This is a genomic window from Methanospirillum stamsii (assembly GCF_003173335.1).
GTDB classification, from domain to species: domain Archaea; phylum Halobacteriota; class Methanomicrobia; order Methanomicrobiales; family Methanospirillaceae; genus Methanospirillum; species Methanospirillum stamsii.
Genome location: NZ_QGMZ01000008.1, coordinates 1 through 194,873 on the forward strand (window position 1 = coordinate 1; position 194,873 = coordinate 194,873).

The 194,873-nt window shown below is 45.3% G+C and carries 195 protein-coding genes, 6 tRNA genes and 2 pseudogenes; 87 read left to right on the forward strand and 116 right to left on the reverse strand.

Annotation, left to right across the window (positions count from 1 at the left end):
- The 9 genes from DLD82_RS03035 to DLD82_RS18195 all read right to left on the reverse strand — a co-directional run.
- The coding region (locus DLD82_RS03035; RefSeq protein ID WP_181391222.1) for a DUF2341 domain-containing protein at nucleotides 1-809 on the reverse strand (809 nt) is incomplete at its 3' end.
- Nucleotides 800-1,060, reverse strand: coding sequence for a hypothetical protein (locus tag DLD82_RS18390; RefSeq protein ID WP_109939641.1), 261 nt, complete (start codon nucleotides 1,058-1,060; stop codon nucleotides 800-802). The genes DLD82_RS18390 and DLD82_RS03035, both read right to left, overlap by 10 nt.
- The gene (locus DLD82_RS03045) at nucleotides 1,057-4,095 is read right to left on the reverse strand and encodes a S8 family serine peptidase (protein ID WP_109939642.1); all 3,039 of its coding nucleotides are present in this window, start codon (nucleotides 4,093-4,095) and stop codon (nucleotides 1,057-1,059) included. Before DLD82_RS03045 ends, DLD82_RS18390 begins: the two co-directional genes overlap by 4 nt.
- A gap of 557 nt (nucleotides 4,096-4,652) precedes the next feature.
- On the reverse strand, nucleotides 4,653-4,784 hold the full coding sequence (locus DLD82_RS19505) for a HepT-like ribonuclease domain-containing protein (protein WP_245920349.1): 132 nt from the start codon (nucleotides 4,782-4,784) through the stop codon (nucleotides 4,653-4,655).
- Nucleotides 4,774-4,932: a HepT-like ribonuclease domain-containing protein gene (locus tag DLD82_RS19430; RefSeq protein ID WP_342764526.1), complete on the reverse strand. Its 159-nt coding sequence runs from the start codon at nucleotides 4,930-4,932 to the stop codon at nucleotides 4,774-4,776. Before DLD82_RS19430 ends, DLD82_RS19505 begins: the two co-directional genes overlap by 11 nt.
- Nucleotides 4,933-4,965: 33 nt before the next feature.
- On the reverse strand, nucleotides 4,966-5,295 hold the full coding sequence (locus DLD82_RS03055) for a nucleotidyltransferase family protein (RefSeq protein WP_109939643.1): 330 nt from the start codon (nucleotides 5,293-5,295) through the stop codon (nucleotides 4,966-4,968).
- A 133-nt stretch (nucleotides 5,296-5,428) separates the two neighbouring features.
- A complete protein-coding gene (locus tag DLD82_RS03060) occupies nucleotides 5,429-5,800 on the reverse strand; it encodes a cytidylyltransferase domain-containing protein (RefSeq protein ID WP_219968298.1) in 372 nt (123 codons plus the stop codon).
- A gap of 380 nt (nucleotides 5,801-6,180) precedes the next feature.
- The gene (locus DLD82_RS03070; protein WP_109939825.1) at nucleotides 6,181-7,221 is read right to left on the reverse strand and encodes an RpnC/YadD family protein; all 1,041 of its coding nucleotides are present in this window, start codon (nucleotides 7,219-7,221) and stop codon (nucleotides 6,181-6,183) included.
- Between the two features lie 393 nt (nucleotides 7,222-7,614).
- Complete coding sequence (locus DLD82_RS18195; RefSeq protein WP_181391223.1) at nucleotides 7,615-7,764, reverse strand: hypothetical protein; 150 nt, start codon at nucleotides 7,762-7,764, stop codon at nucleotides 7,615-7,617.
- A gap of 204 nt (nucleotides 7,765-7,968) precedes the next feature.
- On the opposite strand from DLD82_RS18195, the gene DLD82_RS03075 reads away from it, so the two are divergent.
- Nucleotides 7,969-8,199: an antitoxin family protein gene (locus tag DLD82_RS03075; protein WP_109939645.1), complete on the forward strand. Its 231-nt coding sequence runs from the start codon at nucleotides 7,969-7,971 to the stop codon at nucleotides 8,197-8,199.
- A gap of 20 nt (nucleotides 8,200-8,219) precedes the next feature.
- Here DLD82_RS03075 and DLD82_RS03080 read toward each other — a convergent pair whose 3' ends face one another.
- Nucleotides 8,220-9,008, reverse strand: a complete 789-nt coding sequence (locus DLD82_RS03080) for a DUF4351 domain-containing protein (RefSeq protein WP_109939646.1) — start codon at nucleotides 9,006-9,008, stop codon at nucleotides 8,220-8,222.
- 254 nt (nucleotides 9,009-9,262) lie between these two features.
- Nucleotides 9,263-9,763 (reverse strand): annotated as a pseudogene (locus tag DLD82_RS03085) (IS66 family transposase); the annotation flags it as partial.
- 67 nt (nucleotides 9,764-9,830) lie between these two features.
- Between DLD82_RS03085 and DLD82_RS03090 the strand changes: the two are divergent.
- On the forward strand, nucleotides 9,831-10,502 hold the full coding sequence (locus tag DLD82_RS03090; RefSeq protein WP_245920350.1) for a hypothetical protein: 672 nt from the start codon (nucleotides 9,831-9,833) through the stop codon (nucleotides 10,500-10,502).
- Here the strand turns inward: DLD82_RS03090 and DLD82_RS03095 are convergent.
- The 3 genes from DLD82_RS03095 to DLD82_RS03110 all read right to left on the reverse strand — a co-directional run bounded on the left by DLD82_RS03095 (nucleotide 10,416) and on the right by DLD82_RS03110 (nucleotide 12,603).
- Nucleotides 10,416-10,814, reverse strand: a complete 399-nt coding sequence (locus DLD82_RS03095; RefSeq protein ID WP_181391224.1) for a PIN domain-containing protein — start codon at nucleotides 10,812-10,814, stop codon at nucleotides 10,416-10,418. The two genes, DLD82_RS03090 and DLD82_RS03095, sit on opposite strands and share 87 nt — an antisense overlap.
- Nucleotides 10,798-11,016 (reverse strand): antitoxin family protein, encoded by a 219-nt coding sequence (locus DLD82_RS03100; protein WP_109939648.1) that lies wholly within the window; start codon nucleotides 11,014-11,016, stop codon nucleotides 10,798-10,800. The genes DLD82_RS03095 and DLD82_RS03100 overlap by 17 nt, the downstream gene beginning before the upstream one ends.
- A gap of 762 nt (nucleotides 11,017-11,778) precedes the next feature.
- Nucleotides 11,779-12,603, reverse strand: a complete 825-nt coding sequence (locus tag DLD82_RS03110; RefSeq protein WP_109939650.1) for an acylphosphatase — start codon at nucleotides 12,601-12,603, stop codon at nucleotides 11,779-11,781.
- Between the two features lie 542 nt (nucleotides 12,604-13,145).
- Here DLD82_RS03110 and DLD82_RS03115 point away from each other — a divergent pair.
- The 7 genes and pseudogenes from DLD82_RS03115 (at nucleotide 13,146) to DLD82_RS03140 (ending at nucleotide 21,388) form a co-directional block, all read left to right on the forward strand.
- On the forward strand, nucleotides 13,146-15,569 hold the full coding sequence (locus DLD82_RS03115; RefSeq protein WP_109939651.1) for a methyl-accepting chemotaxis protein: 2,424 nt from the start codon (nucleotides 13,146-13,148) through the stop codon (nucleotides 15,567-15,569).
- 51 nt (nucleotides 15,570-15,620) lie between these two features.
- Entirely contained in the window at nucleotides 15,621-16,769 is a 1,149-nt protein-coding gene (locus tag DLD82_RS03120; RefSeq protein WP_109939652.1) for an LL-diaminopimelate aminotransferase, read from the forward strand.
- Nucleotides 16,766-18,058 carry a diaminopimelate decarboxylase gene (gene lysA / locus DLD82_RS03125; protein WP_109939653.1) on the forward strand — a complete coding sequence of 431 codons (1,293 nt, stop codon included), beginning with the start codon at nucleotides 16,766-16,768 and terminating at the stop codon, nucleotides 18,056-18,058. The genes DLD82_RS03120 and lysA overlap by 4 nt, the downstream gene beginning before the upstream one ends.
- 13 nt (nucleotides 18,059-18,071) lie before the next feature.
- On the forward strand, nucleotides 18,072-19,358 hold the full coding sequence (locus tag DLD82_RS03130; protein WP_181391225.1) for an OB-fold nucleic acid binding domain-containing protein: 1,287 nt from the start codon (nucleotides 18,072-18,074) through the stop codon (nucleotides 19,356-19,358).
- An 83-nt stretch (nucleotides 19,359-19,441) separates the two neighbouring features.
- Nucleotides 19,442-19,612 (forward strand): annotated as a pseudogene (locus tag DLD82_RS19435) (helix-hairpin-helix domain-containing protein); the annotation flags it as partial.
- A 78-nt stretch (nucleotides 19,613-19,690) separates the two neighbouring features.
- A complete protein-coding gene (gene radA, locus DLD82_RS03135; RefSeq protein WP_342764527.1) occupies nucleotides 19,691-20,665 on the forward strand; it encodes a DNA repair and recombination protein RadA in 975 nt (324 codons plus the stop codon).
- Nucleotides 20,666-20,701: 36 nt separating this feature from the next.
- Nucleotides 20,702-21,388 (forward strand): phosphoglycolate phosphatase, encoded by a 687-nt coding sequence (locus DLD82_RS03140; RefSeq protein WP_245920351.1) that lies wholly within the window; start codon nucleotides 20,702-20,704, stop codon nucleotides 21,386-21,388.
- Here DLD82_RS03140 and DLD82_RS03145 read toward each other — a convergent pair.
- The 5 genes from DLD82_RS03145 to DLD82_RS03165 all read right to left on the reverse strand — a co-directional run bounded on the left by DLD82_RS03145 (nucleotide 21,370) and on the right by DLD82_RS03165 (nucleotide 25,185).
- On the reverse strand, nucleotides 21,370-21,621 hold the full coding sequence (locus DLD82_RS03145) for a PRC-barrel domain-containing protein (protein WP_109939657.1): 252 nt from the start codon (nucleotides 21,619-21,621) through the stop codon (nucleotides 21,370-21,372). The genes DLD82_RS03140 and DLD82_RS03145 overlap by 19 nt on opposite strands.
- A 55-nt stretch (nucleotides 21,622-21,676) precedes the next feature.
- A complete protein-coding gene (locus tag DLD82_RS03150; protein ID WP_109939658.1) occupies nucleotides 21,677-22,669 on the reverse strand; it encodes a DNA-methyltransferase in 993 nt (330 codons plus the stop codon).
- 2 nt (nucleotides 22,670-22,671) lie between these two features.
- Nucleotides 22,672-23,550: a CBS domain-containing protein gene (locus DLD82_RS03155; RefSeq protein WP_109939659.1), complete on the reverse strand. Its 879-nt coding sequence runs from the start codon at nucleotides 23,548-23,550 to the stop codon at nucleotides 22,672-22,674.
- Between the two features lie 325 nt (nucleotides 23,551-23,875).
- Nucleotides 23,876-24,436: a tetratricopeptide repeat protein gene (locus DLD82_RS03160; protein WP_109939660.1), complete on the reverse strand. Its 561-nt coding sequence runs from the start codon at nucleotides 24,434-24,436 to the stop codon at nucleotides 23,876-23,878.
- Between the two features lie 95 nt (nucleotides 24,437-24,531).
- The gene (locus DLD82_RS03165; RefSeq protein ID WP_109939661.1) at nucleotides 24,532-25,185 is read right to left on the reverse strand and encodes a tetratricopeptide repeat protein; all 654 of its coding nucleotides are present in this window, start codon (nucleotides 25,183-25,185) and stop codon (nucleotides 24,532-24,534) included.
- Nucleotides 25,186-25,391: 206 nt separating this feature from the next.
- Between DLD82_RS03165 and DLD82_RS03170 the strand changes: the two genes are divergently transcribed.
- Entirely contained in the window at nucleotides 25,392-26,363 is a 972-nt protein-coding gene (locus tag DLD82_RS03170; RefSeq protein ID WP_109939662.1) for an NOG1 family protein, read from the forward strand.
- A gap of 6 nt (nucleotides 26,364-26,369) precedes the next feature.
- Here DLD82_RS03170 and DLD82_RS03175 read toward each other — a convergent pair whose 3' ends face one another.
- The 7 genes from DLD82_RS03175 to DLD82_RS03205 all read right to left on the reverse strand — a co-directional run bounded on the left by DLD82_RS03175 (nucleotide 26,370) and on the right by DLD82_RS03205 (nucleotide 31,876).
- On the reverse strand, nucleotides 26,370-27,542 hold the full coding sequence (locus tag DLD82_RS03175) for an ABC transporter permease (protein ID WP_109939663.1): 1,173 nt from the start codon (nucleotides 27,540-27,542) through the stop codon (nucleotides 26,370-26,372).
- Nucleotides 27,539-28,231, reverse strand: coding sequence for an ABC transporter ATP-binding protein (locus tag DLD82_RS03180; protein ID WP_109939664.1), 693 nt, complete (start codon nucleotides 28,229-28,231; stop codon nucleotides 27,539-27,541). Before DLD82_RS03180 ends, DLD82_RS03175 begins: the two co-directional genes overlap by 4 nt.
- Nucleotides 28,228-29,391, reverse strand: coding sequence for a COG1361 S-layer family protein (locus DLD82_RS03185; protein WP_109939665.1), 1,164 nt, complete (start codon nucleotides 29,389-29,391; stop codon nucleotides 28,228-28,230). Before DLD82_RS03185 ends, DLD82_RS03180 begins: the two co-directional genes overlap by 4 nt.
- A complete protein-coding gene (locus DLD82_RS03190) occupies nucleotides 29,388-30,053 on the reverse strand; it encodes a Yip1 family protein (protein WP_109939666.1) in 666 nt (221 codons plus the stop codon). Before DLD82_RS03190 ends, DLD82_RS03185 begins: the two co-directional genes overlap by 4 nt.
- Before the next feature lie 34 nt (nucleotides 30,054-30,087).
- Nucleotides 30,088-30,309: a helix-turn-helix transcriptional regulator gene (locus DLD82_RS03195; protein ID WP_109939667.1), complete on the reverse strand. Its 222-nt coding sequence runs from the start codon at nucleotides 30,307-30,309 to the stop codon at nucleotides 30,088-30,090.
- Nucleotides 30,310-30,318: 9 nt separating this feature from the next.
- Nucleotides 30,319-30,873 (reverse strand): hypothetical protein, encoded by a 555-nt coding sequence (locus DLD82_RS03200; protein ID WP_109939668.1) that lies wholly within the window; start codon nucleotides 30,871-30,873, stop codon nucleotides 30,319-30,321.
- A 70-nt stretch (nucleotides 30,874-30,943) separates the two neighbouring features.
- Entirely contained in the window at nucleotides 30,944-31,876 is a 933-nt protein-coding gene (locus tag DLD82_RS03205) for a magnesium transporter CorA family protein (RefSeq protein ID WP_109939669.1), read from the reverse strand.
- A gap of 109 nt (nucleotides 31,877-31,985) precedes the next feature.
- Between DLD82_RS03205 and DLD82_RS03210 the strand changes: the two genes are divergently transcribed.
- Entirely contained in the window at nucleotides 31,986-32,303 is a 318-nt protein-coding gene (locus tag DLD82_RS03210; protein WP_109939670.1) for a DUF5611 family protein, read from the forward strand.
- A gap of 3 nt (nucleotides 32,304-32,306) precedes the next feature.
- Here DLD82_RS03210 and leuS read toward each other — a convergent pair whose 3' ends face one another.
- The 8 genes from leuS to DLD82_RS03250 form a co-directional block, all read right to left on the reverse strand.
- Nucleotides 32,307-35,081: a leucine--tRNA ligase gene (gene leuS / locus DLD82_RS03215; protein ID WP_109939671.1), complete on the reverse strand. Its 2,775-nt coding sequence runs from the start codon at nucleotides 35,079-35,081 to the stop codon at nucleotides 32,307-32,309.
- A 9-nt stretch (nucleotides 35,082-35,090) separates the two neighbouring features.
- A complete protein-coding gene (locus DLD82_RS03220) occupies nucleotides 35,091-37,076 on the reverse strand; it encodes a PINc/VapC family ATPase (protein WP_109939672.1) in 1,986 nt (661 codons plus the stop codon).
- A gap of 24 nt (nucleotides 37,077-37,100) precedes the next feature.
- Nucleotides 37,101-37,469 carry a phosphoribosyl-AMP cyclohydrolase gene (hisI, locus tag DLD82_RS03225; RefSeq protein WP_245920358.1) on the reverse strand — a complete coding sequence of 123 codons (369 nt, stop codon included), beginning with the start codon at nucleotides 37,467-37,469 and terminating at the stop codon, nucleotides 37,101-37,103.
- 20 nt (nucleotides 37,470-37,489) lie between these two features.
- Nucleotides 37,490-38,314, reverse strand: a complete 825-nt coding sequence (locus tag DLD82_RS03230; protein ID WP_109939674.1) for an A24 family peptidase C-terminal domain-containing protein — start codon at nucleotides 38,312-38,314, stop codon at nucleotides 37,490-37,492.
- A 68-nt stretch (nucleotides 38,315-38,382) separates the two neighbouring features.
- Nucleotides 38,383-39,483 (reverse strand): DNA topoisomerase IV subunit A, encoded by a 1,101-nt coding sequence (locus DLD82_RS03235; RefSeq protein ID WP_109939675.1) that lies wholly within the window; start codon nucleotides 39,481-39,483, stop codon nucleotides 38,383-38,385.
- Complete coding sequence (locus tag DLD82_RS03240) at nucleotides 39,470-41,293, reverse strand: DNA topoisomerase VI subunit B (protein WP_109939676.1); 1,824 nt, start codon at nucleotides 41,291-41,293, stop codon at nucleotides 39,470-39,472. The genes DLD82_RS03235 and DLD82_RS03240 overlap by 14 nt, the downstream gene beginning before the upstream one ends.
- Nucleotides 41,294-41,305: 12 nt before the next feature.
- Nucleotides 41,306-42,529, reverse strand: coding sequence for a histidine--tRNA ligase (gene hisS / locus DLD82_RS03245; RefSeq protein WP_109939677.1), 1,224 nt, complete (start codon nucleotides 42,527-42,529; stop codon nucleotides 41,306-41,308).
- A 4-nt stretch (nucleotides 42,530-42,533) separates the two neighbouring features.
- Complete coding sequence (locus tag DLD82_RS03250; RefSeq protein WP_245920352.1) at nucleotides 42,534-42,884, reverse strand: ABC transporter permease; 351 nt, start codon at nucleotides 42,882-42,884, stop codon at nucleotides 42,534-42,536.
- Between the two features lie 16 nt (nucleotides 42,885-42,900).
- Between DLD82_RS03250 and larB the strand changes: the two genes are divergently transcribed.
- Genes larB through DLD82_RS03270 form a run of 4 tightly spaced genes read left to right on the forward strand, consistent with a single transcriptional unit; the run spans nucleotide 42,901 to nucleotide 45,767 of the window.
- Nucleotides 42,901-43,680, forward strand: coding sequence for a nickel pincer cofactor biosynthesis protein LarB (gene larB, locus DLD82_RS03255; protein WP_109939679.1), 780 nt, complete (start codon nucleotides 42,901-42,903; stop codon nucleotides 43,678-43,680).
- Nucleotides 43,677-44,210: a nicotinamide-nucleotide adenylyltransferase gene (locus tag DLD82_RS03260; RefSeq protein ID WP_109939680.1), complete on the forward strand. Its 534-nt coding sequence runs from the start codon at nucleotides 43,677-43,679 to the stop codon at nucleotides 44,208-44,210. Before larB ends, DLD82_RS03260 begins: the two co-directional genes overlap by 4 nt.
- A gap of 4 nt (nucleotides 44,211-44,214) precedes the next feature.
- A complete protein-coding gene (locus DLD82_RS03265) occupies nucleotides 44,215-45,504 on the forward strand; it encodes a hypothetical protein (protein ID WP_146199677.1) in 1,290 nt (429 codons plus the stop codon).
- Complete coding sequence (locus tag DLD82_RS03270) at nucleotides 45,501-45,767, forward strand: hypothetical protein (protein WP_109939682.1); 267 nt, start codon at nucleotides 45,501-45,503, stop codon at nucleotides 45,765-45,767. The genes DLD82_RS03265 and DLD82_RS03270 overlap by 4 nt, the downstream gene beginning before the upstream one ends.
- Here the strand turns inward: DLD82_RS03270 and DLD82_RS03275 are convergent.
- Nucleotides 45,760-47,196: a cobyric acid synthase gene (locus tag DLD82_RS03275; protein ID WP_109939683.1), complete on the reverse strand. Its 1,437-nt coding sequence runs from the start codon at nucleotides 47,194-47,196 to the stop codon at nucleotides 45,760-45,762. The two genes, DLD82_RS03270 and DLD82_RS03275, sit on opposite strands and share 8 nt — an antisense overlap.
- A gap of 132 nt (nucleotides 47,197-47,328) precedes the next feature.
- On the opposite strand from DLD82_RS03275, the gene yciH reads away from it, so the two are divergent.
- Nucleotides 47,329-47,637 carry a stress response translation initiation inhibitor YciH gene (gene yciH / locus DLD82_RS03280; RefSeq protein WP_109939684.1) on the forward strand — a complete coding sequence of 103 codons (309 nt, stop codon included), beginning with the start codon at nucleotides 47,329-47,331 and terminating at the stop codon, nucleotides 47,635-47,637.
- A 10-nt stretch (nucleotides 47,638-47,647) separates the two neighbouring features.
- Here the strand turns inward: yciH and DLD82_RS03285 are convergent, their stop codons facing one another.
- The 3 genes from DLD82_RS03285 to DLD82_RS03295 are packed head-to-tail and all read right to left on the reverse strand — an operon-like array spanning nucleotide 47,648 to nucleotide 49,032.
- Complete coding sequence (locus tag DLD82_RS03285; protein ID WP_109939685.1) at nucleotides 47,648-48,034, reverse strand: Zn-ribbon domain-containing protein; 387 nt, start codon at nucleotides 48,032-48,034, stop codon at nucleotides 47,648-47,650.
- A 3-nt stretch (nucleotides 48,035-48,037) separates the two neighbouring features.
- On the reverse strand, nucleotides 48,038-48,397 hold the full coding sequence (locus DLD82_RS03290; protein WP_109939686.1) for a DUF2073 domain-containing protein: 360 nt from the start codon (nucleotides 48,395-48,397) through the stop codon (nucleotides 48,038-48,040).
- A gap of 5 nt (nucleotides 48,398-48,402) precedes the next feature.
- Entirely contained in the window at nucleotides 48,403-49,032 is a 630-nt protein-coding gene (locus tag DLD82_RS03295) for an Era-like GTP-binding protein (protein WP_109939687.1), read from the reverse strand.
- A gap of 214 nt (nucleotides 49,033-49,246) precedes the next feature.
- On the opposite strand from DLD82_RS03295, the gene DLD82_RS03300 reads away from it, so the two are divergent.
- The 25 genes from DLD82_RS03300 to DLD82_RS03420 all read left to right on the forward strand — a co-directional run bounded on the left by DLD82_RS03300 (nucleotide 49,247) and on the right by DLD82_RS03420 (nucleotide 67,063).
- Nucleotides 49,247-49,813 carry a CBS domain-containing protein gene (locus DLD82_RS03300; RefSeq protein WP_109939688.1) on the forward strand — a complete coding sequence of 189 codons (567 nt, stop codon included), beginning with the start codon at nucleotides 49,247-49,249 and terminating at the stop codon, nucleotides 49,811-49,813.
- Between the two features lie 240 nt (nucleotides 49,814-50,053).
- The gene (locus DLD82_RS03305; protein ID WP_109939689.1) at nucleotides 50,054-50,929 is read left to right on the forward strand and encodes a CBS domain-containing protein; all 876 of its coding nucleotides are present in this window, start codon (nucleotides 50,054-50,056) and stop codon (nucleotides 50,927-50,929) included.
- Between the two features lie 5 nt (nucleotides 50,930-50,934).
- Nucleotides 50,935-51,693 (forward strand): CBS domain-containing protein, encoded by a 759-nt coding sequence (locus DLD82_RS03310; RefSeq protein ID WP_109939690.1) that lies wholly within the window; start codon nucleotides 50,935-50,937, stop codon nucleotides 51,691-51,693.
- The gene (locus DLD82_RS03315) at nucleotides 51,690-52,469 is read left to right on the forward strand and encodes a CBS domain-containing protein (RefSeq protein WP_109939691.1); all 780 of its coding nucleotides are present in this window, start codon (nucleotides 51,690-51,692) and stop codon (nucleotides 52,467-52,469) included. Before DLD82_RS03310 ends, DLD82_RS03315 begins: the two co-directional genes overlap by 4 nt.
- Nucleotides 52,470-52,518: 49 nt before the next feature.
- Nucleotides 52,519-53,490, forward strand: a complete 972-nt coding sequence (locus DLD82_RS03320) for a deoxyhypusine synthase (RefSeq protein ID WP_109939692.1) — start codon at nucleotides 52,519-52,521, stop codon at nucleotides 53,488-53,490.
- A gap of 119 nt (nucleotides 53,491-53,609) precedes the next feature.
- A tRNA-Ser gene (locus tag DLD82_RS03325) sits at nucleotides 53,610-53,693 on the forward strand.
- A gap of 36 nt (nucleotides 53,694-53,729) precedes the next feature.
- A complete protein-coding gene (locus tag DLD82_RS03330) occupies nucleotides 53,730-54,185 on the forward strand; it encodes a 30S ribosomal protein S13 (protein ID WP_109939693.1) in 456 nt (151 codons plus the stop codon).
- 12 nt (nucleotides 54,186-54,197) lie between these two features.
- Complete coding sequence (locus tag DLD82_RS03335) at nucleotides 54,198-54,743, forward strand: 30S ribosomal protein S4 (RefSeq protein ID WP_109939694.1); 546 nt, start codon at nucleotides 54,198-54,200, stop codon at nucleotides 54,741-54,743.
- A 2-nt stretch (nucleotides 54,744-54,745) separates the two neighbouring features.
- The gene (locus tag DLD82_RS03340) at nucleotides 54,746-55,141 is read left to right on the forward strand and encodes a 30S ribosomal protein S11 (protein WP_181391226.1); all 396 of its coding nucleotides are present in this window, start codon (nucleotides 54,746-54,748) and stop codon (nucleotides 55,139-55,141) included.
- Nucleotides 55,141-55,959, forward strand: coding sequence for a DNA-directed RNA polymerase subunit D (locus DLD82_RS03345; protein WP_109939696.1), 819 nt, complete (start codon nucleotides 55,141-55,143; stop codon nucleotides 55,957-55,959). The genes DLD82_RS03340 and DLD82_RS03345 overlap by 1 nt, the downstream gene beginning before the upstream one ends.
- 6 nt (nucleotides 55,960-55,965) lie before the next feature.
- Nucleotides 55,966-56,331 (forward strand): 50S ribosomal protein L18e, encoded by a 366-nt coding sequence (locus tag DLD82_RS03350; RefSeq protein WP_109939697.1) that lies wholly within the window; start codon nucleotides 55,966-55,968, stop codon nucleotides 56,329-56,331.
- 11 nt (nucleotides 56,332-56,342) lie between these two features.
- On the forward strand, nucleotides 56,343-56,765 hold the full coding sequence (locus DLD82_RS03355; RefSeq protein ID WP_109939698.1) for a 50S ribosomal protein L13: 423 nt from the start codon (nucleotides 56,343-56,345) through the stop codon (nucleotides 56,763-56,765).
- 11 nt (nucleotides 56,766-56,776) lie between these two features.
- Nucleotides 56,777-57,178 carry a 30S ribosomal protein S9 gene (locus DLD82_RS03360; protein WP_109939699.1) on the forward strand — a complete coding sequence of 134 codons (402 nt, stop codon included), beginning with the start codon at nucleotides 56,777-56,779 and terminating at the stop codon, nucleotides 57,176-57,178.
- Between the two features lie 40 nt (nucleotides 57,179-57,218).
- Complete coding sequence (locus tag DLD82_RS03365) at nucleotides 57,219-57,407, forward strand: DNA-directed RNA polymerase subunit N (protein ID WP_109939700.1); 189 nt, start codon at nucleotides 57,219-57,221, stop codon at nucleotides 57,405-57,407.
- Nucleotides 57,408-57,482: transfer RNA gene (locus DLD82_RS03370), tRNA-Pro, on the forward strand.
- 33 nt (nucleotides 57,483-57,515) lie between these two features.
- On the forward strand, nucleotides 57,516-57,683 hold the full coding sequence (locus tag DLD82_RS03375) for a DNA-directed RNA polymerase subunit K (protein ID WP_109939701.1): 168 nt from the start codon (nucleotides 57,516-57,518) through the stop codon (nucleotides 57,681-57,683).
- Nucleotides 57,684-57,691: 8 nt separating this feature from the next.
- Nucleotides 57,692-58,900 (forward strand): phosphopyruvate hydratase, encoded by a 1,209-nt coding sequence (eno, locus tag DLD82_RS03380; RefSeq protein ID WP_109939702.1) that lies wholly within the window; start codon nucleotides 57,692-57,694, stop codon nucleotides 58,898-58,900.
- On the forward strand, nucleotides 58,887-59,495 hold the full coding sequence (gene rpsB / locus DLD82_RS03385; RefSeq protein WP_109939703.1) for a 30S ribosomal protein S2: 609 nt from the start codon (nucleotides 58,887-58,889) through the stop codon (nucleotides 59,493-59,495). Before eno ends, rpsB begins: the two co-directional genes overlap by 14 nt.
- A 64-nt stretch (nucleotides 59,496-59,559) precedes the next feature.
- Nucleotides 59,560-60,354: an AmmeMemoRadiSam system protein B gene (gene amrB, locus DLD82_RS03390; protein WP_109939704.1), complete on the forward strand. Its 795-nt coding sequence runs from the start codon at nucleotides 59,560-59,562 to the stop codon at nucleotides 60,352-60,354.
- Nucleotides 60,354-61,223: a mevalonate kinase gene (mvk, locus tag DLD82_RS03395; protein WP_109939705.1), complete on the forward strand. Its 870-nt coding sequence runs from the start codon at nucleotides 60,354-60,356 to the stop codon at nucleotides 61,221-61,223. Before amrB ends, mvk begins: the two co-directional genes overlap by 1 nt.
- Nucleotides 61,216-61,986, forward strand: coding sequence for an isopentenyl phosphate kinase (locus DLD82_RS03400; RefSeq protein ID WP_109939706.1), 771 nt, complete (start codon nucleotides 61,216-61,218; stop codon nucleotides 61,984-61,986). Before mvk ends, DLD82_RS03400 begins: the two co-directional genes overlap by 8 nt.
- Nucleotides 61,983-63,047 carry a type 2 isopentenyl-diphosphate Delta-isomerase gene (gene fni, locus DLD82_RS03405; protein ID WP_109939707.1) on the forward strand — a complete coding sequence of 355 codons (1,065 nt, stop codon included), beginning with the start codon at nucleotides 61,983-61,985 and terminating at the stop codon, nucleotides 63,045-63,047. The genes DLD82_RS03400 and fni overlap by 4 nt, the downstream gene beginning before the upstream one ends.
- A gap of 16 nt (nucleotides 63,048-63,063) precedes the next feature.
- Nucleotides 63,064-64,401 (forward strand): RNase J family beta-CASP ribonuclease, encoded by a 1,338-nt coding sequence (locus DLD82_RS03410; RefSeq protein WP_109939708.1) that lies wholly within the window; start codon nucleotides 63,064-63,066, stop codon nucleotides 64,399-64,401.
- Between the two features lie 14 nt (nucleotides 64,402-64,415).
- Nucleotides 64,416-65,378 carry a polyprenyl synthetase family protein gene (locus DLD82_RS03415; protein WP_109939826.1) on the forward strand — a complete coding sequence of 321 codons (963 nt, stop codon included), beginning with the start codon at nucleotides 64,416-64,418 and terminating at the stop codon, nucleotides 65,376-65,378.
- Nucleotides 65,378-67,063 carry a glutamate--tRNA ligase gene (locus tag DLD82_RS03420; protein ID WP_109939709.1) on the forward strand — a complete coding sequence of 562 codons (1,686 nt, stop codon included), beginning with the start codon at nucleotides 65,378-65,380 and terminating at the stop codon, nucleotides 67,061-67,063. The genes DLD82_RS03415 and DLD82_RS03420 overlap by 1 nt, the downstream gene beginning before the upstream one ends.
- 9 nt (nucleotides 67,064-67,072) lie before the next feature.
- Here the strand turns inward: DLD82_RS03420 and speE are convergent, their stop codons facing one another.
- The 5 genes from speE to DLD82_RS03445 all read right to left on the reverse strand — a co-directional run bounded on the left by speE (nucleotide 67,073) and on the right by DLD82_RS03445 (nucleotide 72,257).
- Entirely contained in the window at nucleotides 67,073-67,948 is an 876-nt protein-coding gene (speE, locus tag DLD82_RS03425; RefSeq protein WP_109939710.1) for a polyamine aminopropyltransferase, read from the reverse strand.
- A gap of 3 nt (nucleotides 67,949-67,951) precedes the next feature.
- Complete coding sequence (speD, locus tag DLD82_RS03430; protein WP_109939711.1) at nucleotides 67,952-68,350, reverse strand: adenosylmethionine decarboxylase; 399 nt, start codon at nucleotides 68,348-68,350, stop codon at nucleotides 67,952-67,954.
- A 186-nt stretch (nucleotides 68,351-68,536) separates the two neighbouring features.
- Nucleotides 68,537-70,183: an ATP-dependent DNA ligase gene (locus DLD82_RS03435; protein WP_109939712.1), complete on the reverse strand. Its 1,647-nt coding sequence runs from the start codon at nucleotides 70,181-70,183 to the stop codon at nucleotides 68,537-68,539.
- 3 nt (nucleotides 70,184-70,186) lie between these two features.
- The gene (locus DLD82_RS03440) at nucleotides 70,187-71,044 is read right to left on the reverse strand and encodes an MBL fold metallo-hydrolase (protein ID WP_109939713.1); all 858 of its coding nucleotides are present in this window, start codon (nucleotides 71,042-71,044) and stop codon (nucleotides 70,187-70,189) included.
- 70 nt (nucleotides 71,045-71,114) lie between these two features.
- A complete protein-coding gene (locus DLD82_RS03445; RefSeq protein WP_245920353.1) occupies nucleotides 71,115-72,257 on the reverse strand; it encodes a TIGR04084 family radical SAM/SPASM domain-containing protein in 1,143 nt (380 codons plus the stop codon).
- Between the two features lie 82 nt (nucleotides 72,258-72,339).
- On the opposite strand from DLD82_RS03445, the gene DLD82_RS03450 reads away from it, so the two are divergent.
- Nucleotides 72,340-72,717, forward strand: a complete 378-nt coding sequence (locus tag DLD82_RS03450; protein WP_109939715.1) for a response regulator — start codon at nucleotides 72,340-72,342, stop codon at nucleotides 72,715-72,717.
- Nucleotides 72,718-72,732: 15 nt separating this feature from the next.
- Nucleotides 72,733-73,269, forward strand: coding sequence for a Holliday junction resolvase-like protein (locus DLD82_RS03455; protein ID WP_109939716.1), 537 nt, complete (start codon nucleotides 72,733-72,735; stop codon nucleotides 73,267-73,269).
- A gap of 10 nt (nucleotides 73,270-73,279) precedes the next feature.
- Here the strand turns inward: DLD82_RS03455 and DLD82_RS03460 are convergent, their stop codons facing one another.
- On the reverse strand, nucleotides 73,280-73,744 hold the full coding sequence (locus DLD82_RS03460; protein WP_109939717.1) for a response regulator: 465 nt from the start codon (nucleotides 73,742-73,744) through the stop codon (nucleotides 73,280-73,282).
- Nucleotides 73,728-76,517 (reverse strand): PAS domain S-box protein, encoded by a 2,790-nt coding sequence (locus DLD82_RS03465; protein ID WP_109939718.1) that lies wholly within the window; start codon nucleotides 76,515-76,517, stop codon nucleotides 73,728-73,730. The genes DLD82_RS03460 and DLD82_RS03465 overlap by 17 nt, the downstream gene beginning before the upstream one ends.
- A gap of 232 nt (nucleotides 76,518-76,749) precedes the next feature.
- Between DLD82_RS03465 and DLD82_RS03470 the strand changes: the two genes are divergently transcribed.
- The gene (locus DLD82_RS03470) at nucleotides 76,750-78,873 is read left to right on the forward strand and encodes a PAS domain-containing protein (RefSeq protein WP_181391227.1); all 2,124 of its coding nucleotides are present in this window, start codon (nucleotides 76,750-76,752) and stop codon (nucleotides 78,871-78,873) included.
- Here DLD82_RS03470 and DLD82_RS03475 read toward each other — a convergent pair.
- Nucleotides 78,865-79,563: an HAD family hydrolase gene (locus tag DLD82_RS03475; protein WP_109939720.1), complete on the reverse strand. Its 699-nt coding sequence runs from the start codon at nucleotides 79,561-79,563 to the stop codon at nucleotides 78,865-78,867. The two genes, DLD82_RS03470 and DLD82_RS03475, sit on opposite strands and share 9 nt — an antisense overlap.
- A gap of 108 nt (nucleotides 79,564-79,671) precedes the next feature.
- Between DLD82_RS03475 and DLD82_RS03480 the strand changes: the two genes are divergently transcribed.
- From DLD82_RS03480 to DLD82_RS03490, 3 genes are all read left to right on the forward strand, one after another.
- Entirely contained in the window at nucleotides 79,672-80,853 is a 1,182-nt protein-coding gene (locus DLD82_RS03480; RefSeq protein ID WP_109939721.1) for an MFS transporter, read from the forward strand.
- A gap of 94 nt (nucleotides 80,854-80,947) precedes the next feature.
- Nucleotides 80,948-81,400, forward strand: coding sequence for a hypothetical protein (locus DLD82_RS03485; protein WP_109939722.1), 453 nt, complete (start codon nucleotides 80,948-80,950; stop codon nucleotides 81,398-81,400).
- 41 nt (nucleotides 81,401-81,441) lie between these two features.
- Nucleotides 81,442-82,092: a putative phosphothreonine lyase domain-containing protein gene (locus DLD82_RS03490; protein WP_109939723.1), complete on the forward strand. Its 651-nt coding sequence runs from the start codon at nucleotides 81,442-81,444 to the stop codon at nucleotides 82,090-82,092.
- Between the two features lie 4 nt (nucleotides 82,093-82,096).
- Here DLD82_RS03490 and DLD82_RS03495 read toward each other — a convergent pair whose 3' ends face one another.
- The 22 genes from DLD82_RS03495 to DLD82_RS03600 form a co-directional block, all read right to left on the reverse strand.
- Nucleotides 82,097-82,243, reverse strand: a complete 147-nt coding sequence (locus tag DLD82_RS03495; RefSeq protein ID WP_109939724.1) for a 50S ribosomal protein L40e — start codon at nucleotides 82,241-82,243, stop codon at nucleotides 82,097-82,099.
- Nucleotides 82,244-82,316: 73 nt separating this feature from the next.
- Nucleotides 82,317-82,856: an RdgB/HAM1 family non-canonical purine NTP pyrophosphatase gene (rdgB, locus tag DLD82_RS03500; RefSeq protein ID WP_109939725.1), complete on the reverse strand. Its 540-nt coding sequence runs from the start codon at nucleotides 82,854-82,856 to the stop codon at nucleotides 82,317-82,319.
- Nucleotides 82,853-84,415, reverse strand: a complete 1,563-nt coding sequence (locus DLD82_RS03505) for a bifunctional N(6)-L-threonylcarbamoyladenine synthase/serine/threonine protein kinase (protein WP_109939726.1) — start codon at nucleotides 84,413-84,415, stop codon at nucleotides 82,853-82,855. Before DLD82_RS03505 ends, rdgB begins: the two co-directional genes overlap by 4 nt.
- Nucleotides 84,416-84,420: 5 nt before the next feature.
- On the reverse strand, nucleotides 84,421-84,603 hold the full coding sequence (locus DLD82_RS03510; RefSeq protein ID WP_109939727.1) for a 30S ribosomal protein S27ae: 183 nt from the start codon (nucleotides 84,601-84,603) through the stop codon (nucleotides 84,421-84,423).
- A gap of 15 nt (nucleotides 84,604-84,618) precedes the next feature.
- Nucleotides 84,619-84,981 (reverse strand): 30S ribosomal protein S24e, encoded by a 363-nt coding sequence (locus DLD82_RS03515; RefSeq protein ID WP_245920354.1) that lies wholly within the window; start codon nucleotides 84,979-84,981, stop codon nucleotides 84,619-84,621.
- A gap of 15 nt (nucleotides 84,982-84,996) precedes the next feature.
- A complete protein-coding gene (locus tag DLD82_RS03520) occupies nucleotides 84,997-85,500 on the reverse strand; it encodes a GTP-dependent dephospho-CoA kinase family protein (RefSeq protein WP_109939729.1) in 504 nt (167 codons plus the stop codon).
- Nucleotides 85,500-85,703, reverse strand: a complete 204-nt coding sequence (gene spt4, locus DLD82_RS03525; RefSeq protein WP_109939730.1) for a transcription elongation factor subunit Spt4 — start codon at nucleotides 85,701-85,703, stop codon at nucleotides 85,500-85,502. The genes DLD82_RS03520 and spt4 overlap by 1 nt, the downstream gene beginning before the upstream one ends.
- A gap of 2 nt (nucleotides 85,704-85,705) precedes the next feature.
- The gene (locus DLD82_RS03530; protein ID WP_109939731.1) at nucleotides 85,706-86,278 is read right to left on the reverse strand and encodes a DNA-directed RNA polymerase; all 573 of its coding nucleotides are present in this window, start codon (nucleotides 86,276-86,278) and stop codon (nucleotides 85,706-85,708) included.
- A gap of 4 nt (nucleotides 86,279-86,282) precedes the next feature.
- A complete protein-coding gene (locus DLD82_RS03535) occupies nucleotides 86,283-86,693 on the reverse strand; it encodes a type II toxin-antitoxin system VapC family toxin (RefSeq protein ID WP_146199678.1) in 411 nt (136 codons plus the stop codon).
- Complete coding sequence (gene eif2g, locus DLD82_RS03540; protein WP_109939733.1) at nucleotides 86,657-87,892, reverse strand: translation initiation factor IF-2 subunit gamma; 1,236 nt, start codon at nucleotides 87,890-87,892, stop codon at nucleotides 86,657-86,659. Before eif2g ends, DLD82_RS03535 begins: the two co-directional genes overlap by 37 nt.
- Nucleotides 87,893-88,019: 127 nt before the next feature.
- Nucleotides 88,020-88,313 carry a DUF2098 domain-containing protein gene (locus tag DLD82_RS03545; RefSeq protein ID WP_109939734.1) on the reverse strand — a complete coding sequence of 98 codons (294 nt, stop codon included), beginning with the start codon at nucleotides 88,311-88,313 and terminating at the stop codon, nucleotides 88,020-88,022.
- 27 nt (nucleotides 88,314-88,340) lie between these two features.
- Nucleotides 88,341-90,926 (reverse strand): oligosaccharyl transferase, archaeosortase A system-associated, encoded by a 2,586-nt coding sequence (locus DLD82_RS03550; RefSeq protein ID WP_109939735.1) that lies wholly within the window; start codon nucleotides 90,924-90,926, stop codon nucleotides 88,341-88,343.
- Between the two features lie 125 nt (nucleotides 90,927-91,051).
- Complete coding sequence (locus DLD82_RS03555) at nucleotides 91,052-92,134, reverse strand: glycosyltransferase (RefSeq protein WP_181391228.1); 1,083 nt, start codon at nucleotides 92,132-92,134, stop codon at nucleotides 91,052-91,054.
- Nucleotides 92,135-92,211: 77 nt separating this feature from the next.
- Complete coding sequence (locus DLD82_RS03560; protein ID WP_109939737.1) at nucleotides 92,212-93,360, reverse strand: glycosyltransferase; 1,149 nt, start codon at nucleotides 93,358-93,360, stop codon at nucleotides 92,212-92,214.
- A complete protein-coding gene (gene glmS / locus DLD82_RS03565; RefSeq protein ID WP_109939738.1) occupies nucleotides 93,357-95,096 on the reverse strand; it encodes a glutamine--fructose-6-phosphate transaminase (isomerizing) in 1,740 nt (579 codons plus the stop codon). The genes DLD82_RS03560 and glmS overlap by 4 nt, the downstream gene beginning before the upstream one ends.
- 2 nt (nucleotides 95,097-95,098) lie before the next feature.
- Nucleotides 95,099-96,265, reverse strand: coding sequence for a sugar phosphate nucleotidyltransferase (locus DLD82_RS03570; RefSeq protein ID WP_109939739.1), 1,167 nt, complete (start codon nucleotides 96,263-96,265; stop codon nucleotides 95,099-95,101).
- The gene (glmU, locus tag DLD82_RS03575; RefSeq protein WP_109939740.1) at nucleotides 96,265-97,467 is read right to left on the reverse strand and encodes a bifunctional sugar-1-phosphate nucleotidylyltransferase/acetyltransferase; all 1,203 of its coding nucleotides are present in this window, start codon (nucleotides 97,465-97,467) and stop codon (nucleotides 96,265-96,267) included. Before glmU ends, DLD82_RS03570 begins: the two co-directional genes overlap by 1 nt.
- Complete coding sequence (locus tag DLD82_RS03580) at nucleotides 97,464-98,738, reverse strand: phosphopentomutase/phosphoglucosamine mutase (protein WP_342764522.1); 1,275 nt, start codon at nucleotides 98,736-98,738, stop codon at nucleotides 97,464-97,466. The genes glmU and DLD82_RS03580 overlap by 4 nt, the downstream gene beginning before the upstream one ends.
- On the reverse strand, nucleotides 98,735-99,358 hold the full coding sequence (locus DLD82_RS03585) for a hypothetical protein (RefSeq protein WP_146199679.1): 624 nt from the start codon (nucleotides 99,356-99,358) through the stop codon (nucleotides 98,735-98,737). Before DLD82_RS03585 ends, DLD82_RS03580 begins: the two co-directional genes overlap by 4 nt.
- 4 nt (nucleotides 99,359-99,362) lie before the next feature.
- Entirely contained in the window at nucleotides 99,363-100,019 is a 657-nt protein-coding gene (locus DLD82_RS03590; protein WP_109939742.1) for a protein-L-isoaspartate(D-aspartate) O-methyltransferase, read from the reverse strand.
- 3 nt (nucleotides 100,020-100,022) lie between these two features.
- Nucleotides 100,023-101,135, reverse strand: a complete 1,113-nt coding sequence (locus tag DLD82_RS03595) for a SufB/SufD family protein (protein WP_109939743.1) — start codon at nucleotides 101,133-101,135, stop codon at nucleotides 100,023-100,025.
- A gap of 54 nt (nucleotides 101,136-101,189) precedes the next feature.
- A complete protein-coding gene (locus DLD82_RS03600; protein ID WP_219968296.1) occupies nucleotides 101,190-101,987 on the reverse strand; it encodes a TIGR01458 family HAD-type hydrolase in 798 nt (265 codons plus the stop codon).
- A gap of 95 nt (nucleotides 101,988-102,082) precedes the next feature.
- Here DLD82_RS03600 and DLD82_RS03605 point away from each other — a divergent pair.
- Both DLD82_RS03605 and DLD82_RS03610 read left to right on the forward strand, forming a co-directional pair.
- A tRNA-Gly gene (locus tag DLD82_RS03605) sits at nucleotides 102,083-102,153 on the forward strand.
- A gap of 16 nt (nucleotides 102,154-102,169) precedes the next feature.
- Nucleotides 102,170-102,243 (forward strand) — tRNA-Val (locus DLD82_RS03610).
- Between the two features lie 104 nt (nucleotides 102,244-102,347).
- On the opposite strand, the gene DLD82_RS19125 is transcribed toward DLD82_RS03610, so the two are convergent.
- The 10 genes from DLD82_RS19125 to DLD82_RS03660 all read right to left on the reverse strand — a co-directional run bounded on the left by DLD82_RS19125 (nucleotide 102,348) and on the right by DLD82_RS03660 (nucleotide 114,356).
- Nucleotides 102,348-105,542 (reverse strand): PKD domain-containing protein, encoded by a 3,195-nt coding sequence (locus DLD82_RS19125; RefSeq protein ID WP_109939745.1) that lies wholly within the window; start codon nucleotides 105,540-105,542, stop codon nucleotides 102,348-102,350.
- Nucleotides 105,543-105,754: 212 nt separating this feature from the next.
- Entirely contained in the window at nucleotides 105,755-107,350 is a 1,596-nt protein-coding gene (sepS, locus tag DLD82_RS03620) for an O-phosphoserine--tRNA ligase (RefSeq protein WP_109939746.1), read from the reverse strand.
- On the reverse strand, nucleotides 107,347-108,267 hold the full coding sequence (gene twy1, locus DLD82_RS03625) for a 4-demethylwyosine synthase TYW1 (protein WP_109939747.1): 921 nt from the start codon (nucleotides 108,265-108,267) through the stop codon (nucleotides 107,347-107,349). Before twy1 ends, sepS begins: the two co-directional genes overlap by 4 nt.
- Nucleotides 108,248-109,915 carry an arginine--tRNA ligase gene (gene argS, locus DLD82_RS03630; RefSeq protein ID WP_109939748.1) on the reverse strand — a complete coding sequence of 556 codons (1,668 nt, stop codon included), beginning with the start codon at nucleotides 109,913-109,915 and terminating at the stop codon, nucleotides 108,248-108,250. The genes twy1 and argS overlap by 20 nt, the downstream gene beginning before the upstream one ends.
- Entirely contained in the window at nucleotides 109,915-111,186 is a 1,272-nt protein-coding gene (gene prf1, locus DLD82_RS03635) for a peptide chain release factor aRF-1 (RefSeq protein WP_109939749.1), read from the reverse strand. Before prf1 ends, argS begins: the two co-directional genes overlap by 1 nt.
- 75 nt (nucleotides 111,187-111,261) lie before the next feature.
- Nucleotides 111,262-112,140 (reverse strand): alpha/beta hydrolase family protein, encoded by an 879-nt coding sequence (locus DLD82_RS03640; protein ID WP_181391230.1) that lies wholly within the window; start codon nucleotides 112,138-112,140, stop codon nucleotides 111,262-111,264.
- A complete protein-coding gene (locus DLD82_RS03645; protein ID WP_109939751.1) occupies nucleotides 112,133-112,639 on the reverse strand; it encodes an NUDIX hydrolase in 507 nt (168 codons plus the stop codon). The genes DLD82_RS03640 and DLD82_RS03645 overlap by 8 nt, the downstream gene beginning before the upstream one ends.
- 5 nt (nucleotides 112,640-112,644) lie before the next feature.
- The gene (queC, locus tag DLD82_RS03650; protein WP_109939752.1) at nucleotides 112,645-113,307 is read right to left on the reverse strand and encodes a 7-cyano-7-deazaguanine synthase QueC; all 663 of its coding nucleotides are present in this window, start codon (nucleotides 113,305-113,307) and stop codon (nucleotides 112,645-112,647) included.
- Between the two features lies 1 nt (nucleotide 113,308).
- Nucleotides 113,309-113,917 (reverse strand): 7-carboxy-7-deazaguanine synthase QueE, encoded by a 609-nt coding sequence (locus tag DLD82_RS03655; RefSeq protein ID WP_109939753.1) that lies wholly within the window; start codon nucleotides 113,915-113,917, stop codon nucleotides 113,309-113,311.
- Nucleotides 113,904-114,356, reverse strand: coding sequence for a 6-carboxytetrahydropterin synthase (locus DLD82_RS03660; RefSeq protein ID WP_342764528.1), 453 nt, complete (start codon nucleotides 114,354-114,356; stop codon nucleotides 113,904-113,906). The genes DLD82_RS03655 and DLD82_RS03660 overlap by 14 nt, the downstream gene beginning before the upstream one ends.
- A gap of 118 nt (nucleotides 114,357-114,474) precedes the next feature.
- On the opposite strand from DLD82_RS03660, the gene DLD82_RS03665 reads away from it, so the two are divergent.
- The 5 genes from DLD82_RS03665 to DLD82_RS03685 all read left to right on the forward strand — a co-directional run bounded on the left by DLD82_RS03665 (nucleotide 114,475) and on the right by DLD82_RS03685 (nucleotide 119,251).
- The gene (locus DLD82_RS03665) at nucleotides 114,475-114,903 is read left to right on the forward strand and encodes a 30S ribosomal protein S12 (RefSeq protein ID WP_109939828.1); all 429 of its coding nucleotides are present in this window, start codon (nucleotides 114,475-114,477) and stop codon (nucleotides 114,901-114,903) included.
- Between the two features lie 5 nt (nucleotides 114,904-114,908).
- Nucleotides 114,909-115,493, forward strand: a complete 585-nt coding sequence (locus tag DLD82_RS03670) for a 30S ribosomal protein S7 (protein WP_109939755.1) — start codon at nucleotides 114,909-114,911, stop codon at nucleotides 115,491-115,493.
- A gap of 43 nt (nucleotides 115,494-115,536) precedes the next feature.
- Nucleotides 115,537-117,732, forward strand: a complete 2,196-nt coding sequence (locus tag DLD82_RS03675; protein ID WP_109939756.1) for an elongation factor EF-2 — start codon at nucleotides 115,537-115,539, stop codon at nucleotides 117,730-117,732.
- Nucleotides 117,733-117,967: 235 nt separating this feature from the next.
- On the forward strand, nucleotides 117,968-118,753 hold the full coding sequence (locus tag DLD82_RS03680) for a hypothetical protein (protein ID WP_109939757.1): 786 nt from the start codon (nucleotides 117,968-117,970) through the stop codon (nucleotides 118,751-118,753).
- Nucleotides 118,754-118,777: 24 nt separating this feature from the next.
- Nucleotides 118,778-119,251, forward strand: a complete 474-nt coding sequence (locus DLD82_RS03685; RefSeq protein ID WP_109939758.1) for a HEAT repeat domain-containing protein — start codon at nucleotides 118,778-118,780, stop codon at nucleotides 119,249-119,251.
- Nucleotides 119,252-119,254: 3 nt separating this feature from the next.
- Here DLD82_RS03685 and metG read toward each other — a convergent pair whose 3' ends face one another.
- Nucleotides 119,255-121,249, reverse strand: a complete 1,995-nt coding sequence (metG, locus tag DLD82_RS03690; protein WP_109939759.1) for a methionine--tRNA ligase — start codon at nucleotides 121,247-121,249, stop codon at nucleotides 119,255-119,257.
- A gap of 132 nt (nucleotides 121,250-121,381) precedes the next feature.
- Here metG and DLD82_RS03695 point away from each other — a divergent pair, with 132 nt between their 5' ends.
- Complete coding sequence (locus DLD82_RS03695) at nucleotides 121,382-122,155, forward strand: hypothetical protein (RefSeq protein WP_109939760.1); 774 nt, start codon at nucleotides 121,382-121,384, stop codon at nucleotides 122,153-122,155.
- On the opposite strand, the gene DLD82_RS03700 is transcribed toward DLD82_RS03695, so the two are convergent.
- On the reverse strand, nucleotides 122,142-123,119 hold the full coding sequence (locus DLD82_RS03700; protein ID WP_109939761.1) for a DHH family phosphoesterase: 978 nt from the start codon (nucleotides 123,117-123,119) through the stop codon (nucleotides 122,142-122,144). The genes DLD82_RS03695 and DLD82_RS03700 overlap by 14 nt on opposite strands.
- Nucleotides 123,120-123,250: 131 nt before the next feature.
- On the opposite strand from DLD82_RS03700, the gene DLD82_RS03705 reads away from it, so the two are divergent.
- From DLD82_RS03705 to DLD82_RS03720, 4 genes are all read left to right on the forward strand, one after another.
- Nucleotides 123,251-123,324: transfer RNA gene (locus tag DLD82_RS03705), tRNA-Phe, on the forward strand.
- 164 nt (nucleotides 123,325-123,488) lie between these two features.
- The gene (locus tag DLD82_RS03710; protein WP_181391231.1) at nucleotides 123,489-123,791 is read left to right on the forward strand and encodes a type I restriction-modification enzyme R subunit C-terminal domain-containing protein; all 303 of its coding nucleotides are present in this window, start codon (nucleotides 123,489-123,491) and stop codon (nucleotides 123,789-123,791) included.
- Entirely contained in the window at nucleotides 123,778-124,173 is a 396-nt protein-coding gene (locus tag DLD82_RS03715) for a HEPN domain-containing protein (protein ID WP_109939763.1), read from the forward strand. The genes DLD82_RS03710 and DLD82_RS03715 overlap by 14 nt, the downstream gene beginning before the upstream one ends.
- The gene (locus tag DLD82_RS03720; RefSeq protein WP_109939764.1) at nucleotides 124,170-124,499 is read left to right on the forward strand and encodes a nucleotidyltransferase domain-containing protein; all 330 of its coding nucleotides are present in this window, start codon (nucleotides 124,170-124,172) and stop codon (nucleotides 124,497-124,499) included. The genes DLD82_RS03715 and DLD82_RS03720 overlap by 4 nt, the downstream gene beginning before the upstream one ends.
- Nucleotides 124,500-124,717: 218 nt before the next feature.
- On the opposite strand, the gene DLD82_RS19130 is transcribed toward DLD82_RS03720, so the two are convergent.
- Nucleotides 124,718-125,320, reverse strand: a complete 603-nt coding sequence (locus tag DLD82_RS19130) for a type II toxin-antitoxin system HicB family antitoxin (RefSeq protein ID WP_245920355.1) — start codon at nucleotides 125,318-125,320, stop codon at nucleotides 124,718-124,720.
- 409 nt (nucleotides 125,321-125,729) lie between these two features.
- On the opposite strand from DLD82_RS19130, the gene DLD82_RS03730 reads away from it, so the two are divergent.
- On the forward strand, nucleotides 125,730-126,011 hold the full coding sequence (locus tag DLD82_RS03730) for a hypothetical protein (protein WP_146199681.1): 282 nt from the start codon (nucleotides 125,730-125,732) through the stop codon (nucleotides 126,009-126,011).
- 2 nt (nucleotides 126,012-126,013) lie between these two features.
- On the opposite strand, the gene DLD82_RS03735 is transcribed toward DLD82_RS03730, so the two are convergent.
- Entirely contained in the window at nucleotides 126,014-126,472 is a 459-nt protein-coding gene (locus tag DLD82_RS03735; RefSeq protein WP_109939766.1) for a GNAT family N-acetyltransferase, read from the reverse strand.
- A 497-nt stretch (nucleotides 126,473-126,969) separates the two neighbouring features.
- Here DLD82_RS03735 and DLD82_RS03740 point away from each other — a divergent pair, with 497 nt between their 5' ends.
- Complete coding sequence (locus tag DLD82_RS03740) at nucleotides 126,970-127,245, forward strand: hypothetical protein (protein ID WP_109939767.1); 276 nt, start codon at nucleotides 126,970-126,972, stop codon at nucleotides 127,243-127,245.
- 203 nt (nucleotides 127,246-127,448) lie between these two features.
- Here DLD82_RS03740 and DLD82_RS03745 read toward each other — a convergent pair whose 3' ends face one another.
- On the reverse strand, nucleotides 127,449-128,615 hold the full coding sequence (locus tag DLD82_RS03745) for a transposase (protein WP_109939768.1): 1,167 nt from the start codon (nucleotides 128,613-128,615) through the stop codon (nucleotides 127,449-127,451).
- Between the two features lie 186 nt (nucleotides 128,616-128,801).
- Between DLD82_RS03745 and DLD82_RS03750 the strand changes: the two genes are divergently transcribed.
- Complete coding sequence (locus DLD82_RS03750; protein ID WP_109939769.1) at nucleotides 128,802-129,029, forward strand: hypothetical protein; 228 nt, start codon at nucleotides 128,802-128,804, stop codon at nucleotides 129,027-129,029.
- On the opposite strand, the gene DLD82_RS18435 is transcribed toward DLD82_RS03750, so the two are convergent.
- Nucleotides 129,017-129,181, reverse strand: a complete 165-nt coding sequence (locus DLD82_RS18435) for a hypothetical protein (protein WP_181391232.1) — start codon at nucleotides 129,179-129,181, stop codon at nucleotides 129,017-129,019. The genes DLD82_RS03750 and DLD82_RS18435 overlap by 13 nt on opposite strands.
- Nucleotides 129,182-129,472: 291 nt before the next feature.
- On the opposite strand from DLD82_RS18435, the gene DLD82_RS03760 reads away from it, so the two are divergent.
- The 4 genes from DLD82_RS03760 (at nucleotide 129,473) to DLD82_RS03775 (ending at nucleotide 135,251) form a co-directional block, all read left to right on the forward strand.
- Complete coding sequence (locus tag DLD82_RS03760) at nucleotides 129,473-130,762, forward strand: Fic family protein (protein ID WP_109939771.1); 1,290 nt, start codon at nucleotides 129,473-129,475, stop codon at nucleotides 130,760-130,762.
- 924 nt (nucleotides 130,763-131,686) lie between these two features.
- Nucleotides 131,687-133,909, forward strand: coding sequence for a DUF3821 domain-containing protein (locus tag DLD82_RS03765; protein ID WP_181391233.1), 2,223 nt, complete (start codon nucleotides 131,687-131,689; stop codon nucleotides 133,907-133,909).
- A gap of 510 nt (nucleotides 133,910-134,419) precedes the next feature.
- On the forward strand, nucleotides 134,420-134,614 hold the full coding sequence (locus DLD82_RS03770; protein ID WP_109939773.1) for a hypothetical protein: 195 nt from the start codon (nucleotides 134,420-134,422) through the stop codon (nucleotides 134,612-134,614).
- 88 nt (nucleotides 134,615-134,702) lie between these two features.
- Complete coding sequence (locus tag DLD82_RS03775) at nucleotides 134,703-135,251, forward strand: tetratricopeptide repeat protein (RefSeq protein WP_109939774.1); 549 nt, start codon at nucleotides 134,703-134,705, stop codon at nucleotides 135,249-135,251.
- A gap of 92 nt (nucleotides 135,252-135,343) precedes the next feature.
- Here the strand turns inward: DLD82_RS03775 and DLD82_RS03780 are convergent, their stop codons facing one another.
- Nucleotides 135,344-135,535 carry a hypothetical protein gene (locus tag DLD82_RS03780; protein ID WP_109939775.1) on the reverse strand — a complete coding sequence of 64 codons (192 nt, stop codon included), beginning with the start codon at nucleotides 135,533-135,535 and terminating at the stop codon, nucleotides 135,344-135,346.
- On the opposite strand from DLD82_RS03780, the gene cobN reads away from it, so the two are divergent.
- The 3 genes from cobN (at nucleotide 135,534) to DLD82_RS03795 (ending at nucleotide 141,053) form a co-directional block, all read left to right on the forward strand.
- Nucleotides 135,534-139,301, forward strand: a complete 3,768-nt coding sequence (cobN, locus tag DLD82_RS03785) for a cobaltochelatase subunit CobN (protein ID WP_109939776.1) — start codon at nucleotides 135,534-135,536, stop codon at nucleotides 139,299-139,301. The two genes, DLD82_RS03780 and cobN, sit on opposite strands and share 2 nt — an antisense overlap.
- 73 nt (nucleotides 139,302-139,374) lie before the next feature.
- Entirely contained in the window at nucleotides 139,375-140,328 is a 954-nt protein-coding gene (locus DLD82_RS03790; RefSeq protein ID WP_109939777.1) for an ATP-binding cassette domain-containing protein, read from the forward strand.
- A complete protein-coding gene (locus DLD82_RS03795; RefSeq protein WP_342764525.1) occupies nucleotides 140,325-141,053 on the forward strand; it encodes an ABC transporter permease in 729 nt (242 codons plus the stop codon). Before DLD82_RS03790 ends, DLD82_RS03795 begins: the two co-directional genes overlap by 4 nt.
- Before the next feature lie 109 nt (nucleotides 141,054-141,162).
- Here DLD82_RS03795 and DLD82_RS03800 read toward each other — a convergent pair whose 3' ends face one another.
- The 10 genes from DLD82_RS03800 to DLD82_RS03845 all read right to left on the reverse strand — a co-directional run bounded on the left by DLD82_RS03800 (nucleotide 141,163) and on the right by DLD82_RS03845 (nucleotide 154,741).
- On the reverse strand, nucleotides 141,163-142,443 hold the full coding sequence (locus DLD82_RS03800) for a nitrogenase component 1 (protein WP_181391234.1): 1,281 nt from the start codon (nucleotides 142,441-142,443) through the stop codon (nucleotides 141,163-141,165).
- Nucleotides 142,440-144,632, reverse strand: a complete 2,193-nt coding sequence (locus DLD82_RS03805; RefSeq protein WP_342764529.1) for a nitrogenase component 1 — start codon at nucleotides 144,630-144,632, stop codon at nucleotides 142,440-142,442. Before DLD82_RS03805 ends, DLD82_RS03800 begins: the two co-directional genes overlap by 4 nt.
- On the reverse strand, nucleotides 144,607-145,650 hold the full coding sequence (locus DLD82_RS03810; protein ID WP_109939781.1) for an ABC transporter ATP-binding protein: 1,044 nt from the start codon (nucleotides 145,648-145,650) through the stop codon (nucleotides 144,607-144,609). Before DLD82_RS03810 ends, DLD82_RS03805 begins: the two co-directional genes overlap by 26 nt.
- A complete protein-coding gene (locus DLD82_RS03815) occupies nucleotides 145,647-146,720 on the reverse strand; it encodes a FecCD family ABC transporter permease (protein ID WP_109939782.1) in 1,074 nt (357 codons plus the stop codon). The genes DLD82_RS03810 and DLD82_RS03815 overlap by 4 nt, the downstream gene beginning before the upstream one ends.
- Before the next feature lie 16 nt (nucleotides 146,721-146,736).
- Nucleotides 146,737-147,912 (reverse strand): ABC transporter substrate-binding protein, encoded by a 1,176-nt coding sequence (locus DLD82_RS03820; RefSeq protein ID WP_181391235.1) that lies wholly within the window; start codon nucleotides 147,910-147,912, stop codon nucleotides 146,737-146,739.
- A gap of 5 nt (nucleotides 147,913-147,917) precedes the next feature.
- Nucleotides 147,918-149,792: a VWA domain-containing protein gene (locus tag DLD82_RS03825; protein WP_109939784.1), complete on the reverse strand. Its 1,875-nt coding sequence runs from the start codon at nucleotides 149,790-149,792 to the stop codon at nucleotides 147,918-147,920.
- Nucleotides 149,789-150,832: an ATP-binding protein gene (locus tag DLD82_RS03830; protein WP_109939785.1), complete on the reverse strand. Its 1,044-nt coding sequence runs from the start codon at nucleotides 150,830-150,832 to the stop codon at nucleotides 149,789-149,791. The genes DLD82_RS03825 and DLD82_RS03830 overlap by 4 nt, the downstream gene beginning before the upstream one ends.
- 3 nt (nucleotides 150,833-150,835) lie before the next feature.
- Nucleotides 150,836-151,978 carry an adenosylcobinamide amidohydrolase gene (locus DLD82_RS03835; protein WP_109939786.1) on the reverse strand — a complete coding sequence of 381 codons (1,143 nt, stop codon included), beginning with the start codon at nucleotides 151,976-151,978 and terminating at the stop codon, nucleotides 150,836-150,838.
- A gap of 298 nt (nucleotides 151,979-152,276) precedes the next feature.
- The gene (nrdD, locus tag DLD82_RS03840) at nucleotides 152,277-154,427 is read right to left on the reverse strand and encodes an anaerobic ribonucleoside-triphosphate reductase (protein ID WP_394339579.1); all 2,151 of its coding nucleotides are present in this window, start codon (nucleotides 154,425-154,427) and stop codon (nucleotides 152,277-152,279) included.
- Nucleotides 154,428-154,486: 59 nt separating this feature from the next.
- Nucleotides 154,487-154,741: a glutaredoxin family protein gene (locus tag DLD82_RS03845; protein WP_109939788.1), complete on the reverse strand. Its 255-nt coding sequence runs from the start codon at nucleotides 154,739-154,741 to the stop codon at nucleotides 154,487-154,489.
- 160 nt (nucleotides 154,742-154,901) lie between these two features.
- Between DLD82_RS03845 and thpR the strand changes: the two genes are divergently transcribed.
- The 3 genes from thpR to DLD82_RS03860 are packed head-to-tail and all read left to right on the forward strand — an operon-like array spanning nucleotide 154,902 to nucleotide 158,612.
- Nucleotides 154,902-155,453 (forward strand): RNA 2',3'-cyclic phosphodiesterase, encoded by a 552-nt coding sequence (gene thpR, locus DLD82_RS03850; RefSeq protein ID WP_109939789.1) that lies wholly within the window; start codon nucleotides 154,902-154,904, stop codon nucleotides 155,451-155,453.
- Nucleotides 155,450-156,832, forward strand: coding sequence for a CCA tRNA nucleotidyltransferase (gene cca, locus DLD82_RS03855; RefSeq protein ID WP_109939790.1), 1,383 nt, complete (start codon nucleotides 155,450-155,452; stop codon nucleotides 156,830-156,832). The genes thpR and cca overlap by 4 nt, the downstream gene beginning before the upstream one ends.
- A gap of 46 nt (nucleotides 156,833-156,878) precedes the next feature.
- Nucleotides 156,879-158,612: a tetratricopeptide repeat protein gene (locus tag DLD82_RS03860; RefSeq protein WP_109939791.1), complete on the forward strand. Its 1,734-nt coding sequence runs from the start codon at nucleotides 156,879-156,881 to the stop codon at nucleotides 158,610-158,612.
- Here the strand turns inward: DLD82_RS03860 and DLD82_RS03865 are convergent.
- The 3 genes from DLD82_RS03865 to DLD82_RS03875 form a co-directional block, all read right to left on the reverse strand.
- Nucleotides 158,565-159,926: a clostripain-related cysteine peptidase gene (locus tag DLD82_RS03865; protein WP_109939792.1), complete on the reverse strand. Its 1,362-nt coding sequence runs from the start codon at nucleotides 159,924-159,926 to the stop codon at nucleotides 158,565-158,567. The two genes, DLD82_RS03860 and DLD82_RS03865, sit on opposite strands and share 48 nt — an antisense overlap.
- Nucleotides 159,826-161,775, reverse strand: a complete 1,950-nt coding sequence (locus tag DLD82_RS03870; RefSeq protein WP_109939793.1) for a clostripain-related cysteine peptidase — start codon at nucleotides 161,773-161,775, stop codon at nucleotides 159,826-159,828. Before DLD82_RS03870 ends, DLD82_RS03865 begins: the two co-directional genes overlap by 101 nt.
- Nucleotides 161,776-161,843: 68 nt before the next feature.
- A complete protein-coding gene (locus DLD82_RS03875) occupies nucleotides 161,844-162,800 on the reverse strand; it encodes an ROK family protein (protein ID WP_109939794.1) in 957 nt (318 codons plus the stop codon).
- Between the two features lie 41 nt (nucleotides 162,801-162,841).
- On the opposite strand from DLD82_RS03875, the gene DLD82_RS03880 reads away from it, so the two are divergent.
- A complete protein-coding gene (locus DLD82_RS03880; protein WP_109939795.1) occupies nucleotides 162,842-164,818 on the forward strand; it encodes a cation:proton antiporter domain-containing protein in 1,977 nt (658 codons plus the stop codon).
- Between the two features lie 2 nt (nucleotides 164,819-164,820).
- Here the strand turns inward: DLD82_RS03880 and DLD82_RS03885 are convergent, their stop codons facing one another.
- Together DLD82_RS03885 and DLD82_RS03890 are read right to left on the reverse strand one after the other, a co-directional pair.
- Entirely contained in the window at nucleotides 164,821-165,225 is a 405-nt protein-coding gene (locus DLD82_RS03885) for a hypothetical protein (protein ID WP_109939796.1), read from the reverse strand.
- A gap of 46 nt (nucleotides 165,226-165,271) precedes the next feature.
- Complete coding sequence (locus DLD82_RS03890) at nucleotides 165,272-166,018, reverse strand: SIMPL domain-containing protein (RefSeq protein ID WP_109939797.1); 747 nt, start codon at nucleotides 166,016-166,018, stop codon at nucleotides 165,272-165,274.
- Between the two features lie 108 nt (nucleotides 166,019-166,126).
- Here DLD82_RS03890 and DLD82_RS03895 point away from each other — a divergent pair, with 108 nt between their 5' ends.
- The 5 genes from DLD82_RS03895 to DLD82_RS03915 all read left to right on the forward strand — a co-directional run bounded on the left by DLD82_RS03895 (nucleotide 166,127) and on the right by DLD82_RS03915 (nucleotide 169,040).
- Entirely contained in the window at nucleotides 166,127-166,414 is a 288-nt protein-coding gene (locus tag DLD82_RS03895) for a hypothetical protein (protein ID WP_109939798.1), read from the forward strand.
- Nucleotides 166,411-166,926, forward strand: a complete 516-nt coding sequence (locus DLD82_RS03900) for a tRNA (cytidine(56)-2'-O)-methyltransferase (protein ID WP_109939799.1) — start codon at nucleotides 166,411-166,413, stop codon at nucleotides 166,924-166,926. Before DLD82_RS03895 ends, DLD82_RS03900 begins: the two co-directional genes overlap by 4 nt.
- Before the next feature lie 68 nt (nucleotides 166,927-166,994).
- On the forward strand, nucleotides 166,995-167,999 hold the full coding sequence (locus tag DLD82_RS03905; protein WP_245920356.1) for an ATP-grasp domain-containing protein: 1,005 nt from the start codon (nucleotides 166,995-166,997) through the stop codon (nucleotides 167,997-167,999).
- On the forward strand, nucleotides 167,999-168,520 hold the full coding sequence (locus tag DLD82_RS03910) for a transcription factor (RefSeq protein ID WP_109939801.1): 522 nt from the start codon (nucleotides 167,999-168,001) through the stop codon (nucleotides 168,518-168,520). Before DLD82_RS03905 ends, DLD82_RS03910 begins: the two co-directional genes overlap by 1 nt.
- A complete protein-coding gene (locus tag DLD82_RS03915) occupies nucleotides 168,513-169,040 on the forward strand; it encodes an HDIG domain-containing metalloprotein (RefSeq protein ID WP_109939802.1) in 528 nt (175 codons plus the stop codon). Before DLD82_RS03910 ends, DLD82_RS03915 begins: the two co-directional genes overlap by 8 nt.
- Here DLD82_RS03915 and DLD82_RS03920 read toward each other — a convergent pair.
- Nucleotides 169,037-169,534 carry a regulator of amino acid metabolism, contains ACT domain protein gene (locus DLD82_RS03920; protein WP_109939803.1) on the reverse strand — a complete coding sequence of 166 codons (498 nt, stop codon included), beginning with the start codon at nucleotides 169,532-169,534 and terminating at the stop codon, nucleotides 169,037-169,039. The two genes, DLD82_RS03915 and DLD82_RS03920, sit on opposite strands and share 4 nt — an antisense overlap.
- Nucleotides 169,535-169,695: 161 nt before the next feature.
- Here DLD82_RS03920 and DLD82_RS03925 point away from each other — a divergent pair.
- The 3 genes from DLD82_RS03925 to DLD82_RS03935 all read left to right on the forward strand — a co-directional run bounded on the left by DLD82_RS03925 (nucleotide 169,696) and on the right by DLD82_RS03935 (nucleotide 171,736).
- Nucleotides 169,696-169,780: transfer RNA gene (locus DLD82_RS03925), tRNA-Leu, on the forward strand.
- Nucleotides 169,781-170,064: 284 nt separating this feature from the next.
- Nucleotides 170,065-171,282 (forward strand): hypothetical protein, encoded by a 1,218-nt coding sequence (locus DLD82_RS03930; RefSeq protein ID WP_109939804.1) that lies wholly within the window; start codon nucleotides 170,065-170,067, stop codon nucleotides 171,280-171,282.
- Complete coding sequence (locus DLD82_RS03935; protein ID WP_109939805.1) at nucleotides 171,239-171,736, forward strand: hypothetical protein; 498 nt, start codon at nucleotides 171,239-171,241, stop codon at nucleotides 171,734-171,736. Before DLD82_RS03930 ends, DLD82_RS03935 begins: the two co-directional genes overlap by 44 nt.
- Before the next feature lie 222 nt (nucleotides 171,737-171,958).
- On the opposite strand, the gene DLD82_RS03940 is transcribed toward DLD82_RS03935, so the two are convergent.
- From DLD82_RS03940 to DLD82_RS03950, 3 genes are all read right to left on the reverse strand, one after another.
- On the reverse strand, nucleotides 171,959-172,570 hold the full coding sequence (locus tag DLD82_RS03940) for a PIN domain-containing protein (RefSeq protein ID WP_109939806.1): 612 nt from the start codon (nucleotides 172,568-172,570) through the stop codon (nucleotides 171,959-171,961).
- Entirely contained in the window at nucleotides 172,567-172,914 is a 348-nt protein-coding gene (locus DLD82_RS03945; protein WP_109939829.1) for an STAS-like domain-containing protein, read from the reverse strand. The genes DLD82_RS03940 and DLD82_RS03945 overlap by 4 nt, the downstream gene beginning before the upstream one ends.
- A 462-nt stretch (nucleotides 172,915-173,376) precedes the next feature.
- Nucleotides 173,377-173,751, reverse strand: coding sequence for an ATP-binding protein (locus tag DLD82_RS03950; RefSeq protein ID WP_146199683.1), 375 nt, complete (start codon nucleotides 173,749-173,751; stop codon nucleotides 173,377-173,379).
- 642 nt (nucleotides 173,752-174,393) lie between these two features.
- On the opposite strand from DLD82_RS03950, the gene DLD82_RS03955 reads away from it, so the two are divergent.
- Complete coding sequence (locus DLD82_RS03955) at nucleotides 174,394-174,897, forward strand: hypothetical protein (RefSeq protein WP_109939808.1); 504 nt, start codon at nucleotides 174,394-174,396, stop codon at nucleotides 174,895-174,897.
- Nucleotides 174,898-174,934: 37 nt separating this feature from the next.
- Nucleotides 174,935-175,300: a hypothetical protein gene (locus tag DLD82_RS03960; protein WP_181391236.1), complete on the forward strand. Its 366-nt coding sequence runs from the start codon at nucleotides 174,935-174,937 to the stop codon at nucleotides 175,298-175,300.
- A 275-nt stretch (nucleotides 175,301-175,575) separates the two neighbouring features.
- Here DLD82_RS03960 and DLD82_RS03965 read toward each other — a convergent pair whose 3' ends face one another.
- Both DLD82_RS03965 and DLD82_RS03970 read right to left on the reverse strand, forming a co-directional pair.
- Nucleotides 175,576-175,842, reverse strand: a complete 267-nt coding sequence (locus DLD82_RS03965) for a HepT-like ribonuclease domain-containing protein (RefSeq protein ID WP_109939809.1) — start codon at nucleotides 175,840-175,842, stop codon at nucleotides 175,576-175,578.
- Complete coding sequence (locus tag DLD82_RS03970) at nucleotides 175,835-176,134, reverse strand: nucleotidyltransferase family protein (protein ID WP_109939810.1); 300 nt, start codon at nucleotides 176,132-176,134, stop codon at nucleotides 175,835-175,837. Before DLD82_RS03970 ends, DLD82_RS03965 begins: the two co-directional genes overlap by 8 nt.
- Nucleotides 176,135-177,164: 1,030 nt before the next feature.
- On the opposite strand from DLD82_RS03970, the gene DLD82_RS03975 reads away from it, so the two are divergent.
- Together DLD82_RS03975 and DLD82_RS03980 are read left to right on the forward strand one after the other, a co-directional pair.
- Nucleotides 177,165-178,889, forward strand: coding sequence for a sensor histidine kinase (locus DLD82_RS03975; RefSeq protein ID WP_109939811.1), 1,725 nt, complete (start codon nucleotides 177,165-177,167; stop codon nucleotides 178,887-178,889).
- Between the two features lie 101 nt (nucleotides 178,890-178,990).
- Nucleotides 178,991-179,512: a hypothetical protein gene (locus DLD82_RS03980; RefSeq protein ID WP_146199684.1), complete on the forward strand. Its 522-nt coding sequence runs from the start codon at nucleotides 178,991-178,993 to the stop codon at nucleotides 179,510-179,512.
- A gap of 3 nt (nucleotides 179,513-179,515) precedes the next feature.
- On the opposite strand, the gene DLD82_RS03985 is transcribed toward DLD82_RS03980, so the two are convergent.
- From DLD82_RS03985 to DLD82_RS04025, 9 genes are all read right to left on the reverse strand, one after another.
- Nucleotides 179,516-180,295, reverse strand: a complete 780-nt coding sequence (locus DLD82_RS03985) for a PP2C family protein-serine/threonine phosphatase (protein WP_109939813.1) — start codon at nucleotides 180,293-180,295, stop codon at nucleotides 179,516-179,518.
- 94 nt (nucleotides 180,296-180,389) lie between these two features.
- The gene (locus DLD82_RS03990) at nucleotides 180,390-181,595 is read right to left on the reverse strand and encodes a cache domain-containing protein (RefSeq protein WP_146199685.1); all 1,206 of its coding nucleotides are present in this window, start codon (nucleotides 181,593-181,595) and stop codon (nucleotides 180,390-180,392) included.
- 36 nt (nucleotides 181,596-181,631) lie between these two features.
- Nucleotides 181,632-182,480, reverse strand: a complete 849-nt coding sequence (locus tag DLD82_RS03995; protein ID WP_109939815.1) for a methanogenesis marker 8 protein — start codon at nucleotides 182,478-182,480, stop codon at nucleotides 181,632-181,634.
- A 2-nt stretch (nucleotides 182,481-182,482) separates the two neighbouring features.
- Nucleotides 182,483-183,421 (reverse strand): hypothetical protein, encoded by a 939-nt coding sequence (locus DLD82_RS04000; RefSeq protein ID WP_109939816.1) that lies wholly within the window; start codon nucleotides 183,419-183,421, stop codon nucleotides 182,483-182,485.
- Between the two features lie 51 nt (nucleotides 183,422-183,472).
- Nucleotides 183,473-184,975: a PKD domain-containing protein gene (locus DLD82_RS04005; RefSeq protein WP_181391237.1), complete on the reverse strand. Its 1,503-nt coding sequence runs from the start codon at nucleotides 184,973-184,975 to the stop codon at nucleotides 183,473-183,475.
- An 84-nt stretch (nucleotides 184,976-185,059) separates the two neighbouring features.
- Complete coding sequence (locus DLD82_RS04010; RefSeq protein ID WP_109939818.1) at nucleotides 185,060-186,505, reverse strand: PKD domain-containing protein; 1,446 nt, start codon at nucleotides 186,503-186,505, stop codon at nucleotides 185,060-185,062.
- A gap of 137 nt (nucleotides 186,506-186,642) precedes the next feature.
- Nucleotides 186,643-188,319 (reverse strand): SHOCT domain-containing protein, encoded by a 1,677-nt coding sequence (locus tag DLD82_RS04015; RefSeq protein WP_181391238.1) that lies wholly within the window; start codon nucleotides 188,317-188,319, stop codon nucleotides 186,643-186,645.
- Nucleotides 188,320-188,634: 315 nt separating this feature from the next.
- Nucleotides 188,635-191,289, reverse strand: a complete 2,655-nt coding sequence (locus DLD82_RS04020; protein ID WP_219968297.1) for a DUF3821 domain-containing protein — start codon at nucleotides 191,287-191,289, stop codon at nucleotides 188,635-188,637.
- Between the two features lie 85 nt (nucleotides 191,290-191,374).
- A complete protein-coding gene (locus tag DLD82_RS04025; protein ID WP_109939821.1) occupies nucleotides 191,375-192,925 on the reverse strand; it encodes a PEGA domain-containing protein in 1,551 nt (516 codons plus the stop codon).
- Between the two features lie 54 nt (nucleotides 192,926-192,979).
- Between DLD82_RS04025 and DLD82_RS19295 the strand changes: the two genes are divergently transcribed.
- Nucleotides 192,980-193,111, forward strand: coding sequence for a hypothetical protein (locus DLD82_RS19295; RefSeq protein ID WP_281267975.1), 132 nt, complete (start codon nucleotides 192,980-192,982; stop codon nucleotides 193,109-193,111).
- Between the two features lie 14 nt (nucleotides 193,112-193,125).
- On the opposite strand, the gene DLD82_RS04030 is transcribed toward DLD82_RS19295, so the two are convergent.
- Nucleotides 193,126-194,031 (reverse strand): PDC sensor domain-containing protein, encoded by a 906-nt coding sequence (locus DLD82_RS04030; protein WP_146199689.1) that lies wholly within the window; start codon nucleotides 194,029-194,031, stop codon nucleotides 193,126-193,128.
- A gap of 250 nt (nucleotides 194,032-194,281) precedes the next feature.
- On the opposite strand from DLD82_RS04030, the gene DLD82_RS04040 reads away from it, so the two are divergent.
- Nucleotides 194,282-194,806, forward strand: a complete 525-nt coding sequence (locus DLD82_RS04040) for a GNAT family N-acetyltransferase (protein ID WP_109939824.1) — start codon at nucleotides 194,282-194,284, stop codon at nucleotides 194,804-194,806.
- The last annotated feature ends 67 nt before the right edge of the window (nucleotides 194,807-194,873 follow it).

A 194,873-nucleotide genomic window follows, 5' to 3' on the forward strand; every position in this document is an offset into this window, starting at 1 on the left:
ATCACAACTGATCCATCTGAACCGGAATACGGAGTGTAGAGATAAGCTGTAGAACCATGACCTGTTGAGGTTATTTTCTGAAGGACACCTTTTCCATTAACCGTTGTGACAGTATAGCCAGCAGTATTAGACCAGAGTGAAGTATCTAATGAGCCGGATTCAAAATCATCAAACACTTCAAAGGTTGACTTACCATTGGAAGCAGATGAAGCAGAGGGATTCCCATAATACATCACAACCTGCGTCCCAGCCCTCGGTATCGCCGGAACTTTCACCCACACAACCGCCGAGTTCGCACCAACCGACTCGATCCAGTAGGGCATCTGGGCACCAACAATCGTAGTAAACCGGAGGTCGCCATAATCTTCCCGGACATTGGATCCAACATACACATTCTCCCCGGAATCAGTCCCATCCGTCCGCCAGACTACAAACCGCATCTGGTAATCCGTCAGATCTCCATCCGGACTCCCGCCAATCGCATGGATCTTCCGGTAACTCCACCCACTCATAAACGCCGGACCACCGGAAACCACCGTCACCGTACTCGAAGCAGAATTAGTCGCCTGAGCCTGAACCTCACTGGTACTCACATCCCCGGAACTCGCCAAAGTCAAATCCGAACTCACCACGCTTGTCTGGACAGGAGACGAGACCACCGGAACATTCACCGGCGACACAGCGGTCGAAGCATCGGCTCCGGAGACATTCATTGATCCGATACACAGGAGAGTGACAATGAGAATAACCAGTACTTTGATTCTCATCATCGCACCAGGGCGGTGCATGAAGCGATGAATTATAGACATGATTGTTCCTCCATTACGGGAGTTGCACACGGGATATTCGGAATATTGTGCCGGATGATATTCCGGACGAGGGGATGATTTCCCATTAATCCAATTACAGCCATCCGGAAGGTGGGCGTACCAGCTATCAGGTAAAGCCATGCAGAGGACTGCCACGTTACCACTCGGTTCCGGAGAGAAGAGATCGGAATGTCCGATCTGCTTCCGGTTTCATTGCGGTGGCAATCGATGATATTATCCAGTCTGTTCATGATCCAACCTCCATTGAGGCCACGTTCATGCTGAGGCCATTGTCGACTGCGAGTGTGACCGTATAGGTACCCGGAGTATAAAATGAATGTGTCGGGTTCTGGGTACTTGATGTATTGCCATCACCAAAGTTCCAGGTCCGGGATGATACCGTTCCCTCGGAGACATCAAAGAACTGGATGGTCAGGGGATTGACAGTAGGTGTCGGAACTCCGTAAAATTTTGCCTCTAGGGGTGATACATATTGGAGGGATGAGTATGCATTTACCCGTCCTCCGGTCACACACCTCCCGGACAACGAACTCTTTGCATCCACTCCGCTCATAATCGCTGTTTTGAGTTCAGTAGTTGTTGCTGATGGGTCTATGGCTTTGAGCAGCCCGACAATTCCGGCGACATGGGGGGTTGCCATCGAGGTTCCGGACATATATGCATATGAACTTCCCGGATAGGTGCTGTAGATACTCTGGCCCGGAGCTGCGACATCAACCGTCGTGGCCCCGTAATTGGATCCCCAGCCCCAGTTTGCATTAGTTACAAGGCGGTCCATGTGATCAGAGGCTGCAACGGCGAGGATATTCGCATTCGGAAGAGCACTTGGAGACTGTGGGACAGAGTCTGTGTTTACCCCATCATTTCCGGCGGCACAGATGAACAGGGCATCGGAATACTGGTTTATAGCATTCTGTAGTGCCGTATCGGTTCCATCCCCTCCCCAGGAGTTGGAGAAGATCCGAACACCCTGGGTATATCCCCAGGCAAAAGCTTCTATTGCATCACTGGTAAACCCGGATCCGGACGAGTCAAGGAACTTGAGTGGCATAATCTTCACATTCCAGTTGACTCCGGCAACTCCGATCCCGTTGTTTCCAACCGCTCCGATTGTTCCGGCACAGTGGGTTCCATGGCCATTGTCATCCATCGGGTTGGTTGTTCCGGTGATGGCATTGTACCCGCCGATCATGTTTGCTGCAAGGTCCGGATGGTTGTAATCAACACCGGTGTCGACAACTGCAATCACAACATCACTTGATCCGGTAGTGACTGCCCAGGCTTCCGGAGCATCGATGTCGGCATCTGCTGTTCCACCGGTCTGTCCGGTGTTGTGCAGACCCCACAGGTACGCGGCTCCTGGATCATTCGAGATTGAACTGGTGGATCCGGACGGGAGCAGGGTTCCGCTAACGGTTGCAGTCTGTCCGGAGGTCACGGATGTGCTGGTTGTGTAATCATTGTAATTGGTAAGTTTGAGGGTGACCGCATGGTTTCCGGCAGCAACAGAACCTACCGTCGCCGGAGTGGTCTTTCCGGTGTCTGTGCCATCAACCCAGATTCTGGCACCGGTCGGAGTTGATGTCCCATATATTGATCCGGTCTGGGCCGCTATTCCATAGTTGACGTTGAATATTGAGAAGTAATGGCTTTGGTATCCCTGGGATGACTTCCCACTATAGTTCATGTTCATCTTCAGCCGGAACAGACCATTCGGGCGTCCGGAGTTCTTACCCCAGCTGTTCAGGACTATCCAGTACCGCTGGTCTGGATCACTGCTGGAATCATCATATCCGACAATGATAACTGCATGACCGCCTCCGGATGAACCATAGGCGATGTTATTATACGTGTCCGGGTTCCAGAGGGCTGACTCGGTCTGGTACGCCCAGAAAGAATTAAAGGCACTCCAGGAAGAACTGTCCGGGAGGAAGAATGCCCACCAGACCGCCTTGTTATTATCAATTTGTGCCTTGATATTAGCAATTGCCTGTGCCTGGGACACACCGTTTGTTGAAAGCCAGCTGGTAGAGATGCTGGTTATCGGGTAATTGGGCGTTGTAGAGATGCTTGATGCCGGAGTCTGTGTTCCGCATCCGTATGAGCAGGCATACCGGTCATTATAATAGGCATTTGTGTTTGACCAGGGGATGACCTGCTTGAATCCGGAGGTGCTGTGGAAATTCGCAAAGGTGCTGGCCCAGCCACCATTACATGCTCCGTTGGAGGCACTTCCTCCATTATAATTCGAATCAAAGTATTGTATTGAGAGGCGGTCCTTTATTCCGTTCTGAACAGTAAGAGCGTTTTCAATAACTCCGGTAGAGGCCCAGACCCAGCAGTTCCCACAGTTGCCCTGGTTCCGCTCAGATGGAGCATATTGGATATTGGAGAGCAGGCTTTTGCTTCCGAGGGTGGTAGACAAGGGGGCGTTTTCAACTTTTACTGCAGCATTGTAATCGCTCTGGATCTCGGCCACATCCTCAAGAGAAAGGTGCATGTATCCAAATCCTTCCGTCTCATTCGCAGTAGTAACTACACTGGAAGTAACTCCGGAAGTAACAGAGGGAGTTTGTAAAACAGGAGTAGTTGCAACCGGAGTTGTTCCGGAAGATGGAACATTTACTCTTCCTAAAATTGCTGACTCACGAAAAGAGACTGCTTTCTGATTTATCTGAACCGGGACTGTTGTTGCAGGAAAAGCATGATATATATAATCCGGCTGGGCATACTCGACCATCGGGTTCATCTCGTACAGAGCAATTGCTTTCTCGGTTCCGGTACTGTTCGGAACCGACACAACCTGCATTCCGGTAACTCCCAGAGTTGTGGCATCTGCAATGACCGATGCACCAAGAGCGGCATTTGCCTGAGTCTGGACCTGGTTGACGGAAGAGATAGAAACTCCTGATGTCTTATACTTTACAATGACCCGGTCAGGAGCAAAAGAACGATTATCAGAAGAAACATTTTGAGTTGCCTCTGCAATTTGAACAGATTCTGCTGCAGTCTCAACGCCCGATGCCCCGCTCATCACCGGTGAAGAAACAATTCCGGACATTGTCCGCTGAACTGGAGAAACACTCACCGGAGATACCGGTTTTACCAGGGAAGGCACTGCCGGACCTGAAGGCACCACTACGTCAGGAGGTTTTACCACCCCGGATATTCCGGGAATACTGACATCCGGAACTGCCGAGACCACCTGCATGCTGATAAAGAGGATAAAAATAATAAATATGAAGATTTTTGCGTTATTTGCCATGATTGATCACCATCTGTTATACCCGGATAACCAGTTATTTCAAACTGACAACCCGGGCTCTGACCTAATGCAACCTATATCAGGAAAAAAGTGGAAAAAGACTTCATATGCAATGCAGACCAGAAAAAACGGGCAGATAGATATAAATAGCGAGGATTAATCCGGGATTATTGTAGTGCATAAGATAATTTTAAGTATGGATATAAACTGGCTAATCCCGTATTAAATTGAGAATATTGAAAGTTTGTCCACAGTCTCTGAAAATCCCTGCATAGTGCTCCATGCCAGATTACAAGAAACAGGAATTCCCTGGATACCACGTTAATACTGGTAACAAGGCTATTCAGGCTCTGTCTGAAAATCAAGTGATAATATTCCTTCGGTGTCATAGAATAATTCTTTAATGACATTTTGGTAGATATATTCATCTCTTACAAGAATTTCGGATTCACAAAGGCTAGTTATTGTGAAATTTATATTTCAGATCACTTGGACAATCGACAGAGCAGCCAAGCTCATTATGAATAAAAGGGAATCTAGGATACATGGATAATAACCTAATCCAATTTTCTTCTGGATGACAGGTAATTATTTATCTCTTTCTTTAAAATTGGAATTTCTTCGGTTATCGTGAGAAATATTGCGTCATAGTCAATACCAAAATAATGATGTATCAATTTATCTCTCATCCCCGCGGGTATCCCTCCATGGAATGTCAGAGGTTTCTTGCCGTAATTCCGAAGAGAGATTTTTTGCTGCTTCACCAATGACAGTTAGCATTCTTTCGATTCCAGCCCTTTCAAGTTTTTTCTCTAGTAAATCTGACGATGAGTGAATTTCTTGTGAAAATTTTCTATGTCAGAAATACAATCAAGAATGTGGTAAAGATATATGTGATCCTTCGTTCTCATAAATCACGATTTCATCGGTTTTAATATCATCAGCAATATAACGGTTCACCGAATTCTCTGTGATAAGATCTATTTTTATCTTAAGACTCCTTTTCAACTCATTTTCAATTCTTATGAGCTGAAGAAGGCTTTTCGGTGGAGAAAACCGGACGAGAATATCGAGATCACTATCAGGTCCCTCTTCACCTCGTGCATAGGAACCAAATATTGCAATTCTCTTAGCGTTATTTTTTGTAAGGATTGAAATGATAATCTCCTGTAAGTTACTTGTTAATAAACAATCAGCCATAAAAATTTCATTCCATAGATTTTCGTGCCAATTACGAAGGCGATTTTTTCTTCTTATTTTAATAGGGGTCTCTCAAATATAAAACCGTTTTCAAGTGGGTAAAACCTGGAGGAACACAATACCTTAATGTTTTTTATATGTATACCCGGTTATATCTGCATACACCGGTGAAGGCAAAGAAGTAAAACTCAATATTCAAGTCAGGAGAGATGGAGGATTTAATTTCGTTGGTTACTTCATTTCCCTCAAACCAATCAATCGCATGACGAACAACCGCCGCCGTCCCGGTGTAATCATCCGCAAGTTCTGCCGGACGGAGAAACGGAACCTCTGCCCCAAATCTTCTTGCAACATCAGCAATCTCCGGATCATCAGTTGATACAATCACCCGGTCAAAACACTTACTCTCAAGGGCAGCTTCAATCGACCAGGCAATGATAGGTTTTCCGCAGAACTCCCGGATATTTTTACGTGCGATCCGTTTGCTCCCCCCACGGGCAGGAATGACTGCAAGTCACATAAATACTCATCTATTGGTGGTACAATCAGTTAGAGATGACAATGACACATGAGAAAGTCAGTAATCTCTTCTCAATTCTAAAAATTTTCAATCAGATCGAAACCATTATTCTGCCAATAAGGAGCCCTCACCAATAAGGCATCAACCGGACATCCCGATGGGGAAAAAGCCATTAACCAACGATTTTTTAACCAAAGCATTTTTGTATGACCATCTATATGGAATCATGAATGAAGCCCAGATTGAAGATTTTCATTCATCAGTCTTGAGGCTTCGCCTCATAAGGGTTTTATATGAAAAAAATTCCCGAAAAGGGTCTTGGGAAACAGGAAGGAGAAAGGAGAAGGCGAAACGGAAGTAGGGGATTATTCAGCCTTAATCCTCTCCAATTCTTCAGGTGTCAGGCCGGTCACCTGTAAGATCACTGCATCATCTATTCCGATCATCAGCAGGTTCTTCGCAACTGTTTTTACTCCTTGCTCGATCCCTTTTTCTATACCTTTTTCTATACCTTTCTCAATTCCTACCTTGATACCTTCAACCTTTCCTCTTTCTATACCTTTCTCAATCCCTTCTTCCAGCCCGATGGTATGCCACTTCTGCCTGACACTCTCAATCATATAATCCACCTTCCCCTGAACACGCTCGTCCTTGATGTATTTTCGATGCAGTTGTTTATACATCTCAATCGTTGTAGAGAGAATAATATCTTTTGTCTCCTCATCCAACCTCCCTTCCTCCCCTGCCTTAGAGGAGAAGGATATGATAGTCTCAATATCTTGAATTATCTCCCCAACAATCTGGTCAAACTCTTCCCTACCGGCATTCTTTCTGGCAATTAGCTTTTCGAACCTCTTTCGATACTTCACCAGGACCAGGGGCAGGAGGAGATAGAGATCCATCTTCCCGAGTACCTCTACAGGATATTGGTAGAGTTTCAAAACAGGTACAGAATACAGAAGGTCAGAACCGTCCGGAAGCACTATCTTTACCTGCAGGGTATCAGTTATCCGGCTATGCTCCTCAAGATAGATGACCACCTGATGGGGGATGGTAATGACGCGGATATCATCAGAACCGTTCTCTGAACGCGATGCGCCGATGAGATACCCGTATTTTACCATTCTCACATCCATCATCGAATCATATCCGGTCTGGATCTCGACATGAAAGAGGGGGTGTTCATCAGATAATCCACGAACTTCAAGTACAATATCCGGGTAGTGACGGGAATACACCGGACTATTACAGATATACTCAGTTGAGATCGGCACTACACGGAGAGTCTCCTTGTTAAGTGGGAGAGAGAAGATAGCGGAGAGAAACTCAATCAGGGTGTCGTTTGAAGCGGTGAACAGGAACTTCGCTGCTTCATCAATCTTCACCCGGTATTCGTCCGGACTCACCCGAATGAGTAAGATAGTATTGGTTATTACCTTTTTGAAATAAAACACTCCGGTGCAATAACCCTTCAATTGCGATGTGAAACAGGTTATTCCGATCTACCCCGGCAAAAAAGATACGACATTTCCTGATTGATCCTTCACGGGAGAGATACGATCATGCAATTCTGCATAAATCGGCTGAAGGAAAGCATATTCCTGTCCTAGCATCTTCCCGATGAAGGATCCTTATCATCTTACCTCGTTTCCATCCCTTCAACCAGATTTCTCTATAAGATAGGCCTCGACAAGCCTGCTCATCACCATGGTCAATGCGATTACTTTATTCTTGAGATTCTCATCCATAATTTGTTTCTCCAGTTTTATTGTTTCGAGAAGCAGGTCCTGAACCGGAAGTCAGCTCTCCATGAGTGGAACGAATATCAGTTCCAGTTCATTTACCGGATTTCCATTGGCAACATCATTTTTTATACGTTCTAATGCTTCATCTGCATTTTTTCCGGATAATCTGATGAGTAACAGTGTAGTGCAGACACCCTGTATCAATAAAAAATGAATCCTTTTTTGAGACCGGTGAGTGTACAACTGTGTAGATACGAACATGATATTTTGAAAATATTCTCAGATCATAATGGGCAAACCGAATCAGATCTTCTTCAGTCAGAGAAGCCTGCTCCTCGATGTGAAGTATCTCACCATTTTCATACCTATTCCATCTCCATATTGCATGATTATTAACAATACATTCATATGAGTGCAGGTGGACTTGTCAGAGTACTAAGGAGATATCACATGACTATTCATGCAAAGGCTCGGTATGAAAACCATGTACTAAAACCAATGCAGGATCTTCCTCTTCATGAGGGGGAGGCCGTCATAATTGAGATCAAACGCTCAATTACCGATCAGATGTGCGGTTTGTTCGCAACAGATCCAAAAACTACAGAATTTATTATTGATATGGATCATAGTATGTCCTAATGGAAATACAAAAAACGTGATTAGGGAGTCATTTTTTTAATAAAGTTAAACAGGTCATCGATGCTTTGAAAATCCAGGATCTCAAAACTCAGGATGTCCAATATTGTACTATCCATATTCTGAAGAGATGTAAGTGTATCTTTTGGAAGAGGACCAAATTTCTTCACGAGCAGTCTCTCGATAAGGGCTAGTTTCTCTTCAGTTCTGCCTTTTTCTAAACCCTGTTCAATACCCTGTTCAATGCCAATCACAATACCCTGTTCTTTTCCCTTATCCTCTGCATATTTCAAAATTTTTAACATTTTTATCTCCTCCCATATTTTCTCTATAAGGTAGGCTTCTACAAGCCTGTTACTCATCACCATGGTCAATGCAATTACTTTATTCTTGAGGTTCTCATCCTTAATTTGTTTCTCAAGTTTTATTGTTTCGAAAAGCAGGTCCTGAACCGGAAGTCTGCTCTCCATGAGTGGAACGAATATCAGTTCCAGTTCATTTACCGGATTTCCATTGGCTACCTCTTTTTTTATACGTTCTAATGCTTCATCTGCATTTCTTCCCCGGATAATCTGGTGAGTAACAGTGTAGTGCAGACACCCTGTATCAATAAAAAATGAATCCTTTTTTGAACAGGCCGGTGAGAGTATAACCGTATGGATACGGACATGATATTTTGAAAATATTCTCAAATCATAATGGGCAAACCGAATCAGGTCTTCTTCCGTCAGGGATGTTTGCTCTTCGATGTGAAGTATATCACCATTTTCAAGTCTGAAGATAAGATCGACAAACTCGTCTCTTGTCTCCACCTGGGCAAACTCTGTTGCTAAAACTCCGGTTATCTTTGGGAGGTCAAGACCGAGGAATTCAAGTGTCTTGTTTTCAAAAAGAGTCAGGGATTCTTTAAAGGCAAGATCGTAATTTTGAGAGTTTATCTTATTAATAGCAGCACCCCGGATAAATGAGTAATATTATAGAGAAACCCCGTAATAATCATTATTATTACGTATTTTTACCTCGTGGTTTTTATAATTACTATAAGATTCGACGTAACAACTCACCTTTAAGAAGATGAATTGTTTGGGATTTCATTAAATGACGAGAATCCTAATTTTTCTCCCACTATTCAGATAAATCTCTCCTTTATTTTCTTTGATGTTTCGTAAATACTGAGTAGCACCCCAAACACATCTGCCCCAACCCATGTTCTTCTCCCTCCACTAATCTTGCGATGAAGTACCCCTTGACGTATCGCTCCTTCTGCATCATTATTGTGCCATGGAACATCATCATATAACATGAATGTAAGGAGCATTTTCTCTCGTTTGCGAAGTTCTTTGGCAATGCGGATGACATCCTTATCAACCCATTCTCGATCAAGCAGTGCCGTAATATCAGCCTGAAATTCCGCGTATGCATTTTTACGACCAAACATCGAGGGTGGGGGGTCATTTTCAGTGTATTCTACTGCTCTTTTAAGAATTTCACGAATTCCATTTACAAACTCGAGAAACTTTTCAGGTGGTCTGCCTTTTCTTAGTAAAATATCTGGTTGAGACGTCAACTAACTGATCAATAACGATATACCCAAAATCGCTATTACGCCAGATGACAAGTATATAAACCCGGATATGTCACCCACATCAAAACCAAAACAATCTCCACCAGATACAACCACATCTCCAGATGGCCCTCTGACATTTGAAAAAGTCTGGCTCATGTTTCAGGAGACGGATAAGAGATTCAAGGATACAGACCGGAAGTTTCAGGAGACTGATCTATTACTGAGAGAAAAATTCAAAGAGACAGACAAAAAACTCAACAAACTGGAGCAGTTGTTCACCTCACAGTGGGGGAAACTTGTCGAATCTCTGGTGGAAGGTGATATCCTCACTATCCTCAATCAATGGGGAATAGAGGTGACTGATACCATAAAAAGAAGATCCGGTCGCCGTGACGGGGTTGATTACGAGTTTGATATCATCGCAATCAATGGATCTGAAATTGTAATAATAGAGGTCAAAACTACACTGCGACCAGAGGATATCAGAAATTTCCTGAAAAAGCTCAAGCTGGCAAAGAACTGGATGCCGGAATATGCAGATAAAAAACTATATGGAGCGGTGCCTTCATCTCTGAAGATGCCGGGACAGCGGCAATGGCTGAGAAGAGTGGACTGTTTGTCATCAGGGCTACCGGGGATAGTGCAAGCATCGTTAACAGAGATGGGTTTCAACCGAAAAGCTGGTGATAATCTTAAGCCCTTGCACCGTCCAGGTTCTTCCCGTCAATCTTTGCTTTAATGGCACGGATACACTCTTTCGTCTCATGATTAAACTTCCGGCTTTTTTCAGATTCAATCGTATCCGGGCATACCTTCTGGAAATTGCTACATCTATCAGAACTATATCCACATATTCGATGAAATTTACTATTGCCTGCTCATTACTCACAATCCGGGTACTATTCAACGCCCCATACAGAAGTTCACCAAGGACAGTAACAGGCAGATAGAGAATATCAGAATTGTCAATAATTTTACAGATTTTGGGAATGCCCTGGCGATAGGCAATTACCGCATTTGTATCAAGTACTACTCTACCAATTTCCTTCAACCCTTCCAAACTCCTCATCGATCACCGCCAACATCTCATTTGCTTCTTCAGATGATAATGTCCCAGCTAAATTCCGAAGCCTTTCCTTTTTTACCCGGGGTGAGATCAATGCAATCATCCGTTCATGTTCCTGTAAACCTTCAACCGGTTTAACCGGTTTAAATACGTTATCCTCAAAAATTACCTCAATTGTTAGAGTCATAAGCAATCTCCGACGGTTAAGTAATGGACAATATCTCTTTTCCCAATACTAACACATGATCATCTCTATAATAATATCTATTCTTAACTAATTTAATCAAAACTTTAAAGCCCACCATAAGGGCATCAAGAATATAATTTCTCTAAAGATAGCCTGCGAACAGAACTCCCAAATCATCCGAACTATCCGGTCCGACCGCTAGATCCAGCCCGGCAACTCCACAGCAGAGATGGATTAGTTAACAAATACCAAAAAATGAATCCTTTTTTGAACAGGCTGGTGAGAGTACAACTGTATGGATACGTACATGATATTTTGAAAATATTCTCAGATCATAATGGGCAAATCGAATCAGATCTTCTTCCGTCAGAGAAATCTGCTCCTCGATGTGAAGTATCTCACCATTTTCAAGTCTGAAGATAAGATCAACAAACTCATCTCTTGTCTCCACCTCTGCAAACTCTGTTGCTAAAACTCCGGTTATCTTTGGGAGGTCAAGGCCGAGGAATTCAAGTGTCTTGTTTTCAAAAAGAGTCAGGGATTCTTTGAAGGCAAGATCATAGTTGTTTGAGTTAATCCTGTTAATTGCAGCACCCCGGATAAATAAATAATATAAAAGAGAGATTGAGTCTAGTCGGGGGAATTACTTGTTATTTGCTGAGCAGGATAATTGATATAAACTTTTTCACTGTTGATAAGTGAAACCGCTAATATGGAGTTTTTTAGGTTTCCGGAGGATCAATTCCCCAAATTTTTCTAAAATTATCCCAGGATTTTTGCTTGTTCCAAAGCTACTTTTATGGTATGCAGGGATTCTTCAATCTTTGTTAACCGGTCATTCACAGAAGAACGGAAATCATCACGAAGTCCATGAATTTCTGTAACCATTTCATCCTGTTTCTTCAAAGATTCCTTATGCATGCCAATAGATTCTTTATGTAAGTCAAGGGCTTCCCTTTGCATACCAACTGTTTCATGTTGAAGGCCAATAGTTTCTTTTTGAAGACCAATGGTTTCCTTTTGCATGTCGACAGTTTCATGTTGAAGATCAAGCATTTTATGTTGAAGACCAATAGTCTCTTTTTGAAGACCAATAGTTTCTTTTTGAAGACCAATAGTTTCCTTTTGCATGTCGACAGTTTCATGTTGAAGATCAAGCATTTTATGTTGAAGACCAATGGTTTCTTTTTGAAGATCAATGGTTGTTTCTTGTAGATCAACAGTTTTATGCTGTAGATCCCTCATTTCAACAAGTATGGGGACTGATTTCGCCATCTGCTCCATCTGGAGATCCTGACTGAATGAGGCTAAAGGGGCGATCTGTCCATTGTATGGTTGTACGGTAATATTATGGACAATCGCTAATTCTGGCTTAATTGTCTGGATATTCTGGATAAGAAGATTTATTTTCGCTTCTTCACCTTCAACGTAAATGATAACAAGTTCTTCAGTCTCATTCATATCATTAAATGCTTCAAAATTAAAAAATCGTAATTTTTTCGCATAATGGAGAAGGTTGAGCCTGAAGCCGACTTCATGAATTCGGGAACCATGGATTGTTATCTGCGATTGCATTCTTCTACTCATTTATCCTCCTCGAGAAACAATAAGGTTTCGTACCTCATAGTTTTTGTCGGGCCCGGTAAGTGTCCGTCTAAAAATCCTCAAATAAGGCCCGGATTAAGAAAAAACCGATGTTTTGAATTATGGGATGAGGGGGATAAAAAATAAGGTCATTAATGCCTTTGTTTTCCATTTCACCAATGAATATCATTTTCTCAAGGGCATTTCCTGCCTCATGAAATGAAGGCGGTATTTATTATGGGTCCATGGGCGATCCTGGAATAGCGACCCCTTTAAAAAAGCCGCCATCAATTACCGTTTTTGAGAAGAATGTCACTTTTGGGGATAACCTTATATATGGCCCGGAGAACTTATTATCATCCTGCTGACTTCAACGATATTTTATTGTCTTCGATGAATAATAATCTGGTTCTATAAACACAGATGGTGTCTTTCATGTCCGGATATATAAAACGCAATCTCTATCAGGTAAGCATCTAACATTGTATTATGACACGGCAGGGTAATTACCCTGTCTGCACCAGCTAAAAAATTGAGGGAATGGGATGAAAAACAAAATAACATCCTGGCTGGACAATGCAACAATCGGGCGTAAGATTTCGGTAATCAGTCTGATCCTTGTTATTGTTCCTGCTCTGATAGTGGGGTTTGTGGCATATTCCAGTGCGGAATCTGCAATAAAAAATGATATCCAGACAAATCTGGAGGTTCAGGTCGATGATATCAATGATGAATCTGCAACTGTTTATGACCTGACGTTGGTTAAAGTAAAAAGTGATCTCAACGTCTTCCGTGAATTTTTCTATGAAAAAGGGGACGCTGCGATTGTCAATGACAAAATGGTTCTTGGCTCATCATATGTTGTCAATGACAATTTCCAGATAGTAGACGAGGTCCAGAAACTTCTAGGTGGGGCAGCTACGGTGTTCCAGAAAGAAGGAGATCAGGCGATTCGTATCTCAACAAATGTCATTGGCGAAGACGGGAAACGCGCCATTGGGACGTCGGTCTCTGACAAAGTGTATGATGAAGTAATAAACAAAGGCCAGACCTATTATGGAACTGCAACGGTTGTCGGGAAAGAATACATTACTGCTTATGAGCCGATAAAAGACAAGTCTGGAAATATTATTGGTATTCTCTTTGTAGGTGTTGAAGAAGATTCAACGATTGGTCTTCTCGAGGATCAGATAAAAGCGAAAAAAATCGGTCAGGACGGGTACATGTATGTCCTGAATAGTCAGGGAATTACGGTTATCCATCCGACCAATGAAGGAAGAAACGATTCTGATCTTCCATTCATAAAAGATATAATCGCGAAAAAGGACGGGTACCTGGCATACAATTACAATGGTGTGGAGAAAGTTGCTGCATTCTCATATTTCGAGCCCTTCGACTGGATTATCGTAGCAAGCAGCGAACTGGATGATTTTACCGGACCACTAGACACGATACGAAACGCGATAATTATCGTTATCATCATTGGAGTTATTGCCGGAATCATCGTCTCATATCTCTTTGGAAGATCCATCTCCCGGAGGATGGATGACCTGGTCCGGCTTGCACACATGGTAAAAGACGGGGATCTCTCCGGAAATATCACTCTTTCAGAGAGCAATGATGAGATCGGGGTCTTGGGCAGGGCTTTTGCTGAACTGGTAACTACTTTCAGGCTCTTTCGCGATGAGGTCCGGACTCTCAGTTTAGCAGCATCCTCGGGAAATCTGAATGTCCGGGGGGATGTTAGCAAGTTCCAGGGAGACTATGCGGTAATCATTGACGGGGTGAATGAGACCGTTGATGCCATGGTAACTCCCCTGCAGGCGGCAATGGAACTCTGTAATTCCTATGCAAAAGGAGATTTCAAAGCCCGTGTAAATCCGGACCTGCATCTTGAAGGCGATTTCATCAAATTCCGTGATGCTTTGAACACTATCGGTACAGACATATCCGAGGCATTAATTGCCGTCAGTGCCCAGGTCGAAGAAGTAAGTAGTAAAGTGGATGAAGTAAGCAGTAAAGTGGATGAAGTCACCAGTGAGACCTGTGAAGCATACAAGAGTATCGAGGATGTGTCAGAAGGAACCGGACAGGTAGCAAGAATTGCAGCGGCTGTCAACGATCTTGCTGACAAGAGCGGAATGAATACCCAGCAGATTTTAGCTGCGATGAATGATCTCTCAACCACGGTCTCATCGGTTGCAACAAAAATGGAACATGTTTCCGTTCTTACCAACAATGCATCCGAATTATCCGAAAATGGTATGAATGCTGCAGGTCAGGCTGAAACCGGAATGAAGGGAATTATGCAGGCTTCCTCTGCCATCGATCAGATGAACCGGGAGATCAGCGAGCAGATGCAGGAGATTGGCAGAATCGTTGATATCATCAGTTCCATTGCCGAAGAGACCAACCTTCTTGCATTAAATGCCGCCATCGAAGCTGCACGTGCAGGTGATGCAGGTCTTGGATTTGCGGTCGTTGCAGCAGAAGTAAAAGAACTTGCAAACGAGTCGCAGAAATCTGCTGAAAATATTGCCGGAATTATCTCTGCTCTTCAAAAGAAATCCGCTGCAATGGCCGATGCAGTCAGCAACTCCCTTTCTGAAGTAGAGACCGGAAATGTTTCCGTCAGCAAAACACTTGAAATCTTTAACGAGATTGTGACTTCAATCTCGGTTATCCATGCTAATATGGGCGAAGTTGCAGCAGCCAGCGAGGAACAGGCAGCTTCAGTTGAAGAAGTCACTGCTACGGTAAATGAATTCAGTGATATGGTGAACCAGACCGCGAAGGAATCCATCGGTCTTGCAGCAGCGAGTGAACAGTCTTCAGCTGCAGTCGGTCAGATAACGACGATGGTCTCGCAGGTCAATGATTCAATGGAATATATCCACCGGATTGCCGGAGAGGCCCATGAATCGGTACAGCGTATCCATGAAAAAATGAACCGGTTTAAATACTACTAACCCTTTTTTTCCGGACATTATTATGAGTCCTGATGGTAAACGTGTACAACCATGTTTGCACATAGGATAGAAAATCTTCCTCCGTACTTATTTGCCCGAATAGATGAGATGAAAGCCCAAAAACGGGCGGAAGGGGTAGATGTTATCGACCTTGGGGTGGGGGATCCGGACCTTGCAACCCCTCCTCATATTGTCGATGCCCTGGTGACCTCCGCCAGAGATCTGGATAATCATCATTATCCTTCCTATCTTGGGATGCCTGCATACCGTCAGGCTGTCGCATCCTGGTACAATAAACGGTTTGGTGTGGAATTAAACCCTGATAAGGAAGTCATCTCTCTTATGGGGTCAAAGGACGGGGTAGCCCATATCCCAGAAGTTTTAGTAAATCCGGGCGATTATGTTCTGGTACCAAGTCCTGGATACCCGGTTTACAGCACCGGTGCTCTTTTTGCCGAGGGAAAAACACATGATATGCCCCTGACCCGTGAGAACAATTTCCTTCCGGTCCTTGACGATATCCCCAAAGATGTTGCAAAAAAAGCAAAACTCATGTGGATTAATTATCCCAACAATCCGACATCAGCGATTGCTCCTCCTTCGTTTTACCGGGAGGTCGTGGACTTTGCCCGTGACAATGATATCGTTGTTGTCAGTGACAATGCCTACTCTGAAATAGCCTTTGACGGGTACAAGGCACCTTCATTCCTGGAGACCGACGGGGCGGCTGAGGTAGGTATTGAGATGCATTCCCTCTCCAAAACTTACAATATGACCGGATGGCGTATTGGCATGGCGGTTGGAAACCCGGAGGTTATCAGGGGTCTTGGTACGGTAAAGACCAATGTCGATTCAGGTGTCTTCAACCCGGTCCAGTATGCGGCAATCGCAGCACTTTCAGGACCACAGGACTGTGTGGCTGAGGCCTGTAAGATCTATCAGGAACGCCGGGATGTATTGGTCAGCGGGCTCCAAAAACTCGGGTTTGAGGTCACTACTCCAAAAGCTACTTTCTATGTCTGGATGAAGGTTCCGGACAGCATCTCGTTTGCCGCAAAGATGCTCAACGAGGCAGGAATTGTCGTAACTCCGGGTGTCGGGTTTGGAAAATCCGGCGAAGGGTATGTCAGGTTTGCGGTAACCCGAACCGTAGACCGGATACGGGAGGCAGTAGAACGGATGCAGGAGGTGCAGTGGTGAACCTTCCTTCCCATCTTACCATTGAAAACAGCCATCTTATGATTGGTGGTTGTGATACGGTTCAACTTGCATTTACCCATGGAACGCCTCTCTATGTGACCGATGAGATCCGGATCCGGGAAAACTTCAGGGGATACCTGACCGCAATGTCCGGTTACTATCCAAAGATTCGGGTTCTCTACGCTGCAAAAGCAAATGGGAACCTTTCCATCATGAAGATCCTGGCCCAGGAAGGAGCAGGTGCAGATGTCTTCTCATCCGGAGAACTTCATCTTGCTCTTCTTTCCGGTATGAAGCCTGAGCACCTCCTCTTTAACGGGTCTTCAAAGACCGAGGCAGATCACCGGCTTGCCATTGAAAAAGGAGTCCGGGTCTCCCTGGATTCTCTTGATGAACTGGCCCAGATTGACCGGATTGCAGGAGAAGCAGGAAAAATTGTTGAGGTTTCTTTCCGGGTAAACCCGGCACTTGATGTTCCGACCCACCCCAAGATTGCAACCGGTCTTGCAACTTCGAAATTCGGTATTCCGGCGGCGGAGATAACCGATGCCTATGCAGCAGCCCTTGCCTGCAAACATGTCATTCCGGTTGGTATCCACTGCCATATCGGGTCACAGATCCTTGAAGTGGAGCCTTTTGCAAAGGAAGCCCAGGTCATGATGGAGGTCGTCGAAGAACTCCACCGGATGGGTGTGAAGTTCAAGTTCGTAGATCTTGGTGGCGGTCTTGGGGTTGCGTATGATCACAACGGGCCTGATGCACCGACTTTTTCAGCATATGCCGGAGCGGTTATGCCGGTCTGTACCTCGGTTCTTGGACGGCTTGGCATCAGTCCGGAGATCTGGATTGAGCCCGGCCGGTCTATGGTCTGTGACTCGACCCTTCTCCTGACAAAAGTTAACTCGGTCAAGAAGGCACACAAGTCCTTTGTGAACGTTGACGCCGGATTTAATCTTCTCATCCGACCGGCAATGTATGATTCATACCATGAAGTCCTCATTGCAAACCGTGCGGATGAAAAACCAGCCGGAACCTACACAGTAACCGGTCCAATCTGTGAGACCGGGGATATCCTTGCCCATGACCGGCAGCTCCCGGCTGTTATGGCAGGTGATCTTGTTGCCGTCCTTGATGCAGGAGCCTATGGATACTCCATGGCTTCCCAGTATAACGGCCGGGGCCGGTGCGGTGAGGTTCTGGTTAAACAGGGGAAAGCAGAACTCATGAGACGTGCAGAAACCCTCGATGATCTGATGGCTGCACTGATTACTCCTTCCTGGCTGCAGTAAGGAGCTGAAACCGGTGGTCAGGTATCATTATGCACTGGTAGATGATCTCATCAGCAGGGAAGAATTCGACGCTCTGATCGAGAAGAAAATAACCGATTGTGGGAACCTGGCCGATGAAACGGCAGCAGCCCTTCTGGTGGTGAAAGATCTCGGACGGTCTCATGTGAAGATCCGGGGCCTTCGGGGAAAATCATCTCTCTTCTGTTTTTATGCAAAAATAATCGCCTTCTCCGGGGTGACCGAGTTTGACCGCCAGAACGGGGAGAAAGGTCTTGTTGCACGCCTTACGGTGGCTGATGAGACCGGACAGGTTGATCTTGTTTTCTGGGACGAACAGGCTGCAGCTCTTGAAGAGACGTTTGAGATAGCCGATGTTGTAGAGGTCATCGGAAGACATGGAAAGTCTGCCCGTGATATCATGCCCTTAAACCTCCGGAAGACCTGTGTTGATATTGACTGTGTCATGGAGGTAAAGGAGCGGAAAGCACCAAAACGGGTGGACCTCCATGGGCTTATTATCTCCCTTGCAGATCCGAAACCATTCACCAGAAAAGACGGGACCAGCGGTGAGATGGTAAGCGGGCTTGTGGCAGACAGCGTTGGGACAGCCCGGCTCTTATGCTGGGAACCGTCGGTACTTGCCGGTATTACTCCGGGGATAGCAGTAACAGTCTCCGGTGCCCTGGAAAAGGAGGGCGATTACGGTGGCCGGGAGGTTGTGTTTGACGAAGAGACGATGCTCTCTCCTGCAGAGGAACCGCCGGAGATCCAGACAACTGCCCTGGAGGCCCTCGTTCCAGAACAGTCCGTCACCGTCCGGGGTACTCTGACCCGCATCCTTCCGGCAAAACCATTTACCAGAAGGGATGGGTCCACGTCATGGGTCCGGAATCTTCGCCTGTCAGATGGAAGTGCAGAGGTCCCTCTTGTACTCTGGGATGATGAGGCAAAACGGCCGCTCCTGCAGGGTGAATCGGTTATTATATACAATGCCTATGTAAAAACCGGAAGGACCGGAGATAATGAGATCTCTCTTGGGAGAGGAGGGGCGCTTGCTATAGTTCCTCACGAGGGAGAGCATATCCGGGTGCAGGGAACGGTCCTGTATGTTCCCCAAGGAACGCTTCTTACATCACCGGATGGATCATGGCTGGTCGATACAAAACTTCCCCATGGCACATATGCCATAATGACCGGTTTTGCATGTGGTCAAAGGCTCTTTTCCGAAAGTGAAGAAGTCTTAGAATATGATGTAAAAATGATAAAAGACAACCTTGAAGCCTTTATTTTGTCACTTTAAAAAAAGGCATTTTCACTTTCACCCTGTTTATTTTAGACTTAAATACTCCTTGTTGCCACCTGTATGATGAGGGATAAACTACTATGGCAACAGAAGCATACAAGCTTGAGGACATTCCAGGCGTCGGACCTACCACTGCAGAAAAACTCCGTGAAGCAGGGTATGAATCAGTGGAGAAGATAGCACAGTCAACGACAACTGAATTATATGACACCGCTGAGATAGGCGAAGCAACCGCCCGCAAGATGATAAAGTGGTGTACATCCCAGGTAAGTCCGGATGCAGCATCTTCATCAGATACAAAGTCCGCAACGCAGGAAGATACTGACAATATGACACAGCGGAGACTGGACATTGAAGATATTCCGGGAGTAGGCCCTGCAATAGCAGAAAAGCTTCGGGACGCCGGCTTTTTAACGATTGAAAGTATTGCAACCTCTCTTCCGTCAACACTTGCAGAAGCTGCAGAACTTGGAGAGGCAACCGCCAAGAAGATGATCAAGTGGTGTCGTGACCAGTCTGATATCGGCGGGTTCAAGACTGGCACTGATGTCTTTGAACAGCGGCTGAAGGTCAAGAAACTCCGGACTCTTGTCCCTGAAGTTGATGATCTCATGGGAGGGGGGTTTGAAACCCAGGCCATCACCGAGATGTACGGTGAGTTCGGTTCTGGTAAATCCCAGATAGTTCACCAGATGTCTGTTAATGTCCAGCTTCCGGAAGAACTCGGTGGTCTTGGCGGTTCGGTCATCTACGTGGATACGGAGAATACCTTCAGACCTGAACGTATTGAACAGATGGTCAGGGGCCTTGAGATTGAAGGTGCCGATCCACAGGATTTTTTAAAGAATATTCACGTTGCACGTGCCCAGACTTCAGATCATCAGATGCTCCTCATCGAGACATCCCGTGAACTGGCCGAGGAACTCAAAGCTGCAGGAAAACCGGTCAAACTGGTGATTGTTGATTCACTCACCGGTCTCTTCCGTTCAGAGTATGCAGGACGGGGATCCCTTGCAGAGCGGCAACAGAAACTGAATCGTCACATGCATGATATCTTCAAACTCTGTGATGAGTACAATGCCATCGGCCTTGTGACAAACCAGGTCCAGTCCAATCCGGCAGTTTTCTTTGGTGACCCGACAAAACCTATCGGAGGAAATATCGTAGGTCATACCGCAACCTTCAGAGTATACCTGCGAAAGAGCAAGGGCGGAAAACGTATCTTCAGGCTGGTTGACAGTCCGAATCTGCCTGAAGGAGAAGCAACGTTCCTTGTTGAAGAAGGTGGAATGCGGTCCTGCTAATAGCAAAAGGAGTTTGATATTATAGTGTTTCGGGGAGTGATAACCGATATAGACGGAACGTTGACCGACGAAAAGCGCAGGCTCTCAACTGCTGCCATAGAGACAATACGAAGGCTCCAGGAGAGTGGAGTTGAGGTGGTGCTCTCATCAGGCAACACCTCATGCCTTCTTAAGGGACTTTGTAAGCTCATCGGGACGGGGGGCACATTTATCGGGGAAAATGGAGGAGTGTACCGGATTGGATTTACCGGTGAACTACAATTGATCGCAGATAGAAAAATAGCGATTGATGCCCTGAATCTTTGTATTGAGCACTTTCAGAAGAAAGGAATAACTCTCGAACTCTTCTCGTATAATGAACGATTCTCTGATGTGGCTTTTGCCCGGACAGTACCGGTTGAAGAAGTTCGTTCTCTTCTTGCCGACTGGCCGGTTGATATCATGGACACGAACTTTGCGATACACATTCATAAGGCCGGCATTGATAAAGGAAAAACGTTTCAGGTTGTTACAGAAAGCCTTGGAATTAAGCCGGAAGAATTCCTGGCCATTGGCGATTCGGAAAATGACATTGGAATGATAAAGGCTGCAGGCATTGGCTGTTGTGTTGCAAATGCACAAGAAAGGGTACGGATAATATCTGATTACTGTTCATCAGTTCCGTACGGAGAAGGTTTTGTAGAAATAATGAATAGGAACTTTTCTCACATTCTGGCCAGATAACGGTCAACGACAATAAAATCCTTGATATCCCGTACTGCTTCGAAGGGAATAAGCATATTTTCACCGTCCAGGGTATACCCGGTTGTATCAAATGATTCCTCCGGCTCGAGAACCAGGTCGGTAATAAGCCCCGTGTCAAAATCAACCATCAGATTGCGAAGTGATCCTATCCCTTTCCCGTCATTTGTCACGATCTGTTTCCGTGAGAGACTGCGGGCAAGTATAGACTTCATATATCAGGTTTCAGTCGTATCCGGTAATAAAACTCCCGATCAGATTCTGATATCCTTACCTTCGTCCGGGTTTGATTCCGGTCTTTTTAAGTGCTTTTTCAATCGACCAGTACCCACGGCCCAATTCTTCCTGAAGTTTGTTGTTAATCTCTTTTTCTGTCAGTCTTGTTCCTGATAATTCCTGATACCGGTTTCGAAGAGAGTTTATTTCATCATCTGTCCAGGTTTTTCTGGTCAGTTTTCTCTCTGGTTCCAGCGGGGTTCTGATAGTATTAAGGAGGGATCCGGGAACAAGATTTGCAATCTCCTGAGTGCGTGTGTCAAACATTCCTGATGAGATCTCAAAGCCGATAACGTTTCTGGAGAGTCCGATGGCTGTCCTGGCGGTTGAGAACCCTCCGAGGAAGAGATCGCACACCAGATCTCCTTCATTGCTGCTGTATTGAATTATCCGGCTTAAGAGTGCAAAGGGAAGTTCGTTTTTATTTTTTACTCGTCCTGGTTTGTATTCCCGGTTAATTATCCAGACATCCTCCCGGTCCTGGTAATTAAGAGAGCCCCCGTGTTCATCCTTCTCCGAAAGAGCAACTCTGCATTCGGTGTTAAATGTCCTTATCCCTCCGGGTTTTGTATAATAGAGGATGTGATAATGCGAAGACACAAATTTCCTGCTTGTAAAAACACCGAAGTTATATTTCCATATGATATGATTGACTTCTTCGAGCCTGGTATGATGGAGCGCATTTAAGATGTGCAAAAGATTGGTATATCCTGATACAATATAGATTGAGCCCCCGGGACGTAAGATTCGCTCTGCCTGTGCAATCCAGTTCAAACTGAAGTTCTCATATTCTTCAGCCGGAATCTCAACATACCCGTCGGTGACAAAAGATTCGTCCCGGTTATAGTGCCGGTGCAGTTTGTCTCCCTCTATGCCATATGGGGGATCGGTAATGATGAGATCAACGGAGTTGTCCGGGATCTGGGAGGATCCGGGTATACAGTCACCGTTATAGAAAACTCCTCCCGGAATTGTTACTTTGCGCATATTTAGTTGGTCGGAAGGGTCCGGAAGATGTCAGACTGGGTCAGGATACCCACCGGTTTGTTATCTTCAAAAACAATGAGTCGGCCTATTGATCGTTCCTTGAATTTCCTGATGACCTCATAGAGCTGGACCTGTGCATCAGCATAGACGACGTCCTCGGTCATGACTTCACTGACATGGGTGTCCAGCGGGGAGTCCTTTTCAATAGCCTGCAGGATATCTGACATAGTCACAATTCCCATAAGAAATCCCCCGTCCATAACCGGTGCACCATGAATATGATTGGTATTAAAAAGTTTCACCGCATCTTTCAGGCTGGACCGGGTGGAGAGCATCTTAGTGGGAGTAGACATGTAGTCCCGTATCGGTTTTTTGGGAAGGGAGACCATTTCAAGAATAGATATGATGAGTGCAGGTTCGTTCTCATCTTTTCCGAATACTTCACCCTTGATCAGGAGTTTGTTGACCGGAGTTGGTCCGATGGTGATAACGTCGCCATTGTTGAAGAGTTTTACACTCCCGATTATTCGTATCTGTGCATGACAGATATCAGCATGGGAAAGGGTGGAAAATATGATCTCGCCAACCTTTACTCCTGGAACAATCTCTCCATCCCGGGAGATCTTCACCTCGTACGTTTCACCATCACGTTTCAGGTTCAGTTCCTTGTAGGCGAGCATGGTCGGGTGATATCCGCCCTTTGGTCCGGGTATGCCATCAACAAGGCCGATAGCTTTGAGTGCCTGCATCTGGTTCCGGACGGTTCCGGCGTTCCGGAGAATGATCTCGGCTATCTCCTCTCCCTTAATGGGAATTGATTTCTTCTCATACAGACTGATAAGGGTAATCAGGATGTCATTTTGAATAGGGGAGAGATCCATGATTATTTACTCGCTAACGCATGCGTCATAATTTATTTCCACTGAAAGACTGTGCAAAGAGTTGTAGGATAAGTCTAGCAAGAACTTATCTTTACGTTCATCTCTATCTGATTTTATTGAGTTTATTAACATGATAAATCATGATGGTTCATAAAGTGTGATGAGGAAAAATGAACATGTTTCATACCCGAAAAAAAGTCAATTTCTTACCTGGGAAAAGACCACGACACTGGTGCGGATTTACTCTGGTGTATCAGAGCGTGTTCTTAACCGGAAGGATAAAAAACAGGATGGTGGAAATCCATTTCATCAATCATATATCTTTTTATACTGAGCATGAGTTTTCATTTTCAGATTCTATCTGAATTGCGATGTCAAATGCCTGAAGGGCCTCTTCATATTTTCCCAGGAAATTCAGGGCAAATGCCTTGTTATTCCATGCATCGGTATATTGTGGATCGATCTGAATTGCCTTATCAAATGACCGGATTGCATCTTCATATTGTTCCAGGTAATTGAGAGCAAATCCTTTGTTATTCCAGGGGTCTGCATAATCCGGCATTATCTCAATTGCTTTATCGCAAACCTGAATCGCTTCTTCGTATCTCCCCAGGAGATTGAAAACGATTCCTTTGTTATTCCATGCTATTGCATCTTCCGGGTTTATTGAAATTGCCTTTTCAGATGCTTCTAAAGACTCCTCGTATCTTCCGAGAAGGTAGAGGGCAACCCCCTTATTTATCCAGACATCCGGATCATTAGGGTTTTGCTTGAGAGCTTGTTCACAGGACTCCAGTGCTTTCTCATAACTCTTAAGATTTTCCAGAATCTCCTGTTTATTGGTTAGGGAAATATCATCTCTTCCCGAAAAAGATAACGTATCCATAAAGGGCTTTTTGCGTTAAAGGGGTTAAGAGTTCCTTTTCTTATGCGGCTGAAAAAAAGGAGCACGAGGTCTCGTCTGCTCAAAATACATGAGTATCAGGAATTAAATTTCATATCTGCATATCTTTGTTCTGCGAATTTAAGACGGATGATAACTTCTGAATAATCAGGCTTTATCTGTAGTGCTTTATCAAAGGCAGCAATTGCTTTTGAATAATCTCCAAGGTCAAGGAAGGCAAGCCCCTGGTTATTCCATATCCGGGCATCATCCGGTTTTATAGCCAGTGCTTTATCAAATGCCTGCACTGCATCCTTGTAGGTCCGAAGATAGTATAGTCCCATCCCTTTTTTATACCATATCTCTGCGTCATCCGGCGTAATATTAAGGATTTTATCACATGTCTGGACAATTCCATTATAGTTCCGGTTGGCGTTGTAGATCTTCTCTTTCACATATAGTGAATCAAGAGACAATGGATTTATTCTTAGTACTTCGTCAAATGACCTGAGTGATTCATCATCCTTCCCAAGAGAATGCAGTGCCATTCCCCTGTCATACCATGTCGTCTCATTATCCGGGTCAATATTCAGAGATTTATCAAAGGCTTCAACTGCTTTATCATATTTTTGAAGTTTAACTAGTTCTATTCCTTTCTCATACCAGTCCCTGGCTGATATTTCACCATAGGAAGATCCAATAAGAAATCCAAAAATAGTAAAGAAAAAGAAAAGAAAAGTGAACAATTTCATTGAGAAAAAGTTGATGTTTTGAAAAAATAATCCTATTTATTCTGGTTTTTTAATAAATCTCATGTATCCGGGATCCATGCGGGGTAATCCTACCACATGGGTCACATGCGTTATGGGGGGCTGAGTTATCCTGTATGCTCATGAGTTATCTTCTCTGCCGGCACAGTATCAAATACCTATACGAGCATACATGAGGGTGAAATATCGTGAGTTTTGAAAAAATCCCAACAGTTCCAACAGCCGATGAAGTGCTGGACCGTGCTCTCCGTCGTGCTGCAAAGAAAATGCGGGAGAAACCTAATAAAAAAAGGGCAAGTGTTGAGTTTGTCGAGGCAGCATACCTCTCGGTCCATGACAAACTGGTATCAGTAATCCAGTCATTCCCAACCCTCTCTGAAGAGTCTCAGTTTTACCAGGACATTGTAGAGATCCTGTATACCACCGACCGGCTCAAAAAATCACTGGGTGCGGTTGGATGGGCAGCCCGGTGGTCCAAAGATCATCGGGGAGGTCTTGCAAAGGATGTCCGGTATTCATCCGAGGACAATGCACCTGCGGCACGAAAAAAAGCTATAGCCAGACTTTCATCTGTCGTTCACCAGATAGAAGATGATCTCCTCTTTCTTAACGAAGTGAGAAATGTCCTCCGGAAATTGCCTACTGTAGAAGACGTCTTTACCATCGTGGTTGCCGGATTTCCAAATGTAGGCAAGTCCTCTTTTATCCGGCGTGTATCTTCTGCTGAACCGGAAATAGCATCTTATCCGTTTACTACCAAAGGGATCATCGTTGGTCATTATTACAGTGGCCGGGAGAAGATCCAACTGATTGACACACCAGGACTGCTTGATCGGCCGGGAATAGAACGAAACGCGATTGAGCGCCAGGCATTATCCGCGATAGTAAATATTGCCGATGTGCTTCTTTTTATTCTGGACCCCAGTGCACATTGCGGATATCCGATTGAAGACCAGATGAGTCTCTTAAAAGAAGTGGAACAACTAGTACAGATCCCGATTGTTGTGGTTGGTAACAAATCGGACATCTCAACACTCTCCGAATACCCCTGCATGTCAACTGGCAGCGGAGAAGGGGTTCAGGAGGTTTTGGATTCCCTTTTGGTTTATAAACCCAAGTGGGAGCCAAAAACTTCTTCAGGCCAGGAAATTCCTGAATAATCTTTTTTACTCGTGCCTGAGTGCTTCAATGGGACGCAGATCTGATGCTTTCCAGGCTGGATATAGTCCGGACAGGATACTGGTTGCAATACCAAAGAGCATTCCATATGGGATCTGGATAAGACTTGAGATCTCAAAGAGATAGGATGTTTCCTGAAGCATAAGGGCAATTGCAGCATATCCTCCAATAAAACTCATTATCCCTCCGATCAAAGAGCCGGATACTCCGAGGATCAGGGATTCGTAGATGAACATACTCCTGACTTCTGCCCGTTTAGTCCCGATTGAGCGGAGGATACCAATTTCCCGGTATCGTTCCATAACCGACATCATCATGACGTTGAAGATGGATACTCCGGCTACGACCAGAGAAATTCCGCCGATAGCCATGGTGAATGTTGAAATCTTCCCGAATGTGTCGAGGATTGTCTCAAGGATGGCTTTGGTATCATAGACATCAACTTCATCTTCACGCCTGTTTAACTGCGCATCGATGGAGTCCTTGACCTGCTCTATCTCATTGAGGTTTTTTACCTTGACAATGACCTGATCATATTCAGACACATTGTAAAATGTCTCATACCATTGCTGTGATGCAAAGATTGCATTATCCGGGCTGATATCAAATCCCATCCCCCGTTCTTTCAGGATGCCGACAACCCTGACACCACTCTCTTCCCTGCCGATAAGAATTCGTGACCCGACGGCCAGGTTATTATCTTTAGCAAGTTTTGATCCAACCATGACTCCGGATGCACCCCGGAGAAACTGGCCAGTTTCAAGGTCGAGCAGGGTTGAGATGTCCTGAGGTTCGATTCCATAGACTGATGCCGCCAGAATATCTTTTCCAATCCGGATCCGGTCGCCACCGGTATAAACCGGGACCACCTCGTTGTTCCCTGATGCCCGCCGTATCTGCTCAAGTTGTCGGTCTGAGATTCCTTCATTTGTTCCCTGTGCTCCGAATCCTCCAAATGATACATGAGGAGTGACAACAACCGAATCCCCGACATCGGTGAGTGATTCAGAGACTGAAAGGACCAGACTGTTTCCAAGAATACCCATCGAAGAAATTGCAACAACTCCGATGATAATTCCGATTGCTGCAAGGATTGATCTGAGCCAGTGGATATGGAGGTTCCTGACTGCCAGGCTGAAAAAAAGCCGGTGACTGGTCAACTTATTTCCTCCTTTATCTTTCCGTCTTCAATGAGGATGGTTCGGTCTGCATATTCTGCAATTCTCGGATCATGGGTAACCATGACGATAGTCTTCCCCTGTTCTCTGCATAATTGGGTAAGGAGGTCCATGATTGCCATGCCGGTTTTCGTATCCAGGTTTCCGGTAGGTTCGTCACAGAGGAGAATTTCCGGGTCATTTACAAGGGCCCGGGCGATGGCAACCCGCTGCTGCTGACCTCCGGACAACTGACCTGGCCGGTGATGCCAGAGATGAGGGGCAAGACCCACCGCTTCGAGGACTTCCATACACCGCTTCGTGCATCCGGTCTCTCCGGTTTTAAGGATGAGAGGGTACTGTACGTTTTCAAGTGCATCAAGGAGGAGTATGAGGTTAAACTGCTGAAAGATGAAGCCAAGTACATCACGCCGAAGTTCGGTGAGCTGGTCATCATTCATCGTTTTGATATTCTGTCCGGAGATGAATACATCCCCGGATGTTGGGATGTCAAGACATCCCATCATGTTCAGCAGGGTCGATTTTCCTGACCCGGAAGGTCCCATAATGGCGATAAACTCTCCTCTGACGACCTCTACGTCTACATGATTAAGGGCTGTAACATCGCCTGAATCAAGGGGATAAATTTTGGTGACATCATGAAATGCTATCACCTGCCTGGTCTCTTTCATGCACGATTTTTCCGGCTGTACCAGACTGCACACAGAACTCCTGCTGCGATGATTACGAGAACTCCGATAATGACCGGAGAGATCCCTTCTTCATCCTGCTGTGTCTTCGGGTTTTTTTCTTTGCCCAGTTCGACCAGGGTTACGCTGCTGAATTCATTCCCGTCATCATCTTTAAATGATGCCCTGAGGGGAACTTCTGTCACATTTGTATCTGCTCTGAATGTCACTTCAAAACTTGCAAAGTCGTCTGGTTTGAGTGCTCCAACGGCATAGACCTTATAGGGAAATACCGGAATAGCAGGCTCTTCAGATGAGATGACTACTGCATTTGCATTTTCAAGACCAGCATTAGTAACATCCCCGGTTACCCGGTAATTCCCTCGTTCAGTATCAACCTGCACATTTGAAAGAACCGTATCTGCCTGTTTTCTGCTCTTTTGTCCGGTAACAACCGGAAGAGTATAAGGAACCGTATGTTGGTTGATACCATTCTGGTAATGCACGGTGAAGGTAATTGGTTCATCCCCATAGGGAGTTACAGAGAACGGGATATCAATGGAATTATCTGACTGGAGAACCCCGGCAAAGTAGGATGTCGGGGTAATCTCGTGTCTGCCTTTTGAAGGATCTATGATAACGCCGTTTACTGCATTGTCACGGGGATTTCCAATATGAATAACAATATTCTCTTTCTTACCCTCAACCCAGGTCTCCGGTTTATTCATGACCGATACTTCAAGCGGGTTTTCCTGCACCGTTACCTTGAACGGGTACCTGAGATAATTTGCATCTCTGAAATCAACCGAAAAAACCGGGTAGAAGATACCGGTAACTCCTCCTGCCTGGAGAGTGTAGGTAAAACTCATGGTGTTTCCAGCCCCGATGGCTCCTACCTTTCCGTAATCATCAGACAGAATTTTCAGATCCTTGGACTGTATTTCTGCTCCTGAAATGGCAACGCTTTTTGTCCCGGTATTAGATAGGGTGATGGTAACCGTTGCGGTATCATAAGGCATAAGTATAGCCGGATCAGTAGTGAGGTTTATCACCTGTATCTGTGCGGCGGCAGCTTCATTTTCTGCCAGCATTTCAGCTTCTGCTAATGGGAGTAGAAATAGCAGGATGAAAAAACAGGTGATTACTTTTCTGCCTGTTTTCATGCAGCTCCCCCGGTGAAAAGGAGGAGAGATGAGAGGGTGTATGCAATATAGATGACCACCGGAAGTCCTGCAACGATGAGTGCTTTTTTTGCAGGAAGACCACAGCAGGATTCAACACCTATCGCCCATAGGTTTGCCACCCAGATAAGGAAGATAATGGTGATAATGGTTGAAATTATGGTGAATTCATGGAGTGCCGGGTCCTGCATCATTGACATTGCAGCAATGCTTATCTCTTCCGGATCTGATGTTGTGATTGGAGAGATATCTGCCTGGGGGATGTAATATGCTGTTAAAATCACTGTAATGATTGTTGCAAAGAGCAGAGGAATCATTCCGTATCCACAGATCTCCATCACTCTTTTAAGTGTTCCGGTACCCTGCATCACCTTCTGGATTCCAAACAGGATAACTGCTGCAACTACCCAGATGAATAGTGTACCAATTAATGTAGATACTGCTGCACTCATCGCGGTTATGGTCTCGATACCTTCCATAAGTCCGGCCAGCATCTTTCCGGACAGTTCTCCCATCATATATCCGCTGATGGAACTTACCACTGCCATTACCAGGATGATAAGGGCCGGTTTTTTAAGTGATGGTTCTTCTTTTGAGACTGACTGGAAGAACATTCGGGGGTTTGAAAATATATCAGTAAGCATGTGTTTTCTCCGGGTATCATTAATATTTAATTTCTTAGGGGTTTACATCTTTTTGAGGAAATTCATCATCGAAAAAGAATATCTCGTCTATTGGGGATTTTAGGATCACGGATATCTGGTACGCAAGACGAAGGGAGGGGTTGTATTTTCCTCGTTCAAGAAACACAACCGTTTCACGGCGGACACCTACCCGTTCTGCAAGTTCTGCCTGGGTAAGTCCGCAACGTGCCCTGAGTTCTTTTATCCTGGTATACACAATTTTCTCCTAATAAACGTCCCCTTTTTTGTTGAAGTAATACTGAAACAGGATTGTACTGACTGGCATCATGATAATGAAAACCAAAAGTACCGTATTAGCAGAAATCTGCATACCTCCAAAACTGATGGCAACGGACAGAAAGATGACCATCACATAGGTCAGGTACCAGGAACAGGAGATTCCATAGGTTCCGATACGAAGTGATCTCTCGTCCTGCATTCCGGCATCACTATCCTGGTTTTTCATCCTCCAGTGCAGAAGGATGAGAACCATACTCATGGTAAGGCCCATGGCCGGGGTTGCTGGGAGAAGAGGGACATCAATGAGGATTCCTGCAAATGAAATTCCAAGGGCAATCACTGCAAGTATTGCAATGATGCGTCTTACTGTAGGGGTATTATGCTTTTTTAGTCCGTAGAATGCCCCAAAACCAAGAGCAATCAAAAGAACCCAGATTAGTGCGTCATAGTAAAATCCTGATGCACAGTATGTTCCGATGATAAACATCAGCACAATGGATATGATGATTATCTCTAGTGTTATCAGTGCTGTACGGTTCATAAGATCACGGTGTGAAATATCTCACACTAAGTTAGATATATGTAACATATGTTAGATAAATCTAACTCCGCTACAGTACTTTCCACCGTACAAGAATAAACAGCCCGATGGCACTTGCCGCAACAGCCCCGAACATGATAAATAAAAATGCCATGGGATTATCCTGCAGGGGGAGGCCGACATTCATCCCATATATGCTTGCAATAAGAGTTGGAAGAGATATCAGAATTGTTATGCTGGTCAGGAGTTTCATCACGACATTGACATTATTATTAATAATGGAGGCAAACGTTCCGGTCATTCCCATGACGATGGAAGTATAGATATTTGCCATCTCAAGAGCCTGTTTGTTTTCAATGACCATCTCTTCGTAAAGGTCATGCTCATCGTCGGTCATCTCAAGGATATTAGAATATGAGAATTTTTCGACCATGAGAGAGTTTGACCGGAGAGATGTTGTAAAGAAGACCAGGCTTTTATGGAGGTTGAAGAGGTCTAAAAGCTGGTCATTGGTGCTTGACCGGTAGAGGTTCATCTCGATGAGGTTACTCATCCGGTTTATGTCTTTTAAGTACCGGAGAAACCGAAGGGCAGTCCGGTAACAGATCTGAAGAGCAAATCTGGTCCGGGTTTTGGTGTCAAAGTTCCGTACCCATCCGGATAAGAATTCTTCAAGGACATCAACTTCTGTCAGGGTTACCGTAATGATGACGTTTCCTGTCAGGATGATGCCTATTGGCAGCGTAATATAGGGAATCGCGGCTTCCTCTGGTTCACGTCTTGGTGACCTGATGAGCATGAGCATATTCCCTTCATCTACCTCAAACCTGGCCCGTTCATCAACATCAAGGGGATCAGTAAAAAATTCTATCCAGACGCCAAAGCGCTCTACAAGGAGAGCAATCTCTTTTTCTGTGGGATTTACCACCTTGATCCAGCACCCGTCCACCCAGTTCTCAACCGGGACAAGACCCGTATGTGTGGTAATATATGCTGCGATCATGACTCATTCCCCCCAAACAGATGTGATTAGTACTACTGACTGATGGTATAAATAGGGCTATGCGGAGTAGATGTAACACATATCCGAAAGAAGAGCAATAAGTGATCATATGCAGGAATACCCGGTTAAACGGACCCACATCAAGGCTCTTCCCGAGAACATATCCGGGAAAATAACAGAGCATTTCGAATTAACACCCATTGAGAAAGATGGTAAGTATTCGATCTCCTATGGCGCTCTGGAATCTCTGGAGGTATTTTTAGGAGAGGGGAAAAAATCGATAATTATCTCTACCGTTTCAAAACAGGGTATTGAAGACGAACAGGTAATTCTTGAAACGAACAGACGATTCCGCCGGTACCTTGATGATGTTACCGGATATACTACCAAAGAACGCGTAAAAAAAGCAAAAACAGTAGAAAAATAATTTCTACTCTATTATTATCGCCGGTTTGAAGGGCAGTGCAGAGCCTGCCTTCATATGTCGGCATTCATCTGATCTGATGACTTCTATCTCAAGATTTGTATCTTTTGAAAGAAATACCGATGCATTGGTGAATATTGAAAATTCATCAGGCTTGCTTTGAACAATCCGTTCCACAAGGTCAGAAGGAAGTTTGTGGAATAGGTTCGTGCACTGTTTAACTGCATCTGCAGCTTCCTTTCCACGGGCTTTAATATCCTCTTTCTGCATGACATCCCTGATTACATTCTTTTTATCCGTTGCTTCAGCGATGAGGGTCAGGATATCCCATTTCCATGATGGTGCAACAGAGATGGTAATCTTTCTTGGGGGGGTTTTCAGTATCCGGAGGATAGATTCGATATCTTCAATGGTCCGGACCAGGAGTTCCTCTGCAATTTCTGCAGACTGGTTTATCCTGGATGAATCCTGCTCCGGCCATGATGCAAAGGATACCAGGCCATCTGAAATGTCTTTCCAGAGATCTTCACAGGTAAAGGGGATAATTGGTGCAAGCAGTCTGACCCAGACAGAGGAGAGATATTTCATAGTCTCCCTCCCTCCGGTTTCCTGTCCGAGACGACGCCGGTACCACTTTATGTCAGATTCAATTCCGAAGAATGATTCCTGGAGAGCCTGCCGTGTCTGGAAATTTTCCATGGCTTTTGTAACCATGCCGATGTGGTTTTGCATCCTGGATATGAGCCACTGGTCAATATCCGTTTCAGGACCATCTGATGCGAGGCTTTCTTTGATGGTTGCAACAAACCGTTCAATCTGTTTTCTTGTGGAAGAGACCAGATCATTTCTCCAGTCAAAGTCCTGCCAGGGTTCTCCTGAACCGATAAGAAACATCCTGACGGTATCTGCACCAAAATCGTTTATAGCGTCTTCGAGGAGGTAGACATTCCCCTTGGATGAGGACATCTTTGCCCCGTTTAACAGACCCATACCAAATACGACCATGCCATGCGGGAGGTATTCTTTTGGGAAGATGGTGCAGTGGTGGAAGAGCTGGAACGTCAGGTGGTTTGAGATGAGATCCTTTGCTGAAAACCTGAAGTTGTACGGGTACCAGTACTGGAATTCCTTTCTCATCCCATCAAGTCGTTCGCGTTCCGGAAGGTTCTCAGTCTCTTTACCAAGGAAGATATAATCAAAGACTTCCGGAGTCAGGAGGGCGGGGTCAATGTGTTTGATCCTGGATGCAATGGTGTAATATGCCATGTAGATGGTCGAGTCAGAGAGCGGCTCAATGAGCCACTCCGGATCCCAGGGCATCCGGGTTCCAAGACCAATTCTCCGGGAACAGGCCCAGTCCTTGAGCCAGTCAACCGTCCGGTAAAATTCTGTTCTGACTTCAGCAGGGACCAGTTCCATGTTCTCTAACTGGTCTTTCACCTGTTGTTTCCAGGCAGGGTCACTGTATTCAAGGAACCACTGATCATGGAGGACTTTTACAAAAACGCGTGCTCCACACCGACAGACAACCGGGCGGGTATCAAACTCGTACATGATCCCTGAATGGTGTTTTTCATTCAGGACCTCTGCGACTTCTTCGCGAGCAATCTTAACCGGTTTTCCTCCGTATTGCTCATACATCTTTCCGGTTGCATGCTCTGCAGAGTAAACCGTTTGCGTCAGTTCTTCAAGGTTCGGGTCGTCCTGGTTGATGATGTCGGCTTTTTCAACCGCTTCAACTGCCGGAAACTCTCCATATCCCTCAACTTTGATAAGTCCGACCGGTTTTATGTCGGTGTACTTCCCTTTCTGCTGCAGGTCACGAAGGGCGATGTAATCATATGGGGCATGTGCCGGGACACTCATGACCAGACCGGTTGCCATGTCCGGATCGACAAAGACTGCCGGGAGGATGGTGACTTCTCCACAGAACGGGTGGGAGACTTTTTTATCAACGAGTTCTGTTCCGGGAATGGTTCCGATCTCTTTTACATCATGGTCCTGGAGTCCGATCTTCTCCATTGCCTCACGGGAGAGGATCCACTCTTTTCCGTCAACCTGGCACCGGACATAGGTAATTCCTGGGTTAACCCAGAGGTTGGTGACACCATAGATGGTTTCCGGCCGGAGAGTTGCACATGGAACAAAGGCATCCCCATACGAGAACATGATAAGAGTAAACTTCTGGATCTCTGCTTTGTCTCCTTCGAGAAGGTCATGATCCCCAACCGGGTTTTCACACTGTGGACAATACCTGACCGGATGTGCTCCTTTGTTTACATGGCCGGCTGCCCTGAGATGCTGCCACTGCCACTCGATGAATTTGCTGTAAGTCGGTTCAACGGTTGTAAACCGGCGTGACCAGTCAATGGAGAGACCGGCACTTGTCATAACCCGTTCGTATTCGTTTGAAAAATGGTTGACAATGTTTAACGGGTCAGTGAAGGTATCGAGAACGTCCTGCGGGACCTTGTATAAATCCCGGTATAACTTAATTGCTGACTCATCCTTTCTGGCAATCCGCTTTGATATCCCGATAACCGGTGCTCCGGTTACATGGAATGCCATTGGGTAGAGGACTTCTCTTCCCCGCATCCGCCAGAACCGGGCAATGACATCAGGAACAATATAGGTCCGGCCATGGCCGACATGCATTGCACCACTGGGATATGGATAAGCGACATTCAGGTAAAATTTTTCTTTGTCTGAAGGAGTAGCAATGAATACTCCTTCCCATTTTTTCCTGACAGAGGCCTCAAGAGCCTGTGTTTCTTCAGTCATATGATGACCTCACACGGTTTTGAGCCTGATTGGCTCGCCTTCATTATAACGCCGTAACATTTCCTGGGCAATAGTGCTGTTTTTAGCCAGGTGAATCTCTCCGGAATCATTGACGGTTGCGGTAAAGAGGTACTCCCTCCCCGCAAATACATCCACAATTTTACCCGTGTTGTCCGGAGAGATGATGGAGAGTTGTTTTTTGTCTATTCTGACCTGCAAACCATCTCCAAGAGTTAATTCTTCCCGTTCATTCTGATTCGGGGATGATGCCTTTACTTTCTTTGCAAGTTCAGAGCAGGGTCTGATATCAATGCCTACTCCTACTTTGTTAACAATTGCAGCAATATTTTTCCCGCCTTTTCCTATTGCCGCAGGAACGTCCCGATCATCAATATATACGACGGCTTTTGTTGCAGAGAGCATTTCAACGCTGACTTCCCCGCCGGTATATCTGCCTATTTCACGCTGGATGTCCCGTTCAGTAATGGACCATGATGAGGTCTCTTCTTCTTCGTCTCCCTCATCTCCTTCATCTCCCTCTTCATCTTCTGAATTTTTCTCTTCAGGTTCTTCCGTCTCCGGCTCTGCAGTAAGTACAGTTTCAGATGGAGGAACATACTGTTCGGTATTGTCAGTCTGTTCTTCTTCTTCCTCTACCGGGAGAACGATGGTTTCGGTTCCGTACCTGAAGATTTCAAAGATGGGCTCATTGGTTTTTACATCCGAAACAGTTGTAACCGGTCGGATCTGCATCTCTGAATCAATACCTTCCGGAACCTTCATGGAGAATGAAGTAGAGCAAATCTGGCGTATCTGACCGTCCCTGACATAAATCATGCTGCCAAAGATCTGGGCAAGGACAGAAAAGTCAAGACGGTCTGCAAACCGCTGAAGAGCTTCATGAGGTGATACGGCATGGATGATTCCTATCATTCCGATTCCGGCAAGTCTCATATCTGCAAAGACTTCAAAGTCCTCGTTTTTCCGGAGTTCGTCAAAGATAACAATGTCAGGTCTAACAAGAAGAAGGACATCTGCAGTGTTGACCATGCTCCCGTCAAGGGCACTGTACTGGGTAATCTGGTCCGGAACAAGCATTTCTCTGGGTTGTTCCATAGTCTTGATGATGCATCCGGAATCACAGAGATAGGTGGCAATTGCCTGGGCCAGGGTCGTTTTTCCACAACCAGGTGGTCCGGTGATCAGGATCCCCGGCTTTTCACCTTTCAGCATCTGCTTGATGAGTTCTGCATCAGCATAATCCTCAAGAGCAAGATCTACAATGGGCCTGACCGCTGTGATCTCCATTCCATCGGAGAATGGCCTGCGGGTTATTGATATCCGCATGGATCCGATCTGGACAACGGTCACTCCTCTTTTTTCAATCTCAATGAATCCGTCCGGATCACGTTTTGCCCGCTCGAGGATCTCCTGGGCTATCATCCGGAGTTCATACTCAGTGCAGAGCTGCTCACGGACGATCATTGTCTCCGTCTTCTGGATTGTTCCTTTTCTGGCTATTGGCCTTGCACGTTCTTTCAGGTATACCGCAATGGTGTGTTCATCAAAAAACTGGTCAATAGCAAGAGGGGTAAAGTCTTCAACCTGGGGTTTTAGGTATAATACATCAAGGCCCTTGGCTTTTGCAACCTCGGACTGGACCACATCACTCGTAATAAACCGTGCCCCATAGTCTATTGCAACTTTACGGATTAACGCATCAATTTCCCCTCCGCTTGCCAGTTTTACCTGTTCAAGAGTGGGTCTGACGCCAACAAATTCTATGGATATAATGCCCTGTTCTGCAAGTTTACAAAGTTCCTGCAGTTCAGTCAGCCCGGAAAAACCTATCTCCCTCCCCTGGTTTGCCTGGGCCTCCAGTTCAGCAACGACTGCTTCCGGTATTATTATATGGGCTCCGTTATATTCTCCTGTATCGATTAGATTGGTGATGCGTCCATCTATTACGACGCTTGTATCAGGAACTATTTTCAAATATTTTCACCGGGTTATAATTGGTCATTCATTCCTTTTATTATATACCTTATCTGGCTCAAATAGGCGGTCTGAAATCGTTTTTCCATCTATTGTCCGGTAAAAGCAGGACCAGTGTCCGGTGTGACAGGCTGCACAATGCTGCTCAACCTGGTAAACAAGGGTGTCTGCATCACAATCCACCAGGATGCCGGTTACTTTCTGCATGTTCCCGGACTCCTCACCTTTTTTCCAGATCCGTCTTCGTGAACGGCTGTAATAATGGGCATACCCGGTCTCACGAGTCAGGCGCACGGCTGTTTCATTTGCATAGGCAAGCATCAGGATATCCTTTGTCCGGATGTCCTGTGCGATTACCGGGATAAGCCCCCTGTCGTCAAAAGCAAGTTCAATGGTGTTTTTATTCTGTTCGGTCATAATCCTGTCAGCCTTAAAAGTATGATGAAAAAGTCACCAAAGATCATTGCGGTTAAAAAACCTGCAGTGATCGGGATCAGAAACGGGACCCCATAACTAATCCAGACAACTCCTGCTTTTTTATAGATCTCGAGTTCCTTTCGGTATTTATCCGGTTTCTCCTTCAGGGCTTTTGTGTACACCCGTTTTCCACCTGAAAGCATATCCCTGATAGCGGTTCTGACCGGAATAAATTTCCTGGTTAATTCTCCGTTCTCTTCCTTGAATTCTTCCATGACGATTCCAAACTCATCTGCTATCGTCTCACCCCTCACCGGGTACCCAAGGAAGAGGTATGCAAGCGGTGCCCGGTTTCCTTTTATAACATTCAAAAGGAAGAAAAAAACCGGTAATAGAAGGTTTAGAATCACGGCATTGAAAAGGACACTAAACGGGAGAAAAACATAGGGGGGGATACCAAACAGCGGGTATCCGGTCAGGGGTATGAATGGGAAACAGGGAACCAGGACGGTGATAAGGATAAGTGCCTTGGTATCTGCCATACCCATGAGGTTGTACCGGGTAAAGAGGTAGAATGCCACCACAAAAAAGAGGATCAGCGGAATAAGGGGCATCATGTATGAGATGTCTCCGGAACTGATTACAGAGAACCAGAACCAGATAAGCATGACAACACCGATTGCAGCAACCGGGTACCACATGACTACCGGGACCGCCCGTTCCCTGATGTCCTCCCGACAACCGTAGAGCAGGGTGAGCAGGAGCACTACTCCGTTCACCAGGAGGGGGATCATGATCACGGGTATTGAAAAGGGATCCATACATCAGGTATGACTGGTTCTAAAAAAGGATATTGTGTTCCTGATGTGATTTACAAAAAGCTCTGGTTTTACTGTTTCAGGATATTCATGTCTGAAAGGCGTGCAGGAAGGTATTGATCAGTAACAAAATCCAGCCCACGGGCTGCAAATGCCTGTTGTTCTGATTTCAGGTTAAGGTCTAACTGAAGATTTATCTGTTCTTTCCAGTACTCGTTTGCAAACCGTGGATCGGTAAGTTCTGCCTTGAGCGCTGCAATATCCTGGTCGGTCAGGGAGTCTGAAGGGAGATCATAATCCCTGATATCAGTAGGCTGCACCCCGATAAACCGGGCAGAAGGGGTGACCAGAATCTCGGATATGTGGGCGCTTTTAATTGCACCATATGCAACACTGGCGAAAATCCGGTATGACCAGGGGTCACCATCGGTAAAGACCGTCACCGGGATATGAAATTCCGAGGCCAGCCGGTTCAGCACCCGTCTTGTAGATCGTGCCGGCTGTCCTTTCAGGTGGACGAGTATTGCATTGTACTTCTCATCAAACCCGTTCTCGATAAGCCTGGCATACATACCGCCGGTCTCGATGGCAATGACCATTTTTGCGTCATGTTCAACCAGTTCAAGTGAGTCAACATTGGTTGGGATCTGGTATCCGGACTCTCCCACATCGTCCTGACAGTGGATCTCCTTTGGCCCCCGTCTGGTATCTTCCCTGATTTTGAGTGGACCAAAGATGCTGGCGCCATCCTCTTCCGGCCGGAGATGAAAGTGCTCCCGCTGGACGTCGGTTAAAATTTCCAGGTCCTCTACCAGGAGATTTGAGTCATTCTGGGCAGCAAATTTTGCCCGTTTCCATCCTTCAGAGATGTAATAGAGTTCTCTTAAGGTAGATGATCGGCTTTCCGTTATCTGATGCTTTAAAAACCAGATGACATAGGCCATCTTCAGGATATGAAGAGCACTCTTCTCCGTCCCGGCTTCCCTGAGTCGTTCCCGGTCACCATACTTCCAGACTTCAGTTTCTTCATCATATGCGATGTTTTTCTTGGTCCGGGACGGCATGGTGATGGATGGAAGTTCGCCCTTTGTCATCTGATCGTACCAGCGTTCCGGAATAGCGAGAAGTCGTTTCAGGGTTCTATCCCTGATCTCCTGTTTAGGATCGGTCAAGGTCTACCACCACTTTTTTCTTCTCATCAACACCCCTGATATCAATCATTCCGTTTCCGGTTCCCTGATATGTAACCCTCCAGTTTTCTCCCGCAGCAAGCCGTATCTGCCATACGCCGGAATGGTCCGGGTCCATTTCCTCGATGAAAACTGCCTCCGGCTCTGCTTTTTTAAGATCATCAGAGGTGATAATATACAGGGTCAGGTCAAGGGCATGGGCGGTGTAGTTCTGGAGTGATATCGTCACCGTTCCGTTCTCTGTCTTTTTCTTTGCGACAAGCCGCTTCATGATCTGGCCCTCGATGGGAGAAATATCCGGGACCGGTTTTTCAATAGTTTCAGAGATCTTTTCAGCAATTTCCGGAATGATTGCACAGATGGCACGTGCTCTCTCCTCGGTCTGCCGGCTTTTATCCCGACGTGAGAGGAATGTCTTGAGGTCCCGCCCGAGTTCCTGTAGTGCAAGGGTTACTTCCCGTTCAATATCGGGGATTGATGCGATTGCATCCTTGCTTTCACTGGTAAAGGGAACGTTGGTGGAGGCTACATGGATAAGGAGCAGGACTGGTCCGGTGGGAAGACCTGACTGGCTGATACTGTATGTCTTCCAGTTCACCGAACTGATGCATCCGGTTATTGCGCAGGCTCCCTGCTGGTACATGAGAGGAACCCGGTTTGCAAACCGCATGATCCGGGCAGTTCCCTCTGATTCCAGTTTTCCGCCATACCCAATGGCCGCTTCGACGATGAAGGGATGACCGTGGTATACTGATGCAGGCCTCGTCCGGGCCGAGCAGAAATCAAATTCGTACTCCTTTTCCAGTCCCTGCCTGATGAGCACCTCGCCAATCGGAGACAGGCACTGGCCTCCCAGTGGAGGAGGAACTTTTGCTTGCTGCATTGCAACCTGGAGTTTTGCCAGGTCATCGGGACTTAAGGTACTGGCTTTTTTATTCGGCTTCAAGCCGGCAAGTCCGAGAATCTCGGTCGCTGTCTTCTGTCCTACCCGGGAAAAACTGTTTACCAGAAATAATTCAAGTGGCTCAGTGGATCCGGCAGCAATCCGCTTGAGTTCACCTAGTTCTACTCCGTGCGGATGGGGGAGTATCGCCTGTGGCGGGATGATAGGCTCATCGCTCGCCCGGTCAAAGAGAATTGCTTCCCCGTCAAGTTCCACACGTATCCGGGCATGGGGGTTTACAACTGAAGTATACCTGAGATATTCCACCAGCCGTTTCCTGGCTGTCAGGGAACTTTTAAACTCTATCTCTATCCGGGTCCCATGTATCCGGTCCCAGGTCGTCTCCTCTTTTTCCAGGATCTCAGGCTCGTTTGTTTCGGTCTTAATCTGGATCCTGAATCGGTAGGCAGGGCGGTCTGACCCGCACCGGGAGATAACTAGAGTCGGCCTTCCACTCGTAAGCTGGGCATATAAGACCGCCGCCGATATTCCGATACCCTGCTGACCTCTTGACTGCCTGATTTGGTGAAATCGTGACCCATAGAGAAGTTTTCCAAACACATAGGGGATATTATCCGGTACAATCCCCGGCCCGTTGTCCTCGACAACAACCTTGAAGATATCTCCTTCCATTCTGAAGATTCCAAGGTAAATATCCGGAAGCACTCCTGCTTCTTCACAGGCATCAAGGGCATTGTCGATGGCTTCCTTGACGGTGGTGACAATCCCCCGTGTCGGGGAGTCAAAACCTAATAGGTGCTTGTTCTTCTCAAAAAACTCTGCAACGCTGATGCTCCTTTGTTGTTTTGCAAGTTCATCAGCACTGGCAGGTTTTACGGGAGGAGCCATATCTGCCAATCCTTATGGGTTAAGTTTTCTGACAACGTCACTTACCGTCAGTTTTTCCTGCGTTCCTGCTTTAAGATCTTTAAGCGTTACATCCCCTGATAGCGCCTCTTCCTTCCCGATGATAACCGCATAGTCAGCACTTTTTCCGGCTGCTTTCATCTGGGCTGAAAAACTTCGTTCCATGAGATCAATTTCTGTGATTATCCCATTCGTACGGAGTTCTTCGGTAACAACCAGGGCACGGTCACGTCCTTCAGGGGTAGTAATTACCATGACCTGTGGCTGGTGAAGGCTCCGGATATCTTCTCCAAGAGCCACCATAACCCGGTCAAACCCGATGGCAAAACCTGCTGACGGGGTATCTTCTCCCCCGAACAGGTGAGCGAGCCGGTATGCTCCCCCGCCGAGGATCTGATTTTCAGCCCCAAGCCCCTCGGCAAAACACTCAAAGACTACACCGGTATAGTAATCAAGGCCGCGGGCAATCGCCGGATTGATCTCATAGGGAATCTGCTGGACATCGAGGATATGAAACATCTCCCTGATCCTCTGGCTTTCCGGGATTTCTCCGATGACTGAAAAGACCTCGTCAAGTGTACGTGCTCCACACAGCCTGATGAGAGGATCACAGAGTTGTTCCTGATTAATGGCTTTAAGATGTGAGACGGCTGCATCTTCTTCCCGCTTATCAAGAAATGCCCGTATCTTTTTCTTTTCCTCATCTGCAAGGTCTGAAAGCAGGGTTCTCATAAAGGAAAGGTGTCCTATTTTCAGAACAAATCTGACACCCGCTGTTTTGAGAAGGTCATATCCGAGAATTATTACCTCGGCATCAGCCATTGCGGAGTCTGCCCCGATAAGTTCTGCACCAAACTGCCAGAATTGCCGATATCGTCCCTTTTGAGGTCGTTCGTACCTGAAACAGTCTGCAAAGTAGCACCATTTCACCGGTTTGTTCAGTGATCTTCCCTCTTCAACGTACATCCTGAGGACTGGCGCGGTAAGTTCCGGACGAAGAGAGAGGGACCGTCCGCCTTTGTCTTCAAAGACATACATCTCATTAATGATTCCTTCTCCGGAGCGGATGGTAAAGAGTTCAGTCTCTTCAAATACTGGGGTTGAGATCTCTCTAAATCCTCTGATTCTGGCCCGAAGGCGCATTCGTGCTTCGATCTCCCTTCTTCGCTCCATCTCATCAGGAAGCATATCCCGTGTTCCGCGTGGTTTTTGTATCATAGTATCATCTTTTGCTATTGTTCCGGGGAACACTCCCGAAGAAACGGTTTATAGCTGGTTCATTAGTCCATATCTTCTCTCTGACTTCTTTTCCCTGAAGATATAATCCAAGCAGTACGATCCCGGTACCAAGAATTGACACATCCGGCCAGAACCAGACAATTCCTGCACCCGCTGTCGCAAGCGCAGTCTGTAGTACTCCCTTTTTTGCCGCGTTCCGGTACCCTGGAAGGCCGGAGCGGGCCCATATCCTGATATCCCGAAGCCAGAGGAAGATGCAGACGATTGCACCAAACAGCGAGATAGGAAAAAGAATAGTCATTGCAATGAACCTATTATGTACTGTTTCTAGCATATCGTACTTATTCCATATGCACACGGTTCATAGTCTGAAAAGACTTCTGCAGGCAGCGTATGATCATGAACTTGATCCGGATGAAGCTCTGGCACAGATAACCGCAGACTCCGTTTTACAGGTAGGTTCTTGTGCCCGTTTGGATTTATCCCGCAAATCACGGTGCGGTATACCTGAGGTGATCCTTGCAGAAGGAAAAAACCCGGCTCATCTTCGTTCAATCATCGAATCATATGTTAATTCTGCCGGAAGATGTATCATATCGCGGCTAGATCCCGGACTTGCCATGTCATATCTTGAATGGGCACGGGATGAAGGTATTTCTGCTTCATGGTCTGATGAAGGGCGCGTCATGGTTATGGCCAATGGTATAGAGGTCGAAAAAACCGGAGGAAAAGTAGGAATTATCACCGCTGGTACGTCTGACATCAGGGTTGCAGAAGAAGCACGCATTATCGTCGAAGAGATGGGGTGTGAGGTGTATACTGCCTATGATGTCGGAGTTGCCGGAATTCACCGCTTGTTTCCGGTCATTCTAACGATGGAATCATGTCATGCCTTTGTGGTTGCTGCAGGAAGGGAAGGGACTCTGCCGTCGGTTGTTGCAGGTCTTGTTGACCGCCCGGTCATCGGTGTCCCGGTCTCAACCGGGTATGGGTACATGGGAGAAGGTCAGGCAGCTCTTGCCAGTATGCTCCAGTCATGTTCGGTCCTGACAGTTGTGAACATTGATGCAGGATTTGTTGCCGGGGCATCTGCAGCGATGATCGCAAATCTGGTGGTTAAAAAATCATGATCCGGGCATTATATATTGGAAGGTTTCAGCCATATCACAACGGTCACCAGTACGTGATTGACCATATTGCCAAAGAAGCAGATGAATTGATTATTGGTATTGGAACAGCACAACTAAGTCATGAACCCGCAGACCCGTTTACCGCCGGTGAACGGATCCTTATGATCACCCGTGCCCTTCAGAAGATCCAAAAACCGGTATATGTGATTCCTCTGGAGGATATTAACCGGAATGCTCTATGGGTCTCTCATGTGAGAGCAATGACACCACCGTTTGACCGTGTCTATTCCGGAAATCCCCTGGTAATCAGGCTCTTTTTTGAAGCCGGTATCCGGGTATTGACCCCGGCAATGTATGAACGGGGAACCCTTTCCGGGACTACTATCCGCGAACGAATGGTCTGTGGTGATAACTGGGAGGATCTGGTACCTGTCCCGGTTTGTCAGGTTATCCGGGAAATTGATGGTGTCTCCAGGATACTGGTATTAGCCCGCGATGACATGACCTGTCCTTTAGATGGAGGAAAATAACTGCATGTTTGAGAAAATAAAGAATATACTCAGTAAAAAAGCAGAACCGGCAAAAGGGGAAACAATCACCTTTGAAGAACTTCCTGCATGGCTTGAAAGGCAGGAAAAAGATTGTATCAACCGTCGTGCCGGGGCAATAAAAACTTCACGCGAACGAATCATTACCTTTAAGCAGGATCTTCGTCAGCTCCTCACTGAGTTTGGTCAGGAGACTTCGGATGAGCCCCATCATCATAAAGTCGAACAGGTGAACCGGCATGCTCTTCCCCAGTTCTGCAAAAAAATTGAATCCGAACTTGAGGGTGGTTTTTCAGATGACGATGAAGAATTTTACCAGGAAGTAGCAGGACTGATGAATGGATGTTTTAAGGCATTTAAGGGTCCTGGAAAATACCTGCACCATTTATATCCGGAGGAGATTAAGGAGTTTCGCCATACCCTTGATAACACGGGTCATGAGCTCAATCGCATGACCGAAATAATCCGGCTTTCACGTGAATATCTTTCAAATCTGGCCGAGATCCACGATGAACTCGAAAACCGGCATGAGATGGAAGAAGAGTTAAGGCAGGCAGGTGTTGAAAAAGCTAAATACGAATCATCACTTCTGGATCTTAATAATAATCTTGAATCATTACAGTCAGATCTTGCCCGGCTTTCTACATCAGTCGAATATCAGGAATATTCACAACTTGAAGAAGACATTCAAAAAGCTGAAACTGAGTTTAAGCAGAGCATGGAAGTTTATGAATCACATATACGAAATGCGATTCCGGTCTGGAAACGGGCAGGAAAATTGTTCCAGGAACAGGGTAATGCAGAGCATGAGAAATTAATGGATGATGTAGTCCACATCGCTCAATCTCCCCGCAGGCAGGATGATGAGATTGTTCACAAGGTAAAGGTCTCATCAAAGGAGCTCTTCTCTCTTATCGGGAAGGGTTTACTGCAGACAAAAAATACCTTTGAAAAACACCTTTTCACGAATCCGGAAGAATATTCTGAAAAATTTTCTCAGAGTTTGCAATCGATACGAAACATATCCGATAACCTGGAATGTAAAAAACAAGAGCGCGAAAATAATTCGGTCAATGAGAAAATTAGAGAATTAAAACATTTGATTGAGCATGCAGAGCATGAAATCCGGCAGGCAGAAGATGAGGAGAGCAGACGGATAGAGCGAATGTCAACGATGGAAGAAAACCTATCCAATTCTCTTACCACAATCCGGGAAAAATTCGACAGATGTTCCAAGGATAAAGCCCGGTTAATCATTCCGGGAGAAATGGAATGAGTGGGAAGTCTCACCGAAATTTGCAGGTTTTTGGCGGGTTTGTTCAGTGTCTTCCTGATAAACGTGAAGAGGTCGTTAAATGCCGGTTTTGTGTTCATTCAGTCCGGTTTAAAACACAGAATGCTGAAATTTCCTCGCCTGCCCGTGCTTTTTGTAGCAGGGTCAGAAGTACAGATGAAGTGGATTTGAAAGATATCGTTGAGGTTGTCTGCGATGATGTGAAACAGGAAGGATATCGCAGCATGCTCAATGTCATCAGTTAAAAAATTTGATGATTTCTTCTATTTTTACATGTTTTTCAACATGATCGGCAAGTGCATCATAAGGATCGGTAAGATGTTCCGGCATCTCCCATGAGATGCCTTTCCGCTCACAAAGAAATGATACAAATGCACCGGCAACTTCCGGTGAAGTAAAAAGGCCATGCATGTATGTGCCGATAAGAAGGCCGTCCTCACTTACCACGCCCTCATCTGAAAATGCCTCTTTCATCCCGCTGGTATCTGTTTCACCCATGTGTATCTCATATCCTGATACTGTGGATACCTTTTGAAGAAATGGTCCGTATCCTGAGGATCTCCGGGTAACCTGGACCGTTGTTTTCTGATACTCTGAAAATGTGGTGGTGCAGGGTATCAGGCCGATACCTTTGTATTCGCCCTTTTTGGATTCAACACCAGAATCTATAATTTTCTCACAAAGCATCTGGTATCCTCCGCATATCCCGACAATTGGGATATGAGCTGCCCGTGCCTGAATTATCTCTTCTGTTGTGCCGCTGTTTTGAATTTCCTGCAGGTCCTCGATGGTATTTTTCGTTCCCGGAAGGATGATGGCATCATATCCTTTCAGTGAATCACCAGGGTTTACATACGTAACTGAAGCATATCGTTCAAGAAGTTCATAATCTGTGAAATTGGATATTCTTGGAAACTTAATTATCGCAATACGAATTGGTGAATTATTGTTCTTTTTATCAGACAAAGAGAGTGAATCTTCGCTTGGTATATCGATATCTGTCATGGGGATAAGACCCAGGGTAGGAACTCCGGTTAGTTCATCCAGGATCTTCATTCCATCGGAAAAAAGGGAGGGATCACCTCTGAATTTATTGACTATTACTCCTTTCACCAATGGACGAATGTCATCCGGGAGCAGGGAGATAGTCCCGTAAACCTGGGCAAACACTCCTCCCCGTTCAATGTCAGCAACCAGGATGATTGGGAACTTAAGTTTTCGGGCAAGGCCGATATTTGCAATATCACGATCATACAGATTAACCTCCGCAGCCCCTCCGGCTCCTTCGACAACCAGGGCTCCAAACTGTTCGAGAAGTGTTTTTGCTGACTCAACTGCTATTTCAAGAAGATTGTCCGTGAGCTGATAGTATTTTTTTGCATGCACATCGGTGTATGGTTTTCCGAGCAGAATAATCTGTGAACTTTGATCCCCTTTAGGTTTGAGAAGAATGGGGTTCATATGGATGGAAGGTTTAAGACATGCTGCATGTGCCTGCATGGCCTGTGCGATTCCGATCTCACCCCCGTCTTCTGTTACCCATGAGTTCAGGCTCATATTCTGGGATTTAAATGGAGCAGCTACCCTGTCGTGACGGTGAAGTATGCGGCATATGGCTGCAACTATTGTGCTTTTACCAACGTGAGAAGCGGTCCCCAGGACCATAACTGACATATTACTCAGGTATGACTGCCCGGGATATTATAATGCAATAACCGCTTCCCCAGATTGATATTAAAAAGCCGTTAAAACACCGGGATATTTTATGATAAGCATTTAATAGTAAAACATGAGATGGAATAAGTAATGAATGGTGGTATCTGCTCCATCTGTGGGCTGCCAAAAGAACTCTGTATCTGTGAAGAAGTTGCAAAAGAACAGCAGCGTATAAACGTGAAAGTGAATAAACGCCGGTATGGAAAAGAGGTTACGGTAATTGAAGGACTTGATCCGACAGATATCGACCTTGAAGATCTTTCAAAGTTTATGAAGAGTAAATTGGCCTGTGGCGGAACCGTCAAAGGCAACTCCATAGAGTTACAGGGTAACCACCGTGAACGCGTAGTCAATCTTCTTGGCACGAAAGGGTACGCGGTGGACAATATCTCGAAATGAGAATAACTACCTATTTTTTTCTTTTCTGTCGAATCATTGAATGCAGATCAAGGCGGTAACTATCCTCTGATCCCAGTCTGACTACCCGGTCATCGGACTCAATGAGTCGGGAAAGATTCAGGTCGTACCTTCCGGGTTCGAGGATCCGGATACTTTCAAGAGAATCAGACTCCTGGGTATCTTTTGAGATCTCTTTTTTTACATCCGTGTTCTTATCGTCTGATATCTTCCGGGGTGTTTCAGGTTCCAGGGGTTTAGAATCCGGCTCTGCTCTGGTTTCTTTTCTCCCTTTTCCCTTTTCATAAATGAATTTGCCGCATCCACAGACCGGACAGCCATCTTTCAGATACCGGGCATCAGGAAAAAGTGTGTTACAACCGGTACAGCGGTGGGGCATATGTCACCTGCCTGAGATCCAGGCACTGATAAATCCACGGTCTTTTCGGATCATTTTTAATTGGTTTGCAGGCCCGATTACGGTAAGTCTTCGAGATTCATCTCCTTTTAGAAAGCGTGAAAAAACTCCCGGATTTTTTTGTTTGGATGGATATGATTCAATTTCAATGCCTGAAAATCCATCCGGCAGGATCTCCTGCATGGTCATTTCAATGAGGACTGACTGTTCGTCCGGAGTAAGGCCGCTTTCCAGGATAACAATGGTTCCTTCCCTGACATTATCCAGGATAAGGCGTATTTTTTCCATCGACGGCATTTGTGAAAGCCGTTCTTCAGATATCAGATCAATCCGTACACCCTGCATTTTCCTCACCTGAAATGCCTGACCATCTCTTCATAAAGACTCTCTATCTGTGTTCCATCAAGACATGAAACCGGTACAACCGGGTGCTGGGGGAATGCATTTCGAATCCGTTGTGGGGTTGCATCAGGCAGATCTATCTTATTAGCTGCAATGATTACCGGAAGTTTACGGCTTTCAATGATCCCGATCATCATGATATTTACCTGTGCAAACGGATCGAGCGTGGCATCTATCATGTAAATGACCCCGTCTATATCCTCTCTAAGCCAATGCATCGCTTCTGCCACACCTTCAGTTGCTTCGCGTGCCCGGTTGATTGCATCTTCACGTTCTATTCCATATTCCAGAAACTCCTTATAATCAACCCTGGTTGTTACACCTGGTGTATCAACGATATCAATCGTTACAGATTTCCCATTTGAACCGGTGATGGTGATATTTCCTGAACGAGCCGCCCTTCTTGTTTCATGGGGGACCTCGCTGGTTGTTCCTGAGATTGTCCCTGACCAGTCTCCTGCAATTCTATTTGCAAGGGTGGTTTTTCCCGCATTTGGTGGGCCATAAATGCCTATACGAGCTGTTTTCTTCTGAAAAAGACCTGAGAGGATTCGCGAGAGAGTATGGCTTATTCCCATTGTAGTTACGTCCCGGCGCTGTTTTCAAAAAATCAGGCATATCCTGATTTGCCTGTCTTAAAGGGTATGCTCAGGGAGTATTATTATTGTTGTCATCCCACCTGTTTCGGAGCAATAATAATTGTGTGAGACCTCACCGGAGCGATGGATTAATACCCAATCCCGATAACTATCAGAGCAATGCATCTGCCGGGGAGCTTAGAGGTGATTAGTGATGAGCTACAACAGTGACAAGATCCAGCTCGAGACCAAGGTCCCGGTGCGGGAAATAATGCGAACAAATCCAAAGACTATTGATTATCATGCAACTGTAGCCCATGCAGCACGCAAGATGTGCAGTAAAGATCCTTCCGGAAGTTGTATTGTTTTAAAAGACGGTGTTGCCGTGGGGATAGTTACTGAGCAGGATATTAATTGCAAGGTTGTTGCCAGGGACATGCGTCCAAGTGAAGTACATGTCAGTGAAATAATGACTTCACCTCTGATTACCATTGGAACTGAAAAAACGGTTGAGGATGCGGCACATTTAATGATTCGGAACCGGGTGCGGAGACTGCCGATTATCAATGATAAAGGAGTTGTAATCGGTATTGTAAGTGTCCGGGACATCGTTGCAGTAAGCACCGAAATCAATGAACTGATGAGTGAACTGGTAGTAATTAACAAAGCAGACGATTTCTCATCAGGTATGTGCAGCAGGTGCGGTCAGATGTCTGACGATCTGAGAAGTGTGGATGGTGCACTCATCTGTCCGGATTGTCTGGAAGATGACCGGTTATAAAGCGGGTATGTTCAATAAAACCTGATGACCCGACCGGGTTTATCAGGAAAAATGCCTGTTTATAATCCGGATTTATGGGATCCACTGAATATTTCCAAAAAAGCAATCCTCCATGATTCGGATAGAGATGTCCTGCGGAAAAATTTTTGAATTTATTTCATTTCCCGCAGGAATTATCCAAGGTCCTGGGTCTGGCAGGTTTGACAATTTAAATTTCTTTCATCTAAAGGCTGGTATCATATGAATTTACGAAATGATCCGGAAAATCGGATAACTGTATCAACAATAGCGACATCCAAGGTCATATCCGCTCCACCAACCATGCGTATCTACGGAGCGATTGAAACACTGACGCAATGGGGATTTCGCAGACTTCCGATCGTCGATCCGGGAACTCACCGCCTGAAGGGAATCATAACTGCACGTGATGTTATTGATTTTCTTGGTGGAGGCGAGTTATTCAATCTCATTAATGTCAAGCATTCAGGGAATTTTTTAGCTGCAATAAATGAGAGTGTTAGTAAAATTATGAAGACGGAGGTCAGGACCTTACGTCCTGATGCATCCCTTAACGAAGCACTTGAAATAATTCTCAAAGATAGAATCGGTGGAATACCTGTCGTTGATGAAGATGGTGTCCTTACCGGGATTGTGACTGAAAGAGATGTATTAAAGATATTATGTCGCTCCCATGCAGCATATCACGTGGAAGATGTGATGACACGATCACTGTTAGTTCAACAGCCGGATTGTCTTCTCTCCACTGTGACAAAAGTGATGACTGAACATCAGTTCCGCCGTCTCCCCATCGTTAAGAATGATGTGCTCTTTGGAATAATCACTGCAACAGATATTGTCAGATATATCGGGACCGGAAGAGTATTTGAGAAGCTTGTTACCGGGAATGTTGGAGAAGTTATGAATATCCCTGTTCGCGATTTATTAAGCGGCAATCTCTTTACCACTGATCCCGATGCGACAATTACTGATGCTGCCCGGGCCATGATGGCAAAGAAAGTCGGAGCATTGCCGGTAATAGAGCAGAGCAGGCTTGTCGGACTGGTTACTGAATTCGACCTTGTAAAAGCATTTGATTCTGGTGTAAACAACAGGTGATAAAAATGCTGGTTTCTGACCTGATGACAGCACCTGTACATGCTGCAAAACCCTATGATACGGTATCTTATGCACGAAATCTGATGCTGAAGCATCGGATATCCCGGATTCTTATAGTGGATGATGGTCGCGCACTCGGTATTGTAACAAAGAAAGACATCGGCTATCGCCTGAGAAAAAATGATCCAGACTGGAGGTTTCGTCTGATTGATAACGAACCTTTGAACCGGGTTATGTCCGGAGATATTGTAAGTCTGTCTCCGGATAGCAGTATCAGGGATGCGCTTTTGCTGATGATAACCCACAAAATATCCGGAGCACCGGTGATTGACCTTGGAATCATCCTGGGTATTCTGACAAGAACCGATGTGCTGCGTTCCCAGATTGTTCGTGAACTGGATGTTCCGGTAAGAGAACTGATGCACAAACCAGTTGTGGTGACATCTTCTCATTCATCAGCCCATGTAGTGGATTTGATGAAAAAAGGCGAAGGAGCAGTTATCGTTGTTGATGATGGAAGTCCTGTGGGAATTATTACCGATACCGATCTTGCGTTCTACGAAGAACGGCCTGACCATGCGGGTTCTGGTACCGCGTCAGGAATCATGCGGTCAATAATTCCTTCTCTTCCTGAAACAGCGAGAACCGGTGATGCTGTGGCATTAATGCAGAAAAATGCCTGTACATGTGTGATAGTCACCGGTGAGACTGGCATTATTGGAATAATTACCAGAGATGACATAATACGGGAAGTGGTTTTATGACCAATACCATATTTATACGAGACGTGATGGCTAAACCGGTCACCATAGCAAAATCTGCTCCGGTGACTGAAGCCTTGGATAAAATGCTTGATACCGGACTTGACCCACTGGTGGTTCTTCACCATGATGAAGTGGTCGGTACCGTATCCCGTCAGAAGATAGTAGAAAAACTTGGGGCAAGACATAGTTCAGAAGTAGCGCCCACTACAATTCACGTCTCCAATACCATTGATACGGAATTCACCATTGTTTATGAAGACCAGGAACTTGATGTCCTGATACCGCTTCTTCAAAACCAGGCAAAACTGGCAGTGGTATATAATGAAGACAACAAGATGGTCGGTCAGGTTACCTATGGAGATTTACTTGCAAAAATGATTCCAGACGGTGATCTGCCTTCAGTTACTGATCCTCATCATGTCATTGAAGCCGGAGAGAGAATGGTTCATCTCCGAAGAAAAATGGTTGATGAAAAGATTGGCAGGTACGTGGTTATGGCTGAGAATAAAATGGCAGGCCTTGTGTCTGAAACTGATGTGGCCGTAGCTCTGACAAAATTCAGGGAAGCAGTAGATGACAGACATCAGGAACACCAGATAAGAAATATTCTGGTCAAGGACATCATGAGTTCTCCTGCTGTAAGCACTGACGTTAATTCATCAGTTAGTGATGTTGTTTCACTCATGCTTTCAAAGAACATAAGCAGCCTTCCGGTTACAGATAATGGAAAGGTTGTGGGAATAGTGACCCGGCAGTCTCTTATCCGGGCATTATAACTTTTTTATTTCGATATTTCCTTATACATTCAGAGTTAAATCCGCTCTTATGATCCTCCCTCCTATGCAGCCTGTCATCCCTGATCGCCGGGTTGACGAGTTATTGAATAAAATGAGCAGAACCGGATTTCAGGGAAGAAAACTGGGGGAGTCGGTTTCTGTCTGGCAGCAGATGATTCAGAGTCCGGGTGTAACAATAATCATGGGACTTTCCGGAGCCATGATTCCGGCAGGTATGCAGGAATGTCTTATTGAGCTACTTGAGCGGAATTATGTCGATGTCCTGGTTTCAACGGGAGCCAATATTTTCCATGATATCTGTGGTCATTATGGAGTGAATCATTACATCGGATATCACCAGGCTAATGATCAGGAACTGTTCCAAAATGGGATTGACCGGATATATGATGTTTTTGCCTATGAAGAAGAATTTCGCAATATTGATGCGCAGATTGCATCATTTGCAAATTCAATTGGGGGATTTTCTGGTTCTTCTGCTGAATTCATTCGTCTTCTCGGGCTTCATCTGCTCTCTCAATATCCAGATGGCAGATCAGTGACAGCAACAGCAGCAAAACTGGGGGTTCCGATATTCACTCCTGCTCTCTGTGATTCATCTATCGGTATTGCCCTTGTGATGGCAAGGAAGCATGGTGTCAAAATATCGGTTGATCAACTGGCTGATGCAGATGCGCTCACAACGCTGGTGGAGCGCGCCTCTTCAACCGGAGTGATTTATGTAGGTGGCGGTGTTCCAAAAAATTTTATCCAGCAAACACAGGTTATTGCTTCAATTCATGAACACGGATGTGGTGGTCATGACTACGCTATTCAGTATACTACTGACACACCCCATTATGGCGGTCTTTCTGGTTGCACGTTTGAAGAAGCGATATCCTGGGGAAAAGAATCCTGCACATGTACAAAGGTCCAGTGCTTTTGTGATGCAACCATCGCTCTTCCACTTGTTACGTCGGCACTTATTGCATCTGGTGTATCCCGTTCGAATCAGGAAAAATGATGGTTGGATTATGGGACTGCATCATAATCCTTATATGGCATTCTCGTCCACATTAGTAAGCACAATTCCTGTAGCAGCAGATCATCTGTTGCGAGTGTCGATAAGATGCGATTTTGCATGTTGAGGTAGCCAAGCCAGGTATGGCGCAGGGTTGCTAACCCTGTGTCCCTTGGGACTCGGGGGTTCAAATCCCTCCCTCAACGCTGACACGCAGGCAATTCCCTGAAGTGAGGCATTGCATGGCTCAGGATGAACAAGAGATAAACTACTTTGTCAGGGTTAATAATACCGACCTTGACGGGACGAAGCCCGTTATTACTTCCCTGACCGGCATCAAAGGTGTCGGGCGACACACTGCGAAGTTCATTGCTGAAACTGCGAGTGTAGAGAAGAACGCGTTGATGGGTAAGCTTGAAGAAGCATCCGTTGACCGGATTCGGGAAGTTGTTAGTAATTATGCCGAACGGATTCCTGTCTGGATGTCTAACCGACCTAAAGACATTTACACCGGTGAGAAACGCCATCTGCTTGGAGCAGATGTGATGATGACCGTTGATGATGACATTAATCTTCTCAAGAAGATTCGTGCATATCGCGGGATCCGTCACGAGACTGGTCAGAAAGTCCGTGGTCAGCGTACGAAATCCTGTGGAAGAACAGGTCTGATTGTCGGTGTGAAGAGAAAGAGAGTCTAGGCGGGATGAAATATGGGATATCCAGGTAAAAATCATAAACAATACCAGACACCCAAGCGTCCGTTTGAACTTTCCCGTATTGAGGAAGAGACCCGCCTTGTAATTGAGTATGGTCTCAGAAACAAGCGTGAGGTCTGGATTGCCAAGGGGGCACTTCGGAAATACCGAAAAGCAGCACGTGAGATAATCGCTCTGCAGTCTACCGGTTCTGAACAGGAAAGAGTTGAACGGAAAAAGGATGAACTCATCGGCTCCCTGCAACGGTCAGGGATGATCGGAGAGAACGCCGATATTGATGATGTGCTTGCACTCAAAGTTGAACAGCAACTTGACCGGCGGCTTCAGACACAGGTCTATCGCCGTGGGTTTGCCCGTTCACCAAAGCAGGCTCGTCAGTTCATTACTCATGGACACATCGCAATTAGTGGACGTCGTGTCACAATTCCTGGTTATGTCGTTAATGCAAAGGAACAGGAAGAGATTTCTTACTCTGGTTCGTCACCACTGGTTAGCGATATACATTCTGAACGCCAGCGTATTGCGAAGGTTGGGAGATAATTATGGCTGAAGGGAAGGAAAAATGGGGCGTTGCACACATCTACGCATCATTTAATAATACCATCATCACAGTAACAGACCTGACCGGTGCTGAAACCATTACGAAGAGTTCCGGAGGAATGGTTGTCAAGCAGGACCGAAACGAAAGTTCTCCATATGCTGCAATGCAGATGGCAGGGAATGTGGCCCAGGCAGCACGGGAAAAGGGGTTAGTCGGACTTCATGTGAAGGTTCGTGCACCCGGCCGTGGAAAGCAGCGGTCACCCGGCCCGGGAGCTCAGGCTGCAATTCGTGCACTTGCCCGTGCAGGGATGCGTATCGGACTCATTGAAGATGTGACTCCGGTACCCCATGACTCTATCAGGCCAAAAGGCGGGAGAAGGGGTCGTAGAGTCTGATGAAGATCGAATTCAGCAGTCTTGAAGAGGGCAGTGCATCGTTTGCTCTGGATGACGCTTCAATTGCATTTGCGAATGCTCTTCGCCGTGCAATGATCAGTGAGGTCATGGCTTTTGCCATTGAAGATGTCAAGATCTATGACAATGCCAGTGCTCTCTTCGACGAAATCCTGACACACCGGCTCGGATTAATTCCGCTGGTGACCGATCCGGACAGTTTTGTCCCACGAAGTAAGTGTTCCTGCAATGGGGCAGGATGTACCCGTTGTACGGTAACACTCACCATGAGTGTTGAAGGTCCGTGTATGGTTACCTCAGGAGACCTGATTTCCCAGGACTCTGTCGTAAGACCTGCTCTGGACAATATTCCAATCGTGAAGCTTGAGAAGAACCAGAAGGTCGTGATTGAAGCACAGGCATACATGGAACGTGGAATGGAGCATGCAAAATGGTCCCCCACTACGATATGCGGATATAAGAACTACCCGATTATAACCCACGATGACCGGTGTGACGGGTGTGGGCTTTGTGTTGAGGTCTGCCCGAAGGAAATTCTTCTGGTAAAAGGATCTGCAATAGGTCTAAAAGATGGTGCCCTTGAATCATGTTCTCTATGCCGTCTCTGTGAGCAGGCATGTCTGAATAGTGGGATCGGGGATGAACCAGCAATCCATATTAAAATGGATGACCGACGGTTTCTCTTTACTGTAGAGAGTGCCGGAGCATTACCTACTGTCAGGATTATTAAACAGGGACTGCTGTTTCTCAAGAATCAGTCAGATGAATTATACGAGGCTTTGAGCGAAATAAGAGGGTAACGGAGCATGACCAGAAGGAATGATAAGTCCAATCCGCGCCTTGCCGAACTCATCAGACTCCTGAAGCAGACGTCGCGTGAGAACGAAGTTGAGATCTGGAGTGATATTGCTTCCAGACTCGAGAAGTCACGGAAGAATTACGCGGAAGTTAATGTCAGCAAAATTAACCGGTATGCACAGGATGGGGAAACCCTGATTGTCCCGGGAAAAGTGCTGGGGAGCGGAGTTGTTGAGGCAGGTGTGACGGTAGCTGCACTGAGTTTTTCAGATGCTGCAATAAGTAAGATCACCGAAGCAAAAGGGCAGTGTATCAGTATTGAACAGCTGCTTTCCAAAAACCCGAAAGGGAGCAGGACCAGGATACTGAGGTAGGTGCAAGACTCATGGTAACGGTAATTGATGGTGATGGCCTGCTTATCGGGAGACTAGCCAGTACGGTTGCAAAACGCGCCTTAGCTGGCGAAGATATCGCAGTGATCAACGCCGAAAAAGCAGTTGTGTCCGGCAACCGTGCACGCGTCCTGAATAATTACAAGCATAAACGCGAACGCGGTTCACGTGAAGGTGGTCCGTTCTTCCCGAGAAGACCTGATCACATTCTGAAAAGAACTATTCGTGGTATGATTCCCTACAAGCGCGAGCGGGGAATCGAGGCCATGAAACGGATCAAAATTTATGTCGGTGCACCTGATGAACTTTCAGGTCTGCCGAGTGAAACGATTGAGTATGCAAGCAAGAAGCGGCTGGGGAATCCGTCACATGTGACACTTGGTGCCATCAGCACGTTCCTTGGAGCAAAATATTGATCAGGTGACCTCTGATGAGAATAATCAATACCAGTGGAAAAAGAAAAACTGCGGTTGCCCGGGCAACATTACGGCCAGGTAAAGGAGTTGTTCGGATAAACTCTTTCACCCTTGATGTGTTCTCCACCGAGCTTGTCAGAATGAAGATCTCTGAACCACTCCAACTCCTTCCGGGAGTCCTGGATGGTGTGGATGTTTCCATTAAGGTAGCTGGCGGAGGAATTATGGGGCAGGCAGAAGCTGTGCGCACTGCACTTGCCAGGGGAATTGTGAAATGGCATAACGATCCTCGCATGAAAGATGTTTATCATGTATACGATCGTAGTCTTCTCGTGAACGACTCACGTCAGAAAGAAGCCAAGAAGCCACATGGTCGTGGGGCACGGAAGAAATTCCAGAAGTCATACCGGTGAGCTTTATAACGATGAACTATAACATTAGTGGAGCAACTATATGATACCGGTTCGCTGTTTCACCTGCGGAAAGGTAATCTCCACTGCATACGAGGAATATAAACGCCGTCGAGATGAGAACGAGGATCCTAAAAAGATCCTCGACGATCTCGGTATGGATCGGTATTGTTGCCGGTGTATGTTACTCACGCACAAGGAGATTATTGACGAGCTTAACCCATACCAATGAGGGGTCGTAGGGTAGCCTGGACCATCCTAGGGCGTTCGGGACGCTCTGACCTGAGTTCGAATCTCAGCGACCCCATTCTTGTGCCAACGGATTTTTGAGGAGTTACGCATGCAAATATATACTCGCTATGAGAAGGCGCGAATTGTAGGCGCCCGGGCACTTCAGATTTCAATGGGTGCCCCGATCCTTGTTGCAACTCCAAGTATTGATCCACTTGAGATTGCAATGGAGGAATTCGAGCGTGATGTCATTCCGATCACTGTAAAACGGAGATAGTGGGCTGAATGACCATCACGCGCGGAATAACTCTGCGAATCATCCTCGATTCCCGGGGGAAAAAGACGGTTGAAGCTGAGGTCCGGACTGAAAATGGATTTGGCAGGGCAGCGGCTCCGGGTGGTGCCAGTACTGGAATATATGAAGCAGTAGTACGTGATCCGTCAGATGCTGTTTCTGATGCAACTATACAGGTAATTCCGCATCTTATCGGGGTTGATGTTTCAGATCAGATAGGATTTGATTCACTCCTCCACGAGATTGATGGAACCGGAAATTTCTCCCGGATTGGGGCGAATGTTGCTGTTGCATTGTCTCTCGCTGCCTCAAAAGCAGCAGCAGACTCACGCAATATCCCTTTATGGCAGCACATTGGCGGAGTATTTGTGGCTCATGCTCCAAGGCCTCTTGGGAACGTGATTGGCGGTGGAGCACATGCACCCTACGCAACAGAGATCCAGGAATTCCTGGTGGTCCCAACCGGATGTGAGCGTGTTCGTGATGGAATATTCGCAAATGCCCGGGTTCATGCTCTTGTGCGTGAACTCCTGACAAAACGTGGAATATCTACTGGAAAAGGGGATGAAGGGGCATGGGCTCCCCCGATCTCTGATCCGGATGCATTTGAGGTTCTCTCAGAAGCAGCAGATATTGCTTCGGATGAAGCAGGATTTGAAATAAGTCCTGGTATAGATGTTGCAGCAAGTCAGTTGTATGATCCTGAGTCCGGGATGTACCGGTACAGGGATGGCAGACTTCGCTCATCTGAAGACCAGGTGACATATATTGCAGATCTCATCGACGAATATGAACTGGTATATGTCGAAGATCCCCTGTATGAAGAGGATTATGCAGGATTTGCTGCTCTGAACAGAGAAACCGGAAACAGGTGTCTGATCTGTGGAGATGACCTTTTTGTCACAAACAAAAAGCGGATTCAGGATGGTCTGACACAGGGAAGTACTAACTGTGTACTTATAAAGCCCAATCAGATAGGAACCCTGACCGATACCTTTGAGGCGATTGATATTGCCCAGAGGAACGGGCTGGAAACAGTCATGTCTCACCGATCTGGAGAGACAGAAGACACGACCATTGCACATCTTGCGTGTGCATTTAATTGTGTATTTATAAAAACGGGGGTTGTCGGCGGGGAGCGGACAGCCAAACTGAACGAACTCATTAGGATTGAGGAGAGTATCTATGAACGGAAATGAAATGGAGATTGAACTGAACGAACCACTTGTTTCAGTTGAAGAGTATCTTGCAGCAGGTGTACACATCGGTACCCAGCAGAAAAGCAGCGACATGAAGAACTTCATTTACCGCGTCCGCGGTGATGGATTATACATTCTGGATATCAGGGAAACTGATGAGCGGATTAAACTGGGAGCGAAATTCCTTTCCCAGTATGACCCGGCAAAGATCCTGGTTATAACTTCCCGTCAATATGGGCAGTACCCTGCACGCAGATTTGCAGATTCAATTGGTGCAACCCCGATTATTGGCAGATATATTCCTGGAACCCTTACAAACCCGCGTCTTCCACGGTATGCAGAACCTGATGTCGTTGTCGTTACTGACCCGGTCAGTGATCTGCAGGTCATAAAAGAGGCTATTCAGGTTAGTATCCCTGTTGTGGCACTTTGTGATACCAATAACATGACCAGCCTTGTGGATGTTGTAATCCCAACCAACAACAAAGGACGTAAGGCACTCTCCATGATCTACTTCCTCCTGACCAAGGAGTTCCTCAGACACAAAGGGTACAATACTTCCCTTACACCTGAAGATTTCGAAACCGAGATGTAAGATCCCCGGACTGGATTATATAGAACCGATATCCTGAAACGTATCAGGGTTCAATCCCTCGTCCATGATGAGCAGAGCCAGCACGGTTGCCGGGATGTTTTATCCCGGTGATCCCGGACGTCTCAGGCAACTTCTGACTGAATTATTTCGGGATTATCCATCATCCGGAGATGCAGCAGGAGTGGTTTCTCCACATGCCGGGTATGTATACTCCGGTAAAATTGCAGCACAGGCTTTTGCTGCATTCGACGATCGGTTTGACGGAACCTTTCTGATCATAGGTCCAAGTCACAGGGGTTTTCCTACCTGTATTTCACAGGTTCCCTGGGAAACTCCGCTTGGGATTCTGGAACCGGATACTGTTCTTGGATCATACATCGACCTTCCTGTTGATGAACGGGCGATGAGTTATGGCTCCGAGAACTCTCTGGAAGTGCAGATGCCTTTCATACAACACCGGTTTCCAAAATCCAGGATTCTTCCGGTAATGATGGGTAATCAGACCCTCTCCGAAGTCCGTCGTGTCTCATCCATCATCACCAATGCTCTGGAAAAATATGAAAAACCGGTAAAAATCGTGGCTTCAAGTGATTTTTCTCATTATGTCTCTGCTGAAAAGGCATATCGTGACGATCATTACGCGATAGAGGCGCTTGTAAATATGGATATTCCTGAGTTTTTCTCCAGAATACAAACTCATCATATAACGGCCTGTGGATACGGGCCAATTGGCTGCATGGTTGAAGTATTAATGACCCGGGGAAAAACCCGGTGCGACCTGCTTGGATATACCACTTCAGGGGAGTCAAGCGGTGATTATGATCAGGTCGTAGGATATGCGGCGTTGGCGGTGCAATAGTGGCAACCTGGAGTGCACCCGGAAAGGTCTTTTTATTTGGAGAACATGCCGTTCTCTATGAAAAACCCGGGATAGCACTTGCCATCAGACCGCGTGTATATGTAACCGTCAGAAAAACCAATCATCCGCATCATGCAAAATCACCGTATATCGATCAGTGTTTCCGTGAGTTCGGAGTAAAAGGAAGCGTATATATCAATTCACAACTCCCGAGTTCATCCGGGCTTGGTTCATCAGCAGCAGTTACCGTTGCAACACTTGCAGCAATTAACGACGAATTTGACCTGGGGAGGAGCAGGGAACAGATCGCTGAAATGGCCTGGAAGATTGAGAAAAAAGTCCAGAAAGGCCGGGCCAGTGCAACAGATACCACAGTCTCTACCTATGGTGGTATGTTCCTGATAAAAGGGGGAACACGTAAGCGTCTTGCCCCACAAAATTACCACCTCATAGTTGGTAATACTCAGGTTTCTCACTCAACAAGCAGGATGGTTGAGAAGGTAGCTGAGATCAAACAGAAGCATCCATCAATAATTAATCCGGTACTCGACTCTATTGAAGCGATCGTTATGGATGCAATGAAGCACCTGGATGAACCTGCATACCTTGGGAAACTGATGGATATGAATCACTCTCTTCTTGAGACACTGGGTGTCGGCCACCCTCAGCTCTCAAGACTGGTGCTTGCAGCACGTTCAACCGGTGCATTTGGTGCGAAAATCACCGGTGCAGGGGGAGGTGGCTGTATGGTAGCAATAGCTCCGAAAAATATTCGTGCACGAATAGCCGGTGCAATTGAAGTGTTTGAAGGCCGGGCAATAATCACCTGCCTTGACACCGAGGGGCTGAGAAAGGAGCGGGATGCCTGATAGAACAATTCTTAAACTTGGAGGGAGTGTCATCACTCATAAGGCCGGTGGTGATACGGGGACCGTCCGTGAAGATGTGCTCCGGGAAGTAGCCAAAGCACTTCGTGAATATTCTGATATTCCTCTCATACTCATTCATGGTGCAGGATCATGTGGACACCCGCAGGCAAAGCGGTACCGCATACAGGAAGGGGTTTCGAAGAATAACCGGGTTGGAATTTACGAGACTCACCTTGCAGTATCATCTCTGAATGAACTGGTTGTCAGGACGCTTCGTAATGAGGGATTAGAAGCAATTAGTGTCCATCCGTTTCAGGGAATGGTGGCATCCGGTGGTGAACTCTCCGGATACTGCCTGGATCATATAAACCTCATGCTTGACCTTGGCATGGTACCGGTTCTGCATGGGGATGTTGTAATGGACACCATGAAAGGAGCATGCATCGTTTCCGGTGATCAACTGGTCAGGGTATTGGCAGAAAAGCTCTCTATTGATCGCATCGGGCTTGCAACCGATGTGGCCGGAGTGCTTGATGTCGATGGGACGGTTGTGAGGGAACTGCGCCGGAATATGGCGCATACCATCAGGATTGGAGGCTCCGGCCATGTTGATGTGACCGGAGGCATGCAAGGAAAAATTACCGAACTCCTGCGCCTGGCTGACAGAGGCATTGAGTCTGAAATATTTCATATCTCAAAGCTCAGGGAGTTTTTGAGCGGGACTAATCATGGTGGAACCAGGATTAAGCCGGAGGCAGAATGAACAGGCGTGATTTTACCTCCTCCCGCAAACTAGACCACCTTCGAATTTGTCTGGATGAACCAATAGAATCCGGTAATACCGGTTTTGAAGATATCAGACTTGTCCATGAAGCACTCCCCGATATTGACATGGACAGTCTTTCTCTGAATACCCGGTTTCTCGGCCATGAATTAGGCTCTCCCCTTTTTATATCCGCAATGACCGGCGGGCATCCGGAGACAAAAGAAGTAAATGCTGTACTTGCAGAAATTGCAGGAGAATTTGGTCTTGGCATTGGTGTTGGATCACAACGGGCTGCAATCGAAAACCCGGATCTTGCAGATACTTTTTCTATTGTCAGGGAAAAAGCCCCGGATACATTCATTGTAGGAAACCTGGGAATTGTTCAGCTTAAGGATCATGGCATTGATTGGGCTGAACGTGCAGTTGAGATGATTGATGCAGATGCCCTGGCCATTCATCTCAATTTTTTACAGGAATCAATTCAGCCTGAAGGGGATCACGACGCCAGTGGATGTTTTACTGCTCTTCGTGAACTTTGCAGGGAACTGAAGGTTCCGGTAATTGTAAAAGAGACCGGTTGTGGTATTTCGTATGAAACCGGTCTGCGATGTTACGGGGCTGGTGCTGCCTGCATGGATATCGGTGGATATGGGGGTTCTTCCTGGGCACTTATTGAAAGCCACCGGTCGGGGAGCGTTGCCGGCAAAGAAAACCTGCAACTCAAAGGACTTGGAGAACGGTTTGGAATATGGGGTATTCCGACCGCAGTGAGTTTATTCGAGATAGAGAAATGTAATGGACCGGTTATCGCAAGTGGGGGAATAAGGTCCGGCATTGACCTTGCAAAAGCACTGGTTCTGGGAGCGGATCTGGCCGGAATGGCACTCCCGCTTTTAAAACCAGCATGCGAAGGTCCAAAGGCCTTGCGAGAGGTTATCAGTACAATTCATCAGGAATTACGAATTTGTATGTTTCTCACTGGAAAATCCCGAATCTCCGAGTTACCTGAAGCCCGGTGGTATGTTACCGGCAATACACGGGATATGATAGAAAAATGACAAGGAGGAATTAACATTGGATATTGAGATCCTTGCAGTGGGCGGATATAACGAATTTGGACGAAATATGACCGCCGTCCGCTGCGGAAAAGAAATAATAATATTTGATATGGGGATTCGGCTGGATTCCCTGATGATGCATCCGGAAATGGAACTGGAAAATACTCATTCTCTGGATCTTATCCAGATGGGTGTTATCCCTGATGATACCGCGATGAATCAATTGGAAGGGACGGTGAAAGCAATTATCCTTTCACATGGTCATCTGGATCACCTGGGAGCAGTACCAAAACTTGCACATCGGTATAATGCTCCGATTCTTGGTACACCATACACAATTGAACTGGTAAAACAGCAGATTGAAGGTGAAAAGAAGTTTGGTGTTAACAATAAATTAATCGCACTCAAATACGGGCAGAGATACAACATTTCGAACATTCTTTCGATGGAATTTGTCCGGACCCAGCACAGTATAATTGATACTGCAACGGTTGCTCTCTATACTCCAAAAGGTGCCATCATCTATGCCCTGGATTTCAAACTCGATAGGAATCCGGTACTGGGAGAACCGCCGGATTTTGCGAAATTTAAGAAGATCGGAAATGAAGGGGTACTCTGCCTTATTACTGAATCTACGAATGTGAACCGGAAAGGCCGGTGTCCGAGCGAGCAGATTGCAAAAAGCATGGTCCGCGATGTGATGACAAGTTATGAGGATGATAAAAATGCAATCATTGTCAGTACTTTTGCCTCACACATTGCCAGGGTAAAAACAATCGCAGAGTGTGCCAATGAAATTGGTAGAAAACCTCTCCTGCTTGGCCGTTCAATGGAACGGTATTGTGTAACTGCAGAACAGATGAAACTGGTCAGGTTCCCGGATACCACAAGTGTCTTTGGAAACCGCCGCGTGGTTGAACGAACCCTGCGTCGTCTGATTAAGACCGGAAAAGATCAGTATGTTCCTATTGTTACCGGTCACCAGGGTGAGCCAGGTTCAATTCTCACCCGGATTGCCCAAAATGACACTCCTTACAGAATTGAGCGGGGAGATAAAGTCATGATTAGTGCCCAGCTCATTCCGAACGACATGAACCGAGCCCAGCGGTACAGAATGTTTACTCTCCTCAAAGGGCAGGGAGCACGGTTATTTGATGAACTTCATGTGAGCGGACATGCGTATTGTGAGGACCATTACGAATTTATCCATCTCCTTAATCCACAGTACATTGTGTCGGCCCATGGTGGGATTGACCTGACTTCCGAGTACCTGGACCTTGCAAGAGAGATGGGTTATACCCTGAACAAGGACTTTTTCCTGATGACAAATGGCCAGAGACAAAAACTGGCATAATGGAAACTGATTACATGGAGCTTGAGGCGTATCTGAAAAAGACTGCAGATGAGGTAAACAGCCTCCTGCAGAGTTGTTATGGTGATCCGAAAACCGCACTGTCACAGGCAGCAAATCATCTGCTTTTTGCCGGTGGAAAACGTCTTAGGCCGGCTCTATTCAAACTTGCTGCAGATGCTGTAAGACCCGGCTCTTCAAAGATGATCATGCCTGCAGGTCTTTCTCTTGAAGTGACTCACAATTTTACTCTTATTCATGATGACATCATGGATAAGGATGAATACCGGCGTGGTCAGAAAACTGTCCATACATTATGGGGAGAGCCTGCGGCAATTCTTGCCGGAGATGTGCTGTATGCACGGGCCTTCTCCCTGATCTGTCAGGCAGATGCTCCTGAATCTCCGAAGGTCAGGGCAATTGCACTCCTTGCCAAAACCTGTGAGGATATCTGCGAGGGACAGCAGCAGGATATGTCCTTTGAAGAACGGGAAGATGTCAGCAGAGATGAATACCTTGAAATGGTGACCAAAAAAACCGGGGTATTATACGGGTCTGCTGCAGCTATAGGCGTTCTTTTATCTCAAGGAACTGATTCGCAGGTTGAGGCTCTCTATAATTATGGTTGTAAGATTGGTGCAGCGTTTCAGATCCAGGATGACCTGATTGACCTCATGGCTTCATCAGAAAAATCCGGAAAAGACCAGGCTTCAGATATCCGGGAAGGAAAACAGACGCTGATTGCAATAACTGCCCGGGAAAAGGGTATTGACCTGAAACCCTGGCGTCGTCCTTTAAGCAAGGATGAAATTGCATCACTCATCTCCATGCTCACAGAAAAAGGAGTCATCAGTTCAGTTCAGAATGAGGCAGAGCAGATGATCACCTCTGCTGTGGAGGGTCTGTCTGTGCTGCAGGATACCGTTGAAAAGCACCTGCTTGTCGAACTGGCCTGGTTTTTTATCAGAAGGGATTACTGATGGACGAGGTACATTCAGTATTACTGATAGCCGCTCTCTCCAATGCGGTAAAGCATAAGAGTGTTCCCTCTGCCGGAGCCGTTATGGGCGCCGTTATGGGGACTCACCCTGAAATGCGATCAAAAGCTGGTGAGATAAAAAGCCTCCTGGGTTCTGTTCTGAATGAAGTATCTTCGTTATCCCCTGAAGAACGGGAGATAAAGCTCCAGTCAATAGCTCCGGATCAATATGGTGCTCTCTTTGAAAAGAAAGAGAAGAAGAAGACCGGTCTTCCTGATCTCCCTGGCAGTGAAGGGGGAGTTGTTATGCGGTTTGCACCCAATCCTTCCGGACCGCTTCATCTTGGTCATGCACGGGCCGCATTTCTGAACGATGAATATATCCGGAGATATGGCGGTCGGTATATCCTCCGGATTGAAGATACTGATCCGAAACGGGTTGACCCTGAAGCGTATGATATGGTCCGGGAGGATATCGAATGGATGGGTCTTTCCATTACTGAAACCATCTTCCAGTCAGACCGTTTTTCAAAATATTACGACGTCGGCAGAGAACTCATTCAGAAAGGGCATGCATATGTCTGCCGGTGTGATAATGAAGTCTTTAAAGATCTGAAGATGCATAAGGCGGCATGTCCCTGCCGGAGTCAGTCTCCTGAAGAGGCAATGGAACTCTTTGAGCAGATGCTGGAGGGAGCATTTGCCGAAGGTGAAGTTGGTGTCAGGCTCAGGACCGACCTGGACCATCCGGACCCTGCCATGCGTGATTATCCGCTGTTCAGGGTTCTGACTTCTACGCCTCATCAGCGGGTTGATGCGATTGTATATCCACTCATGAACCTCTCTGTTGCGGTTGACGATCACCTGCTTGGTATGACTCATGTCATTCGTGGCAAGGATCATATTGCCAATACGAGAAGACAGGAGTATATCTTCAGATACATGGGATGGGATACTCCGGTATACCGGCATTACGGCCGGATGGGTATCGAAGGTGTTGTCCTGTCCACCTCCCAGATGCGGGCAGGCATCCGGTCCGGTGAATATTCGGGATGGGATGATGTCAGGCTTGGAACTCTCCGGGCAATGGCTCGACGGGGTATTCAACCACAGGCCGTCAGGAACGCGGTTTTGGAGATTGGAATTGGCGAGACAGATATCCAGTTCTCCTGGGAAAACCTCTATGCAAAGAACAAAGAGATCATTGACAGTACTGCTGACCGGTTCTTCTTTGTTCCTGATCCGGTAAAGGTCAGGGTAACCGGATCAGAGCCGGTTGTGGCAAAAGCCATGCGATATCCTGGAGATGAGTCCCGGGGTTATCGTGAGATTCCCTTTCATGGTTCTATCTTCCTGCCTGGTGCAGAACTCTCATCCGGAGCAGAATTTCTCCGGCTAAAAGATCTCTTCAACATCCGTCTCTATCATGAGGGAGACTGTGTCCGGGGAGAATATGCCGGAGATGACCTCCAGGAAGCACGGAGCAAAAAGGCCCCTATAATTCAATGGCTGCCTGAAACCCTTGCAAGTGCCTGTATTCTGAAATGTGCAGAAGGGGATATCAATGGTGTCTGTGAACCTGAAGCATTAGCAGAAAAGGACCGGATTGTCCAGTTTGAGCGTGTCGGTTTTGCCCGGATTGATACTCTGGGAGACCCTGCAGTGGCATATTATGCCCACCGCTAAAAAATTTTATTAGGAAATTATTTTTTTCAGGTACTCGGGCAGGGCAAACACTGCTTCATGAGTAGACCCGTTGTAAAATTGCAGGTGGGAAATTTCTCTGTGTTTAATTATTTCTTCTACCATTGCTTTGCTCATGTTCCGTGGATCAGTGGTGTCTGAAGCACAGGCCATGCCCCAGAGGCTTCCATATAACGGAATGTAGACAAAGTACGGGGCTACAATGGAGAACACACCTTCAAGGTTTTTGACAAGCCCTGAAACACGTTCAGGAGCAAATACCGGTGGTCCGATATGGAGCGTAAATAATCCTCCCGGACGTAACAAGGCTTTACACTCTGCCATGAACTTCGGTGAGTAAAGTTCTGCAGCCGGACCAAGCGGGTCTGTCAGGTCAAGAACGATAAGATCAAACAGTTCACCCTTTTGTGGTCCAATCTCCCGGACATACTTGAGTCCATCCTCAATCAGAATTTCTATCCGGGGATCATCAAGTGATCCATGGTGAACAGCCTCAAAATATTTTCTTGAGAGGGAAACAACAGCCTGGTCAAGTTCAACAAGAACTACCCGTTCAATAGTCGGGTGTTTGAATATCTCATCTGCTGATCCACCATCACCACCCCCGATAATAAGAACATCTTTTGGATGAGGGTGAGAGACAAGGGCGGGATGGATCATATTTTCATGGTAAAAGAATTCATCCCGTTCGGATGTCATGAAATATCCGTCAAGCCTGAATAACTTACCAAGTTCCGGAGTATCCCAGACCTCGTAACTCTGATAGGGCGTTTCTCCCTGTTCAAGAAGAGTTCCTTTCCGAAAGAAAAATCCACTGTTTTTATTCAATGATTCAGAGAGATAATCAGAAAAAGAAGAAGTATCCATGGATTATTCTGCTGCCACCATGACAGCGTTAATCTCTCCCCTGATTACCTCGCGGCTGGCGATTTCTCCGGGAGAGAGAGCACTTGTCACTTCATTAAAAGTCTGCCTTGCCCGTTCACTATTATCCCGGCTGTAATTGCAGACATAGACATCAAGAGTCACCCCGTTATTTTCCGGCCAGGTATGGATGGCAAGATGAGATTCTGCCAGGACCACGTTACCCGTGACTCCTGCTTTATTTCCATTTTCATCCATAAACTGGTGGAAATATGTTCCAAGCGGGGTAAGACCAGCGTTCACACATGCTTCTACACAGAGTTTCTCTAGTTTGCGTTGATCACAGAGAAGATCAGCAGTGCAGGTGCAACGATACATATCAGCAATTAGATGTAGTCCATTCATTCGCCATCCCTCCTGTAAGGTTGTAGGGTGGTCCCTTGAGAGAGACCAGTGGGTATAAGAATGCGATAGCAATAAAGATAAAGGTATTTAGTAAACAAAAAGATTTAAATCGAGATAATGGGATTCAGAAAAAGATTTTCAGGTCTTTTTTTAAAAAATCAAAGAATATTCAATAGAATCTGATTTTCAACTCTCATTTTGGACTTTGTGTGTTTGTATATAGCGATCCGTGACATCTTCTGTTGTATTTGCCTCTTTGATGTCTTTATCTTCTCGCAGCTCAATAAATCTCGGGAACCGGAGAGCATATCCTCCCTCATAATTCGGACTTTTCTGAATCTCGGAATACCCAACCTCAAACACAAGCCTTGGTTCAAAATAAACCATCTTTCCATCTTTCCGCAAGATATCATCCTGAAGCGTATCATGAAGCCATGCTAACTGTTCATCAGAAAATCCGGTTGCTACTCTGCTTATGGGGATTAATTTTTCTTCGTCCCTGACAGAAAGAAGGAAGGATCCAAATACATGGGCACGTTTTCCCTCCCCCCATTCAGCCCCGGTCACTACAAGGTCCAGGGTATCTGCTTCCGGTTTTATCTTTACCCAGTCTTTTCCCCGGACTCCCGGAGTATACCGTGAATCCTGTAATTTTAACATTACTCCTTCATGACCTGCATCAAGAGCTGCATGGTAATAGGCCTCTATCTCTGATTCATTGTCTGAAACAAGCTGAGGGGTTACGAAATTTCCTGCTACCTTACACAATTTCTCTCTTCTGATGTGAAACGGGAGATCAATGAGCATCCTGCCGTCAAGATACAGGATATCAAATAGGTTCGGGAGCATCGTGATCGCATCTGCTGCTTCTGCGACATTGTGTTTTCTTCGAAATCTTCGAAGTACTGTCTGGAATGGAAGCGGGCGGCCATCTCTTACTGCAATCACCTCTCCGTCAACGATAATATCATCCGGAAGAGCATCATTGAGAAGTGTAACCACATCCGGCATTGCTGCAGTCACTTCCTCAAGCCTGCGTGAATACATCCTGCACCTTCCGTTTTGTTTATGAAACTGGAACCGTGCTCCGTCATACTTGTACTCAACGGCTACCGGATTTCCACTCTCAAGGACTCCGGAAATGGTTCCCTGCCGTGCAAGCATCATTCGTACCGGATGGAAGGGGACCAGTCTGACTGATTGTAATGCAGTTTCACCCTGTTTTGCCAGGAGGGCTACTTCTCCCATATCATTTCGTACCTGGTTTGCATACTCAACAAGGTCTGGGTTTACTGAAAATGCCCGGGCGATGGCTTCACGGAGGTTTCCGTCACCAATACCAATCCGGAAATCTTCCAAAAGGATAGCGGTGATATAATGCCCTTCAAGGGGGGATGCATTAGAGAGAAGTCGCTGGATAACCCGCACTTTTTCTTTTTGTGATCTTCCCCCTTCTGTTACTGAGATCTCAAGAAGGGCCGCCATGATATCTGAAAGGGAGAGTTCAACGGTGAAAAAGGAGGTCTGGGATTTTTGAGAGAGCAGGTCTTCAACTGCTGCTCCGGCATCTCCAACCCGGCTGAGACGATCGATTATTTCATCCCGTTTCTTGCCTGTTACGTATGCCACAGCTTCATAGAGGAGATTTGGTCCGACCCCGAGTTTTTGTCCGCTCCATTCCGGAAATGGTTTTCCGAGAATCAGCCTGCAGAAATGAGGCAGGTCTTCTTCAGAAAGGGAGCAAATAGTCTCTGACAAAAGTGCGATGGTATCAAGTCTCCCTGATATCTTCTCCAGTCTGCTGCATAATTCTGCAAAATTTAAAAATAGCATGATCTATAAGGTGATTGTAATCTTCCAGCAATCATCAGGACATTGTTCCCTGCAGCACCCTTTTGGTTTTCTGTGTGATGGTCTGGTACTGGTATCGATAGATGATGCGGCAAAGAGGTCTACATCATCTGCAGTAAGTCCGAGTGATTCATGAGCCTTCCGGATGGCAAGACTGGGTTCATTATTTTCTTCGGAGAGATGAGCAAGTATGGCACATTGAATGGACTGGGAAATTTCAGCAAGGACTTTTCCAGCATCTTCATTTGACAGGTGCCCATGGGATGATGCAATTCTTCGTTTCAGAAATACCGGGTATGGCCCGGTTTCAAGCATATGAGGGCAATGGTTCGATTCAAGGACAATCCCGTCAGACCTTTTTATCATCTCAAGCATTCCTGATGTGACTACTCCCGTATCTGTGCAGTAACAAAGACAGACTCCGTTTTCTTTTATCAGGAATCCACAGGGATCAGTCGCATCATGTGAAACAGAGAATGGGGTAACTTCAAACGATTCGGTCCTGAATGTATCTCCCGAATGCACTGACTGGTGGGGAAAGTTCCGTTTTGACTGTATCATCCGAAGGGTTGTATCCAGGGTGCCGCTTGTCCCATATACCGGAACCTTAAGAGCATTCCCCAGTGGTCCCAGTCCTCTTACATGGTCCACATGTTCATGGGTTATGAGAATCCCCTCAATCAGATCACGGTTTCCACCCGCTTCCTGAAGTCTTCCCAGTTTGTTTTTTGTACCCAGGATTTCACGGGCTGATCGACCGGCATCAATGATAAGGGCACCGGAAGACCCCTCAATATATGTACAGTTGCCCTTGCTTCCGCTGGCAAGGACTGATATCTTCATGGTATACTGGTTTTGGATTGCATGCTCATAAGTGGTGGGGCATAAGAAACACTCAATCCCAAAAAAAGGTTCACGGAATTATCTCGCAACCATTGAATTTTTCATGAGCAAAGTCTTCAATCGTCAGACTGCCGGATTTTATGAGTTCCTGTATTTCAGGAAGGATGCCGGTTATCGCATCATAAAGTGTCCGGACAGTCAGGTACACAAGATCAGCTCCTTCTTTTGGCCAGGGTCTCATGATGGCAGAATACAGGCACCTGCCTCCACAAAAATCAAGAATATCACAGGTTTCGCATCTGCCTTTTACCGGGATGACAGAGAGGGTATCAGGTCTGGAACTGGTAATGGAACCTGCATAAAAGTCTTTCATGCCTATCATGATTGGACAGGGTGCAATATTCCCGTCTGTCAGGATGGTGTAATTTGCATATCCTGATCCACACCGAAGCCTGGTTTTTTGTCCACGCAGAAGGTCTTCAACCGGATCAATAAATGGATACCACTTCGGGACTTTTCCGGTTTCTTTAATGATATTTACCCAGTCCTGAATCAGCAGCTGTAATCCGGGAATGTATGATTCCCTGGCCCATGTACCAAAGGAGCGAAGGGAGTAATCATTCCAGAAGTTTGCATCCATCTGCCAGTGAATGGATGAAAATGAATAGTCCGGGTTATTTGCAAGATAACGAACGGCATCCCTGATATTTGTCCGTTCAGTCACGGTCATCCGTGCAATCAGTTCATTTTTAAATCCGTTTGCAAGAATATGTGAGATATTTTCCATTACACGGCGGTATGTTCCTTTTCCCCTTCCGTCATCCGTTGTTTTTTCATCACCATCAATGGAGATGAGTATGGTTTCAAACCGGTTGATGATATCCGGAGAAAACCGGTGAAGAAGGGTTCCGTTCGTCTGGATCATGAATCTTGATACCGGAGCCTCTTCCATGATTCTGCATATCAGGTCCGGACGGAGAGTTGGTTCACCCCCTATAAAAGTAAGGACTGCATCAGGGTCAGCAGATAAAAACCTGTACAAATCATTGAAATTCCAGGTAATATCAGCGGGTATTGATTCATCGATGAAGATATCATCTCGTTTTAGTTCAGGAGTATCGAATATTTTCCCCCTGCAGTATTGACAGAACAGGTTGCATGAGTCGGTAAGATACAGGTGAAAGTACATGAAAAGTCTATATACGTAGATCATCAGACTGCATGAACCTAATGAGCAGACTCAACTCATAAATGTCTTATAACCAGATGACTATATCTATGAATACTAGGAAATCATGGCATATCGTGTTCTTCTCATGGATGACGAACCGGCAATTTGTGAAATAACCGGCATTCTTCTCAAAAAACTAGGATATGATCCGACCATAACCATGACTGGGGAAGAGACACTGAATATATATAATCAGGCACTTTTAGATGGTGTTCCCTATGACGTAATTATTCTTGACCTCACGGTTCCCGGGGGTATGGGCGGTCGTGAGGTTATTCAGCAAATCAGAGAGCACGATAAGGAAGTAAAGGTACTGGTATCCAGTGGTGACTTGTCTGATCCTGCGATTATTTCATTTACCGATTATGGATTTTCAGGTGTCCTGGCCAAACCATATAATAAAGCTGCACTTGATCAGGCGATAAAAAGTGTTCTCTCCTAAAGACCCCTCTGTAATATGAATCTGACTCTTGATTCAGTTTATCTTTCATATTTTGTATATTTCCTTCTCATTGTTATCATTCTCCTGTTGATTGTACTATTCCTGATCTCACATCGTGCAGAGAAGCATGCCAAGGATCTTTTTGCGACCTGGAAAAAAGAAGAGTTCAATCGCATTCATGACTGGCTGATGAAGGAGGCTGATGCCCGGGCACAAGTGCAGGCACAGGCATTATTCAAAGAATGGAAATCAGACGAGGAGCAAAATATCCGGCAGGATGCAGTAAAGAGATCCCATTCAGTATTAAAAGGTAAAATGACCGAACACCTCATTCCCTTTTTTTCAGAGTTTCCTTATAATCCCTCGGATGCCCGGTTTATTGGATCTCCGCTAGATTTTATTGTTTTTGATGGTCTGTCCGAAGGATCACTAAAACAACTGGTTTTTGTCGAGGTAAAAACCGGCACCAGTTCCTTATCATCCAGAGAACGCTCGGTGGCAAGGGTGATAAAGGAAAAGAAAATTGAGTTTCAGGTAATCCGAAAAGAATAAGAAAAATGCGCTATTCTTCCTGTCTGAACGGTTCAGGCGGAGTATTTACATTTCTCCAGTAATTAATAAGATCCCGGATAGTTTCGGCATATTTTTCAAACTGAACTGGTTTTACTACATAACTATTTACACCGCATTTGTATGTTTCACCGATATCTGACTCCTGATCAGAAGAAGTGAATACCACAACCGGGAGTGTTTTAGTACGTTTGTCTTTTCTGATTGATTTAAGGACTTCATGGCCGCTGATAAGAGGCATCTTCAGATCAATGAATACCACTGATGGAAGTGATCCAGGATTATCTTTGTATATTCCCTTTTTATGAAGATAATCCAGTGCCTCTCTTCCATCAAGAAAAACTCTGACCTGATCACCCATATTTATCCAGTCAACAACATTGAGAAACAATTCAACATCGTTCTGGTTGTCTTCGATTAGAAGTATTTCAAGCCTTCTTTCACCTATCGGTTCCATCTTTCCCCTGCAAAGTAAAATAAAATGTTGTTCCCCTTCCTTCTCCTGATTGTACCCAGATTCTTCCATGGTGCCTGAGGATGATCCTTTTTACCAATGCAAGACCCACTCCGGTTCCCTCAATATCCTGAGTTGGATCAAGTCGTGAAAAGACCTCAAAAACCTTGTCTGCATATTGCATATCAAATCCGATACCCTGGTCTTTGATATAGTAGATTATTTCTTTTTCTTTCTCATATGAACCAATCGTTATCACTGGCGTCTGTTGTTCAGAGGTAAACTTTATACTATTGGATATGAGGTTATACCATACCTGTCTGATGAGTCCCACGTCACCTTTAGCAGGATGTAAATTCTCTATAGTTACTGAAATATCTTTCATACCGGGCTGGCTTGTCAGTTCGGTGATAACGCTTTTCACAAGTCCGCTCATATCGATGGACATGACCTGTAAGGGTTGCCTTGCTGTTCTTGAAAACCTGAGCAGATCCTGAATCAACCGGTCCATCGTCATTACCCCTTCACGGATCCGGCTAATCAGATACTTGCATTCTTCATTCGAATCACCGTCTGTCTTCATGAGAAGCAGGTGTGAAAATCCGTCAATGGCCCGGACAGGTGCCCTGAGATCATGTGATACACTGTAGGCAAATGCATCCATTTCATCAAGGGATGCCTTAAGATCGGCAGTCCGTTGTTCAACAACCTGTTCCAGGTTCTGATTGAGCTGTGTAAGAGCTATTTCAGCTTCTTTTTGTGCAGTAATATCCCGGATGATGGTTACGACAGTACTTACCGGTTCATCGCTGATGATGGGAATTTTTCTGGTTTCTATAAAAACCGGATTCTCCTTTTCAATGATATCCTCTGATACTATCATCTTCCCTTCCGAAAAGACCAATTCATAATCCTGGTGGTCCTTTTCAGTCATGTGAATGAGGATTTCAAAGAGGTTTTTTCCAACCGGATTATTGGTAATGGTATGTAGTCCGGTCTCACGTCCCTTTCTCCATTCATTACATATGATGATGGTATGATCCCGGTTTGTAACAAAAACCCCGTCTTCCATTGCATTTACTGTCATTCGGTACAGGGCGTCAGAAGCATGAAGACTCTTTTCCAGTCTCTTAAGTTCGGTCAGATCCCTTCCAACTGACTGATATTCGGTGATAATACCCTCTTTGGAGAAGATCGCCTGGTCTATCCATTGTACAAACCTAACGCTGCCGTCAGGGAGGATAATATGGTGTTCGTTCAGATGCATCGGATGTTCTGGTGTCAGTGATGCAAAATGTCTTGCAACATCTCCTTTTTCTTCCTTCGGGATGTCAGGAGTAAATAAACTTCCCAGGATTTCATCTGGGTTTTTCCCAAAAAATCTGCAGTATGCATCATTCACAAACAAATGTGTTCCATCCGGGGAGAAACGACAGATAAATTCTTTTTGTGTCTCAACAACACTTCGGTATCTTTTTTCACTCTCCTGTACCTGCCGCTCTTTCTCCTGAACTTCTGTCAGGAGATCCCTGATATGTTCTTCTGCCTTTTGACGGTTTTTTAGTTCTTCCTGTAATTGTTCTTCCTGTTTACGAAGAGTCAGGATCTTATCTTTCAGCGTTATAACAAGGCTGTTGATTGATAGTTCAATCTGCTCTAATTCCTGAATGTTACTCTTTCGTATGTGATGGTCAAGATCTCCTTTTGTAATCTGATTTATATCGCTGATCAGGTTCTTCACCGGATATGAAAAGAAGATAAAAGTTTTCCAGACAATAACGAAGGCAGCCAGGAGAGTAATAAAAAGGATTATGATATAAATAAGCGTAGTTTCTACAATCTCTTTTTTTATTCTTTCCGTTGAATATACAACCCTGGCCTCAAGGTTCATCATTGGCGAGGATGGGTGAGTTGTATCGTAGATGGGCAGATAAAGATACGAATATTTTGTGTTATTCTTATCATCATCAATATATGTATTCTCTTTTTTAGCCAGAAGTGAAATGATATTTTTCTGGATATCATGTGAGATATTTTCCGGTACACCCTGGTCATTCCATTCTGATACCATCTCACCTTTGTTATTGTAGAGTTCTACGGATTTTATATCGATATGCAATTGCGGCAGACTATTCAGGAGTTCAGCGTAGGAGATCTCGGATTCATGTGGTATGAATTTCTGGAAATTTCTACTGATCTCAAGGATATATCTGCCATCCGGAGTTCCTTGGTACGCAAATTTTCTGCTCGGTGCATCTTTTGCAAATCCCTTCACGGTCCGGTCTACGACGTACTCATTGTTTTCCCGAATCCTGGATAAGGTTTTAAAAAAAGTAGGGTATTTACTAAAGTCAAGTCCAATGTCCTGAGGAAATGTTGTCTTTTCAACAATACCGTCAGCGTTAATGATATAAAGATCCCAGGTACCCCCGAATGATGCATTGAATGTCTGCTGAAGTTGTGAGATGTTCATTTTTCTAACATCTCTATTCGATGACTCATATGATTCCAGAAATATATTCATTGCATTTTTAAGAGCTGGTTCAAAGGAATAGTCATACAGCATGATGCCTGCATCAATCCATCTGACAGATTTGTGCATTATCTGCTCGGTATGGTTTTGTTCAAGAACAAACTGTTTTTCTATCCGGTTTTTTTCATCGATGTACCAGAGTGTGGTAATAGATATTATAGAAATAATCAGGATAACCAGAAGTAGAGCGGTAAACCTGCTGATAAGAGAAGATCTGTCGATAAAAAAATGACGCGTTTTCACCCTCTCCTGCTATGAATTGTCAGGCGCCCTGATATACGATAACCCGATGACTATATAGTAATTCATGTTATATGAAGTCCCGGCTGGCCGTAATTTATTTGGACGAGTAATTCTTACTTCATCTTTAATTGGGATATAATGGAAAAACCTGCTATTTTTAAATCAATCAGGAAATTTCCCATAAATTTTGTGCATGGCATATGTTTATGTAACAAAGGTCCGAACAGGTATTATGGTTGAGGAGGGGGAATTTCTAAACCGGATTCGTGGTTTGTTGAAAATTTACCCCAGAGGGCTGACAATTTCTGAAATATCGCAGCGTCTGAAATGTAATCGGAACTCTGTGGCGAAGTATCTTGAAATTCTCCAGATATCAGGAACTGTTGAGATGCAGCAGATGGGAGCTGCCAAGGTTTTTTATATCTCTCAGCGTGTTCCCATTTCCAGTCTTCTCGGTTTTACGAAAGAAGGAATAATGGTTCTTTCCAGTGATGGCAGGATTATCCAGATTAATGAACGCTTTTGTCGCATGTTTGACCTTGATGCAGGTTCTGTTTCCGGAATGTCATATGAGACATTATCTGAAGAAATTCTGCAGGCATTTTCTTTTCGTACGTATATCAGTTCAGATTCTGAATCAGAACATACGGCAGTTCTAACTTTTTGTAAGTATGACTGGTGCAGGTATTTTAAGGTAAAATATATTAAAACGGTCTTTGATGACGGAAGATCCGGCCTCACTGTTATTGTCGAGGATGTGACACTTGAAACTGAGATGGAAGAACGCCTCCGGATGAGTGAAGCGAGATACCGTGGCATTGTTGAAGACCAGACTGAATTAATATGCCGGTATAATAAAGACGGGATTATTACATTTGCCAATGGCGCATTCTGCCGGCTTTTTCAGATGAATCCGACAGAATTAATTACCCATTCTATTTTTGAGTATCTCATGCCTGATGCTGCTTTCCAGTTGAGGGATGGAATGAACTCCTGCTCTCCGTTTTCACCCGTTTTTGAAGTTGAATTTGAGTTAATCCCACCCGCTGGTGGATTAAGGTGGTATCACTGGGTGAACCGGGCACTTAGTGATGAGAATGGAGCCTTAATTGAATTCCAGGGAGTTGGGCGTGATATCAATGACAGAAAACACACCGAACTGGAACTCCTGATAAAAAGCCATGCAATGGATTCATCCATTGTTCCAATAGGCCTCGTGAGTCTTGAGGGTTGCATGACATATGTCAACCGGGCATTTCTGGACCTCTGGGGTTATAATGATATCAACGATGTGATTGGTCTGCCTTTTGAACACTTCTCAAAGAGGAATGAGCCTTCATTTTCTGAAATAATCGGGAACAATCCGGGTATCCGGAAAAAAGAAGGGCATACTACTGATATTACCGGGATGAAACGGGATGGTTCACCCATTCATGCTACGGTTACGATATCCGGAGTGTATGATCAGACCAATGAACCTATTTGTCTGATCGCCTATTTTTATGACGTAACTCACTGGGTTAGGATGCTCCGTGAACTGGAGATAAAAGATACGGCAATTGCGTATTCCTATGAGGGGATGGCAATTATATCTCCGGAAGATGTGATAATGTATGCCAATCCTTCTTTTAAACGAATATTTTCACGGGTTCCTGATGGTTCTTTTGAGAACCGGTCAATTGAATGGGGCATGAGTTTTTATCCGCAGATAATTGGTTCATTACCGGATATCCGTGCTGCCCTCAATGAAAAGGGGAATTACACCCGGGTCTTTACCGATATTGATGAAAAGGGTGCATGTCTCGTTATGCAACTCCATCTCTCCCGTGTTTTTGACAAGAATGGGTCGGTTTTATGTACGCTCATATCTGTTCTTGACATTACAAATCAGAAAGCCATTGAAGAGTCACTTGCCCTGATGGTTGATCAGCTCGAAGGAACGGTAGAGCAGATTGGTGATCCCACTTTTATTATCTCCCGTGACCGGATGGTTGTTGCCTGGAATGAAGCAATGGAAATCCTTACCGGTATCAGGAAGCGTGATGTTATCGGTTCGTTAAGGTACTCGGAAATTATCCGGAACGTGTCACCTTCTCTTCCGGTTCTTGTTGATCTGTTTGACCTTTCTCCAAAGGATCTGATTCAACAGTACCCTCATGTATCACGAGTCGGCAACAGTTTTTATGCTGAAGCATTTATCGCCGATTTTCAGGATGGAAAAGGCACATATGTCTGGGCAAAAGCTTCTCCGATTGTCGATACTTCCGGGAAAGTCATTGGCTATATTCAGAATATAAAAGATATGACAAACTGGAAGAGGGCTGTTGAATCAGTTTCAAACAGAATATTATCTTAAACCGATTATCGAAAGGATATCGGAGAAAGAAGATATTGAGAAGTCTGCTGTAATTCCTTCTGAATACTTAAGGGGTAACCGGTTTCCATATTCTGCATGAACAGTGCACATTCCTGCCTCTTGTGCTGGTCTGATATCATTGACCAGGTTATCTCCGATTGCACATATCTGGTGGGGCTGAACCCGGAGTAGTGATGCTGCATGGAGGAACATTGCAGAATCCGGTTTTTTAAGTCCGGAATTGTCAGGTGTTACGAGACAGTCAAGAAACTCAGCTACCTGAATGTGTATGAGTCTCTCTTTTGCATGCTCGTTTGAAGCGTTGGTCACAGCTCCAACTTTTAGTCCTGCTTTATGAATCTGGAGTAGCGTTTCATAAACTCCGGGATAGGCTTTTATCGCCTCCATTTTTGCCTGGATATATGTCTGCACTGCTGTATTGAATAGTTCGGGGTTATAGATGTTCAGTTCTTCAAGGAAAGACTGGATTGCTTTTGGACTTTCCACTCCATAGGGTGAGAATAAAAACGCTCTGATAAGGTCATCTGCAGAACCCTTACCTATAAGGGTAACAACCTTCTGACATGCTGCTTCTTTTGCCGCTCCAAAATCGTATAGCGTATTATCAAGGTCAACTATAACCGCCCTGAATCGCTGTGCTTCCCCGCGACATGCATTTGTTATTGTCATGACCCTGTGTTCTCCCTTTGCATATCAGCGTTTCAGGGTAATAAGTGATACTTTCCAAGACAGGTGACAATAACAGGAAATGATATTCGAAAAAATCCTATAATAGGTATGGACTCTATTGATTCTTCCACTGGTTCAGGGAGGGATCAACGGTCAGTTTTTACTTCACTGTATGCTGCGGTATTCTCAACCATGCTTGGGATTGGAATAGTCGTTCCCCTTCTTCCGAGATATGCTGAAATGCTTGGGGCATCCGGGTTTGGAATAGGGATGATCTTCTCATCGTTTGCAATCTCACGGGCATGTGCCATGCCTTTTTTTGGCAGGTTTTCTGATGTGAAGGGAAGGAGAAAATTCATCATCACCGGACTCTTCTTATATCTTGTTTTCTCTCTGCTATATGTTCCTGCAGGTTCAGTTCTTGAATTATCCGGGATCAGGTTTTTCCAGGGGATTGCATCAGCAATGGTCTTTCCCATTGCCATGGCATATATCGGTGATATTGCTCCGAAAGGTATGGAAGGTATGTACCTTGGCTCTTTTACCAGTTCCTTGTTTTTGGGGATGGGTTTTGGTCCTCTTTTAGGTGGTGTCCTGACTGATTATGCCGGAATGGATACCGCATTTATCGTAATGGCCGGACTGACTGGTGTTGCTCTGGTAACCTGCGTCTTTTTTCTTCCTGAGCACTCCGGTTCATCAGGAAAACCAAAACCATTTCTTCACCTTGTCTTGCACCCGGGATTGAGAATTCCGTTTCTCTATCAGTTGATGAATGCATTTGCAAATGGGACATTTATGGTCTTCCTGCCCGTAATCGCAGCACATATCGGGAATCTTTCGACCGGTGAAACCGGGCTTGTGATATCGATATCTATTCTTTCCACTGCACTCCTTCAGAAAATCTGTGGGACTCTTGCAGATAGGTTTGACAAGCATTTTCTCATAGCAATGGGTTGTATTATTGTCGCTGTCGCACTTGCTTTGGTTCCAGGTTTTGAGGGTCTTTTTCCATATGTACTATTTGCCCTTCTTATGGGAGTCGGTGGAGGAATTTCAATCCCGGCAATGTATGCCCTGGTCACGATAACTGGCAGAGAAGTAGGGCAGGGTTCTGCCATGGGCACGATTAACATGGTCATGAGTATTGGAATGATACTCTCTCCGCTCATTTGCGGGATGATAATGGATGAGATTGGAATAAGTTCTGTTTTTTATTTTTCTGCAGTAATTGTTATCTTATCAATACCTGTTTACCTCTCAAGGGTTGATTTTCGAATATGCAGATGATGATTCCGGAGATATTGGAGAAGAGAACTATTTCTAAATAAAAAACAGACATCTCATTGGTACCCTTATGATGATGAATAACAGGTTTTTTTTAATGGGAATTATGGCAATCCTGCTCATTGGGACTTTTTCTTGCTCTGCAAGTTCGGATCCGACAGTTATGCCCATTCAGCTTCAGCCGGATGCTTCAGCTCCCTATGAAGATGAAGACTTTCTCCTTGTGGTAACACCGGTAATTAATGGACTTAGTGATACTCAACTCAACATCTCTGAAAGAATGGATGCAACTTCTGCATACTACTCTGCTGCAGCGATGAAGGTCAGTCCGGAATTCTATCCCATTGGTTTGAATATTACCCGTCTGCTATTTTACCTGGGTTCAAGCTCAGAAGCCTTAGAAGAACTCGATAAAAGCAGTGGTCTTGGAACACACAATAGCGAGGTAAAAGATACGTTGAAAGCCCAGGCAAAAGCTGATTTAGAGGTAGCAGAGGAGGCCTGGCGCGGACTGACCATGATATACCCGAACAGTACCCTGTTTGGATAAAACCAATATCTATTTTTTCCTGACAGGCGTTATTCCTGAGTATGAACGCAGCTGATACGAATGAACTCGCGGAAGGCGCATATGGCTTTTTTGAGCTCTTTTTTGGAGGGCAGCTGCATCAGGAAAACAAATCGCTTTCCCGGATTGTTGAAAGTGGTGAATCATTTCAGGATCTTTTCAACGATATATTTGACCGTTTTAATGCTATTTATCCAAACCTTGTAGAACAACTGATGATTCAGTTTGGTTCCCGTGATGAAATTTACCGGATGATCCGTGAAGGTGAAGGAGTTATTCCCAGTAAAACCCTTCAGGCGAGGTGGATAGAACAGGAAGCCCCTAATTCATCAGGTAAAGCTGCAGATATTGAAAAGGCAGGCAAATGGCTAATATTTATTCCCCCTGATCAGGTGGATGATATCTGGCGGCAGATACGTGACCTGACCTGGGAAGGAGAATTAGGTATTTCTGCGAAGGTTTCAACTGCCAAACCCGATCCAGATGCGAGGGATGAGAGGAAAGTCATCTACGTATATACCGCGGATTGGGAAGATGAAGCGGATGTTATGCGGGTAAGAGAAGAATTACGCAAAATCGGAATAACTGACAGAATCGGATACAAAAGAAATCTAGAAACTTTCAGGGGCGAGTACAGCGCGAGAGGAAAAAAAGTAACATTTTATTCAGCCTGATTAATCAGGCCTTTCTGTCTTTGTTCTTCGGGCGCAGGTACGCATACCCGCATTTCCTGCAGGTTGTTGCCCTGACCGGATTACGAGCATTACAGTGCATGCAAATCTTTACGTTTAATAATCTTGCTTCAGCCTCAGGAAAACGTGCCATATCATATCTCCAAATATCTGTCTTATATAGAGGGTCGTCTCCTCACATAAGGGTTATGTCTTTTCACTCAGGTTCATTTCTCACAAAGCCAGTTACGCAAGGCATGAAAGCCTATCGCCCGGTGAGAAATCCTGTTTTTTTCTGCTTCACTCATCTCTGCAAGTGTCTTTCCATCGACTTCAAAGATAGGGTCATACCCAAATCCGCTGCAGCCTCGTGGAAGGACAATTTTACCGTTAATTCTCCCTGAAAAAGTCTTCTGACAGTCTTCATCATGGTACGCAATCCCGGTTTCAAAATATGCCGAGCGGTTTGCATATCCAGCCAGAAGAGTCAGTACTCCTGAATTTCCAATAGTGTTCTGGACATATGCAGCGCATGTTCCGGGAAATCCATTAAGCGCAGAGATGAAAAGACCGGTATCATCTGTTATTACCGGCCTTTGGAGGACAGAGTATGCATATGCAGCTTTTCCGGCAGCCACATCCTGCACGTTATCTGCCCGGAGCTCGGGGATATCCAGTGATACCAGTTCAATCTCTGCTAGTCCGAGGAGAATCCCCGCTGCTTCGCGTGCTTTATGCTCATTACTGGTAACAAAAGTTATTTTCACAAATATCTCCCCCTCAACTCGATTTCATGTTCCCGGGTAAGTATTTCATCAGCTTCAGGCATTAATTCCCGGTATCCTTTCATAAATGATTTTTTCAAATTATCTGAGTCATTTGATGTACTTTCCAGGATCTGATACAGCACATGAATGTCAACACCACGGTGTTCGATCTCTGATGAAGTTAAGGCCAGTCCGAAATCAATAAGCCAGAGTTTATTCCCCTGAACCAGAAAGTTGCAGGTAGTCAGATCGCCATGAATGATCTGCGATGAATGAAGTCTTCCAATCATTCTGCCCGTTTCTATCAGGGTTTCAGGTGTGAGATTCTCTTTGAGTTTCTGACCAATTATCCGTTCCATCACGATGGCATCATGGGTAATCTCCCGGATAATGGGAGTCCTGACACCCACTCTTCTGGCTTCTGAAATAAGGCGCGCCTCGGCCCTGGTTCGTTCATTAATGAGCCTTTTATCCAGTTCAGGATGCCTGTACCGTTTCGAAACTCTGGTTTTGGTTGCAGTGATATCAGTGAAGGATACAACCGCTTCTGCACCCCGGGTAGTGGCAGATTCTTCATGATTACCGGATACTACCGGTTCATCTCTCCAGGTGACCTCGACCTGATCTGCCCGAAATGACGGGTTTACACGGGAAAGTTCGACCGGAAGAGTACTGCCGCTCTCAAACATGATTTTTCCGGTATATGCAATCATTGCCCCGTTGTCTCCCAAGTATTGTGGAATGGGAACAGAGAAAGCGGCCCCCCGGTCGTCACACATCTCCCTGAGCATTGTCTGAAGCCGTTTATTTGCTCCTACTCCTCCGACAAGGATCATTTCATTCTTCCCTGTCTGTGAGAGGGCACGTTCGGTAACTTCAGTACACATAGCAAACCCGGTCTCCTGAAAACTATAACAGATGTCTTCAAGAGGTGCAGATGCATCTTTTGCCGCACTGACCAGCCCGGAAAATGCAAGATCCATACCTTTCACAGTATAAGGAAGAGGAAAATACGATCCCTGCCTGGCTAACCGCTCAATCTCCGGACCTCCCGGATGGGGAAGTCCCTGACTCCGGGCAAATTTATCTATCGCATTGCCTATTCCGATATCAAGCGTTTCCCCGAAGATCCGGTATCTTCCCTGCAAGTACCCGAGAACCTGAGTATTTGCACCACTTGCATAGAGGACGACCGGATCATCAAATCCTGATGCAAAGCGGCCGATCTCTACATGAGCAACGCAATGGTTTACTCCGATCAGTGGTACCTTTAGCGACAGAGCAAGAGCTCTTGCTGCCGTTCCGACTATCCGAAGACAAGGACCAAGACCTGGACCCTGGGAAAAAGCAATTGCAACTGGCTTTGGGCCGTCATCGAGAACTTCCCCGATAACCCGGGTAATAACTGAAGCATGATGCTGAGCAGCTTCACGCGGATGAATACCTCCCTGAACCGGTTTATAAGGATCTGAAACCAGTTTTATCAGGTCATCATCAAAAAGAGCAGCACTGAGGTTCCAGGCGGTTCCCTCGATCCCCAGTACCGGTCCTGACTTCATCAGGATTACTTCTTAAATTCTGTGTAGCCGCATTTGCCACAGGTGACACGGTCTTTGTGTTCACCCATAAAAACACCGGGACCACACCGGGGACAATATCTTCTCTGGGGGACGGCGTTTGTACCATCAACTTTGAAATATGCTGACCGCTTTACTGCGTTCTTTTCTTTTTTGCCTTTTGCTGCCATATTTCCAAATCCCCCTTATGATGCCTCCGCAGCGTCACCGGACGGTGCATCCTGAGCATCTGCGCTGGTTTCTTCTTCTCCGCTCATTCCCCGTTTGACGATATAATCAAGTTCGATCTTTTTCATGTCTTCCGGAGAAGTATAGACCCGTGCGTCACCTGAAACCTGTGTCAGGCCAAACCGGTTAGACAGGGATCCAATAACAAGCTGATTCTTGGGCGCATTTACCATGGCTGCAAGTTTCGCATGAATCATCTTTCTGGAGGGTGTTGCTCCATTAAATACAATGCTAAACGTGAGTTCTCTCCTGTTTAACAACGTATTTTCTATGTCTGATGTAATAGTAATCTCCATAGAGATCCTTACAAGGTTATTCATGAGAGTTTAAATACATCATATATTATGTGATGATTCACCCTCTTCGAAACAGTTGAAGAGGTCATGTGCCCGCATTTTTGTCTCATCAGTAACAAGGAGCATAACTACTCCCTCTCCTGGCTGACCATACAGGATTACCGTTCCTTTTGGTGCCTGCATTGCTAGCGGAACAACTGCCAGGTCTTCCTCACCTTCTACCTGGATGAAAGTTCCTGGTTTTTTGGCGGCAATGCATATTGCCTGAATAAGTTCATCAGTCAGCCCACCCGGGGGGTTTTGCACCATCATCTGATAGTAATGCGGGATTTCCACACCTGGATAGGGATTTCTCATGGTGTGTCCATCAATAATTGCAACATCCGGTGGCCTTCCTGCTTTCAGCAGATTTGCTGTTACAACATCTCCCACACTGAATACTCCGGTTTTGGGTAAATATGGCAGGAGTTCATCGAACGAATAAAAAAGAGTACCAAATGGTTCTTTGAACAAATGGCGATGTTTATCAGGGAGTACTCGCATTACCTGACCTTAAGCGCATATCTTCCGGGAAGTGAAATATTCATCCGGTGAGCTACTTCACTGTTTTCAGGATCAATGATGACCAGATATCCGGTCCAGTCTGCAGTAAGATTAGATGTTCCACAGATGGAACAGGCCGTCCCTTCAACGACCCGGTGGCAGTCACGACACACCATATGTTGTTTCTTCTTGCCCCCAGCCATATTCAGACCACGCTTTTTTCCTTCTGTTCATTTTTCATATCTTCTTCAAGCCAGACCAGATTTCCAAGTCCTGCCTGTCGCATGGTAAGGCCTATCTTACTTTCACGTGGTTCCCGTTCATTCAGACTTAATGTAACTACCCGCGCACGAACGGCCGAGCCGACATTCAGGTGTCTTCCTGAATCCTGGCAGATGAGCTGAGAGTTTTTTTCATCATAACTGATGTATTCATCAGATATCTGGCTGACATGAAGCATTGCATCAATAGGCCCGAGACTGATAAATGCTCCAAAACTGGTAGTTTCAACAACAATCCCTTCAACAACCTCCTGAAGAGACAAACGCAGTGCCAGTCCTTCAAAATCCACATCATAATAGACTGCCCCGTCTCCTGGAACCATTTCACCTTCTCCAATTCGGAGAACTTTGGTTACGGCAATGAAAATACCAATTTCTTTATCAATACTTCCTTCCAGCTGCTCCTGCAGTACATCCAGAATAACGGTAGTCAGATCCTCTCCAAGCCTGTGGGGAGGTACCCGCACCTTGTCACTCAGTTCTAACCGGTAATACATCGTTTTATCTCCGAATCAACTCTAATTTTTGTTTTCCTGAAAGTGATACAACAGGCAGCCCCTCTTTTAATATAAGATCACGGAGTCTGCGGTCATTTGTAACTACTCCACACCGGAGGTCTTTCGCACTATTGAAGATCTGTTCATCCGGTGTTCCATCTCCTGAAGAGGGAATGACCTCACAGCCTTTTGCAAACTGAAGGCCGAGGCGGGCTGCTGAAGCATTGTTACCCTTTCCTTTCGCCAGTCCTTCGAGTTCCCGGATAACAATTTCAGGGACTGCCATCCTGACTGATCCGAGCAGAAACCGGATCTCTTCAAAGAGGTCAATTTTAAATTGCGATGTCATCAGAAACGCATTGGTGTCGATGAGGATCGTCACTCGATCAGTGTCCCCATTCCGATGAGTCTCCATCTTCCCCCGACCTGTCTGCTAATTGCAATGGGTGAGCCGATACTTGCACAGACCGGACGTTTCAGGATAACTTCTGCAGCATCCTTTCTGGTATTACTAACAACACCGACGGTTACTGCAGTCCCGACTGACAACATCAGCGGTTCGCGTTGCTTGAGTGGTTCAATGGTAACTTCGCTGTTTGATCCAACGACCCGTTCCATGAGTTTTACTGAAAACCACATCTTCTCCCAGACCGGAGGCAGTTTGCCAACATGACCCAGTACCTGTCCGGCAAGCATGTCACTCTTTGTGATAGCAGGATCCAGTTTTGTTCCAATGGCAAGAAGACCGCCCGGAGTTGCAACATGGACTTTTTTCTGCCCTTTGTGGATCTCGGTTACCTTGGTGATGATGGGTTCCCACTTTGTCTTATTCTCAATCAGATTCTGGATTCCGGGTCTTATCTCAACCTCTGCTCCATCTTCCACAAGGCCCCTGATGAGTGATCCTCCGACGACTCCTCCTTTGACATCCTTCCAGCTGCAACCAGGCCGGTTCACATCAAATGACCGTGCAATAAGCATTACCGGGTCAGCTTCCGGATGACGTGAGGGCTCAGGAATAATCTCGTCAAGAGCCTGGATTAAAGCCCAGATATTGATATTCTTTTGTGCTGAAACCGGAATTATCGGTGCATTCTCAGCGATTGTCCCCTTGACAAATGCCTTTATCTCTTCATAATTCCGGATGGCTTCCTTATGAGAGACGACATCAATTTTATTCTGGACAATGACGATCTTTTTGATCCCGACCAGTTCCAGTGCCATGAGGTGTTCTTTCGTCTGGGGCTGCGGGCACCTGTCAGCTGCGGATATGACCAGCATTGCACCGTCCATAAGGGCTGATCCGGAGAGCATCGTTGCCATCAGTGTTTCGTGGCCCGGAGCATCAACAAATGAAACGGCCCTGAATGGTTCTGTCTCACTTTCACACCGGGTACATTCCGGGGTTGTGGTAAGACCTTCAGGCCCGCGACATTTCCTGCACCGGTAGAAAACTGCGTCAGCATATCCAAGTCTGATGGATATTCCCCTTTTCATCTCCTCACTATGTCTGTCTGTCCAGACGCCGGTGAGGGTATTTACCAGTGTGGTCTTGCCGTGATCGACATGACCGACTACACCGATATTTGTATTTGGAATTATATCTTCTGACACCAGCTATTCAACCTCCTTACGTATTTCCATCGGATAATACTTATAGCCATAACCGCGTGCACACCCGGTTCCATGGGAACAATCTGGTGTGATGTTTCAATCGAGGTGGCTTTTTTATCCAATCTGACTATCCTGCACCTGAACAGGTACTGTCAAGTGCCGGGTTTTCTTCAAGTGATTCTTCTTCAAGCCGGCGCCTTTCCCTCTCAAGACCTGCAAGTTGTTCATCACGACCGATTTCTTTTTTCGTCTTTATTGACAGTTCAGCAGGGATGAGTTGATCCAGTCGGTACAAGAGTTTGGTGGAATCAAGTTCCGCAAACTGCCTGCCGTCTTTGGTGACTAGTCTGGTTACCAGTCCTGAAGAACCTGTCCGGGGATATCGGACCGCTGTTCCTGGTTCAATATTCTCATGACTCATAAGCTATCTTTTTTACTCGACTACTGGTTATTTGATGATTCCGCCATTGATTTGATCTTCAGTGATGGAATATTCTGCCTTGGTCTTCACATTCCGGTACTTACCTGGGATGGTTATTGCCCCAATCGTCGTTTCTGTGGGATATGGGACAGTAAACGTTCCATTTTTACTCTCCGTACGATAGGTAAAAGCACGTCCTGCATTTGTTTTAATATCCAGTTCAAGTACTCCATCACCCGGAATTGTAGCACCTTTTACGTATTCGAAAATCTTCACATATCGAAGATCAGCCATTTCCGCGGGGGTTGCCCTGGATTTGGACTCATAAATAAGCCGGTAATGGCCAAGAGATGATACCGGGCTGACCGGGTCGGTATATCCGAAATTGGTAAGAATTACATCATGATTTGGATTATCAGATGCATTGAATGCCTCCATGAGTGCCTTGCCTGCGGTATAATTTGTTTCAGATCCACCAACCACCACAGGGTTTGGAAGTCCTGAAGCTGAAGGTTTCATGTATTCGATGAAATAGACGTTTCCTGGCTCTGTATACGAACCATCAAAGTTGAACAGTCGTGATATCATCGTCTGATAATACTCATCAGTCAGAATTGGGTAATTAACTCCTGACTTTGGATCATCCGGGTTCGGGAAGATAAAAGTTCGCTGATATGGATAAACACCGACATCTGGATCATCCCAGGTAGACATTGCCCAGAATTTCCCGGTATCCATCTCATAATCTGCAATCACGTATTTTGTACGTAAATTATCCAGTATTTGGTTTGCTTCACTTTCATTTTGTGTCATGAAAAACCGTGCAGATCCATTCGGACCGTTTACTCCGTACTGGAATGGATTCGCATTTGGCATTCGTTTTCCAAGGAAGGTGATAATATGACCATAATCCCACCATGACATGACTCCATATGCTTCATCTGGATAGGTGAAGTTCTTCTTATCATATATGGCATAATAGTCCAAACCTGGATCCGGAGTATTTTTCTCAAGCCATTCGGTTGTTTCCCGCCAGTCCGGATTGAGGTTATATGCACTCATCATCATGTCCCTACCGAGTGCCTGGTATGAAAAGAGAAGGGCAAGAACAATGATGACAGCAAGGACAACATATGATATCCCTTTAACAGGTCCGGAAATTGCATGTGATTCCGGGAAGGACTGCTTTTCATGCCCTTTTACGGTCTTTTTCTTTGGACCCTGCTGTGATGTATGGTGCTGTGTCTCAAGGGTTTCAGAAGGTTTCTCTGAAGATGTACTAATTGGTTTTTTTATGAGATTCAGGGCAAATCCAACTGCAATTCCTGCAAGGATGGCAACCGGAACTGCAAGGTAGTATTCATATCTGATATGCTGCCATGTTGAATAGAAGATAACCAGTGCCCATATCAGGGTAAAAGCATGTGAGGGACAGAGTTCTTTTCTGATCCGGTACAATAAAACCGCCGCTCCTGCTCCAAAAAGCAGTAGACTGTACTGGAATGTCCTCCATGCATCATCCCATGTCCAGGGACGTGCTTCCTGGATGGTTTTCCAGTGTATGTCATCGCTTCCGAAAAATCCGATTGCATTTTCAATCAGGTACTTATACAAGTCAGGCAGGAGAACGGCAAGTAAAACAAGGCCCAGAATGGTAACTCCAAGAATGACCCCTACATAATACCAGTATGGTTTATCTCTGAGCTGGTATGAAAATCCGAATAATATGATATTGCCCAAAATAAGAAGAGAATATGCTATCGGATGGCCGATTGTATAATAGTTCAGTCCTCCCTCGGCATGAACTCCGATAATGAAGAAACCGATAATTGCGGTTAAAAATGTTATTGAATTAATAAATAGTGCAGATGCCCCGAGATGTCCGAGATATCTCTGGATGATAAACCACACCGGGGTAAACATTCCGACAATAAGGGCAAATAGAATCATTGTCGGCATCAGGGAGAGGCCAAGAACATATGCCAGTCCACAGAGTAATCCCAGAAGGGCAGGAACCTTCCATGTTTCTTTATCTGCGATATCGACCGGATGTTTCCGACAATACACGAGTGCCGAGATATAACAGAGACAAAAGATGGTACTGAATAACACTTCACCCACGTGGTGATCCAGATACCCGTAATAAGACCGGAAGAAAAACTGTCCTGGTACGATGGCGATAAAAAATGCTGCTACGATTCCTGCTTTCCAGTCTGCAATTCTGCTGACAAGAAGATACACTACCGGAACCATTAGGGCTGCCATTACGCAGGGAATAAAGAGGGAGACTGAAATGAGATCCGGTCTTGTGACCGCTCCAGCCAGCAGGCAGACTGTTGCACCGATGAAGGGAAAGAGAGGTCCCCAGTGCATGGGCTGGCCGTTTGGAAAGAATGTCATCGGATCAAACCAGGAAACATTCGGGTAGTTGGCAATGACCTGTTCTATTCGTCTGAGCTGATAGGTCGGGTCATCCATTCCCACAAATAACAGGACATCAGGGTTTCCTGAATATGCCGGGAGAGTTCGAATAATAAACGAAATGAGTGTCAGCAGGAGTACAGCAACTCCTAGTATGAGAGTGAAGGGGTTTAAAAATCTGGAATATTTCATTACATCACGTCCGATTTATTAAATGGGTCTGTGTTTTATGCAGGTTCACTAGTTTAGGAGGATTAGTGAGTTTGCATGATCAAATTTCATTTGAGTCAGAAATCTAATACGCAATATGCATCATTTCAGATATTCTGGTTTTCAATACACGTGCGTACATATGTTATGAGTTGGTCCTTAAATATGTGATAATCAAATAACTCCGCTCTGTGTACACAATTACTTGCAAACTCCTCCGGATTTTCGTCTATCTTTCTTATCGCTGATGCAATTTCTTCAGGTTCCGGACCAACCAGAAGACCGGTCATGCCATCAACGACTGTTTCAAGATACCCCCCTTCTTTCACCGCCACTACAGGTTTTCCTGATGCCATCGCTTCTAATGGCGTGATACCAAAGTCTTCATCGATTGCAGTGGTGATAAATCCTCTACAGGTGGAATATAACTGAAATAATCTCTCATCACTGACTGTGTTGAGGAAAATTACGTTCTTAGGTGCTGAGTTGACAATTTTTTCATACCGCGGATATATTTTTCCTGCAACGATGAGTTTTTTTGAAGGTAGCAGTCTGAATGTTTCAATCTGTAGTTCGATTCTTTTCCATTTGTCAACACGAGTTACTGACAACCAGAAATCTCCGTATTCAAAATTGTGATATTCATTCAGATGCACAGGCGGATAGAGTACTTTTGCATCCCGCTGGTATGTCTTCCATATTCTGTTTCTGGTATTATGAGAATTACAAGCGATATTTGTTACGTATTTTTTTACAAACCGCTGGTCCAGGAATCTGAAAAGATTCAGAATACTTATCATTAAGGGTTTTTTGATACCTGATAATTCATTAATGGAAGGATAATACATGTCATAAAAAACCCTTCTTGGAGTATGCATATAATATACATGAAAAACCTTGTGCACCAGATACCGAAGGGCCATATCATCCATGACAATAAAAAAGTCATATGGCAATGATACATTTCTAAACATATTCATGCCAAAAAGTTGTTTTAATGGTTCATCCGGCAATTTTTTCTTTAATTGGTGAAAATGAACCTCCTGAGAGATTGGATATACCTGAAAAAAATGAGAGTCAACACTCAGACATACAATGGTTGCATCAAGTGCCCGGGCAATATCTATCTCCAGCCTCTCTGCTCCTCCAGGAATGATGAAATCCCGGCAGGTCAGCAGTGCAATCTTCATGCTCATTTTTTAAAATTCTTACCTTATTGTTGTTTTTGAAGATTCAATCCTGCGCTTTTTTCTTCTTCGTGTATTTTTTATGAAACAATCTCATTTGTATATCTGGTTGCTATCTCTTCCCATTTCATATCATGGGGCGGACTGTATGGCTTTGTTACCCGGTGTAAGAAAAGGTCTGCCATTGCATCTGAAAGACCAGGTACATCTAAAGGTTCAATAAAAGTTGTTCCATCATACGTACCAAGACTTTCTGTAAGCCCCCCGACATTGGATGCAATAATCGGGAGTCCATATGCAATACCGATGTGTGCAACTCCACTTTGAGATGCACGGGTGTATGGGAGAACCAGAATGTCTGCTGCAGAAAAGATATCCGGAATGTCAGTATCTGCAAGATATCTGTTATCCAGGATAATTTTATCCCGGACAAAAGATTGTTCAATTCTGGTTATTGATTCCTGATCTTCCCAGGCTTCTCCGGCAATGATGAGTACCGATTCATTCTGAATTTGGGATGGCAATTTTTCAAATGCCTCAATGAGGAAGGATACTCCCTTATATGGTCTTAAGAGGCCGAAAAAGAGAAAGATATATCTTCCGGACACCCCCAGTTTTTGTTTACTTGCTTCCCTGTCCAATACTGGATAATGGTCATATAGACCATGGGGGATAACGCAGATATCTGCCGGATGGATATCATACTGTGAGGCGATAAGATGGCGGTCATGTTCTGAATGGACCACATATTTTTTGGCCGCATTTCTAATGATTCGCCCCATGCTTTTTGCATATAATCGGATGGGAAGAATTGCATATTCCAGGGGATCGACAACCTCATGGAATTCAATAATAAACCGGGTTTTTTTACCAGATAACAGGATCAACGCCAGATACATATGTGCAACACTGGATGTCCACCATTCAAGGATGGTAACATCTGATTTCCGGATTACTCTGGCACATGATGCCCATGAGAATGGGTTATACCAATCGAGGATTTCGTAGATATTTACCTGGTTGGAAATGCATACGTTAACTCCCGTCTGTCCGATTCGTTTCCATCCTGGAAACAGGCGTTTCGGGAGCATGTTGCGAAATAACATCGCATTTACCTGATTTTTAAGAGACAATGCATTACAAAGCCTGATGGTATAATAACTGATTCCTGATAAAAACCTGGTTGAGGGTCCGATGACAGAGATGGTAAGTTGCTTTTCTCTCTTCATTCTACGGTGACACTTTTTGCAAGATTCCTTGGCATGTCTATTTCACGTCCAAGAGAGTCAGCAGTGTGATATGCCAACAATTGCAAAAGAACGGTGGTAGTCAGTACCTGTATCCATGGATGGGCCTCAGGAACCGGAATTAAAATATCTGCAATATCATTGAGGTCAATATCATCCTGAATACCGAGAGCTATGAGTGGAGTACCTCTTGATTTCATCTCTTTCAGGTTACCCAGCATGACCTCATAGGCGGTTCCCGGAACACATACTGCGATGACCGGAGTTTGGGGGGATAACAGGGCAAATGGACCATGTTTGAGTTCTCCTGCCGCATACGCTTCGGCATGAATATAAGAGATCTCTTTCATTTTCAGTGCCCCTTCCATCATAACCGGGTAAAAAACGCCTCTTCCTACATAAAAAAGATGCTCTGCATTACTACAGAGATCAACAGCTTTTGATAGATCAGTGATTAAAATCTGCTCTATAGCCTGACGGGCATGTGAAAGAGCCTCAGTACATGTTCCTCCGGCAAGCAGGTTTATAACCTGCATTAAAACACCTACCTGCGCAATAAATGATTTTGAGGATGCTACGCTGATTTCAGGCCCGGCATGCATGAGGAGGGTATCATGGGCACTGCGGGTTATTGAGCTGTTGAGCACATTGGTGACTGCAACGGTTTTCACGTTATTACAGATCCCCTTCTTAATTGCCGCCAGGGTATCTGCGGTCTCTCCACTCTGGGAAACACCTATGATGACATCATTAAACGGAACTGCTGAATATTTATACTCTGATCCGAGTTCCAGCCTTACAGGGATGCCACAGGCAGATTCCAGGAGATATCTGAATATCATTCCGGCGTGATATGAACTACCACAGCCGACTACCATAATCGAATTCGCATTCAGGAGTGACTGGGGCAGAGTTTCTTCAGTTATTGAATGAATTGCATGGTGTATTACATCAGGTTGCTCAAAGATTTCCTTCAGCATGAAGTGGGGAAATCCGCTTTTCATCACGGTGTCCTGAGTCCAGGTTATCTCACTTATGGTTTTCTCAATGGGGCTATCTCCATTATAAATGGTATATTCCCCTGGCCTGATATCTGCAATATCACCATCATCCAGATAAATAACCCGTGAGGTATACTCAAGGAGAGGAGTGATGTCAGATGCTGCAAATATCTCACCGTCTCCAATGCCCAGGACGAGCGGACTCTGGTTTCTCGCTGCGATAATCCTCTCTTCCCCTGCTGAAATTACCAAAATAGCATATGATCCTGTCAGAAGTGGAAGAACACTCTTTACGGCATGCAGAAGATCATCAGAATATGCTTCTTCAATGAGATGGGCTATTACTTCGGTATCGGTCTCTGATCGAAAAATGTGGCCCCTTTCAATAAGATCACGTTTGAGTCCTGCATAATTTTCAATGATACCATTATGAACAACTGCTATCTCTTCATTACAATCAAGATGGGGGTGAGCATTAATATCTGAAGGAATTCCATGGGTGGCCCACCTGGTATGACTGATACCAAGAGTTCCCTGTAATGAATCTGGTAAGTTCGAAACGGCAGATACTTTCCCTGCCTTTTTATAGATAGAGATCTTTTCTGCAAGGGTTGCAATACCAAAAGAATCATATCCCCGGTATTCGAGCCTTTTCAGACCTTCAACAAGGACGGGTGCTGCAATTCGGAATCCGGCATACCCAAAAATGCCACACATGCTCACATCACCCGGGTTTTATCCGGAATAACCGTGCAGGAAAAATATTTTTCCGATCTTGAATCTATGACTACTTCATTGCCGACTATTGTGTTCTCAAAAATCATGTTATGGGAGCAAAACACTCCATTGCCCATTATAACTCCACATGATGCACGGACCGGGATGGTATTGATAGTAATGAAACCCTCTTTATGTACGACCATGGAATTCTCTCCAATCGTACAGCCATTACCAATTACTGATCCGCCGATACTACAATGTGATCCAATAACAACATCATTCATTAGGATAGATTTTTTTATCACGGTGAATGGTTCCACGACAACCCGTGATCCGATACTACACCCTGATTCTATCACCGCATGTGGTCCGATATTACAGTCTTCACCAATTATTACCGGACCAGATATTACCGTTCCCGGATGAATTTTTGTTCCTTTCCCGATTATTACCTTACCCCGGATGGTGGCTGATGCACTGATATTGCCTGATTTTTGGGGGACAATGCTGCTTAACAACCTTCCATTCATCATAAGCAGATCCCAGGGGTATATTGCATCCTGCCATGAATGTGCTCTAACCGCAGCAATTTTTGTTCCCTGGTGGATTTCCTCCTCAATGACCTCGGTCAGACTATTATGGGATATGCGTGATATCAGGTCAGAACTAAGATAATACACCCCGCAACTTACCGTCATTCGGGTTGCATGTTCTGGTTTTTCAGTAATCCCTGTGACAAATTCTCCTTCTATTGTGACAACGCCAAAATTTGAAGGTTGTCTGTGAGTGGCATAGAGCAGGGAGTTTTTTGTTTTTACTATCTCCCTGATTGATTCAGCGTCAATAAAATTATCTCCGGGGATGACCAGTGCATCTCCCTTTATCATATTTCGTGCACAAAGCAGGGCATGGGCTGTTCCCATTTGTTCAGGCTGCTGGACAATCATCACCGGAAAACTGAGCCTGGCCAGATCTCTCATTACCTGTTCTTTCCGAAATCCGACCACAACAATAATATCACGGATTCCTGCTTTAACAAGAGAATTTATTGTATGTTCAAGGATTGGTTTGTTTGCAACCGGGATAAGAGCTTTTGGACGGTTCTGGGTAAGGGGACGAAGTCTGATTCCTTCTCCTGCAGCAAGGATAACCGCTTGAAGGCTCATTACCGAATCACCGTTTTATCCTCAATTTTTCCTTCAACAATTGCATGAGGTCCTATCCGGCATTGGTTACCGACAATTGATCCGACATTTACAGAACAGTTTATTCCAAACAGGACATCATCACCAATGACCGCACCAAATTTTCTTCTTCTGGTGTCAATTCCCCCGATTACAATTGATGCTTTATCATGCCGGAGGTTGGCAACTTTTGTCCCTGCACCAAAATTACATCCGCTTCCAATTATGCTGTCACCAATATACGAAAAATGAGGGACGTTTGTCCTATTCATTATGATGGTATTTTTGAGTTCTGAACAATGGCCGATATGACAGTCATTCCCGATGGTTGTGCCAGGTCTGATATATGCATGAGGGCCGATTTTGCAGTTCTCCCCGATAATACATGGACCTTCAAGATAAGTTCCGGACAAGATTATTGTTCCGGACCCAATGGATACATTTCCTTTGATGAAAACTCCTTCCTCAATGATCCCCTCATGTTTCGAAGGTGTGGTTTTCATCATTTCTTCATGGATTCCAAGGAGATCCCAGGGAGATCCCATATCTGCCCAAAAATCTATTAAAACTCCTCTCAAGTCCCCGTTTCTAATATAATACATTAATGCATCAGTGAGTTCGAATTCTCCACGGGGGGATGATGTGATGTTTTTCAGAAATTCAAAAATTTTTATGTCAAAGTGGTACAGTCCGGCATTTATCAGGGTACTTGGTGGAGTTGGAGATTTCTCAACAAGACCTGAAACCATGTCACCTGACAGGGTGACTGATCCATAATCCTGAGGGTGGGTGGATGTGCATACCGCCATAGCGGGAGCTGGAATATTAAGCACATTACGGACATCTTTGGATTTTAATACAATATCCCCATTCAGGAGAAGGAAGTCCTCCTTAACATGAGGAGATACGGTGAGCAGGGCATCACCTGTCCCAAGCTGGCGTTTTTGTGTAACGTACCAGATTGATATACATAATTTTGTTCCATCACCAAAGTAGTCCCTTATTGCTGACTCACCATATCCGACAACAAGGATAAATTCAGATATCCCTGCATCCCTGACTTCACAAATAAGATGCTCGAGCATCGGTCTTCCTGCAAGCGGGAGCATCACTTTTGGTCGCGATCCGGTCAGCGGACGCATCCGTTTTCCTTCTCCTGCAGCAAGGATTACACAGACGGTCAATTTTTCACCTCATTTCGTGCAATTCTAACCATTTCCTCCCCTTTTTCCAGTAATTTTTTTGCAACGCTGGCAGTTTTTCCTTCGGCAGTAAATCTGATTTTTGGCTCTGTACCACTTGCCCGAACAAGACACCACCCGTCTTCTTCTTCTATCCGGATGCCATCGGTTGGGTTTACTGCACCAAGAGCATATAGCATGTCCTGTGCATTTTCCAGGGAGAGAGAGGTTCTCATGATTGGATAACTGGGAATGGATGCAATCTCTGAAGGTAAATCCCATTCTCCCGCCATCTCACAAAATAACGCGGCTGCAAATGGTCCGTCAGGACACCGTGATATTTGAGGAAATATCCATGCTCCGGAAGGCTCACCACCAAAATCCCCCCATCGCACAAGTTGTTCAGAGACAAATGCATCTCCGACCGGAGTTCTCCTGACCTCTGCCACCTCTTCTATTGCCATGGATGCATCGTATGTGGTAACCACCTGCTTTGCTCCCAGGTATTTCGTAAAAAGGATGAGCAGAATATCTCCGGGTATGAATGCCCCGTTTTTATCAAATGCCATCATCCGATCAGCATCCCCGTCATGTATAACGGCACATTCCACTCCGGTTTTTTTCACAAGAGGTGGTATATATGTGAGATGTTCCGGGAGTGGCTCAGATGGTCTTACAAAGGTTCCGGAAACATTTGCATTCACAGCAATGGGTTTTGCACCCATGCCACTCAGAAGGTGAGGGGTGATGACAGAACCTGCTCCATTTCCACAGTCAACAAGAACCTTGAGGTTTTCTTTGATGTGTATTTTATCGGCAATTGCTTTTCGATGTAACTCGATTGCTGGTATTGAATGTATTGTTCCCTGGTTTTTCCAGGTTCCCCAGAGAATATCCTCGATTTTTTCTTCTATCTCTTTCTGCTGAATTGCTGAATATGATGAACCATCCGGATTGAAGAGTTTCATTCCGTTATATGGTTCAGGATTATGTGATGCTGTTACCACACATGCCGCATCGGTGTTCCTGCCTGCAAAGGCAATTGATGGGGTAGGGGCAATTCCCCCGTCAAATACCATGGCTCCGGCAGAACAGGCTCCTGCACAAAATGCTGATGACAGGAGGGGCCCGGTTGTGCGGGTATCTCTTCCGATTACAACCCTCCCATTTTTTGAACCAATTGCCTTTCCCACCTTTACTGCCAGTCTGATAAGATTCTCATCATATCTCCGGCGGATTCCCGAAGAGCCGAATAGCATACCTGAATGGTTCATTCTTCAGATGTTTGAAGGTTTGCTCTTCCATATGGGCAGAAATGATTGCATCCGAGGAAATAGGCTACTCCTGCTGTTGATGGTCCCAGGCATAGGAGTTTTTCAATGGGGCATTGTCCGATTATCTCACTATTATTATCAATAAGCCCGTCCCCGGTGATGAGAATGACATCCGCGTCATCAGGTTTGTCAACCAGATAACTTCCTGCCAGTTTTCTTGCATCCGGCATCTCTCCACAGCAAAAGACTTTTTTCCCTTTGATCTGCCCGGACAGTGTCTCTCTGCAGGAGACATGCTGATCTTGGGAACAGGCGTGCAGTTTTCTGCTGACACATAAAAACCCGGCAACAGCATTTACGATACCTGCAGCTGCAGCACGTTGGGCCGGTTTTTTAAGGGTTGCATTTATCATGAAAGAGGCCTTTGTCGTTGCTTTTACTGGTTCTTCTGATACAAAAACTGCAGAACGGCCTCCGAAGAGAGTCTGGACCGGAACGCCATGTTCATATGCGCACTTTGTAAGGTCATAATCCGGTGTCAGAAAGACCGGACTTTCTTCGATTCCACATTCTTTCATCATTGAAATTAATTTCTGCACTGCCTGATTGATTGGATGCATATCTTTACTCTCCTTCTTCTTTCCACCCATACTCTCCAATGAGGGGGACAAATCGTACCGCCCCGAATTTCTCGGTGATAAACTCATTATTGAGTCTTGTAATGCGAATCAATTCCTGGATATTCTGGTCTCCGACCGGGGCCACAAGTCGTCCACCTGGTGCCAGTTCATTGATGAGTGGACAAGGGATTTCTGGTGTACCGGCGGTGATGAGAATTCCATCATAAGGACTCATGTCAGTGTATCCTACTGTCCCGTCACTGGTTATGATTCTGACATTTTTTATACCTGCATTCAGAAGGTTTTGTCTTGCCTGTGCGGCTACTTCTTCTATTCGTTCAATGGATACCACATCTGCCCCGCATGTTGCAAGAATTGCTGCCTGGTATCCGGAACCGGTCCCAATCTCAAGAACGAGGTCACTTGGATTCGGGCTTAGGAGTTCTGTCATTACTGCAACAATGTATGGCTGGGATATTGTCTGTCCGCTCCCGATGGGAAGGGGGTAATCAGCATATGCTTCTCTTTGACAGGTTTGTGGGACGAACAGGTGTCGGGGCACAGTACGCATGGCATCTAATACACGGGGATTTGAGACTCCCCTGGCCTGAATTTGTGTTCTGACCATATGTTCGCGTTCTGGTGCCCGGCTGGTATCCATAATTCAGAATCCTGATCGCTCTGCAGCATCGATGGCTGCATTAATCTGGTTTTGTAAGACGTCTGGCAACCCTTCAAGTTTTACATCCAGAAAACCCCGGATGATAGTGGCTGTTGCGGTCTCTTCATCAAGCCCGCGTGCCATCAGGTATTCAATCTCATCCCGTGCGATCTTCCCGACTGCTGCTTCATGAGAAAGTTCGGTGTCAACAACATCTCCTTTAATTTCCGGAATAGCATGAATGATACCGTCCCGGAGGATAAGTCCTTTACATTCGATATGCCCTTTTGTTCCTTTCACAAGGCCGTCTATTCTGCCCCTTGAAAGAATGGTTCCTCCGGTGGTAATAGCACGGGTAATAAGCTCCGCACTTGTTCCTTTCGCTTCCAGGGTTGCGGTAGAGCCAAGATCCATAAAGGATCCCGGGGTACAGACAACAACACTGGAGAACCTTCCAACTGCACCCTCACCCTTTAACTGGCAGAGGGGTGCCATCTGGATCTTTCGTACCGGTTCCATGCAGACGTAATTGGAAAGGAAAACCCCGTTCTCTTCAACAATTGCAACTGACCGGGGAAATACGGAGATATTTTTTCCCCAGTTATGGATCATAGTTGAAGTGACTTTCGCTCCTTTTCCTACGTAAATCTCGGTCACTCCAAGATGTGCACCACTGTTTCGACCGGTAGAACTCGTACACCCTGAAATGATATGGAGCTCTGAATCCTCTTCAGCAATGATAATATTATGGACATGCTGAACAGCAGAGTCAGACATGAAAAGACAGGCCTGCAGGGGATAGATGCTTTTCGTTCCTTTTTTGGCGATAATTACAAATCCCTTGGGGTCAGGCCTTGATGCCACATACTTAGTGTATTTGTCTTTATCTTTCGGTATCGCTTTCCAGATATAATCACGAACCCATGGATATTTTTCAAGCGCCATGGAAAATGTCAGGAATTCAATCCCCTGACAGTCTGATGTGATATGGCAGACATCCTGGTCCTTTTGGAAGAAACTACCTGATCTGTTCTTCATTTCCACTTCAAGACCGGTTAAGGCAAGTCTCTTCTGGTCATCATCAGAGAGATCAGTCATCTGAATTGTGTCATGCATAATTCTGCCTTTCTTTCATTACGTTATACGTTCGTCCTCTTTATCACTCTCATATTATGCTGGGTGATTTTCAGGGGAGTGAAATTTTTCTATAAGGTGGGGAAGTTCTGCAATGGAATGAATCGACAAATCCGGGGTCACTCCGCAGGTTTTTAATTCATCCTGTGAAAACTTTCCGGTAAAGGTTATAATTCCAATAAGTCCTGTATCCTGTGCTCCTTTAACATCAGTCCGGATATCATCTCCAATCATGGCCACATGAGATGGATGAGTGCCAAGTTCACTACATCCATACCTGAAAAAGTTATGTGATGGTTTTCCCATTATGATCGCCTCTCGGCCGGACCCGTATTCAAGTGCTGAAACGAAAGGTCCGGCACTCAAAGAAAGACCATCTGTATCTTTCCAGTACCGGTCCTTTTCTAGTGCGATGAACTCTCCGTTTCCGAGGAGGGAACGAAAGGCTGAATTCATAGATTCATAGGTGAATTGTTCGCCTGCATCACCAACAACCACGGTGGGTGCGAGAGGGTCATGGGTAATTCCGGCATCTGCAAAGTCATGTAATAGATCCCTGGTGATAAGCAGGTTACAGACCTTTATTTCTCTCTCCCGGAGATATTGTATCGCTGCCATTGCCGGTGTACAGATTTCATTCTCTAATATTCTGACACCAAGGCGCTCTAGTTTTTTCCGGACATTGATACGCGACTTTCGTGTCCCGTTTGAGATATATCTATAGGGGACGCTCCTTTTCTGAAGAGATCTGATCGCCTCTTCTGCCCCCGCGATAGGCTCATTTCCGGTGAATAGTGCCCCATCGATGTCAAGAAGAACTGCCTGTATCTGCATGATAAGATTGTTGGTCGTGTGGTCAGATATGCTATGATATCCGATCTCAATTAGATATCTATTTATGTGAGTATCGTGAACGTTATAGAGCATCTGCATCGATGGTCTAGAGGTATGACTTTGGCCTTCCAAGCCAATAGCTCGGGTTCGAATCCCGATCGGTGCACTCTTTCTTTTATTGTGGGCTCGTGGTCTAGCTGGTTATGACGTCGCCTTCACACGGCGGAGATCCTGAGTTCGAATCTCAGCGGGCCCATGAAGCGAATTTTATCTGGATATTACTATCATTTTTTTGACTTTTCAGTCTGAATATTTCAATTTTACAATGCAATAGTCCTGATTCCGGACTTTAAAAAAAAGTTATGAAGAATTACCCTGGTTGCCTTCAGATGCAACTGATGCTACGGACGCCGGAATAACCGGGGTGATATCTCCCCCGGTGCCGGACCCGCTACTTCCTGCTGTCATCTGGGCAAGAACATATGATGTTCTTCCTTCAAGGACATTTACTACCTGTTCCCATGGCTGGTAACCCGGAACTTCTATTCTTATGGTATGCTGACCCGGAGTTACCTGTGAAAGTGTCACCGGAGTTTGTCCTTGTGCAACTCCGTCAAGGAATGCAACCCCGTTACCTGGTAGTGATGAGATCATAACATACCCGTAAATAGGTGTCCACCATGAGGGATACAGGGCAGCAGTAACATAGGTTACACTTCCTCCACCTCTGACCTCAACTGCCTGATTCCAGTCAAGATATCCGGTTGATGTTACACGGACCTGGTGAACTCCTGGTGCCACATCTGCAAGCCAGAGCGGACCGTTTCCGGAGAGCACTCCGTCCACGTAGACAGACCCTCCTGATGGGTATGTGTATACACTCAGAATACCATTCACGCTTGGCTGAAGTCTCATATCTGCGACAACTTCAGTGGCCCTGTTAGAGGTGACCGGAACACTGACAATATAATCTGTGAATCCGGGTTTGGTTACTTTGAGCTGGTATACACCAGCCTGCAGGTTATCTACCCTGAAGGTCTGCAGGAATTTCGTCTCACCTTTCAGTACATTATCCAGATACACTGTCGAACGGTCAGGAGCATATATAATTTTTATCGAACCTGAACCAGCCGGTCCTGACTGGGTTGTAATGTAATCGGATTTGACTGCAGTATTTGAAGATGCCTGATTACTTGCCGTGAGTTTAACGGTAAACCGTCCGAGCTGCTGGTAGACATGGAGTGGGTTTGCCACCAAATCCGTGGTTCCATCCCCAAAGTCCCATGCCCACATGGTTGGTCCACCCTGTGATCTGTCACTAAACTGAACGGCGAGTGGAATATTTCCTGTGGTTGGTGTTCCCACAAAGTCAGCGATGATTCCTCCGGAAGATGAAACCGTGATGTACCCTTCTCTGACTTTGGTACTGGTTCCCCCGGTTTGTGAACTTGCGGTGAGTGTTACCGTGTATGTCCCTGCATTCTGATAGGTATGTGACGGATTTGCCACCAAATCCGTGGTTCCATCTCCAAAGTTCCAAGCCCACATGGTCGGGCTTCCGGATGACAGGTCAGTGAACTGAACCGTCAGTGGAGCATTTCCGGTTGTCGGAGTTCCGGAAAAGTCTGCAACAATACCTCCTGAAGATGAAACCGTGATGTACCCTTCTCTGACTTTGGTGCTGGTTCCGCCTGTCTGTGAACTTGCCGTAAGTTTAACTGTGTAAGTTCCGGCATTCTGATAGGTATGTGATGGGTTTGCCAGCATTCCTTCTGTTGCCCCGTCTCCAAAGTCCCAACTCCACATGGTCGGATTTCCGGTCGACAGGTCAGTAAACTGGACGGTGAGTGGAGCATTTCCGGTTGTCGGGGTTCCTGAAAAGTCTGCAACAATACCGGTTCCTCCACCAACGGAGATATAATTCTCCCGTTTCATGGTGTGAGAACCACCACTGTTTTTCACGGTAAGGGTGACGGTATACGAACCACCTGCACTGTACACGTGAGTCGGGTCAGATTCTGTCGATGTGGTCCCATCTCCAAAGTTCCAGAGGTAAGAGGTTGGTGGCCCGATTGAAAGATCGGTAAAGCTTACCGACAGCGGAGCCTGCCCGGACAGGGGTGTTGCTTCAAACATTGCCACCGGGGGAGGAATATCTCCTGTGACTGATATATAGTCGGTTTCGGTTTTGGTATTGGATCCGGCTGTATTTGATGCGGTAAGACTTACGGTATATACTCCCGCTTCCTGGTAGGTATGTGATGGATTTGCTACCAAATCCGTGGTTCCATCTCCAAAGTCCCATGCCCACATGGTTGGGCTTCCGGTTGACTGGTCAGTAAACTGGACGGTGAGTGGCTTTGGTCCACTCCGTTTATCCACGGTAAATGCAGCTGTCGGGCCTGAACCTGACTGTGTAACGGTGATGTATCCCTCTTTTGTCTTTGTACTGGTACCTCCGGTCTGTGAACTTGCGGTGAGTGTCACGGTGTAAGTTCCCGGATTCTGATAGGTATGTGATGGGCTTGCCAGCATTCCCTCAGAGGTACCATCTCCAAAGTTCCAGTTCCACATCGTCGGACTACCGGTTGACAGGTCAGTGAACTGAACGGTGAGTGGAGCATTTCCAGAAGTGGGAACTCCTGAAAAGTCTGCGACTATACTGCCGGACTGTGTCACGGTGATGTATCCCTCTTTCGTCTTTGTACTGGTTCCTCCGGTCTGTGAACTTGCGGTGAGTGTCACGGTGTAAGTTCCCGGATTCTGATAAGTATGTGATGGGCTTGCCAGCATTCCCTCAGAGGTACCATCTCCAAAGTTCCAGTTCCACATCGTCGGACTACCGGTTGACAGGTCTGTAAACTGAACGGTGAGTGGAGCATTTCCAGAAGTTGGCACTCCTGAAAAGTCTGCAACAATACCACCTGACTGTGTCACGGTGATGAAATTATTTTTGGTAACCGTATAGTATCCGCCTAATGATCCGACGGTCATTTTTACGGTATATGTTCCCGGAGATTCGTAAACATGGGTTGGGTTTTTAATAACTGAACTTCCGCCATCTCCGAAATCCCAGGTCCAGACTGCCCATTCTGTTGTTGATGTATCGGTAAACTGAACGGTGAGCGGAGCAGTTCCGGTGGTGGGTGTGGCGGTAAAATCAGCACCAAACGATCCTCCTACTGTCAGATCAAGCTCCTTAGCAGTTCCCGGTTCAAATGGAACCGTCTGATCCGCTTTATTCTCTCCGACATAAAATGAAATTGTCGAATTACTTGATTTTACGTCATCTTCCGTCGCAGCGACAACCAGTTTATCATCAAAGATACCATCCCCGCCATATAGCCCGGCGGTTGATAATACCAGTTGACCTCTGACCTGATCATTAATTTTTGCAACAAGTGTAGTGCCGGAAGCAGCGTCAGTTCCGTCTACCGTCACTTTACCATAAAATTCAGCAGGCAGTGGTGGTACTGCACTTACTGTAATCATTACGAGGCAAAGCAGAACTGCCAGCATCGCCGCCGGCCTGAGTATTCGAATCCCATCCATCATTACATCCCCTAAAGAAGCGTATTTTCCTGATGTGAAGATCAGGATTTGTAAGTTTCCTGAGTGTTTGAATATTGTACACAGGAGAGATAAGGATTGTGGAAGAAACCCTCTTTGAGTGGTTGTTATCGACAAAGGGCTATGCTGAAAAAATATCCTTTTTCAGGTATATTTGATAATGAATGTAAAAATACGGATAAAAATGGAAAAGAAAATTAATTTTCTTCATTCTGAACAATCTCGGATCTGATTGTCAGAAACACGGGTCCTCGCACATCTGTTTTGAGATTATTATCGGTGATATATCTTCTTACCCATGGTTCAATTTTCAGGTTAATATCTCCAGGGAGCTTAGCCATTTTCACCTGCACGGTGGTTTCCATACCCTGACGTGCAGCATGCTCAATCTCTGCAGCTGCTTTCGAGGCCGCTGCAAACAGGTATGATATCCCGGTTGGAATTCCGTTTTTGCGAACCTCCGCAAATTTTTCCGTATCCGGAACCCCGAGAACTGCTCCGTTGTAAATGAAGATTTCATTCAATGAAGCAGGTCCCAGAAGTTTGGCATTCTCTTCAGGTTCTTCAACAAAAACCCTCACCTGTGTATCCATAAGTTCTCCTTCAAAAACCTTGAATGAACAGGGGCCGTTTGCTGATCCCTGTGCTGTTGCCGTCTCCATGATAGATCGGACAAGGGTTTTTCCTGGTGTGGTCTCTGGTTCCTGGATTAATGACACTCCTCTTCCAAGTTCGGTATCTGTATACCGGACCGGGAAAAATTGTGGGAAACAGAGTTCACGAACGTCCTTTGCCTTATTCATGATCATAGCCATTCGTTCAACTCCAAGGCCGAGGTTCATGACCGGAATGCCGATTCCGTATTCTGATAGCGCGACCGGAGAATAGATCCCGAAGGTTGCAACCTCTACCCAACCATGATCCGGATGAGCAGCATACACTTCAGTCTGGGTATCAGGCATATAATACTTGGATCGCTTCTCATCAGGCCGGAATTGAAAATCCGTGTAACCGAATGCTGACAATAATGCCCGAGCAACGGCTTTTCCATCTTCAATGGTGACATCTTCACCAGCAACAACACAGGAAGCTGAATGATAACTCATCAATCGATGGGAGTCTTCTGCCTGTTCTCTTCTGAAACACCGGTCAATGGAAAAGAGTCTGATTGGATGCGGGATTTTCTCCCAGACTGCTCCAAGAGTCTGGAACCATCCGCTTGTCATATGGGAACGGAGAGTCTGCCGTGAAGACTCCGGTTTTAACTCACGAAATTCCGGAAATACCTGGTCTAGGATATCCACCACTTTTGCATCATCAGTGTGGAGGACCACTGATAACTCATATGTCAGTTCATCGCCGTCAATATCTGATTTTTTATAGGCATGGAGTGTTTTTCGTAAGGATTCTTCTTCATCTCCGGTCAGATCCCTTCCAAGAATTGTGTTAATTTTGGAAATTTGCTCCTTACCAATTCCGACATTCGGGCGGGGAAGGCCTCCGAGATAAAAAACCCGGTCCAGGACCGCCATTGCTTCAGGTCCGAACTGACGGTATACCTCCTGCTCATCAACGATTATGGGGTTTTCTGCTTCATCAAAACCGATGGCAAGATATGCTTCCCGGAGACGATGAATGGTTTCAAAAACCGGATGAACCCGTGCCCGTGAATATGTCAGACGGGGATAGAGGGACGATGCTGATGGAGGAGTAAGGACTGACGGACCTGCATGCCAGGCCGATTCAAAGTCCTCTTTTCCCAGTTTTTTATAGTGTTCTGTATCAAATATCATGAATCTCGCTCCAGACAAATAACCCTTGAAAGGGTGTTTTCTCCCCGGACTTTGTAAGAAAGATGGGGGAGCATCTGTTTCGTGAACTGCTCAATCTCTTCATGCAGGGGCATATGCTTAATCGTAAGTCTGCGCTGGCTGTATCCGACATGCATGTATGCCTTCACCTCAACGAACTGTGCTCCGCTTTCCTGGATAATTCGTGCGTACCCGGCAGGATCCTGATCATTGATCCCCTTAACCAGGGTTACCCGGATTGCAGTCCGGTTTCCTGCATCAGTCTCATGACCAAGGTCAGAGATACTTTCAAGAATCCTGTCCCAGTAATCTTCATCCGGCCTTGCAATTTTGAGATAGGTTTCCCGGTCCGGTCCGGTCAGGGAGATATACTTCTGATACGGATGGCAGTTTCTGAGAACCCCGGGCATTGTTCCGTTCGATACGAGGAACGTTGTTCCTTCTGTCTGATTAAGGAGATCAATTAGTTCCGGGAGGTGTGTATACAGGGTTGGTTCTCCTGACAGTGATATTGCATACTGATCAGGACGAAGCGCTTCTTCCCATTTCTCCTTGGTGACCCGGTATGAGACTTTGTATCCTCCCAAGGCCTTTTTCTGAAGAAACGGAATCTTTGAAACGATATCGGCTGGAGATAACTCTTTTTCACCGATATACTCATGTTCAAACGAACGCCAGCAGAAAAGACACTTATGGTTACACCGGAGTGTTGGTGTCATCTGAACACACCGGTGGCTGGTTATCCCGTAGAACTGGTTTTTATAACACTGGTCGCCACCGGTAAGAGACCGTTTACACCAGAGGCATGGTTTTAATGCAGCTGAAGAATCAGGATGGAAAAACTGGTAACCCATTTTCCGGAGAACTTTCTCCGGAGGTTCACATGGCTCGGAGGGCATCAATACCCAGGGTCTCCAGTGCTTCTTTGAGTGTATTTCTTGTTGCATCTACAAGGGTCAGCCTGCGGTTTCTGGTCTTTTCCTCTGCACGAAGAACCGGTTCTGCATGATAAAACGAGTTGAAAATGTCAGCAAGTTCACGGGCATAGATGGCAAGAAGATGCGGCTTTAGTTCATTCACCACATCATTGATGACTTTTGGAAACAGTGCAATCTGCTTTGCAAGCACAATTTCACCCTCTCCTTCTGCCTCGTAACATGGGGTGAAGGTTCCGGCCTTATCAAGAATACTGCAGGCCCGGGCATGAGCATACTGGATATATGGCCCGCTCTGTTTTTCAAAGTCCAATGCCTCTTTCCAGTCAAAGACTGTGCTCTTTTCCGGAATTGTCCGTACAATATCATATCTGATAGCCGAGATTGCTACTGCACTGGCAATCTTTTTTCGTTCAGTCTCGTCAAGTTCCGGTCTTCTGACGGTCACTTCTTCAAGTGCTCTCCTCTCGGTTTCAGCGATGAGTTCATCTGCAGAGATAAATTTCCCTCTCCGGGTGCTCATTGAACCTTCAGGAAGTGAGACAAATTCAAAAAATACAATTTCAGGTGCTTTTTCTCCAAGGATATTCAGGGTAGCCTGGAGCTGGGTTCCGATCAGTTTGTGATCTGCACCAAGAATATCTATGACCCGGTCAAAATTGTGTCCCTTCCAGATATGAAACGCAAGATCACGAGCTGCGTATACACTGGTCCCGTCTGACCGCCTTAAAATGTAATTCTTCTCAAATCCATAATTGGTCAGGTCAAGGGAGAGCGTCTCCTCAATTTTCGCTTCAGGAAGATGTGATATCCGGGAGAGTAGTTTTTCAGTATCTCCGTTCCTGATAAAATCACTCTCATACACGAACCGGTCATGTTTTACCTGCATTGCAGCCAGGGTGTCTTTAAATCCGTCAAGGCATCGTTTGACCGGGATTTTAAACTGGCTGATGGTTTCCGGGTCTCCGGACTCCACTCGTTGCATGAGTTTGTCAATCTCTTCATTCAATGTGGAATCTTTATCGAGGTTCTTGTTTGCTTCGATATAAACATCTGCAATCAGGTGGTCTCCCTTTCCTTCGGCATTGATATCAGCCCCCTGGGTTGCAATTCCCCAGGCAACGATTGCTATCTGTCTGCCCATGTCGTTGACGTAATACTGGACTTCAAGGGGGTATCCGGCTTTTCTGAAACACCGGGTTAACGTATCACCGATGATGGTATTTCTGATATGCCCAACATGAAGAGGACCATTCGGGTTTGCCGAGGTGTGTTCAAGAACTACCCGTTCTGATTTAGTCTGTCCTGCACCATATCCATCCCTGACTGCCAGGCTTAGGACATCAGAGCAGTATTTGTTACCAAAGATGAAGTTTACATACGGGCCGACTGCAAGAGTCGTGGCTCCCGTATCCTGCATTACCTGCTCACGAATTGCATTTACGATGTCTTTTGCAATTACTGCCGGTGCTTTTTTGTATTCTTTTGCCAGGCTGAATGCAATGGTGGAGGCAACATCGGCATGATCCCCGCCGTCGGTGAGCATAGCATCCGCCTTTCCTGTGTGTTCACGGAGTATTGCCCCGATTTTATCACATAATGTAAGGTACATTAGTATCCGGTCCTGTATCTGAGAATTGCAGCTATGCCACCAAAAGCGGTGAATAACTGTGAACCTTCTTCAAAGTCATCAGAAATGATGGCAACTTTACTATTTGACTGGTCTGCAAGGTATGTCAGTTCATCAACGATATCTGATGAGTCGGCAAGAACGAGAGGAGAAGTACAGGTCGGGCAGCTCCCGAGTTCTGTATCTTCTGCGTTCTCACCAGGTTTTACCTGAATTGTTTTTTGTTCTGTATATCCACATGCATCACACTTTATGGACAGTCTGCTTTTTCGTAATTTATCTGACAATAACAGCATATCGACTGCACCAATCTCCAGATTTGCCCGTATGGACTGCTCACCATATGCAGCAAGGCCATTGTCCTTCACGAGCTCTTTGAAGAATCTATCCATGAGATGCTTTTCTTCAATTACTTCCTGTCCTTTGAGGGCATCTTCTGCAGCATCGACAAGTTCCGGAAGACCGCTTTCGTTTGTATAGGCAACATCAAAAAGTCCGAGAACTCTCTTCTGAACTTCGTGATGGAGGAAGTTACCCTCTTCAAACTCTTCTTTTGTCGGGGAGGGGCCACCTATCAGCAGTCCTTTAAACCGTTCAAAAAAGTCCTTTTCGCTTAAGAATATCTCGCTGGAACGCTCACCGACTTTTTTATAGAAATCATTGATGGCGATCAGACGAAGTCGTTCAAAACGGATACTTGACTGACCTCCTTTCCTCTGTTTTCCCGGAACCGTCGAGGTTGTTCCACCAATGGGATCAATTCTGTTTCCCCGTAAAAAGCCCCAGTATGCCTCTCGCCTGTCTATTACCAGAAGACCGTAAACGTATTTTTCCTCCAGCATATCACGTAGAGGTTCCAGTTCAAAACGAGAACTGCACCTGTACAGATAGAGGCCCAGTGGTTCCGGGGGATTGACGATGTCACATTCAAGGTCCTGCCGGTCACCATGTTTGTTCACCGTTCCACAAAAAACTGCGATTCCATTTTCCGGAGGTTTGGAATAATATTTTAATCTGGACAGAATACTGGATATTGCACTTTGAACATTCGTACGCGTCTGTTTTGATTTGATGTTTGCACACTGGCCAAACTCGTCCCGAAGCTGGGCGGTTACATCATAGATCTGTTTATCTGGAGGAATGTACAGGGAGATTAACTCTGTTCCACTACCTTCTTTTGCTTCCAGACGCTCAAGCATCTTTTTAAATTCATATTTCCGTCTTGCATCGTCCAGTTCAACCGCTTCGCTCATGAGACAATCCTACACTATAAGCTGGTATATATTGACACCGGTTTGACTTAAGGTTCACCCCGATCATTTTCCGGGTTATGAATTCTGAAGGAAGGTGATAATGTGGTCATCAACCTCCCTGTTTCCTCCATGGGTTCCGTTGAAAGAAATAAATATTGCCTTGTCTCCTGCTGCTCCCGCGAGTGCACGCCCATCTTCAAAGGGAATCACTGGATCTTCAGGGGCATGGAAGATCATCACCGGTCTTGGAATGATTTCTGGTACCTGCACCTCTGGATCAATACTGAGCAGGAATTCTCTTACCGGGGAAGAGTACTGATCGCCGATGTGTGAAAACCCGGAAGTTGAGATTCCCATATATCCGGCAAAACCCGGATCAGATCCTGCAGCAAGTGCGGCATATCTCCCCCCATTTGAATCCCCTACTGCATAGACCGGAACTGATGGAAAAATCCGGTGGATGTACTGCTGTGCTGATATCATATCTGCAGCAATAAGATACCACTGTGGCCATTCTCCTTTTACAAAGAGTCCTGCGTCCCGTTCAATATCCATTGGATATCCGGGTGTAAGTCCCCCATTCCCCCGGACATCCATGATTAGAACAGCGATATCATGAGCAGGATAGTATTTCATGTAATCAAGATAGCCGGATGCAGGATTATTGGCTCCCGGAGCCCAGATTAAAAATGCATTCGGCTTTTTTGGACTTACCAATATCGCATGAACATCTCCTGCAAAACCTTTGAACATGAGATCTGTTACGGTCAGATTAGCATTCTTCTCCGTAACAGATTCCTGAACTTTTACTTCGGGGAAAGTGAACCGGATACTACCATCAGAAGAGAGGTTCCATGAACTCCCAATGGTTTCCTCCCCCGGTCCGCTGCAGCCCATAACAAAGGCTCCGGATACAAGCGCAAAGAAAACAGCAATCAGGCGAATATCAGGCAAACTTTTCACCCAAGCACCGGAAGAAGATACAGATGGTTTTTGCATCAATAATTTCTCCGTTCAGAATCATCTCCCCGATTTTTGATGCAGAGAACCTGACCGGTTCAATGACCTCATCATCATCTGGTGAAAATTCACCGGATGGTGTAAGATCAATAGCCTCAAAAAGCCAGAGTTTTTCATCGGCAAAACCGGGAGTGGTATAGATAAAGCCACGAGGAATAAGGGTTTTTGCATCCATCCCGGTCTCTTCAATGAGTTCACGCCGGGCTGTATAAAGAGGGTCTTCCCCTTCTTCCATTGTTCCGGCAGGTGCTTCGAAGATATACTGGTTTATCGGGGCCCGCCATTGCCTGATGAGTAGAAAATTATCTCCTTCCCTCGGAAGAATGACAACTGCATCCCCCGGATGAACAACGACCATCTCCTTTTCCTTTCCATGAGGGAGCTGGAAAAGTCGTTTTTCCACCCATAACCTGCGTCCACGGTAAAGCTCCATAGATTTCACCGGTAGGGAATCGGGTCTTTGATCCCAATCTGCCTGAATGCCTCAAGTCTGAAGTGACATGAACCACAAACGCCGCAGGCCAAATCGTTTTCTGAATAACAAGACCAGGTATCCTCATATGGGACACCAAGATCCATTCCAATCTTCAGTATTTCCATTTTATTAAGTCTGACAAATGGTGTTTTCAGAGCTATGCCTGATCCCGGCCTGGTTCCAAGTGTTATCACCTGCTGGAAAGCCTCAATAAATTCCGGCCTGCAATCAGGATATCCAGAATAATCAGATGCCTGGACACCTATGTATATTGCATCGGCACCCCGCGCTTCAGCAAAACTTGTCGCTACTGATAGAAGGTTGGCATTTCTGAATGGAACATACGTTTGTGGGACTCCTTCACCTGCTTCGTTGTGGGATTTTACCGGGATTTTGGAGTCGGTCAGGCTTGATGCTCCGACCGCTTTCAGATATGCAAGGTCTACATCCAGAAATTCCAGGGCATTGAGGTGGTGTGCTATTTGGTGTGCACATTCACGCTCTTTTTGTTCTGTACGCTGCCCATACGTAAAGTGGAGGGCAAGGATATCATATCCGTCATGTTTTGCAAGGTATGCAAGGGTGGATGAGTCCATTCCACCTGACAGGAGACAAACTGCTTTCATTTCAGGGCATTCCTATAAATTTGTGTAACTGGAGTTGCAATCGTGCCGGGAGGTTTTGTTTGAGGATATATGCTGCGATATGCTGATAATCAGTTCCATAGACTGGAGAAATAAAGATCTCAGCATGTATTGAATAATTCTCTATTACAGATTGTGCATAGGTAAGATCTTCATCCGTCCCTACAACAAACTTCACTGAATCTTTTGGTTTTAGGGCTGAAAGAAGGGTTAAATTACTTTTTTCACCTGATGAGGGGCATTTTACATCCATACATATTGATACCTCCTCCGGCAGCATGTCAAAAGGAATAGTTCCATTTGTCTCGATGCTTACCTTTTTTCCTGCCAAAATTAATCTTTCCGCAAGGTTTGCCACCTCATCAGACTGGAGCAGGGGTTCACCTCCGGTTATACAGACATACAATGGTTTTTCATTCAGTACCTGATCGACAAGCTGATCAACATTGAACTCTTCTCCCCCGGTTCTGCTTGCAGGGGTGTCGCAATAAGTACATGCGAGGTTGCAGCCTGCGAGACGGATGAAGACCGTAGGGTAACCGGAAGTTAGACCTTCTCCCTGGAGTGAAGAGAATACTTCAGCTATCTTCATGCCTGAGTTCTGCACATCCGGTCGGGGATTCCCAGACCCGGATTGTATCTACGATGATGTTTCTTCCACAATTCTGATACCTTCGTTCTATCTCGTCCCTGATAAGAAGGGCCAGAAGTTCACTTGTTGGGTCACCTGGTGTCGTAATGACATCATGAAATTCCTGGATACGCGGGACCATGGGGTCAGATTCATTGAGGATTATCTCATGATCATAATAATCCACGACTTCACGAATTTCATTATAGTCAACCAGAATATTTGTCTCCTTATCAGTGCAACCTGAGAGCCACACTTCCACTCTCCACCTGTGGCCGTGTAGATTATGGCATTTGCCCTGGTAATGCAAAAGCCGGTGGCTGGCATCAAATGAGACCTCTTTGTACAGTCTGATCTGCATATGATCAGGTTGAACGTGGATACAACTATTATATTGCATAAGTGTCAACGTATACAGACAGGTTTCAAAGCCGACATATTATATCTGATTTGTCGCGCATTTGGATTCTTTTTCACCGGATTTAGGTGAATCTATCGAAGATTATCAGAGTGATGTAATGGGACAGGGTAAATTTGCAGCACGTAAGTTAAAGCGTGACTCATCGAGATTTCGCTGGAGCGACCCGCATTTCGCAAGAACTGCCGGTGGTCTGAAACTTAAGTCAGATCCTCTGGAGGGCGCGCCCCAGGGCAGAGGTATTGTTCTTGAGAAGATTGGAGTTGAAGCAAAACAGCCAAACTCAGCTATCCGGAAATGTGTCCGTGTTCAGCTTATCAAGAATGGTCGTCAGGTATCCGCATTTGCGGTTGGTGACGGAGCAATCAACTTCATTGATGAACACGATGAAGTAGAAATCGAAGGTATCGGCGGTCGTCTCGGTCGTTCAATGGGAGATATTCCCGGGGTCCGGTTCGTGGTGACAAAAGTGAATAATGTCTGTCTCCATGAATTGGTTATAGGCAGGAAGGAGAAGCCACGCAGGTGATCGTGATGAGTGAAGAAGTATCTGCCCCGGCACGGCTCCTTTTTAACCGCTGGGACACAAGTGAGGTCGCTATTCGCGACCCGGGTATCGCCAGGTACGTAAACCTGAACTCGATGATGGTTCCTCATTCCTGTGGAAGATTAACCCGCCAGGAATTCCATAAGGCAAATATGCTCATCGTCGAGCGGCTGATTAACCAGCTGATGCGTACTGAAGTAAACACTGGAAAGAAGCAGCTTGCAATCCGCATCGTCAAGGACGCATTTGACATAGTCCACCAGAAGACCAAGAAGAATCCAATAGAAGTCCTCTGTGATGCTGTTGCAAATACCGGTCCGCGTGAAGAGACTGTTCGTCTCAAATATGGTGGTATCAATGTGCCAAAGTCCGTTGACACTGCTCCGATGCGAAGAGTCAATACCGCAGTCGGATTAATTGCAGCAGGCGTGTATTCTGCTTCCCATAAAAAGAAGAAACCTGTCGCGAACGCCCTTGCTGAGGAACTCATTGCAGCCTCAAATGGGGATCCAAAGTGCTACTCTGTCGCAAAGCGTGAAGAACGGGAACGTGTTGCAAAGTCTGCACGGTAAAAAATATCCCATTTCTGTTTTTTTAAAAAATTTCAGGTGAAATATGAGCCGAGGGAAGAAAACGGTCGAGCGCGTCATGCAGCTCATGAACCAGCCGGAAAGTATCAGAAACATTGGTATTGTTGCCCATATCGATCATGGTAAGACGACCCTTTCTGACAACCTTCTGGCCGGTGCAGGTATTATCAGTGGAGATCTGGCGGGAAAAGCCTGCTGGATGGATTCTGACGAAGAAGAACAGGCCCGTGGTATCACCATTGATGCATCAAACGTTTCGATGGTTCACGAGTATGGGGGAAAAGAATACCTCATCAACATGATTGATACTCCCGGTCACGTTGATTTTGGTGGAGATGTTACCCGTGCCATGCGTGCTGTTGACGGAGCAGTCGTTCTTGTCGATGCAGTCGAAGGGACCATGCCTCAGACAGAAACTGTCCTTCGGCAGGCACTTAAAGAGCGTGTAAAACCTGTTTTATTCATCAACAAGGTTGACCGGCTTATCAATGAGCTGCAGGTCGATGAAATGGAGATGCAGATCCGGCTTGGTAAGGTCATTGACAAGGTAAACAAGCTGATCAAGGGTATGAACGAGGAAATGTACAACAATGGCTGGAAACTTGATGCTGCCGGTGGTACGGTTGCATTTGGTTCAGCGTTGTACAACTGGGCAATATCTGTTCCCTACATGAAAAAGTCCGGAATCTCCTTTAAAGAAGTGTATGAACACTGTAAAAAAGGAGAGATGAAGGAACTTGCAAAGAAGAGTCCCCTCTGTGAAGTCGTCCTTGATATGGTCGTATCCTTCCTTCCAAACCCAAAAATCGCTCAGCCACGCCGTGTTGGTGTTATCTGGCATGGTGATGTCAACACTCCTGAAGGCAAGGGTATGATGACCTGTGATCCAACTGCACCAAGCTGTATGATGGTCACCGATATCTCCTTTGATCCTCATGCTGGTGAAGTTGCCACCGGACGTCTCTTCTCCGGAAAATTAACCCGTGGCGATGAGATGTATATCATGGGAACTGCAAAAAAGGTAAACCGTCTTCAGCAGGTTGGTATCTTTATGGGTCCGACCAGAGTGGAGGTTCCGGAGCTTTATGCAGGAAACATCGCAGCAGTTACCGGTCTCAAAGATGCGGTCGTCGGTTCAACGGTTTCCAGCCTTATGGAAATGACTCCGTTCGAGTCACTTGAGCATTACTCTGAACCTGTCGTTACTGTTGCAGTTGAAGCAAAGAACATGAAGGATCTCCCAAAACTTGTCGAAGTTTTACGACAGGTGGCAAAGGAAGATCCAACACTTCGTGTCAATATTAATGAAGAGACAGGGGAGCACCTTATCTCTGGTATGGGGGAACTGCACCTTGAAATTATCACCGGACGTATCAAGCGTGATAAGGGTGTTGAGATCATCACTTCAGAACCAATTGTGGTGTACCGTGAGACCATCACCCAGGAACTCACTGATCCAGTAGAAGGGAAGTCTCCAAACCGCCATAACCGGTTCTATTTCACTCTTCATCCACTTCCTGAGCATGTTGTTGAAATGATCAAGAGTCATGAAATTTCCATGAATCAGGAATCACTTGAGCGTCGTGACGCGATGGTCAAGGCCGGATTTGAGAAGGATGAAGCAAAAAGTGTCAAGGACATCTATGCAACCAACATCCTCCTTGATATGACAAAAGGTATTCAGTACCTGAATGAAACAATGGAACTTATCATCGACGGTATCCACGAAGCCCTTGATGGCGGGCCGCTTGCAGATGAGCCTGTCCAGAATATGCTCATCAAACTTGTTGATGTCAAGCTTCACGAGGATGCTATTCACCGTGGTCCGGCACAGGTTATTCCGGCAGTGCGGAGTGCAATCAAGGGTGGTATGCTTCTTGCAGGGGATTCCCTTCTTGAACCACTGCAGAAACTGCACATCACCGTTCCGCAGGATAATATGGGAGGTGCTACCTCACAGATCCAGAGCCGCCGCGGTCAGGTCTTTGACATGGCAAGTGAAGGAGATACCATTACCGTAATCGGTAAGGCACCGGTTGCAGAACTCTTCGGGTTTGCCGGGGATGTCAGGTCAGCAACCGAGGGTCGTGCCATGTGGAACAGTGAATTCGCCGGATTTGAGATAGTTCCATCCGGTTCTGCGAAAGAAATTGTTCTGCAGATCCGTAAGCGCAAGGGGCTCAAGGAAGAGCTGCCTAAGCCCGCGGATTACCTTGCCTAAATCCGCTCCCTTTTTTCATCACTCGATTAAATTAAATTTTTTATATTTATTTTTCTTTATAATGCTTAAATTTCGAATATTTTTCCATTAAAATTTAACAAGGTATATATGGATCACCGACGAAATTTTCGTGACCAATTTGACTACGGATGTGGTCAGTAATTTGATGGGGTTGATCAATATGGAAGCCTGTAAATTAAGGCGGATAAGCTTAACGCTTATTATCGTTTTACTGATGATTACGGGGTGGGCATCTGCAATCCGTCCCACTTCAGCATTATATGATCAGACTGGGATTAGTACTACCATTGATGCTACATGTATCGGGACCTTTATCGTTGACCATGATATGGAATGGCACCAGTCGAGCAATGAGGGATCAAATCTGCTTGATCACAATCTGACAGATGGGGAGACCAGGGCAATTTTCACGTACACTGAAGATACCCTGGGAGCTGACGGGCAGACGTTATACACCAAAGATTACAGTATGGACGGTTCAAATGTATCCCAGGGCAGAGATAATTTGAATGTCAGGCATACGGTGAATTTTGAGACTGATAATAGTGGAAGTCTGATCTGGGATGAACAGGGTACTATTACTGTGGATGGGGCATCCTCTAACAGTACTGACGTTGGACGTTGTGTCTTTGCCGGTGGAACCAATGCCGGATCAGCAGCATTCTCCGGAACAGTGGATGCAGGAAGCAGAATGAATGTCCGGGAAGTTGCAGCAGTGACAGAACTGAGTGGCAGGGCAATTTCAGAGAGTTCAACAGTGCCGGTAAACCTCCGGTATGGGTTTGATGCTCAGGGCCTCGGTACTGATGCAAATAATACCCTGGCGGTAGGTTCAGCGGAAGTATTCATGAATACGAACTTTGTTACCGGTGATCCGGCTTCAACAGAGGACTGTTCAACTCCGACGAATGTTACAACGATGATTAAGGATCGTCAGAGAACAGTTGCAAGCGGATTGTTTGATCTCGCCCAGACACACGAATATACGTCGACTTACTAATCTCTTTTTTTCCTTTTTTTTATCATGGTATCAGATAATATCGGGATTTATTTGTCCGGACTTCGGAGTGCCGAGAAGGAAGTTCGTGCACTCAGCATGGAAAACCTTGTGAAAACCGGAACCTCTGCAGTTTCGGATCTACAAACGCTCCTTGAAGATGACAACTGGGTAATTCGGTATCGTGCCGCTGAAGCACTCGGGGGAATTGGTGATATTGGATCTATAGATCCCCTTATCCGGCTTACATCCGACCCAAAAGATCATGTGAGGTACATGGCAACAAAATCACTGGGCAGAATGCAGGATCCACGGGTTGTCCCTGTCCTTACCCGGATGCTCTCTGATGATCACTCATATACCCGGAGAATCGCGGCTGACGGGCTTTCTATGTCCGGTGATAATACTATTGTTGATTTATTACAGGAAGCAATGAAACATGAATCAGATCCGGATGTTCATGCATCCTTATCAGCAGCAATAAAAAAGTTGGAAAAATAGAGTTTATCGGATTTTTGTTCCTGGAGACACGGGACTTATTGGGGTCAGAAGTGATGCTTCATCTCCGGCAGCAAGGATCATTCCATTACTCTCTATTCCAAAGATTTTCGCTGGTTTTAAATTGGTACAAACTACGACGTCTTTTCCAACCAGATCTTCAGGTTTATGGAACTGGGCGATACCGCTGACAATCTGCCGTACTTCATCTCCAAGACTGACCTGCAGTTTCAGAAGTTTGGATGATTTGGGAACCGGTTCTGCAGAGAGAACTTTTCCGGTTTTCATCTCAACCTTTGCAAACTCGTCTATACTAATATGAGGGGTCTGTGGTTTTTTCTCTGCATCCAGTGCATCTACACGTTCCCTGAGTCTGCAATCAAAATCTGCTGTCATTTTATCATCAATTTTTGTAAATACAATGGATGGTGCGGGTAGTGACCCGGGTGTCAGGTTATTATTCAAATCTTCGAAGTTAGCATTTGAGATTTCTTCGCTTTGTCCAAGCTGACCCCATATGAGAGATGCCCGTTCCGGCATAACCGGTTCAATCATGAGCACTAATGCCTTTGCCAGGTGCAGACAGTTGCACATAACCTGAGCCATTGCGATTGGATCAGTCTTTGCAAGTTTCCAGGGTTCTTTACTCTGAATGTATGTGTTACCCCAGGCTGAAAGTAACAGGATACTATCTACGGCCCCTTTAAAATCAAAAGACTCAACAAGGGATGTTACCGTCTTAATGGTTTCATGTATCCTGGTTTTTATCTCTTCTTCAACAGTTCCTTCCGGAACTCCTCCGAACTGTTTGTGCGAGAGATGAAGAGAACGGTAAATAAAATTCCCTAAATTATTCACTACTTCATTATTGACCCGTTCCTGGAAGAGCTGCCAGGAGAAGTTCATCTCTTTGGTGTGGCTGGTATAGGTCAGCATATAATACCTGAGATAATCAGCCGGAAGTCCCTGATCCAGGTAGTCCTCATTTGTCCAGACCACATACCCACGTGATTTTGAGAACTTATGGTCGTCAATTTTAAGCATTCCTGAAGCAACCACTGCATGTGGAATGCCATATCCGGCACCCTGGAGCATGGCAGGCCAGAAGATACAGTGATGGTATGTGATGTCCTGCCCGATGAAATGGGTAACTCTCGTATTTTCCCCGCACCAGTAATCTTTCCAGTCTTTTCCTGCCTGTGCTGCCCATTCCTCGGTAAATGCAATATATCCAATGGGGGCGTCAACCCAGACATACACTACCAGATTGTCATGTCCGGGGAATTTTACTCCCCAGTCAAGGGTCCGGGTGATACACCAGTCATGCAGGTCTTCATTTACCCAGCCCATTGCATAATTGATGGCATTATCCGTTCCTTTCAACTCACCAAGGTAGTTTTTCAGCCAGTCATGGAATCCGGATAGTTTAAAGAAGAAGTGTTCCTGTTCCCGGTACTCAGCACGACTTCCACAAATTTTGCAGGTAGGCTCAAGAATTTCTCCTGGTTCGAGATGTTTTCCACATCCCTGGTCACATTCATCTCCCCGTGCCGGTTTCTTACAGTACGGACAGATGCCCTCAAGGTACCGGTCAGGAAGGAATTTCTGACATTTTGTACAATATGCCTGCTGGATTACTTTTGGATACACATATCCCCGATCTATTAATCTTCCAACCAGGTGCTTTGCACGAGCGTGAGTTGCCGGATCATCGGTCATCCCAAAATGATCAAACTTCACCTGCATTTTTTTGAAGGTCTCTGCAAAATGAGTATGATATCGTTCGGAGAGAAGTCTTGGGGTTATTCCTTCTTTTTCTGCACTTACGACAATGGGTGTCCCATGATTATCTGAGCCGCAGATAAAGACCACCTCTTCCCCGGAATGACGCATGAACCTGACATAAAAATCAGCAGGCACATAAGTCCGGAGATGGCCAAGATGACAGGGGCCGTTGGTATATGGAAGGCCACAAGTTACAAGAAGTGGGCGGCTATTCATTAAGGTACATTTTTGAAGATAATTCTATAAAATATACAGAGCATGAGTACCCCTGTTTTCCTTATTCCGTGACCGGCACGAGAATGAGGCTGGTCCTTGCGCAGGCTGGCACCATGAGGAGACCGGACACAAATGAGTAAAAAATATCCGTTAAAATCCATTTCACTCGGGTCAGAACCAGATATCCCGGTTATTTCTGACCTGAAAGATTTGATCTCCCGGCACCGGGGAATTGAGGCTGATCTGATTACTTTTCAGATGTATCGGTCTTATTCTGCTCAGAAAGATGCAAAAATTGATGAGATGGGGGTTGGTGGAAGATACCTCCGTCCCCGGATTGAAAAGGCACTCTCATGGGATGAAGAAATGGGCCCTTTGGTCGAATCGAATGAAATTGTCCGTGATTACTCCATGCTAACAAAACATGAAGTGAGTATCCGGTCAGTGCATGAAAGTCCATCAGTTCTTTCATCTTCTCCTGCTCCGGAAAATGAAGATGCATTTGCTGAAATATGTCATTCTTTCAATCATTTACTGAGAACACTTCGTGATAACAGGATAACCGGTCATGTCATTCACCTGACCTGCCCCCTCCCTCTTGAGATTGAACTTCTGGTAGGCCCGAAAAATGTGCTTTACATTCATGACCCAACATCCGATATGCTTGAAGAATTTTTAGAATATTCACGGGATCTTATCCTTCCGGCAGATAAAATTTCACTCATGGATGACCTTATTGATCAGTATCAAATCCGGACGATAACTCTTTGTAATGCATCAGAACGCGATATTTCGGGCATGATGCAGTATGTGGATTCTGACCATCTGAAGGTAGCAGGGTATTGTATCGGTTCGGAGGATGAATGCTGGAAAAAAATTAAGGGTTCTGCAGTTATTTCTCTATAGTGTCTGCATAACGTGCGATTTTTGTAAACCACCGGTTTCTTTTCAGGAGAAAAAGGAGTATTTTGTCTTTCAGGGTAAAGTTAAAAAACCCTCCCGCTGCATTGGGATGTCCGCCACCACCAAATTCCCTTGCTATTTTATGGCTGATTGGAGGGACAGATCGTATAGAGAATTTACCCGACTTCGATACCAGCACTTCGATATCTGATCCGAGTTCTTTCCGAAGGTATGCAGCGGTTTCACTAGGATATCCATACATCGGGGTTACTATGGTGCGGTATCTGGATCCCAGAATACTGGCCGCTTTTTTTGTCCGTTCCATGACCCGGTTCATCTCCCGCATGATATCTTCATATTCACTCCGGATAAGTTTGTCATCAAATACCCCGAGCATTAACATGTCTCTGACATGTTCCCTGTTTTTATGTCGCTGGAGAACTAAGCCAAGAACTCCTGATCTCGGATCCTGGTGTTTCCAGAGGTCATAATCACACACCACCAGGGCAATTTCCTGGGTGATGATATCATCGGGAGTCAGGTCACTTGCACATATGCCACAGGCACATCTCCCGGTATCGATATGTAAATGATCTACAATACTTTTCACCAGCCCGATCTCATCTTCATGCCATCGGTGATGATCACGCCATTCGATTCTCCATCCTTTCTGCCTGATTTTCCGGAGATGTGATTCAAGTCCCCGGCGGTATGAAAGGTCACTGATGGAGAGGGTATCTCCGTTTCCTGCAATCTGGGTGAATAACTCCAGGTATATGGGGAATTTACCTACCGAACTGAATATGGTGTGGACTCCTTCATTCCTGTACCTGATACGGTGAACTGCATCTGCGCCGACTGCATCAAAATCATTGTGAGTAAGATGAACTACTTTTGCTGTCCGGAGGGCGATATCTGCAGTAATTTTAGCGATATCCGGTTGTGCACTCCGTTTCCTGAAAAACATCGGGATAATGTCGGTCTTCAGATGCCTTAATGGACGTGGTGTAGATGCATTGTCCGGTCATGCAAGAGGTGGTTGATCTCAACATCAAAAGGAAAGTATTAATTATGCATGAATTCAATCTGTATAGTCGCGCCTCAGTAGCTCAGACTGGGAGAGCGCCAGACTGAAGATCTGGTTGTCCCCGGTTCAAATCCGGGCTGGGGCATAGTTTTTGTAAAACACTTCGTGTTTTACTCATTTTTTAACCACTCTATAAGATTGATTATATTATATTTCTTATCGTTCCAGCCCTGGATTATGAAATCCAAAGTACGACTTCATAACCGAAATTCGATGTATTGAAAAACCCTGTTCTATATTATCGATGTCGTGGGTGTTACCGAAGAATGGATCGATGGGAATGGTCATGTTTTTTCAGATGAGCCGGTAAGGTGGCTGGAGATGATCCGGGACCATATGGGAACTTCGCTCAGCATTGAGATGGATGACCTGGATAATCAGCCATTTTCTGACCGGGGGGAGAGTAAAAGCGATACAACTCTTTCGGGCACAGTTACAACCGGTCATACAAGAGTTATCAGAGGTATTGGCCGGATAATCTTCAGGTATCCTTTTGAGAACAGAAAAACAATGAGTAAATACAGCACGGAGGAGATCAGTGACAGATTATGAGGAGATTGGAGACCGGTGGATTAAGCAGGCAGTCCATGATCTCCAGATTGCTGAAAAGAACCTTTCAATAGCAGGATTTGATTCGGCAGCGTTCTACTCTCATCAGTCTGTAGAAAAACTGCTCAAAGGGCTGATCTCGGTATCCGGTCGTTCCATCCCAAGAACCCATGATCTTGAACGACTTGGGGTTCTTCTCGAGTGTCCGGATGAGATCTTACCTGATCTTATCGACCTGATGGGTGATTACCAGACATCACGATATCCTGATATGAGCGAGGTGATCCCCTGTGAATACTATACCGAGGCTATTGCAAGGGACCGGATCAGGAAGGCACAGAAGATATTTGCTGTGCTGTTATATCCTGATGGGAGTAATCCATGATTGATCCGGTTATTGATCTGTTTAGATCAGAGATACTTCCGAGACTTATTGAACTCTTTCAGCCTGAAGATGTAATCCTGTTTGGTTCACGGGTACAGGGAACAGCCCATGATGAATCAGATCTTGATGTGATAGTGGTATCAGAGTCTTTCAAAGATGTTCCCCAGCATGAGCGGTTTCCCCTGGTCAGAAAAAGAATCAGAACAGGATATTCAATAGATTATCTCTGTTATACACCAGAAGAGTTTGAGCGTATGAAGACCAGATCAAGCGTTCTGGAGAGTGCATTAACTGGACCTCATCAGGCAGTACTTGGGACCGGGTAATGAAATTATTATATTGATGAATTTTATTTCATCCTCTAGATTTTATAAAATGATGATTATGTCGATATATATACTGATTGACCTCCTGTGAAAGGGATTTTCTGTGTTAATTCAAGGTGAACTGGGGAACCTGTTTCACCGGTGAGGGAGAACAGAATACAGTTTACCGACTGCCGAAAGCCTATTCCTGGGATCCCAGTATGTATGACTTCTGGATATCAGACCGGTGGATGGCTGGCCCGACAAGAAACCGTGTATCGTCTGCGGGACAAAGCCCACCCATTACTTGGAACGAACGAAGGGAAAGACCCAACCGGGAACACTTCGCAAGGCCTGTTACCATCGGAGTTGACGATGAAGTCCAGCCAGCTTTGCACCATTCCCGGCTGGAGAGATGGACCGGTGCTTAACCAGTGGTGATTTCTGTGATGGTGATGCGATCGCCTGGCAGGATTCCCTGTGATCACACTTCGGGACGGGTGAGACCTGTTATTCCCAGCTCTGCGAGTCAGAGGTGAGAACGTGATGACTCGTCTGGTCTGCGTGCGATATTCCCGGGTGCGAAGACGGGTATTTAGGGGATCTGCATGAGTACTTTCAGGTATCTCAAGTGAGAAGGAGAGATTATCAGGAGTTTTATTATTCAGGAGTTTGCAGGTGGCGATTTTTATACGACTGGTAATACACCCGGCAATAGCTTCGTTGATAGACTCCAGAGCTTCTTCGAGGGTATCCCCTTCTGAAAGACAGCCTGGAAGTTCAGGACATTCCATGATGAAATGCCCTTCTTCATCTTTTTCACAGAGGATGGTTAATTTCATGGTAGTCAGGAAGATGCTAAAATTCTTTATATTATCTTATTTTCAGAGCAATAAACATCTTCCCTGAAAATATGGGATTCAATTTCAATTTGAAGTAAATAACAGACAATCATAGGAAAGTATCGCTACGTAATATCACAGGAAGGGTATCGGATATCTCCGGATCTATCCGTTGGAAGAGACTTGTACAGTGACGTGTTGCGGGTTGGCTGGTCCGGAGTGAATACCAGGTCTTCGGCATAGGAAGCTCACGGGCATATTATCACCGGACCCGGATCCTACAGAGGAGGAGAGAAAAAAATTTCTAGGTTTATACAGACCTGAAAGTGTAATGGCCTGACCTGGAAGGGTTCTTCCCCTCCGGAGGTTTGCGGTTGTTCGCGAGCATTTGTCCCGTTCGCTGGAGAAAGTGGGCCGGTTCCGGATGGAAGGAGAGATGATTGTGATATACCTGGACGGGATCGGATCGTTTCAGGTTGGGAAATCCCAGGTGATCTCGTTTCTTCTCCGGTTAGGAGAAGAGGTGATCCGGGACCGGGATGGGGGAGCAGTCGGGATGATGAGTCTGTCCGGGAGTGGGAGAGGAGTGAAGATGATGATTAAAGAGAGGTTGTATGTTGCTCCGGTCCGGAGGGTGAAACGGGTACTTGAAGGGAAGGAGAAGAAGGGGGCGGTGTTTGGGGTGAAATAATTTTATTTTCGCATAACTTTTTGAAACACAAACATTGGGTCATCACTTTTGGGACCATCTACTCTGATGATCTGAAAACCACATTTGTTTACATAAAAGTACACATTTCTCATCAAATCGGGTGGTGTGAATGTTGTCCATGTCTTTGTTTGTGGATATCTATTCTCTATTTCCAGCCATGCTCTATAGCCGATACCTCTATCAAGACAATTTGAGTCGACAAATAAAAGGCTTAAAATGTTGTTATTATCATCATTAATTGTCAGTACAGCCCCTCCCACCATCGTCTCGTCTTGATAAAATACTAATGGAGTGTCTTCTGTTTTTTCGAGTATGCCATCTATTGAAGGGAGGTCTTCGGGGTTATGATTAGCTCCAAATTTATCCGGTAAATCATCCATAGAAGCAGCAAAAGATTTCTCCATCATTTTTTTCGCTTCATCGAAATTACTCGGATTCATTGGCGATATTGTTATGTTCTGCAAAATTGATCCAATATTTGTATAATCCTAAGAAATAAGGGATTTCTGGTCTTTATTTAATAAATGGGTCTTTGTCATTTCCGGTGGAATAAGCTGATATCAATGGGCCCTGCATGGGGTGAATCGATAATATAATAATTCATGGCTGTCAGGGAAGTTTGGTTAATCCTGTTGGCCTGAATCTACTTCCCAAAAGAGGAAGGGGTATAGAATTATTGGAATCAAACCCGGGATTTCTTATCAACCAAGCTATAAAATACTCATCGTACTCTCTTTGAATCTGGTCATGGATGATGGATTAGAATATTAAACGGGAAATCCTGTATGGGTGGTTAGGGAATTCTATAGCGTTGAAATGACACTAATTATTAATATTGTCGCGTTTATCGCTCCATTCCCTTATCCATCTCCTCTTCTCCCTCCGTTTCAGATCCCGGTTCAACCATTTACATGCTCCCGCCAATTTCTATTCAGCCGTGAGAGATCACGGCAGGGGATTCGAACATGGCAGACGTACTTTCAACATCTGTTCTGATGACCGGGCGGTCCTTTCCCGGGATATCCGGTTCACCAGATCGGCTCTTTCCACCATCCGGGTGAACAGTTCGGGAGTGATCGGGTATGATGAGTTGCCGGGAACTACCGGACACCGGATGTCACCTCATTCCTTTATGGGAACAATTCACTCCACACTCCACACTTCCCGATCTCAGTACCCAACAATCAGAAACGTTTCAAAAGGTATTGTCTGACAAATTTTTCAAACAAAAAAAATCAGTAATGTCATCTTCATTGAATATAAGTTAACTTTTCAGAATTTTGTTTTTCCATCCTCTTTCAGTAAAGATTTATCTGAATATTTTTGTAAAAATCTCCAATTATACCTCCCGAACTAAATCGCCAAAGCTATGAAGAAGAGATGATCTTTCGCTAATAATTGTCAGCAGATGAAAATTTAGGTTATTTCATCGAAATTAGAGAGATGTAGCGTATTTGAAGCCAATTTGGCGATAGCATTCCACATCCGCCCGATAAATGCTTCAAAACGAAACCAATCACTAATTATTACAATTGGCCCTCTTTGTTTCCTTCGAAAATTCTCATGTAGAATAACAACCCAGATATTTTTAAGCAGAAACGATACGATAGTAAAAAAATACCTAATAACCGGATCTCGCGTAGAGGTCCTTGGTCGAACGATATTTCTCATTCGATAAGATGATTCTATCGCAAATCGAGTTCTGTATTCGGATTTAATTTTTAATAAACTCCATTCAAGACCAAAATATACAAACCCTCGATTTTTTTCTTCTATTGTGCCGTCCTTTGTGATTTTGCGATATAAATATCGTATTATTTTGATTGTTTGTGGTTTTTTACTATCCTCATATATTGTATACTCGAATTGTCGAAGTTCATTTTGATTCAATAATTCTTTTAATTTCTTACCGTATACTTTTACAGGCATAATATGGGGAATTCCTTCGCTTTGGAGATAATGAAATATCTCGGCTGAATAAAACCCTCGATCCAACAAAAGAACACGAATGTGGTATCCTTCTTCTCTAATAATCTCAATAAACCGTTTTATGCTAGAACACTTGCTTTGACTTTTCCGAACAGGAAAAACAGCCAATGTTACTCTTCGATTTCGTATGGTCACATACAAGGAAATATATGAATAAAAATGGTTCGTGGATTTTTTCTGTTTCCCACCTACAATAAAATCTTCATTTTCTGGTACTTTTTTTCCATAATAAGGATCATTTACTTCATCTATTGCGAATGTGTAGTACTTTCCTTTATCGAGAAATTGATGTGCAAATTCCTGAAATAATTTCGAGTTATTTTCCTCTAATTCCACATATTCTAACGAATTAGTGCATGCGTGATAGGTCGTACATGAGGGGAATTTCAGATCAGGTACCCTGCATATTGAAGTCGGAGAATTTCGATTCAAAGCCATTCCAACAGTAGTGGTTATGATATCCTCAGAAGTAAACGTACCACAGGGCATAATGGTAATATGAGTATTAATTGCTCGTACTGCCCTAACCACTGTAATCTTTTCTTTTCCTTTGAAAGGAGAATTATTTGACTTTTTTTGAAATTTAGAGCCCATATCTGCCGGCGGCAGATTTTTAAAAGTATATATACTTTCTTATGAGCAGTTAACCATATTTATAAAAACGAAAAATTTGACCATTACTATGGGTTAAAGTCAACAATATCTATCCGAATTAAAAAAAACCAGAATTTATTAAAAAAAATTCAAAATCCAATTAACAAAAAATTAGAACGGAGAGTTATGGTTGTTGGGTACTGGATCTCAACCGGAAAAGCATCCATCAGAAACAATGAGCAGGGAAAGAAAAAGATGCTAACATACGAGACCGGAAGGGAACCGGATAGGATTATTCCTCCCTTACATGAGGAGAGGGTTCGATCCTGCACCGGGTCAGGACCAAGATCAGATCCTCCTCCTGAATTCGGAATTCTCCCTAAGTCCGGTACGCTATTAGTTCACCGGTCCTGATCATCTACCGGATTATCTTCGGAGAGAAAGAAAGAACCTCGACTACTGTTTTCGTCGTCATAAATTTCATACCGGTACCCCCTTTGGAAGATCCGAATCCACGAGTTTAACATACTCCCATCAAGTTCCGCATCGATCCGGAAATCGTTCACCTGTTGGATGATCTCCTGGAGATTACCGGATGCTAATAATCGCGAATCTGACTGTAAACCGTTGAAAATACTCTCATCCTGTCTTTTACCTCCGGAGTTTTTTGGGCCCCACAAACTAAACAAAACGATAAATGCTTAGGATTTTTCTTTTAAACACATTTTTCTTATACTACTAAAACATACTAATTTGATTAAAATTAGTATAACGATATTACGAAGAGATTGAATACTAAAATATACTAATATGGTTAAAATTAGTATAACTAATATTATTCAGTAATTATTTAAACCATGAAATCATTACCGTTAAAACCTCCTGATATCTCTGATTTGTCATTTATTAACCAAATCCTTCTTCGATACTTTGAGGATTCTGATTTTAAAAAGACCGTTGATGCGTTTAATGACCGGTACCTCTACTGGGATGAACTGACTTACCGGATACAGGATGAAGAGGAGAGGTTGGAAACCTGGACTGCAATGAAGGTGTTTCGATCCCAAAAGATGGAGAAAATTTCGTATCCTCTTTTAAAAATGGAGTACTCACCAATTCCGACAATACAAAAAAGTCTTCATCTTTTTGATCGGTACCTCTCCGGAACAATCCAGATACAAAACAGATCTCTTCAGCTAGACAAACGATACATCGTTTCATCCCTGATTGAAGAAGCAATAGCATCAAGTATTCTTGAGGGGGCGGTTACTACCCGGAAAAAAGCCAGGATTATGATCGAGCAGAAGAGAAAACCAAGGAGCCATGGAGAGCAGATGGTCCTCAATAATTACAATACCCTGCAGATGATCACCAGGAAGAAAGAGGACCGATTAACTCCGGATCTACTTCTGGAAATTCAACGGATGGTAACAAAAGATACGATTGATCCTGAAGATGTTGGTCATTTCCGGAATAGTAATGATGTGAGGGTGATGGATGTGGTCAATAATGTGGTATATCACATCCCCCCGGATTGGCAGGAGATTTCACGGTTACTCGAGCAGTTATGTGAATTTGCTAACCAGGATGATGAAGAAAAGTTCATTCATCCTATTATCAAAGGGATAATAATTCATTTTCTGGTCGGTTACATTCATCCGTTTAATGATGGGAATGGCCGGACCGCAAGAAGTCTGTTCTACTGGTATACGCTTTCCCGGGGATACTGGTTAATGGAATATCTTTCAATCTCACGGAGTATCCTTAAGACCAAAGGAAAATATTCCCTTGCATATCTCCATACCGAATTTGATCAGTTAGATCTGACGTATTTTATCCGGTATCATATCGATTGTATGAATAAGGCACTTGATGAAATGATTACATTTATTGAAGAAAAGCAGGATCAGCAACGAAAATCACAGGAAATTGTCCGGTTGGATAATAACATTACCCCCCGGCAGGGGGAGATTTTTACCGAGATGATGGAGGCTCCGGGGCAACTGTTCACTATTTATCAGATAGCAGAGCGGTTTAATGTGGTTTACCAGACTGCCCGGACAGATCTTATGCATCTGGAGGATTTAGGGTACGTCGTGAAGGAAAAGAGGGGAAAGGGGCTTTATTTCATTTATAAAGGGAAGTAAGAATCCTGAATTAACCTATGAGCGTTCTTAATTCGCTTAACAAAGGAAAAAATTACTACCAACATATCATTACAGGAAAAATTTTTCCGTCCCGAAATAAAGACCGTTTTTTTAAAAATTAAGAAATAATACGAATTACTGGAATTCATCCATTCTTTTAGATATTTGAATCCTTTCCTTGGCATTATTCAGATATGATAAGCACACGGAAAAGGCAAATTCATTCATCGCTGATCCAGAACAAGGAGGTAGTAATATTCATGATGTGGGTTATGTGAAAAGTGTATAAACGATGGCCCTTGCCCGTTTGTGTTCTTTCTGCAGGATAATTGCGGTAGATATACACCAACCCTATCTATAAGTAGTGGACGAAATTTTTTTCTGAAGATTCTTCTGGGAGAACAAAAACGGTCTGTACATTGATGATCTCCCCTTTGGGGAGGAATATTTCTATATTATATAGGCTGAAGGATGCGGGAAAAAAGATTTATATATTGTCCTTCGTTCCATTTAATGAAAAATCAGCACAATGGGTTTTTTAAAAGATGAAAGTGAAAATGAAAATATCTGGTTGGTTTTAAAGTCATGGTACAACATCAGACATAGCCAGGATTAGACGTTTTTTCGCTGTAATTTGAAAAATAAAATCAATGTTATTGAAGGAATGATATCTATACTTTAATTTTTTCTGATATACTAAAAAGTACCTGGAATTTTAATAAAAGATTGACTTTTCTCAAAAAACAGAATAATTACTGAAAAAAATCGTCGAAATAATTCTTTCTCGCCGTAATTGATACTACAGTGGTATATTTCGATTCGATAAGGTTATAAATTTTGACATGTAAAAAAAATATTTATCCTGATTTCTTTATGGTTTGGGATATTAACTGAACACGGATGGATATCCTGAATGGAGTTTACATGCACAATAAAGCGTATTGGATGGTAGTTTGCTTATTAATGCTGGTATTGATATCTGTATCATTTCCTGCAACTGCGGTTATTAATAAAATCTCACCCGGAAATGAGGTATTTATCGGTGAAAGTGGTCTGGATCTCACCGGATACATCAATAAACCTGTAATGATTGGGTGGTATGATGATCCCTGTGGGCTCTCTAAAACCAAGGAGGAGGATGTTACTGATCCGGTATATAGCCTTTCTGAAGATGGAAAGACGGTTATATATGGAGGAACAATCGGGGAGCGTAGTTACGGTTGTATTCCTCCTGAAGATGCATCTCCTTCAGATATTCAAAAAATTGAAGACCCGGCAGATTTCTTTGTGGATCCTGATCTATTTTTCGCAAAAGATGGAGAATGGTACCTCTGGGATGGAAAAAATCACGGTGATCTCGTGTTCACTCTCGTTGAACCATCTATAAGCATGAAGATCCTTGACGGCTCCTCCGGAGAAGACATTTCAGGAAAAAAAACTTCCAAAGGAAATTATGTAAATTTCCTCATAGAGACAAACATGGGAAGTGCTACCGGAAGAACTGGATACACCCCAGATGATGCACCCTTTACGATATCGCTAAAACAAGGAGAGAATGGAGAAATTATCACTGAAGTCCCGGGAAAGAATAACCAGATGATTTCTCTTGAAAATCTCCCGATTGATTCTAAAGAGTGGTACTGGGTAGGAACCGATGAGGGCCACACCAAAGTTGGATCAGATGATGGATGGAATACAGGAGATGAGGCGTATGCTCCAGGAAAGTACTTGGTATGGGTCAGTTCAAACCTGAATGACTTGTATGATAATTTTCGTGCTCCTGATGGTTCTCCTTATACTGGAAGGTCAGTAAGCCCTGCGAAAATTGTTGAGATAATTGCAAATGATAGAAGTACAAATGGAGTGGTTCAGGATACCACACCAGTTCAAACTATTGTACCAGGAAAGGAGCAAAAAGTTCTTGGAGTGCCAGATGATCTTGAACCGATTGAGGACACAAAGGTAGTAGCCCAAAAAATTGAGGTTACAGAAAGGAGTAATTTACCTGTAACTGCGAATTTTTTAGGATATCTTGACCTTATTACATCAGATGAATTTAATAAAAAATCTCCATCTTCAGGTTCTCACGATCTGCAATGGGATAAAAAAGCCGATAATGCTGCAATGATAGAATCTGACTCGGAATTTTTCCAGGAAGAAGGACGTACCCCTCCGGTTAGTTATTACATCGATATGGGTAATTATCTCATCGGTATGGAGCGGTATAAAGATGCAGAAGATGCCTTTGAAACCGCATTAAGTAAAGATGATCGGAATATCGATGTAATCATCGGTCTTGGCATGGTGAAATTCTATCTTGGTTCATATCCCTTCGCGGTCAGTACATTTGATGATGCTATAAAACTGGATGCACGAAATGTCCTGGCTTTAACATACAAGGCAGTATCTCAGGCTAATGCAGATAATCTGGACGGGGCATTAGTAAGTATTGAAAAGGCTACCACTTATGGCCCTTCAGATGCTCTTGCCTGGTATTATGCTGCAGTAATCTATGCACAAGCAGGGGATATGGAAAAGGCAGGATCAGCGATACAAAAAGCATCTGCATTAAAACCGGACAATACCTATATTCAGGTCCTCTATGATGAGATCGCTCCATCTGATATATCTCCCTCAAACCAGGAATCCCAGAAAAAAGGTCTCTCACATGTAACTTCAGGTTCTGGTTCAACCATTACTGATCTTACGAGTGATATGCAGTCTTTTAAAGGTATTTCCGGATTTGGTGCTATATTCGATGCAGAAAAAGAGCAAATAGGTACTAAAACCATCATCCGGTATTCAGAACGGGATAATATCGACTCCGGAGTTCCGGTGGAATATCATGTGGAAATAATTGCTGATCCTACAGAAGGACCAGCACCATTAAATGTTCATTTTTCTGATGAATCTTCTGCTACTGGGGGAATTACTCCTATTCAATGGACCTGGAAGAGTAATCAGAAAAAGTATTCCGGGCGTGATTATACCCATACATTCTACCTGCCTGGAACATATCAGGTAGACTGGGAAATCCGGTGGTCTGATGGTAAGGTTTCTTCTTCCACGGCTTATACTAGATTATCGATCAGTGTTCAGGATACCTTGTCTGATGATTCTGAAGATTTTACTCAGGGCACAAATTAATCATTCGGAAGATATAATCAAAACAAATATCCTTATTATGGTCATTTTTTGATGATTAAACTCAGAATCTCGATTTATCAAGGGGTCGCCAAGCATACATATATATGTGCGATACCATTGCATGCCCCCTATTTAGATCCCCCTTTTTAAGTGTATCAGTGAAAACCAATACTCTCTTTATATCTTGGGCTCTTCAGTTCGGGAAAAATCGCCGATTTATATAGAACCCGGATGGAAGCCCTCTCCATTCTCTTCTGGTTGAAAATTTCCCTATCAGTGAGACTTAAAACCAACCGGATTTCTCTTAATTGTGATAATGGTATAATGCCCTTTAATTGGTGTAAATCTGATATATCCGGACTTTAGGTGAGTATTTTATCATCTCCTGGTTAGTATCATGTCTGCGATTGAGATAATAGGATGAAGGGGAATTTTCAAACTATCTTGTATTATTCTAAAAAAATATCATTATTCCCAGGTTTTTTACCAAATGGGGCGCTATTATATGATATGACACAAAACCCCTGTGTCCATCATGAAGACAATGTTGGAGAACATACCTGCCGTTTATGTGGAAAAAACCATTGTATTGAATGTATTCATCTTGGAAGCCGGATATGCTACTCCTGTATCTATAAAGGAATCATTATTATCATGGTCATTATGGTAATCTTTTCATACGTAGCCTGGTACGGTCTTTTATAAACGATGAGAGGCGAATCCCGAAATCAGATATCGGAATTATGGTTTTATAAAAAAGGTTTATCGCTGATTACATGAACATTATCTCATCATGAAAAATATCTCTTTTCTCTCTCTTTTATTTATTGTCTCTCTCGTTTGCATTGCGGGAAATGCCATATGTGGGGTTTTTGGTGATGACAATGATAAACCGGTTGATACACTATTAAAAAAAGATCCCCAAAATGCAACAATGCTGGTAACTCTCGGGATTGACCTTTCAAATTCCGGTAGATACAACGAATCCGTCGATGCATATAATCAGGCACTGATACTCGAACCTGGGAATTCATCACTCTGGAATCTTAAAGGATCAGTTCTGCAAAAACTTGAAAAATATGAGGAAGCTATCAGGGCTTATAACCAGGCACTCTCAATCGACCATGAGAATATTGATGCCTGGAATAACAAGGGCTCTGTCCTTGTTGAGATTGATAAGTTGGAAGATGCATCCAAGGCATTTAATCAGGCACTCCTGATTGATCCGGAAAATGTCTTTGCAAAGGAAAATCTGGAACAGGTTTTAGACAAAATCAATGAATTAACATTTTTAAAGTCTGTTGAAATCCTGAAAACAAAAATGGAAATCCGGGATTCATAATGAATCCGGAATAGATCTTTCCATATGACAGGTTAAACTGAAGAGTTGGAGGTCCATTTTTAATGGTTTCCTAATCTGTCCTGTCTTTTGGCTCATATATGCTCAGGGAAATTTGTTTTAACCTTAATCTTTGGTATTTTTGAAGATATTACTGCATGAAATGAAACCCTCTCTTTCATGATTTTTTCATTGGATAAAAAATCGTTTCGCTCATCTTTTTTTTCAGTAATGCAAAATATATGGAATGTATCGATACTATCATCCGGAACGAGTGGTGGATTCATGAATGGAGGATACAAAGTGAAAATAGTCTATATTAGTGCAGGAACCGGAGAAAATCCCTGGCTTTATGAAGCAGCAGAATCATGTAGTGAAGTTAGCCCGGTTACGATTCTTCAGGCAACTTCAGAAGAACTGGATTCTGAAGAGAAGAGGTTTATTAAAATCCTGGAGGAAGTAAAAAGCTGTGATCTGCTCCTTGTGAGCAATCACGGAAGTGCCACCTATTTCAAGAAATACGATCGCCTTATTGCTCTGGTCAGGGAGCAAAAGGTTGGAACCTTTATCGGAAGCTCAATCCCGGAAGAGATGAAGGAATACCGGGATATCTTCCCGTTCTCTGACGACGACTATGACTTTGTTCATGCATGTATAGAACTTGGCGGAAAGGAGAACACAAGAAGTCTCATTCTCTGGGCCTGTAAAACCATTGCCAGAATAGAGGTTTCTGTTCCTCCCTTGCAATATCCACCGACTGAAGGATTCTATCACCCGACATTACCGGAAGTCTATGATTACGCTGCCCATATAAAACGACTGGATCCTGATAAACCAACAGCCGGAATTCTCCTTCACCAGTTCTTTTTTGTCAGGAAGAACATCCTTCCGATTGATACCCTGATATCTGCTCTTGAATCCAGGGGGATGAATGTTCTCCCTTTCTTCCTCGTAACAAGCCCGAATGAGGTCACCGGGGCAATAGGGATTCGGAAATTCATCGAACAGTACCTGATCCATGGTAATAAGCCGCTGGTTGATGTTCTCATCATCAACATGTCATTCTCCCAGATTAGTCTCTCTGATCCTAATGACGGGATGAAGAAAGAGCCGATATACAACTTCTTTGATGATCTGAACGTCCCCCTCCTTCAGACTATCACGATGTACCGGTCATATGAGACTTGGAAGGAAGATGATCTTGGCCTTTCTGCGATGGAGATCTCATCCGGAGTTATCTGGCCTGAATATGACGGACAGGTAATCACCATACCCCTTGCCACCACGGATGAATATGAGGGGAAAAAGAACGTTGCAGTGCCAATCCCAGGAAGGCCTGAGCGTATTGCAGAGATGGCGCTCCGGTGGGCAGAATTGAAACGGACGCCGGTACAGAATAGAAAGATAGCGATATTCCTATACCAGTATACCGGGGATATGGATGCTCTTGGAGATGCCGGAGGTCTTGATACCCCGAGGAGTATCATCGAGATACTAAAGCGTCTCAAAAATGAGGGATACAAGGTGGATTATATCCCAAAAACCGGGAACGAACTGATTAACTGGATGATTGCCGGTCTTACCAACGATATCAGGTACATCACCCATGACCAGATGCGGGAGAGATCTGGAGGTTTTGTGAACGCTGAACAGTATCGGGATTGGTTTTCCAAAATCCCCGAGAAGAATCAGGCCAAAATATCTGCCGACTGGGGTGATGCACCGGGTGAATTGTTCCTTCATGGTGGGGAACTCTGTATTCCCGGCCGGATGAACGGAAACATCTTCCTTGGAATACAACCGCCAAGGGGATTATTTGAGCAGGTCGAGTCTCTTATTCACTCAAATGACCTCGTGATGCCACACCATTACGTCGCTTATTACCGGTGGATAAAGCACGTATTCGGAGCCCATGCGGTGGTCCACGTAGGAACCCACGGAACCCTTGAGTGGCTCCCCGGCAAGGGGAATGCAATGTCTGAAGAATGCTATCCAGACCTGGTTTTTGAAGATATGCCGCATATCTATCCGTATATCATCAATGATCCTGGTGAAGCAGTGGAGGCAAAAAGGAGGACCTGGGCAGTCCTCCTTGACTATCTCATATCTGCCATGATGCGGGCAGAAGGGTACGGGGATCTTTCGGAACTTGATACGATTCTGCAGGAGTACCTGAGAGCGAAAAGCGGAAAAGAAGAACAAAAATCTGCAGAACTCATCGAAGAGATACACCGGATTGTCCTGGCCCAGAATCTCACACATGACTTAGGTCTCAACCAGGATGCTCAGCCCGATGAAGTTGCAGTAAATGCAGAGCGGCTCTATGATTACATCTGTGAGGTCAGGGATACTATAATCAAAGACGGCCTTCATATCTTCGGTCTTCCTCCGGCAGATGTTCGTTTCAGGGAGATGATCTATGCCCTGACCAGGCTTGAAAACGGGAATGTTCCATCTCTTCGTGAGAGTATCGCAGCATCGTTATCCCTCTCTTTGAGATCCCTCCTTGATGATCCTTCGGGATTCAATGAGAAGCACGATCAGATGAACGGAGCTCTCATCGATATGATCGACTGTAAGAGCCGGAACCTGATTGACCGGATGGCAGAATGCGATTTCAGCCTGGAGGAGTCACTCTCCTTGATTCGGGATGAATATGGAGAAGATAATTCTGGCCTTGAAACATGTGTCCGGTTTATCTGTGAGACCATCGTTGATACCCTATATAAGACAACGGATGAAGTGACAAACCTGGTCAGGGCTCTTGATGCAGGATATGTACCCCCGGGACCAAGCGGGGATCCTACAAGGGGCAATGTTCATCTCCTCCCTACGGGGAAGAATTGTTACTCGATTGATCCTGCAACCATCCCGACCCAGGCTGCCTGGAAGACAGGCAAAGCTATGGCAGACCTGATGGTTGAGCGGTATATCCAGGAAAAGGGTGAATATCCCGAAAGAGTAGGGATTGTCGTCTGGGCGACTGACACGATGAGGACCGGAGGAGATGATATCGCTTACATCTTCTGGCTGATGGGGCTGAGGCCGATCTGGTCTGACCGGGGCGGTGCGGTGACCGGGCTAGAGGTCATTCCGGCAAAGGAACTTGGAAGGCCACGAATCGATGTAACCCTCCGGATAAGCGGAATGTTTCGGGATACCTTCCCCATGTTGGTCAATATGATCGATGAAGGTGTTGAGATCATTGCCTCACTGGATGAATCAGATGATGTCAACTTCCTCTCTGCCCACTTAAAACAGGATATGGTGGAGAAGTTAAAGGAAGGTTTCTCCGAGCAGGAAGCCAGAGATATGGCTCTTATCCGGATATTTGGAGACCCTCCCGGAAACCACGGATGTGCGATTGGTGAGGTTGTTCATGCTTCTGCCTGGAACGACCGAAGCGATCTTGCAGAGGTGTATACGACCTGGGGTGCTCATGCCTATGGCCGGAAATACCGTGGAGAGAAATTCCCTGAACTCTTCAGGGAGCAGATGGGGCACCTTGATGTTACGGTGAAAAATCGTGTCTCCCGTGAATTTGATATTCTGGATGTTGATGACGATTATATCTTCCTTGGCGGGATGAATGCCTGTGTCAAAACCTACGGTGACAAAGATCCGGTATCGGTGATCGGTGAAGCATCAGATCCGAAGAACGTGAAGACACGCCTCCTTGACGAGGAGATCAGGTTTATTTTCCGGAGCCGTGTGCTCAACCCCAGGTGGCTTGAAGGGCTGAAGCCCCATGGATTCAGGGGAGTCCAGGAGGTCATGAACACCATCGAGTACACCTTCGGGTGGGATGTGACCTCTGATGCGGTTGATGACTGGGAGTACCAGGCAGCGACAGAGCATTTCCTCTTTAATGAGGAGAATAGGAAATGGATTGAAGAGAACAATCCGTATGCCCTTCACAGCATAGCCGGAAGGCTGCTGGAAGCAAACCAGAGAGGTTTCTGGGATACTGATGACGAGACGATCCGCAGATTGCAGGAGATATATCTTGAGTCAGAGAACTTCTTTGAACAGATGGGGGAAGAGAATCCATGAGACTGAAGAGCATCTCTCTCCGGAAAAGAGTGGGATGCCTGGATGGCATCCGGTCAGGATGGGATGAGATCTCATGACCGCCATTCAGACTGAAGATCTCACCAAATTTTTTGGAGATTTTTGTGCGGTAAACGGCCTGAACATCGAGGCGGATAAGGAAATTTTCGGGCTTCTTGGACCGAATGGGTCAGGAAAGACGACAACAGTTCTGATGCTTACTACCCTTCTCACCCAAGACAGGGGAACTGCAAGCATCTGTGGATATGATACCCGGAAGGATCCAGACAAGGTTCGAAGCTCTATCAGTTATGTCCCCCAGGATATGGCAATTGACACCAACCTGACCGGACGGGAGAACATGCTCTTTTTTGCTAAATTGTATGGTGTTTCCAATCCCCGGGACCGGGTTGATGAGCTCCTTGAAGTGATGGAACTCTCTTCCCGTGCCGACGATCTGGCAAAGACCTACTCCGGTGGGATGCGAAGGAGGCTTGAACTGGCAGAAGCCCTGGTACACGAACCTGAAGTGATATTCCTTGATGAACCAACACTCGGGCTCGATGTTGCAGCCAGAAAGAAAATCTGGGAGCATATCCATGCACTGAACCGGAAAGGGATGACGATCTTTGTGACTACCCATTACATGGATGAGGCAGACCGGTACTGCGACCGGGTCGGGATCATCAATCATGGCATGATTGCAGTCCTTGGAAAACCCGCTGAATTAAAATCACACCTGATGAAGGATGTCATCTCTGTTATTGTAAATGGTGAATATGTGCCAGTAGACCTGGAAGGTGTTCTGTTTGTCGGTCAATCCGGAGATGAACTCTCGTTTACAGCTGAGAACGGGAGAGAGGCACTCCCAACACTCGCTGATGCCCTCAGCCGTGCTGGAAACAGTATCCGGGCTATGTCTCTTCGTGAACCAACTCTTGATGATGTATTCCTCCAGTCGGTGGGAAAGCAGGAGGAATCAACGGGTTTTGAAGAGTGGAAATACCGTCTGATGCTCAGGAGGAGATGATGAAAGGAGTATTCACCTACATACAGAGGGATTTTATCCGGTGGTTCCGGTACCGGGTCGGAGTAGTCTCAACCCTGGTGCTTCCAGCTGCCTGGCTCATGTTCGTCGGGCTTGCCCTTCCGGTCGAGTTTACGGGAAATTATCTTGATTTTATCACACCCGGAATTCTCGTGATGACGATTCAGACTGCAGGAATATCAAGTGGATCCCTTCTGATGTTTGACAAGATGCTTGGATTTTTGAATAAGTTCCTTGCCATGCCGGTTCCACGTGAGAGCATCCTGGTAAGTAAGATCCTCTTCATCACTCTTCGGGGAATTCTGCAGTCAACCATCATCCTGGTCCTTGTAATTCTGATTGGTGCCACGATATTAAATCCCCTACAGTATGGGCTGATATATCTCATCCTCTTCCTGTTTGGGGTGTTTATCTCTGCCTTTTCAACCACAATCGCTCTCTATCTGGATGATCATGACTCCTTTGCAGCTTTTACGGCCATGGTCACCATGCCCCTCTTCTTCACTTCGAGTGCCCCGATGCCCTATGATGTGATGCCAGATTGGCTTTGTGCCATAGCCCATGTCAATCCCTTAAGTTTTGCTATCGATGCTATCCGGGATCTCGGATCCGGGACGATTCCCTTCTTCTCCATCGGGCTTTTAGCTGTCTTCTCGGTGATTATATTGTGTATATCCGGGTATGTCTTCCGGCGGATTACGGTATAATGGTAAAAAAGTTTGTGTGAATTCTTCCTCAGAATTCTCATTTTCATACCTCCTGAAGATGAGGACGAATTTTTCCGATCATAATCAAAAGGAGAATAAAAAACTCTTTTTACTCGGAAAAATCTTTAACCGTCTGAAAGATCTCTTCAAGAATCCAGAGGGCTCCTGTTCCTCCTAGGTATGCTTTCTCTGTAAAGTAGATGTCACTGGTCGTCCGGTTGTAAAGTTCAATCGTTTTTCTGCACTTCCCGGATAATTCAAGATCCTTCCCGGTAAGGCTGTCACCAAAATAAAAATCAGGCTGTACAATAGATGGATCAGCTCCAAGAGCCGGTATTTCATGTGTTTTGAGAAATTCTGTGAGTTTTCCTGTCATCTCAGGGTCTTGTCCTTCTGCAAACTCAACTGATACCGGAAGCATACTAAGGTACTCAAACAGCCACCTGGTCAGGGGCAGGACAAACGAGGAGTCTCCCCTGATGGAAAAGGTTGCTCCTTTTGGATATCCTGCTTCATGGTGATACCTCGATATCTGGTGGAAGGCATGAACCCGCTGTTCTTTGAGATATTCAAGAGCTGGGTTCGGGTCTCTTCCTGTAGCATCGGCGACGGCAGATATCCATTCTTCAGTCTGGGTAAAGCCAACCGGTGCTCCTCCCGCAGGTATAACAGCCGGGATATCATATTCAGATTCAAGATACTCTGCAGTTTTTGTGGAATACTCCGGATAGACAACGATATTGCAGCTGGCTGTTGTTGACTCCCTGATCTCTGCGATACCGGATCCTGCACCCGGGACACAGACCACATAAAGACCCATCAGTTCGCAGAGTTTTTTTAGTTCTGCGACATTACCCTTCCAGAACTTCTGGTTTATAGAAAATCCAAGGAGGTTGACCCGGTTTTTCACTTTGGGAAACTTGTTTAGTTTGAGCCAGCGGAGGATTGAAACCATTGCCATATCAAACCCGGTTGCCAGGGGGTACGAATATGCTGCTCCTTCAAAGGCCATACAGATAGAATCAAGGTTCGCTTCTACGAGAAACCGGTTCAGGTCATCTCCGATGAGTGAAGCACCAGGTGAGTTGACAATCGCAAGAAAAGAATCCCCTTTTTCTGCAATGAGTGGAAGGATCTCCCGGAGTTTACCAGCAGATCCGAGAATATAGTCATCGCTGTCAAGGTAAGTACAGGGTATCCTCGACTGTCCAAAGAAGAATGGCTCCTCAAAAGATCTCCGGTTCAGGGAGTTTTCCCGGGGGAAATGCCGGTCAGAGAAATAGGCCGGATTACCCCTGCAGCCGGTAGGGCCGTTCATCACTGCCCTGGCATCCAAAATTCCTTCAATCGCAAGCAGGGTTCCGATGAACCCGTCTGGATCCAGTTTCATATGATCCCCTCCCCGTCCTTTTTCCATCCTTCGGATACCGGCAGTTTCATCAGGAGATTCCACTTCTTTGCCCGTTCAATTGCCACCTGAAATCCAAAACCCGGGGCATAGGGGATGTGAGCACTCCGTGCTTCATCAGATCTCCTGAGCGTTGGATAGGTGTACAGGACCAGGTCAGGTTTTAGTTCACTGATATCCTCAGATCTCATCTCGATGGAGTACGAATGCACAATCGGGAATGCATCTGCATATCTTGATCTGAACGATTCAGAGAATGGGGAGTAGGTTAGTCCTATCTTAAGGATCTTCATCCCAAGATCTGAAGCGATATCTAAAACCCAGTCAAGGGACTTTGGATAGGTTGATATAAGGATGGTTTTACCTTCCATATCATGCCTGAGTTTTCTTATCTGTTCCTGATATCTAGCCTCTTCTTCAGCAATAATCTCTTTTGCTTTCTCTTCCATTCCGAATACCCGTGAAACTTCTAAAAGCCACTGTTTTGTCTCGAAAAATCCGGTTGGGAGGGGGAGATCAAGGAACGGGAGCGATGACCTGGATGTAAGCATCTCCCTGATGCTCTCCACTGTGTCATCCTTATCAGCCGGCAGAACAAGTCCTGCTTTATTGAAGTTTTTCAGCGATGATGAGTCTGTATTTATCAGAAATCTGCAGTTTACCCCGATTCCAAGACGTCCGAGCAGATCCCTGACTGCCTGGTAACTTCTTTCTTCGTTTTCTGCCAACCATTTTTCCGCGATGAGGTTAACTGATGGGCTATTGGTTTTCTCTGTCTTATCGTCAATCAGGCCGGCTACTGCCCCGTAGCCATCCATGACTCCCTGGACGAAATCCCCGACAAGGTTCCCGTCCACTTTTACCGGAATTATGCGTACATCCGGATTTCCTTGAATAACAGTCGAGATCACCTTTCCAATATCATCACCGATGATCCCTGGCGGGCAGGCCGTAACAACGAAGATTAATTTGCATCCGTCCCTGATTACTGAATCCAGGGTCTCTTGTAACTTTTTCTCCCCACCGAATATGAAATCCTCATCTCTCATATCCGTGGAGATGAGCCGCTCCATCAGTCCCTGCTGATAGGAACTGCCAAATCGTGTTGTTGAATGCTGCCTGGTATCCAGGAGTTTTTCATACATCATCAGGGTGCAGCTCCTTGGGCAGTGCATTATCGTCACGGCATCGGAGACCTGGGCAGTTACAGAGACCGCCCCTGCAAAAGCACATCCAATAAGCGGCTTTTTATTCTTTACGGATACTGACACCGCCTTTCTGGAATCCTTCTCTTCTCCTTGACAAAAGGAGAATCGGTGAATTGTCCGGGAATCGTTCCTTTGCAGGACAATCTCTTCAAGATCCTCATCACTCAGTGGTAGGGCATGGTGGAGAAGTGCACCACCCCCCATGATGTCTTCTGCATGTACGGCAAGAGTTCTGAAGACTTCTGCTTCTTCAGAATCCGGGTGTCCTTCAATCAGGGTACATCCAGTTCTCTCGGCTCTGGCAAAGATTTCACTCCTTGGTACACGAATCACAACCGGCAGCCTGACAGCTCCTGCGAACCTCCTGACCCGTTCCTCTTCATCAGGATCTCCACGTGCGTTGTGGATGATGCCGGCAATTCTTGGGCCCCTTTCTGTAAAATTCAGGATCCCTTTCAGGATATTATTGGCTGCATAGAGTGAGAGGTACTCGCCGGAGGTTACAATATACACTGCATCGGCGTATTCATTCCGAATAGGGACCGCAAATCCACCGCATACCACATCACCAAGGACATCATACAAGGTGAGGTCAAAGAGGTCTGAGCTGACACCGAGATCCTCGAGGAGTTCAAAGGTCGTGATTACCCCCCTTCCTGCACATCCGACTCCTGGTTCAGGACCGCCTGCTTCAACACAGGCGACATTTCCATATCCCCGAAAGACAATCTCTTCAGCCCGTCTCTCTTTTGGAAGCTGAGTCTTGATATAACTCAGGGCCGTCATTGGGATTTTCCCCCCAAGGAGCAGACGTGTCGAGTCATGCTTCGGATCACATCCGATTTGGAGTACCCGGTGCCCTTTTTCGGCAAGAGCCGCTGAAGTATTTGCAGAAATCGTCGATTTTCCGATTCCCCCTTTACCGTAGACTGCGATCTTAATTGGGATCGCCTCCGGTGAGATGCCATGAGCTGGAGATACACTCTACCATCTCCCTGATACTCTGACATTCCTTCTTCCCACCCTGGTGTGAGATCTGCCATACCGGAGTACTATCGCCGGTAGTGACCTGGATTACGATATCCGGGGAAGACCCATTTGCCGGAACGTATCCTATCCTTTCCATGGCATATGCAGTCCAGATCTTCTGGATGGATTCGGGTGCATCCAGGTGGAACGTTCCCCGTTTTTCTACTGGAATAGTGAACTCACCGCGAGTGGTATCAAAATGCACTCCATCTATCTCAAAGGCTGATCCGAAGATTCCGGAGAGGACGAGATCTTCAGGAGTTCCTGCAATCATTGTGCCTGACCTGTTCAGGATCCAGAGCTGGTCAGCACACCGGATAGCAAGATTCAGGTCATGTGTTGAGAGGAGGATGGATTTTCCTGTTTTCTGGGCAACCATCCGGAGGATTCGCATCGTCTCTATCTTGTGAGGCAGATCCAGAAAGGCGGTTGGTTCATCGAGAACCATCAGTTCAGGTTCCTGTGCAAGGGCCCGGGCGATCATCACCTTCTGTTTCTCACCATCACTCATCTCGTGGATGAACCGGTGGGAGAGGTTCCCGGCACCGACCGAAGAAAGGGCATTGGTTACAATACTCTTGTCTGAATTAGACAGTCTTCCTGCCCAGTTTGTGTAGGGAAACCGGCCTAGGGCGACGATGTCAAACGCGGTCATGTAACCAGTCTGGACAGGAGTCGTCAGGACTACGCTCAGGGTTTTGGCTTTTTCATCAGAGGTGAACTCATTGATTCGTCTGCCATGAAGCCAGACCTCACCACATATCGAGGGCTGGATACCGGTAAGTGTACGAATAAGGGTTGATTTTCCTGATCCGTTCGGACCTATCAGACAGACCAGTTCCTTTCTTTTAAGCGTTAGGTTGAGGCCTTTTGAGATCTCTTTCACCGCTGTCTTCTGGCTTTTATATCCGATGGTAAGATCGGTGCAGGATAATACTGGTTTTTCATTCATGTGATTACTCCTCGTCCGAATTTAGTTCCCCTGACGATCACCCATATTACAACCGGTGCACCAAAGAGGGCAGTTATCGCATTGAGGGGCAGAATAATGTCTGTTCCTGGGAGATGGGATATGATATCAGTACAAAGGGCGACTATCCCGCCTACCAGGATACATCCTGGAACAAGAATCCGGTGGTCGGCGGTGACGAATAATGCCCTGCAAAAATGGGGAATGGCTATTCCGAGAAATCCTATCGGCCCACAGAATGCAGTTACAACTCCTGCCATGAGAGCTGTGGTTACGATGATGGTTACCCTTATCCGGCTATAATTCATCCCCATACTCTCTGCATACTGTTCACCAAGCAGGAGGGCATTTAGTGGTTTAACCAGGCATATCGAGAGGAGATATCCGGCCAGGAGGAGAATGACCATGAACGGGAGCTGACCCCAGGTAACTCCTGAAAAACTGCCGAATGTCCAGAATGAATACGAATGCATTGCAGATTCATCGGAGAACTGGAGAAGAATGGTAACGATTGCACCACTGATGTACGAGACCATGATGCCCAGAATGAGAATCGTGATATTACTCTGAATTTTTGCTGATATCAGCAGGATTAACAGGAGTACTGCAAATGCTCCTACGATAGCCGCTACAGAAATGCTGAGGTCACCGATGAAGCCGATAGTGGAAAAGATTGCTCCAATCCCGCATATGCCTGCAGAAAGCATCACGAATGCCACTCCAAGACTTGCTCCCGAACTTATTCCCAGGATATACGGATCTGCCAAGGGGTTTCGAAAGAAGGTCTGCATGAGGAGCCCTGAAAGTGCCAGGGCACCTCCGGCAAACACCGCTGTGATGGCCTTTGGCATTCTCCAGTCCCAGAAGATATTCATCCATGTCTCTTTGACTTCCCCACCGGTGATAATCTGAAGAAGAGCATCTAATGGGATGTTCACCGATCCCACTACAAGGTCCAGGATGAAGATAAAAATAAGAATTCCAATGATGAGTGGGGCAACAACAGTAAATCGCTTTATGCTGTCGCCGGCATCACCTCCTTCGATATTCATCTGTCCTGCTCCCTTGTTACTCCTGACCAATGTGAGTATAGTAGTAGAATTCGTGATCAGGAAGAAGGTCAGGATGCAGGATCTTTACCAGGTCGGCAAGGACAATATCCGGGTGTATGATACCTGACTCCCAGTAATCGTTCCCTCCGTTCTCGTTTACCCTGGCATTATAATGGTACACGTTTCCGTTTTTATATGCGTCAAATTTGGCAAATCTTGGATCAAGTGCCAGTAATTCATCGTTATCGTTTGCATACCCGATGTTTATCCAGTAATCTGCTGCATATGCCTTGTCATAGACGGTCTCGAAATCGAGCATCTGGCTGCCGGTTTCTTCATTATCTCCAAGGATATAATCTCCGCCGGCATCCCTGAAGAGCTCTGCAACGTAACTTTTTCCTCCGGGTGCATACCATCCTCCCTGGTAATCAATCCCGGAAAAGATCGTGGGTTTTTCGTTTGTTTGCTCTGCTTCTTCTTTGATATTGTTGTAATTCTGTTTTATCTCATCAAAATATTCGTTGGCTTCTTTTTCCTTGTTATAGAAGAGTGAGAAGAACTTTATCCATTCAGCCCGGGCGAGGGGGTCGTTTTCCATCCAATCAGCGGTTAGAACCGGTTTTAATCCCGCTTCAAGTAGCTTGTAATGGTTGTCATACTCCTTGTTTCCGTTTGCAACACAGAAGATCAGTTCAGGTTCAAGTTCGATAAGATCCTCCATCTTGAGCGTACTTGTCATAGAGACCGCCCCACTGCCTACCTCAATGATATCTCCGTTTGAGAGCCGGTTTTGGAAACCTTCGTCATGAACCTGTTTCACTCCGTTATGTCCGGTGATGGTTTCAATCTCTCCGAGTTCACTAATGTGGGGGATATGGACGACTCCCATCGTAACGACGTTCTGAACCGGGACATAGAATACCTCTGCATCCGGGTATCCGTCAGGAACCTCTTCACCACGCTGTACAAGGAGATATGTGTAATTTTCTGATTCCCTTCCCCATGGGTCATTAATCTGTACTACCTTGTAGGTGTCATGGTACTCGACAGTATACCCTGTCGCCATCTCCGGATATGCCTTGTCTGGAAATAGGTCGGTGGTATCGGCAGCACCGCTATAGATACCTGCAATAAATACTGTTAACAGGAAGATAAGGTAACAATTCAAAAATTTACAACTTTTTTGTGTCATTATTTTCATCTCGGTGAATAGATGGTGTTCTGGACAGATCCGGCAAGTCCTTGAGTGCCAAGTTCTTCAAGTCTGAAATAGAGGGCGTTCAGGTTACCTGCCAGGACCTGTGCTCTGCCCAACCGGGGAAATCCGGCCTCGGTATCGACGACCACATATCTGATCCCCGTAAAGGCGATTTTTTCAGTAATCTCTTTCAGTTCTTCTGAGGGGGATTTTCCGTTAATCGGAACGTTTCCTCTTCCATCAGTGAGGATAACGATGGATCGGTTCTCATCTGTAGATGCGAATCTTCCCCGTGTCAGGAGATTGCATGATTCAATGAGTCCTTTACCAAGGGGAGTCATCCCCCCGGTCGGGATGGTTTTGAGCATTTTTGCTGCATGATCCGGACTTTTCGTTGGCGGGAGGAGGAGGTGTGCATCCTTTCCCCGAAAGATCATCAGCCCGACCCTGTCACGTTTCAGGTATGCATCATGAAGCAGGGATAAAATAGCACCTTTTACGGCGATCATCCGTTTCTGTACACCCATGGAACCGCTGGCATCGACGAGGAACAGGATGGTATGGGCTACTTTCTTCTCCCGGACCTTTTCTCTGATATCACCTTTCGTTACTGATATTGCAAGCCCGTTTCTCTTCCGATGTCGCTGATAGGGAGCAGCCGCCCGGAGCGTTGCATCGATGGCGATGTCGTTTTGGTTTTTTACCGGAAGCCGGAATGCATGATAGTGACCCGAGGTATCTGTACTTTGTACCCTGGTTCTCCGGCCACTTTTCTGCTTTCGTGTTGCCTGCCAGGATTGCTCATCAAGGTACCGGATCACCTCGAAGGTGGCTCCGATATCAAAAACCCTCTCTGATACCGGCGGTGGAGGTGGAATACCACGATCCTGTTCCTTTTGCTCCTCTTCTTCGGGGTGGGGCTCATCTCTCTCTTCGGGTGGCTGCCTGGTGTCTGGATCCTGCCTGTTTTCCTGGGCATTGTCTTCTTTCTCTTTGTTCTCTTCGGGTGGCTCCGGTGGCGGGCAGCCCGGTTTTTCTCTTCTCCGGTGTTCAAGAGCAAGCAGGGCTGCCTCTTTAATATCTTGGAAATTAACCTCGTCTCGTTTGTCAAGAGCTGCTAAAGCACATGCAGCTCGTGTAGCTGCAAGGTCACCCCTCTGACCTTCAACGGCCAGCTCAAGACAGAGTGATGAGACCAGATCCTGTAAAGCCTCCGGGATACTGACATAGGGGAGACGATCCTGTGCGGCGGTGACCTTCTCTTTTAGGGAATCTGTCTCATGCTGTTGCTCCAAAAGAAATGATTTAGTTTTAGTTTCAAATTTGAGCTGATTCCTTACGATCTCAGCCCGGAGTTCAGTCTCGTCTATCCTATCAAGACGGACACAGAGATCAAACCGGTCCATTTGTCCGGGAGAGAGTTCTCCTTCTGCAGGATCCATGGTCGCAAAAAAGGTGAACCTGGTCGTGACATGGTGGGAAAGTCCTTCCCGTTCGAGAATGAAATGTCCGGTATCGGATGTATTGAGGATGTTATTGACTATCCCTTCTTCCATCAGATTGACGTTATCCGCATAGAGGATCTGGCCATCTCCTTCTTCTAAAAGTCCTGGGGTAACCTGAATACTACCTGAAGTGACGGCCTTCTCAAGATCAATCATTCCCATCAGGCGGTCAAAAGTAACAGCCTGTGGAATGGTCTGGATTGGTTTATCCTCTATTGTACCGACCGATCTGACCAGGGTTGACTTGGCAGATCCCGGATCGCCGATAATGAGGACACTGCGTATATCTTCATGAACCAATGAGCAGAGCAGTGCCTTTTTGGCATTTTCCTGTCCGACAATGCCAGAAAAAGGGAAGAGGAAGTTCATGAAACTTCGTAAGTCTCCTCAATCAGCGAATGAATGGCTCTGATATCTACTTTACTCTCCTCGAATGGTCTCCGTCTCATCCGGTGGGGAAGTGAGAGGCCGGCAGCCTTTTTCAGGTGTTCTTTTCTGACCTCTTTCTGACCATCGAGTGCTGCAAATGCCAGGGCAGTCTTTACCAGGGTGAGATCTGACCGGTGTCCGTCAACCCCGAGGGAAAGAGAGATAGTTACAGCAGTATTGATCAGAGTTTCATCTGGCGCAAGAGATGGGATGATCTCTTTTGCCTGTCTGATTTTATCCCTGATTGCCTGCTGTTCTGACGCAAATCTATCACAGAATGCCTTCGGATCTGTTTCGAAATCAAGCCTCCTCCTGACAACTTCGGACCGGAGGGAAGGATCTTTCTCACCTTCTACATCCACGACAAGACCGAACCGATCAAGGAGTTGTGGCCTTAAATCCCCCTCCTCCGGATTCATGGTTCCAACCAGCAGGAATCGTGACGGATGAGAGTAGGAGATTCCCTCCCGTTCCACAAAATTGACACCCATTGCTGCTGCATCCAAAAGAAGGTCTACGATATGGTCATCAAGGAGGTTGACCTCATCGACATAGAGGATGTTGCCGTTTGCCATCGCAAGCACCCCTGGTTCAAATTTTTTGATTCCTTTCGTGATAGCATGTTCAATATCAAGAGTTCCTGCCACACGGTCTTCGGTTGCACAGAGGGGAAGTTCTACAACCCGCATCCGGACAAACTCCGAGGGAATTTTTTCTCCTTTTATTCGTTTCGACTGGCAGGAACTGCATTGATTCCTCAAATCAGATGCATCACACCTGAAGATACAGCCTTTCACCACTTCCCGTTCTGGCAGAAGATCGGTGGCAGCTCTTACCATGGTTGATTTTGCGGTTCCTTTCTCTCCCCTGATAAGAACCCCGCCGATGGAAGGATACACAATATTTGCCAGAAGGGCTTCTTTCATATTCTCCTGTCCGACAATTCCTGCAAACGGATAAACTGGTATTTCACTTGTCATGGATCACCTGGATAATCCGTTCTTCACATACCAGGAACTGATCCTGATCCAGTTTTCAATGATACTCCGCCTCTCATCCAGAACGAGGTTGAGATCAGGATGAGTTTTTGCCTCTATCAGGTCTGGAAGTGTCTTCATCATGCCTAGTGCGGTCTTTTTTCCGGATAATTCAGGCACAAGACCCCAACCAATCTCGTCAACGATGTGAAGAAGAGAGGCTGTAAGGGTAACAACAGATGGATCACGGGAGAATAACCGGAGATTTTTGATAAAGAGGTCCTTTTTATTCTCCCCTTCAAGTGCTGCTCCTGTCTCCCAGTATTTCTTCTCATCTATCCCGAATCTCTCAAGCCTGATTAACATATCACGCTGAGAATCAGGGGTAAGATTGGTCTGTCTGGCAAGTGCCTCTGTGGTCGCATCGATTACACAATTTGCAATCAGTTCTCCAAGTTTTGAATGTTTTCCAGCCCATGTGAGGGTATTCGGGCTGCTCATGTTTGAAATTACACAGATCTGATCGGTTCCGGAACCGGTGGCAATCCCGGTCGAGTATCTGCTTGGTGCCATCAGCTGCTGAATGGCAACGGTTTTTGCTTCGGCTGCTGTCATCACCACCCTGGTCATGGTATGAGCCGGAAGATGGGAATTTACGATAATGATGGTGTTGATAGTTCCACCAACATAGATCGTCTGTCCCTCCTCTTCGTGCCAGGTTGCAGGATCTCCTGCCCTCCCTCCGTTCACTTCAATACCTGCGGTGACGATTGCGGTGATCTCAAGGGTTCGAAAAGATCGGGTTGATATTGCAGCGTTCTTCATCTTCGCTGCCGTCATCATGGCAGCAATTCTTTCCGGATCCAGGCCGAGCCTTCTTGAATGGATTTCCAGGTATGCTTCAACTGACCCTCCTTCCAAATCATGGGCACAATGACCTTTGGTAGGTTTTGGCTCATGGTTGAATATTGCCTGGAGGTTTTCCTGGTATCCTCCGTTTACATAGGAAGTGGTAAGCGCATTCCGGTTTTCAGGCAATTGTACAACGATCGAGTTTTCACAACGATATACCTCCTCCCCGCTGCTTGTTTTATATATCAATTTCAGGTCATTCCTGAAATCCAAAGGTTCACTGTTGATTTCTTCCAAAGAATGGCACCCCGTTTATTTGTATTTAAGGTAAGAAAATTTGATAAGATTCTATTGCGCACAATAAAATTGTATTGATTTATCGTTCTCCTCGATCTGATGATGCTGTGAAGACAAGATTAGATAACAAGTTTGCAGGACGTTTAAAAATCGATAAATCCGGGGATGAGGTGAGATTGATACAGATCTGGAAAACCTCCGTCAAACAGGATTTTTAATCCCCTATCCGACATCCGGATATTTAGAAGATAGATAATATGCACATTCTCCCGAGAGAGAAAAAAAAAGGATTTATTATTCAGACCTGAATCGATGACCTGATAGTACTTTGTGACTGGTGAGCAGGATCCTTAACCGGAACATTGACACGTTTACCGTCCCACTCTGAAAACTGGTGAAGACATACCGTCAGGTCACGGGTAAACGCAAAGTATCCAATCTGGGTATTCCGGCATAATTTCATGGCCATGTCCATAAGTCCACGGGGATCGGGTCTTGCTTCCCCAAGCCAGATATGGAAGATATTCCCGCCATCAACAATCGGGAAGAAGACATGCTCTATCTCAGCCCGCTGTGCGAGGGTGACATCTGCTCCGGGGGCAACATGGGTTCCGTTGGTATAATAAATCGGAAGGTCGCGTGTTTCGCCAAGTTTACCCAGAGCGGCGTCCAGGTTCCCTTTGATGACCCGTTTTGCATCCTCGTGGAATTCATGACGGAGGAGATCGGCTACTGCAAACCGCTGTCCCGTTGTCTCTGCTGGTGTCCGGGCAAGGGCAATAGTCATCCCGTGTTTTTGAGTCAGTTCCCGGCTATAGATCTCCATCTCGGTCATTGACCAGACTGCCATCCGGAAGGCATCCTCAGATTCATGAAGCTGATGACCGGTAAAGTGCTGGACCATCTCATTCAGACCAACGATACCGATGGTATACACAAGACCCTCAAAATCGACAGCTAATGCTCCTCTCTCTCCTGTCTTCGGGTCACGCGGGCGCTGCATTGCAAATGGCATCCGGTTACTCTTCTTAATAAGTTCCATCCACCGCAGTTTTATCTTAAATACCTCAACAGCAGTGTCCATCATGGACCGGAGTTCTGCAAACAGACGCTCCTCGTCACCATGTGCCTTGTAGGATGCACGGGGACAGTTAAGGGATACAACACCCCAGGAACCCATAGAAAAGTGCATCCCGTTCTCAAACATCAGTTTCTTATCAAAATCCTTGTCCTGGTCTGCCATGGTTGAGAACTGGTAGGCACAACACTGGTAACAGGAGATACCCTCTCCGGCTCCCCTGTACTCCGGGAGCTGGTTATCATAATAGGGTGTCCCGAACTTGGATGAGAGTTCGAAGGTGAGGAGATAGAGATCTTCATAGGTTGGAAGGTCCGGATTCAATGCATTAAACTCTTCATTCTCATGCATGAAATCAGGTTCAATGCTTATCTCCGGCTTTGGGAAATTAAATGGCTTGCCCCAGTAATCTCCTTCTAACATCACCTCCATGAGTGATTTGAAGAGAAGACGAACCTCCCGTTCACATGATCCATATGTCTGGAGTGGTGCATCAGTGCCGTTCCATACCTTCCCTTTATAAACGCAGGGTTTGTCTTTCCAGAGTTTTGGGACACCGGGTGAGAGCTGCACAGATGAAAAGACCAGCTGGCCCCCTCGTGCCACCATCATCTGCGTCATCTCATAGACGAACATCTGCATGAGCTGTTTCATCTCATCATATGCCATCCCGGTAAAATACGGTGCAAGGAATGTAAGAAAATTATAATATCCCTGCCCGCCGGCGAAGTTTGTCTGGGCACTTCCCAGTGCTTTCACCGCGTGGAGCACGGCTACTTCTGCACGTTTTGCAGGTCCTGCGACAGACGCCTTTGTCCCATTCCCGTCCGGCATGAGCCCATAATAAAAGAAATACCTGAGGTCCCAGTCCTGGCAGAATGGCCGGGTGCCGAAGTACTCAAGATCATGGATATGAATATCCCCGCACAGGTGCCGGTCTGCAAGATGTGGAGGAAGCGAAAGCAGGTACTGTTCCTTGCTTATCTTGTCAGCCTTCTTTTTATGGGAAGTTTCAGCATTTTCCTGCAGATTTGCATTGTCGTTTTTCTCAAATCCCCTGCCCACATCTATCTGGTGAGCATCAAAAACCGGTGTACCTACCCTTGTACAAACGTTCCGCCACTGAATCCTTCCCCGTTCTATAAGGATGATATTCATTATCTCCCTGATTAACGGTCCGGATAATGCACGAAGGTTCAGTTTTTTTATCCGGTCTTCTACTTCCCTGGCGATTTCCTGTGCTGCCTCTTCATCTGCTCCTTCATAACCGTAAAAAGTCTCTACAAGTTTTGTTTCTTTAAGGATCTGTCTGACAATCCGGTCACGGTCCCAGTCCAGGATATGGCCATCACTGGTTCTGACCGGAGGCATAGACGGAATGGCTAATCCGTCAAGTGTTGTCTGGCGTGTTGTGCCTGGCACCACATCACCTAGCAGAGCTGCAGAACGGTTTCTTCATTTACCTGGTCTCCGGTGAAAAGATCCTTAGAGGTCAGGAACTTTTTACCTGACTGAAGCACCGGCGCTTCCTGAACAAAAACCCCATTCATCCTGAGTTCAGTGAGCGCTTTCGCAGATGACATATCCGCGATTGTGTATGAAATCTGCCGATTAGAGAGAAATTCCTTTAGTATTTCACATCGCGGACAAAATTCCAGAGTATATACGATAAAGCCTGCCCCCATAGTGATCACTATCTTCTATTGGTATGTTTTTGCTGCATGATGAAGCCTTCACTCATCTCAACTCTCATGATATAGAGCACTTTTTATACTTCCTGATTCATTACCCGGATTATTAATCCAAAGATCCTTATCATATGAAATAGAGAGATTATCCAGCAGAATGGTTCGTCTATTCGTTGCAATCGACCTTCCTGATGAGATTCGTGAACAGTTCAGGGACGTTCAGGAGTCCCTCCGTTCATGCAGGGCACGCCTTACCCTGGTTGACCAGGAGTCGATGCACATCACGCTGAAATTCATCGGTGAAGTGAGTGGTTCTCACCTTACGCAGATTACCGATATCCTTCAGACTATTAAAGGAACACCCTTTTCATTAGAACTGGGATTAATCGGGGTGAACAGTCAGAGAGCTCCGCGGGTGGTCTGGGCAGAAGCAGGTGATCAGGGACAATGCAGGGCTCTTGCCGGAGACATTGATACTGCCCTTGCAACTCTTGGCTTTGAACCGGAGAAGAGAAAGTTCAGACCACATATCACGATTGCCCGGGTCAGGCAGTTTCATGAATCATTGTTTGAAGTACTTGCCGAGGTTTCATCCTCCTGTTCAGGGACCATTCCGGTCAGGGAGTTTATCCTCAAAAAAAGTGAGCTCACACCGGACGGCCCTGTCTATACAGATATTCTCAAAGTTCCGATCAAGGTGCCTGAATGAGTTTTTCTTCACTGGAACTTGGGGTCCTTAAAGAGATCCGCCCGACTGAAGATGAACTGGACCGGATGTATCTCTTGGCAGAGAGCCTGATCCGGGACATTCGTGAATCTGGAAAAGCTGATGGTATGATGGTCGGTTCGGTTGCCAGAAAGACCTGTGTTCATGGTGACCGTGACCTTGATATCTTCATGCTCTTTGACCCTGCTCTTCCCCGCATGGATTTAGAACGTGAAGGTCTCTCTCTTGCATGGAATATTGCCCAAAAATATACGGATGTTATAAAAGAGAAGTATGCAGAGCATCCCTATCTGAATGCCACCATTGACGGGCTTGATGTGGATCTGGTCCCCTGCTATGAGGTCCGGGAAGCGACTAGTATACAAAGCGCAGTGGACCGGACGCCCTTTCACAACCGGTATATCAAAGCCAGGATTGGGCCATATACCGATGACGTTCTCCTCCTGAAACAGTTTGTAAAAGCAGGCGGGGTATATGGGTCTGATCAGATGACCGAGGGGTTTGCCGGATATCTTTGTGAACTCCTGGTCCTTCATTATGGCGGTTTTCATGAGATCCTCACCGCAGCGGCTAAATGGAAGCCGGGTATGTTCATTGATCTCGAGGAACATGTTGAGAAATGGTTTGATGAACCGCTGGTCGTTATTGATCCGGTGGATCCATGCAGGAATGTATCTGCTTCGGTATCTGAAACAAAACTTCTTGAATTCATTGAACTCTGCCAGGGGTACCTGAAGTCACCATCAAAATGGTTTTTCTACCGGCCACCTATCTGTATTCTCACAGAGGAAGATGTAAAAAAACTGGTCTCCGGCAGGGAATCAGCCTTTATCGCACTCACTTTTAAAACACCCCCATATATTGAAGATATTGTTGTTCCCCAGCTCCGGAAAAGTCTTCATACCCTTACAGACCTGCTAAAGCGTCACGAGTTTGTTGCCCTCCGTGCTGACACCTGGATGCTTGAAGACCGGAGTATGCTCCTTTTTGAGCTGCTTGTGGATACGTTGCCGGCAATACGATTCCACACCGGCCCTCCGGTAACCGCTCCGGTAAATGCATCCCGGTTTATAGAAAAGTACCTCCATTCAGATCAGATTTTTGCGGGCCCATATATACGGGACGGAAGGTACGGAGTAGAACTGCCCCGGCGCTTTCGAAGGGCTATTGACCTCCTCTCTTCATCGGAAGTTTTTGCCACGGCTCTTGGAAAGCATGTTAAATGTTCCATGGCCGAGGAGTTTTCAGTTCATTACGGAATTGAATGCTGGCAGCCCGGGTTTGAACCCTTTATTAGCGAATTCCTTCAAAAAAGTTCCCCTCTGGTCAGGATAAGGAGGGCAGAGGCGAGGTCTCCCTGACCCGGGGTTGTAAACTATTTAGGTATATACGATAAACCTCGCTTGCATGAGCGCTTCCCGCCCTGTTTTTTTTTGTCTCATCATGTTTGTGATGATATCTGCTCCGTCTTTCTCTGCACAGATTGACGATCTGATATCTGACGGAAATGCATATTACAGTCAGGGCATGTACCAGGAAGCAATTGATGCGTTTGAGCGTGTAATTGAATCAGATCCCTCCAACGCAGCTGCCTGGTACAATAAGGGAGTTTCTCTCTATAAACTCGGTCAGACTGATGAAGCAATTGCGGCTTATGAAGTTGCAATCGGTCTGGATCCCCGCAATCCTGATTACTGGTATAACAAAGGGAATGCCCTTTACAGTAAAGGGATGCTGAATGAGGCATATGCAGCCTATGATGTGGCAATTCAGCTTGATCCCTATGATGTACTGGCATGGATGGCCAAAGGGAATGTTCTTTCGGATCAGCAGCAGTACGAGGAAGCCATTCGTGCATATGATGCCGCAATTCAGATGGACCAGGACAATGAAGAGACCTGGTTTGCGAAAGGAAATGCGCATTATAACCAGGGGAGTTATAAAGAAGCGGTCTCCGCGTATGAAATAGCCCTGCAAAAGAATAGTAAAGACAGTAAAGCCTGGTACAACAAGGGAAATGCCCAGTATAATCTCGATGATTTGGAGGGTGCACTGAAGAGTTATGAGATGGCCCTTGCATACAATCCAAAAGATGCGGTTGCCTTTACCAACAAGGGGATGGCTCTTGCAGATCTGGAAAGATATGAGGATGCTATTGATGCATACCAGGATGCCCTCAGTCTTGACCCTACCGATCAGAAAGCCTGGACATCACTTGGACAGGTGTACAAAACCTTACAACAGTATGAGAAAGCCGTCGATGCATTCCAGAAGGCTCTTAAACTCAATAAGACTGATTCATCAAACTGGAAAAATATCGGTGATGTCCTGATGCTTGAAAAGCGGTATGACGAAGCACTGGCAGCATATGAACAGGCCATTGCCCTAAACCGCAAAGATGCCGGTGCCTGGGTCGGGAAAGGAAAAGCACTTGCAAGTCTTTTACGATATGAAGAAGGACTGGCGATTTTTGAGATAGCCTGTGCAATGGAACCCCAGTATGCATCAGTCTGGGTAGGAAAAGGTGACTGTCTTGCAGGTCTTGGAAAACCAGATGAAGCCGGATATGCCTATGAATCCGCTCTTCAGCTTGATCCCCGGAACAGTCAGGCTCTTGCAGGAAAGAGTAAAAGCCGGGTATTAAGTGGTGATACAGAAACCGCTCTCAGTTCCCTGGAACTGGCAATCAGTGCAGATCCTACGAATATTGGCCTGAAGAGTCAGTTGGTTGAAATCTATGAAAAGATGGGGAAATACTCTGATGCACTTGCTATATGGGATTCAATAGCTGGAAATAATACTGATTCGGATGTTGTGAGAAAGGGCAGGGCACTCACTCTGGTCCGGGCCGGAAAAGTCAGCGAGGCACTTGACCTGTACCATGATGCACTGGCAGAAAGCCCGGGTTCCGGAATGGTCTATGAACAATATGGTGATGTTCTCTCCCTTGCCGGTGATGTTGAAGGGGCGGAGAATGCATACCGGAAGGCAATGGAACTTCAGCCAAATCTTACCGGTATCTCTTTTAAGATCCAGAGTCTCGAGTCTCTTAAAAAAGAGACTCCTCTCCAGATATTCTCTGTTCTTTGTGCCTTATGTCTCGGGATTGCCTGCGTTAGAATCAGAAATGGTAACCGGTGACAATTCACCCGTTTCATCACACAAATCCAGGTATCTGCTGATGAACCTGTCCCAAGAGGGTGTAATAAAGGCACTATCCTGGTAGTAATCATAAAAGACCGGATTGATGAGGACTGGAGAAAGGACTGCAATTCCATGTGCTCCTGGAACTCTTTCATCATGTCTGGCATAGATAACCGTCCGGTTGATTCCTTCGATGACTCCCTCTGCCGGTTCTTTGAGGTATGGAACATGCCTCCGGATGGTATCCGCGAAATCGTAGAGATCCATGGTTGCTTCATCTAACTCTCCGGTTCCTGTAAGGCCAAACTGTTGTGTCTCCATGAGTGCTGAATAAATTTGTGAACACCCGTTCTCCGCACCTACAAGAGAGTGTAGTTCTTTTGCAAATTTGTCAAGTTGTAACGTCAGAAACCCTGCTTCTTTCAGATTGATTAGAGCGATTGTTTTTCCCTGTCCGGGTATTTTCATGTATTCCTGGAAAAGCTCTTTCGCATGTTCCAGTGTTGGAGCCTCCGGATTAGCACAGAGATACTCTATCCATGATTTATATGGCCAGCCCTCAGCCGGTTCTGACTCTTCACTGGCAATAGCATAGTCCGCATATGGGGAGAGTGCGGAAACCATCTCAAGACATCCCATCAGGCACGAATCAAATCCGATGAGTTCTATATCCGGTCCCTGCCCGAGAATCTCCACAAGTTCACTGATAATAAGGCCATCTTCATCATGGTTCTGATCAAAAAGCATTCCGGTGTAAGCCTGACCATGACCGATAAAGATGAGAAAAAACCGGTCATAATGGTAATGTTCCTGAAGGAATGAGAGAAAGAATCCGAGCGAATTTGGATCTCCCATGCTGGCGTTGGGAAGATGGATTCTGAATTCGTTGTCATCTCCGAGGACCTCATCTTCAAGATCTGCCCTGATGGTATCAAGGTCAGCAATTGTCATCCCTGACCAGCCAGGTTTCTCTGTACCGCCATATGCAAAAACGACCGTGCAGTTGTCTGACGTTTTATTCTCTGCTCCTTTTATAATCTGGATAAAATCATTGGTAATGAGGCCGGATTCCTGCTCCAATGTCCCTCCGGATGCATAGACTCCGATAAGAAGAGTTCCGCTTTTATCTGCGGTTACACTTACAGCGATACATCCAGCCGCGATGAGCAGAAAAATTACCGAAAAAGAAAAAATTGATTCTCTTTTTTTATCACTGGTTTGTGTATTCCCCGGATGTAGATTCTTCCGGGTCTGATGTCTCTTCTGATAGGGTGCTATTACTCTCCACTCCTGTAATCTCTCCGTTTTCAATCCGGAATACCTTCACTCCTGCATAATTGCCTGGGTTATCATCATACTCCGCATACATTGCCTGTGCATAAAAACTGTCAGGAAGTATATCATAAGTAAGTGTGGTATCTTCGGATACGGTCATTCCACCAATTTCAACCCATTCTCCTCCATCCGGACTGTCTTCCTGGATTTCCCATCCATATGAATAAATCGTGTCATTCGGTTGTAACTCCAGGTTCTGCCTTGAAAACTGGACTTCACCATTCTCACGGATAGTATAGGGGGTTGCAACAAGCCGGTTTTTACCGGATTCAGGATTGATGTAGATATCAAGAACTGCAGCAGTGTCAAGAGTTCCCCTTATCAGGTCGATTTCGGAGGTAAAGAGTAATGATCCCTCCGGAACCTGTGAATCATACGACATACCAAGAAGAGCATAATTATTTAAGTCCAGGTTATCCTGCAGGTAGAACCATTTCCCATCCCAATCAGGGAGCTGATACTCTCCGTCTTCTTCAGCTTCCAACAGTTCATCTCCGATGAGGATCATCTGGTCATCTTCACAAATGTAATATTCTGTATAAACCGATGCTGTTCCAAAGGGGTCATCGATAGAGAATGTTTCGTCAGTTTCAGAGATTACGGGTTTTTCCGTGTCCTGTCCGGCTATTTCCAGAAGATTTGCAAAAAACGCATCCCATCCGGATGCAATCCTGGCATCATCCCCAAGTTCCTGGTATATTTCAGGGGTAATGCGGCTTGGAGACATGATGGACAGTCCTCCGGATTCAGATACATACTCATCATTTTTCGTGTACAATACTGCCTCGTCAAGCAGGGATATTGCTGAATTTACCTCATCAGAAATGTCCGGATTCTGATCTTTAACTGCTTCCAGGAATGACTTTAGATCAACTGATGTCTCTCCACTTTCCCGGTTGTCTTTTCCGTACCTGGCAGGTATCTGGTATGCTTTCCCGATTGACCGGTATCCCTGACTGGTCTGTGTGTATGGATCAAGTTTGGTACCAAGATTGTCCATGACCTGCACGAGGTCAGGGATTTTTGAGAGGTTTATTACAGAAAGAGTCTTCGCTGAATCTTCACGGTTCATAAAGGTATCTACGATAACTGTTCCAATCTCCTCCGATGAGATATCTGGGTCTTCTGATACGGCATGAATCCATGATTTATAGTCCCATCCGGTACTTGGTTCAGTCTCCTCAGATGCCACCATTATCTTCCCGAACGGCTCCATGGTTCTTGCCACTTCAAGGGATCCCATAAGGCAGGCATCAAATCCGATGAAATCATACGTTGTGCCGGTTGTCTCAAGAACCTGTTTTATGTCCGAAAGAGCCAGCTGACTGTCATATACCTCATCAAGTCCGAATCCTTCATACCCGGATCCATGATCCCAGAATATAAGCAGGGTACGTTTTGCCGGATAGGTCTGGTTTACAAAGGTAAGGAAATCCTTTAATGTCTCCTGACTTCCCATGTCGGCATCCGGGTCATTGAAAGAGACTTCTTGTTCATTACCAATGACACCATCAGATGCATCTTTCATGAGTTCTTCCGCGGTTGCATAGGTTACGCCTTCCCATCCGGGGGTTTTGGATCCACCATATGCTACTACAATCTGCAGATCGGAGGTGTTTGCACTTGCATATCCATCAAGAATCTCGGCAATGTTATATGTCCCAGCCTGAAAATCAGACTCAAGATCTCCTCCGATCATATATATTGCAAGAAGATTATCAACCTCATCAGCCACTGGTTCGAAATTATCCGCTGGTTCATCACACAGGCCTGATGAGATGACGGAGAGCAAAAACAGTAAAAGGAGAATTATTTTAGATTCCATATTTTCCCTGATTATTCTGATTATCTGTTGGCAGTCTATCCATTTTTATCCTTATGATTTGAGCCAGGTTATGACATCTCCGGGTGAAGTACTGTCATGGCTGCACCAATTAATGGTGCATACCCATTAAGAGGACTAATCCTGAATTCAGGAAGTTTAAGATAGTGATCGGTGTAATCCAAGGCCTCGTCAAGCAGAGTCGGGTGATTTCTGATAACCGTCCCGTCAAGAATGATACATTCCGGATCATATGCAACAATCACTGCTGAAAATCCCCTTCCGTTTATTTTTGCAAGAGCAGTCCTAAAATCCTTTTTTATCCTGTCATCCGGATGGCAATGTAAAATCTCTTCTGCCTTGCCTGACTGGGAACAGGGATAATCATGCACCCTGCACCATTCACGATAAAAGGTTGGGATACCATTTCCTGAAGCATATCCTTCCCAGTGTCCGTAATGACTGCAGGTACAGGGAAATGAATAGGTGTTGTCAACCGGAAAATGTCCGATTTCTGCTGCATTCCCTCCTCTTCCGGTAAGAACACGTCCACCGGTAAAGACACCTCCACCTATCCCGGTTGATATGGTGACATACACAACATTCGAATACCCTCGTGCTCCCCCTGCAAGAACCTCACCAAGCACTGCTGCCCGGCAGTCGTTTTGGAGGATAACACACTGGCCCGTCTCTTCAGCAAGAGGCACGGTTATCGGAACGGTTTCAAACGGAAGGTTAGGTGGATGAACGATTGTTCCTGATATTGCATCTACCGGTCCGGCTACTGAAACTCCGATTCCGGCCAGTGGGGTCTTTTCCTCGTTTATCTCACGAAGTGTCCGGGCAATGATTTTGGGAATATCCTCCGGAGATCCGGATACCGGTGTTTTAAAAGAACGGACTTTTATCAGAGTTCCATCAGCATGAACCAGACCAACACGGGTATTGGTACCCCCAATATCTGCTGCCCCGACCACCGGCGATGTATTTTCCTCCATAATTTCCAGAGATGAATTCTGCCGTACCATGAAAAGAACCTAGTGGTAAGGAAGGCCATATTATTCAGGTTATGCAGGGAGAACTGGCATCACTCTTTACCGGCATTGTGGTAGTTTTTCTCATCGCTGTTTTTCTTCTCATTATTTTATACCGGGTCAGGATTCCTTCTGTGGTAGCATTTCTTATTGCAGGGTTCCTGGCTGGACCTTCCGGTCTTGGGCTGATAACCAATGAGGAGTCCATCAGTTTTTTTGCCGAATTAGGTGTAATTTTTCTGCTTTTCACCATCGGTCTGGAATTCTCCGTATCACGTATATTGAAAAGTAAGCGTTTTGTCCTGATTGGCGGAATTCTCCAGGTTTTTCTAACTATTGTCATCTGGACACTTCTCATGCAGATAACCGGGATGGATCTCAACCATGCATTTTTTTGGGGTATGCTGGTTTCGCTGTCATCAACTGCTATCGTCATGAAAGTCTTTGCTGACCGGATGGAAGTTGACAGTCCTCATGGAAGAGCAACCCTTGGAATTCTCATCTTCCAGGACATTATCGTCATTCCCATGGTAATGGTAACTCCGGTTCTTGCAGGAACCACTGATTCGGATTTTTCTCTCATGAAACTTCTGATAGGTGCCTTTGTCATCCCCGTGTTTGTATACATTGCAGCACGGTACGTGGTTCCGGCCCTGCTGCTTCATGCTGCCCGGCTGAAAAACCGGGAGATGTTCCTTTTTATTGTCATGGGTACCTGCCTGATGGTAGCATTCCTGACCAGTGAGTTTGGATTATCCATGGCACTTGGTGCATTTCTTGCTGGTATCATCATATCAGAATCTGAATACAGCACCCATGCCATGTCAAGTATCCTGCCATTCCGGGATCTCTTTACCAGTTTCTTCTTCATCTCCATCGGAATGATCTTTAATGCTGGTTATTTCATGGAAAATCCGCTTCTCATTGCTGAACTTGTGATGCTTGTAATCTGTGTAAAATATGCAACCGGAACACTCGCAGCCCTTCTTACCGGTCTTGCCCCACGGGCCTGTGTAATGACCGGAATCTCACTCTCGCAGGTTGGAGAATTTTCATTTGTTCTTGCTACCACCGGAACCTCTCTTGGATTCTTAGCACAGGATCAATTTCAACTCTTTCTGGATGTCTCGGTGGTGACGATGGGCATAGCACCGATTCTTATGGGTATTTCCGGAAAAGTTGCAACCACTTTGTCATCTCCCCTTTGCAGAATTCTTCCTGACCGGAATAGTGAACAGGAAGAGATTGTAAAAGGTCTTAATAATCATATTATTATCGTCGGTTATGGTCTGAACGGGAAAAATGTGGCGCGTTCTGCTGAAATTGCCGGTGTTCCGTATCAGATTATTGAGATGAATCCTGATACCGTCAGAGAAGAGAGAAAACTGGGAAGGCCTATCATGTTTGGTGATGCAGCCCAGTCAGAAGTCTTAAAAAAAGCCGGGATTGCAAAAGCCAGGGTTGTGGTGATTGTTGTCAATGATCCCTTCAGCACCCAGCAGATTGTGCAGACGGTCAGGATGATGAGTCCGGGCATTCACATCATTGTGAGAACCCGGTATATGGGTGAAGTGGCAACACTCATGGAACTCGGGGCTGATGAGGTCATCCCTGAAGAGTTTGAAACGGCGGTTGAAATTTTCACCCGGATTTTATATACTTACCTGATACCGACCAATGAAATAGAACACCTGGTGCGGGAGATTCGCTCCGGTGGGTATGAGATGTTCAGGAGTATTAACACACCCATTTACTCCTTTGATAATCTCAAAGTTCTTGTTCCTGACATTGAGATTCGGACTATCCGGATATCTGATGATTCCCCGTATTCAGGTATTCCATTAAAAAAGACCATGATCCGCAGTAATTATCAGGTTTCTATCGTCGCTATCCGGAGGGGTCATCAGATGATTGTAAGTCCGGGAGGAGATGAGATAATCTGTACTGGCGACCTGGTGATGGTTCTTGGAAGACCCGAAGACATCCTGACTGCCTTTCCTAATGATGCCTGAAATTATTTTTCAGAGTCCAGGAATGCGATGGCCGATTTATATGCTCCGTTTCCTGAAAACCGGTGCAGTTCCTGTAGGTCGTCTGATACACTGATGACTGGTTTTGCATTTTTCATGGAAAAGGTCAGGGTACATTGCCGGTATTCGCCGATAGGTACCCCCTGTGGCAATGTTGATGCCGGAGTAAAAGCGAGAATTTCAAATGCTTCATCACCTGGGTGTTCCTGGAAAAAGAAGAAGAACACCTGCCAGGCGTTGAGCAGATCTGACGTTAAAATTGCGTCTCTGATTGCAGGTTCCAGTGATGTCAGGTGCATCCTGGTACAGACAACATCTTCGTCGCAGTCCTCCAGGATCCTATCAACAATCCGTGATAGTTCTGTGTAGGGGATTGATTCATTTTCCATATAAAAGCTGTAAGCTACTGATAGAAAAAAGGGTTGGAAACGGGATCTACACGATCCGGTACCCTGCCGTGACCCGTGCGTTTATTTCTACTGCTCCGGGTTCGATGGGTGTTTCCGGCCCGGCAGCTTTCATTGCTGAAACACGATAATCCTGGTTATAATACACCGGTGGCTGGTAACTCTCATCAACGGTTATTTCTTGAACATCTCCAAGGTTTTTTCCCATTGCAGATATCACCGTTTCAGCATCTGTTTGAGCTTTCCGGACAGCAATCGCGAGGGCTTCTTTTCTGAGTTCAGCAGTTTTTTCCTGGCTTAATGTGAACTGGAGTGAGCTTACCGAGTTTGCTCCTGAGGACACTGCAATATCTACGATATCACCAACCCGGTCTATCTTTTCGGTTTCAATTGAAATGGTGTTCATTACTTCGTAGATAGTGACATCTTCTCCGAATTTGGCTTTCAAGGCATCATCAGGATAGTACACTTCTGATATTGAATATGAGGTTGTTCCAATTTCATGGCCGGTCAGGTTCCCTTTTGATGTGTCCCTCAGAGCAGACATCACCAGGTCCATCTTCCGTGCGTTTTCTTTCTGTGCTGCTTTCACATCAGGATTTTTGGTTACGACCGTCAGATCAATCTCAACCCTGTCAGGAGCAGCCTTTATCGTTCCGCTTCCGGTGACATGAATGAGGGGTATGTCGTCACTTCCTGATTCTGCATTCACCGGAACCAGGAAGATAATGAGCATGACCAGTAGAGCGACTGGCATGTATGTGTGAGTGTGCATAGTACATGAGTTGTATTCGTCTGTGATACCCTTTCCGATGACTTAGAAACTCTTGATAGTTATGAAAGGGAAGTACTATTTTCTGTTGACTGTTAATGTGTATGGATAGTGAGAGACGAGGATATTGACTGGACAATATATCACCTGATTACCGGGAATAATGGATGTACTGAAGGTCTGCTCCTTGAACGAACCTGTTATGATCCAAAAGAAATTCATACCTCTCTTACCCGGCTTTGCCGGTATCGGCTGGTTGAACAAAGGGATGATATATGGTGTGCCTGTAGTGTCGGAGATATGATTTTGAAAGACCAGATCCAGGATTTATTAACAGACGGTCTTGAATTATCCGGTGGTGTTATCAGATACCGGCCAGAAGGAGAGGAAACGAAATGATAGTAGTGCTTAGGATCGGGCATCGGCCCCAGCGGGACATGCGTGTCACCACTCACGTTGGACTTACTGCACGGGCACTCGGCGCATCCGGGATGTATATTGCATCAGATGACAAGGGTGTTGTTGAGAGTATCCGTGATGTTGTGTCCAGGTTTGGCGGGGATTTTTTTGTTGAGGACAAAGTCAAAATGAATTCCTGTATAAAGCAATGGAAACGTGACGGCGGGTGTGTCGTACATCTGACGATGTTTGGTCTGAATCTTCCGGATGTTGAAGCTGATATAAAGACCAAAGAGAAGATCATGGTCATCGTCGGAGCAGAAAAAGTGCCGGGTGAGATTTACGAACTTGCAGATTATAACGTGGCGGTAACAAATCAGCCACACTCTGAGATTGCTGGTCTTGCAGTATTCCTGGATCATGTCGCTCCTGATGCCCTTTATCGGGAATTTCCCGATGCAAAGGTCCGGGTCTATCCAAATGCCTGCGGAAAAACGGTGGAAGAACTCTGAAACGAATTCTTGTTGCCGGTTTTTCGACCCGGCATGTTGCCTGCTCTGCACAAAAGGCAGGGTATGAGGTGTATGCCATTGACCATTTTTGTGATGCGGATCTTCGAAAGGCCGTTATCGCATATGACCGGTTTGATGAGCTGGCCTCCCTTCCCATAAAAATTGGGGAGATGTGCAGGAGGTATTCAATTGATGCTATCATTCCTACATCCGGAGCAGAAAATCTGACCGGCCTTCCTGCTCCTGTATTAGGTTCATCTCCTGCTGTTGCCGCCAGATACCTGGATAAGGGGTACACTCAGAAATGGTTTGAGAGTCTTCAGATTCCGGTTCCTCCTCTGGTACGTCCTGGTGAGTTTCCTGCCATGCTCAAACCCCTGAAGGGATCAGGTGGCTGGCGAAATACGATTGTTCACTCTGACGATGACATCTCTGCCTGGAAAGATCTTTTTCCTGATGAGCCATTCATCCTGCAGAGAATCGTTGATGGAATTCCCGCTTCTGTCTGTTGTGTTGCAGCAGGTGGAAAGGCACGGGCACTTGCGGTGAACCAGCAGATCATGCGTGGCTGCGGTCCATACCGGTTTGGTTTTTGTGGTTCAGTAACCCCTTTTGATACTCCCGGAAAGGATGAGATGATTCGGTATGCTGAGCTCGCTGCTGCCCGTTCTGGTTGCATCGGTGTGCTGGGTATTGATTTCATGGTCTGTAGTGATGCTGTCTATGCAATTGAACTCAATCCCCGGTTTGTTGCAACACTTGACACGATTGAATCCGCGACCGGAATTAACCTGGTAGATCTCCACATCAATGCATGCAGGGGGATAATTCCTGAATCAATTCCGGTTCCGGTTCAGTATGCCGTGCGCCGGATCCTGTTTACAGACAGATCCTTTACGCTGACTCAGGATCTCTCCCCCCTCCAGCCTCATGTGGCAGATGTCCCTGTTACCCCCGCAGAATTTGAAGAAGGAGGGGCGGTTATCAGTGTGTTTGGATCTGGTTCGGATCTTATCCATGCTGAGGAGACTCTGGATAACACTATCAGGTTAGTAAACCAATATATACAGTGATGGTTTCCTACGAGGAAATGCTGGCTGACAAAGCCATTTTTGCTTATTTACACCGGATGATCGGGGATGAAGGAATCGAACTGATTCGCAGATTCCCGACAGATAAGGAGTATAGCGATGAAGAACTGGCAGAGGTAACCGAGATTAATCTCAACTCTGTCAGGAACACCCTCTATACGTTGTATGAGCATCGTCTTGCCCGATACCGGAGAATTAAAAATAATGAGACCGGCTGGTTGACCTACCTCTGGCAGCTTGAACTTGAAAATATGTATGATTCGGTTTCAAAGGATCTCGAGATTATCCTCGAAAAACTCCGGCGACGATGTAAATATGAGAGTGAAAATGCATTTTACAATTGTACAAATTGTGGGCTTACTTTTACTTTCTCGGATGCAATGGATTCTCAGTTCGTCTGTCCCCACTGTAATAATCAGTTGATTCATTTTGACAATGAACCGCTTGCTTTTGCTTTGCAGCGGCGAATTGCCCGGATTGAAGAGAACCTGGGGCATGTCTGATCCGGGAGACGAATTCATCCCTTTTCTTGTGCAGGCAGGTTGCGACCCGGGAGTAATTGCACACTGTCTGGCTGTCCGCGATGTTGCAGTGCAGATAGCTGAAAGACTGAAAAATGCCGGTATCCAGGTTGATGTCAGTCTTGTTGCAAAGGGGGCGGTGATTCATGATATTGGCAGGTCAGTCACCCATGGAATGGATCATGCCGATGCAGGGGGCACTATCTGCAGAAAGCTCGGGCTTGATGAAAAAATCTGTTTTATTGTTGAGAACCATATCGGGGCCGGTCTCTATGCAGAAGAACGAGCGGAGTTTGGCCTTCCGGCAGTTGACCGGATTCCTCAGAGTCTTGAAGAAAAGATAGTGGCACATGCGGATAATCTGGTTAAAGGAACCCGGGTGCTGAATAAAGAAGAATTTATTGCCTCGCTGAACCGGTTTCCGGAATCTGTCCGGACCAGATTCATTGCACTTTCTGAAGAGCTTGAATTGCCCGTCCGGAAGATTCAGGGAATAAATTAAAAGATCAATTTTTTTACCACCGGCAGATCACGGAGTTCATCAATGACCCCTGCCGGAATTTTTCCTTCGGCGATGATAACCAGGCGCGGAGCTTCTGAAAGATGTGGGTCTGTAACAAAGATCTGTCTGAGTCCTATCTGGTGAGTGGACAGGGTATGGATACACGCCTCAACAACACCTGGTTTGCTTGCATCCTGAGGGATAACGGTGATGACCGATAATGACAGGTTTTCTGCGATGACTGAAAGGTCGGGTGTGGCCCGCATATTGATGAAGATATCCCTGAAAGGTGAGGTAAGAATGCGCCGGGCGGTAGCTTCGACGACCCGCCGGTCAACATGAAGTTTTGATGCCACCTGCGTTGCAGCTACCGCAATATTGTTACATGAGATTTTTCCGGTTTCATTTACCCCGAATCCATTTTCAAGAAGAAATCTGACGACCCTGGTTTGTGATGGAGAATCAGCAAACCAGTCAAGAATTGCAGACCACATACATCATTTTCTATTTCTCATCAGTTATAGGAAGTAGCTCTTATGCTGAGATGAAATGGATAAGTTCTTTACGTAATACATCGACCTTATTCAGGCACAGGAACAAGATGTTCCCGAACAAGTAATCAGTGAATCTGATGAAGTTCTGTGCAATCTATTGAGCGAGGGTATCCGAGCCAGGTCAAAGGAGCAAGGTTGAGGGCCTTGTCGCGAAGGCGTTCGAGCGTTCAAATCGCTTCCCTCGCATTTTAACAGTATGTTCAAATCGTGAGAAACTTTTAACAAAGTAATTCTCTCACGCTTTTTTATGCCTCTACCGATAACCTACACCGATAACGATAGGTTTCATTGTTTTAAACCCGATTACTCACAGAGAGCGATAGATAACGCCTTAAACCGAGGTGAACTCTCGAACGATGACATTTCGTTGATGACTGCTTATATCACCGAACGGAGTGTTATCAATCATGTTGGATCGAAACGCTCTCTAAAAATCATTTCAAATCTGATTACCGTTCGAAGCTGCCCGGGTGCTCCGGGAAGGAGATCCCATCCAATATATCCTCGATTCCTTCGCGGCTGACCATGAAGGAGATGAGGTTGTCGCCAGGTGCCTGATTATGTCGTTTGCTTCCCGGTCTGTTATCAACTCGAATGGGCTTCATGTCCTTGTGACCGGAGAATCCGGAAAAGGAAAGTCGCACGCTTTCGATACGATGATTCAGCACATCCCGAAAGAATTTCGGCTTGATGGGAGGCTATCAGATAAGGCACTCTTCTACGCGGAGGACCTCCGGGCCGGGTCTGCCATCTGTCTTGATGATATTTCTCTCTCCGAACAGATGCAGGAGACACTTAAGGGAGTTACCACTTCATTTAAGAAACCGTTCATCTACCGGACGGTGAACAAGGACCGGAAGGGTCAGACCTGTGTCATTCCTGAACGGTGCGTCTGGTGGGTTGCCAAGATGGACGGGACCGGAGACGATCAGGTCTGGAATCGGATGCTTACCTGCTGGATTGATGACAGTCCGGAGCAGGACGAAAAAGTATTGACCCGCGAACTCTTCGCGGCGGCTCAACTTCCGGATGAGACCGAACATGTCCGGGATGAGATGATCGTCTGTCAACATATCTGGGCTCAGCTTCTCCCGGCTCATGTGGTCATTCCATACGCCGAACAGATCCGGTTCTCGTCTGTAGCGAACCGGAGAAACCCGGGGATGCTCCTGGACTTGGTGAAGAGTGTTGCCATCATCCACCAGTACCAGCGAGAGGAAACAGAACTGAAAGTCGGCCGGGTGATTCATGCCACGACTGAAGATTTCAAGATCGCTTGTCAGATGTATCAGGCTTTGAACGGTGAGTCGGGTGGTCAGATGTCGAAGCTCACCCGGTCAGAGTCAGAACTGATTCAGGCCATCGAGAAAACACACCGGTATGAATTCACTGTAACTGAACTTCGGGATCTTCTTCCGGATAAGTCATACAATGCCATCAGAAAACTTCTGAATGGTGGGTCTAGTCATCAGGCTCATTACTCCGGACTCCTTGAGAAGTGCCCAGCCATATCGGTTCTTGACCGGACAGATACCAGTGAAAATGGAGGCACCAGCCGAAGGCAGAAGGTTTACTATTGGGATCACGATCGATATGTCGCCTGGGCTTCAGGTGGTGGGTGCTGGTTAGCACGGAATGATGCCCATGATGATGATACCGGCGGAAGTGGCGGAAGCGGGCGGAAGTGAGCGGAATGGTAGCGGAAACCTTCCGCCAGGTAACAAAGACCGGGACGATGATAATTCTTCTAAAAACAATAATAAAAATAATTTTTATTATAATGAGCGGAAAGATGAGGATTTACAGAGCACACATGAACCAGTGATCACCTATGACTCTGCACCGGAAAATTTCCGCACTTCCGCTAGCTTAGATCAAAATACTCAATCAGACTCTTCTTCTGTGGTGGATTCAACAACCGGCGATGATTTAGATCGCGGAACACTTCCGCTCACTACCGCCAACACCCCGCGGATTCCGCTATCTCATATTGATCCGGATGACTACACCCCTATGAATGGGGTATGGTCCGGACCATGTGCGGTCTGTGGTGGTAAATGGGCAGTTGTACCTGTTGATTTATATAGTACAAAAAAGTTGGCTATAATTTATTTGGATAACGTTGCCAAAACCATGACCTGATCAGAAATATTTCTGAATCAGGCACGGAGTATTAAAATAATGGATATTTTCGCGTTTTAGCGTTAGGGGGTCCGAAATCTGTGAGCGAAAACAATTTACAATATTTTAACCTCCAAAAATTATGCGAAAACCGATCTCTCTTGTCATGATGCAAAAAAATGCCAAAAATATGATGGTGTAATAATTCATTGATTTTTCTATAACCAAAAAACTCAAGATCAATCATGAATTTTCACTTTCTAAAACCCCTCTATTCGCCGTAAATAAAGTAACATCACTCACCGAAGAAAAATCAGCATCATCACTAATTATCCGGAGAGGAATTCCTTCGGCAAGTAGCGACTCTACCATACAAGCATCATATGGATCCAGTTTATTTGTTCCCATCCGGTCAATAACCATGTGAGTAAAATTTGAAGTTAAATTTACCGGAATCGAAACAGACATAGCCTCAACCAGACTCCAGGTAAGTTCAATCTCTTCAATAACATCCGACCGTCGATGAGCATACTCATGACGATAGGCTTTTTGAGTGATATCAATCCCCGTTTCCCTCTTAAAGATATCATATTCAGTCCTTTCGATAAGGTTACTCAGTTCAGAAAACGATAATTCAGATCTATAGAGAGTACCCTTCACATTCAGAACCTTCTTAATAAAATCCGGATATATTCGAATCTGTTTTGCCCGGAATCTTGAAAGACCCTGACTTGCAATCTGGGATGCAACCCAGAACCACACATTCGTATCGACAAAAAAAGAGTCCTCCGGGCGAGGATCATACTGGCTGATATCTACAACCTGTGATACAATGATGTATTTTCGGGAACTCACGCACTCTCCGCAATTCCAAGAAGAGTGTCATCTATTGCCTTCTGAAGATTTGGATTGGTATAATACTCTTTAGCATTCGAAATCACTTTCTTTGCCACCTGGTTCCCATACGGTGAAAGATTGACAAATTTCAAATGCCCCTGTAACTGCTCAATTGGAATATCTCTGAGCAACTGACCTATTGCGGTATTAAAGAAAGGCGATGCACAGATATGAATATCTGTGAAGTCAAGCGTAACGTCTTCCCCCTTTTCAAGGAGCGGGTGGACAAGATCAAATATCTTTTGCCCATCATCCACCGAAATGCAGTGTTCACCGGTAAGGGTAATAACTTTGATATTCATAATTCTCGCCTCATGCCCAGATATCATCAATTGTTTCATCTGAAAAATGATAGTATTTCTCATCACACCGGAGCATCAGGTTGATAACTGTACCTTCAAACCCCGGTAAATCTAATTCATAGATCTCTTTGTCATTTCCTATAAAGACATAACCATCATTACTGTAAAACTCAAGAGTCCCCTTGTTTAACCGGATGAACTCTTTCAGGAGATCAAGACCGACGCCGGCGTTTCTCTTTCCTTTATTCGTAGAACTCCCATTCGTAAATGCCCATTGTAATGCCTTATCAGAGGAGATACTATCAGGATCACGCCCCTTTTGGTCAGCATACCTTCGAACATTTTCCGGAATACCTATGCCAAAATCAACTAGGAGGCTGTCCGAGAATGAGATTTTTCTTTTTTTGATTTATCAATCTGGAGCCTAATTAGAATTTAAACAATGGTTTAAGGCCAAATTTTTCATGATTTTTGGGTTAGTGTAGTTCTCGGACAGCCTCCTAGGGTGAGATTGAGTTCATTCAGGGATGGATACTTTTGGCCACAGGCAAATATACCATGCGGGGTTTCACTATGCTCAAAAGCATTCGTGAATATTTCCCATACTGCCCCAACAATCTCGTCCAGTAAGCGGGGACTAATGGAGAGCCAGGATCGCCGAAGCCATTCTTCGTTTAAATAATGGATAATTGCATCCTGGTTAGTTCCTTCAAAATGTTGAATGGATATAGCATTTCCTTGCCATTTTGGTTCATCATATCCACAAAATGACAAAAATCCATTTTGGGCCAGGTTTGCATGAACATTTTCCTGCATAGATGGAATGTTAAGCTCCACACGCCCACCATTCCTTTTGATATGAGTAACTAGTCCCCCCAAAATCGCAACCGCATTATGACGGATGAATGAACAATGATCAAAAGTGAAAACAATGTGGCCTGAAAAATCTCGATATTTTTCCGAGAGAGAAAAGAGGTAATGAAAATCCGAACGATGATCGTTTAATGTGGGCATTGAGATTTTTTTAGGTGAGTTGAAAGAAAATAATGATATCGACATAAATATTAATGATTTTCAGATTTCCTTATTTTATTATAGATTAATCAATATCAAATATATCAACCATTATTTTTCTAACTATCCTTCAAAATAAAAAATAAATGAAGGGGAAACAAGGATATCAAGGGTTTAAATAATGTCGGTGAATGGGTGATGATTAATTTTCTCTTATTAGAGAGAATGAATGTATTTAATTCACTTATAAATTAAAAGGGGGTGACGGTCGCAGGGGCGAATCCCCCCGGATGATCTCTTCCGTAATAAGACGAAGATAACAACCGATTTGACTTATCGGGACTGATGGTAATTTTAAAAATAAAATCGGCTGTTGTTAACGTCCCCATTTTAAAATATTTTTAACCATATATAAATAGACGACTAATATTAATTGTCACACCAGTGACAGGGGGAAAATCGAACATGGCAGATTTTGTTGCAAAGTCAACCGTCAAGAGTGCTGAACGGAAACTCGCCACTCCGTTTGCAAGCAAGGAAGCGATGAACACCATCATCAGCGCAATCATCACTGATAACCCGTGGGGCTGCACTTCATACACCTCCGGTGGAGAAACCCTTGCAGCTGTACAGAAAACATCTGAATATTACACCGGAAAAATTCCATACGAAAATGTTCAGGGAAAAACGGTCGGTCAGATCTCCGTCAAAGCCGGAACCGCCGGGGCATTTGACACCAACATCTCAACAATTGTTGCAAATACTGCTCTCGCTTCTGCAATGGGTGGAACCGCATCCCATGACAGTTCAGAGGACAGTTTTTCTGTAACCCTCAAGTGTCACACCGACACCGGAGAACTCTATAACGTCCGGTTCAGTCGCGATGCAATCAACGTTTCCAGTTACGAGGATGACAGTATCCTCACAACTATCGAAACCTGGGCAGACGGTATTACCGCTCTCGCATAATCCAAACATCTCTTTTTCCCGAGGTGATGAGATGGAAATGGGTTATGTAATCATAGGATGTGCCTGTCTTCTCATCGCTGGTTTAGTCGGTGCAGACTCGGTATCATCAACAATCGTTTGTGATGGGTCGTCCTGGGTATCCTCGACGGTCATAGGCCAGGGGCAGACATACGCGGCGAACCTGTTCACAACGAACATGGCAGTTCTCATGAGAAATCTGGATGTTGGTAATGACGGAAAGGTTTCAACCCGGACCAATGTTCAGTCGGCTGGTCCGGTTGGAGTAGATGAATACTCCGGGCAGGGAACGAACCAGACCGGACCATCTGAAAACTGTGTATTTGCTCTTCCCTCACATTTTACTCGTTTGTTCATATTATTTGTTTTTTATTCTGATCTGTAGCTTTAATTTTGTGACATTTTTTTTTCAGTACCATTATGAGACACTATATTTTCTATCCGTAATGTTGACGTCTCCCGGTTTTATTTATCCGGATAGAACTGAAGTGACCTAAGAGGAAGGAGTTCGTAAAAAAAAGCAGTTTTTAATGATCTTTCTTATTGTCGTTTGGAATTCATGGTATCTTCGGATCAGTAAGAATCAATCGTTTCAATGATTCTTTTTAAACTGGTGATTAGTGGGGGGATTTCATCAACAATTGCCTTCCACACCAGCATCTAGCTGATACCCCAATACTGGTGAATGATTTTATCCCTCATTCCGGTAATGGATCGCCAGGATATCTCCGGGTTAGCCGTCCTGATCTCCTGGGGGATTCCTTTTGCTGCTTCTCCTAAAACGAGTAAATTGTATAGGATAGCATCAACTATTGCCTGATGCTTAAATAATTCATCAGGAGTTGTTCCCTGGGCATATGATGCAATCTTTTCTGCTGAGGTGAGCATATCTTCAAGAAAGATCCGTGGGTCACGTATTTCAGACATATGCGACTTCAGAGAGGATTCGGTCTTTTAACCTTGTTTTTATACCGGTTATTTCAACAAGATCTACCGGAGCATTTAGTGTATCAGATAGGTAATTTTCAATCTCGAGAAATTTGAATAATCCGGGAGGTTCTGAAAATTCTACCAGGATATCTATGTCACTTTCATCTGTATAGTCCCCTCTGATAACCGAACCAAATATTCCGATCCGGGTTATGTGATATTGTTCGGAGAGGAGGGGTTTGATGGCTTTTACCTGATTAATTACCTTGTCTGGTGTTTTGTTTGGCATGTTCTTCCTTAATAATCCTGGTAAAGGGATACTGAATAATGATGTTTTTACAATAACTATAGTAATTACGAATATAACCCTCTTGCTCAAGGTTTTTTTGATATTCTTTACTCAGTGTACATTCAGAAGAGATTCAGATTATCATGTGAAATTTCCATCTGTTTTCCGATTGGAGAGAATAATTCGAATGAATACTGATTATTCAGTTTATTCTTGATAAATACCATGCAAGGTTAGGATATTTATCCTCTATCCAGAAAATTCTTTTTTTTGATACTGTTAGTGAGAGAGGTAAAAAATTCGTGGTTGAAAATATGGATATTCTACGTAATTACCTATCATACGTTCCAATTTTGCGATATGGCACTAAATAGTAATTCAATTATAAAAATCTTTAAATTTTTTATGATTTCGCAGAATAATTTTTTGATGGTATTCCTTTTCCGATCTGGCCTTTAAAAGAAAATATCTCTGAAGAAATATATGAAAATCCTGGCATCATTAAAAAGTCTATTCTATATTTTCGATCCTATATATGATCAAAATTGATTTGATCAAAATCCGGCTGACAGACGTCTGACAAATTTTTTACAAAAAATATGGCTTTATTTTTTCAGGAAAATATTTCTAAAAATAAGTTGATTTCTCATTCCATCAGGTTGATTATTTAATCATTCATCATTAGCACCTGATTTTGTGAGAGAACCTAATGATACCTGGACAACACTGAAATATGGACATTTTCTTCTTAAATGGCAAACACTCAATTAATTGGGCGTATCGATTAGATTCACCAGGATCAGGCTTACCACTCTTCTCCACATTGAATGAATTGCTTATTTTTCACTGATAATGAGAGTATCAAAAACGGGTTGGTGCATAAGGATCCATGCATCATTTATATATTCTATAAAAGTTAAATACCCCCAAAAGTTATCTTTATCCCTCAAATCATTGACAAATACTTACTCCCGAAACCTTACATCAAATCAAAGAAATCCGGATAATCATTCTCTCCTCATGAACAACTATGGATCCATTATCCCAATCCTGGCACTTATTTCTTGACTGGTTTGAGAACATCAGTCTCCTGGTAGTCCTGATTTTTTTATATAATTATATTCCGGATCGGTTTTTTATTCATCGTGACCGTATTTATTCGGTTTTTGTCGGGCTTATCTTTACTTTTGCTGCAATTATGGGAATATTCATCCCATGGGGAGGGACATCACATCCCTCTATTGGTATTAATGGGGTATTAGTGCCTCTTGCAGGCCTTGTCGGAGGTCCGGTGTCGGCAGCTATTATCACTGTGACCCTGGTTCTTTCCAGGCTTCCTCTGAATTTTGTGGGTATTGACCTTTCTGATATTCTTATAACAATCATCGCCGGGATCATTGGAGCTCTGTTTTACCTTTTAAGGGAGAGAAAAATCCTGAAACTTGCACCCTTAACTGAACTTGTAATCCTCTCCTCTCTTTTTGCATGTATCACCGGGATTGTTCTGATCTGTAATCCGGTGCATGATCAAAATGTTCCTCCTGGTGCGCAGATACTTTCTGTGCCGGTCATTGAAGTAGCGGTAATTATCTTTTTCGGGCTTATCCTCCTTGGTTCGGTAATAAGGGCCATTGATCGCAAACGGGATGACGAATACGAACTTGTGGCATACAAGGAACACCTGGAAGCACTTGTCCAGGAACGAACCGCAGCCCTTGAACGGACTAACTCTCTCCAGGAAGCAACGATAGAGTCAACAACGGATGGTATTATTGTAACCGGATTACATGGAGAAGTAACGGGGTATAACAGTGCAGGTGCATCTGTTTTGGGAATTGTTGATAAAAAGTGTGAATCGAATCAAATTCCGGATATATATTCTCTTGTATGTAGTCAGGTTCATAAACCAGATAATCTTCTTCAGTGTCAGGAAAAACTGGCTGATTACCCCCATGAACCGATAAAAGTGGATCTCAAATTCCAGAATGGAAGTACGTATGAATTATCCGTAACTCCTCACCGGCTGGCCGGAGTAATAATCGGTCATGTGTACAATTTCCGAAATATTACCAAGCGGAAGATGGCTGAAGAAGCAATTAAAACGGTGAACCAGAAACTCCTCCTCCTATCCGGGATTACCCGGCATGATATCTTAAACCAATTAACTGCCCTGAACCTGTATGTTCAGCTCGTAATTGATGAGACAACTGACACTGGTATCAAAGAGCACCTTTATCAGATCGATCAGATTTTGAAGACAATGCAACTTCACACTGAATTTACCAGTGATTATCAGGATGTCGGACTTCATGAACCGGTCTGGCAAATCCCTGGTGATATTTTTATCCAGGCTTCTGCTGCATTTAAAGATAAAGGCATTGAGTTTAAAACCGGAAAAATAGAGTATGAAATCTACACAGATCCCCTTCTTGAACGTGTTTTTTACAATCTTATAGACAATTCCTTGCGCCATGGAGAGCATGTATCTTCCATTTCACTAACAGAGTATATGAATGGACATAAACTGGTACTTGTTTATCATGATAATGGAACCGGCATACTTCCGGCTGAAAAAGAAAAAATCTTTCAGAAAGGATTTGGAAAGCACACCGGATTTGGGATGTTTCTGATTCATGAAATCTTATCAATCACCGGGATTTCCATTCGGGAAAAGGGAATCTATGGTGAAGGTGTCAGGTTTGAGATTACTGTCCCCCCGGATAAATTCCGGCCAAAAACAGAACCAGCAACCTGACCTGATTTTTGTTAATCGGGATATAGTCAAATTCAATACCTGCATAAATGAGAAAATACTAAAACTGCTAAATCGTTAGTACTTTAATGGTGAAAGTCCGGATGAAAAAAATTCTCTCAGTATGTCTTCTCATTATTAGTTTAATCAGCATAACCGGGATGGTTTTAGCAAATGAAAACCTCTCAAACTCCTCCCAGGTAATATTTACATTTCCAGACCCGGCTCCGGTTTCTTCTGCGACAATCGGCCATGATTATGTCCTTCAGAAGGTGAGTCTTACCGGAGATTATGCATATACACGTCCCGGACGCTGTCTTACACCCCGGATAATCGTTATGAACCAGGGTGGAGATGACATAGCTCAGGGAAAAGTCCCGGTTGAGGCATGGCTTGGAGATACGCTCCTTATCCCGGTAGTCGATTCATTCCCTCCTCTTGAAGCAGGAAAATCCGCAATGATTGACCTGCGTTATATGATACCTCATGGTATTCCCCTGTTACCCGATCACCTCACAATAAAAATCGATCCCTGGAATACAAGAGATGAAAAAGGGACGGGGGTTAATGAAAAAAGTTCCGTGGCCTATGTTGTTTTGCGTGATGATGACTGGGCAAAAATGTAGATTTCAACTCTCCATATCAGCGATGATAAAAGTGATGTTATCCGGAGCACCTGCATCAAAACAGATATCTGCCATACGTTTTGATGCTTCTTTTAAATCTCCAGTACGGGCGGCTTTCAATACTTCTTCTCCTCCATAATCCCAGACTCCGTCTGAACAGATAACAATCCGGGATCCGGATATCGGAACGGCTTTTTGAATTCTGATATCAGGTCTCCGGGTTACCCTTCCTCCTGAAAGACATGAAGTTATCACATGACCGAGAGGATGATTTCTGGCTTCTTTTTCTGAGAGGGTTCCTGCGTCTATCATCTCCTGAATAACTGAATGGTCCTTGGTCATGAGGGTGAGACGCTTTTGATCAGGAGTGCTGCAATATACCCGTGAATCACCGCACGAGAAGATGAATAGATATCCGGCTGTTACAAGCACTCCTGAAAGCGTAGTTCCAAATCCATCCAGAGCCGGGTCTTTAAGGGCAAGGGAAACCAGATGATCCGCTGCTCCGTTGATACATGCCATGAGGCTTTCTTCATCATCCGGAGGCGGTGTAGTCTTACCGAGATATCGCAGCACTTCTCCACTTGCAACATCGCCTGCAACGCATCCCCCAAGACCGTCAGCAACAGCCAGCAAAGCCGGAAATTTCGTTATGGTATTAAATACCGGATTATCCATTGCAGTTTTTGTAATTAAATGGCCGGGAATGAACAGGCTGTCTTCATTTCTTTTCCGGTAAAGCCCGGTATGGGTAAATGCAGCGATATGTATCGAATTAATCATTACTCTTCCTAAAAATTAAGATTGATAATAAAATGGACTAACGGGCAATGGAAATACCTGTCCTGACAGTGAAAATTGTTATGGTGTGTCCCGGTCATATCTCATCACAGGGGACGTATCTTCCTGCACATACGACATACTGTTTTTGATCGCTTCCGGTAACCAGAGAATAATATGCTTCTTTATAGAATATGCCACTTTCAAGCGGATTTGTGAATGTATAAGAGACAAAACCAGTTCCTTTCGTCATTGCACCGGATACTATCTCATCTCTGAATTTTTTTCCAAGTATGTCCTCTTTTCCGGCCAGGTTCACCCCGATATCCTCCGGATTACCTGCATCCGCGATAAGGGTGACATGGGTGTCATATACATATACATAGAGTGATGGATCATTCCGGTCTTTGTAGGGATGTTTGCTACTCTGAATATCTGCAATTGTTCCGGTTGCATCAATGCTGATTGCATTGGCGGTAAGGTTGACGAGGTCTGTTATCTGAGTTCTCGCTTGTGTTTTTTCAGCACAGACCGGGCCGAGATATTTGGCTACAATACGCTCATAGGTTGTAATACCTTCTGTTCCACGATCACTTTTCAAAACATCAAGGTTTTTCTGCAGTAATTCTATGATGTCAGGGTTAGTATTTTTTGAAAAGGCATAATAATAGGTCGTTTTCTCTACTTCATCAAGGACATAGAATACCGACGGGTTTTCAGCAAATGTCTGAATAAGGCTCTCTCCCGGATATCGTGCATACACCCAGACATCAGATGTACCATCGACCAGACGCTTTACCGCGTCAGGAGTCGTAACTACCTGAAATATATTCTCTTCTGGGATTCCTGCATCTAATGCTACCTGAACTCCTATGTCATCCTTTATTGCTACAACCCTGAGGTCCTTATTGTCTGGCCTCGCCGTCTTCAGGGTATTGTCAAGTGCAAAAAAGACAATTGGAATCTGGATAATCGGCCCTGCCCATGAGAAATTTTGTTCACGTTCCAAAGTCCTGGCCGTGGAAAAAATACAGGTATTATTCCGTGTAAGGGCAGTATTATACGCATCAGTCCAGGCCATGAGTCTGATACTATCTTTTGGGAGTTCAATTCCATCTCTGCCCAGGGCCGTCTGTAATAATTCAACGGATAGTCCGGATGGAACACCATCTTCCAGGTAACTCAGCGGTGGGTATTCCTCCGTTACAAATAACATGTCATCAGGCATTTCTGCTGCCAGACATATCCCCGGAAAAAGAAAAAAACAGACCAGTATAAAAAGTCCAACAAATACAGATCTCATCTGGTTTTGATTTTTCTTTTTCACCTATTTATACGTTCAGACGAGCGGTCTTGGAATCTTCTCCCCTTTAACCGGAAGTTGTCCATGATACACATGAATCGGATGGTCAATCTCTTCCATCCGGAGCAGAATAAGATGTTTTCCCTGTTTCGTCAATGCAAAGACCGGGACCGTTGATCCAGCCTGCATTATGGCCTTAGTCCCGCATATCTCCCATATGGCCTCTGAGGCACAGGCGGTTACGATATCTGCATTCCTGCAGATATTTTCTGCATCACACACCCTTTGTCCGGTTGTGTGAACGGCAATAATGATTGCATCCGGCTGTGTTTCGCGAACCAGTTTCGCATCTGCAGGAGAACTTACGGTAACAGCTAGTTTTGCGTACCCCCTTTTTTGTGCAGTAAGCACCCCGGAAACCGGATCAAGAGTTGCATGGTCAGGATCAGGGACCAGACCGCCCCCCTCTCGGATTTTTTTGATGACTTCAGGAATTGGCGACGTAAAGACAAGACCGGACATTCTTCCACCTATCCCCTGCACCATATCAGGACTGGTTATTACCACTGTACCTGCTCCGTCACAAACAATTACAGATGCATCGATATACCCTGCCCGAAGAGCAGAACTCATTAATTCTGAAGCTCCGAATCCTACAAAATCATCAGATGAATACAGGTTTCTTCCGGCAGTACACATCCCGAAAGAATCGATTCTGTCCTGAATATTCTTGCAGACTGCTTCAGGTGTTATCGTATGCACCGGATATGAAAACCTCCTGGCTAGTGGGCATTCATCAATCTCCGGGTTTTCAGCCGAAATTACTCTGCCATCCCTGACAATCACCCGCGTTTTTCCCACTGCTTCAATGATATGTTCATCCATGGTCAGGCTCTTTTTATGAGAAATATTGCTGCGAATAGTGCAAACACTCCTACAATGGGGCAGAGTCCTGATTTTTGCGTTGGTGTCGGTGTTGGCGGGGCAGGCAGTGGTGTCCTGACCGGGATTGTATCGATTGGAGCAATAGTTACCATCGGTTCGATTTCAGGTTCAGTAACCAGGGTTGGTGTAGGGGTTATCTCTGTTTCAGTGAATGAGGGCGTTTTTTGTTCTGAAACAGTACTGAGTGCATTCAGGCTGATATTATCGATGAACCCTTCTGCTTTCATTCCGTTTTGCCCCTCTCCTGTGGATGTCATGAACAGATGGGTGAGTTCTTCAATCTTTCCACTCACTTTAACAAAATGGCTGAATAGTGGTGTCTCTTCACCTGGTTTTGTAACCGTCATACTGACACGGCTGTCTGCCGGATACCATGTGAGTCTGATGTGATATTCTTCTCCATCTTCGAACCTGACTCTTTTTCCGCTATAATTTTCTTTTCCTGGAATTGAAAAGGTTTTTGAACGAAGATTTTCCTGACTGATAGCAACAAGGGAAAATGCATTTTCTTCATTCTGATTGTTGAGTTCTGCAATGACCAGTGGCCCTTTCTGACTGTCCAGGTTCGCGGTACCAAGGCCGAATCTGAATGAACTCTTTTCTTCTGTCTTTACTGGATACACGTCAAATTCCAGAGTGAAAGACCCGGTATACGGGTTTTCGAGAGGGAAGGCTGCATAAGACCCTGTGCCTCCTTCGATAAGATAGTGATACCTTCCGGATTGTTCATCAAGATAAAAGGAGTTATTACTGTTTGTTTCCCAGCCTTCTGCATCCACAAAGTCTGTGGAATATAGGCTGTTATCTGCAATGACACCAAGGCATGAAAGTGGAATCAGCACCATGGTGATAGTCAGCAAGAGAATAAGGGGGACATTCATTGTACTGTCCCTATGGTTTTATCTGCTAATCTTGAAAGGTTGCCGATGAACTTAACCAAGGGTAAGTTCTGCAATTCCACCCTGGAAGTTCATGCTTTGTGCTGATTTCTGATAGAACAACCTGCCTGATTTGTCAGGTCCGATTCCTGAGAATACTACCTGCGGACTCTCAACATATTTGTATGGTTCTGAATTAATATAGAGGGTCTCGTATGGATCGCCCTTTGGAACGGTCAGATTTAATGTTGAAGAATAACTGTCAAATCCACCAATCATAAAGCTGTTGACCGGTCCTCTCGCAACGGTCTCACCATTTTTAACAAGGGTGATATCATTGAAATTGAAGGATGTGAACCGGTTTTTATCGGTAGATATTGTTCCGTCAGAAGATCCCGGTCCATAGATAAGCTGGATATAATCGCCTGGGACAAACTGGTACAATTTTCCTGCAATTTTCATTGAACTTACCGGATCAGTGATTCTGAGTCTGACATACCCATCAGGAACGAGTGCACCATTAATGCTGTTCGTCATATACACATCCATCAGGGTAGGGGCTGTCACGTTAATGCCTTTTTCAGGGTAATACTTGTCAGTTCCATAGGCATTGGTTACCCGGAGCGTAACATTATAATCCCCTGCACTCTGGAAGATGTGCACCGGATTCTTTTCTGATGACTGGCTGCCGTCACCGAAAGACCATTCCCAGCTCTTTGGATTGCCTGTGGACAGATCAGTGAACTGCACCGTAAGTGGAGCCTGACCACTCCGGGGTTCTGCAAGATAATTTGCAATCGGAGGAGAGCCGATTACGATATAATCTTCCGAAGTTCGTCTGTTTGATCCATATGAATTGGAAACCAGCAGACTGACGCTGTATGCTCCGGGGACAAAATATGTGTGCACCGGATTCTGAAGTGTCGATGTCGAACCATCACCAAAGCTCCAGAGGTACTCACTGACAGTGCCATAACTAAGGTCATGGAACGTCACTGTAAGAGGTGGATCTCCCACTCTGGGTTCTGCTGTAAAATCCCCGACTGGTGGCTGTGTCGGATTTGCATCCTTCACCTCAACCTGTATACTGGTCGGTGACGGAGTTGGAGTTTCTGACAGAACCACTTCAACCGGCAATGGTGTTGCAGATACAACCGGTGGAGGTTCAATTCTTGCCTTGTCAATAAGGATACTCTCTCCTTTATCGGTGATGTAATACACCTCAATAAGTCGCGGACTGTCCGGAGAAGGATAATACATATCCACTCGTTCACCCTCTGACCATGGCCAGGCCCCTCCCTGGAAGTTCAAATTCTGATTTGGTCTGATATCCCCGTTTACTTTAATAACCAGTCTGTCTGAAGGAAAAGAATCTCCTCCCATATGCTGCATAACAATGGAATCTCCTTCTCCTTCGATACTTATTGATGCCTGAGGGATCCTTTCCGGAATCGGATTCCAGATTACCAGTACCACACCCAGGAGAAACAGCACGACCATGATCACTGACATGACCATAATTGTCTGAATCTGTGTCATTGCACTATCTTTACCCATACACCTAACCCATCTATGTAACATTTTTTTCTGTACCCCCCGCACAGAATAATTACTGCCTCAAAAAATCTTTCATGTATTGATTTATGTTAATGAGGGGGTAGTGACCTCATACGATTCAATACCACCCCTGAAGGTAAACCCTGCTTTTTCCTGAACGCTGAAGAGGAATTTCCCTGTTGAATCTGTTCCGACATTATGCAAAATAACCGTTTGTCCATTATTTGCAACGATTGCCGGAACAGCATTCACCAGGCCTTTAAGCCCTGATTCATGAGCTTTAATACGAATGGTAATATCTGACATTGCTATCTGGCTGTACTGATTTATGTTTATATTTGTAAGCCAGCCTGATGCAAATTCTTTACCATTCACATAAACGGTTGCATCCTCAAAATCAAACTGCACGATTGCGTTATTGATGATGGATATTGACCCAATTCCCCCCTCGTTTATTACAATCCTGACCTGGTCGTCCTTCTTTAGAGAATAATCCTTACCCCCAATGCGCATGGTCATTCCCGGACCTTTCACACTGAAAAACAGCTGACCCCCGTCATCGATTTCAGCAGTGCCCGGACCAGAAAGAAGTGTGTCCTGTCTTTCCATTGGCAGGACGGTTATCTCCTTTACCGGTGAGGGTGAACTCTCGTCTGGATCACAAAATACCATATCAAGGCTTGCGGAGTACGTGCCCGGGAACGGATACATATGTTCCGGATATCTTGTATTGGAAGTCATACCATCTCCAAAGTCCCATGTCCGGTTTTGTGCGCATACTGTCGTCTGGTCTGCAAACTGGACCACAAGCGGCTGAACCCCGGAGGTTGGTTGTGCATCAAACCGGATGAGTTCAGCAGGAATTAATGATTCCTGAACCTGCATCCCTGGACCGGTCTGATAACCGGCAGATAGTTCCGTTACCTGGACAGGTGTCTGAACCGGTTCAGGTGTTGGTTCTGGTGTCGGGGTTGGAGTCGGAGTTGGCGTGGGATCCGCAGAAGTCGAGAATAGCAGGCTCTGCATGTCACCTTTTGTATAAATGACTGCTATTGTTGCAGGTTTTGCATATCCTGATGTATCTATTTTCAGAACGCTGTTCTGACTCCATGGCCAGGATTCCCCACCCATCAGCATGAGTTTGTCTGAAGGAATCTCATTCCCGTCAATGGTGAATCTGATATCCTGCAACTCAAGGTCAGGTCCTGATTCAAGGTGCAGGTAGAGATCTTCTGCCGACTGACTGGGAGTAATGATAACCTCCGGTGGGCCGGATGGCGCCATCATGGGCATTACAATAAAAACCCCGGCAAGTATTATCGCGATAGCAACAACTGCAACAATTATCAGCCGTAAATCAATCTCCAGTTCACGCCCTTCAGGTTCAGAAGCTGGTTCTTCTTCAGTCTCCCCGGGCAAGGTGACTGGTTCTTGTTCCGGCTCATTTTCCGGCTCGTCAAGCTCCAGCTCAAGCTCGTCAGCCGACCCCTCATCATCGAGAAGTTCGAGCATATCCTCTTCATCTTTCATCAATTACCTCCGTTCCGGATACCGGGGGCTCACATCCCACAAACAGGCCAGATATCTGTATGATCCAATTATCCAATATATTATATAAAAGATGGTGTTTGATATTGTAACAAAAAAGCAAGAAATACTTGAGAAGGCTATACATGCCTTACAAATTTACTACAGTCCCGGATCCTGATATCAGTCAGGTAGTGAATTGCTGTTTCATTCTTCGGGTTTATCCTGGTAGCTTCTTTGAAGCATTTTCTGGCTTCACAATATTCCCTGAGTTGGTAGAGAACAAATCCTTTTGCGGCAAATAATTCATCAATAGATTCTTTCTGTATACTTTCAGGAGGTATTTCTTTCACCATTTCTGAAAGGTCAGCAAGTAAGGTATTTGCACCTGAATAATCCCCGGAGTCTATCATCTCCTGAGCTTGTCGGGATATCTTCTGAAAAATTTCACTCTGTTCATTATTCGTCAGATTTTTGTAACCGGTAAGAATTGGTTTTATTTCCGGTTCGTTTGTGCCTGGTTTTTCTCTCTCATCGTTGGTATCAGATTCCTGTTTAGGTTTTTTTTCATTACCTTTCTGGACAATATGGTTGTAAATTCTTTCAATTTCTTTTTCATCTTCAATATTGGTACATGACTCTTTAGCATTACTCAATAAATCCAGTGCTTCATCACCTTTGCCGATATTAAATAGTGAGATACTTTTAAGGAATAATGAGCGATAGTCATCTGGTGTCTGTTTTAGCAGTTCATCAAGACGGATTATTGATTCCTGATATTTTCCCTGCCTGATTAATTCCTTGATCTTCTGATGTTCTTCTTTTGAACCTGTTTTGTCTGTTTCTTTACCTTTCTGAGGCTGGATATTCTGTTCCTTCTTTACTGAGAGGATAGGTTTCTCTTTCAGGTTTTTAGCCTCCAGAATATCCTGTTTTAAAGAGTCGATGGTTTTTCTGGATAAACCTGCTTCAGATACAAGGATGGTCACCGGAACCGGAGAGGACTGAAGATCAGTGATGTGGTACATGTCACTTTTAGCAGTACTATCACCCGCAGTCTGCAGGAGTACCGCTTGTTCATCAGGCATCACCTGGTCAGGCAGCAGGTCCTGAAGGTCCCTGTCAGATTGTAATCTTTCATCGATATCAGCATGTATCCGGAGTGAATCAGAAGAGATGACTGCCTGAGATACGGGGTTTTGCATCGCGGCAAAGTTCAGCCGGTACGGGTCAGGAGAAGGTGGTTCCTGGGGTGGTTTTGCAGCAGAGGGGGTCGGGGATGGTTTTTGAACCGGAGGTGTTGTACTGGGTTTTGAAGGAGGTGTCTGGTTTTTTACGGACTCTGCCGGTGCCGGAGTTTCCATTTTTGGAAGGGATGGTGAGCAGTATGTTGCAAGATGAGCAAGCATCTCTTTGTACTCGGAATCATCAATCTCTCCTTTCGCATATCTGGTAAATAAAACCGCAAGCGGGGGGCTATGTGGATATGCCGGAATATCCTTCATTAGAACGGATATCTTCTCTTCGAATTCTCCTGTTTTTAATTCTCCTTCGGCATATCGTAAATGGACAATTCGAAGGGGTGCACTCTGCTGGTAATTACTGATATCGGCGATGAGATGAGAGAGAATCTCTTTATATTGTCCAATACTAATCTCACCATTTGCATATCTCTCGGATGCAATTTTCAGAGATGGTACCTGTTGAAATGCAATATTTTTTAGAAACCAGGAGAGAAACTCCTCGTATTCTGCTGTATCAATCTCCCCTCTTGCATACCGTACCTGCACTATTGATAACGGATCTTCGTCGGTCATGACCATCCCACCTGATCATCGGTGTACTATCGGATGTAATAAGGTACATAGGCGGAAGAAGTGAGAGGAAATGAGATTACTATATAAAGCATTACCCTTCTCATCACGATTGACTTATCGTATCCGATACGTCATTTCCTGTTTGCGCGTAAAAAACAGATGTGAATTGCCAAATTCTTCCAGATCTATCTTCCTGCAGAACGTATATCCGGATTATGGGTTTCATAAGTTCCTGGTACCTGCGGCACCAGGAAAACCTCTTTGGGGCTTTTATTCATCTGAAAATTTGGAATTCTCTTCATCCTGTTCTTCTTTTTATATTTTGATCTCCTCTCCAGAATCCGAATTGTCCCCCTCATCCTCCCCGGACTCTTCTTCTTCTTCTTCTTTTATCCCTTCATCACCTGATTTATCCTGTCTCCGGGTCATAACAAGAGCCACAAGACATGCTATCAGAAGACCCACAACAATTCCTGCAGCAAGGAGCACTACTGGCTCTTTCATTGCATATGAAAGTCCGGCCGGGATTTCAGGTGATTTTTGAGTGACAACCTGAGGGGTATCAGGAATACTCGTTGTCTCCAGTGTCGTGATTTCCGGAACCAGCGTTACATTGACCGTAACGTTCATGGGTTCCTCTGTTAGGAGTGGGGTCGGAACTATGGTCTCGACCGGTTTTTCTATCACCTGTAGCCAACCAGTTGCAGTTCCTTCATTCGCAACTCCCTGAATGAAAACCATGTATCTTCCAACCGGAAGGACTCCTGCTGGAATTTCAACTGAAAACTCCTGTTCTCCATCAGGTCCGGTATAGGTTGTGATGGTATCAGAAAATCCGTAATAATCCACTCCTATCCCCTTTTGGGTTGGAGCAAAGGCATTGTCGGATATTTCAACAAGCAGCCTGGTTCCTGGGGCAAAATTTGTGGAGCCGGATAAGATTATTGGTTCATCAACAAATCCCGTGAGCGTATCCTGCTCTATGGTAATCTTCGGGCTTTGGATGTAAATTGAGTATTCAGTATATGTATCATCAATATACGGGCTTTTAAGGGCAGATATGAGGGCAGAAGCGGCTGCCGATCCCTGAAGTGATCCTGGGCCTGAAACTCGGAAAACCGGAGCTCCATACCACGGTGTAGTTCCGAGAACTACCTCCCGTGATCCATCAGGCCAGAGGTCAAAGTTTCCGTTCGCCATGGGATGCTGCACTATTACCTGATACTCTCCCGGTTCCATGGATTCTGTAAATGCCCGGGATAATTCATAAGAGAACCATCCTCCCCGTTCGGTAGAGACGGTATCATACATAAAATAATTTCTTCCAAAGATCCAGATGGCAACACCGGCATCCGGATCTCCGCCTGATGCTCCGGTAATTATCAGTTCATCACCCTTTGCAACTGACATCCGTTGCTTAGATACCGAAACATATGGTCTTGTGAGTGTGATGGGAATCGTCTGCCATGAGGTACTGCTTAAATGGTACCTGTCTGATGGGGAAGATACGGCGTAAATGGTGTATGTTCCGGTATCAAGCCCGAGATTCCCGGTGAAAAGCCGGTATTCCCAGGTCTCACAATCACCGCCTGCAACGGTGAAACTTGATGGATTACCCTGAGTTACCGGAATTCTTGGAGCGTCAAGTCTGCCACCTGCTGATGGAAGGTTCGGACCGGTGATAAACAGGTATGTGTCGCATGATCCGGTGTTTCTTCCATGTAAGATAACCTCCTCACCGATTGCATACGAATTGGATCCCGTAGACAATGTGACCGATCCTTTCTCAACTTTTACGTTTACATCATCTGACTTCGGGTTTGTAGCGCCACGTGGGCCTTCAACATGGATGGTATATCTCCGGTCACCTGTCGCATCTGTTGTCCGGAATTCCACGGTTCGTTTTCCATTGCGATCAGGAATAACTTCAGCATAATAGTACACACCCCCATATGGTGTAGAGGGAACAATATCCCGGATACTCTGACTTTTCCCGGACGGGCGGTACGAACCGATATAATATGTGCCCTCCGGGTTATCCTGCCTGATTCCTTCCTGGGATGTGAGTATCATTGGCGGTTGATCTCCATAACTGCCGCTTTTACTCCCTCCTTCTATCCATACGAGGTAAGCCATTCCCGGATTTCCGGTAATCGTTACTGCAAACGGATCTCCCCTGACAACTGTTTCAGAAGAAACATACAGGCCTGCACGTTCAGAACCTAAGGTAACTTCTGTTCCCCTGATTGAATAGCCTCCCTGAAATGATCGCAGGTTTTCCTGCATCCGGTTTATGGAAAATTCCGGTTCGATGGTATAAAGGCCGGATTCATACCCGCTCCATCCGGTATCCCATCCACCGGACTCTATTGGCGGGGCATAATTCAGTTCACCGGTTGGGGTAAATGAGCTGAAAGAATATTCTCCTCCTCCGGGTGTTTTGACTCCGGCAAGGGTTCCACCGGCGGGTGTTCTGATGAGAATCTTTACCGGGCCGTCGTTATAAGAGTAATCCGGTCTTCGTGTTATTCCGGCAAGGTTTGTTTCAACCTGCATTACCAGGGGAGTACCACGGGAAACAGTCCCAAATGATCGGTCTCCCATCGTGTTCCGGTCCATTACCTTCAGAGATATCCGAGGATTTCTGACAATAAATGCCACCTGTCCTGGCATTCCCTGTACAGGATCCCACTGGTACCATGCCCCGGTCCGGTCATAGTAGAGGTCCGGGATTACGTTAAACCGGTCCTGGTTTACCCGCACAATATCAAGAGGCTGGTCTCTTCCCGGTGAAGAACCTGGAGTATAGTATGCAATTGAGGTATATGGATACGGAACAGCACGGTGAATGTCAAGGCCTTCTTCCCCAAGGTAGACCTCGCCGCCAGGTAGGATAGTCACCGGATTTGCCAAAACCGGTAGTGAGCAAAGGATTAGGATGAAAAGAATATACACCAGACGTACAGACATAATGAGGCCTTCGTTCCGGTAGGGGATGAACTTTCCGGAAACCGGGATTTCACCTTCCTTTCTCAAAAAAGGCATAAAAAAGGTTTCATGAATCTATTTTTTCATATCCGGTGATTACGGAATTCTCCTCCCCTGATATCCATCGGACAATAGATGTTCCTTCTTTTTCCGGGCTGACATACGCAAGGGTGATAATAGCAGGATCATATGGGTCAGGGATATAACAAAAGCCTCCTTCGTGCTGTGCCAGTCCCTCAATTATTGTCAGAGGGATAATGCCGTTACCATCTTCCCGGGTCAGGTAATTATTGCCGTTTCCATCATCATCACTTCCGGCAGCGGTAAGTGGAATTGTAATCTCCTGTATTCTGCTTGATTCACTCCCAGAAGAGATTTCAGTACCCGAAATAAGCAAGGCCCTTTCTTTAGATGATGTTTCCGGAAGAGAAATTCCTGGCCGGTAAGAGACTGCAATAATACCCTCATCGGTAACCGGTCTTACCGATGAGATAAGCACTTCACCATCTGTTGTATTGGCAATATCACTCTCATACAATAATCCGCCTCCGGAAAGTGCTGCTGCTATTCGTAAAGCTCCATAAGAAACCTCGTTTTGATCATGAATATCTGTAATCGTGACCTCTGCCATGGAAAAAGCAGTAGGATCAGCAAGAAGTGTCCCGTTTACTGACAGAACCGTGACATATGCACCATTTTGTTGTAACTGCCCATCCGGATTGTTTATCTCTTCTATAAGTGAATCAAGTCCTTTTCTTTGCAGTAATCCAGCGGCCTTGTCACCGAGGCTTTCAAGGTCATGTATTAACGGGGTATCAGGAGCGTTTGTAGCCGCAACAATAACCGGAGTAATGATGTTTCCTGCCGGAATAAGGGAGATATCCATGCGTAAATTCTCGCCATCCCTGAGGAAAAACCTGGTTGTGTATGGTTGATATCCATCCATATTCAGGGTGAGAGAGTGAGATCCTTCTCCTAGCGTGAGAGTCCGGGGAGTGACCCCACGCAGTGTTTCATCCAGGGTTATCCCGGCTCCTGCAGGATTTGATATCACAAAAACGGTTCCGGAAGTAATCGGGGCAAAAAGAGGTTCAAGAACGATGTAATAACTGTTGTCCTTATCAGGACTGACATAGATTGTTCTCTGCCATGTTTCATATCCGTCACGGACGAGAGTGATATGATATAACCCGGGTAGCAGATATTCTAAATTTTTCGGGGTATATCCCATGAATCTTCCATTTATTGATAATTGTGCTCCTGACGGGGCAGATGTTATCCGAAGGCTAAGGCAGCAGTATTCTGGGTCTTCTATCGCATCGGATTCTGTAGGTTCTATTGTGGTCAAATTATCTGATAAAAAACCCGGGATATAATCTCCGGGTAACATGGGAAACAGAGATTCAGTTTCATTTCCAATAGCCGGAGATATGAGAAGTATCAGTGCCAGAAAAAGTATCCAGCGAAATGAGGGAGTTTTTGTAACACACATACGTACCGGAAATGAACGTATGCAAGGATATTTTTTCCGGTCTTCCTTTGGATACTCCTCTTCATTGAATTTTAGTTCTGCATCAGGTATCCGGTTGTCTGGCAGTATTGCATGGCAAATTCTCATATACTACATTCATGCATGAATTATCTGCCGGAAAAAAACCGGAGGGGAAGTACTATGCCTGATGAACCGGACATTCAACAAATAAAAAGGGAGATCCTCGAGAGGGCAATTTTTCACTATGAGACGAGGATTGCAGATCTTAAGGGTCAAATCGACCAGTTTTCCCTAACCACAAAAAATTTGTGAAACCCCTCTGTTTTTTATGTGGTGATTCGACTGACGACAACTCTCCACTCACCTCCGTGAATTCCGGTCGTATTCCAGATTGCTTCTTTTGTGAAAATATTTGTTGAGGAAATATTCTGCATTTGGTAGGTTCCGGTTCCTGTTCTTTCATCTCCTATCCGATAAGCAATCTCCTTGAAAGAGGGATTTTTTGCGTATAACGGTTCGGTGTGGATATTTTTTCCGGTATGAATGGAATCTTTGTCATAGAGGATTAGACCATCAGGCTGCATGATGAACTCTTCAAACCGGTTTTCCCGGTCGGAGATGAGGATTGCATCTGCAAAGATCTCCTTTTGTTCGATAAGGATGGATAAAATTCCGGTAACCGAACCATTCACCAGGATGGGATAACTGACAGGAATTGCGGGAATTCCCTCAACAGTACTGGTCAGGTTACCCATTACTGGATTTTTCAGTCGTAAAACTTCATTCAGATGAGGCTGGTCTGACAAATCTGAACCGATGATATCCGGGTATTCTTCAGAGCCCACGGCAATTATCTTTAAATTCGTATCAAGTAACACCGGGCTTTGGATGTAGGGAGAATGGTTTTTTACTCCCCTGATTAGCCCGAGCGATTGTTCACTTAAAAGGCCGGTCTTTGCAAGGGCAGCAGTATCATTGGATAGTCCGGTATCGATGATATCCAGTTCATGTTGAATGGTATCCAAAAGTGCCTGGTTCACAGACCGGGCATCATCAAGGGTGTATCCCGGATTAGTAGTGTATGAAGGTGAGGGGATATTTTGAGTATCCGGTTGTTCATCAATGATTGTTCCGGGTACCGGCTTTTGCTCAGTACATCCTTGTATACAGGTACCTGCTATCATCAGGACAATCACCAGCGAGAGTATGGAATTTTTGGATGCAATGTTCATTATATTCTCATCCTTGTTTGTCTTGCCCAGTATTTTCATTTGTTGAAAGTAGATATGGAATTATTTTATCCCTTAAGTTCCAACACTTTTGCAGGTGATGCCTTGATTGATCGGGTGATATTTCCTGGGACACGTACAGTCCGGGATTGTTATTCCGTTCACGAGGATTTGTATTTCCTGTGAAAAAAGATAATTCCGGATCTCTGTGCTGTCATTTTTGTAGCGTACGCGATAATTTTTCCCATTATTCATGAAATCAGAATCACTCACAACTGATCGTCTCAGGCTTGTTCCGGTGACGATTGAAACATGTACAGCAGAACTTGAAAACCGGCACATATTCTCAAAGCTCATTAACGCAGAGGTACCCGGGTCATGGCCTCCTCCTCTCCTGACCGATGAAACAATCCATGAATTTATTGGCATGCTCGAAGATCCGGATAATATCAGGCTTTGTTCCTGGTACTGGGTCCGGATTTTTAATGATCCTGGTAAGAGGGATGTTCTCATTGGAGGAGGCGGTTTATATCGCAATGATGACGGAACCTGTGAGATCGGGTATTCTGTTCTGGATGAGTACCAATCCCGTGGCTATGCAACCGAAGCGGTCATCTCCATTCTGGATTTTATTTTTTCAAAAGAGAGTATTGAACGAGTATATGCCACAACATACCCGGGACTTCTGCCTTCGGTGCGTGTTCTAGAAAAATGCGGATTTAATCGGGAAGGAGTCGGAAAGGAAGACGGAACTATCAGGTTTTCGATAGTAAAATAACCTCCTTTTTCCATGAAAAACCGGATCCATTAAGAGGGTAAAACCCTCAAATCGGATCAGGATCTGG

Coding starts and splice junctions, on each gene's coding strand:
- DLD82_RS03515 (WP_245920354.1), bottom strand. CDS start 84,981: ATGAATAACCTTGTAAGGATCTCTATGGAGATTACTATTACATCAGAC.
- yciH (WP_109939684.1), top strand. CDS start 47,329: ATGAATGGTGGTATCTGCTCCATCTGTGGGCTGCCAAAAGAACTCTGT.
- DLD82_RS03230 (WP_109939674.1), bottom strand. CDS start 38,314: ATGGATCCCTTTTCAATACCCGTGATCATGATCCCCCTCCTGGTGAAC.
- DLD82_RS04015 (WP_181391238.1), bottom strand. CDS start 188,319: ATGACCGACGAAGATCCGTTATCAATAGTGCAGGTACGGTATGCAAGA.
- DLD82_RS04020 (WP_219968297.1), bottom strand. CDS start 191,289: ATGTCTGTACGTCTGGTGTATATTCTTTTCATCCTAATCCTTTGCTCA.
- DLD82_RS03475 (WP_109939720.1), bottom strand. CDS start 79,563: ATGACAATAACAAATGCATGTCGCGGGGAAGCACAGCGATTCAGGGCG.
- glmS (WP_109939738.1), bottom strand. CDS start 95,096: ATGTGTGGCATTTTTGGGTATGCCGGATTCCGAATTGCAGCACCCGTC.
- DLD82_RS03205 (WP_109939669.1), bottom strand. CDS start 31,876: ATGATCGCAGCATATATTACCACACATACGGGTCTTGTCCCGGTTGAG.
- DLD82_RS03210 (WP_109939670.1), top strand. CDS start 31,986: ATGCAGGAATACCCGGTTAAACGGACCCACATCAAGGCTCTTCCCGAG.
- DLD82_RS03590 (WP_109939742.1), bottom strand. CDS start 100,019: ATGGATACCAGCCGGGCACCAGAACGCGAACATATGGTCAGAACACAA.
- DLD82_RS03970 (WP_109939810.1), bottom strand. CDS start 176,134: ATGCCAAACAAAACACCAGACAAGGTAATTAATCAGGTAAAAGCCATC.
- DLD82_RS03965 (WP_109939809.1), bottom strand. CDS start 175,842: ATGTCTGAAATACGTGACCCACGGATCTTTCTTGAAGATATGCTCACC.
- speE (WP_109939710.1), bottom strand. CDS start 67,948: ATGGATACTTCTTCTTTTTCTGATTATCTCTCTGAATCATTGAATAAA.
- DLD82_RS03945 (WP_109939829.1), bottom strand. CDS start 172,914: ATGAATATCAAAGTTATTACCCTTACCGGTGAACACTGCATTTCGGTG.
- DLD82_RS03570 (WP_109939739.1), bottom strand. CDS start 96,265: ATGAGCCTTCAAGCGGTTATCCTTGCTGCAGGAGAAGGAATCAGACTT.
- spt4 (WP_109939730.1), bottom strand. CDS start 85,703: ATGGCTGGGGGCAAGAAGAAACAACATATGGTGTGTCGTGACTGCCAC.
- DLD82_RS03190 (WP_109939666.1), bottom strand. CDS start 30,053: ATGCTTACTGATATATTTTCAAACCCCCGAATGTTCTTCCAGTCAGTC.
- DLD82_RS03935 (WP_109939805.1), top strand. CDS start 171,239: ATGATGATGATACCGGCGGAAGTGGCGGAAGCGGGCGGAAGTGAGCGG.
- sepS (WP_109939746.1), bottom strand. CDS start 107,350: ATGATATTTGATACAGAACACTATAAAAAACTGGGAAAAGAGGACTTT.
- DLD82_RS03510 (WP_109939727.1), bottom strand. CDS start 84,603: ATGGCAGCAAAAGGCAAAAAAGAAAAGAACGCAGTAAAGCGGTCAGCA.
- DLD82_RS03795 (WP_342764525.1), top strand. CDS start 140,325: ATGATGAAAGGAGTATTCACCTACATACAGAGGGATTTTATCCGGTGG.
- thpR (WP_109939789.1), top strand. CDS start 154,902: ATGGTTCGTCTATTCGTTGCAATCGACCTTCCTGATGAGATTCGTGAA.
- DLD82_RS03645 (WP_109939751.1), bottom strand. CDS start 112,639: ATGGAGCTTTACCGTGGACGCAGGTTATGGGTGGAAAAACGACTTTTC.
- DLD82_RS04000 (WP_109939816.1), bottom strand. CDS start 183,421: ATGAATGTCCCCCTTATTCTCTTGCTGACTATCACCATGGTGCTGATT.
- DLD82_RS03240 (WP_109939676.1), bottom strand. CDS start 41,293: ATGGCTCCTCCCGTAAAACCTGCCAGTGCTGATGAACTTGCAAAACAA.
- DLD82_RS03305 (WP_109939689.1), top strand. CDS start 50,054: ATGAATTTACGAAATGATCCGGAAAATCGGATAACTGTATCAACAATA.
- DLD82_RS03415 (WP_109939826.1), top strand. CDS start 64,416: ATGGAGCTTGAGGCGTATCTGAAAAAGACTGCAGATGAGGTAAACAGC.
- DLD82_RS03265 (WP_146199677.1), top strand. CDS start 44,215: ATGTTTGAGAAAATAAAGAATATACTCAGTAAAAAAGCAGAACCGGCA.
- DLD82_RS03345 (WP_109939696.1), top strand. CDS start 55,141: ATGAAGATCGAATTCAGCAGTCTTGAAGAGGGCAGTGCATCGTTTGCT.
- hisS (WP_109939677.1), bottom strand. CDS start 42,529: ATGATACAAAAACCACGCGGAACACGGGATATGCTTCCTGATGAGATG.
- DLD82_RS03045 (WP_109939642.1), bottom strand. CDS start 4,095: ATGGCAAATAACGCAAAAATCTTCATATTTATTATTTTTATCCTCTTT.
- DLD82_RS03915 (WP_109939802.1), top strand. CDS start 168,513: ATGTCTGATCCGGGAGACGAATTCATCCCTTTTCTTGTGCAGGCAGGT.
- DLD82_RS03680 (WP_109939757.1), top strand. CDS start 117,968: ATGATTACGGGGTGGGCATCTGCAATCCGTCCCACTTCAGCATTATAT.
- DLD82_RS03460 (WP_109939717.1), bottom strand. CDS start 73,744: ATGGAACCGATAGGTGAAAGAAGGCTTGAAATACTTCTAATCGAAGAC.
- DLD82_RS03145 (WP_109939657.1), bottom strand. CDS start 21,621: ATGAAGTCTATACTTGCCCGCAGTCTCTCACGGAAACAGATCGTGACA.
- DLD82_RS03885 (WP_109939796.1), bottom strand. CDS start 165,225: ATGGAAAATGAATCAATCCCCTACACAGAACTATCACGGATTGTTGAT.
- DLD82_RS03455 (WP_109939716.1), top strand. CDS start 72,733: ATGAATCTGACTCTTGATTCAGTTTATCTTTCATATTTTGTATATTTC.
- rpsB (WP_109939703.1), top strand. CDS start 58,887: ATGAACGGAAATGAAATGGAGATTGAACTGAACGAACCACTTGTTTCA.
- DLD82_RS03340 (WP_181391226.1), top strand. CDS start 54,746: ATGGCTGAAGGGAAGGAAAAATGGGGCGTTGCACACATCTACGCATCA.
- DLD82_RS03775 (WP_109939774.1), top strand. CDS start 134,703: ATGAAAAATATCTCTTTTCTCTCTCTTTTATTTATTGTCTCTCTCGTT.
- DLD82_RS03960 (WP_181391236.1), top strand. CDS start 174,935: ATGGGTTATGTAATCATAGGATGTGCCTGTCTTCTCATCGCTGGTTTA.
- DLD82_RS03075 (WP_109939645.1), top strand. CDS start 7,969: ATGAGTGCAGGTGGACTTGTCAGAGTACTAAGGAGATATCACATGACT.
- DLD82_RS03660 (WP_342764528.1), bottom strand. CDS start 114,356: ATGCAATATAATAGTTGTATCCACGTTCAACCTGATCATATGCAGATC.
- DLD82_RS03120 (WP_109939652.1), top strand. CDS start 15,621: ATGTTTGCACATAGGATAGAAAATCTTCCTCCGTACTTATTTGCCCGA.
- DLD82_RS03490 (WP_109939723.1), top strand. CDS start 81,442: ATGAACGCAGCTGATACGAATGAACTCGCGGAAGGCGCATATGGCTTT.
- amrB (WP_109939704.1), top strand. CDS start 59,560: ATGATGAGCAGAGCCAGCACGGTTGCCGGGATGTTTTATCCCGGTGAT.
- DLD82_RS03695 (WP_109939760.1), top strand. CDS start 121,382: ATGAGTAAAAAATATCCGTTAAAATCCATTTCACTCGGGTCAGAACCA.
- DLD82_RS03155 (WP_109939659.1), bottom strand. CDS start 23,550: ATGGATCTCTCCCCTATTCAAAATGACATCCTGATTACCCTTATCAGT.
- DLD82_RS03745 (WP_109939768.1), bottom strand. CDS start 128,615: ATGGGCTCTAAATTTCAAAAAAAGTCAAATAATTCTCCTTTCAAAGGA.
- DLD82_RS04025 (WP_109939821.1), bottom strand. CDS start 192,925: ATGAGAATTTGCCATGCAATACTGCCAGACAACCGGATACCTGATGCA.
- DLD82_RS03550 (WP_109939735.1), bottom strand. CDS start 90,926: ATGAAATATTCCAGATTTTTAAACCCCTTCACTCTCATACTAGGAGTT.
- DLD82_RS03870 (WP_109939793.1), bottom strand. CDS start 161,775: ATGGAATCTAAAATAATTCTCCTTTTACTGTTTTTGCTCTCCGTCATC.
- DLD82_RS03505 (WP_109939726.1), bottom strand. CDS start 84,415: ATGAAGTCAGGACCGGTACTGGGGATCGAGGGAACCGCCTGGAACCTC.
- DLD82_RS03900 (WP_109939799.1), top strand. CDS start 166,411: ATGATAGTAGTGCTTAGGATCGGGCATCGGCCCCAGCGGGACATGCGT.
- DLD82_RS18390 (WP_109939641.1), bottom strand. CDS start 1,060: ATGAACAGACTGGATAATATCATCGATTGCCACCGCAATGAAACCGGA.
- DLD82_RS03470 (WP_181391227.1), top strand. CDS start 76,750: ATGGTTGAGGAGGGGGAATTTCTAAACCGGATTCGTGGTTTGTTGAAA.
- DLD82_RS03150 (WP_109939658.1), bottom strand. CDS start 22,669: ATGCGCAAAGTAACAATTCCGGGAGGAGTTTTCTATAACGGTGACTGT.
- DLD82_RS03765 (WP_181391233.1), top strand. CDS start 131,687: ATGCACAATAAAGCGTATTGGATGGTAGTTTGCTTATTAATGCTGGTA.
- DLD82_RS03295 (WP_109939687.1), bottom strand. CDS start 49,032: ATGGGAATAAGCCATACTCTCTCGCGAATCCTCTCAGGTCTTTTTCAG.
- DLD82_RS03180 (WP_109939664.1), bottom strand. CDS start 28,231: ATGAAAGAGACCAGGCAGGTGATAGCATTTCATGATGTCACCAAAATT.
- DLD82_RS03535 (WP_146199678.1), bottom strand. CDS start 86,693: ATGGAGACTCATCGGAATGGGGACACTGATCGAGTGACGATCCTCATC.
- DLD82_RS03720 (WP_109939764.1), top strand. CDS start 124,170: ATGATTGATCCGGTTATTGATCTGTTTAGATCAGAGATACTTCCGAGA.
- DLD82_RS03600 (WP_219968296.1), bottom strand. CDS start 101,987: ATGCAGATACAGGCAGTTCTTCTTGACATCGATGGGGCACTATTCACC.
- DLD82_RS03495 (WP_109939724.1), bottom strand. CDS start 82,243: ATGGCACGTTTTCCTGAGGCTGAAGCAAGATTATTAAACGTAAAGATT.
- DLD82_RS03735 (WP_109939766.1), bottom strand. CDS start 126,472: ATGAATCCGAGTAATTTCGATGAAGCGAAAAAAATGATGGAGAAATCT.
- DLD82_RS03055 (WP_109939643.1), bottom strand. CDS start 5,295: ATGGCTGATTGTTTATTAACAAGTAACTTACAGGAGATTATCATTTCA.
- DLD82_RS19505 (WP_245920349.1), bottom strand. CDS start 4,784: ATGAGAGATAAATTGATACATCATTATTTTGGTATTGACTATGACGCA.
- DLD82_RS03665 (WP_109939828.1), top strand. CDS start 114,475: ATGGGACAGGGTAAATTTGCAGCACGTAAGTTAAAGCGTGACTCATCG.
- DLD82_RS19125 (WP_109939745.1), bottom strand. CDS start 105,542: ATGATGGATGGGATTCGAATACTCAGGCCGGCGGCGATGCTGGCAGTT.
- DLD82_RS03445 (WP_245920353.1), bottom strand. CDS start 72,257: ATGATCTACGTATATAGACTTTTCATGTACTTTCACCTGTATCTTACC.
- DLD82_RS03675 (WP_109939756.1), top strand. CDS start 115,537: ATGAGCCGAGGGAAGAAAACGGTCGAGCGCGTCATGCAGCTCATGAAC.
- DLD82_RS03310 (WP_109939690.1), top strand. CDS start 50,935: ATGCTGGTTTCTGACCTGATGACAGCACCTGTACATGCTGCAAAACCC.
- DLD82_RS19130 (WP_245920355.1), bottom strand. CDS start 125,320: ATGAAATTAACCATCCTCTGTGAAAAAGATGAAGAAGGGCATTTCATC.
- DLD82_RS03655 (WP_109939753.1), bottom strand. CDS start 113,917: ATGAAGATAGCTGAAGTATTCTCTTCACTCCAGGGAGAAGGTCTAACT.
- DLD82_RS03300 (WP_109939688.1), top strand. CDS start 49,247: ATGAGCTACAACAGTGACAAGATCCAGCTCGAGACCAAGGTCCCGGTG.
- DLD82_RS04030 (WP_146199689.1), bottom strand. CDS start 194,031: ATGAACATTGCATCCAAAAATTCCATACTCTCGCTGGTGATTGTCCTG.
- DLD82_RS03335 (WP_109939694.1), top strand. CDS start 54,198: ATGGGATATCCAGGTAAAAATCATAAACAATACCAGACACCCAAGCGT.
- DLD82_RS03810 (WP_109939781.1), bottom strand. CDS start 145,650: ATGAATGAAAAACCAGTATTATCCTGCACCGATCTTACCATCGGATAT.
- DLD82_RS03985 (WP_109939813.1), bottom strand. CDS start 180,295: ATGATTAATTCGATACATATCGCTGCATTTACCCATACCGGGCTTTAC.
- DLD82_RS03435 (WP_109939712.1), bottom strand. CDS start 70,183: ATGCTATTTTTAAATTTTGCAGAATTATGCAGCAGACTGGAGAAGATA.
- DLD82_RS03160 (WP_109939660.1), bottom strand. CDS start 24,436: ATGGATACGTTATCTTTTTCGGGAAGAGATGATATTTCCCTAACCAAT.
- DLD82_RS03880 (WP_109939795.1), top strand. CDS start 162,842: ATGCAGGGAGAACTGGCATCACTCTTTACCGGCATTGTGGTAGTTTTT.
- DLD82_RS03480 (WP_109939721.1), top strand. CDS start 79,672: ATGGACTCTATTGATTCTTCCACTGGTTCAGGGAGGGATCAACGGTCA.
- cobN (WP_109939776.1), top strand. CDS start 135,534: ATGAATGGAGGATACAAAGTGAAAATAGTCTATATTAGTGCAGGAACC.
- speD (WP_109939711.1), bottom strand. CDS start 68,350: ATGAATGGACTACATCTAATTGCTGATATGTATCGTTGCACCTGCACT.
- DLD82_RS03440 (WP_109939713.1), bottom strand. CDS start 71,044: ATGAAGATATCAGTCCTTGCCAGCGGAAGCAAGGGCAACTGTACATAT.
- eno (WP_109939702.1), top strand. CDS start 57,692: ATGACCATCACGCGCGGAATAACTCTGCGAATCATCCTCGATTCCCGG.
- DLD82_RS03110 (WP_109939650.1), bottom strand. CDS start 12,603: ATGAGTAGAAGAATGCAATCGCAGATAACAATCCATGGTTCCCGAATT.
- metG (WP_109939759.1), bottom strand. CDS start 121,249: ATGAATAGCCGCCCACTTCTTGTAACTTGTGGCCTTCCATATACCAAC.
- DLD82_RS03845 (WP_109939788.1), bottom strand. CDS start 154,741: ATGGGGGCAGGCTTTATCGTATATACTCTGGAATTTTGTCCGCGATGT.
- DLD82_RS03890 (WP_109939797.1), bottom strand. CDS start 166,018: ATGCACACTCACACATACATGCCAGTCGCTCTACTGGTCATGCTCATT.
- DLD82_RS03520 (WP_109939729.1), bottom strand. CDS start 85,500: ATGCGAGTACTCCCTGATAAACATCGCCATTTGTTCAAAGAACCATTT.
- DLD82_RS03115 (WP_109939651.1), top strand. CDS start 13,146: ATGAAAAACAAAATAACATCCTGGCTGGACAATGCAACAATCGGGCGT.
- DLD82_RS03770 (WP_109939773.1), top strand. CDS start 134,420: ATGACACAAAACCCCTGTGTCCATCATGAAGACAATGTTGGAGAACAT.
- DLD82_RS03290 (WP_109939686.1), bottom strand. CDS start 48,397: ATGCAGGGTGTACGGATTGATCTGATATCTGAAGAACGGCTTTCACAA.
- cca (WP_109939790.1), top strand. CDS start 155,450: ATGAGTTTTTCTTCACTGGAACTTGGGGTCCTTAAAGAGATCCGCCCG.
- DLD82_RS03955 (WP_109939808.1), top strand. CDS start 174,394: ATGGCAGATTTTGTTGCAAAGTCAACCGTCAAGAGTGCTGAACGGAAA.
- DLD82_RS03555 (WP_181391228.1), bottom strand. CDS start 92,134: ATGAAGATTGCACTGCTGACCTGCCGGGATTTCATCATTCCTGGAGGA.
- DLD82_RS03830 (WP_109939785.1), bottom strand. CDS start 150,832: ATGACAAGTGAAATACCAGTTTATCCGTTTGCAGGAATTGTCGGACAG.
- DLD82_RS03910 (WP_109939801.1), top strand. CDS start 167,999: ATGGTTTCCTACGAGGAAATGCTGGCTGACAAAGCCATTTTTGCTTAT.
- DLD82_RS03260 (WP_109939680.1), top strand. CDS start 43,677: ATGATCCGGGCATTATATATTGGAAGGTTTCAGCCATATCACAACGGT.
- DLD82_RS04005 (WP_181391237.1), bottom strand. CDS start 184,975: ATGGGTAAAGATAGTGCAATGACACAGATTCAGACAATTATGGTCATG.
- DLD82_RS03420 (WP_109939709.1), top strand. CDS start 65,378: ATGGACGAGGTACATTCAGTATTACTGATAGCCGCTCTCTCCAATGCG.
- DLD82_RS03375 (WP_109939701.1), top strand. CDS start 57,516: ATGCAAATATATACTCGCTATGAGAAGGCGCGAATTGTAGGCGCCCGG.
- DLD82_RS03800 (WP_181391234.1), bottom strand. CDS start 142,443: ATGAAACTGGATCCAGACGGGTTCATCGGAACCCTGCTTGCGATTGAA.
- DLD82_RS03980 (WP_146199684.1), top strand. CDS start 178,991: ATGAAAAAAATTCTCTCAGTATGTCTTCTCATTATTAGTTTAATCAGC.
- DLD82_RS03815 (WP_109939782.1), bottom strand. CDS start 146,720: ATGAATATCGAAGGAGGTGATGCCGGCGACAGCATAAAGCGATTTACT.
- DLD82_RS03275 (WP_109939683.1), bottom strand. CDS start 47,196: ATGTCAGTTATGGTCCTGGGGACCGCTTCTCACGTTGGTAAAAGCACA.
- DLD82_RS03995 (WP_109939815.1), bottom strand. CDS start 182,480: ATGGATGAACATATCATTGAAGCAGTGGGAAAAACGCGGGTGATTGTC.
- DLD82_RS03270 (WP_109939682.1), top strand. CDS start 45,501: ATGAGTGGGAAGTCTCACCGAAATTTGCAGGTTTTTGGCGGGTTTGTT.
- DLD82_RS03100 (WP_109939648.1), bottom strand. CDS start 11,016: ATGACTCTAACAATTGAGGTAATTTTTGAGGATAACGTATTTAAACCG.
- nrdD (WP_394339579.1), bottom strand. CDS start 154,427: ATGCCTCCGGTCAGAACCAGTGATGGCCATATCCTGGACTGGGACCGT.
- DLD82_RS03530 (WP_109939731.1), bottom strand. CDS start 86,278: ATGTATTACCGGTTAGAACTGAGTGACAAGGTGCGGGTACCTCCCCAC.
- DLD82_RS03400 (WP_109939706.1), top strand. CDS start 61,216: ATGCCTGATAGAACAATTCTTAAACTTGGAGGGAGTGTCATCACTCAT.
- DLD82_RS03820 (WP_181391235.1), bottom strand. CDS start 147,912: ATGACACAAAAAAGTTGTAAATTTTTGAATTGTTACCTTATCTTCCTG.
- prf1 (WP_109939749.1), bottom strand. CDS start 111,186: ATGAGCGAAGCGGTTGAACTGGACGATGCAAGACGGAAATATGAATTT.
- DLD82_RS03320 (WP_109939692.1), top strand. CDS start 52,519: ATGATCCTCCCTCCTATGCAGCCTGTCATCCCTGATCGCCGGGTTGAC.
- DLD82_RS03355 (WP_109939698.1), top strand. CDS start 56,343: ATGGTAACGGTAATTGATGGTGATGGCCTGCTTATCGGGAGACTAGCC.
- DLD82_RS03760 (WP_109939771.1), top strand. CDS start 129,473: ATGAAATCATTACCGTTAAAACCTCCTGATATCTCTGATTTGTCATTT.
- DLD82_RS03685 (WP_109939758.1), top strand. CDS start 118,778: ATGGTATCAGATAATATCGGGATTTATTTGTCCGGACTTCGGAGTGCC.
- DLD82_RS03670 (WP_109939755.1), top strand. CDS start 114,909: ATGAGTGAAGAAGTATCTGCCCCGGCACGGCTCCTTTTTAACCGCTGG.
- DLD82_RS03250 (WP_245920352.1), bottom strand. CDS start 42,884: ATGCTAGAAACAGTACATAATAGGTTCATTGCAATGACTATTCTTTTT.
- DLD82_RS19295 (WP_281267975.1), top strand. CDS start 192,980: ATGCCTGATGAACCGGACATTCAACAAATAAAAAGGGAGATCCTCGAG.
- DLD82_RS03545 (WP_109939734.1), bottom strand. CDS start 88,313: ATGAGTCATGAGAATATTGAACCAGGAACAGCGGTCCGATATCCCCGG.
- DLD82_RS03165 (WP_109939661.1), bottom strand. CDS start 25,185: ATGAAATTGTTCACTTTTCTTTTCTTTTTCTTTACTATTTTTGGATTT.
- queC (WP_109939752.1), bottom strand. CDS start 113,307: ATGAAAGCAGTTTGTCTCCTGTCAGGTGGAATGGACTCATCCACCCTT.
- DLD82_RS03750 (WP_109939769.1), top strand. CDS start 128,802: ATGGTTGTTGGGTACTGGATCTCAACCGGAAAAGCATCCATCAGAAAC.
- DLD82_RS03365 (WP_109939700.1), top strand. CDS start 57,219: ATGATACCGGTTCGCTGTTTCACCTGCGGAAAGGTAATCTCCACTGCA.
- DLD82_RS03485 (WP_109939722.1), top strand. CDS start 80,948: ATGGGAATTATGGCAATCCTGCTCATTGGGACTTTTTCTTGCTCTGCA.
- DLD82_RS03920 (WP_109939803.1), bottom strand. CDS start 169,534: ATGTGGTCTGCAATTCTTGACTGGTTTGCTGATTCTCCATCACAAACC.
- DLD82_RS03580 (WP_342764522.1), bottom strand. CDS start 98,738: ATGAACCATTCAGGTATGCTATTCGGCTCTTCGGGAATCCGCCGGAGA.
- DLD82_RS04010 (WP_109939818.1), bottom strand. CDS start 186,505: ATGAAAGATGAAGAGGATATGCTCGAACTTCTCGATGATGAGGGGTCG.
- DLD82_RS03825 (WP_109939784.1), bottom strand. CDS start 149,792: ATGAACTTCCTCTTCCCTTTTTCTGGCATTGTCGGACAGGAAAATGCC.
- DLD82_RS03560 (WP_109939737.1), bottom strand. CDS start 93,360: ATGAAGAGAGAAAAGCAACTTACCATCTCTGTCATCGGACCCTCAACC.
- leuS (WP_109939671.1), bottom strand. CDS start 35,081: ATGACTGAAGAAACACAGGCTCTTGAGGCCTCTGTCAGGAAAAAATGG.
- DLD82_RS03975 (WP_109939811.1), top strand. CDS start 177,165: ATGGATCCATTATCCCAATCCTGGCACTTATTTCTTGACTGGTTTGAG.
- DLD82_RS03990 (WP_146199685.1), bottom strand. CDS start 181,595: ATGAGATCTGTATTTGTTGGACTTTTTATACTGGTCTGTTTTTTTCTT.
- DLD82_RS03350 (WP_109939697.1), top strand. CDS start 55,966: ATGACCAGAAGGAATGATAAGTCCAATCCGCGCCTTGCCGAACTCATC.
- argS (WP_109939748.1), bottom strand. CDS start 109,915: ATGTACCTTACATTATGTGATAAAATCGGGGCAATACTCCGTGAACAC.
- fni (WP_109939707.1), top strand. CDS start 61,983: ATGAACAGGCGTGATTTTACCTCCTCCCGCAAACTAGACCACCTTCGA.
- DLD82_RS03790 (WP_109939777.1), top strand. CDS start 139,375: ATGACCGCCATTCAGACTGAAGATCTCACCAAATTTTTTGGAGATTTT.
- DLD82_RS03185 (WP_109939665.1), bottom strand. CDS start 29,391: ATGAAAACAGGCAGAAAAGTAATCACCTGTTTTTTCATCCTGCTATTT.
- DLD82_RS03595 (WP_109939743.1), bottom strand. CDS start 101,135: ATGCATGACACAATTCAGATGACTGATCTCTCTGATGATGACCAGAAG.
- DLD82_RS03700 (WP_109939761.1), bottom strand. CDS start 123,119: ATGTTTTTCAGGAAACGGAGTGCACAACCGGATATCGCTAAAATTACT.
- DLD82_RS03330 (WP_109939693.1), top strand. CDS start 53,730: ATGGCTCAGGATGAACAAGAGATAAACTACTTTGTCAGGGTTAATAAT.
- DLD82_RS04040 (WP_109939824.1), top strand. CDS start 194,282: ATGAAATCAGAATCACTCACAACTGATCGTCTCAGGCTTGTTCCGGTG.
- DLD82_RS03780 (WP_109939775.1), bottom strand. CDS start 135,535: ATGAATCCACCACTCGTTCCGGATGATAGTATCGATACATTCCATATA.
- DLD82_RS03090 (WP_245920350.1), top strand. CDS start 9,831: ATGTCACCCACATCAAAACCAAAACAATCTCCACCAGATACAACCACA.
- DLD82_RS03200 (WP_109939668.1), bottom strand. CDS start 30,873: ATGAACCGTACAGCACTGATAACACTAGAGATAATCATCATATCCATT.
- larB (WP_109939679.1), top strand. CDS start 42,901: ATGCACACGGTTCATAGTCTGAAAAGACTTCTGCAGGCAGCGTATGAT.
- DLD82_RS03585 (WP_146199679.1), bottom strand. CDS start 99,358: ATGCATCCAATCAATCAGGCAGTGCAGAAATTAATTTCAATGATGAAA.
- twy1 (WP_109939747.1), bottom strand. CDS start 108,267: ATGCCCTCCGAGCCATGTGAACCTCCGGAGAAAGTTCTCCGGAAAATG.
- DLD82_RS03875 (WP_109939794.1), bottom strand. CDS start 162,800: ATGGTACGGCAGAATTCATCTCTGGAAATTATGGAGGAAAATACATCG.
- DLD82_RS03860 (WP_109939791.1), top strand. CDS start 156,879: ATGAGCGCTTCCCGCCCTGTTTTTTTTTGTCTCATCATGTTTGTGATG.
- DLD82_RS03285 (WP_109939685.1), bottom strand. CDS start 48,034: ATGCCCCACCGCTGTACCGGTTGTAACACACTTTTTCCTGATGCCCGG.
- DLD82_RS03450 (WP_109939715.1), top strand. CDS start 72,340: ATGGCATATCGTGTTCTTCTCATGGATGACGAACCGGCAATTTGTGAA.
- radA (WP_342764527.1), top strand. CDS start 19,691: ATGACACAGCGGAGACTGGACATTGAAGATATTCCGGGAGTAGGCCCT.
- DLD82_RS03315 (WP_109939691.1), top strand. CDS start 51,690: ATGACCAATACCATATTTATACGAGACGTGATGGCTAAACCGGTCACC.